This window comes from Staphylococcus sp. HMSC055C03 (genome assembly GCF_001809385.1).
In the GTDB taxonomy this organism is placed as follows: Bacteria; Bacillota; Bacilli; order Staphylococcales; family Staphylococcaceae; genus Staphylococcus; species Staphylococcus simulans.
Genome location: NZ_KV797474.1, coordinates 57,672 through 288,357 on the forward strand (window position 1 = coordinate 57,672; position 230,686 = coordinate 288,357).

216 protein-coding genes, 4 pseudogenes and 1 riboswitch (2 of these 221 only partly in view) are annotated in these 230,686 nt (G+C 36.1%); of the genes and pseudogenes, 155 read left to right on the top strand and 65 right to left on the bottom strand.

Going from position 1 to position 230,686, the window contains the following annotated elements; all coding sequences use genetic code 11:
* Positions 1-7 carry the 3' portion of a polyphosphate--AMP phosphotransferase gene (locus HMPREF2603_RS00385; RefSeq protein WP_023015496.1) on the top strand. The gene continues 1,424 nt to the left of window position 1, outside the view, so the window shows 7 of its 1,431 coding nt (coding positions 1,425-1,431); its start codon lies beyond the left edge, outside the window; the stop codon is at positions 5-7.
* A gap of 95 nt (positions 8-102) precedes the next feature.
* Positions 103-1,062 carry a cation diffusion facilitator family transporter gene (locus tag HMPREF2603_RS00390; RefSeq protein ID WP_002479846.1) on the top strand — a complete coding sequence of 320 codons (960 nt, stop codon included), beginning with the start codon at positions 103-105 and terminating at the stop codon, positions 1,060-1,062.
* A gap of 256 nt (positions 1,063-1,318) precedes the next feature.
* Here HMPREF2603_RS00390 and HMPREF2603_RS00395 read toward each other — a convergent pair whose 3' ends face one another.
* On the bottom strand, positions 1,319-1,945 hold the full coding sequence (locus HMPREF2603_RS00395; protein WP_002479844.1) for an FMN-dependent NADH-azoreductase: 627 nt from the start codon (positions 1,943-1,945) through the stop codon (positions 1,319-1,321).
* A gap of 202 nt (positions 1,946-2,147) precedes the next feature.
* Here HMPREF2603_RS00395 and HMPREF2603_RS00400 point away from each other — a divergent pair, with 202 nt between their 5' ends.
* Positions 2,148-2,453 carry a hypothetical protein gene (locus HMPREF2603_RS00400; protein WP_002479843.1) on the top strand — a complete coding sequence of 102 codons (306 nt, stop codon included), beginning with the start codon at positions 2,148-2,150 and terminating at the stop codon, positions 2,451-2,453.
* A 50-nt stretch (positions 2,454-2,503) separates the two neighbouring features.
* On the opposite strand, the gene HMPREF2603_RS00405 is transcribed toward HMPREF2603_RS00400, so the two are convergent.
* A complete protein-coding gene (locus HMPREF2603_RS00405) occupies positions 2,504-2,743 on the bottom strand; it encodes a hypothetical protein (protein WP_002479842.1) in 240 nt (79 codons plus the stop codon).
* A gap of 154 nt (positions 2,744-2,897) precedes the next feature.
* On the opposite strand from HMPREF2603_RS00405, the gene srtA reads away from it, so the two are divergent.
* Positions 2,898-3,506: a class A sortase SrtA gene (gene srtA, locus HMPREF2603_RS00410; protein WP_023015493.1), complete on the top strand. Its 609-nt coding sequence runs from the start codon at positions 2,898-2,900 to the stop codon at positions 3,504-3,506.
* Between the two features lie 57 nt (positions 3,507-3,563).
* Here srtA and bioB read toward each other — a convergent pair whose 3' ends face one another.
* Positions 3,564-4,574, bottom strand: a complete 1,011-nt coding sequence (gene bioB / locus HMPREF2603_RS00415) for a biotin synthase BioB (RefSeq protein ID WP_002479840.1) — start codon at positions 4,572-4,574, stop codon at positions 3,564-3,566.
* Positions 4,575-5,161: 587 nt separating this feature from the next.
* On the opposite strand from bioB, the gene HMPREF2603_RS00420 reads away from it, so the two are divergent.
* Positions 5,162-7,765 carry an SdrD B-like domain-containing protein gene (locus HMPREF2603_RS00420; protein ID WP_060803573.1) on the top strand — a complete coding sequence of 868 codons (2,604 nt, stop codon included), beginning with the start codon at positions 5,162-5,164 and terminating at the stop codon, positions 7,763-7,765.
* A gap of 99 nt (positions 7,766-7,864) precedes the next feature.
* Entirely contained in the window at positions 7,865-8,377 is a 513-nt protein-coding gene (locus HMPREF2603_RS00425; RefSeq protein ID WP_060803574.1) for a methylated-DNA--[protein]-cysteine S-methyltransferase, read from the top strand.
* Here HMPREF2603_RS00425 and HMPREF2603_RS00430 read toward each other — a convergent pair.
* Positions 8,374-9,204, bottom strand: a complete 831-nt coding sequence (locus HMPREF2603_RS00430; protein ID WP_060803575.1) for an alpha/beta hydrolase — start codon at positions 9,202-9,204, stop codon at positions 8,374-8,376. The two genes, HMPREF2603_RS00425 and HMPREF2603_RS00430, sit on opposite strands and share 4 nt — an antisense overlap.
* A 134-nt stretch (positions 9,205-9,338) precedes the next feature.
* Positions 9,339-9,956, bottom strand: coding sequence for a YIP1 family protein (locus HMPREF2603_RS00435; protein WP_070501861.1), 618 nt, complete (start codon positions 9,954-9,956; stop codon positions 9,339-9,341).
* A gap of 259 nt (positions 9,957-10,215) precedes the next feature.
* Between HMPREF2603_RS00435 and HMPREF2603_RS00440 the strand changes: the two genes are divergently transcribed.
* The 12 genes from HMPREF2603_RS00440 to HMPREF2603_RS00495 all read left to right on the top strand — a co-directional run bounded on the left by HMPREF2603_RS00440 (position 10,216) and on the right by HMPREF2603_RS00495 (position 20,553).
* Positions 10,216-11,331 (top strand): efflux RND transporter periplasmic adaptor subunit, encoded by a 1,116-nt coding sequence (locus HMPREF2603_RS00440; RefSeq protein WP_060803576.1) that lies wholly within the window; start codon positions 10,216-10,218, stop codon positions 11,329-11,331.
* Positions 11,328-12,008, top strand: a complete 681-nt coding sequence (locus tag HMPREF2603_RS00445) for an ABC transporter ATP-binding protein (RefSeq protein WP_002479832.1) — start codon at positions 11,328-11,330, stop codon at positions 12,006-12,008. Before HMPREF2603_RS00440 ends, HMPREF2603_RS00445 begins: the two co-directional genes overlap by 4 nt.
* Entirely contained in the window at positions 12,005-13,189 is a 1,185-nt protein-coding gene (locus HMPREF2603_RS00450) for an ABC transporter permease (protein ID WP_057510005.1), read from the top strand. Before HMPREF2603_RS00445 ends, HMPREF2603_RS00450 begins: the two co-directional genes overlap by 4 nt.
* A 132-nt stretch (positions 13,190-13,321) precedes the next feature.
* Entirely contained in the window at positions 13,322-14,203 is an 882-nt protein-coding gene (gene cidR, locus HMPREF2603_RS00455; protein ID WP_002479830.1) for a cidABC operon transcriptional activator CidR, read from the top strand.
* A gap of 119 nt (positions 14,204-14,322) precedes the next feature.
* Complete coding sequence (locus HMPREF2603_RS00460) at positions 14,323-14,901, top strand: YdhK family protein (RefSeq protein ID WP_060803683.1); 579 nt, start codon at positions 14,323-14,325, stop codon at positions 14,899-14,901.
* 440 nt (positions 14,902-15,341) lie between these two features.
* Positions 15,342-15,728 (top strand): CidA/LrgA family protein, encoded by a 387-nt coding sequence (locus tag HMPREF2603_RS00465; protein ID WP_002479828.1) that lies wholly within the window; start codon positions 15,342-15,344, stop codon positions 15,726-15,728.
* Entirely contained in the window at positions 15,725-16,411 is a 687-nt protein-coding gene (locus HMPREF2603_RS00470; RefSeq protein ID WP_002479827.1) for an LrgB family protein, read from the top strand. The genes HMPREF2603_RS00465 and HMPREF2603_RS00470 overlap by 4 nt, the downstream gene beginning before the upstream one ends.
* A 107-nt stretch (positions 16,412-16,518) precedes the next feature.
* A complete protein-coding gene (locus HMPREF2603_RS00475) occupies positions 16,519-18,261 on the top strand; it encodes a pyruvate oxidase (RefSeq protein WP_002479826.1) in 1,743 nt (580 codons plus the stop codon).
* A gap of 156 nt (positions 18,262-18,417) precedes the next feature.
* Positions 18,418-18,978: a GNAT family N-acetyltransferase gene (locus HMPREF2603_RS00480; protein ID WP_002479825.1), complete on the top strand. Its 561-nt coding sequence runs from the start codon at positions 18,418-18,420 to the stop codon at positions 18,976-18,978.
* Positions 18,979-19,050: 72 nt separating this feature from the next.
* Complete coding sequence (locus HMPREF2603_RS00485; RefSeq protein ID WP_037557637.1) at positions 19,051-19,449, top strand: acyl-CoA thioesterase; 399 nt, start codon at positions 19,051-19,053, stop codon at positions 19,447-19,449.
* A 71-nt stretch (positions 19,450-19,520) separates the two neighbouring features.
* Positions 19,521-20,225: an AzlC family ABC transporter permease gene (locus HMPREF2603_RS00490; protein WP_060803577.1), complete on the top strand. Its 705-nt coding sequence runs from the start codon at positions 19,521-19,523 to the stop codon at positions 20,223-20,225.
* A 1-nt stretch (position 20,226) separates the two neighbouring features.
* Entirely contained in the window at positions 20,227-20,553 is a 327-nt protein-coding gene (locus HMPREF2603_RS00495) for a branched-chain amino acid transporter permease (protein WP_057510001.1), read from the top strand.
* Between the two features lie 101 nt (positions 20,554-20,654).
* On the opposite strand, the gene HMPREF2603_RS00500 is transcribed toward HMPREF2603_RS00495, so the two are convergent.
* Entirely contained in the window at positions 20,655-21,701 is a 1,047-nt protein-coding gene (locus HMPREF2603_RS00500) for a HoxN/HupN/NixA family nickel/cobalt transporter (protein ID WP_082709448.1), read from the bottom strand.
* 169 nt (positions 21,702-21,870) lie between these two features.
* Between HMPREF2603_RS00500 and HMPREF2603_RS00505 the strand changes: the two genes are divergently transcribed.
* Both HMPREF2603_RS00505 and HMPREF2603_RS00510 read left to right on the top strand, forming a co-directional pair.
* Positions 21,871-22,638 (top strand): alpha/beta hydrolase, encoded by a 768-nt coding sequence (locus HMPREF2603_RS00505; protein WP_002479820.1) that lies wholly within the window; start codon positions 21,871-21,873, stop codon positions 22,636-22,638.
* 51 nt (positions 22,639-22,689) lie between these two features.
* Positions 22,690-23,724, top strand: a complete 1,035-nt coding sequence (locus HMPREF2603_RS00510; RefSeq protein ID WP_060803579.1) for a LacI family DNA-binding transcriptional regulator — start codon at positions 22,690-22,692, stop codon at positions 23,722-23,724.
* A gap of 106 nt (positions 23,725-23,830) precedes the next feature.
* Here the strand turns inward: HMPREF2603_RS00510 and HMPREF2603_RS00515 are convergent, their stop codons facing one another.
* On the bottom strand, positions 23,831-24,409 hold the full coding sequence (locus tag HMPREF2603_RS00515) for a hypothetical protein (RefSeq protein WP_060803580.1): 579 nt from the start codon (positions 24,407-24,409) through the stop codon (positions 23,831-23,833).
* Positions 24,410-25,155: 746 nt separating this feature from the next.
* Here HMPREF2603_RS00515 and HMPREF2603_RS00520 point away from each other — a divergent pair.
* The 9 genes from HMPREF2603_RS00520 to HMPREF2603_RS00555 all read left to right on the top strand — a co-directional run bounded on the left by HMPREF2603_RS00520 (position 25,156) and on the right by HMPREF2603_RS00555 (position 34,291).
* Complete coding sequence (locus HMPREF2603_RS00520) at positions 25,156-26,199, top strand: PTS sugar transporter subunit IIC (RefSeq protein ID WP_002479817.1); 1,044 nt, start codon at positions 25,156-25,158, stop codon at positions 26,197-26,199.
* A gap of 43 nt (positions 26,200-26,242) precedes the next feature.
* Positions 26,243-26,920 (top strand): L-serine ammonia-lyase, iron-sulfur-dependent subunit beta, encoded by a 678-nt coding sequence (sdaAB, locus tag HMPREF2603_RS00525; RefSeq protein ID WP_002479816.1) that lies wholly within the window; start codon positions 26,243-26,245, stop codon positions 26,918-26,920.
* 13 nt (positions 26,921-26,933) lie between these two features.
* Entirely contained in the window at positions 26,934-27,824 is an 891-nt protein-coding gene (gene sdaAA, locus HMPREF2603_RS00530) for an L-serine ammonia-lyase, iron-sulfur-dependent, subunit alpha (protein ID WP_002479815.1), read from the top strand.
* A gap of 176 nt (positions 27,825-28,000) precedes the next feature.
* A complete protein-coding gene (locus HMPREF2603_RS13305; RefSeq protein ID WP_002479814.1) occupies positions 28,001-28,177 on the top strand; it encodes a hypothetical protein in 177 nt (58 codons plus the stop codon).
* Between the two features lie 75 nt (positions 28,178-28,252).
* Positions 28,253-28,786: an NAD(P)H-dependent oxidoreductase gene (locus tag HMPREF2603_RS00535; protein ID WP_002479813.1), complete on the top strand. Its 534-nt coding sequence runs from the start codon at positions 28,253-28,255 to the stop codon at positions 28,784-28,786.
* Positions 28,787-28,866: 80 nt separating this feature from the next.
* On the top strand, positions 28,867-29,538 hold the full coding sequence (locus tag HMPREF2603_RS00540; protein ID WP_060803581.1) for an NAD(P)H-dependent oxidoreductase: 672 nt from the start codon (positions 28,867-28,869) through the stop codon (positions 29,536-29,538).
* Positions 29,539-29,686: 148 nt separating this feature from the next.
* A complete protein-coding gene (locus HMPREF2603_RS00545) occupies positions 29,687-30,682 on the top strand; it encodes a D-2-hydroxyacid dehydrogenase (protein WP_060803582.1) in 996 nt (331 codons plus the stop codon).
* A 47-nt stretch (positions 30,683-30,729) separates the two neighbouring features.
* Positions 30,730-32,517: an ABC transporter ATP-binding protein gene (locus tag HMPREF2603_RS00550; protein WP_023015100.1), complete on the top strand. Its 1,788-nt coding sequence runs from the start codon at positions 30,730-30,732 to the stop codon at positions 32,515-32,517.
* On the top strand, positions 32,510-34,291 hold the full coding sequence (locus HMPREF2603_RS00555; protein ID WP_398575014.1) for an ABC transporter ATP-binding protein: 1,782 nt from the start codon (positions 32,510-32,512) through the stop codon (positions 34,289-34,291). The genes HMPREF2603_RS00550 and HMPREF2603_RS00555 overlap by 8 nt, the downstream gene beginning before the upstream one ends.
* Before the next feature lie 73 nt (positions 34,292-34,364).
* Here HMPREF2603_RS00555 and HMPREF2603_RS00560 read toward each other — a convergent pair whose 3' ends face one another.
* Positions 34,365-34,646 carry a GNAT family N-acetyltransferase gene (locus HMPREF2603_RS00560; protein ID WP_002479808.1) on the bottom strand — a complete coding sequence of 94 codons (282 nt, stop codon included), beginning with the start codon at positions 34,644-34,646 and terminating at the stop codon, positions 34,365-34,367.
* Between the two features lie 343 nt (positions 34,647-34,989).
* Between HMPREF2603_RS00560 and HMPREF2603_RS00565 the strand changes: the two genes are divergently transcribed.
* The 3 genes from HMPREF2603_RS00565 to melB all read left to right on the top strand — a co-directional run bounded on the left by HMPREF2603_RS00565 (position 34,990) and on the right by melB (position 38,792).
* Positions 34,990-36,057, top strand: coding sequence for a metal ABC transporter solute-binding protein, Zn/Mn family (locus HMPREF2603_RS00565; RefSeq protein ID WP_002479807.1), 1,068 nt, complete (start codon positions 34,990-34,992; stop codon positions 36,055-36,057).
* 158 nt (positions 36,058-36,215) lie between these two features.
* Positions 36,216-37,109 (top strand): VOC family protein, encoded by an 894-nt coding sequence (locus HMPREF2603_RS00570; protein ID WP_060803583.1) that lies wholly within the window; start codon positions 36,216-36,218, stop codon positions 37,107-37,109.
* A gap of 279 nt (positions 37,110-37,388) precedes the next feature.
* Positions 37,389-38,792 carry a melibiose:sodium transporter MelB gene (gene melB, locus HMPREF2603_RS00575; RefSeq protein WP_070463327.1) on the top strand — a complete coding sequence of 468 codons (1,404 nt, stop codon included), beginning with the start codon at positions 37,389-37,391 and terminating at the stop codon, positions 38,790-38,792.
* Positions 38,793-38,885: 93 nt separating this feature from the next.
* Here the strand turns inward: melB and HMPREF2603_RS00580 are convergent, their stop codons facing one another.
* On the bottom strand, positions 38,886-39,746 hold the full coding sequence (locus tag HMPREF2603_RS00580) for an AraC family transcriptional regulator (protein WP_081600380.1): 861 nt from the start codon (positions 39,744-39,746) through the stop codon (positions 38,886-38,888).
* A gap of 87 nt (positions 39,747-39,833) precedes the next feature.
* Here HMPREF2603_RS00580 and HMPREF2603_RS00585 point away from each other — a divergent pair, with 87 nt between their 5' ends.
* A complete protein-coding gene (locus HMPREF2603_RS00585; RefSeq protein WP_060803585.1) occupies positions 39,834-42,782 on the top strand; it encodes a glycoside hydrolase family 2 TIM barrel-domain containing protein in 2,949 nt (982 codons plus the stop codon).
* Positions 42,783-42,888: 106 nt separating this feature from the next.
* On the opposite strand, the gene HMPREF2603_RS00590 is transcribed toward HMPREF2603_RS00585, so the two are convergent.
* Positions 42,889-44,841 (bottom strand): fructose-bisphosphatase class III, encoded by a 1,953-nt coding sequence (locus tag HMPREF2603_RS00590; RefSeq protein WP_070501863.1) that lies wholly within the window; start codon positions 44,839-44,841, stop codon positions 42,889-42,891.
* A 187-nt stretch (positions 44,842-45,028) separates the two neighbouring features.
* Here HMPREF2603_RS00590 and HMPREF2603_RS00595 point away from each other — a divergent pair, with 187 nt between their 5' ends.
* Positions 45,029-45,886 carry an ABC transporter ATP-binding protein gene (locus tag HMPREF2603_RS00595; RefSeq protein WP_060803586.1) on the top strand — a complete coding sequence of 286 codons (858 nt, stop codon included), beginning with the start codon at positions 45,029-45,031 and terminating at the stop codon, positions 45,884-45,886.
* A complete protein-coding gene (locus tag HMPREF2603_RS00600) occupies positions 45,883-46,545 on the top strand; it encodes an ABC-2 transporter permease (RefSeq protein ID WP_060803587.1) in 663 nt (220 codons plus the stop codon). Before HMPREF2603_RS00595 ends, HMPREF2603_RS00600 begins: the two co-directional genes overlap by 4 nt.
* A gap of 74 nt (positions 46,546-46,619) precedes the next feature.
* On the opposite strand, the gene HMPREF2603_RS00605 is transcribed toward HMPREF2603_RS00600, so the two are convergent.
* Positions 46,620-47,234: an undecaprenyl phosphate transporter UptA gene (locus tag HMPREF2603_RS00605; RefSeq protein WP_002479799.1), complete on the bottom strand. Its 615-nt coding sequence runs from the start codon at positions 47,232-47,234 to the stop codon at positions 46,620-46,622.
* A gap of 349 nt (positions 47,235-47,583) precedes the next feature.
* Between HMPREF2603_RS00605 and HMPREF2603_RS00610 the strand changes: the two genes are divergently transcribed.
* From HMPREF2603_RS00610 to HMPREF2603_RS00625, 5 genes and pseudogenes are all read left to right on the top strand, one after another.
* Positions 47,584-48,858, top strand: coding sequence for a pyruvate MFS transporter (locus HMPREF2603_RS00610; RefSeq protein WP_002479798.1), 1,275 nt, complete (start codon positions 47,584-47,586; stop codon positions 48,856-48,858).
* 248 nt (positions 48,859-49,106) lie between these two features.
* Positions 49,107-49,322, top strand: a pseudogene (locus HMPREF2603_RS12950) (putative quinol monooxygenase); the annotation flags it as partial.
* Between the two features lie 94 nt (positions 49,323-49,416).
* Complete coding sequence (budA, locus tag HMPREF2603_RS00615; protein ID WP_060803588.1) at positions 49,417-50,124, top strand: acetolactate decarboxylase; 708 nt, start codon at positions 49,417-49,419, stop codon at positions 50,122-50,124.
* Between the two features lie 131 nt (positions 50,125-50,255).
* On the top strand, positions 50,256-52,181 hold the full coding sequence (locus tag HMPREF2603_RS00620; protein WP_060803589.1) for an FUSC family protein: 1,926 nt from the start codon (positions 50,256-50,258) through the stop codon (positions 52,179-52,181).
* Between the two features lie 43 nt (positions 52,182-52,224).
* Positions 52,225-52,629: a DUF2188 domain-containing protein gene (locus tag HMPREF2603_RS00625; RefSeq protein ID WP_002479794.1), complete on the top strand. Its 405-nt coding sequence runs from the start codon at positions 52,225-52,227 to the stop codon at positions 52,627-52,629.
* A gap of 191 nt (positions 52,630-52,820) precedes the next feature.
* Here the strand turns inward: HMPREF2603_RS00625 and HMPREF2603_RS00630 are convergent, their stop codons facing one another.
* Complete coding sequence (locus HMPREF2603_RS00630; RefSeq protein ID WP_002479793.1) at positions 52,821-54,020, bottom strand: GTP-binding protein; 1,200 nt, start codon at positions 54,018-54,020, stop codon at positions 52,821-52,823.
* A 261-nt stretch (positions 54,021-54,281) separates the two neighbouring features.
* Here HMPREF2603_RS00630 and HMPREF2603_RS00635 point away from each other — a divergent pair, with 261 nt between their 5' ends.
* The 7 genes and pseudogenes from HMPREF2603_RS00635 to HMPREF2603_RS00665 all read left to right on the top strand — a co-directional run.
* Positions 54,282-54,992: a GTP pyrophosphokinase gene (locus tag HMPREF2603_RS00635; protein WP_002479792.1), complete on the top strand. Its 711-nt coding sequence runs from the start codon at positions 54,282-54,284 to the stop codon at positions 54,990-54,992.
* Between the two features lie 600 nt (positions 54,993-55,592).
* Positions 55,593-57,692: an AAA family ATPase gene (locus HMPREF2603_RS00640; RefSeq protein WP_002479791.1), complete on the top strand. Its 2,100-nt coding sequence runs from the start codon at positions 55,593-55,595 to the stop codon at positions 57,690-57,692.
* A gap of 162 nt (positions 57,693-57,854) precedes the next feature.
* On the top strand, positions 57,855-58,541 hold the full coding sequence (locus HMPREF2603_RS00645; RefSeq protein WP_060803590.1) for a GntR family transcriptional regulator: 687 nt from the start codon (positions 57,855-57,857) through the stop codon (positions 58,539-58,541).
* Positions 58,542-58,553: 12 nt separating this feature from the next.
* A complete protein-coding gene (gntK, locus tag HMPREF2603_RS00650) occupies positions 58,554-60,089 on the top strand; it encodes a gluconokinase (protein ID WP_057509981.1) in 1,536 nt (511 codons plus the stop codon).
* A gap of 136 nt (positions 60,090-60,225) precedes the next feature.
* Positions 60,226-61,587, top strand: a complete 1,362-nt coding sequence (locus HMPREF2603_RS00655) for a gluconate:H+ symporter (protein ID WP_060803591.1) — start codon at positions 60,226-60,228, stop codon at positions 61,585-61,587.
* A gap of 70 nt (positions 61,588-61,657) precedes the next feature.
* Positions 61,658-62,437 carry a hypothetical protein gene (locus HMPREF2603_RS00660; RefSeq protein WP_023015091.1) on the top strand — a complete coding sequence of 260 codons (780 nt, stop codon included), beginning with the start codon at positions 61,658-61,660 and terminating at the stop codon, positions 62,435-62,437.
* 41 nt (positions 62,438-62,478) lie between these two features.
* Positions 62,479-63,735 (top strand): annotated as a pseudogene (locus HMPREF2603_RS00665) (acetylornithine deacetylase); the annotation flags it as partial.
* Positions 63,736-63,831: 96 nt separating this feature from the next.
* Here HMPREF2603_RS00665 and HMPREF2603_RS00670 read toward each other — a convergent pair.
* Both HMPREF2603_RS00670 and ppx read right to left on the bottom strand, forming a co-directional pair.
* Positions 63,832-66,000, bottom strand: a complete 2,169-nt coding sequence (locus HMPREF2603_RS00670) for an RNA degradosome polyphosphate kinase (protein ID WP_002479785.1) — start codon at positions 65,998-66,000, stop codon at positions 63,832-63,834.
* A gap of 206 nt (positions 66,001-66,206) precedes the next feature.
* Entirely contained in the window at positions 66,207-67,736 is a 1,530-nt protein-coding gene (gene ppx, locus HMPREF2603_RS00675; protein WP_031262477.1) for an exopolyphosphatase, read from the bottom strand.
* 343 nt (positions 67,737-68,079) lie between these two features.
* Here ppx and HMPREF2603_RS00680 point away from each other — a divergent pair, with 343 nt between their 5' ends.
* The 7 genes from HMPREF2603_RS00680 to HMPREF2603_RS00710 all read left to right on the top strand — a co-directional run bounded on the left by HMPREF2603_RS00680 (position 68,080) and on the right by HMPREF2603_RS00710 (position 74,221).
* Complete coding sequence (locus HMPREF2603_RS00680; protein ID WP_002479783.1) at positions 68,080-68,541, top strand: DUF1307 domain-containing protein; 462 nt, start codon at positions 68,080-68,082, stop codon at positions 68,539-68,541.
* Between the two features lie 210 nt (positions 68,542-68,751).
* Positions 68,752-69,360 (top strand): stage II sporulation protein M, encoded by a 609-nt coding sequence (locus HMPREF2603_RS00685; protein WP_060803593.1) that lies wholly within the window; start codon positions 68,752-68,754, stop codon positions 69,358-69,360.
* Positions 69,361-69,552: 192 nt separating this feature from the next.
* Complete coding sequence (locus HMPREF2603_RS00690) at positions 69,553-70,341, top strand: CPBP family intramembrane glutamic endopeptidase (protein WP_002479782.1); 789 nt, start codon at positions 69,553-69,555, stop codon at positions 70,339-70,341.
* 188 nt (positions 70,342-70,529) lie between these two features.
* The gene (locus HMPREF2603_RS00695) at positions 70,530-71,273 is read left to right on the top strand and encodes a CPBP family intramembrane glutamic endopeptidase (protein ID WP_060803594.1); all 744 of its coding nucleotides are present in this window, start codon (positions 70,530-70,532) and stop codon (positions 71,271-71,273) included.
* Positions 71,274-71,441: 168 nt separating this feature from the next.
* Entirely contained in the window at positions 71,442-72,110 is a 669-nt protein-coding gene (locus tag HMPREF2603_RS00700; protein ID WP_023015085.1) for an ABC transporter ATP-binding protein, read from the top strand.
* Positions 72,107-72,886 carry an ABC transporter permease gene (locus HMPREF2603_RS00705; RefSeq protein WP_002479779.1) on the top strand — a complete coding sequence of 260 codons (780 nt, stop codon included), beginning with the start codon at positions 72,107-72,109 and terminating at the stop codon, positions 72,884-72,886. Before HMPREF2603_RS00700 ends, HMPREF2603_RS00705 begins: the two co-directional genes overlap by 4 nt.
* A gap of 171 nt (positions 72,887-73,057) precedes the next feature.
* Entirely contained in the window at positions 73,058-74,221 is a 1,164-nt protein-coding gene (locus HMPREF2603_RS00710) for an MFS transporter (RefSeq protein WP_002479778.1), read from the top strand.
* Positions 74,222-74,259: 38 nt separating this feature from the next.
* Here the strand turns inward: HMPREF2603_RS00710 and HMPREF2603_RS00715 are convergent, their stop codons facing one another.
* Positions 74,260-75,639, bottom strand: coding sequence for a carboxylesterase family protein (locus HMPREF2603_RS00715; RefSeq protein ID WP_070463332.1), 1,380 nt, complete (start codon positions 75,637-75,639; stop codon positions 74,260-74,262).
* A gap of 82 nt (positions 75,640-75,721) precedes the next feature.
* Positions 75,722-77,359 carry an APC family permease gene (locus HMPREF2603_RS00720; protein ID WP_070501865.1) on the bottom strand — a complete coding sequence of 546 codons (1,638 nt, stop codon included), beginning with the start codon at positions 77,357-77,359 and terminating at the stop codon, positions 75,722-75,724.
* A 476-nt stretch (positions 77,360-77,835) separates the two neighbouring features.
* Here HMPREF2603_RS00720 and HMPREF2603_RS00725 point away from each other — a divergent pair, with 476 nt between their 5' ends.
* The 6 genes from HMPREF2603_RS00725 (at position 77,836) to HMPREF2603_RS00750 (ending at position 83,268) form a co-directional block, all read left to right on the top strand.
* Positions 77,836-78,432, top strand: coding sequence for a YdeI/OmpD-associated family protein (locus HMPREF2603_RS00725; RefSeq protein WP_070463335.1), 597 nt, complete (start codon positions 77,836-77,838; stop codon positions 78,430-78,432).
* 466 nt (positions 78,433-78,898) lie between these two features.
* Complete coding sequence (locus HMPREF2603_RS00730) at positions 78,899-80,113, top strand: betaine/proline/choline family ABC transporter ATP-binding protein (RefSeq protein ID WP_002479773.1); 1,215 nt, start codon at positions 78,899-78,901, stop codon at positions 80,111-80,113.
* Positions 80,113-80,742 carry an ABC transporter permease gene (locus HMPREF2603_RS00735; protein WP_002479772.1) on the top strand — a complete coding sequence of 210 codons (630 nt, stop codon included), beginning with the start codon at positions 80,113-80,115 and terminating at the stop codon, positions 80,740-80,742. The genes HMPREF2603_RS00730 and HMPREF2603_RS00735 overlap by 1 nt, the downstream gene beginning before the upstream one ends.
* Before the next feature lie 31 nt (positions 80,743-80,773).
* A complete protein-coding gene (locus HMPREF2603_RS00740; protein WP_002479771.1) occupies positions 80,774-81,718 on the top strand; it encodes an osmoprotectant ABC transporter substrate-binding protein in 945 nt (314 codons plus the stop codon).
* The gene (locus HMPREF2603_RS00745; RefSeq protein ID WP_002479770.1) at positions 81,718-82,407 is read left to right on the top strand and encodes an ABC transporter permease; all 690 of its coding nucleotides are present in this window, start codon (positions 81,718-81,720) and stop codon (positions 82,405-82,407) included. Before HMPREF2603_RS00740 ends, HMPREF2603_RS00745 begins: the two co-directional genes overlap by 1 nt.
* Before the next feature lie 93 nt (positions 82,408-82,500).
* Positions 82,501-83,268, top strand: coding sequence for an alpha/beta hydrolase (locus tag HMPREF2603_RS00750; protein WP_023015080.1), 768 nt, complete (start codon positions 82,501-82,503; stop codon positions 83,266-83,268).
* 113 nt (positions 83,269-83,381) lie between these two features.
* Here HMPREF2603_RS00750 and HMPREF2603_RS00755 read toward each other — a convergent pair whose 3' ends face one another.
* The 7 genes from HMPREF2603_RS00755 to HMPREF2603_RS00785 form a co-directional block, all read right to left on the bottom strand.
* Complete coding sequence (locus HMPREF2603_RS00755) at positions 83,382-83,924, bottom strand: TetR/AcrR family transcriptional regulator (RefSeq protein WP_002479768.1); 543 nt, start codon at positions 83,922-83,924, stop codon at positions 83,382-83,384.
* Position 83,925: 1 nt separating this feature from the next.
* Entirely contained in the window at positions 83,926-84,288 is a 363-nt protein-coding gene (locus HMPREF2603_RS00760; protein WP_002479767.1) for a DUF3147 family protein, read from the bottom strand.
* Positions 84,289-84,307: 19 nt separating this feature from the next.
* Positions 84,308-84,667: a DUF3147 family protein gene (locus HMPREF2603_RS00765; protein ID WP_002479766.1), complete on the bottom strand. Its 360-nt coding sequence runs from the start codon at positions 84,665-84,667 to the stop codon at positions 84,308-84,310.
* A gap of 234 nt (positions 84,668-84,901) precedes the next feature.
* Positions 84,902-85,603, bottom strand: a complete 702-nt coding sequence (gene lrgB, locus HMPREF2603_RS00770) for an antiholin-like protein LrgB (protein WP_002479765.1) — start codon at positions 85,601-85,603, stop codon at positions 84,902-84,904.
* Positions 85,600-86,061, bottom strand: a complete 462-nt coding sequence (lrgA, locus tag HMPREF2603_RS00775; RefSeq protein ID WP_002479764.1) for an antiholin-like murein hydrolase modulator LrgA — start codon at positions 86,059-86,061, stop codon at positions 85,600-85,602. The genes lrgB and lrgA overlap by 4 nt, the downstream gene beginning before the upstream one ends.
* 249 nt (positions 86,062-86,310) lie before the next feature.
* A complete protein-coding gene (locus HMPREF2603_RS00780; RefSeq protein WP_060803598.1) occupies positions 86,311-87,081 on the bottom strand; it encodes a response regulator transcription factor LytR in 771 nt (256 codons plus the stop codon).
* A complete protein-coding gene (locus HMPREF2603_RS00785) occupies positions 87,078-88,847 on the bottom strand; it encodes a sensor histidine kinase (protein ID WP_002479762.1) in 1,770 nt (589 codons plus the stop codon). Before HMPREF2603_RS00785 ends, HMPREF2603_RS00780 begins: the two co-directional genes overlap by 4 nt.
* 245 nt (positions 88,848-89,092) lie before the next feature.
* Here HMPREF2603_RS00785 and HMPREF2603_RS00790 point away from each other — a divergent pair, with 245 nt between their 5' ends.
* On the top strand, positions 89,093-90,487 hold the full coding sequence (locus tag HMPREF2603_RS00790) for an MFS transporter (RefSeq protein WP_002479761.1): 1,395 nt from the start codon (positions 89,093-89,095) through the stop codon (positions 90,485-90,487).
* 147 nt (positions 90,488-90,634) lie between these two features.
* On the opposite strand, the gene HMPREF2603_RS00795 is transcribed toward HMPREF2603_RS00790, so the two are convergent.
* Positions 90,635-92,155, bottom strand: coding sequence for a serine hydrolase domain-containing protein (locus tag HMPREF2603_RS00795; RefSeq protein WP_060803599.1), 1,521 nt, complete (start codon positions 92,153-92,155; stop codon positions 90,635-90,637).
* A 208-nt stretch (positions 92,156-92,363) separates the two neighbouring features.
* On the opposite strand from HMPREF2603_RS00795, the pseudogene HMPREF2603_RS00800 reads away from it, so the two are divergent.
* Positions 92,364-94,194: pseudogene (locus HMPREF2603_RS00800) on the top strand (APC family permease).
* Between the two features lie 83 nt (positions 94,195-94,277).
* On the opposite strand, the gene HMPREF2603_RS00805 reads toward HMPREF2603_RS00800, so the two are convergent.
* The 3 genes from HMPREF2603_RS00805 to HMPREF2603_RS00815 all read right to left on the bottom strand — a co-directional run bounded on the left by HMPREF2603_RS00805 (position 94,278) and on the right by HMPREF2603_RS00815 (position 97,793).
* Positions 94,278-95,663: an amino acid permease gene (locus tag HMPREF2603_RS00805; protein WP_023015075.1), complete on the bottom strand. Its 1,386-nt coding sequence runs from the start codon at positions 95,661-95,663 to the stop codon at positions 94,278-94,280.
* Between the two features lie 185 nt (positions 95,664-95,848).
* The gene (locus tag HMPREF2603_RS00810; RefSeq protein WP_002479756.1) at positions 95,849-96,475 is read right to left on the bottom strand and encodes a C39 family peptidase; all 627 of its coding nucleotides are present in this window, start codon (positions 96,473-96,475) and stop codon (positions 95,849-95,851) included.
* A 121-nt stretch (positions 96,476-96,596) separates the two neighbouring features.
* Positions 96,597-97,793 (bottom strand): putative multidrug effflux MFS transporter TcaB, encoded by a 1,197-nt coding sequence (locus HMPREF2603_RS00815; protein WP_060803600.1) that lies wholly within the window; start codon positions 97,791-97,793, stop codon positions 96,597-96,599.
* Positions 97,794-97,967: 174 nt separating this feature from the next.
* On the opposite strand from HMPREF2603_RS00815, the gene HMPREF2603_RS00820 reads away from it, so the two are divergent.
* The 3 genes from HMPREF2603_RS00820 to HMPREF2603_RS00830 all read left to right on the top strand — a co-directional run bounded on the left by HMPREF2603_RS00820 (position 97,968) and on the right by HMPREF2603_RS00830 (position 100,373).
* The gene (locus tag HMPREF2603_RS00820) at positions 97,968-98,348 is read left to right on the top strand and encodes a GtrA family protein (protein WP_002479753.1); all 381 of its coding nucleotides are present in this window, start codon (positions 97,968-97,970) and stop codon (positions 98,346-98,348) included.
* A 205-nt stretch (positions 98,349-98,553) separates the two neighbouring features.
* Complete coding sequence (locus tag HMPREF2603_RS00825; RefSeq protein WP_002479752.1) at positions 98,554-99,450, top strand: cation diffusion facilitator family transporter; 897 nt, start codon at positions 98,554-98,556, stop codon at positions 99,448-99,450.
* 236 nt (positions 99,451-99,686) lie between these two features.
* A complete protein-coding gene (locus HMPREF2603_RS00830) occupies positions 99,687-100,373 on the top strand; it encodes a 2,3-diphosphoglycerate-dependent phosphoglycerate mutase (protein ID WP_002479750.1) in 687 nt (228 codons plus the stop codon).
* 318 nt (positions 100,374-100,691) lie between these two features.
* Here HMPREF2603_RS00830 and HMPREF2603_RS13175 read toward each other — a convergent pair whose 3' ends face one another.
* A complete protein-coding gene (locus HMPREF2603_RS13175) occupies positions 100,692-100,799 on the bottom strand; it encodes a putative metal homeostasis protein (RefSeq protein WP_002479749.1) in 108 nt (35 codons plus the stop codon).
* 217 nt (positions 100,800-101,016) lie between these two features.
* On the opposite strand from HMPREF2603_RS13175, the gene HMPREF2603_RS00835 reads away from it, so the two are divergent.
* The 16 genes from HMPREF2603_RS00835 to cobA all read left to right on the top strand — a co-directional run bounded on the left by HMPREF2603_RS00835 (position 101,017) and on the right by cobA (position 115,253).
* A complete protein-coding gene (locus HMPREF2603_RS00835) occupies positions 101,017-101,799 on the top strand; it encodes an amino acid ABC transporter substrate-binding protein (RefSeq protein ID WP_002479748.1) in 783 nt (260 codons plus the stop codon).
* Positions 101,783-102,517 carry an amino acid ABC transporter permease gene (locus HMPREF2603_RS00840; protein ID WP_023015074.1) on the top strand — a complete coding sequence of 245 codons (735 nt, stop codon included), beginning with the start codon at positions 101,783-101,785 and terminating at the stop codon, positions 102,515-102,517. The genes HMPREF2603_RS00835 and HMPREF2603_RS00840 overlap by 17 nt, the downstream gene beginning before the upstream one ends.
* Entirely contained in the window at positions 102,514-103,245 is a 732-nt protein-coding gene (locus HMPREF2603_RS00845; RefSeq protein ID WP_002479746.1) for an amino acid ABC transporter ATP-binding protein, read from the top strand. Before HMPREF2603_RS00840 ends, HMPREF2603_RS00845 begins: the two co-directional genes overlap by 4 nt.
* A gap of 194 nt (positions 103,246-103,439) precedes the next feature.
* Entirely contained in the window at positions 103,440-104,039 is a 600-nt protein-coding gene (locus tag HMPREF2603_RS00850; protein ID WP_031262467.1) for a DsbA family protein, read from the top strand.
* 184 nt (positions 104,040-104,223) lie between these two features.
* The gene (locus tag HMPREF2603_RS00855; RefSeq protein ID WP_070468819.1) at positions 104,224-105,333 is read left to right on the top strand and encodes an NAD(P)/FAD-dependent oxidoreductase; all 1,110 of its coding nucleotides are present in this window, start codon (positions 104,224-104,226) and stop codon (positions 105,331-105,333) included.
* Positions 105,327-106,658, top strand: coding sequence for a nucleoside recognition domain-containing protein (locus tag HMPREF2603_RS00860; RefSeq protein ID WP_060803602.1), 1,332 nt, complete (start codon positions 105,327-105,329; stop codon positions 106,656-106,658). Before HMPREF2603_RS00855 ends, HMPREF2603_RS00860 begins: the two co-directional genes overlap by 7 nt.
* 31 nt (positions 106,659-106,689) lie before the next feature.
* On the top strand, positions 106,690-107,592 hold the full coding sequence (locus HMPREF2603_RS00865; RefSeq protein WP_060803603.1) for a CobW family GTP-binding protein: 903 nt from the start codon (positions 106,690-106,692) through the stop codon (positions 107,590-107,592).
* A 169-nt stretch (positions 107,593-107,761) separates the two neighbouring features.
* Positions 107,762-108,277 (top strand): YceI family protein, encoded by a 516-nt coding sequence (locus HMPREF2603_RS00870; protein ID WP_002479741.1) that lies wholly within the window; start codon positions 107,762-107,764, stop codon positions 108,275-108,277.
* Between the two features lie 91 nt (positions 108,278-108,368).
* Positions 108,369-108,890: an SRPBCC family protein gene (locus HMPREF2603_RS00875; RefSeq protein WP_315941005.1), complete on the top strand. Its 522-nt coding sequence runs from the start codon at positions 108,369-108,371 to the stop codon at positions 108,888-108,890.
* Positions 108,891-108,980: 90 nt separating this feature from the next.
* Positions 108,981-109,172 (top strand): hypothetical protein, encoded by a 192-nt coding sequence (locus tag HMPREF2603_RS00880; protein WP_023015069.1) that lies wholly within the window; start codon positions 108,981-108,983, stop codon positions 109,170-109,172.
* A 216-nt stretch (positions 109,173-109,388) separates the two neighbouring features.
* Complete coding sequence (locus HMPREF2603_RS00885; protein ID WP_002479738.1) at positions 109,389-110,219, top strand: formate/nitrite transporter family protein; 831 nt, start codon at positions 109,389-109,391, stop codon at positions 110,217-110,219.
* A 191-nt stretch (positions 110,220-110,410) separates the two neighbouring features.
* Complete coding sequence (locus tag HMPREF2603_RS00890) at positions 110,411-111,127, top strand: sirohydrochlorin chelatase (protein WP_023015068.1); 717 nt, start codon at positions 110,411-110,413, stop codon at positions 111,125-111,127.
* 1 nt (position 111,128) lies between these two features.
* Complete coding sequence (locus HMPREF2603_RS00895) at positions 111,129-111,584, top strand: precorrin-2 dehydrogenase/sirohydrochlorin ferrochelatase family protein (protein ID WP_002479736.1); 456 nt, start codon at positions 111,129-111,131, stop codon at positions 111,582-111,584.
* Positions 111,585-111,586: 2 nt separating this feature from the next.
* Positions 111,587-113,992 (top strand): nitrite reductase large subunit NirB, encoded by a 2,406-nt coding sequence (gene nirB / locus HMPREF2603_RS00900; RefSeq protein WP_002479735.1) that lies wholly within the window; start codon positions 111,587-111,589, stop codon positions 113,990-113,992.
* Between the two features lie 2 nt (positions 113,993-113,994).
* Positions 113,995-114,309, top strand: a complete 315-nt coding sequence (gene nirD, locus HMPREF2603_RS00905) for a nitrite reductase small subunit NirD (protein WP_002479734.1) — start codon at positions 113,995-113,997, stop codon at positions 114,307-114,309.
* Positions 114,300-115,253: a uroporphyrinogen-III C-methyltransferase gene (gene cobA, locus HMPREF2603_RS00910; protein ID WP_070501867.1), complete on the top strand. Its 954-nt coding sequence runs from the start codon at positions 114,300-114,302 to the stop codon at positions 115,251-115,253. Before nirD ends, cobA begins: the two co-directional genes overlap by 10 nt.
* A 63-nt stretch (positions 115,254-115,316) precedes the next feature.
* Here cobA and HMPREF2603_RS00915 read toward each other — a convergent pair whose 3' ends face one another.
* A complete protein-coding gene (locus tag HMPREF2603_RS00915) occupies positions 115,317-115,682 on the bottom strand; it encodes a winged helix-turn-helix transcriptional regulator (protein WP_060803606.1) in 366 nt (121 codons plus the stop codon).
* Between the two features lie 144 nt (positions 115,683-115,826).
* Here HMPREF2603_RS00915 and HMPREF2603_RS00920 point away from each other — a divergent pair, with 144 nt between their 5' ends.
* The 10 genes and pseudogenes from HMPREF2603_RS00920 to HMPREF2603_RS00965 all read left to right on the top strand — a co-directional run bounded on the left by HMPREF2603_RS00920 (position 115,827) and on the right by HMPREF2603_RS00965 (position 128,228).
* Positions 115,827-117,008, top strand: coding sequence for an MFS transporter (locus HMPREF2603_RS00920; protein ID WP_070463323.1), 1,182 nt, complete (start codon positions 115,827-115,829; stop codon positions 117,006-117,008).
* 17 nt (positions 117,009-117,025) lie between these two features.
* Positions 117,026-117,865, top strand: a pseudogene (locus tag HMPREF2603_RS00925) (aldo/keto reductase).
* A gap of 217 nt (positions 117,866-118,082) precedes the next feature.
* The gene (locus HMPREF2603_RS00930) at positions 118,083-121,757 is read left to right on the top strand and encodes a nitrate reductase subunit alpha (protein WP_060803608.1); all 3,675 of its coding nucleotides are present in this window, start codon (positions 118,083-118,085) and stop codon (positions 121,755-121,757) included.
* Complete coding sequence (gene narH / locus HMPREF2603_RS00935; RefSeq protein WP_002479731.1) at positions 121,747-123,315, top strand: nitrate reductase subunit beta; 1,569 nt, start codon at positions 121,747-121,749, stop codon at positions 123,313-123,315. The genes HMPREF2603_RS00930 and narH overlap by 11 nt, the downstream gene beginning before the upstream one ends.
* Positions 123,308-123,883, top strand: a complete 576-nt coding sequence (locus tag HMPREF2603_RS00940; RefSeq protein ID WP_002479730.1) for a nitrate reductase molybdenum cofactor assembly chaperone — start codon at positions 123,308-123,310, stop codon at positions 123,881-123,883. The genes narH and HMPREF2603_RS00940 overlap by 8 nt, the downstream gene beginning before the upstream one ends.
* Positions 123,876-124,562, top strand: coding sequence for a respiratory nitrate reductase subunit gamma (narI, locus tag HMPREF2603_RS00945; RefSeq protein ID WP_002479729.1), 687 nt, complete (start codon positions 123,876-123,878; stop codon positions 124,560-124,562). Before HMPREF2603_RS00940 ends, narI begins: the two co-directional genes overlap by 8 nt.
* An 11-nt stretch (positions 124,563-124,573) precedes the next feature.
* Positions 124,574-125,029, top strand: coding sequence for a nitrate respiration regulation accessory nitrate sensor NreA (nreA, locus tag HMPREF2603_RS00950; protein WP_002479728.1), 456 nt, complete (start codon positions 124,574-124,576; stop codon positions 125,027-125,029).
* Complete coding sequence (gene nreB / locus HMPREF2603_RS00955; protein ID WP_002479727.1) at positions 125,016-126,065, top strand: nitrate respiration regulation sensor histidine kinase NreB; 1,050 nt, start codon at positions 125,016-125,018, stop codon at positions 126,063-126,065. Before nreA ends, nreB begins: the two co-directional genes overlap by 14 nt.
* Before the next feature lie 11 nt (positions 126,066-126,076).
* Positions 126,077-126,730, top strand: coding sequence for a nitrate respiration regulation response regulator NreC (nreC, locus tag HMPREF2603_RS00960; RefSeq protein ID WP_031262458.1), 654 nt, complete (start codon positions 126,077-126,079; stop codon positions 126,728-126,730).
* 331 nt (positions 126,731-127,061) lie between these two features.
* Positions 127,062-128,228: a nitrate/nitrite transporter gene (locus HMPREF2603_RS00965; protein ID WP_002479725.1), complete on the top strand. Its 1,167-nt coding sequence runs from the start codon at positions 127,062-127,064 to the stop codon at positions 128,226-128,228.
* Positions 128,229-128,364: 136 nt separating this feature from the next.
* Here HMPREF2603_RS00965 and HMPREF2603_RS00970 read toward each other — a convergent pair whose 3' ends face one another.
* Both HMPREF2603_RS00970 and HMPREF2603_RS00975 read right to left on the bottom strand, forming a co-directional pair.
* Positions 128,365-129,564 (bottom strand): FtsW/RodA/SpoVE family cell cycle protein, encoded by a 1,200-nt coding sequence (locus HMPREF2603_RS00970; RefSeq protein WP_060803609.1) that lies wholly within the window; start codon positions 129,562-129,564, stop codon positions 128,365-128,367.
* A gap of 227 nt (positions 129,565-129,791) precedes the next feature.
* Positions 129,792-130,961 carry a hydroxymethylglutaryl-CoA synthase gene (locus tag HMPREF2603_RS00975; RefSeq protein ID WP_002479723.1) on the bottom strand — a complete coding sequence of 390 codons (1,170 nt, stop codon included), beginning with the start codon at positions 130,959-130,961 and terminating at the stop codon, positions 129,792-129,794.
* A 111-nt stretch (positions 130,962-131,072) separates the two neighbouring features.
* Between HMPREF2603_RS00975 and HMPREF2603_RS00980 the strand changes: the two genes are divergently transcribed.
* Together HMPREF2603_RS00980 and HMPREF2603_RS00985 are read left to right on the top strand one after the other, a co-directional pair.
* A complete protein-coding gene (locus tag HMPREF2603_RS00980) occupies positions 131,073-132,224 on the top strand; it encodes a thiolase family protein (protein ID WP_002479722.1) in 1,152 nt (383 codons plus the stop codon).
* Between the two features lie 5 nt (positions 132,225-132,229).
* Positions 132,230-133,507 (top strand): hydroxymethylglutaryl-CoA reductase, degradative, encoded by a 1,278-nt coding sequence (locus HMPREF2603_RS00985; RefSeq protein ID WP_060803610.1) that lies wholly within the window; start codon positions 132,230-132,232, stop codon positions 133,505-133,507.
* A gap of 123 nt (positions 133,508-133,630) precedes the next feature.
* Here the strand turns inward: HMPREF2603_RS00985 and HMPREF2603_RS00990 are convergent, their stop codons facing one another.
* Positions 133,631-134,035: an Hsp20/alpha crystallin family protein gene (locus tag HMPREF2603_RS00990; protein ID WP_002479720.1), complete on the bottom strand. Its 405-nt coding sequence runs from the start codon at positions 134,033-134,035 to the stop codon at positions 133,631-133,633.
* Between the two features lie 150 nt (positions 134,036-134,185).
* On the bottom strand, positions 134,186-134,623 hold the full coding sequence (locus HMPREF2603_RS00995; protein ID WP_002479719.1) for a MarR family winged helix-turn-helix transcriptional regulator: 438 nt from the start codon (positions 134,621-134,623) through the stop codon (positions 134,186-134,188).
* 168 nt (positions 134,624-134,791) lie between these two features.
* Here HMPREF2603_RS00995 and HMPREF2603_RS01000 point away from each other — a divergent pair, with 168 nt between their 5' ends.
* The 4 genes from HMPREF2603_RS01000 to HMPREF2603_RS01015 all read left to right on the top strand — a co-directional run bounded on the left by HMPREF2603_RS01000 (position 134,792) and on the right by HMPREF2603_RS01015 (position 138,452).
* Positions 134,792-135,418 carry a nitroreductase family protein gene (locus tag HMPREF2603_RS01000; RefSeq protein ID WP_023015062.1) on the top strand — a complete coding sequence of 209 codons (627 nt, stop codon included), beginning with the start codon at positions 134,792-134,794 and terminating at the stop codon, positions 135,416-135,418.
* Between the two features lie 125 nt (positions 135,419-135,543).
* Positions 135,544-135,900, top strand: coding sequence for a DUF3139 domain-containing protein (locus tag HMPREF2603_RS01005; RefSeq protein WP_060803611.1), 357 nt, complete (start codon positions 135,544-135,546; stop codon positions 135,898-135,900).
* 199 nt (positions 135,901-136,099) lie between these two features.
* Positions 136,100-137,002, top strand: coding sequence for an EamA family transporter (locus HMPREF2603_RS01010; protein ID WP_002479716.1), 903 nt, complete (start codon positions 136,100-136,102; stop codon positions 137,000-137,002).
* A 172-nt stretch (positions 137,003-137,174) separates the two neighbouring features.
* Entirely contained in the window at positions 137,175-138,452 is a 1,278-nt protein-coding gene (locus HMPREF2603_RS01015) for a cation:dicarboxylate symporter family transporter (RefSeq protein WP_023015060.1), read from the top strand.
* A 118-nt stretch (positions 138,453-138,570) separates the two neighbouring features.
* On the opposite strand, the gene HMPREF2603_RS01020 is transcribed toward HMPREF2603_RS01015, so the two are convergent.
* Positions 138,571-138,909 (bottom strand): DUF4889 domain-containing protein, encoded by a 339-nt coding sequence (locus HMPREF2603_RS01020; RefSeq protein WP_002479714.1) that lies wholly within the window; start codon positions 138,907-138,909, stop codon positions 138,571-138,573.
* Positions 138,910-139,033: 124 nt separating this feature from the next.
* On the opposite strand from HMPREF2603_RS01020, the gene HMPREF2603_RS01025 reads away from it, so the two are divergent.
* Positions 139,034-139,597 (top strand): LOG family protein, encoded by a 564-nt coding sequence (locus tag HMPREF2603_RS01025; RefSeq protein WP_002479713.1) that lies wholly within the window; start codon positions 139,034-139,036, stop codon positions 139,595-139,597.
* A gap of 69 nt (positions 139,598-139,666) precedes the next feature.
* Here the strand turns inward: HMPREF2603_RS01025 and HMPREF2603_RS01030 are convergent, their stop codons facing one another.
* On the bottom strand, positions 139,667-140,602 hold the full coding sequence (locus tag HMPREF2603_RS01030) for a magnesium transporter CorA family protein (protein ID WP_002479712.1): 936 nt from the start codon (positions 140,600-140,602) through the stop codon (positions 139,667-139,669).
* A 163-nt stretch (positions 140,603-140,765) separates the two neighbouring features.
* Here HMPREF2603_RS01030 and HMPREF2603_RS01035 point away from each other — a divergent pair, with 163 nt between their 5' ends.
* The 3 genes from HMPREF2603_RS01035 (at position 140,766) to HMPREF2603_RS01045 (ending at position 142,941) form a co-directional block, all read left to right on the top strand.
* Positions 140,766-141,212 carry a MarR family winged helix-turn-helix transcriptional regulator gene (locus HMPREF2603_RS01035; protein WP_002479711.1) on the top strand — a complete coding sequence of 149 codons (447 nt, stop codon included), beginning with the start codon at positions 140,766-140,768 and terminating at the stop codon, positions 141,210-141,212.
* A gap of 93 nt (positions 141,213-141,305) precedes the next feature.
* Positions 141,306-141,746, top strand: coding sequence for a DUF2871 domain-containing protein (locus tag HMPREF2603_RS01040; RefSeq protein ID WP_060803612.1), 441 nt, complete (start codon positions 141,306-141,308; stop codon positions 141,744-141,746).
* A gap of 157 nt (positions 141,747-141,903) precedes the next feature.
* Positions 141,904-142,941: an NAD(P)/FAD-dependent oxidoreductase gene (locus tag HMPREF2603_RS01045; protein ID WP_060803613.1), complete on the top strand. Its 1,038-nt coding sequence runs from the start codon at positions 141,904-141,906 to the stop codon at positions 142,939-142,941.
* 57 nt (positions 142,942-142,998) lie between these two features.
* Here HMPREF2603_RS01045 and HMPREF2603_RS01050 read toward each other — a convergent pair whose 3' ends face one another.
* Positions 142,999-144,357 carry a glucose transporter GlcP gene (locus HMPREF2603_RS01050; RefSeq protein WP_060803614.1) on the bottom strand — a complete coding sequence of 453 codons (1,359 nt, stop codon included), beginning with the start codon at positions 144,355-144,357 and terminating at the stop codon, positions 142,999-143,001.
* A 173-nt stretch (positions 144,358-144,530) separates the two neighbouring features.
* A complete protein-coding gene (locus HMPREF2603_RS01055) occupies positions 144,531-145,523 on the bottom strand; it encodes an acrylyl-CoA reductase family protein (RefSeq protein ID WP_070501869.1) in 993 nt (330 codons plus the stop codon).
* 218 nt (positions 145,524-145,741) lie between these two features.
* Between HMPREF2603_RS01055 and HMPREF2603_RS01060 the strand changes: the two genes are divergently transcribed.
* A complete protein-coding gene (locus HMPREF2603_RS01060) occupies positions 145,742-146,500 on the top strand; it encodes a hypothetical protein (RefSeq protein ID WP_060803616.1) in 759 nt (252 codons plus the stop codon).
* A 95-nt stretch (positions 146,501-146,595) separates the two neighbouring features.
* Here HMPREF2603_RS01060 and HMPREF2603_RS01065 read toward each other — a convergent pair whose 3' ends face one another.
* On the bottom strand, positions 146,596-148,314 hold the full coding sequence (locus HMPREF2603_RS01065) for a CDP-glycerol glycerophosphotransferase family protein (protein ID WP_070501871.1): 1,719 nt from the start codon (positions 148,312-148,314) through the stop codon (positions 146,596-146,598).
* Positions 148,315-148,641: 327 nt separating this feature from the next.
* On the opposite strand from HMPREF2603_RS01065, the gene HMPREF2603_RS01070 reads away from it, so the two are divergent.
* Positions 148,642-150,243 (top strand): L-lactate permease, encoded by a 1,602-nt coding sequence (locus HMPREF2603_RS01070; protein WP_002479704.1) that lies wholly within the window; start codon positions 148,642-148,644, stop codon positions 150,241-150,243.
* Positions 150,244-150,318: 75 nt separating this feature from the next.
* On the opposite strand, the gene HMPREF2603_RS01075 is transcribed toward HMPREF2603_RS01070, so the two are convergent.
* Positions 150,319-151,476, bottom strand: coding sequence for a glycosyltransferase (locus HMPREF2603_RS01075; RefSeq protein WP_002479703.1), 1,158 nt, complete (start codon positions 151,474-151,476; stop codon positions 150,319-150,321).
* Between the two features lie 336 nt (positions 151,477-151,812).
* Between HMPREF2603_RS01075 and mqo the strand changes: the two genes are divergently transcribed.
* Positions 151,813-153,300 (top strand): malate dehydrogenase (quinone), encoded by a 1,488-nt coding sequence (mqo, locus tag HMPREF2603_RS01080; RefSeq protein ID WP_070501873.1) that lies wholly within the window; start codon positions 151,813-151,815, stop codon positions 153,298-153,300.
* A gap of 57 nt (positions 153,301-153,357) precedes the next feature.
* Here mqo and HMPREF2603_RS01085 read toward each other — a convergent pair whose 3' ends face one another.
* Together HMPREF2603_RS01085 and HMPREF2603_RS01090 are read right to left on the bottom strand one after the other, a co-directional pair.
* Positions 153,358-154,767 carry a sensor histidine kinase gene (locus HMPREF2603_RS01085; protein ID WP_060803618.1) on the bottom strand — a complete coding sequence of 470 codons (1,410 nt, stop codon included), beginning with the start codon at positions 154,765-154,767 and terminating at the stop codon, positions 153,358-153,360.
* Positions 154,760-155,434: a response regulator transcription factor gene (locus tag HMPREF2603_RS01090; protein WP_060803619.1), complete on the bottom strand. Its 675-nt coding sequence runs from the start codon at positions 155,432-155,434 to the stop codon at positions 154,760-154,762. The genes HMPREF2603_RS01085 and HMPREF2603_RS01090 overlap by 8 nt, the downstream gene beginning before the upstream one ends.
* A 155-nt stretch (positions 155,435-155,589) precedes the next feature.
* On the opposite strand from HMPREF2603_RS01090, the gene HMPREF2603_RS01095 reads away from it, so the two are divergent.
* Together HMPREF2603_RS01095 and HMPREF2603_RS01100 are read left to right on the top strand one after the other, a co-directional pair.
* The gene (locus tag HMPREF2603_RS01095; RefSeq protein ID WP_023015052.1) at positions 155,590-156,648 is read left to right on the top strand and encodes an ABC transporter permease; all 1,059 of its coding nucleotides are present in this window, start codon (positions 155,590-155,592) and stop codon (positions 156,646-156,648) included.
* The gene (locus HMPREF2603_RS01100; RefSeq protein WP_060803620.1) at positions 156,648-157,337 is read left to right on the top strand and encodes an ABC transporter ATP-binding protein; all 690 of its coding nucleotides are present in this window, start codon (positions 156,648-156,650) and stop codon (positions 157,335-157,337) included. Before HMPREF2603_RS01095 ends, HMPREF2603_RS01100 begins: the two co-directional genes overlap by 1 nt.
* Positions 157,338-157,496: 159 nt before the next feature.
* Here the strand turns inward: HMPREF2603_RS01100 and HMPREF2603_RS01105 are convergent, their stop codons facing one another.
* Positions 157,497-158,243 (bottom strand): YdcF family protein, encoded by a 747-nt coding sequence (locus HMPREF2603_RS01105; protein WP_234016479.1) that lies wholly within the window; start codon positions 158,241-158,243, stop codon positions 157,497-157,499.
* A gap of 410 nt (positions 158,244-158,653) precedes the next feature.
* Here HMPREF2603_RS01105 and HMPREF2603_RS01110 point away from each other — a divergent pair, with 410 nt between their 5' ends.
* From HMPREF2603_RS01110 to HMPREF2603_RS01120, 3 genes are all read left to right on the top strand, one after another.
* Positions 158,654-159,112, top strand: a complete 459-nt coding sequence (locus HMPREF2603_RS01110; RefSeq protein ID WP_002479696.1) for a MarR family transcriptional regulator TcaR — start codon at positions 158,654-158,656, stop codon at positions 159,110-159,112.
* Between the two features lie 316 nt (positions 159,113-159,428).
* On the top strand, positions 159,429-160,772 hold the full coding sequence (locus tag HMPREF2603_RS01115; RefSeq protein ID WP_060803622.1) for a TcaA second domain-containing protein: 1,344 nt from the start codon (positions 159,429-159,431) through the stop codon (positions 160,770-160,772).
* 166 nt (positions 160,773-160,938) lie between these two features.
* Entirely contained in the window at positions 160,939-162,159 is a 1,221-nt protein-coding gene (locus tag HMPREF2603_RS01120) for a putative multidrug effflux MFS transporter TcaB (RefSeq protein WP_060803623.1), read from the top strand.
* 90 nt (positions 162,160-162,249) lie between these two features.
* Here HMPREF2603_RS01120 and HMPREF2603_RS01125 read toward each other — a convergent pair whose 3' ends face one another.
* The gene (locus tag HMPREF2603_RS01125; protein ID WP_002479693.1) at positions 162,250-162,804 is read right to left on the bottom strand and encodes a TetR/AcrR family transcriptional regulator; all 555 of its coding nucleotides are present in this window, start codon (positions 162,802-162,804) and stop codon (positions 162,250-162,252) included.
* 127 nt (positions 162,805-162,931) lie between these two features.
* Between HMPREF2603_RS01125 and HMPREF2603_RS01130 the strand changes: the two genes are divergently transcribed.
* Together HMPREF2603_RS01130 and HMPREF2603_RS01135 are read left to right on the top strand one after the other, a co-directional pair.
* Positions 162,932-163,576 (top strand): HlyD family secretion protein, encoded by a 645-nt coding sequence (locus HMPREF2603_RS01130; protein WP_060803624.1) that lies wholly within the window; start codon positions 162,932-162,934, stop codon positions 163,574-163,576.
* 12 nt (positions 163,577-163,588) lie between these two features.
* Positions 163,589-165,421 carry a DHA2 family efflux MFS transporter permease subunit gene (locus HMPREF2603_RS01135; protein ID WP_057509949.1) on the top strand — a complete coding sequence of 611 codons (1,833 nt, stop codon included), beginning with the start codon at positions 163,589-163,591 and terminating at the stop codon, positions 165,419-165,421.
* A 111-nt stretch (positions 165,422-165,532) separates the two neighbouring features.
* On the opposite strand, the gene HMPREF2603_RS01140 is transcribed toward HMPREF2603_RS01135, so the two are convergent.
* The 4 genes from HMPREF2603_RS01140 to HMPREF2603_RS01155 form a co-directional block, all read right to left on the bottom strand.
* Complete coding sequence (locus HMPREF2603_RS01140) at positions 165,533-168,058, bottom strand: MMPL family transporter (protein WP_070462878.1); 2,526 nt, start codon at positions 168,056-168,058, stop codon at positions 165,533-165,535.
* A gap of 165 nt (positions 168,059-168,223) precedes the next feature.
* Positions 168,224-168,862 (bottom strand): hypothetical protein, encoded by a 639-nt coding sequence (locus HMPREF2603_RS01145; RefSeq protein WP_002479689.1) that lies wholly within the window; start codon positions 168,860-168,862, stop codon positions 168,224-168,226.
* Positions 168,863-168,916: 54 nt separating this feature from the next.
* Positions 168,917-169,348 (bottom strand): hypothetical protein, encoded by a 432-nt coding sequence (locus HMPREF2603_RS01150; protein WP_060803626.1) that lies wholly within the window; start codon positions 169,346-169,348, stop codon positions 168,917-168,919.
* On the bottom strand, positions 169,345-169,827 hold the full coding sequence (locus tag HMPREF2603_RS01155) for a thioesterase family protein (protein ID WP_057509944.1): 483 nt from the start codon (positions 169,825-169,827) through the stop codon (positions 169,345-169,347). The genes HMPREF2603_RS01150 and HMPREF2603_RS01155 overlap by 4 nt, the downstream gene beginning before the upstream one ends.
* A 155-nt stretch (positions 169,828-169,982) precedes the next feature.
* On the opposite strand from HMPREF2603_RS01155, the gene corA reads away from it, so the two are divergent.
* From corA to nrdG, 5 genes are all read left to right on the top strand, one after another.
* Positions 169,983-170,930, top strand: coding sequence for a magnesium/cobalt transporter CorA (gene corA, locus HMPREF2603_RS01160; RefSeq protein WP_002479686.1), 948 nt, complete (start codon positions 169,983-169,985; stop codon positions 170,928-170,930).
* A 95-nt stretch (positions 170,931-171,025) separates the two neighbouring features.
* Complete coding sequence (fni, locus tag HMPREF2603_RS01165; protein ID WP_060803627.1) at positions 171,026-172,063, top strand: type 2 isopentenyl-diphosphate Delta-isomerase; 1,038 nt, start codon at positions 171,026-171,028, stop codon at positions 172,061-172,063.
* Positions 172,064-172,455: 392 nt separating this feature from the next.
* Entirely contained in the window at positions 172,456-172,935 is a 480-nt protein-coding gene (locus HMPREF2603_RS01170) for a hypothetical protein (RefSeq protein ID WP_002479684.1), read from the top strand.
* Positions 172,936-173,396: 461 nt separating this feature from the next.
* Positions 173,397-175,244: an anaerobic ribonucleoside-triphosphate reductase gene (gene nrdD, locus HMPREF2603_RS01175; RefSeq protein ID WP_002479683.1), complete on the top strand. Its 1,848-nt coding sequence runs from the start codon at positions 173,397-173,399 to the stop codon at positions 175,242-175,244.
* A gap of 2 nt (positions 175,245-175,246) precedes the next feature.
* A complete protein-coding gene (gene nrdG, locus HMPREF2603_RS01180) occupies positions 175,247-175,774 on the top strand; it encodes an anaerobic ribonucleoside-triphosphate reductase activating protein (RefSeq protein WP_002479682.1) in 528 nt (175 codons plus the stop codon).
* A gap of 74 nt (positions 175,775-175,848) precedes the next feature.
* Here nrdG and HMPREF2603_RS01185 read toward each other — a convergent pair whose 3' ends face one another.
* On the bottom strand, positions 175,849-176,463 hold the full coding sequence (locus HMPREF2603_RS01185; protein ID WP_002479681.1) for a DNA-3-methyladenine glycosylase: 615 nt from the start codon (positions 176,461-176,463) through the stop codon (positions 175,849-175,851).
* Positions 176,464-176,714: 251 nt separating this feature from the next.
* Here HMPREF2603_RS01185 and HMPREF2603_RS01190 point away from each other — a divergent pair, with 251 nt between their 5' ends.
* The 9 genes from HMPREF2603_RS01190 (at position 176,715) to HMPREF2603_RS01230 (ending at position 183,459) form a co-directional block, all read left to right on the top strand.
* On the top strand, positions 176,715-177,353 hold the full coding sequence (locus HMPREF2603_RS01190) for a DUF805 domain-containing protein (protein WP_070468814.1): 639 nt from the start codon (positions 176,715-176,717) through the stop codon (positions 177,351-177,353).
* Positions 177,354-177,430: 77 nt separating this feature from the next.
* Entirely contained in the window at positions 177,431-177,934 is a 504-nt protein-coding gene (locus tag HMPREF2603_RS01195) for a DUF805 domain-containing protein (RefSeq protein ID WP_070501875.1), read from the top strand.
* Between the two features lie 143 nt (positions 177,935-178,077).
* Positions 178,078-178,284, top strand: a complete 207-nt coding sequence (locus tag HMPREF2603_RS01200) for a helix-turn-helix transcriptional regulator (RefSeq protein ID WP_002479678.1) — start codon at positions 178,078-178,080, stop codon at positions 178,282-178,284.
* Positions 178,277-178,999, top strand: a complete 723-nt coding sequence (locus HMPREF2603_RS01205) for a DUF3169 family protein (protein ID WP_060803630.1) — start codon at positions 178,277-178,279, stop codon at positions 178,997-178,999. The genes HMPREF2603_RS01200 and HMPREF2603_RS01205 overlap by 8 nt, the downstream gene beginning before the upstream one ends.
* A 120-nt stretch (positions 179,000-179,119) precedes the next feature.
* Positions 179,120-180,019 carry an ABC transporter ATP-binding protein gene (locus HMPREF2603_RS01210; RefSeq protein ID WP_023015039.1) on the top strand — a complete coding sequence of 300 codons (900 nt, stop codon included), beginning with the start codon at positions 179,120-179,122 and terminating at the stop codon, positions 180,017-180,019.
* The gene (locus tag HMPREF2603_RS01215; protein WP_057509936.1) at positions 180,012-181,241 is read left to right on the top strand and encodes an ABC transporter permease; all 1,230 of its coding nucleotides are present in this window, start codon (positions 180,012-180,014) and stop codon (positions 181,239-181,241) included. The genes HMPREF2603_RS01210 and HMPREF2603_RS01215 overlap by 8 nt, the downstream gene beginning before the upstream one ends.
* 129 nt (positions 181,242-181,370) lie before the next feature.
* Positions 181,371-181,697: a YnfA family protein gene (locus tag HMPREF2603_RS01220; RefSeq protein WP_002479674.1), complete on the top strand. Its 327-nt coding sequence runs from the start codon at positions 181,371-181,373 to the stop codon at positions 181,695-181,697.
* A gap of 37 nt (positions 181,698-181,734) precedes the next feature.
* Positions 181,735-182,751 carry an aldose epimerase family protein gene (locus tag HMPREF2603_RS01225; protein WP_060803685.1) on the top strand — a complete coding sequence of 339 codons (1,017 nt, stop codon included), beginning with the start codon at positions 181,735-181,737 and terminating at the stop codon, positions 182,749-182,751.
* 21 nt (positions 182,752-182,772) lie between these two features.
* The gene (locus HMPREF2603_RS01230; protein ID WP_060803631.1) at positions 182,773-183,459 is read left to right on the top strand and encodes a ribose 5-phosphate isomerase A; all 687 of its coding nucleotides are present in this window, start codon (positions 182,773-182,775) and stop codon (positions 183,457-183,459) included.
* A 94-nt stretch (positions 183,460-183,553) separates the two neighbouring features.
* On the opposite strand, the gene HMPREF2603_RS01235 is transcribed toward HMPREF2603_RS01230, so the two are convergent.
* Positions 183,554-184,543, bottom strand: a complete 990-nt coding sequence (locus tag HMPREF2603_RS01235) for a peptidoglycan release complex CPBP-like subunit SdpC (RefSeq protein ID WP_002479671.1) — start codon at positions 184,541-184,543, stop codon at positions 183,554-183,556.
* Between the two features lie 353 nt (positions 184,544-184,896).
* Here HMPREF2603_RS01235 and hutG point away from each other — a divergent pair, with 353 nt between their 5' ends.
* Positions 184,897-185,826 carry a formimidoylglutamase gene (gene hutG / locus HMPREF2603_RS01240; protein ID WP_002479670.1) on the top strand — a complete coding sequence of 310 codons (930 nt, stop codon included), beginning with the start codon at positions 184,897-184,899 and terminating at the stop codon, positions 185,824-185,826.
* 50 nt (positions 185,827-185,876) lie between these two features.
* On the opposite strand, the gene HMPREF2603_RS01245 is transcribed toward hutG, so the two are convergent.
* Positions 185,877-186,758: a LysR family transcriptional regulator gene (locus tag HMPREF2603_RS01245; RefSeq protein WP_060803632.1), complete on the bottom strand. Its 882-nt coding sequence runs from the start codon at positions 186,756-186,758 to the stop codon at positions 185,877-185,879.
* Positions 186,759-187,256: 498 nt separating this feature from the next.
* Between HMPREF2603_RS01245 and HMPREF2603_RS01250 the strand changes: the two genes are divergently transcribed.
* The 9 genes from HMPREF2603_RS01250 to HMPREF2603_RS01290 all read left to right on the top strand — a co-directional run bounded on the left by HMPREF2603_RS01250 (position 187,257) and on the right by HMPREF2603_RS01290 (position 197,935).
* Positions 187,257-188,582 carry a YjiH family protein gene (locus HMPREF2603_RS01250; protein ID WP_173020225.1) on the top strand — a complete coding sequence of 442 codons (1,326 nt, stop codon included), beginning with the start codon at positions 187,257-187,259 and terminating at the stop codon, positions 188,580-188,582.
* Between the two features lie 56 nt (positions 188,583-188,638).
* Positions 188,639-190,327, top strand: a complete 1,689-nt coding sequence (gene hutU, locus HMPREF2603_RS01255) for a urocanate hydratase (RefSeq protein WP_060803634.1) — start codon at positions 188,639-188,641, stop codon at positions 190,325-190,327.
* The gene (gene hutI, locus HMPREF2603_RS01260) at positions 190,320-191,561 is read left to right on the top strand and encodes an imidazolonepropionase (protein WP_002479666.1); all 1,242 of its coding nucleotides are present in this window, start codon (positions 190,320-190,322) and stop codon (positions 191,559-191,561) included. The genes hutU and hutI overlap by 8 nt, the downstream gene beginning before the upstream one ends.
* 126 nt (positions 191,562-191,687) lie before the next feature.
* Entirely contained in the window at positions 191,688-192,872 is a 1,185-nt protein-coding gene (locus HMPREF2603_RS01265; protein ID WP_306806996.1) for a SulP family inorganic anion transporter, read from the top strand.
* Positions 192,869-193,984, top strand: a complete 1,116-nt coding sequence (locus HMPREF2603_RS01270; protein ID WP_060803635.1) for an amidohydrolase — start codon at positions 192,869-192,871, stop codon at positions 193,982-193,984. Before HMPREF2603_RS01265 ends, HMPREF2603_RS01270 begins: the two co-directional genes overlap by 4 nt.
* Positions 193,985-194,055: 71 nt before the next feature.
* The gene (locus tag HMPREF2603_RS01275) at positions 194,056-194,937 is read left to right on the top strand and encodes an SDR family oxidoreductase (protein ID WP_023015032.1); all 882 of its coding nucleotides are present in this window, start codon (positions 194,056-194,058) and stop codon (positions 194,935-194,937) included.
* A 132-nt stretch (positions 194,938-195,069) separates the two neighbouring features.
* The gene (locus HMPREF2603_RS01280; protein WP_060803636.1) at positions 195,070-195,681 is read left to right on the top strand and encodes a flavin reductase family protein; all 612 of its coding nucleotides are present in this window, start codon (positions 195,070-195,072) and stop codon (positions 195,679-195,681) included.
* Positions 195,682-195,770: 89 nt separating this feature from the next.
* A riboswitch (SAM riboswitch) is annotated at positions 195,771-195,881 on the top strand.
* A gap of 68 nt (positions 195,882-195,949) precedes the next feature.
* Positions 195,950-197,257 (top strand): Na+/H+ antiporter NhaC family protein, encoded by a 1,308-nt coding sequence (locus tag HMPREF2603_RS01285; protein WP_002479661.1) that lies wholly within the window; start codon positions 195,950-195,952, stop codon positions 197,255-197,257.
* A gap of 156 nt (positions 197,258-197,413) precedes the next feature.
* Positions 197,414-197,935, top strand: coding sequence for an SRPBCC family protein (locus HMPREF2603_RS01290; RefSeq protein ID WP_002479660.1), 522 nt, complete (start codon positions 197,414-197,416; stop codon positions 197,933-197,935).
* A gap of 75 nt (positions 197,936-198,010) precedes the next feature.
* Here the strand turns inward: HMPREF2603_RS01290 and glpT are convergent, their stop codons facing one another.
* Complete coding sequence (gene glpT, locus HMPREF2603_RS01295; RefSeq protein WP_060803637.1) at positions 198,011-199,366, bottom strand: glycerol-3-phosphate transporter; 1,356 nt, start codon at positions 199,364-199,366, stop codon at positions 198,011-198,013.
* Between the two features lie 134 nt (positions 199,367-199,500).
* The gene (locus HMPREF2603_RS01300; protein ID WP_002479658.1) at positions 199,501-200,037 is read right to left on the bottom strand and encodes a hypothetical protein; all 537 of its coding nucleotides are present in this window, start codon (positions 200,035-200,037) and stop codon (positions 199,501-199,503) included.
* 203 nt (positions 200,038-200,240) lie between these two features.
* On the opposite strand from HMPREF2603_RS01300, the gene HMPREF2603_RS01305 reads away from it, so the two are divergent.
* Both HMPREF2603_RS01305 and HMPREF2603_RS13565 read left to right on the top strand, forming a co-directional pair.
* The gene (locus tag HMPREF2603_RS01305) at positions 200,241-200,873 is read left to right on the top strand and encodes an HAD-IA family hydrolase (RefSeq protein ID WP_060803638.1); all 633 of its coding nucleotides are present in this window, start codon (positions 200,241-200,243) and stop codon (positions 200,871-200,873) included.
* 16 nt (positions 200,874-200,889) lie between these two features.
* The gene (locus tag HMPREF2603_RS13565) at positions 200,890-201,072 is read left to right on the top strand and encodes a hypothetical protein (RefSeq protein WP_070468812.1); all 183 of its coding nucleotides are present in this window, start codon (positions 200,890-200,892) and stop codon (positions 201,070-201,072) included.
* 109 nt (positions 201,073-201,181) lie between these two features.
* Here HMPREF2603_RS13565 and HMPREF2603_RS01310 read toward each other — a convergent pair whose 3' ends face one another.
* The 3 genes from HMPREF2603_RS01310 to HMPREF2603_RS01320 all read right to left on the bottom strand — a co-directional run bounded on the left by HMPREF2603_RS01310 (position 201,182) and on the right by HMPREF2603_RS01320 (position 202,625).
* Positions 201,182-201,364, bottom strand: a complete 183-nt coding sequence (locus tag HMPREF2603_RS01310) for a hypothetical protein (protein WP_002479655.1) — start codon at positions 201,362-201,364, stop codon at positions 201,182-201,184.
* Complete coding sequence (locus HMPREF2603_RS01315) at positions 201,361-201,714, bottom strand: hypothetical protein (RefSeq protein ID WP_023015028.1); 354 nt, start codon at positions 201,712-201,714, stop codon at positions 201,361-201,363. Before HMPREF2603_RS01315 ends, HMPREF2603_RS01310 begins: the two co-directional genes overlap by 4 nt.
* A 68-nt stretch (positions 201,715-201,782) precedes the next feature.
* The gene (locus tag HMPREF2603_RS01320; protein ID WP_070462900.1) at positions 201,783-202,625 is read right to left on the bottom strand and encodes a formate/nitrite transporter family protein; all 843 of its coding nucleotides are present in this window, start codon (positions 202,623-202,625) and stop codon (positions 201,783-201,785) included.
* A 654-nt stretch (positions 202,626-203,279) separates the two neighbouring features.
* Here HMPREF2603_RS01320 and HMPREF2603_RS01325 point away from each other — a divergent pair.
* Positions 203,280-204,671 carry an amino acid permease gene (locus HMPREF2603_RS01325; RefSeq protein WP_002479652.1) on the top strand — a complete coding sequence of 464 codons (1,392 nt, stop codon included), beginning with the start codon at positions 203,280-203,282 and terminating at the stop codon, positions 204,669-204,671.
* Between the two features lie 45 nt (positions 204,672-204,716).
* Here the strand turns inward: HMPREF2603_RS01325 and HMPREF2603_RS01330 are convergent, their stop codons facing one another.
* On the bottom strand, positions 204,717-205,589 hold the full coding sequence (locus HMPREF2603_RS01330) for a MurR/RpiR family transcriptional regulator (RefSeq protein WP_002479651.1): 873 nt from the start codon (positions 205,587-205,589) through the stop codon (positions 204,717-204,719).
* A 298-nt stretch (positions 205,590-205,887) separates the two neighbouring features.
* Positions 205,888-206,232, bottom strand: coding sequence for a hypothetical protein (locus HMPREF2603_RS01335; protein WP_002479650.1), 345 nt, complete (start codon positions 206,230-206,232; stop codon positions 205,888-205,890).
* Positions 206,233-206,332: 100 nt separating this feature from the next.
* Between HMPREF2603_RS01335 and HMPREF2603_RS01340 the strand changes: the two genes are divergently transcribed.
* Entirely contained in the window at positions 206,333-207,049 is a 717-nt protein-coding gene (locus HMPREF2603_RS01340) for a CPBP family intramembrane glutamic endopeptidase (protein ID WP_060803640.1), read from the top strand.
* A 26-nt stretch (positions 207,050-207,075) separates the two neighbouring features.
* On the opposite strand, the gene HMPREF2603_RS01345 is transcribed toward HMPREF2603_RS01340, so the two are convergent.
* Positions 207,076-207,762 (bottom strand): helix-turn-helix transcriptional regulator, encoded by a 687-nt coding sequence (locus HMPREF2603_RS01345; RefSeq protein WP_002479648.1) that lies wholly within the window; start codon positions 207,760-207,762, stop codon positions 207,076-207,078.
* 399 nt (positions 207,763-208,161) lie between these two features.
* On the opposite strand from HMPREF2603_RS01345, the gene HMPREF2603_RS01350 reads away from it, so the two are divergent.
* The 8 genes from HMPREF2603_RS01350 (at position 208,162) to HMPREF2603_RS01385 (ending at position 216,804) form a co-directional block, all read left to right on the top strand.
* On the top strand, positions 208,162-208,971 hold the full coding sequence (locus HMPREF2603_RS01350; protein ID WP_057509918.1) for an inositol monophosphatase family protein: 810 nt from the start codon (positions 208,162-208,164) through the stop codon (positions 208,969-208,971).
* A 64-nt stretch (positions 208,972-209,035) separates the two neighbouring features.
* Positions 209,036-209,992, top strand: coding sequence for an LCP family glycopolymer transferase (locus HMPREF2603_RS01355; RefSeq protein ID WP_002479646.1), 957 nt, complete (start codon positions 209,036-209,038; stop codon positions 209,990-209,992).
* A 117-nt stretch (positions 209,993-210,109) separates the two neighbouring features.
* A complete protein-coding gene (locus HMPREF2603_RS01360) occupies positions 210,110-210,412 on the top strand; it encodes a hypothetical protein (protein ID WP_002479645.1) in 303 nt (100 codons plus the stop codon).
* Between the two features lie 561 nt (positions 210,413-210,973).
* The gene (gene fdhF, locus HMPREF2603_RS01365; RefSeq protein ID WP_060803641.1) at positions 210,974-213,931 is read left to right on the top strand and encodes a formate dehydrogenase subunit alpha; all 2,958 of its coding nucleotides are present in this window, start codon (positions 210,974-210,976) and stop codon (positions 213,929-213,931) included.
* Positions 213,924-214,394, top strand: a complete 471-nt coding sequence (locus HMPREF2603_RS01370) for a helical membrane plugin domain-containing protein (RefSeq protein WP_002479643.1) — start codon at positions 213,924-213,926, stop codon at positions 214,392-214,394. The genes fdhF and HMPREF2603_RS01370 overlap by 8 nt, the downstream gene beginning before the upstream one ends.
* A 124-nt stretch (positions 214,395-214,518) precedes the next feature.
* The gene (locus HMPREF2603_RS01375) at positions 214,519-214,770 is read left to right on the top strand and encodes a hypothetical protein (RefSeq protein ID WP_037556062.1); all 252 of its coding nucleotides are present in this window, start codon (positions 214,519-214,521) and stop codon (positions 214,768-214,770) included.
* 25 nt (positions 214,771-214,795) lie between these two features.
* Positions 214,796-215,572 (top strand): N-acetylglucosaminidase, encoded by a 777-nt coding sequence (locus HMPREF2603_RS01380; RefSeq protein WP_002479642.1) that lies wholly within the window; start codon positions 214,796-214,798, stop codon positions 215,570-215,572.
* A 107-nt stretch (positions 215,573-215,679) separates the two neighbouring features.
* Positions 215,680-216,804, top strand: a complete 1,125-nt coding sequence (locus HMPREF2603_RS01385) for an FAD-dependent monooxygenase (protein WP_057509915.1) — start codon at positions 215,680-215,682, stop codon at positions 216,802-216,804.
* 93 nt (positions 216,805-216,897) lie between these two features.
* On the opposite strand, the gene HMPREF2603_RS01390 is transcribed toward HMPREF2603_RS01385, so the two are convergent.
* The 4 genes from HMPREF2603_RS01390 to HMPREF2603_RS01405 form a co-directional block, all read right to left on the bottom strand.
* Entirely contained in the window at positions 216,898-217,866 is a 969-nt protein-coding gene (locus HMPREF2603_RS01390) for a 2-hydroxyacid dehydrogenase family protein (protein ID WP_060803642.1), read from the bottom strand.
* 87 nt (positions 217,867-217,953) lie between these two features.
* Positions 217,954-218,247, bottom strand: coding sequence for a DMT family transporter (locus HMPREF2603_RS01395; protein ID WP_060803643.1), 294 nt, complete (start codon positions 218,245-218,247; stop codon positions 217,954-217,956).
* A gap of 20 nt (positions 218,248-218,267) precedes the next feature.
* Complete coding sequence (locus HMPREF2603_RS01400) at positions 218,268-218,600, bottom strand: DMT family transporter (protein WP_060803644.1); 333 nt, start codon at positions 218,598-218,600, stop codon at positions 218,268-218,270.
* A 121-nt stretch (positions 218,601-218,721) separates the two neighbouring features.
* Entirely contained in the window at positions 218,722-219,102 is a 381-nt protein-coding gene (locus HMPREF2603_RS01405) for a DUF4870 domain-containing protein (RefSeq protein WP_023015020.1), read from the bottom strand.
* Between the two features lie 425 nt (positions 219,103-219,527).
* On the opposite strand from HMPREF2603_RS01405, the gene HMPREF2603_RS01410 reads away from it, so the two are divergent.
* The 3 genes from HMPREF2603_RS01410 to HMPREF2603_RS01420 all read left to right on the top strand — a co-directional run bounded on the left by HMPREF2603_RS01410 (position 219,528) and on the right by HMPREF2603_RS01420 (position 222,780).
* Positions 219,528-220,598 (top strand): NAD/NADP-dependent octopine/nopaline dehydrogenase family protein, encoded by a 1,071-nt coding sequence (locus HMPREF2603_RS01410; protein WP_002479636.1) that lies wholly within the window; start codon positions 219,528-219,530, stop codon positions 220,596-220,598.
* A gap of 24 nt (positions 220,599-220,622) precedes the next feature.
* Positions 220,623-222,041 (top strand): Na+/H+ antiporter NhaC, encoded by a 1,419-nt coding sequence (gene nhaC / locus HMPREF2603_RS01415; RefSeq protein ID WP_060803645.1) that lies wholly within the window; start codon positions 220,623-220,625, stop codon positions 222,039-222,041.
* 400 nt (positions 222,042-222,441) lie between these two features.
* Positions 222,442-222,780, top strand: coding sequence for a hypothetical protein (locus tag HMPREF2603_RS01420; RefSeq protein ID WP_234016222.1), 339 nt, complete (start codon positions 222,442-222,444; stop codon positions 222,778-222,780).
* Positions 222,781-222,950: 170 nt separating this feature from the next.
* Here HMPREF2603_RS01420 and HMPREF2603_RS01425 read toward each other — a convergent pair whose 3' ends face one another.
* A complete protein-coding gene (locus HMPREF2603_RS01425; RefSeq protein ID WP_023015016.1) occupies positions 222,951-223,685 on the bottom strand; it encodes a CHAP domain-containing protein in 735 nt (244 codons plus the stop codon).
* A 572-nt stretch (positions 223,686-224,257) separates the two neighbouring features.
* Between HMPREF2603_RS01425 and HMPREF2603_RS01430 the strand changes: the two genes are divergently transcribed.
* Positions 224,258-225,310, top strand: coding sequence for an LLM class flavin-dependent oxidoreductase (locus HMPREF2603_RS01430; protein ID WP_070462910.1), 1,053 nt, complete (start codon positions 224,258-224,260; stop codon positions 225,308-225,310).
* Positions 225,311-225,323: 13 nt separating this feature from the next.
* A complete protein-coding gene (locus HMPREF2603_RS01435; protein WP_023015013.1) occupies positions 225,324-225,680 on the top strand; it encodes a DoxX family protein in 357 nt (118 codons plus the stop codon).
* A 60-nt stretch (positions 225,681-225,740) separates the two neighbouring features.
* Here HMPREF2603_RS01435 and HMPREF2603_RS01440 read toward each other — a convergent pair whose 3' ends face one another.
* Complete coding sequence (locus tag HMPREF2603_RS01440) at positions 225,741-228,002, bottom strand: ATP-binding cassette domain-containing protein (RefSeq protein ID WP_060803648.1); 2,262 nt, start codon at positions 228,000-228,002, stop codon at positions 225,741-225,743.
* 334 nt (positions 228,003-228,336) lie between these two features.
* Between HMPREF2603_RS01440 and HMPREF2603_RS01445 the strand changes: the two genes are divergently transcribed.
* On the top strand, positions 228,337-228,693 hold the full coding sequence (locus HMPREF2603_RS01445) for a transcriptional regulator, SarA/Rot family (RefSeq protein WP_002479629.1): 357 nt from the start codon (positions 228,337-228,339) through the stop codon (positions 228,691-228,693).
* A 93-nt stretch (positions 228,694-228,786) separates the two neighbouring features.
* Here HMPREF2603_RS01445 and HMPREF2603_RS01450 read toward each other — a convergent pair whose 3' ends face one another.
* The gene (locus HMPREF2603_RS01450; RefSeq protein ID WP_057509910.1) at positions 228,787-229,212 is read right to left on the bottom strand and encodes a very short patch repair endonuclease; all 426 of its coding nucleotides are present in this window, start codon (positions 229,210-229,212) and stop codon (positions 228,787-228,789) included.
* Between the two features lie 178 nt (positions 229,213-229,390).
* On the opposite strand from HMPREF2603_RS01450, the gene HMPREF2603_RS01455 reads away from it, so the two are divergent.
* On the top strand, positions 229,391-229,867 hold the full coding sequence (locus HMPREF2603_RS01455) for a TspO/MBR family protein (protein ID WP_057509909.1): 477 nt from the start codon (positions 229,391-229,393) through the stop codon (positions 229,865-229,867).
* A gap of 36 nt (positions 229,868-229,903) precedes the next feature.
* Positions 229,904-230,686: the 5' portion of a patatin-like phospholipase family protein gene (locus tag HMPREF2603_RS01460; RefSeq protein ID WP_060803649.1), read on the top strand. The gene runs 78 nt beyond the window's last position; only the first 783 of its 861 coding nucleotides appear in the window; it begins with the start codon at positions 229,904-229,906; the stop codon falls past the right edge of the window.

Sequence of the window (230,686 nt, forward strand, 5' to 3'; positions counted from 1 at the left end):
CGATTAAAGACTGATATACTAGTGAGAAGTATAAAGTTAATTACGGGATATATTGTCAATGGATAGAAAAGAAACAATGGCAAGAAGGGGGAGAAGAAAATAATGGCGAGAAATTATTCTAGAACCTATTATTTTCATCATGTGGAACATCGCAAAATTCAACAAAGTTCTAAGAAAACACTGTGGTTATCTTTAATTATTACGTTATTCTTTACATTTGTTGAATTTATAGGAGGTATCGTGTCGAACTCACTGGCACTTTTATCAGACTCCTTCCACATGCTCAGTGACGTTTTAGCACTGGGGTTATCAATGGTCGCAATTTATTTATCAAGCAGGCAGCCGACTGACCGTTTTACTTATGGGTTTTTAAGGTTCGAAGTTATCGCTGCTTTCTTGAACGGACTGGCACTTGTAGTGATTTCACTGTGGATTTTTTATGAAGCTATTATGCGTATGATTTTCCCGAGAGAAATTGAAAGTGGACTAATGTTAGTGATTGCGGTAATTGGTTTAATCGTTAATATTGTATTAACGTGGTTACTGTATCATTCTTTAAAATCTGAAGAAAATATCAATATTCAAAGTGCATTATGGCATTTCTTTGGTGACTTATTAAATTCAGTGGGTGTCATCTTAGCAGTGATTTTAATTAAATTGACTGGTATTCAAATGATTGACCCGATTTTAAGTATTGTCATTTCAGCTGTGTTATTAAATGGCGGTTATAAAATCTTGAAAAATGCGTGGATGATTTTAATGGAATCTGTGCCAGAAGGTTTAGATGTCGATCAAATCATGGATGATATGAAAAAAGCAGAACATGTTTTAGATGTGCATGAATTCCATTTATGGAGTGTAACTTCTGATCAGTATTCATTATCTGCACATGTGGTATTAGATAGTAAAGATAGCCAGGATGCTTATCGCATCATCAACCAGTTAGAGCAATTATTAAAAACAAAGTATGGCTTGCATCATACAACGTTACAGATTGAACATCTAGATTTGAATCACTTAGATGAAAATTATTTTGAGCAATTTGAAGATGAAAAAGCATAAATATGTGTGATTCAATTCTCTTTTGGGTAATATAATAAGTACGGTTATAAAATTCAACCGTTTGTTTAGTTGATATAAGATAAAACATAACTAAAGGAGGCTATATTATGGCTGAAGAGAAAAAAGGTTCAATCCAAGGACGCGTAGTAGACGAAACTAAAGAGCAAGCGAAAAAGCAAAAAGAAAAATTAGAAAAGAAAAACGAAGATAAATAATAAAAAACGGGCAGCCATTAAGGTTGCCCGTTTTTATATGATTAAAATTGTTTTGCGAATTGTTCTGCTTGTTGAATCGCATTTAGTTTAATTTCTTCTGCATTTTCTGGTTCTGCATTGTGACCTTCAATTGCGATTAAACTAATATCAGGTACACCCATGAATGCTAGGATAGTACGGATATAACGGTCGCCTAATTCAAAGTCAGCTGCTGGACCTTCGCTGTAGTAGCCGCCACGTGATTGGATATGCAATGCTGCTTTATCTGTTAATAAGCCTTGTGGACCTTCAGCAGTGTATTTGAATGTTTTACCAGCAACTGCGACTGCGTCGAAATAACGTTTAACTGCAGGAGGGAATGATAAGTTCCACATTGGTGTAACGAAAACATATTTATCTGCCGCTACGAATTGATCTACAAGTTCAGTTAAACGGTTAACTTTTTGTTGTTCTGAATCTGTTAATGTTTCGCCAGATTGTAATTTACCCCAACCTGAAAATACTTCAGCATCGATTTCAGGTACTTCATCTTTAAATAAGTCGATGTGAACGACTTCATCTTCAGGGTGTTCTGCTTTGTAAGTATCAATAAAAGCTTTTCCAACTGCCATTGAGTTAGAAACCATTTCATCTAATGGGTGTGCTGTGATATATAAAACTTGTGACATTAATAATCATCCTTTTTCATGTAATGCAAGATATATTTATTATACTAGGTACAATTACTATATGTAAAGGGTAAAGTTTTCACTTTTGGTGCATCTTAAAGAAATGAAATAAGTAGATTTAGTGAACAAGTAAGTTTAAAGTGGAGTGTGTTCTAGGGTTAGGTTTATAATATTTTTGAAATTCATACCTAGAGGTGAAGTGATGAAGAATTTAATCATCGGTACATTATTATTTTTGTTAGTAGTGGGTTCAGGTTTGTATACGATTAAAGCTGAAATGCAGAATGATGCGAAGGCAGCAGCAACACAAAAATATAAAGTCAAAGGTATAACAACAGAAAAACAATTAAAAGCATTCTTTAATGATCCGAAGAAAACAGAAGCACAAAAGTTAGGCGCATATGAGACAGCTGTCGAAAATAAAGTCATTCCTCGCAGTCCGCATTTTCAAAGTGCTGATGCAGCATATAAAGAATCTATGAAGTTGAAACACCATAAGCAACAATAAAATAAAATCATCATTTATAAAGTAAGTGACAGGCTTTATAAATGATGATTTTATGTTAAATGTAGAAAATTTTTGATTTCATCTAGTGAAGGAAGTTGTTCAGTATAATATTCAAGGTTTTGAAGTAAAGGTTGATTATCTGACCATTGTTGAATTTGACTTAAGAAAGTACCATTAAAAATTTGACCATAGAAATGTAGGAAGTTAGATAAATAATTGCCTTCTTGCCATACTTTGTAAGTTCCGATAAGTGCTAATATAAAAACGATTCCTTTAAATAAATTCCACATCGTCTTTCTCCTTGAAAATAGTTTGTTATCTAATTAATTGTATAACATTTTTATTGTGATTGCTAGTGAGCGCATTGCTCTATATGAATATTGAAAACCATGTTATAATGAATGAAATTCACAGCATGAGTCGAACTGAATTAGGAGGTTTATAATGGGTAAATGGAAATCACGGTTATTTACATTAGTGGGTGTCGTACTTATTTTAGCGGGCATCTTTATGGTGTTTAAACCACAAATCAACCACTTTATAGCTGGTAAAGAAAATGAAGCGAAAATAGAACAATACGATAAACAACAAGCCTCAAAAAAACAAGAGAAAAAAGAAGTGCCGCAAGTTCCTAAAGATAAATCACAATTGGTAGGGTATATTGATATACCAAGTGTGAATATTAAAGAAGCGGTTTATCCTGGTGAAGCAACACCTGAACAATTAAACAGAGGTGTCAGCTTAGCCGAAGAGGATGAATCATTAGATCAACAAAACATAGCGATTGCCGGTCATACAAATACATCAGGCAACTATCAATTTACAAATTTACACAAAGTAAAAAAAGGTGCAAAAGTCACTTTTAAGGTCGGCAAAGAAACACGTAAATATAAAATCACAAAGATTAAAGACGTAAAACCTACTGAAATTAGTGTGTTAGCTGAACAGAAAAAGAAAAAAGATCAATTAACATTAATTACATGTGATGATTATAATCCACAAACTGGCGAGTGGGAAACACGTAGTATTTATACTGCTGAAAGAGTTGCATAATAAGAAAGACCTGAGACAACGATAACAGTCTCAGGTCTATTTTTTATGTTTCTACTATTATGCTTCTAATTTCTGTGTGATTTGTTCGGCAGTATCTTCAGGTAAATTACTGTGATCAATTTCAAAACCTAAGTCTTGAATCATGCGATAATCCATTTCATTCGGCTGACCACCTGTAATTAAGTAATCACCTACAAAAATTGAGTTAGCTGCTAGTAATGCTAAAGGTTGGAGTGATTGTAAGTTGATTTCACGTCCGCCTGCAATTCTAATTTCTTTAGTTGGATTAACCAAACGGAATAAAGCAATGATTCGTAAACATTTCATAGGTGTAAGTTCGTCCATCTCTCCGAACTTTGTGCCTTGAATAGGATGTAAGAAATTAATAGGAATACTGTCTGCATCAATTTCTTTTAAGGCAAAGGCCATATCAATTCTATCTTGATCTGTTTCACCCATGCCGCAGATAACGCCAGAGCAAGGTGATATATGATGTGCTTTCATAATTTCTACAGTATTCACACGTTGTTCATAGGAATGGGTTGTGACCACAGTATCATGATAATTTTCACTTGTATTTAAGTTATGGTTGTAACGATCAACACCTGCATCTTTTAAACGTTGTGCTTGATCATCATTTGCGATGCCTAAACATGCACAAACTTTTAATTCAGGATGCGTTTGTTTGATTTGTTTCACTGATGAAGTGATATGGTCAACTTCTTTATCACTAGGACCACGACCGCTCATCACAATACAGTATGTACCTATTTGATGTTCAGCAGCAGCATTTGCGCCAGCCACAATGTCATTTTCAGGAATCAAAGCATAACGGTCTTTTCTTTTCATATCCCTTGATTGACCACAGTACCCACAATCTTCAGGACAGATACCACTTTTCGCATTTAAAATCATATTCAGTTTTACTTTCTTTCCGTAATAATGTTTTCGAATAGCATAAGCCTCATCTAATAATGTCATCGTATCAATAGATTCATCTGTATATAAATTATAGGCTTCTTCTTTAGTGAGTGATTTACCGTTTAAAATATCTTGTGCAATTTGCATAATCGAGATCTCCTTTATAGTGAAATTCAATATGTAAACTTATTAATGATTTAAGTTTACATTTGTGCGGGAGGATATGCAAGTGAAGATTTTTATGTGAAAGGGATGTTTTACAATATTTAAATTGTTAAAGTTAGGACATTTAAATCAAAAAATACAAAAGAAATCATCTAAATGTGTCTAAATTGTGACAAATATTAAGGGGTTATTAAATTTGTAAACGCTTTATTATTGAGATTATTTTGGAAACTGTAGAGTAAATTAACTCTAATCAGAGTGATAATTTATAAAAACGAAATAAATTGAGTTCAATTGCATCGTGTGGATTCGACCAACTTACAGATGATTTTTCGTTAACATAATTATACATTTAATCAAAAAATTTCATGCAGTTAAGTTTTTGTTGTTGAAATGCGTTGTTCCATAAAATTTACGAAAAATAAATCAATAGTAATACAAAGTTGTTTGGAACTGTGATACTATCTATTTATACTAGTTTTTTGAAAACTTAGGTAAGTGGTAAACAATATACGTAACAATTGGACAAGGGAAATTTTTTAATTTTTGGAAAGGGGTTATATCTTAATATGAGAAATAATTCACATTCGCGAGGCTTTGACGCAAGGCGTCAAAATAAATATTCGATCCGTCGTTTCACTGTAGGAACAGCTTCTATTATCGTTGGAGCAACTTTATTGTTCGGAATTGGTAACGAAGCAAGAGCTGCAGAAGGAACAACTGATTCTACTGGTAACCAAACGTCAGGTAGTTCGACTAGTGATCCAGCATCACAACCAACAGAAGATGCTGCACCAACTCAAGAGACTGCACCGACACAAGAAACACAAACAAACACAACAGATCAATCAACTGACCAATCGGTTGACCAACCTGTTGAATCAACAACACCACAAACTGATACAAAAACTACAGATGCACCTACAACTGGTGAAACTGTAACACCAGAACAAAATACAACAACTACTAATGATACAAATACAACAACTGCGTCAGATGCTCCACAACAAGAAACTTCTTCCCAAACTGCATCTTCAACAGATACATCATCGACAACAAAAGATACATCATCACAATCAGCACCAGAGTCGGCTGATACAACAACTTCTACAACACAAGAAAAATCAACTTCTGATACATCATCACAATCATCAACTTCAGATAAAGTAGATGCACCTACAACTGCTGCACAAGAACCAAGCAGTACAACACAAGAAAAATCAGCAGATACATCAAGCACTTCAAATACGACTTCTGCTCAAACAGCTGAAGAACCTGTAACTACTCAAGGTTCTACTGACCAAACGGTTGATAAGTCAACAGTTGAACCAAGTGCTGAACAAAATACTGTCTCATCTACTGAACCGACTCAACAAGTCATTGCAGCTGCTGATTCAAATACAACTACAGATGCAGGTACTACTCAAGATACATCTTTACAATCAAGTGATTTAGCTGCACAAGCTGGTGTTACAAGTGCTGATTCACCTGAACTAGCAACATACAAATTATTGCAACAATCTTCTGATAATAAAGATGCAAACACAATTCAAACGACAGCTGAAACAACACCAATGTCACGTTCATTCAGTTTAATGTCAGCATCACCAACAACATTCACAACATTAGCAGCAGCAACAGGCACGAATGTAAATGATTTAGTTACTATTTCAAATCCTACAATCTCAACAGAACAGATTGACCCTAACCAAAGTGGTAATTTCCGATTGAATGCAGATTATACTGTTAATGGAACAGTGCAAGGTGGAGACTATTTCACTGTACAAATGCCAACATATGCAAATATGGATGGGGAACTAGATTATACAAATACTAACAATCAATTCACAACTGAGTTATTATCACCATCAGGATATGTAGTTGCAAACGGTGTTTACGACACAACTACTAAAACTTTAACTTATACCTTTACTGACTGGGTTAATGATAAAGAAGATGTATCAGGGAGCTTTAGTTTAGCGCAGTTTGCGGATCGTAATACAGCGAAAGATTATGGAACATACCCATTAACTTATAACTTAGCTGGTGAAACATTTAATACACAAATCACATATGCATATGATTCACACGAACATGGGGTTTATCCGGCATACGTTGATTCAATGATTACAAATGTTGATGCGACAAATACAACTAACGATTTTACTGAAGTGGTTTATGTCAACCCAACTGATTTAAACTTAAGCAGTGCAGCTCTAGTTATGGCTCCAAAAGACGGTAACAGTAATGCGCTAATTGGCTTTGACTATACAACTTTCCATATTTATGAAGTTCCAGACCCAAGTCAATTACCTGATAGCTATGATTTTGAAGCTGCAGGTTACCAAGACTTAGCACAAAGTTTCCAAAATAACGGAAGTATTTATACAAATGCAAATGGTGATATGATTATTAATTTCGGTGCGATTGATAATCCGTATGTAGTAGTTATGGATTCACAATTCGATCCGACTTATAGTTCAAATTTAACAACTAGAGCGACTCTCTATGCAACAGATCAATCTGGTTACACAGCAAGCTATTTCTTTGATAACAGCTTTGTAATTGAAAATAGTTCAGGTACTGGAGACGGAACACTTGAAACTTATAGACTAGGTGACTATGTATGGGAAGATACTAACCAAAATGGTATTCAAGATAGTGGAGAAACACCAATTTCAAACGTGTTAGTTACTCTTAAAGATGCTAACGGTAACATTATCAATACAGCAGTAACAGACCGATATGGGAACTACTTATTCTCAGATTTAAATAACGGAGATTATACAGTAGAATTTAGTACACCAGAAGGCTATGTTCCGACTACACAAAATGCTGGAACAGATAGCACTGTAGACTCAAATGGTTTAGTTGTACCTGTAACAATTAATGGTGCGGATAACTTAACAATCGACTCTGGTTTCTATAAACCTGTAGCTGCGACATACAACTTAGGTGACTATGTATGGGAAGACAGCAACAAAGACGGCATCCAAAACTCTAACGAAGTAGGAATCGAAGGCGTAACTGTAACGTTAACAAAACCAGACGGCACGACTGAAACAACAGTAACAGGCGCTGACGGTAAATATGAATTCACTGGCCTAGAAAACGGTGAGTACACAGTTAACTTCTCAACGCCATCAATGATTTTTGGAACACATCTCATTTGAGGTGTGTTCTTTTTTTATACATAATGAAAGTAATAGGAATTAAAAGAAATTATTGAATTTGCAGCGTTTAAATAAATAAAAAGAAGAAAAGGTGATTTAATGACGAAAATGAGTGATTATCAATCTCCAATAGGAACATTAACGCTTGTAAGCGAAGATAATGTATTGACAGGTATTTATTACGAAAGACAAATTAATAAAGAAGATCCAAATATAGATAAAGTGGCATTAACCTCAGTGCCAGTTTTTAACCAAGTCAGGGATTGGTTAGATCGTTATTTTAAAGGGGAAAATCCAGAAATTAATTTTAAGTATCATGCTTCTGGTACTGAATTCAGAGAACAGGTATGGAATGAGCTTGTTAAAATTCCTTACGGTGAATTAGTAACGTATGGAGATATAGCACGTAAAATTGCACAGTTAAGAGGTAAGAAAAAAATGTCTGCACAAGCAGTTGGTGGAGCAGTAGGCAGTAATCCAATTTCTATTATTATCCCTTGCCACCGTGTGGTAGGCCACCATAACAAACTGACTGGATATGGTGGCGGATTAGATAGGAAGCGTTATTTATTAGAATGTGAACATCATGACTTAAATCAATTTACGACTTAAATTTCTAAACATTGGTGTAAGAATTGCTCTGCTTGTTGGTATACTGTTTTAATATTACTATTAAACGAACGATCAAAATCGTGTTCATCACTATCGAGTGTAATTAATGTGGAATTAGGAATATATTGTTTCAACCGTTCGCTTTCACTAAAAGGAACATCAATATCTCTTGAAGCATGCGCAATAAAAACGGGAGGCAATTGTTTTAAAGCACGTGCACTTAAATTTAATTCAGTTTTTTCAGCATCTTGAATACCGACAAATTCATACCACTGTCCGATGCCTCTTGTATATAAATAGAGTGGATAACGAAACTGAATCGGTCCTTCTGTAATCGGTTGTGATTGAATCATCATATCAATCATAGCTGAGTTCAGATGGGCCGTTTTCTTTTGGAATTCACTGTGCGGTAATTTGAATTCAGGCAAGTCCACTTTTGCATAACCATAAAAATCAATGACACCTTTAACAGTACGTTGAGATGCGATTTGCAAAGCTAAATAACCACCGGAAGATCGTCCGAAAGTAAAGAGTGGCAAATCAGGATATATTTTATTGATGTTATCAAATACTAAAAAAGCATCATTTAAAATAGTGCCGATATTGGATTCGGGTGCTAACCGATAGGGTGCTTCCACTAAATGAAAATGTTGTGTCAGTATTTGAATTGCTTCATCAGATAAATCGTGAGGTGAACCCGCAATTAAACCACCACCATGATAATAGATGATGATACCTTTCGGTTGTTGTGAAAGGTGCGTACGTATATGAAGTTGGAAATTATCAGGTGTTTGTATGGTATGTGTTTGCGTATCTATTAGAATCACTACTTTCTGCTTGAATAAGTCACTACAAATGACTTGTTAATAGTTTAAGCTTTTTTGAATAGAAAAACGAATCATAAATATATAAATAAGAGGGAATGACACACATGTTCATTCCCTCTTGTTCATTAGCTATATTATTGAATGGATGCGCCAAGCAATCCGAATCCGATTGAAATAATGACTAATGCAACACCAAAAATAATAGAAACTTTTCCTGATAACTTACAAGTTTTATACAGTAAAACACTCAATAAATAACCAGAAAGTAAAGTCTGTAAGTTAAATACGCTAAGTACTTTATTACCTGGGTCAAATATATTCAAGCTTGTGATCGAAATTTTCACAATATCTAAACCAACAATCACTTGAATCACTAAGACAATCAGTGCTACTAATGAGCTGATTAACAGCGCAAATAATGTTCCCGCAAAAATGCTTTTCTTTTTCACATTAGATTTGAAAATACGCGCAATTGCCCAAACGATTAAAAATGCGATAAGTAAATAGAAAAGTTGTGAGAAGAGGCCTCCAATAACAGTGACTGGTCCCATAAACGATCTAGCTTGTTCAACTTGTGCTTGATTCATATTTGGGTTGGTTTGTTTCATGAGTTCTGTCCAATCACTAAAAGCGAAAGTCAACCATAGTGAACCAATAACTACGACAATCCAAATAATTAAATTAAGTATCCATTTTGGACATTCTCTGAATTTGCTAAAGGAATCCCCTAGCAGTAAGTTAGAATTTTCCATATGCTACTCCTTATGTAAGATTTATTAAGAGCGTATCATAGTCATTAATTTTAATAAATGGTTTTTCTAAAAATGATAAAAATTTTTATTGATGTTTTAATCATTTGATTTCATTGTTAATGAACGTTGCTTAAATTAGTAGACAACTTTAAAGGTTATAAATATCTAACTTTATTAATGTAAAGGTATTCATTTATTTTTAAGTTGTGATATTATGCAATTGTGAGTTTAAAATTAATCGTTAGGAGAGAGAATTAGTGTGAAAAAGAAAATGACATGGATAATTTTAATCATTGCGGCAATTCTACTATTATTTATTATCGCAATCATTGTTAAAAATGCTGGAGGCACATCAAATAAGGAAAATACATATAGTGTCTATAAAGCTAAAAAAGAAAGTCCGCTAACTATGCAAGGTAAAGCTTCTCCGGAAACAGTGAAGTCTTACCAAAATAATTCAACTATCGGTACATATATCAATACCACTGTTTCAAATGGTCAAGATGTTGAAAAAGGTCAACAAATTATCAGCTATGATACGAGCCAGAATCAACGTCAAAGCTTACTTGATAAAGTGAACCAATCAGAACGTGCAAGACAAAAAGCGCAAGAAAGTGTCAATCGTGCACCAAATGATGAGCAAGCCAACGAACAACTATCAGAAGCACAAGCAAACTTAAATAAAGCGAATCAATCATTAAATCAATTTGATCAACAAATTAACGATAGCTTATTTGCGGCTTTCCCAGGAAAGATAGAAATTATGCAAGAGGATTATCCTAATGAAGGTGAAACGATTCTTCAATTAATTTCAAAAGATCCGCAAATCAAAACAACAGTAACTGAATATGATTTGAATAAAATTAAAGAAGGACAAAAAATTGAATATAAGGTCAACAGCACAGGTGACAAAGGGACAGGTGAAGTTATAAAGATATCTGAACTTCCAACAAGTTATGAAGACAGTCTGAATGAAAATGCGATGAGTGGTGCTTCTGCTGCAGGTGCTTCTGAAGAAGAAGGAGCAGGACAAGCTTCGAATCCTGTTATGAATGATGTATCAGGTAAAGACAGTTCAAACGATGCTTCGAAATATAAAGTGCTTATTGGTCATTTATCTTCTCCAGTACGTGCAGGTTTATCACTAGATGCTTCTGTCGCTACTGACAAAATTAAAATTCCTCAAAATGTATTGGACAAAGATAATACAATTTATGTTCTAAATAAAGAAAATAAAATTGAAAAACGTAAAATCAAAGTAGAAAAGAAAGAGGGTTCTATTTACGTTAAGTCAGGATTGAAAGAAGGAGAACGTTTAGTTCAAAATCCTAAATCATCTCTAAAAGAGGGAGATAAGATTGAGGTGAAAGAATGATTAAGTTAGAAAACATCAATCGTTCTTTTAAAAATGGAGATAAAGTGAATCATATCTTAAAGGATATTTCCCTGGAAATAAAAAAGGGCGAGTTTATCGCAATTATGGGACCTTCTGGTTCAGGTAAAAGTACGTTGATTAATATCATAGGTTTCATTGATAGAGGCTATGAGGGCGAATACTTATTTAATAACAACAATTATAAAAAGAGTTCGGATAATCAATTAGCTGAAATTAGAAACCAAGTTGTAGGTTTTGTCTTTCAAAATTTTAAATTGATACAAAATAACACAGTGCTAGAAAATGTAAGTATTCCTTTAGTTTATGCAGGTATCGGAAGTCAAGAACGAAAGCAGCGTGTTTTAAATACACTGCATAATGTCGGGCTCTACGATAAAGAAAATTTTGTGCCAAATAAATTATCTGGCGGTCAACAACAACGGGTGGCAATTGCGCGTTCCATAGTGAATCAACCAAAGTTTATTATCGCAGATGAACCTACGGGTGCACTCGACTCAAAAACTTCAGAAGATATAATGGAATTATTTATACGTCTGAATCAAGAACAAGAGACAACGATGATTATGGTGACACATGATAGAGCAGTAGCTGAAAAAGCAGATCGCATCTTCCACATCTTGGATGGGCGCATTCAGGAAGAAGAGGTGATAAAATGAGTCGATTATCTAATATACTCATTGTTTCACTACGTTCAATCATGAAAAATAAGCGGCGTAATATCTTCACGATGATTGGGATTATTATTGGTATTGCGGCTGTGATTACTATCATGGCTTTAGGAAATGGATTCAAAAAGACCGCAAATGAACAGTTTTCAGATTCAGGTGCGTCTAAAGATGCTGCGCTTATTAGCTTTATGCAGTCTACGGATGCTGATATAAAAACAGAGCCTTTTGCACCTAGTGATATTCAATTAGCGGAAAGAGAAAAAGGAGTAGAAAAAGCACAGATTAAAAAAGATAAAGATCAAGCATTTACAGCTAAAGTGACGAATTCACGTAAAAATGGCAATGCAAATATTTACGTGAAGGACCAATTTAGCAATGTAGATGAAGGTCACGGTTTTAATCAAGGTGATAATGCGATTGAAAACAAAGTTGTAACCATTGATAAGAAATTAGCTGAGGATTTATTTGATAAACCTAAAAAAGCAGTTGGACAATCACTATTTATTAATGGACAAGGATTTAAGATTGTCGGTATAACCACGGGTGATGGCTTTGAAAATAATGTCGTACATATGCCAACACAAACGCTTGAACATTATTTACCCAATCTAACGCAAGATTTTGCACAGTTAGAAGTTAAGATCGAAGATGGTCATAACAAAAAAGAAGTAGGTGAACGTGTCGCAAAGGTGTTATCGAAAAAAGGAAGCGGCCAAGCAGCAGGTAGTTATCAATATTCAGATATGGAAGAAATGATGAAAGGCATCAGTAAAATATTTGATGGAATTACGTACTTTGTAGCAGCAGTCGCAGGTATATCTCTATTCATTGCAGGTATTGGTGTGATGAATGTGATGTACATTTCCGTTGCGGAGCGTTCAGAAGAAATCGCAATACGTCGCGCGTTCGGTGCTAAAGCAAGAGATATTGAGATACAATTCTTAGTTGAAAGTGTCGTACTTTGTTTAATAGGTGGCATTATCGGATTATTATTAGGGATCGGAATTGCTTCGCTTGTCGATGTAGTCACACCTGATTATATCAAGAGTGCTGTAAGCTTAGGATCTGTTTTACTCGCAGTGGGTGTATCAACTTTAATTGGTATTATATTCGGTTGGATACCAGCACGTGCAGCAGCTAAAAAAGAATTGATTGATATTATTAAATAAAAAGAAAGCAGACCGAGAGTTGAAAAGTTCTCTGGTCTGTTTTTCTGGATATATAGCACTTCAGCAGTTGATATTATAAAATAGTGGTATATGTGAAAAGAAAGAAATTGTAAAAAGAGAAGGGGCACAAACATGGATATTAAACAAATGGGATATTTTATTGCAGTTGTACAACATGGCGGTATGACAAATGCCTCTAAAGAACTTTATATTGCACAGCCCACAATCAGCAAAGCAATCAAAGATTTAGAAAACGAACTGGGCAGTGCGTTATTTGATCGTAGTAAACGTCATTTAACTTTGACAGACAGCGGAGAGATTTTCTATAAGAAATCATTGGAAATTATGAATTTGTTTGAGAACCTGCCTAAAGAAGTGAATCAGTTAAAGGGACTTGAAGCGGGTCATATCAGTATTGGATTATCAGCTGTTATGAACATGAATAAATTCATTGATACACTAGGTAATTTCCATCAAATGTATCCAAATATTACGTACAATTTGGTAGAGAATGGCGGGAAGGCATTAGAATCTCAAATCATCAATAATGAAATTGACATTGGCATTACAACTTTGCCTGTAGACAGTGCTATCTTTGAATCTATTCCACTTTATACAGAGGATATTTTGTTGGTTGTTAGTGAAACACATCCATTCGCTGGACGTGAAATGGTAGAAATGCATGAGTTAGCAAATGAAGATTTTATATTGTTTAATGAAGATTTCTATTTAAACGATAAAATTATTGAAACAGCTAAACGTTCTGGTTTTGTGCCTAAGACTATTTCCAAAATTTCGCAATGGAACTTTATCGAAAACTTATTAACAGCTGGATTAGGAGTCAGTATCCTACCAGAAAACATTGTGAAAATGCTGCGTGGGCCTATTCATAGTGCGAAAATTAATGATGCTTCTATGAGATGGCAACTAGGTGTGATTTGGAAAAAAGAAAAGTATATCAACTATGCGACAAGAGAATATATTGATTACATGAAATCATCATTAACTATATAAAAAATTAGACAAAGGATGTCACTTTTTGCGACAGCATAAGGGCGTCCTATTTTTATTAGATTGTAATATACCTAAAGGGGGTATATGATAAATGTGGGAGTAAAGAAAGGGTGAAAGGTATGTTAAAAAGAATCGGAATGGTTATGTTAACGTCGTCTCTGATACTTACCGCTTGTTCAAATGATCAAGAGGACACACAAACCTCAAGTCAAAATGCTCAAAATACAACACAAGATAAACAGACTTCAAAAGAGGGAGAACATCACATGGGGCATCATCATGGTCAAATGCCTGAACATATGCATCATGCACGTCACAGTCAGTTTGATGAGGGGGATGATGTTAGATTAAAAGAAGGCCACATGCCAGGCATGATGAATGCTGACGGTAAAGTTAAAGGCGCTTATAATACATGTGTGTACGAAGTCAGCTATCAACCAACTGATGGCGGTAAAAAAGTTTCTCATCACAAATGGGTCGTGAATGAGGAAATAGAAAATGCACCGAAAGAAGGTTTCAAAAAAGGGGACACTGTTACTTTGAAAGCGAATCATATGAAGGGTATGAAAGGTGCGAAAGCAACAATCGATAAAGTAGAAAAAACAACAGTTTATACAGTGGACTATAAAGATAAAGATAATGGCAAGATGGTTAAGAATCATATGTGGATGACTGAAGATGAATTGTCACCAAGATAAGTAAAGTTCACTAGAATGTCATAATGGGGTATAAAGCGAATGTTTAAGAGGTTGCACAGATCATACAATTATATTTAACGGTATTTTCAATGCTTTCATTTCTAAAGCAAGACAGTTGTTCGGTAAAATGAACAGCTGTTTTTGTGTGCTTTTAAATTTATTGTTAAGACTGTCAGAAAGGGGTATATACGTTATGGAACAAGATTGATGGTAACAAAAGTTCGTATTTGGAAGAAAAGTAATCGATGTTATCGCTTTCATAGAAAAAAGTAATAGGTAGTATCTAAAATCGATATTTTTATTATACACAGAATTGTCATAGAATAAGGAATGTAAGTCAAAAGAATGTGTATAAATAGTGATGGACACTAGATTCAGACACCAGAATCGATTTGGAAATGACCATTTATACGCTTATTTTTAAGGAAAGGTGTTAGCTTATGACATCGAAGGTTTTAAAGATTATCTTCCAAATTATCTTGATTATGGGCATCACGTATTTAGGCAACACCCTTCAGCACCTTTTGCATATTCCATTAGCTGGAAGTATCGTCGGCCTAGGACTCTTTTTCCTACTATTACAATTTAAAATTATACCTGTCAAATGGGTCGAAGCGGGTTCCAACTTCTTGCTAACAACGATGGTGTTTTTCTTTATCCCTTCCGTCGTTGGTGTAATGGATATCATAGGTGACATACACCTCAACTTTATTTTGTTCTTCGGCGTCATCATTCTCGGAACAATAGCTGTCGCTTACGTCTCTGGGTTAATTGCTGAGAAGATGGCGAGAAGACAACATGGTGGTAAGGGGAGTCACACATCATGATTATTTTAAAAGACATCATAATGATAGTACTGACAGTGGTTATGTATCTTGCAGCGAAGAAGCTGCACAAGAGATTTCCTAGTCCATTCTTAAATCCAGCCCTAGTTGCTTCAATTGGAATTATAATCGTGTTATTGTTGTTCCGTCAGAATTATAATTCTTACATGGCAGGCGGCCATTTAATTAATTACTTGCTGAGCTGTACGGTTGTTTGCTTAGCTTATCCGCTTTATATCAATCGCCATAAAATATTTGAAAACTTCAATATTATTTTTACAAGCGTATTGACTGGCGTATTACTCAATTTTGTGTTAGTTTATTCGTCGTTGAAGATTTTAGGCTTCAATAAAGAAGAAATTGTCACATTATTACCGCGTTCCATCACAGCAGCGGTTGGTATCCAAGTATCTCACCAAATGGGCGGTGCAGATACAATTACAGTACTATTTATTATTACCACTGGCTTAATCGGCAGTATGCTCGGCTCATTGCTGTTGCGTATGGGGAACTTTAGAACTTCCATTGCAAAAGGGCTTGCATTTGGAAATGCATCACATGCGTTCGGAACAGCAAAAGCCTTAGAATTAGATTTAGAATCAGGTGCATTCAGTTCAATTGGTATGATTCTGACTGCAGTCATCAGTTCAGTGTTGTTACCAATCCTGATTATTCTTTTTTATTAGCATTAGAATATATAGACACACTTTGCATAACGCAGCATCAAACACTAACTAAAGGGTAGTTTGAATACAGTTACTTTTTTAATGAATAGAAAGGGGCTATTTTTAAAATGGCAAAAATTAAAGCAAATCAAGCACTTGTAGAAGCTTTACTACAATGGGATATTGATCACTTATATGGTATCCCGGGCGACTCTATCGACGCAGTAGTTGATAGTTTACGTACAGTAAGTGAACAAATTAAATTCTATCATGTTCGTCATGAAGAAGTAGGAAGCTTAGCAGCTTCAGCTTACACAAAACTTACTGGTAAAATTGGCGTATCATTAGCAATCGGTGGTCCAGGTGCGATTCACTTATTAAATGGTATGTATGACGCTAAAATGGATGGCGTTCCTCAATTAGTGCTAGTAGGTCAATCTAATAGTACTGTACTTGGTACTAAAGCTTTCCAAGAAACAAACTTATTATCATTATGTGAAGATGTTTCAGTATACAACCGTCAAATCTCAGAAAAAGATGACGATATCTTTGGTATCGTAAACGAAGCTATTAAAACAGCTTACGAGAAAAAAGGTGTGGCAACTTTAATCTTGCCTAACAACTTATTAACTAACAAAGTTAAAGATACAACTAATAAAGTTGTAAACAAAAAACGCCCAACAATCCCAGCACCAAACACAGCTAAAATTAAAAAAGCTGCAAAATTAATTAATAAAGCTAAAAAACCTGTAATGTTAATGGGTACTGGTGCAAAACATGCTGGACCTGAAGTAGAAGCTTTAATCAATAAAGCACAAATCCCTACAATCATCACTTTACCAGCTAAAACAATCATTCCAGATGACCACCCATATAACTTAGGTAACATCGGTAAAATCGGTACAAAACCTGCATATCAAGCAATGCAAAATGCTGACTTATTAATCATGGTAGGTACAAACTATCCATATGTTGACTACCTTCCTAAGAAAAATATCAAAGCCGTTCAAATCGACATTGATCCAAGTGCAATCGGTCACCGTTTCAAAGTAAATGCTGGAATTATCGGTGACGCTAAAATCGCGTTAACTGAATTAACAAACCTTGTTAAACCAGTTAAAAACCGTAAATTCTTAAAAGAAGCATTAGATAACATGGCTACTTGGAAAGAATGGATGGAAAAAGACCTTAACAATGATTCTTATCCAATCCGTCCAGAACACTTGATGCAAGCTATCAACAGAGAAGCAGACAATGACGCTGTATTCTCAATTGATGTTGGTACTTCAACAGTATGGTCAACACGTTACCTAAACCTTAAACCAAGCAACGAATTCATTATCTCAAGCTGGTTAGGCACAATGGGTTGCGCGTTACCAGGTGCAATTGCATCTAACGTAGCATTCCCTAACCGTCAAGTTATCGGTATCGCTGGTGACGGTGGTTTCCAAATGGTAATGCAAGACTTCGCAACAGCTGTTCAATATAACATGCCAATGGTTATCTTCGTATTGAACAACAAACAATTAGCGTTCATCAAATACGAACAACAAGCAGCTGGTGAATTAGAATATGCAATCGACTTCTCAGATATGGATGTTGCTAAATTCGCTGAAGCATGTGGCGGTGCTGGTTACACATTAGAAGATCCAGCAGACATCGATACTGTTGTTGAAGCTGCATTAAATGAAAACAGACCAACAATCGTAAACGTACATGTTGATGCGAATGCTGCACCACTTCCAGGTAAAATCGTACCGGATGAAGCAATCAACTATGCTAAATGGGCATACAGATCTATTACTGAAGATAAAAAATTAGACTTTGATGAAATCCCACCACTTTCAGTAGCAGCTAAACGTTTCTTATAATATTTAAGAAATGAACTGAATACTCAATTTCGACGAGTAGTGCATTTTGCATTACTCGTCTTTTTTTACATCGAATTGATATTGAAATATTCTGTCAACTCCACTATACTCTAGTTATTCATGAAAAAATACATAGAGCGAAAGCAGGCGATACATGTGGACTTTTTTTATTTTCCAGTAGATGAAGACATAAAGTTAGCACAACCTGAAACATTCATGGCTGAACCTTTATTTCAAGTGATTGAACAAGATAGAGCATTTCTTTCAACGTATTTACCGTTCATTGATCATACATTAACGGTGGAAGATGAACTCAACTTCATTAAGTTAATGTTGAAGAAACAGGCTGCAGGTGAACATCGTCTTTTTGTGATTTACTATCGAGACCAAGTGGTTGGTACTATTGATATACAGCAAATTGATTTAGAAAATAAAAAAGCTTTTGTAGGATATTGGTTGCAGAGTAAGTATAATGGCTTAGGAATCATTGCCCGTTGCCTACATAAAATCTGTGATTTCGCATTCAATACTTTGGATTTAAATAAGTTATCGTTGCACATCAACACTAAAAACAAAGCCAGTCAAAAAGTCGCAGAACGTGCAAACTTCCGTTTTGTTGGAACGGATAAAGATGAGTCATTTGAACGTGGACAATTTGAAGACTTTCATAGATACGCTTTGCTGAAACATGAATTCAATACAGAAACTTCATTGTAAATTAAGATAACACTTATCAACTTTATAAAAAGGTTGTTATACTGATGATATAAAGAAAGATAGGAGTTGTCGGTGTTGAGCGAACGTAAATTAGTAGCAGAAACAGAAATTGAAGTAAACGGCTATGATATTGATGCGATGGGTATCGTCAGCAATATTGTCTATGTCCGTTGGTTTGAAGATTTAAGAACAATATTTGTAAATAAGCATCTAACCCCTTCTGAAATGTTGAAACAAAATATTTCACCTATACTTATGCATACCGAAATTGATTATAAGATACCACTTACTATTCACGACAAACCCGTTGGCAAATGCTGGTTAACGAAAATCAGTCGTTTAAAATGGGTGTTTGAATTTGAAATCAGTACAGGTAATCAAATACATTGCCAAGGTATGCAGTATGGCGGGTTCTACAATATTGTTGAACAAAAAGTAGTACCAGTACCTGATGCATTCAGAGTTTTATAAGCTACATTAAATCTTCGGAAAATGAATGTTTTTCGAAGATTTTCATATACATAGAAAGAGGATTGATAGTCATGACTGAACATCCGCATTTAAAAGCTATAAAAGCAGCATTTCCTCAAACAATTCCAATTTTCGCAGGGTTTTCATTTATTGGTATTGCTTACGGTATTTATATGCATTCATTAGGATTCCCACCAATTTATGCGATGCTGATGAGTTTGTTGATTTTTGCAGGATCCATGGAATTTGTGGCCGGAAGTTTATTATTAGTTCCATTTAATCCATTAAGTGTCTTCGTATTGACACTTATGCTGAATTCCAGACACTTATTTTATGGTATTTCCATGTTGGACCGATTTAAAGGGACAGGAAAATATAAGCCATACTTAATTTTTGGGATGTGTGATGAAACATTCGTAATTAATAATATGGCGAATGTACCTAAAAATGTCGATAAGACCTTATTTATGTTCTATGTCACATTATTAAATCAATTTTATTGGTTTTTCGGTACGACAATCGGAAGTCTGTTCGGTGTCTTTATTAAGTTTGATACAAAAGGCTTAGATTTTGTGATGGTCGCTCTTTTCGTTGTAATCTTTTTAGAGTCTTGGTTGAAAGAAAAGAATCATGTAAGTTCATTAATTGGGTTGGCTATCCCTATAGTTTGTTTGGTCATCTTCGGACCTAATCAATTCATCTTACCTTCAATGATTTTAATTGTGCTCACATTGACTATCCTCAGAGGATATTTCGCAAGAAAGGGTGTGGCTTAATATGACCTTAACCCAACAAATTTTAACGATTGCGGTTGTTGTGATTGGAACGATGTTGACACGCTTCTTGCCGTTTTTAATCTTTTCTAAAGATAAAGAAACACCAAAGTTTGTACAATATTTAGGCGCTGTACTTCCTGCAGCAGTATTTGGTTTCTTAGTCGTTTATGCGTTACGTAAAACGCCTATCTTAACTGGCAATCATGGGCTGCCAGAGTTGATTGCGATTGTAGTGATTATTATCTTGCATGTGATTAAACGTAATATGTTGATTTCAATTGCGGGTGGTACAATCGCTTATATGATATTAGTTCAATTTGTATTTTAAAAAGCAATCCTTACATTTACTTAATTTTTAAAGTGAAACGTAAGGATTGCTTTATTTTAGATGAAGGTAAGGAATTGTTATGATAAGAAAAGTTTTGAATACTATCGCAACTGTTGTTCTTCAAAGTGATTAAGTTTCCAAATAATCACAGATACTAACCAAAACAATAAGAATACGCCAACGAGCAGATAACCTAAATGATTAAATTCAATTGATGCAACTTCATCCCAAAAAGGACTGTGCAATTTAAAATGTTCGCCAATCATTTGTAGAATTTCTACAGTACCGATTATCAACGCAGCTATGACGGAGATGGCGGTAATGGTAATATTGTAATAAATTTTACGAACTGGTTTTAGAAATGCCCAGTGATAAGCAGACTTCATGAGCGCGCCATCTAGTGTATCTAATAAACTCATGCCTGCCGCAAATAATAATGGAAGTGCGATAATGCCAGCAAAAGGCAATGACTGTTCAGCAGCCCCAGATGATAATGCAAGCAAAGCAATCTCACTTGCAGTATCAAAGCCTAATCCAAATAGGAAACCTAATGGTAAAACGTGCCAACTTCTGTTGATGAATTTAAAATAAGGACCAACAAATCGTTGAATAAGCCCTCTAGAAGCTAACAATTGATCCAGTTCATCGTCAGAAACTTGTTCAAAGCGTAAACGCATAAATAAACGAATCAATGACACTAAGATAATTAAGTTCAAAATACCAATTAGTAGTAGAAACAGACCAGAAACCATCGTTCCGATGATTCCACCAATAGCTTGAAAGAGGGGCATCTGTCGCTGTGCCCATGATACTGAAACACCTAATAAAAGTGCCATGATAAAAACTACGCTGGAATGGCCGATAGAAAAATAGAAGCCAACACCTGACGGATTTTGTTTTTCTTGCATCAGTTTGCGAACTGTATTATCAATAGCTGCAATGTGGTCAGCATCAAATGCATGACGTAAACCTAGTGTATATGCTAAGATACCCATTCCGAATAAAATAGGGTGTGTATGTGCACCCATCCATAAACAAGTAACACCTATCAAGTGCAATAATATAATAATGATTAAATAAGGAAGCATATCTTTAATATGAGTAGTCCTGATGTTCAATAGCGTCATCTGCTTTCTGTATTTTATAATTTAGTCAATATAATAAATTAACTATGAAAGAACTCTATTATTTTAATACGAATAAACAAGTAAGTAAATAACTAAAAGAGAATGGAGCTATTGTATTGAAAAAGTGATTTTCAAGTCTGCATAGGGTAAGTGAAAATAAGGATATATAGTGAAAGAGAGGTTTTTATCTGTGTCAGATATTGATTATATTTCATCTTTTGATGGTGTGAATCTCTACAGTAAAATTACGTTAGGTGAACAGCCAATGGCTAATTTGATTATTGTACAAGGATTGTCAGAAGAATTAGATGACTATGATGGTGTGGCTTCAACATTTAATGAATATGATTATAATGTCATTCGTTATGATCAACGAGGTCATGGTAAAACTCCTGGTGACAAAAATCTTTATGAACATGTAGATATCGTCGTAGAAGATTTAAAGGCTGTTGTAGATTATGTTAAAGCACAATTGACAGGAAAAATATTTATTTTAGGCCATGGTGTAGGCGGTACAATAGCGACATTGTTTGGTATACGTTATCCGAATGCAGTGCACGGTTATATTTCTGCAGGTGGTTTGTCTCCAACGGGGCAACCTGTCTTTCGTGATGATGTCGTAGATCATTCAGCAGAAATAGAAAATCAGGATGAAGAAGCGGATATTGAGAAACATAAAAGAATCAAAGCATTTAGAGAAGCGGTCCGAGATATGGATATCGAATTTTCGAAGTTTGAAGACAAAGTGTTGATTATGCATGGTGGCAGTGACCGCATTGTAAGTTCTGATGATGCAATCCAATTCTTCAAAGAAGCTAAAACCACACATAAATCATTAAGAATTTATGACGGGTTAGATCATGAGTTATTAAATGTAAGTTCATATCGCGGTATGTTATTATCAGATATTGTAAATTGGTTAGATTTTGAATTATCTATGGAGAACATTGATAAGTAAGCACACCAAGAATAAACAACAATTCAACTGATTCAAGGAGTTTGAAAGAAAATGAAGAAAACACAACCGACCTTACATGATATTGCGAGAATTTCTGGCTTGTCGATTGCGACGGTCAATCAAATATTAGAAGATAAAAAGCATGTTTCTAATGATCAAGCACGTGCACGTGTAGTGGAATCATTAGAAATGTTAGGCTATGAACCGAGTCGATATATTCAATCTTTACGCGGAGAAAGTATTAAAACAATCGCATTTATTATACCGAGACACGATGCTTACTATGCCTCTGTCATTGATGCGATTGAGCATCAACAAGGTTCAGAGTCTATTCGAATTATTGCGATGGCATCTAATGAACAAGTACAACGTCAAGATGAACTGATTGATTGGTTTGTATCACAACAAGTAGATGGTATTATTGTTTCGCCAGTTTCAGCACAAATGCGTATTTCAAAACGTTGGAGAGACATTCCAATGGTAATTATTGATAATCAAATTGAGGATGAACAGATACCTTACATTGGGTTAAATCATGAAGATACAGCCTATCAAGCTGCTGAACATTTATTGAAACAAAACCATCAATCAATCGCTTTAATTTTAGGTAATCCTGCTTCCAGTGCAACAGCTGATACAAGAATGGGATATAAAGCAGCATTAGAAGATTTTGAACAACAAATGGATGAACGACTAATTTCATATCAATATACTGATTTAAGTTTACAAGCTACAGAAAAATACGGCTATGACACCGTCCAGCAACTCTTTGCGCAATCAAATCATCCAACTGCATTGATTGCTTCGAATCATGCGATGTTGTCTGGTATTTTACAAGCACTTAAAACAAAGGAATTAAAAGTGCCTGAAGATGTTGCAATTGTTACATTAGAAGAGAATAGTTGGAATAAAGTACATTATCCATCATTAACCGCTGTAGGTATTCATGCTGAAACTATCGGCGCATCAATTTTTGCACGCTTAAAACAATTTTTTGAAGGAGAAAGTGAACAAATTCAATCAGATTGGTTAATGGCACAGTTAAATGTCAGAGACTCTAGTGTGCACTCATCTAAAAATGAATAAAAAATAAACAGGCTTAGAAACAATGTCTTAAAGAAAGGGAGAAAAGACAGGTTTCTAAGTCTGTTTTTTTAAGGATTTTAGAAATGATATACTAGGGATTTTTCAATCAAACGTCATCTCGGTTTGGGACAACTGAACGTGCATTTTGTCTGCATACGTGAATAAGGGCAATAGTAGAGACAACAATACTCATAATAATGGCTATGACAGCACCCGATTCTGGATGGTCAACGTGTCCTGTTTCTGGCAAGTCAGCGTATGATGCGGTTTCACCCTGATAGTGTGAGCCTGCACCTTCACTTTTTGAAGTTGTTGCTGATGCTTGATGCGCATAGGTTTGTCCTGCTGTTGCTTTTGAGGTTGTGGACTCAGTATCTGCTTCTTTACGATTTCTTTCTGCATCTGCGATATTTGTCTTTGAAACATTTTCTGCAAGGGAAGGATCGGGTTCAACATCAGCAGCTTGAGCCACATCAGTTGGATGCGATGTAGGGATAAATGTTTCAGTTGTTTGAGCAGTATCAGTATTTTCGACCAAAGCGGATAATTCAGCGGACTGTTCATTTGCGTAATCATGACTTTCAGCAGCATTCATCACTCCAGGCATATTAAAGAATAGTAAACCGCTTAAAGCTAGCGTAGAAACATGAAGCAAGCTTTTCTTTTTACTTAACTTCATAGGCATGAAAACAACACTCCTATTTCAAAATGAAAGTGTCATGTCATCCATGGTGTTATGAGTATGAGGTATAAACTGTCGGATGAAACAGACAAAACGACAACGAAGAAAATTGATATACACATGCGGATATGTGAGAGATAGATTTCTGGTGTACGGCTTTATGGGATAGTATTGCTTTCCGCAGTGATTCGGCGTTATCATCAATTTCTTCACTTCAAGCATGGCATAGGAATATTAAGCTAACTTAAAATTGAGTTTAAAAAAGGATAAACTTCGTAAATTTTCAGTATATTAGAACTTTTTAGGTATTAAATTGCTCAAAATCCTACGGTATCAAGCATTTTAGCTTTTACCCGATAAAATCACCCGAATTTGTTGGTTTAAAGTTATTTACTAAAGTGTTATAGTTGCTAATGGAAAATAATTTGTATAGACAAATAACAGTAAAAGTCTAAAGGGAGTCTTTTAATGTTGTTTTAGGGTTAACAAGATTATTTTTATTAATGGTAAGTGTTTAAATTAATTGCTATCGTTTAAACTAATTGTGACAACTTTATAAACGTTATGATTATAATTACTCTTTATATTTAAAAATAAAGAGTAATAATAGTCATGATAAAGAGTTTGTGAAATTATTCGCAATTTGTTCACAAAATGTTTGCAAAAGGTATTGAAAACGCTTTATCAAAGGTAGTATGATGTCGGTGGTAGGAAAATTAAATATATAGTAGGAAAAGAGGTCATTTGGCATGGATATTATTTTGGGAACTGGGACGTTGTTGCTAGTCCTTCTAGCAATGTCGTTATTCTTAAAATTTGCTCCTTATGGTAAACAGGGGCTACAAGCACTTTCAGGTGCAGCATGTGCAACATTTTTACCGCAAGCATTCTTAAGTTATGCGATCGGTGGCGTGTTCCACTTGGAATTCTTCCAAAGAATTGGAGACTTAGCAGGAAGCTTAAGTGGTATTGCAGTAGGTATTTTAACTGGTTTGAAATTGGGAATCTCTCCAGTCTTCGCAGTTATCATTGGTTTAGTTTTACATGATCAAAAATTATTACCGGCATTTATCGCTGCTTACTTAGTGAGCTTCTTGATTAAATTGATCGAGAAAAAAGTACCAGAAGGCTTAGACTTAATTGTCGTAATCTTAGTCGCTCCGGCATTAGCATTCGGAATCGGCGGATTAATTTCACCAGGAGTAATGGCTGTGTTAAGACAAATCGGTGGTGCGATTACAGCAGTTGGTGACAATAATCCTTACGCTTTAGCAATTATTTTAGGCTTAATCATTCCGGTGGTAGGTATGACGCCATTAAGTTCTATGGTATTAACAAGTTTACTTGGTTTAACAGGTGTTCCGATGGCTATCGGTGCATTAACAACTACAGGTTCATCATTCGTTAACTTTATGATGTTCAGAGCACTTAAAATCGGCGGCTTAGGTAAAGCCTTCGCAGTTGCAGTAGAACCTTTAACACAAATCGATACAATCGCAAAATATCCGATTCAACTTTACGGCGCAAACGCCATAGTCGGTATGTTTACAGCGACAATTGTTACGATTGCAGGTTTAGTTATTAATGTAACGGGAATGGCAACACCAATAGCTGGTGCAATTGTATTGTTTGGATTTAACAAACCAATTCCATCACTTATTACTATCGCAGCTGTTATCGTGACAGCAATTATCCTTGGTTGGATTTTAGGTAAGATTATGAGCAAAATCAACTTCAAGAAACTATCAGACAAATTACCTGAAGGCAAAGCAGAACCGTCAAAAGCAAATTAATTAAGCATTTCTTATAAAGAGATTAAGGAGATGACAATACGCTATGGCACGTAAACATGATTACCAAAGCGCATTTGATATAATAGGTCCAGTTATGATGGGACCATCAAGTTCACACACTGCAGGTGCAGTAAAAATCGGTAACGCAGCAAGAATGGTACTTCAAGGAGAACCTGAAGATATTGAAGTTCATTATTATGAATCATTTGCACAAACACACTTAGGACACGGTACAGACGTTGCAATCGTTGGTGGCTTACTAGGATTCAGCACTTTCGACGAACGTATCAGCAATGCAGTAAACATTGCTAAAAACGATGGTATCGATGTTCGTTTCATCGAAGAAACAGGAAGAAGTTTAGGAGAGCATCCTAACTGTGCATTAATTAAAGCAAAACAAGGTGATCGTCACATCGAATTGAACGGAATCTCAATCGGTGGCGGAACTATTAAAATTAAAAGCATTAACGTCAATGGTCAATGTATTCTAATGAACCACGGCTTACCATTATTAGAAATCGATGGACCAACTGACAATGCGACAATCAACCATTTAATCAATGATTTAATCGAACACGGTGCAGACATCAACGAAGAAATCAAAACGATTAATCCAGATGGCTGTTTAATGGCTTTACACTTAAACAAAGCCTTACCAGAAGAAGCACTTAGCGATTTAAGAGAGAAATATAGCGACTTAAACTTTGCATATATAAAATAAAGAGGTGTAATGTATGTTTGATTCAATTAAAGAGATCATAGATTATGCGAATAAACATGATATGAAATTCTCAGAAATTATGATTGAAGAAGAGAAAGAATTAAGTGGGAAATCACGTGATGAAATCCGTGAACAAATGAGACAAAACTTACAAGTAATGCGCGACGCAGTTGAAAAAGGGACAACTGGCGAAGGCGTTAAAAGTGTAACAGGGTATACTGGTCAAGACGCAATTAAAATTAAAAACTATAACGAAAACAACCATGCGCTTTCAGGTAATGAAATGATGAGTGCCGTTATGGGTGCAGTTGCGACAAACGAAGTGAACGCAGCAATGGGTATCATTTGTGCTACTCCAACAGCTGGTTCCTCCGGTACAATTCCAGGTACACTATTTAAATTAGAAAAAACACATGGCTTAACTGAAGATCAAATGGTGGACTTCTTATTCACAGCAGCTATCTTCGGCCGTGTTGTAGCAAACAACGCAAGTGTTGCTGGCGCAACAGGCGGTTGCCAAGCTGAAGTTGGTTCAGCATCAGCTATTGCTGCAGCAGCTGCAGTTGAAACATTCGGCGGTAAACCAGAAGCTTCAGGTCAAGCAATGGCTATCGCAATCAGTAACTTATTAGGTCTAGTTTGTGACCCAGTTGCTGGTTTAGTAGAAATTCCATGTGTAATGCGTAACGCAATCGGTTCAGGTAACGCATTAATCTCAGCTGACTTAGCATTAGCTGGCGTGGAAAGCCGTATCCCAGTAGATGAAGTAATTGAAGCTATGGATAAAGTTGGACGTAACTTACCAGCTGAATTACGTGAAACTGGTCTTGGTGGTTTAGCAGGTACACCGACAGGTGAAGCAATCAAACGTAAAATCTTCGGTGACTCACAAGTTAAATCATAATTGCCTGATGAATATGTAAATTTCATTAAAAGTTAAATTGATAAATTCTAGAAACACGCAACCTGAAAAAGGTTGCGTGTTTTTATTTATAAAAACATAAGTTGTCACAAAATTCAAAATACATATTGCAATTTGTATCTTTTATGGGTAAACTAGTCAAAAGGGGATGATGGGATATGATAACAAGATTACTATACATTTTTATTGCTTTCTTCATTAACTCAGCCATTACGTTTTACCTGACAGATATCGGTACAATGATGAATAGTCTGTTGAAATCAATGTCTATCAGTATGATCATTGTATTCTTATTCTATTACACAAAGTTAATGATGGAGACCAAAGGGGAATAACTAAATAGTACGACTTAAAATGAGATGACTTCGGGGTACATCTCATTTTTATTTTGAATGAAAGGAAGGATTATCATGTCCACATTAGTAATTATTGCACATCCTGATATTCAAGAAGGCGACGTTAATCAAGTATGGAAGAAAACATTAGAAGATCGTTCTGATTTAGTGACGGTACATGACTTGTATCAAACTTATCCAGATGGAAACATTGATGTTGAACATGAGCAAGCGTTATTACAGAAACATGATTATATTATCTTTCAATATCCCATGTTTTGGATGAGTTATCCGCCACTTTTACAGCAATGGTTCGATGAAGTCTATACACATGGTTTTGCGTTTGATGGCGGTGACGCTTTAAAAGGAAAACATTTCGCATTAGCCATTTCATGCGGCCAACCAAAAGCACATTATAAAGAAGATGGACCGATAGGGTATACGATTGACGAAATTTGTAATCCATTAAAAGGTGTTGTTAATTTAATCGGTGGCCATTTCTTTGGCATTCATGCGATTTACCAAACGGATGACATCGATAATTTTGCGACTCTCGCAGAAAATGCTGATGAATATGTGGCATTTGTTGAAAGACTTCAAAAACAGTAACCACAAGCATTTTCCTTTAGACTCCTTGGTAGGTTCACTATACTATAGGTGACTACATAAGATGAGGAGCGAAAATAGTAATGGAACAACAAGCAATACGCGATCAAATTTTACAAGCATTTAATTTTAGACATGCGACAAAACGTTTTAATCCAGACAAAAAAGTGAATGCGGAAGATTTCCATACCATTATTGAAGCTGGGCGTCTTTCACCAAGCTCAATCGGTGCGGAACCATGGTGTTTTTTAGTCGTTCAAAATGAAGACTTACGTCAAAAATTAAAAAAAGTATCTTGGGGTGCACAAGGCCAATTAGATACAGCCTCACACTTTGTGATTTTACTTGCGCGTAAAAACGTACGTCCGGGTACAGAATATTTAACACATATTATGAAAAAAATAAAAAATGTACCAGATGATGTATTAGAAGATATGAATAAACGTTATGAAATGTTCCAAAATGATAGCTTGGATTTATATGAAAGTGAACGTTCATTATGGGACTGGGCAAGTAAACAAACATACATTGCCTTAGGTAATATGATGTCAGTAGCCGCATTTTTAGGTGTAGACTCTTGTCCAATTGAAGGTTTCAGTATGAAAGAAGTCACACAATTGCTTTCTGATGAAGGAATTATGAATGAAGATGAGTTCTTACCATCCGTTATGGTAGCTTTCGGTTATCGTGCAGAAGATCCGAAACGTGCCAAAACTCGTCAAGCATATGAAGATGTCATTGAATGGCTTGAATAGTTATTTAGGAAAGACTTGAGCTTTAACAGCTTGAGTCTTTTTATTTTAATTGTCTGAATCTTGTGTTTCTTACCTTTGTTTCAATGCTATAATATTACCTATATTCTTGATTTATAAAGATGTAATACATATTAAAGGGGAGTTTTAGATGGTAAGAATAAAAATGTTTGATGTCGCACCTTATGAAATTGACGCAATTAAAAATTGGTCAGCAGATCACCAAGTAGAAGTGGATTATGAAAGCAATCCTTTAACTATGGACAATATTGAACAAGTAAAAGGATATGATGGCTTATCATTATCTCATAATGGACCATTCAATCCTGAGATTTATAGTAAAATAGAAAGCTATGGTATTAAACAAATTGCACAACGCAGTGCTGGATTCGATATGTATGACTTAGAAGAAGCCAAAGCACATAATTTAATCATTACAACAGTACCCAGCTATTCACCAAGTTCTATTGCTGAATATGCAGTCACAGGCGCTTTGTATTTTGTGAGACAGTTGCCACTTATCAAACAACGTATGGAGAATCATAACTTTGTATGGGATGCACCATTGATTTCACGTCCTGTCAAAGATTTAACCGTAGCGATTATCGGTGTAGGACGCATCGGCAGTATTTCAGCGCAATTGTTCTCAAATTTCGGTTGTAAAGTCGTTGGTTACGATATCGAAGATAAGCCGAAATTAGAAAATATTGTTGAATTTAAAGATTCGTTAGAAGAGGCAATCGCACAAGCAGATATCGTTTCACTTCATGTCCCGGGAAATAAAGAGACGTACCATATGTTTAATCAAGCAACATTTAATCAGTTGAAAGATGGTGTGATCTTCGTTAACTGCGCACGTGGTATGGTTGTTGAGACACAAGCTTTGCTAGATGCATTGAATAGTGGTAAAGTAGCGGGTGCTGTTATCGATACGTATGAAAATGAGGCGCAATATTTCCGAAGAGATTTTTCAAATAAAGAGGTTCAAGATGAAACCTTATTAGAGTTGATTGAACGTAATGATGTGTTAGCTTCTCCTCACATCGCATTCTTTACACACGAAGCTGTAAAAAATCTTGCTGAAGGCGGATTGAACAGTACTATGGAAGTGTTAGAAACAGGAGATGCACAAACAAGAGTTAATTAAAATGCTGTTGATAAATAAAAAGATAAAAGAAAGGAGGAAGTGATGAGATGAAAGTGTTTATGCATTTAAGCTGGTTTTTTAAACAAGAGAAGTTGAAGTATATTGGCGGGCTATTAGTATTACTCTTTATCGCATTATTTCAGCTTATTCCGCCACAAATCATCGGTAAAACGATTGATGCAATTGCGGCTGATCGTTTAACGGGAAGGCAGCTATTTACTTATATGATGATACTTGCTTTTGCGGCAGTGATGATTTATATTCTACGCTACTCTTGGCGTGTTCTGATTTTTGGAACAAGTAATAAGCTAGGGAAGATTTTACGTAACCGTTTATATGAGAAATATACTTCTATGAGTCCATCTTTCTTCCAAAGACGTCGAACAGGTGACTTGATGGCCCATGCGACCAATGATATTAATGCTGTTCAAGGTGCCGCAGGTCCAGGGGTGTTAATGATTGGCGACTCTTTAATTACAGGAACATCAATTTTAATTACGATGGCACTGACAATCAACTGGAAATTGACGTTGATAATTATGCTGCCTTTACCTATTTTAGTCTTATTAACAAGTTATTATGGTCGTTTGATGAGCAAAGGCTTTAAAAAAGCACAAGCGGCATTCAGTCGTTTAAATGATAAGACACAAGAAAGTATTGCTGGTATTAAAGTTACTAAAACAATGGGTTATGAAAAAAGTGACCAAAAGGACTTTAAAACTATCAGTGATGATGTGGTTCGAAAAAATTTAAAAGTTGCGCAAATTGATGCCTTATTCAGTCCAACGATTATGTTAGTGATTGGTACAAGTTACTTCCTCGCATTAGTGTTTGGTACATTTATGATTTTCAATCATACAATTACGTTGGGTCAGTTAATTACCGCAACAACGTATCTCGGTATGTTAGTGTGGCCGTTACTTGCGTTAGGTTTCTTCTTTAATATTATTCAAAGAGGTCATGCATCCTATGAAAGAATTAGTGGTATTTTAGACACAGAAAATGAAATAGATTTAACTTATAAAGTAAATGGTTATCCATCAGGACCCATCACTTATCAAATTAAATCTTTTACTTTCCCGGGCAGTGAACATCCTTCGTTAAGAGATGTACACTTTACTATTGAAGAAGGTATGACTGTCGGTATAGTTGGGCGTACAAGTTCAGGAAAGAGTACGCTATTACGATTGTTAGTACGCGAATTTGATACGCAACGTCCTGAAGATATTACTTATGGCGGTATTCCAATCCGTGATTATGAAATACAACATTTACGTGCGATGTTTGGTTATGTACCGCAAGACAACTTCTTATTCTCTACAACTATCCGAGAAAATATTGCTTTTGCGGCACCGAATAGTACAAAACAACAAATTCAACAAGCAGCTGAGACCAGCTATGTTCATCATGATATTTTAAATTTTCCTCAAGGGTATGACACGATTGTTGGAGAACGTGGTGTTTCATTATCAGGAGGTCAAAAACAACGTGTTTCTATCGCACGTGCAGTCATTTCGGATCCGCCTGTCTTGATGTTTGATGACTCTTTGTCAGCAGTTGATGCAGATACAGAAGAACATATTCTTAACAATATGAGAGACCAAAGACAAGGCAAAACGAATATTATTACTGCACATCGTATGAGTGCAGTGAGTCATGCGGATTTAATTATCGTGATGGATGAAGGTACAGTGGCAGAACAAGGGACACATGAACAATTGATGCGCAATCAAGGTTGGTATGCGAAAACTTATCAGTCACAACAATTACGCGACCAATTAACTAAAAAGTTAGATGAAGCGGCACATGAAGAGGAGGGTGATTATCATGGCTAGAAGACAGAAAATGCATGGTGATAATCAACTCAGTGCGCGTGATCAGTGGCATACATTAATGCGCTTGATGCGTTATACCTTCCCGTTTAAATGGTTGATTTTAGCTGCCTTTGTGATGCTTGGGATTTCCACAGCAGCAGGTGTGGCGGTGCCTTATATTGTGAAAGTGTTTATTGATGATTACTTAACACCAAGACACTTTCCACAACATGAAATTATTTGGATGATTGTTATCTTTATCGGCATTGAATTGATTGGTGCGATAACAACATATATTAACATTTATATGTTCCAAAACTTCGCATTTAAAATTATCCAACAATTACGCATTGATGCGTTTGATAAAATGGGCGAACTCGGCATGAAGTATTTTGATGAGGTGCCAAGTGGAAGTATCGTGTCACGATTAACGAATGACACAGAAGCCATCGTCAACATGTTTGTCGGGGTGTTTTCTTCCTTTATGATGGCATTATTTACAGTCATTTCAAGTTTTATTATGATGTTTATTCTAGATGTCAGACTTGCGTTAATGGCTTTATGTTTTATGCCGATTATTATCATTATTTTAGCTTTATATCGTAAATATGCTTCAATATTCTTTGCGCAAGCACGTCAACGGTTATCTGATTTGAACGCGAAACTTGCCGAATCTATTGAAGGTATCCGTATGATTCAAGTCTTTAACCAAGAACGCAGACTACAAAAAGAATTTGATGAAATTAACGAAGAGCACTATCAATATAACTTGAAAACGATTCGCCTAGATGGTCTATTATTACGTCCAGCCATCGGTATGTTAAGTATCTTTGCGACAGTGATGATACTAAGTTATTTCGGATTATTAAGTTTTTCTTCTACTGTGACGGCAGGGGTTGTTTATGCGTTCGTACAATATATGCAGCGCTTCTTCGAACCTATTAACCAAGTCAGTCAAAATTTGAATATATTCCAACAAGCTATTGTTGCAGCTAACCGTGTCTTTACATTACTAGATAACGACACATTAGAACCTAAACAAAATGAAATCGCTGACCACCATATCACAGAAGGTAAAATTGAATTTAAAGATGTAACCTTCAGTTATGATGGAGAACACAATGTATTAAAACATATTACATTTACTGCTAATCCTGGTGAAACAATAGCGCTTGTAGGCCATACAGGTTCTGGTAAAAGTACGATTATTAATTTATTTATGCGCTTTTATGAATTTCATCAAGGTGAAATTTTAATAGATGGTCAATCTATCAAATCAATTCCAAAGCAAGAATTGAAACAAAAAGTAGGGCTAGTTCTGCAGGATCCGTTTATATTCTATGGAACAGTTTTATCTAATATACGTTTATATCACCCAACAATGACATTCGAACAAGCAAAAGCTGCTGCAGAATTTGTGCATGCAGATCGTTTTATTGAACAACTGCCAGATCAACATGAGCATAAAGTAATAGAGAAGGGTAGTGCATTCTCTAGTGGTGAACGTCAATTAATCGCATTTGCGAGAACGATGGCAATTGATCCTAAAATTCTTATTTTAGATGAAGCAACTGCTTTTATTGATTCTGAAACAGAAGAGCAAATACAAAACTCATTGAAAGATATGCGTAAGGGACGTACAACGCTCGCAATTGCACATCGATTGTCGACGATTCAAGATGCAAATCAAATTTTAGTGTTAAATCAAGGTGCGATAGTCGAACGGGGTACCCATGAAGAATTACTTGCGCAAAAAGGCATTTATTATAATATGTATTTGCTGCAAAATGGATAAAAGAATAAGCGTAACAAAAGAAGCACCTAAAGCCGTTTGAACTTTAGGTGCTTCTCTTTAGTTTATGTAAGTGTTATTCCTTACCAGCTAAGAATAGTTTAAACTCTGGGAATTGTTCAATCACACGTCTTGCGAATGAACAGCTCGCAGTGATTTTAAGTTGATTTGCATTCGCGTAATCTACTACTTTTTCAACGAGTTTCGTTCCGATACCTTGGCCGCCTAATTCATCACTGACAGCAGTATGGAAAATATCAATCACATTTTCTTGCTCATCTCTGAATTCAATGATGGCGCTCGGTGAACTTTCTTCCCCAATAAAGAACTTATGGTCGCCTTGCTTTAAATCTGTCATAGTCATAATCCCCTTTATCTATTTAATGTTACTCCTATCTAAATGGTACAAAACAAAGCGGGTCAGAAACAAGGGTTATTACAAAAATTATATGTTTTCTTTAATGTAAGCGTTTTCTTTAATTTATAAATTTACAAAATAATTAACGTCAAATTAAAAAGAGTACTTTTCTCTTTAATGTGTATATGAATAGTGAACCTAACTGTTTTTTAATTATAAAATATTAGGTTGAAAATTTCAGAATTCTGAGAATCTAAAAGATTTCATGAATACCATTGCAATTTAGTGTATTTAAGGGTATAGTTTAAAACATAATGATTACGATTTGGAGGGACCTTTTAAGATGAAAAAGACACTTTTCATAATGTTATCTTTAGTCTTAACAGTTGTATTAGCAGCTTGCGGTAATGGTGACAGCAGCAAAGACAGCGGTAATAAAGACAGTAAAGATGCTAAGTACAGCGAAAGCAATAAGATGAAAGTTAACACAACTGTATTCGCATTCCAAAGTTTTGCGGATCAAATCGGCGGTAAATATGCAGATGTGAAATCAATTTACCCACCAGGTACAGACTTACATAGTTTTGAACCAACACAAAAAGAAATCATGAACATTTCTAAAGGCGACTTATTTATTTATACAGACAAAGAAATGGACCCAGCAGCGGGTAAAATTGCGAAAACAATTAAAGACAACAAGAAAGTGCTTGAGTTAACAAAAGGCTTAGACAAAAACGCGATTCTTCCTGGTGAAGAACATGAGCATGAACACGAACATGAACATGGTGACCACGAAGAAGGTGAACACCACGAACACGGTGATCATGAAGAACACGGTGAACATGAAGAGCATGGTGATCACGAAGAACACCATCATCACCACGGCAAATACGATCCACATATTTGGTTAGATCCAGTAGCAGATAAAACATTTGCGAAAGAAATCAAAGATGAATTTGTGAAAAAAGACCCTGATCACAAAGATTACTACGAAAAGAACTACAAAAAATTAGTTCAAGACATCTCAGATGTAGATAAAGAATTAAAAGACGTTTCTAAAAACAAAAAACGCGACAAAGTGATTATCTCTCACGATTCATTAGCTTACTTAGCTAAACGTTATGACTTCGAACAAGAAGGTATTAACGGCATGAACAACGATGAACCAACACAAAAAGAATTAATGGCTATCGTTTCTGATATCAAGAAAGAAAAACAACCATATGTATTATACGAGCAAAACATCACTTCTAAAGTGACAGATATCATCAGAAAAGAAACTAACACGAAACCATTACCATTCCATAACTTATCAGTTTTAACAAAAGATGAATCAAAAGATAAAGATGTTACTTATCAATCATTAATGAAGAAAAACATCGAGTCACTGAAAAAAGCTTTAGACAACTAATGTGATTAACGTTTATGATACGCATTTCCGGTTAAATCGGAAGTGCGTATTTTTTTATTTACATGAAACAAAATACTGGTATAAAAATTATACTGGTGTTATAATCAGTTTAACAAAGTAAGTATAATAATTATACTGAATAAAGGAGGTTTCCATATATGGAAAATATTAAACGCATACATCATATTTCAGCAATTGTAGGTGACGCACAAGAGAACTTAGACTTTTATCGTAATGTACTTGGCTTACAATTGATTAAACAAACAGTAAACTTCGATGACCCAGGTGTTTATCACTTATACTTCTCAAGACAAGATGACGACAAACGTATGGTAATGACATTCTTTAACTGGCCAAATCAACATAAAGGTCGAGTGGGAAGCGGACAAGTTGGACGTATCGCATTCAGAATTCCTAAAGGCTCAATGGATGCTTGGGAAGCACATTTAAATGAACAAGGTATTGAAACTAAAATTTCTGGTTTGTTCGACGAAGCAACATTAGAATTTAATGATGTGCATGGACTAGCTTTAGCATTAGTAGAAGGACAAGAAGAAGCTGAAGATAATGCTATTATAGGTTTCCACGGTACAGAACTATTATCTGCAGAACCAGCAGGTACTCGCAGTACATTAGTTGATGATATGGGATTAAGTGTTGTTAGCGAAAACCCTTCTAAAATCCACTTAGAAACAGAGGGCGAAGAAAAACACCAAATCATTATGTCTGCACAACCATTGCCAAAAGGTTTATTCGGTGTAGGTACAGTGCATCATGTGGCTTGGTCTATCCCAACAGAAGCAGAACATTTAGAATGGCAAAAACACATGGAAGACCATGGTTATTTTGTGACAGAAGTTAAAGACCGTAACTACTTCAAAGCGATTTACTTCAAAGAAAAAGGTGACATCGTATTTGAAATGGCGACAGATGGTCCAGGTTTTGCGGTAGATGAGCCGAAAGATCAATTAGGTCAACATCTTCAATTACCGCCACAATACGAAGATAGACGCGAAGCTTTAACGCAAAATCTTAAACCATTGAAATTATAATATCAGTTATATAAAAGAACTCCTGTGCTTACTTATTTAGAGTAAGTGACAGGAGTTTTTTTCGTTTGAATAATGATAATAACAAGATGAGGAATTAATTTTTAAAGGTGCAAAGTGCCATAAATATTTTAACTTCGAAACATTTGGATATATAAAAGAAAGATTTGGATATTCTATTGTTTTCAGAAAAATGATAACGTTTACATGAATAGAAAATTAATTATTTGAAGGTACAAAGACAACACCAGAAATAACAATCTATAGATAGAGGTGAAAGGATTGGAAAGAAAATTAACGCGCTTTGAAAAGTATGCATTTGGATTCGGAACAGTAGGAAAGGACGCCATTTTTAATATTGTCAGTTTGTTTTTAATGTTCTATATTACGGACATTGTTGGACTCTCACCCGCATTCGTCGGAGTGTTGTTCTTCGCAGCACGTATTTGGGATGCGATTAACGACCCGATTATGGGCATGATTGTTGATAATACACACAACCGCTTCGGCAAATTCAAAACATGGCTCGTTATCGGTACATTAATTAACGCTGTCATCACAGTATTACTCTTCACAAACTTTGATTTCGCAGGCAACGGCATGTACATTTACATCTCAATCATGTACATCATATGGGGTATGACTTATACCATTATGGACATCCCATACTGGTCTTGGTTGCCAAACTTAACGAATAACCCACGTGAACGTGAAGAAGTTGCGGTGGTCCCACGTTTCTTTGCGAGCTTTGCGGCTTTTGTGATCGGAAGCTTCGGTTTAATATTCATCCATAAATTAGACGATTTCTTAGGTCAACCGTTCAGAGGTGCAGGTATTTTTGCGCTTGCAATCATCTGTAGTATTACATTTATCATTACTATCGGTATTACAGTATTCTTCGTTCATGAAGACACTGAAATTGAAAGACAAAACGCAATTAAAGTCCGTTTTAAAGATATTTGGCGTATTCTCTTTAAAAACAAAGAGTTGCTTGCGGTAATTGGTGTAATCTTAGCATTCAACTTATGTGGACAAATGTTTAACGCAATTATCTTGTATTACTTTAAATATGTGGCAGGCGTAGAAAGCTTATTCTCTGTCTTTAACACAATGATTATTATGGAAATGGGGTCATTATTGATTTTCCCATACTTAGTTAAGAAAGTCGGACGTAGTGCAGTATTCAACTACGCTGTATTTGGAATTATTATTGGTTTAGTAGTTATCTTGCTTGCGGGCTTTATTGCGCCGCACGCAGCAATCTGGGTAATTATTGGCGGTGCATGTATCCGCTTCGGTACAGGTACACTTGTCGGAATCAACACAGTCGCATTAGCTGACGTAATCGACTACAGTGAAGTGAAATTCGGTCAACGTAACGAAAGTGTCATCACATCAACACAAACATTCTTAGTAAAATTAGCACAAGCATTTGCGGGATTAAGTGTCGGTGTCGGTTTATCAATGATTGGTTATGTGCCAAATGTTGAACAAACAACAGATACAATCTGGGGTATCAGAATCGGTATGATTGGAGTACCAATCTTCTTTATCATCATTTGTAGTATTTTATATCATAAAGCCTTCAACTTAAAAGGCGATTTCTTACGTGATATTCAACAAACACTTGAATTTAAACGTAAAAGAGAAGGACGTCCGCCGATTCATAAAGAAGAAAAACTGTAACAATACAATAAGCAGTGTTAGAGCCTTCATTCATAACTCTATCCACTGCTTTTGTTTTACAGCAACAAAAAAGTAGCTGCTTGATAGTTTCATTTATTCAGATTGCAATGCTTTTCTGGCCTTATAATTTTTGCGGTATTGCGTAGGTGGACAGTTAAAGTACTTAGAGAAAGCCTTGGAGAAAGCAAGTGACACATCATAATTAAGTTCATCTGCAATGGCTTGCACAGTTTTATTTGTGAATTTCAGCTGCTCAGCCGCAAAAGCCATACGAAGATCGGTGAGATATCTACTTGGTGAAGCGCCAAATTGCTTTTTGAAACGTTTATAGAGCTGACTACGGCTCATGTTTGCGACTTGAGCAGCATTATCAACAGTAGTATCTTTGCTTTTGAAGTTGTCATTGAAATATTCTAAAGCATCTTTTAAATCTGTTGCTTCACGTTGATCAGGAATTACAATTTCTTTTTGGTTTTGTTGTGTTAGGAAATATAACAATTCAAATAGTCTTATCTTTAGTAAGATATCGTGGGTGTCCTCAGGGGTATGGCTGTTTGCCAGAATGCAGATTTTAAAGATTAATTTAAACAGTGTTTCAGTGTTTTGATTTAAGAGGACGAATTCATCTGATAAAGAAGTACGTGTAATAAAGCTGATGGCATGCGTGCCGCTGAAGCCGACCCACATATAATGCCAAGGTGTTTCTCCTGTCGCATGATATTTGACATGCATGCCTTTGAGCAATAAGAAGACATCACCTTTCTTTAAATGGTAAGTCGTATCATTCACAGTAAAGGTGCCGGTTCCTTGTGTCACGATATGCAAGACAGCAGGTTTAGTGACTTCATATTCATAGCCGTTACCTACGTATAAGTTTTCTTTGCCGCATTCATCAACTTGGGCTTCGTAGCTTGTTTTTTTAAGTTTTGTCCAAAAGACTTGCACTTGTCTCACTCTCTTTCTCTCTATGATAGAGCCATTATAACACGTATATTTAACAAAATTATATAATTTTTGAAAAATACTTAGGAGGGTCATACCTTGAAATTAGATTTACACTATAACTTAGAACAATTACATGTTAATACATTACCTTATGCCGCTTATTTTATCCCAAAGCCGCAACAACACAATACTTCTGTAACACAATTATCTGGTGACTGGAACTTCGGTTTCTTCAACAGTGTGGCAGAGTTTGAAGCAAGCCGTCATAAAGTGACACAAACTTTACCAGTACCTTCTGTGTGGAATTTACATGGATTTGACCAAACACAATATGTCAATATTAAATATCCAATCCCATTTGATCCGCCGTATGTACCAGAAGATAATCCATGTGGTTATTATGAACGCAACTTTACCATCGATTCTATCTATGATAATGACCATCAATTTGTGTTGAACTTTGACGGTGTCAGCAGTGCGTATTATGTATGGATCAATAATACATTTGTAGGCTACAGCCAAGTTTCACGCAGTGCGTCACGTTTTGATGTCACATCTTTTGTTCAAGAAGGGGACAATACGATTCAAGTATTAGTCGTTAAATATTCAGATGGTACGTATTTTGAAGATCAAGATATGTTTAGACATTCAGGTATCTTCAGAGATGTGTATATTGTAGAACGTCCTAACAATCGTATTGAAGATTATACGATTCAAACGACAGTCGATACAGCTGTACAAACAGGTGCAGTCCATTTAGATGTGACGCAAGTAAATGGTAAACCTGATTATACAGTAGCGCTGCTTGATCAAGAAGGTGGCGTCATTACTGAACAAAAAGGGAGAAATGAAGATGTTTTAGTATTAAATGTAGAAGATGCTGCTTTTTGGAGTGCTGAAACACCTTACCTTTATACGCTAGTCATCACAACTGCGGATGAAGTTATCACTGAACAGGTCGGTTTACGTGAAGTTGAAATTAAAGATCAACAGTTATGGATTAATGGTAAATCTGTGAAATTGCGTGGGGCTAACTATCACGACAGCAACCCGGAAACGGGATATGTCTTAACTGAAGCGCAAATGCATGAAGATTTGACATTAATGAAACAAGCCAACTTTAATGCGATTCGTACAGCACACTATCCGAAAGCGTCTCGCTTCTATGAGTTAGCTGATGAATACGGGTTCTATGTGATGAGTGAAGCGGATTTAGAAACACATGGCGTAGTGCTGTTTTATGGAGATGAAAATACTAAAGACTTTAATATTATCGCAGATGATCCGCAATACGAAGCACCGATTTTAGATCGTATTGAAGCGTCTATTGTGCCGCTACGCAACTTCTCATCTATTATTATGTGGTCATTAGGTAATGAATCTGGATATGGTGTCAATATTGAGAAAGCAGCTGAACTTGCGAAGGATTTAGATGCAACACGTCCAGTCCATTATGAAAGTGCCTTTTACGCAGAAAGTGGGGAAGATTTCTCTAAACTAGATATGATCAGTCGTATGTATCCGTCACCTGAAGAAATTAAAGAGCGTTATTTAGATAATCAAAATATTACACAACCCTTTATCTTATGCGAGTATGCACATGCGATGGGGAATTCACCAGGTGGTCTTTTAGAATATCATGAATTATTAGAAGCGTATCCAAGCTTTATTGGTGCGTTTGTTTGGGAATGGTGCGACCACGCAGTAAATATCAGTCAAGATGAAGCGCAACCAGTCTTTCGTTATGGCGGAGATTTCGGAGAAGATTTACATGACGGCAACTTCTGTGTAGATGGTATCGTGTCGCCAGATAGAACGCCGCACGAAGGTTATTATGAATTCCAACAAGTGAATCGTCCGGTGATTTTATCTCATTATGATAAACAGACGTTAACGTTTTATAATCGTCTCGATTTTATTGATGCAAATGAAGTCTTGCAATTACGTTTTACGATTACGACATTATCAGGTGAACAATATGAAGAGTATGCAGATTTAACAGGATTTGAACCGCATACTGAAATTTCTGTGGAACTGCAGACGTTTATTGATGAAGCGATTTTAAACCAAATCAGTGATATTTTAGTAGAGTATATTTCACTTAAAGATCAAACAATTTTAGGTCATGATCAAATCGTTCAAGAACGTTTGGAATTTGAAACAGTAACAGAGCATGAATCTGCTTATCAAGTTTCAGTGGATGATACAGCACATACTATTCACATTACAGGAGAAGATAGTGATTATGCGTTTGATACACAAACTGCTTCATTAACGCACGTTACACAAGCAGGTAAGCTCGTGCTACATGAACCTACTGCAATCCGCATTTGGCGTGCACCAACAGATAACGACATTAATATTCGTAAGCAATGGGAAGAAATGGGTTACGAACATGCGCATACGCGTGTATATGATTATTCGATTGTCGAATCTGAAGGCGGCGTAAGTATTCAATTCCAAATCAGTATTGTGCATAAACGTGTGCCGAAAATCTTAACAGGTACTTTAACTTGGTTAGTGCATGCGGATGGTAAGATTGAAGCGGATTTAGAACTTGAGAAGAATGCGCGTATGCCGTTCTTACCGAGACTTGGCTTAGAATTCAAGTTATCAAATGACTATCAAAAATTAGCATACTATGGTCATGGACCCTTCAGCAGTTATGAAGATAAGCAGCTTGCGAGTCATTTAGGTTACTTTGTTTCTACAGTCAATGATAATTTCTGGCCGCATATCAGACCGCAAGAAGACGGCAGTCACAATAATACAACACATGTGACATTAAACAATACAACAACACAAGTTGCGTTTAACGCTGAAACACCATTCAGTTTCAATGCGAAACCTTATTCAGATGCGCAACTTACAACAGTAGAACATGCGGATCAATTACACTTAGATGGTTACACATATGTTAATATCGATGTCGGTCAAAGTGGTATCGGTACAAACAGTTGTGGACCGGAATTACCAGAACGTTATCGTATGGATGATGCAGAGTATCATTTAAACTTTACATTGGAGTTCAATACATTATCTTAAATCCTAGTACACGAGACAAATCACAAGCTATAAAAATAAGATATAACCACAAAAAAAGCAGAAGGTGACGTTTAATCAGTCAACCTTCTGCTTTTCTTTATGGTTATTAATCTGTATAGCGATGAGACATAAGTTCTTTTAAGTTGCGGATTTCTTCTTTGATGAATTGTCCTGTGTTCGTATCGCGGATACGTTTACGTTGAAGTTCTTTATCGACAAGACGTTTTGTAGATAATTCATCTGCACCGTAACGTAATACGTTTTCTTTCGTGTTGAAGTGTTGGTGTGCCACTAGCTGCATACCATAAGAGTTGTACAGTAACGTATAACCCGCAATACCTGTTGTAGATTGATACACTTTAGAGAAGCCGCCATCAATGACGATCATTTTACCGTCGGCTTTAATCGGATCTTCACCATCAATTTCTTTGACTGGTGTATGCCCGTTAATGATATGACCTTGTTCAGGATCTAAATCAAAGTCTTCTAAGAGTTTGCCTACAACTTTAGGGTCTTCACGTAGTGAATAATATGGGTTCTTTTCTTCTTTATGAGTTGCTTTATCTTTAATGAAATAACGTTCGAATGTTGTCATGGCACGTTTTCCGAATAATGAAGAATATTTACCTGTCCATAAATACCAAACTAAGTCAGTTGCTAAATCATCGGTAATATCTTTATTTCGGAATGCTTTACGCATATACATTTCGAATTGGTCTAATAATGGACGGCCAGCATAGAATGTGCCATCAATTTCCATGCCTTCCATATTGCCATGTTCATCAATCGGGATACAGCCGTGAATTAATAAATTACCGTTGTAAGGTAAGTAAAGTGAACCTTTATCCATTAAGAATGTCATATGACGTTTAAGCTTTTCTGATTCTTGTACAGAAACTAATAATTTATCAATGACTTCTTGTTCTTCTGGTAATAATTTAGCTGGATCTTCTGGATCTACTGTCACGAAACATGTATCTGTTAATTCATGTGTTTGGCCATGTAATATATACGTTAAGTTATCATAGTCAACATGTTCTAAGACTAAGCGTTCTTCCATTTCGAAAGAAGGACGACGTTTGATAATCGGCATTTCTAATTTGAATTGAATCATCGCAATGGCTTGATGAATTTTAGTGATTTGAAGTTGTTCTTGTTCAGATAAGTTAGAATCAGAACGTAATTTTGGACGGAAAGCTGGGTTATCACCATAGTATTTTTCAGCTAAGTTTAATAATGGGCGTAAGTTGATACCGTAAGCATCTTCAACGATATTCAAGTTATCGTAACGTGCACAAATACGTAAGATGTTAGCTAGGCAGACACGAGAACCGGCATAGGCACCAATCCAAATCGCATCGTGGTTGCCCCATTGGATATCAACAGAATGATAGTTGATTAATGTTTCTACAATTTTTTCAGGTTCAGGACCACGATCATAAATATCACCGACAACATGTAAGTGATCTACGACTAGACGTTGAATTGTGTAAGATAAACCGATAATTAAATCGTCTGCTTGTTGAGTTTCGATGATTTGACGCATCAACGTATTGTAGTAAGGTGTTTTATTCTCAAGTTCGTTGGTTTTATAAAGTAACTCTTCGACAATATAAACAAACTTTTTAGGTAATGCTTTACGTAATTTAGAACGTGTATATTTTGAAGCGGAATATTGAACCATTTGAATCATTTGGTCAATACGTGTTTCATACCAACGGTTTAATGGCTCTTTTGTTTCGAAGCTGCTTTTAACCATTCTTAATTTATCTTCTGGATAATAAATTAAAGCAGTGAAATCGCTGATTTCTTGGTTCGACATTTTATCTTTGAAGATGTCGTTGACTTTCGTACGAACATTGCCTGAACCGTTACGTAAGACATGTTGGAAAGATTCATATTCTCCATGTAAGTCACTGACAAAGTGTTCTGTACCTTTTGGTAATTCTAAAATAGATTCTAGACTGATAATTTCTGATGCAAGTTGTTCTTCATGGTTGAATTTCTCTGCAAGTAAATCGAAATACTTATTTTTAAGTTCACGTTCGTTGGTAATCATTTGTGCCTCCTGGGTTTAATAATAATAGCGCTTACATTTGATTATTGTACTTTTTTAACAATTTTTCAATGGTGACGTTTTAAAAAACTGAAAAAATAATGTGTGGTTGGATTAGAAAGAGGGAGAATAGAGAAATAAACTAAATATTTGAATCAGCTATGTTAAAATAAAAATATCAGGAGGTCTTATGACACCATTATTATCAGTACATCATTTAACGAAACAGTTTTCTAATAGCCGCTTCTCCATCAATGATGTCTCCTTTCAAGTTGATCCAGGTGAAATTGTCGCTTTAATCGGCAAAAATGGTTCAGGCAAATCAACGTTAATTCGTATGATTGTGGGAGATTATCCTTTAACTAGCGGAGAAATCTATTTTTTCGGTCAACGTGTCTCACCTGAAGATACAGCTTACAAAAATGACATAAGTGTTGTATTTGATTCCATGAGTTTCACTAAAAATATGACCGTTGATAAGTTGAATCGTATGTTTCAAAAGGTGTTCCGCCATTTTGACAGTACTTTGTTTAATGATTATATCCAGCGTTTTGAACTGCCAGAAAAACAGGCAGTTAAATTCTTTTCAAGAGGTATGTCTATGAAACTCTCTATGGCAGTCGCATTGTCACACAAAAGTCGATTATTGATTTTAGACGAAGCGACAGCAGGATTGGACGCAACAAGTCGTGATGAGATTCAAGATGAAATTGAAAAGTTCGTACATGATAGCAATCGTGGTGTGTTGATGACATCTCATATTGCGGAAGATATTGACCGCTTAGCGACAAAGTTAGTTTTTCTGAGACATGGCCAAGTTTATACGCAAATTGACAAAGCAGCATTATTCAATAATTATGCACGTTTAACATGTGATGAAACAGAATTTGAAAAACTTGAAGACGAAGATGTGTTAGCAAAAAAACACCACTTAGGTGAAGTTCAAGCGATTGTGTTAAAAAATGAACGTACTTTATCTTTTGATTTAGAACCTATCGAGTATATTGATCAAGTCAACAAAATAATCTTAAGAGGTGAAGACATATGAAGGGTTTAATTTATAGTCAGTATTATTCAACTCAGAAAGCATTGTGGATCTACCTAGGTATCGGTTTATTGTTAGGTATCGGGTTCACAGCTGTGGATTTAGAAGGGGTTCAACCGTTAATCAGTTTAATCATTTTAATGTTTTCTGTTTCAGCTGCGACTGATAATTTGAAAAATGAAGCAGCAGCGGGTTGGTATAAATATGCGATTACATTACCTGTCAGTCGCAAAGAAATTGTACAAGCACATTATGCATATTACTTTCTGTCTGCTGGATTAGGGTTAGCCATTGTTCTGTTTATTTTTGCAGGCAGATATCTATTAGGCTTCGGTACTATTACGGAATCCTTGTCAGCTATCATGTTAGGGATAGGAATTTGTTTGTTAGTGTCATTGTTTTATCCGTGTACTTATGTGGTTGGTGCAGATAAATCGAATATAATTCAAATGATTATCACAGGAATTATAGTAGTTACATATATCGTGTATAACACTGTAACACTTATCATTGGCGGTTATATGTATGGCTCAGGTAATGATGCCATGCAACATACTGGTTTTGAACTGGGACGCATGTCTATCTTCCTTGTCTTTGCGCTAATACTTGCGCTGTTTGGTTACTTCATAGGTTTGAACAAGTTTAAAAATCAGAATTTCTAAAAAAGCAAAATAAATCATAACAAATAGATAAAGCACACTTCATTTTTTTGAAGTGTGCTTTGTTTTCGTATTGTTTAGTTTTGTCTATGACGGCGTTTCGCAATGTAACGGTAAGCAAAGTATACTAACGCAATTGCGATAATAGCATACATGATATATGAGTATGTATGCATTACATTTAAAATATCGTGCCAGTTATCGCTTAACGATTTACCTAAATAGATTAAACCGAAGTTCCAAATTGTTGTGCCGACTAATGACAATGTCGCAAATGTGACGATGTTCATTTTATTGACACCTGCAGGAATAGTGATCAATACACGTAAGACTGGAACGAAGCGACAGATAAAGACTGCGATTGCACCGTATTTTTTAAACCAATTGTTGGCACGTTCAACGTCTTTACCTTTAAGTTTAATCCATTTACCGTATTTGTCTACGAAGCGGTAAAGTTTCTGTTCATTAACTAAGCTACAGATGTAATACAGAATCAATAGCCCCATAAATGAAGCGACTGTTGCGATAATCAATAGCAGCCAAATAGAAATATGTGATTTTGCGGCTAATACACCTGCGAAAGTCAGCACAATTTCTGAAGGCACGAAAGGCAGGATATTCTCAGCAAGAATTAAAATAAAAATTGCGAGATATCCCCAACGCGAAATAAAGTCAGTCAGTATTTGTTCCATGGTAATGTGATGACTCCTTTTTATGTACAAGTTTTATAATGTTTTAATTTTTTTAAAGAACACCTGTGGTTTTGTGTCCAAGCTATATTGTACTAAAAATAGAATCAAATGACATCTATTTATATATCCAGCATAAGCATGTTCAAATTTAAAAATCGTAAAAGTCAGGCGTAATCATGGTTTATTCGAGGTGTTTTATAAATAACAAAATAATATTGTGTCATTCATAGTGTTCAAATTTCTGTAAAAAAGTTATTGTGAACGGTTTCAAATAGTGGTAATATTTACTAGAACAACTTAGGTCATATGATGACCTAATGTATTTTGAACACAGAAAGTTGGGATATCTATGAGTGAAAGAAAGAGTAACGTACGATGGTTCTTCGCATTTGCGTTCTTTATTATTGGGGTTATTGCCTATATGGACAGATCTAACATCTCCTTAATTGCGGCACCAATGATGGAAGATTTACATATGACGAAGGCTCAGTTTGGTTTATTAGCAACATTCTTCTCAGCGGGCTATGCCATGATGCAAGTCCCATCCGGTATTCTTGCGGAAAAATTCGGACCGCGAAAAATGTTGACGATTGCGTTGATTTGGTGGAGTGCATTTACGATTTTAACTGGTTTAGTTAAGAACCACGGTTTATTATATACTGTGCGTTTCTTATTCGGTGTAGGGGAAGCGCCGATGTATCCATCGAACGCAGTATTCAACTCATATTGGTTTACTAAAAATGAAAAAGGGCGTGCATCTAGTGCGTTACTTGCAGGGTCATATTTCGGTCCGGTTATCGCACCGATCGTGACAGTATGGATTGTAAGTTTATTTAACTGGCAAGCCGTATTCTATATCTTCGGGGCAGTTGGTTTTGTGATTGCGTTATTGTGGGTGATTATCGCAAAAGACTTACCTGAACAACATAAAATGGTTAACAATGCTGAAAAACGTTATATCATTCAAGGTCGTGATGTGGTTGATGCAGGTGAAAAACAATCTGCACCATGGAGCGCATTCTTTAAACATTTCAGTTTCTATGCGATTGCAGTTCAATATTTCGTAGTACAATTTATTGTTGGTTTATTCTTAATTTGGTTACCGACTTACGTAATGGAACAATATCATGTTAAATATACAGCATTAGGCTTATTGGCAGGGGTGCCATGGCTTGCGATGTTTATTTGCATCATGATTGCTGGTGCAATTTCAGATAGAATTTTACAAGCTGGCAAATCACGTTTTGTAGCTCGTGGTTCAATTGCGATTGTAGGTATGGTTGTCTTTAGTATTGGTTTATTATTCGCAATCCGCAGTGAAGTATTAGAAGTGAATATCGCTTGGTTAGCAGTATGCTTAAGCGGTATGGGTGTCACTACTGGTATGAGCTGGGCAGCAGCTGCTGACATCGGACGTAACTTCTCAGGTACAGTTTCAGGTTGGATGAACTTATGGGGTAACGTCGGTGCGATGTTAAGTCCATTAATCGCTGGTATTTTAGCTGATTTGATCGGTTGGACTTGGACATTACAATCATTAATTATTTTGGTTGCGATAGCTATATTAATGTGGTTCTTCGTTAAACCAGATAGTCCGCTTGTAGTCAATCGTTCTAAAATGTAAGCACAAGTATAAAATAAGATAGTAAATACAGGTCATGTTACGATGAATGAGAGAAAGGGTCTTATCAAGCGTAGCATGACCTTTTAATTTTATTATGGTTCGTTGAATTATTTTAGGGGAAAGAAAGTACTGGTAAAATATAGAAATTGGAGAGGGAAAATATGATTACAGTAATTGTTAAAACAAAAGTCAACGATATGAATTATGATAAATATACACAATTAATGGGATAATTAGTCGCAGCATCACAAGCTGAAGCATCAAATATTAGCTATGAACATTATGAAAATGCGAATATCCCAAATGCCTTTGCGATTATTGAACAATGGAGTTGTGAAGAAGGCTTCGAAAATCATAAGAAATCTGATCATTTCCAAGTGTATTGGCAAGAAATCGTACAACTTTGTCTAGATGAGCCAGAAATTATTGTCTTTGATAACCAAGAAACACTCACAGAAAATTAAGCAACAAATAAGGCAGGGCATGACTTTAGTGCTATAATAGGACATAAATAGACAAAGACATAAAGATGTCTGTCATGTCAAATCAGTAAGGAGAATGAAGAGTATGATTTACCAACATGGAACTTTGGCGACGTTAATGGCTGGAATGCTTCAAGGCACAGTATCTGTAGATGAGATGCTTGAACAAGGAGATATGGGCATCGGTACATTGACAGGTTGCGACGGTGAAGTCATTTTTATTAACGGTAACGCTTATCACGCAGATGAATACGGCGGTTTCAAACACTTAGACGGTCATGAGATGTTGCCGTTTGCGACCATTACGAAATTTGACCCTACACAGGCATTTGAAGTGTTGAATGTTACAACTCAAGATGAATTGTACGATCAAATTATGGAACGCATGAAGAGCCGCAACTTATTCTCAGCAATCCGTATCACAGGCAGTTTCAATCATGTCCATGTACGTATGATGCCGAAACAAGAGCCGCCATATACGCGATTAATGGAATCAGTGAATCGTCAACCAGAACACCATTATGATTATTTAAATGGCACAATCGTCGGTTTCTTCACACCTGAACTGTTCCATGGTGTTGGTTCAGCAGGTTTCCATTTACATTTCGTGGACCAAGACCGTACAGTAGGCGGCCATATTTTAGGCTTTGAATTAGAACGAGGCAGTGTAGAAATTTCTGATGCAGAAACGTTCGAGCAACACTTCCCAACTAAAGATGAAGCATTCTTAGAAGCAGATATTGATTACGAAAATATCGATGAAGAAATCAGAATGGCAGAATAAGCGAAACAACATCCTAACGTCAGGATATAATACGCGGGTATTATGTTCTGGCGTTTTTTATTTTCATATAGGACATAACCATCTGATAAGTTAAAAGATAGATGACTTTAATATTTGAAAGGAGAAATGGTATGGCGCACTATATCAAGTCGCTATTTAAATTTAATAAACACAATGTGAATTACAGTAAAGGAATAAGACAAGGCTTATTGATGCTGACACCGTTACTGTTAGGATATCTGTTAGGTTACTTCCAATTTGGTTTATTAATAGCGACAGGGACATTGGCTAATATTTATGTCTTTGGCGGATCTGATAAATCTAAATTACGTATTTTATGGTGGTGTGCTGTCGGGTTTGCGTTATGTATTACATTTGGAACACTGACAGTTGCAACACCGTTGCTGTTTGGAATATTGTTGCTGCTTGTTACTGTTGTAGCATACTACATATTCAGTGCTTTAGAAATTCCTGGTCCTTCAGCAACTTTCTTCATTGTAACGTTTGCGTTACCGATTAACATGCCGATTGCGCCGGAACAAGCATTGACACGTGGCGTTTTTGTATTTATCGGCGGTATCTTTGCGTTAGTAGTTGTAGCAATACTGTTAAAATTACAAGAGAAAAATACACAAGAGCGTGCCATTGAAGCGGAGTATCAAAGCTTATTAAAACTTGTTAAAGAATACGCAGATAGTGAGAAATTCAAGAAAAATACTGAGCAGTTGGTTAATCAGTTTAAATCTACAGATAAACAGCTGATTACTTCTTTTACTTCTAATAAGAAACAATCTGAACAATTACATCGTTTATATTTACTGCATAATAACGCAGAAGGTATCTTTGCTGAATTGTTAGAGTTGAAGACTAAAGAAGTCGAAACATTACCAGATGTTTTAATTGAAATGATGCAGTATATTGAACGAAGTGTTTCTTCAAGGTTAGAAGAACAAGAAATCATGCAGTGGAGAGAAAAAATAGAGCTGCCGGTTAGCTTTCAACGTTTAGAAAAACAGATTTATCGTACAGATGAAATCTTACATAGTCCGACAGGCCAAATTGAATACGAAGCGAATCTAAGACAACCATTATACGGACAACAGTTAAAATATAACTTAACATTAGATTCACTCGTATTAATGAATACTTTACGTTACAGCATGATTATGGGTGCCGCCATCTTTATCGCGTTGATGTTTGATTTTGATAAGGCGTATTGGATTCCATTGACGGCACATACGATACTGATTGGAACGAATACGATTCATAGTATGGAACGTGCCGTTGCCAGAACAATTGGTACGTTTATCGGGGTCCTCTTATTGACCGTTATTTTATCCCTTCACCCGCATATGATTGTTAGTATTATTGTACTTGCGTTAAGTGCAACGATTACTGAAGTTATTATCGGTGCGAATTATGCGATAGCGATGATTTTCATTACAACGCAAGTCATTATGTTGAACGGCCTTGCATCAGGCAAGTTATCTATTTTAATTGCTTTACCAAGGGTTGTAGATGTAGTCATCGGTGTGATTATCGCAGTCATCGGTCTCTTAATACTCGGCAGAAAAAATGCATCGCAAACATTACCAGATGCGATTGCTGAAGTGGTTCGTTATGAAATGTCTTTCTTCTATTATGTCTTCTCAAGAAATGAACATTTAGCAAAACAAGCACCGAAGTTCAGTGAATTAAAATTACGTATCAAACTAAGCAATATGAATAGTATGTACCAAAACGCACATGGTGAGTTATTTGCGGATAGTACAAAAATCAGTGCGTATTATCCAATTATCTTTGCGTTAGAAGAAATCAGCTTTATGTTATCAAGAGCGCAAAACAATCCAAAACCGCAAACGATTGATGATGTCGTTATGGGTCAGTATTTAATTGCGTTTGAAGGTATCGCGACGCACTTTGAACAACATGTACCGCTTTATCAAGGCACAGGCTTACCTTCTTTACCGCAATATACGAATATTCGCACTGCGCTGTTGAATATCCAACAATATGCACGTTTAAGAAATTCAGACAAGATTGGAGATCCTCAATAAGTGGTATAGCAATATTAAGTGATATTGAAGAGGAGGGCGTTATATGCCTTGGACATTAGATGACTATCCAAATACTTGGAAGAACTTAGATAAGTTAGAACGCAAGAAAGCAATTGATATCGGTAATGCGATGTTAAAAGATGGTTATGACGAAGGTACATTGATTCCGATTGCGACAAAACAAGCTGAAGAATGGTATAAAAATGCGTCGAAAGAAGAACTTGATGAGTTGAAAAATAAAAATATTACAAGTCATCAAAAAGATAAAGACGCGCGTCCGGAATTAAATGAAAATGATGTCGAAGTCTATAAAGAAGATAACGAGTGGAAAGTCAGAACGCATGGTGCGAAACAAGCTGCAGATAGTTATGATAAGAAAGAAGAAGCGGTTAAACGTGCCAATGAAATCGCAGATAACCGTGGCACAAAAGTACATGTTAAATCTTAAATTAAGTGCACGATAATGATTATTTAAAACAGGACTTGGGTATTTTAAAAGTACCGATTCACAGTATGCAATATAATAAGAAACTGAGCGCGTTGCATAGTGAATCAAGGGAGCAACAGATACGTTATTATAGAAGAAAGCCTCTTAACAAATTGCGTTAAGAGGCTTTCGTTTGTCTAATATACTGTTGTTTATGCTTGTGTGATTTGCCATCCATAAGGTTCTGGTAGTTGAGACCAATCTTGATCGTATTCTTCTGTTGTTAGTAAGCATTCATCTAATGATTTTGTTAATGCTTCTTGGTCTAAGTCTGTACCGATAATCACAAATTGTGTATGGCGGTCGCCAAACTCAGGATCCCAGTTTTCACGCACATCTTCACGTTCATGCAAGATTTCACGTTGTTGTGCTTCAGACATTGCCGCAACCCAGAATGTAACAGGGTGGATAGAGACTGAAGAACCTGCTTGTGACATTAAGCACGCCACATGATTATATTGTGCTAACCAAACAATACCTTTAGCACGTACAATTGTATTCGGCATATTTTCTAACCACTTATGGAAACGTTCTGCGTGGAATGGCATACGACGTTCATATACAAATGAAGAAATACCGTATTCTTCTGTTTCTGGTGTATGTGTCGCATGGCCGCCTTCTGTTAATTCTTGAAGCCAGCCTGCAGAGTTTGATGCAGCTTCAAAGTCGAATAAGCCAGTGTTTAACACATCGCTCAGTTCAACTACTGAATTTTGTGTACGGATGAATTTCGCAGTTGGTTGTAATTTGCGTAAAATACCTTCTAGTTTGTTTAATTCTTCTTCTGAAACTAAGTCTGTTTTGTTTAAGACTAAAACGTCACAGAATTCGACTTGGTCAATTAATAAATCAGCAATAGTACGTTCATCTTCTTCACTTGTACCTTGATCACGGTCAACTAATAAATCTTCTGATTTGATGTCGTTGATGAAGCGGTTCGCATCAACAACAGTAACCATTGTGTCTAAACGGCAGATGCTTGTTAAATCGATACCAAGTTCTTCATCGATATATGAGAATGTTTGTGCGACAGGTACAGGTTCAGAAATTCCTGTTGATTCAATCACGATTTGATCAATGCCGCCACGTTTAACAATATTTTCAACTTCTTTTAATAAGTCTTCACGTAATGTACAGCAGATACAACCGTTAGAAAGTTCTACTAATTTTTCATCAGTACGTGAAATGCCCCCGCCTTCAATTACTAAGTCTTTATCGATATTCACTTCACTCATGTCATTAACAATGACCGCAATGCGTAAGCCTTCTCTATTTTGTAAGATATGGTTTAATAAAGTTGTTTTACCTGAACCAAGGTACCCACTCAGTACCGTTACTGGTATTTTAGCCATAAATAAATCCTCCTATTTATATATACACGCGTTTAATCGTAATTATTACGATTTATATTGTATAGAAAAAAAGAACGGTGCGCAAGGTGATGAACCTAAACTATGAATGTTTAAAAATAAAGAATTGTCTATTAAATATGCAGAGACTCGTTTTGTATCTTTTGAAAATTTATGCGCAAATATTCGTTTGTGAATTACAAATAATTAATTTTAACTACAAACTTCGTTATAATAAAGATGTCTGAAGAACGGGGGATTTTTATGTATGTAGAGAGAAGAGAAACACTTAACCTTAATGCGCTTAAGGAAGATTTAAAACGTAATATCACAAAGTTTCAAGAACAAAATTATCGAATTGAAGAACTCGTGGACTTTGTGAGCTTACATCATTTGTATGCATCAGCGTTAGAAGAAGTCAGTACGAAGTTGAGTATTTTAGATAATGACTTCCAAATCTTATATGAACATAATCCAATTCATCATATGGAACGACGTGTTAAAGAAATCAGCAGTTTAGTACGTAAGCTGGAAACAAGGGGATTGCCAGTAACGACTGACTCTGCACGTCAAAATATTACAGATATCGCTGGAATTCGTGTGGTATGTAATTATTTGGAAGATATTGAAGTCGTAGCTTCTTTATTATTAAGACAAGCTGATGTTAAATTATTAAAACGTAAAGATTATATAGAAAATCCTAAAGAGAATGGCTATCGCAGTTTACATCTTGTAGTATCAATACCGGTGTTCTTAACAGATACGGTTGAGTATGTACCAGTCGAAATTCAAATCCGTACGATTGGTATGGATATGTGGGCCAGCCTTGAACATAAATTACGTTATAAAAATGCGACAAATACAGAAGTTTATAAAGATACATTAAAAGAATGTGCTAAAGAGATCGAAACAGTAGAGTATAAGTTGCAGAAAATGCATGGAGACATTTTAAAACAGGTCAGCCATGAAGATTAATCAGAAAGAAGTTGAGTCTATGAAGATTCAACTTCTTTTTTTATGAAAAAATCAATGTAATGTACACAGAGGTACTCAGATGGTTGGTAAATTAGTTATTTGGTATATTTAACCGAAAAAATCCAAAAAAACTTAAAAAACTTTGAAAAATGCATATTTAGTACTTGATTTATGCATAAATATGCGTTATAATTACATATGTAAGGTTGATAGAGGCGATAACTAAAGGAATTAAGTTATTTGACTTTAATTGACCAAATAATAATTATACAAATTTTAACTTGAAAACAAGACATGAAATTGCAAGGACACAATAGATAATGTAGAAGTAGAGAAATAAAAAGAACATGTAATATTAAAGTGTTTTGAATCTTTGACAAGGTGGGTATATTTGAAATGTAAGAAGTAGTTTATCTTGTCAACTAATTGAATATCCGAATTTAAAGCACTTATCTGTTAATAATATGACTCGCACAGCGAAAAAGTATTGTGTACTTGCCACAGGAAATAACATAAATGGAAGTGTAAAACAGTTATTTTAAGTCAGACAGAGATTCTTAAAATAATGGAATTTTACCAATTAACGGAGGTTATGAATATATGAATAACGGATTTTTCGGAAATGAATTTGACTCAATTTTTAGAAGAATGATGCAAGATATGCAAAATGCAGATGGAAATAAAAAATATTATATTAATGGTCGTGAAGTATCACCTGAACAATTACAAGCATTACAACAACATCAAGGTGGTCACCCTTCACAACAAGTACAAAGTGCACAACCAGGACAAGCTGGCGGTGGACAAGGCGGCGAAGACTACTTAGAAAAAGTAGGCCGTAACTTAACTGAAGAAGCAAGACAAGGCTTATTAGATCCAGTAATCGGACGTGACAAAGAAGTTCAAGATACTGCAGAAGTATTAAGCCGTCGTAATAAAAACAACCCAATCTTAGTCGGTGAAGCTGGTGTAGGTAAATCAGCAATCGTTGAAGGATTGGCACAAGCAATTGTGAAAGGTAACGTACCAGCAGCAATTAAAGATAAAGAAATCATCTCAGTAAACATTTCTTCATTAGAAGCAGGTACTCAATACCGTGGTGCTTTCGAAGAAAACATCCAACAATTGCTAGACAGCGTTAAAGAAAGAAAAAATGTCATCTTATTCTTTGACGAAATTCACCAAATCATCGGATCAGGTTCTACTGGCGGAGATTCAGGCAGCAAAGGCTTATCTGATATTATCAAACCAGCATTGAGCCGTGGTGAAATTTCAGTTATCGGTGCAACTACTCAAGACGAATATAGAAACAACATCTTGAAAGACCCAGCTTTAGCACGTCGTTTCAACGAAGTAGTTGTTAAAGAACCATCAGCACAAGATACAATCAAAATCTTAGAAGGTGTTCGTGAAAAATTCGAAGAACACCACAATGTAACATTACCTGATGATGTATTGAAAGCTTGTGTAGACTTATCTATCCAATACGTGCCACAACGTTTATTACCGGATAAAGCATTAGATATCTTAGATATCACAGCTGCACACTTAGCTGCACAAAATCCTGTAGTAGACAAAGTGGAAGTTGAAAAAGAAATTAAAGAATTAGAAGATAAAAAATCTAAAGCAGTCAGTGAAGAAGCTTATTCTGATGCAGACAAATATCAAAAAGAAATCAAAGAATTACAAGACAGACTTGAATCAGGTCATGGTGAAGGTTCAACAGCAACTGTTCAAGATGTAGCAGACACTGTAGAACGTATGACTGGTATTCCAGTATCACAAATGGACGACAATGATATTGCTCGTTTGAAAAACATTTCTAAACGACTAAAAAGCAAAATCATTGGTCAAGATAAAGCAGTAGATATGGTAGCTCGTGCCATCCGTCGTAACCGTGCAGGTTTCGATGAAGGTAACAGACCAATCGGTAGCTTCTTATTCGTAGGTCCTACTGGTGTAGGTAAAACTGAATTAGCAAAACAATTATCAATCGACTTATTCGGTAATAAAGAAGCGCTTATTAAATTAGACATGAGTGAATACATGGACCGTACAGCTGTATCTAAATTGATTGGTACATCTGCTGGTTATGTAGGTTATGATGATAACTCTAATACTTTAACTGAAAAAGTTAGACGTAACCCTTACTCAGTCATCTTATTCGATGAAATCGAAAAAGCGAACCCACAAATCTTAACTTTATTACTACAAGTGATGGATGACGGTAACTTAACAGACGGTCAAGGTAATGTCGTGAACTTCAAAAATACAATCATCATCTGTACTTCAAACGCAGGTTTCGGTGATGAAGATGAAAAAGATCGCGAAGCATTAATGGACGACCTTAAAAAATTCTTCCGTCCAGAATTCCTTAACCGCTTCAACGGTATCGTAGAATTCGTTCATTTAGACAAAGATGCATTACAAGATATCATCAACTTATTATTAGATGATGTTGCTGATACACTTGATAAAAAAGGTATCTCACTTGAAGTAAGCCAAGATGCTAAAGATTGGTTAATTGATCAAGGTTACGATGCAGAACTTGGTGCACGTCCATTACGTCGTGTGGTTGAAAGAGAAATTCGTGATCGTATAACAGACTACTACCTAGAACACACAGATGTGAAAGACATCGAAGTAACACTTGATGGCGATGACATCTTAATCAACGGTGAAAAAGTAGATTCTCTATAATCCACCACGATTGAATAATTGAATCACATTTAAATTTCACGCTCTCATCTATAGAAATATGGATGAGGGCTTTTTTATTACTTTCTTGTAAGCGATTGCAATCTTCGAAACTTTGTATTAACATACTTGTATACAAGTATGTAGAACGAAAAGAGGTGCGTGATGGAAAAACAATATCCGAAACAATGGTTAGCGAATATGACAACAGGGGAAACAGTTGCGGCTGAGTTACGTTTGAAGATTATCAATGGTGAATTGACATCAGACGATGCCTTGACTGAAAATCAAGTCGCTAAACAATTCAATGTCAGTCGTTCTCCTGTGCGTGATGCGTTTAAATTATTGAAACAAGATCAATTGATTCGTTTAGAACGTATGGGGGCAGATGTCTTAACATTTGGAGAAGCTGAACGTCGTGAAGTGTATGATTTACGCATTATGATGGAATCTTTTGCGTTTGCGCGTATTAAAGATGAAGAACGTGCAGCGTTAGCTAAAACTATGCGTAAGCATTTAGAGATGATGAAAGTAGCGGTACAGTTTGAAGATGCAGAATCTTTTACTGAACATGATATTTTGTTCCATGAAGTGTTAATTCATGCGACGAAGCACCGTTATTTACTCAGCAGCTGGAATAATATTAAACCTATTTTATTGTGTTTAATCTTGTTATCGATGCGAGATAGAATGCAGACGGACCCTGATGATTTTGAAAGAATTCATGCCAACCACGAAGTATACGCACAAGCCGTTGAACATAACGATACGACATTATTACGCGATGCATTCCATCGTAATTTTGATGATGTCGGAGATTATATCAGCGCATTATTTTTAGAGAAGAAATAAGGAGGTCAAACCATGCAGTATATGATTGGAGTCGATATTGGCACAACGAGTACGAAAGCTGTTCTTTATGATGAAAATGGTCAATATTTGTTAAAACATAATATTGGTTACGACATGCAGACACCAGATGTCGATACCTCTGAAGAAAATCCAGATGAAATTTTTGATGCCGTTTTAATGACGATTAAAGCAGTTATACGAGAAGGCAAAGTAGGACCAGATGATGTGAAGTTAATCGCATTCAGTGCACAAATGCATAGTTTAATTGCGATGGGCAACGAACAAAAACCATTAACACAAAGTATTACTTGGGCCGATAACCGCGCAAGTCGTCATGCTGAAGAAATTCGTCAACAACATCACGGACACGAAATCTATAAACGTACAGGGACACCGATTCATCCAATGTCTCCGTTATCTAAAATCTATTGGTTGAAAGATGAGCATCCAGAGATTTATCAACAAGCGACAAAATATATTGATATTAAAAGTTATGTCTTATACCAACTTTATGGACGCTATGTGATGGACCATTCTATCGCTTCAGCAACAGGTATGATGGACCTTGAAACATTGACATGGGATATACCAGCATTAGATTTGCTTGGGATTACACCAGAACAATTACCAGAACTTGTGCCGACAACATATATCTTAAAAGGAATGAAACAACGCTATGCGACACTATTAGGTTTAAACAAAGAAACACCTGTAGTTATCGGCGCAAGTGATGGCGTGTTATCAAACTTAGGTGTGAATAGTTTCAAGAAAGGTGAAGTAGCGGTTACCATCGGTACATCAGGTGCGATTCGTACTGTGATTGATCATCCAAGAACAGATGAGAAAGAACGTATTTTCTGTTATGTCTTAGATGAAGGACAGTATGTGATTGGAGGTCCAGTAAATAATGGCGGTATTATTTTACGTTGGTTGCGTGATGAATTGCTTGCGAGTGAGGTAGAAACAGCGAAACGTCTTGGTGTCGATCCTTATGATGTTTTGACAAAAATCGCAAGCCGTGTAGAACCAGGTGCGAAAGGTCTGATTTTCCATCCTTATCTTGCGGGTGAACGTGCACCTTTATGGAATGCGGATGCAAGAGGTTCGTACTTTGGTTTAACGTTATCACACCAAAAAGAACATATGATTCGTGCAGCGCTTGAAGGTATTTTATACAATCTGTATACCGTTTATCTTGCGTTAATTGAGATGATGGGTGAAACACCAACGGCCATTAAGGCAACAGGTGGTTTTGCGAAAAGTGAAATGTGGCGCCAAATGATGTCGGATATTTTTGACACGGATTTAATTGTACCTGAAAGTTATGAGAGCTCTTCTCTTGGTGCATGTGTTCTAGGACTGAAAGCATTAGGAGAGATTGAAGACTTTTCAATTATCGAAGACATGGTCGGAACAACACATGCACATCAACCGAACCAAGAAGCGGTAGAGATTTATCAGCAATTGATTAGTATTTATATTGATTTGAGTCGTAGTTTGGCTCCGCAATATCGTAAGATCGCAGATTTCCAAAGAAAACATTTATAAAAACAAAAAGCCATGAGCCATTGAGAAAAAGCAGTTGAAGTGTCTACCCATAATTATTAAGCACTTCGGCTTTTTCTTTGACTACTGATGTAAACGCTGTCAGTAAAGGTGCTCATAAGGAAAGCGAGGAAAAGTTATGTTTACAGAAATTTGGCCGTTAATCACGGTGGTCATTGGTATTTTAATTTTATTAGCACTCATTATTGTATTGAAGTTGAACACATTTATTTCCTTAATTATTACATCAATGGTCACTGCGTTGATGTTAGGTATGCCGTTAGATAAAGTCGTTGAAACCGTCGAAAAAGGGATGGGCAGCACGCTTGGACATATCGCAATTATCTTCGGTTTAGGTGCAATCTTAGGTAAGTTGCTCTCTGATGGTGGCGGTGCGACACGTATCGCAGATACCTTAATTGATAAATTTGGAGAGAAACATGTCCAATGGGCAATGGTTGTCGCTGCCTTTGTGATTGGGATTGCGTTGTTCTTCGAAGTTGGACTTGTACTATTAGTTCCTTTAGTCTTTACTCTAGCAAAACGTACGAAAGTATCTCCACTTAAAATAGGATTGCCGATGATTACAGCGTTATCTGTAACGCATGGCTTCTTGCCACCACACCCTGGTCCAGTCGTTATCGCGAAAGAATTACATGCTTCATTAGGTGAAGTATTATTATATGGTTTCATTATCGCGATTCCAGTTACGATTATTGCAGGTCCAGTATTCGGTAAAATTGCACAAAAATTAACACCGACTGCTTATACAAGAGAAGGTGACATTTCATCATTAGGTGCACAAAAAGAATTTAAAGACTCAGAGATGCCGGGCTTTGGTATCAGTGTGTTAACTGCGATACTTCCTGTTATTTTGATGTTAATCGCTACAGTTGTTCAATTGATTACAGGGAATGTAGACAATTCTAAAAATGCGTTTATCGGTATTATCAACTTTATCGGTACAGCTGATACAGCGATGTTGATCGCGGTACTCTTTGCGATGGTTACAATGGGTATCCGACAAGGCCGCAACAACAAAGCGATTATGCAGTCTGTAACAGATGCGATTTATCCGATCGGTATGATGATCTTGATTATCGGTGGCGGCGGTACGTTTAAACAAGTACTGATTGATGGCGGTGTCGGTGATACAATTGCGAAGATGTTCGAAGGCTCAACGATGTCTCCGATTTTACTGGCATGGATTGTTGCGGCAGTTCTACGTCTTGCGTTAGGTTCTGCGACAGTTGCGGCAATTTCAACAACAGGTATTGTATTACCGTTACTTCAAGCCAGTGATGTCAATGTCGCATTAGTTGTGCTTGCGATTGGTGCCGGCAGTGTAATTTTATCTCACGTTAACGATGCAGGATTCTGGATGTTTAAAGAGTACTTCGGCTTAACAATTAAAGAAACATTCTTAACTTGGTCATTACTTGAAACGATTATTTCTGTTTCAGGACTTATCTTTATTTTATTCTTAAGTTTATTTGTATAGATTTAGAACGCACGTGTCTTTCATTAGATGCGTGCTTTTTTGTTATAGTAAAGATGAAGAGGTGAAGACCATGACACGCATTGTGATAATAGAAGATATTTCGCTTACCGCAAAATACATATTAGAGACTTTGAATCCGGTACACTATGAAATTGTTGTTGTATATGACTCAAATCGAGAACCTGATCAATACCCAGGTATAATTTATCAACCAATGGATTATTTAGACTTAGCACATTGGCAGAAATACATAGAAAAAGAAGATATCGTGCTGATGAATGCATTGCCTGAAATGTTTGGAGATGGTTTGTGGCATGGTAAGCCTCATGTCCTACGTCAATTGATTAAAGATTATGTATGTGCGGCTGGACCACTTGAAGTGATTGAGTATCATGACATCATCGCATATCAAAAAGTGAAGACGAAGCAAGCTGCGTCACTTCAACAAATGTCGGTATCTCAAGACTATACAGCTCATCAAAGTATTATTGCTTATGCGCATTACTTAAAGAAAATGTCTTTAGGTCTTATTCAAGTGAAAGGACAACCTGAACGCTTTGATATTCACTTACTCAATATGAAACGTCCTTTGATTGCGATGAATCAAGTGCCATTAACGCATGGTGTCAAACTTACGCTTCAAGCAAACAGCTTGTTGTATCAACCTAAAAGTAACGCCTCAGCTTTTTATTTTATTCAAAAGCAACAATCGCTATATACCTGTTTAACGCATTTTACGCCGCGTTTACCTTGGCGCATTTATCAATCTACACAAGCAGTGATACATGAATGGGTGATGCGAGGATTTCGCAGTTATTTAAGACGCTTAAATCAGGGTAACGAGAAGTGAAACAAACATAAAACAAACAATCACATTTAGAAAGGAAGAGGAACATGGAACGTCGCTTATTTGAGTTGTTGAAATGGTTAGTGGAACATCCTACAGAAAGTCCGCCAGCACGTAATACAGATTCGTTGCAAATAGAAATACAGAATTACTTAGAAGGATTAGGCTTTGAAGTCAAACGTGAGCCTTTATATGAGAATGACAGTATAGTGGTTGGTGTATTAGCGGGTGAAAATAAGGATGCACCGAAGTTGATATTAAACGGTCATGTAGATGTCGCAAATGTAGAAGATCCTAAACATTGGCAATATCCGCCATTTAAATTAACTGAAGTAGATGATGCAGTGTATGGTCGAGGTGTCAGTGATATGAAAGGCGGCATGGCTTCGCTCTTTTATGTCTTAGAACAACTGCATGCACAAGGATTAAAACCAGAAGGTGACATCATTGTACAATCGGTTGTGGGAGAAGAAGTCGGAGAAGCAGGTACTAAGACGGCATGTGAATTAAGTCCTAAAGCTGACTTGGCATTAGTATTAGATACAAGTGATTCACAAGCGTTAGGGCAAGGTGGCGTGATTACCGGCTGGATTACAATACAAAGTAAAACGACAATTCATGATGGTGCACGCAGCCAAATGGTACATGCAGGCGGTGGCCTACATGGAGCGAGTGCGATTGAAAAGATGGCTAAAATCATTACAGCGTTAAAAGAGCTAGAACAACATTGGGCAGTTATGAAAAATTATCCAGATATGCCTGCAGGTGCTAATACGATTAATCCAGCGGTTATTGAAGGCGGTCGAAACCCTGCCTTTATCGCAGATACTTGTCGTTTATGGATTACAGTTCATTTCTTACCTGATGAAGATTATCATGAAGTGATTAAAGAAATTGAAGCGTATTTAAATCGTGTGGCTGAAGCGGATGTCTGGTTAAAAGATAATCCACTTCAATTTGAATGGGGCGGTACTTCTATGATTGAAGACCAAGGTGAAATCTTCCCAAGCTTCACACTGCCAGTAGAACATGAAGGTTTCAAAACCTTAGCAAAAGCCCATGAAACCATTCATCACACACCGCTTGATACAGGCATGTCCACAACAGTGACAGATGGTGGTTGGCTTGATGATTACGGTATTCCGACGATATTGTATGGTCCGGGATTATTAACAGAAGCACATAGTGTGGATGAGAAAATCAATAAACAAGATTTAACGGAGTATAGTGCGGTATTATTGGAATTCTTAAAAGATTGGTATCAACATCCTCAGTCAGCATCAACCATGAAAAAGCAGTAGGCAGAAGAAAATGGAAAATAGAAATGAATAAATGAAAAGACCCGCGGCTTGCGGGTCTTTGCTTATTTCTCACACTTTATTGATATGAGACTTATCTTAAGATTTAAATGTATTTTTTAAACGTGAAATCCAATTACGTCTTGGTTGAGACGTACCCTTGGGACGCGCCTCAGTAAATGGTGTTTTGTGTTTGATAGCTTTTGCTAATTCAACTGCTTGATGCATCAAGTAAAGTTGTGAATTTAAAGGCAGTTGATTGTTGTTAACGTAATGGTAGACGCCATTCTTATCTTGATAACGACCTTTTTGGTTATCAGATAATTGTAAGTTCACAAAGTTTAATAAGCGTTCTCTGATTTTCGCATCATGAACAGGGAATAAAATTTCTACACGTTTAATCATGTTACGTGTCATCGCATCTGCAGATGATAAATAGATTTTTTCATCTCCATTGTTATGGAAGTAGTAGATACGAGAATGTTCTAAGAAACGACCTACAATACTTACAACTTCAATATTGTCGCTCACGCCTGGAACACCAGGTTTCAAACAGCAGATACCACGGATAATCAATTGAATTTTAACACCTGCTTGTGATGCTTCAAATAACTTTTTGATAATCGTTTTATCTGTTAAAGAGTTCATTTTCATAATGATATGACCATTGCCATATTCTTGATGATTTTTGATTTCAGTTTCGATACGTTCTACGAATACATCACGAATATCAAACGGTGCTACAATCAATTCATTGTAGTGAGGTTTGATTGAATAACCGCTTAAGTAGTTGAAGAAGTTAATCGCATCTTCAGCAATACCTTTATGTGTTGTGATGATACCCATATCTGTATAGATTTCCGCTGTTTTATCGTTATAGTTACCAGTACCTAAGTGTACAAAGGGTACAAGACGACCTTTTAAGCGTTTAACCACTAATGTAATTTTACTGTGTGTTTTCAGATGTGTCATACCGTAAATTACATGACAACCTGCATCTTCTAACATACGTGCCCAATGGACGTTGTTTTCTTCATCGAAGCGGGCTTTCAATTCAACAAGAACAGTGACTTGTTTACCTTGTTCAGCCGCATATTTCAAACTTTTGATAATCGGTGAATCTTTGCTGACACGATACAATGTTTGTTTAATCGCAATTGTATCAGGATCTTCAGCAGCTTCACGGATGAAGTCGACAATCGGTTCAAATGATTCGTATGGGTGATGGAAGAAAATGTCACGTTTTAACGCTAAATCATAGACATCATTGTAACCTAATGATTCAGGAATTTGTGGTGTATAACGGTCATAACGTAGGTTTGGCAGTTGTGGTGTTAAGTAACCAACTAAACCAAATACCATTGTTAAATCTAATGGACCATCCACAAAGTAAACATCATCGTCATGAATTTCTAATTGTTCTTTTAGACCTTCAATGTCTAATTCATTTGTATTACGTGAATCAACTTCTAGACGTACAGCTGAACCGCTTTTACGCATTTTCAAGAAACGTTCGATTTCGATTAATAAATCTTCAGCACCGTCTTCATGAATCGTTAAGTCAGCATTACGTGTAATACGGAATGTGAAAGTTTTTCTGATGTCATAACCTTGGAAGAGGAATTCAATGAAATAATCGATTACATCCTCAACCATTAAAACGTATTGTTTATCTTCATCTTTTAAAATCATGAAACGATCAATTAACGATGGAATTTGAACAATTGCTGTATTTGTTGTTTCATCAGTATCTAATTCTACAAAGATATTCAAACTTTTATTAACTAGCTTCGGGAATGGATGATATGCATCAATGCCCAGTGGTGTTAACGTCGGTAAAATATTATTTTTGAATTCTTGTTCTAATTCATTTTGTAACGTTTCATTTAAATCTTGTGGTTTGGTAGTAATCACATTATATTCGCGTAAACGATTCGTCAATTCGTTATAGCGTTCGTACTGTAAATCAACAAGTGGCGTATTTTTTTCTTTTATAGCAGCCAGTTGTTGTTTAGGTGTCATTTGAGATTTGTTCTCGGGTTTGTTGAAGTTCATTTTAACTTGGTCTTGCAGCCCAGCTACACGGACCATAAAGAACTCGTCTAAGTTAGATGCGAAAATCGCAATAAAATTTAATTGTTCTAATAAAGGATTTGTTTTGTCGCTCGCTTCTTGTAACACACGATAGTTGAAGTCGAGCCAGCTTAATTCTCGGTTATTGTAAAACTCTGGTTTGTTGAGATCTTTTTCAACGACTTGATTTTCCATAATGACCACCCCATGGTAAGTAAATAGACTTTATTTAAATAAAAAAATTGAAATGACTATGTTCTGTGATGTCATTCAGAGATGTCAGTAATTGCAATTTAAATTTTATATTGAACGCTCAAGTGCAACTTGTTGTATAACTTATTTCATTGTATACAAATGCTTAAATCCACAGAAACATCCATTTGTAACTTAACATATTAATGTTAAGATTTTGTAAAGTTTATTGATACTTTTCCTTTTAATACTTTTTCTAAGTGTTTCTTTTGACGGTTTGCTTGATATTCTTCTGCAATCGGATGACCGGTGTAATAGGCATTTAAAGTATAATGCTCTTTATCATTTTTCACGAGTTCAATACGTTTGATTGGATTGGTATGTGACACATTCAAGGCATCGATGAATTTTAAAATACCGCCAAGAGATTGTAAGTCGCTTAGTTGGTCACTGTTCAACCAACCGGTTTCATCATTATAGAATTTTAATAAGCTTTTATTTTTAAAGCTTGCCATTAACGCTAATTGAACACGATCATGGTGACTAAAACCATCAATCATTGAGTTTGAGATAATGTAATACGTATGTTGTGATGCTGAATCGGCATCGATAAAACGACCTAAATAATAAATATAAGCCGCTTGTTTAAAAAGACGTTGGTCTTTCTCAGATAACTTGATAATGTCCTGTTCTTTTAATTGATCTAATAAGTCACCAGCTAAAACGACACGTTGTTTGGCACCTACACCTTCATGTTTATAGGTGTTAGACAATTGATATAATGCACGGTTACGAACGTTAAAACGATCAAAAGCATCTTTGATCTTTTGGTTGAGTTGATACATCACATAACCTTCACGTAAACCTTTTCTAGAGAAAGTGAATTGTGTCGCATCCACTTGTTTGAATAATGCTTTAAAGACAGCGACAGCAGGTAGAATGATATCTACACGGTCACGACTTAAGCCGTCTAAGTTTGTTAAGTCGTCACGTGAACTGTCTTCAATTAAATCAAAAACTTGATTTAAGTCATCGCCCGTCATGGTATAACAATGCACGCCGCCAATAGGGTAAGCGACTTCAGATTGATGGATACGTGCTACGTTACGTGCAGAACCGCCGACACCGACTAAAGCTACTTTTTGGTTATTGATCCAATCAAGTGAACCAAAGGCTTTGTCTAAGAATTTCTGCATTTTTTTAATCGCATCTTTGTCATTATGATCTTTACCTTCAAAGAATTTACGAGATAAAGTAACGACACCGAATGGGAAACTGTGAGAATGAATTAACTCTTTTCCTTTAAATAACGTAACTTCAGTAGAACCACCACCGATATCGACAGAAAGTCCATCTACAATGGCAGTAGAGTTAATAATCGCATAGAAACCGTAATAAGCTTCATCTAATTCTGGAACGATAGATAGTTTCATACCGATTTTTTTCTTCACTTGTTTTAAAATGTCGTCTCTGTTTTTCGACTGACGAATTGCAGCTGTCGCAATCGGATGCAGTTCGTCTACTTTATATTCATCTGCGACTTTCTTAAAGCTTTGTAATGCTGAAATTAAGACATGGACACCTTCATCATTCATCGTCAAGTCATCTTCTAAATATTGACTTAAACGTGCAGGTGTTTTTATATTTTGTATTTCCGTAAGGCCTGTTTTACTATCGTATTCAAACACAACTAATCTAATGGTGTTTGAACCGATATCGATTAATCCAATGCGTTTCATGAGAACCCCCTCTGATTGCTTAGAAGCAGTCAGCAGACGATTAATCAATTTCTGTCCTGGTAAAATCATATGACTAACTCCTTCTTTTAAAAAATGAGAACGCTTAATGCCTGATATGACAACAAGAGTCACATTCTTTACTCACTTTAATTTTATCACAAAACATTACATTCTACATTAACTGTATAGACTAAAATGATAGTAATATTCATTATTTTGAACAAGCAATCGCGTACACTTTAAATTTTCAAATAGGACATAAAAAATAGATAATAGAGATACGTGGAAATGAAAAAAGGTGGTATAATAATTTTATTAAATGGATAAGAAAAGAGGGAACGATATGAAACGCAGCCTTCTCTTTATGGGGATAATTATGTTGAGTCTTTTCGTCTTAGCAGCTTGTGAAAAAGAACAATCCAAAACATATCAAGGCGAATTAGCGGGGGCAGATGTCATTGATACTTTAACTTATAAAGGCGATAAAATGGTTAAACAATCAATGATTATGACAATTAAGTACGACGAAAATGGACTTTCGAAAAGTGATGCTGAAAATATTTTAGCTAAACAAGAAAAAGTGTTCGAAGGTTTAAAAGGTGTTAAATACAAAAAAGATATCAAAGAAGACAAAGCAGTTCAAAAAGTAGACATTGATTATAAAGAAGCAGATTTAAAACAGTTATCACATAGAGTCGGTGTGACTGGGCCAAAAGAAGGCAATGACTACGTCGACGTTAAATCTGTAGAACGATCATTGAAAAAATCTGGTTTAACTGTTAAAAAACCACTCAGCGAAGAATAATCTCATCATAAAAACAGCAAGTCACTTCAGTGTGATTTGTTGTTTTTTGTTGCTTTTAATCAGATACTAAACATTAAATATAATACTAAATATAGATTTTAACGTGATTAAATAAGAATAATTGTTATAATCAAATTGGTAATGATGGAGAGCTTTCGATTCATCCTAAAGTAATCAATTAATTTGATAATTTAAAAAGAGAGACTAACTATGTTAAATATCCAAGATTCAAATTATTTTAAGAGAACTATTAAAATTTTCGTCGTAGCAATGACTCTTATTTTAATTGCTTTTGTGTTATCGCTTATCTTTAGCCCATCAATTGAAACTTTTAAAAGTATATCAAGTGGTTTACCTTCTAACCTTGAGGATGCACAAGGATTAAATAAAGTTTGGGAATATATATTAAATAATGGTGGCCGTGTTCCGCTTCAAATGTTTATATTTTCCTTAATTCCAATACCATTTTTGTACTGTTTAAATATAATTTCTACAAGCATAGTTACAGGTATCATGTTTGGATTTGCAATTCATTTTGATTTTAATAAAGGGATTATTATGGTCGGATCCGCAATTCCCCATGCAATTATAGAGATATTTGCCATGTGCATCGTTATTAGTGGTTTATATAAATTAAATCAAGCAATCGTCAGAAAGATAAGCAATTTATTTAGAAGTAATAAAAAGCAAAATTTTTCATTTAAACTAGCTTTAAGTAATTTGCTAAAAGTATATCTTCTAGTTGCTTTACCTTTATACATACTCGCAGCGTTTTTAGAAACATACTTCACAGATTTCATATATAATCTTTTCACTTAAAGACAATGTTGCTATATTTTAATAGTCGGCATTAGGACGATATTTTTGTCTGATTTTTATTAAACATTAAGAATGAATTTTTGAAAATATACACAAAAATCACATTAAATAAACGAGTGATATGTTATAATCTTGTTTTGAAACGAAAGCAAGCAGTTAACGTATAAGTAGCTGCTTAGAAAAGGTGATATCGTGAATGAAAACGAACAACGTCCATTAGCTCAAACACAAGATAATCCTTATCAGTCAAATCGTGTAATGAAACGAGATTTTTGGTTGATTCCGCTGTTCTTCCTTGTGATTCCATTAATTACTGCACTAGTGATGTTTCCATTACGTTTAATATATGAAAGCCAATTTGGTGATTTAACAAGGCATACATTTATATTGTTGAATGTGATCGGCAGTTTAGTAGGTCAAATAGTGGTAGTACTGATTTATTACTTGATGCATCGAAAATATATCATACCAATTGCGAAAGCACGTTTTGCGAAAGTAAAACGCTATGCTTGGGTGTTACTCCTTACATACTTAGCGATGTCTGTTGCACAAGCAATCTATGGTGGATTGATGTTATTACTACCGAAACATCTGCAATTTGATAACACACAAAACCAAATGATTCTTCTTCAACTCTTTGATAATCCTTGGGCATGGCCAGTTTTATTTATTGATATTGTGATTTTGACACCGATTATAGAAGAATTGATATTCCGTCATTTAATTATCCATGAACTTGGTAAGAAAATCGGATATACAGCTGGTGCTATTTTATCCATTATTATATTTGCGGGTATTCATGTAACAGGGGCTGTCTCGCCATTTGAATTCGGTGTATATGCGATCATGGCAGGTGCATTAGTCTTTGTTTATATGTATTCACGTCGTAATTTAGCGGTATCTATTGCTTTTCATATGATTATTAATGGTATTGGCTTTATCGGCATTGTCGGTCAGTTCATTATGGATAAATTTTCATAATATAAAAGCATAATCAAACACTCTAAAGGCTGCATATGCAGTCTTTTTTCATTTCCTAGGAAATAATTAAATTAAATCGCGCATTATATAGACTTTGATGGTTAAGATAAGTTTTTAACGTTTTATGATTTATTTATGCAAATCTGGTTCAGTTTTGTACAATAAAGAAAACAACAAGAGGTGACAACATGACACAAACAACAAAGACACTAGAAAATCCTTTTGACTCAACTAAAGTTATGAAACGTGATTTCTTCCTATTTCCGTTATCTTTCTTCTTATTATTTGGTGCGGCAATACTACTACAACTTGTGCTTGGTCTTTATTATGGTGCCACTAATCGAGAAGTTCCGATGATAAAGTATGAAGAGTTTGGCGGTATCGCACAAGATGCCTCAAGTTTAGGTTTGTTATTCATTTTCTACTTAATGCATAGACGTTATCTGATACCTATCGCGAAAGAGAGGATCAGGCGTGCATTTAAACTATGGTATCTAATTATTGGCGGAGGTATTGTGGTTTTCACTTTAAATGCCGGTATAGGATACCTTATGGAACATGTGTTACACCTAGATAATACGCAAAACCAAGCTATGATTGAAGCTATGTTTGAACATCAATGGTTATGGCCATTCTTATTTATCAGCATTGTTGTCCTCGCGCCAATTGTAGAGGAGCTTTTATACAGACATGTGATTATTCATGAGCTCGGTAAGAAAATCGGCAATGTTCTAGCAACACTATTATCCATTATTTTGTTCGCGGGTATACATATGATGTATGCGACTTCTATATATGAAGCTTTACCTTATGTGATGATGGGTACGGTCTTTTCTATTGTTTATTTGATGAGTCGAAAAAACTTAGCGGTTGCGATTTTGCTTCATGCCTTCAACAACGCAATCGGCTTTATTTTGATGTTATTTTCTTAAGTCATAGATATGCATGAACACTGGCTAAGTATAAAGTCAGTGTTTTTATTCTATACTTAGATAATTGTCATATTTTTCAAAATTGAAATATGTTAAATTGTATAAGAAAGGGAATAGTAAGGTGATGGATAATGTCATCTCTCTAGATTGAAGAAAAGGAGCAGTAGTATGGCGATTTTAGAATTAAAAGATGTGTGCTACAAAGCGGATAAACGTCTGATTATTGACCATTTAGACTTAACGGTTAAAAAAGGCGAAAAAATCGCAGTTGTAGGACCGTCCGGCAGCGGGAAAAGTACGCTGTTTCATTTGTTGTGTGATTTAATCAGTCCGACGAGCGGTCATATGTATTATAACGGCAAGGAATACGATGCGTATGAGCCGGAAACATTACGTCAACGTATCAGTTATATGCCGCAAGAAACAGATTTATTTGATCGTACAATCGGAGAAAATTTAGCGTTTCCTTCTATTGCGCGAAATGATAAATTCGATAAAGACAGAGCGTTAAAACTATTATCAGAATTTGGTTTAGGTCATTATGATTTAGACACTAACGTTGAGTTTTTATCTGGAGGAGAACGTCAGCGTATCTGTTTAGCGCGTCAGTTGATGTACATACCAGATGTTTTATTATTAGATGAGGCCACAAGTGCTTTAGATGCGGATAATACCGAGAAAGCAGAAGATGTTATTTTTGGCTTAGCGAAAGATGAAGGGGTATCAATTATGTGGATTACCCATAGCTATGACCAAAGTATGTCACACTTTGACCGTCGTGTGGATATTGTCGATGGTAAAGTCAATAAAGATAAGAAAGGGGTAATTGATGTATGAGTACAACAGCCTTAGCCCTGACGGCACTGTTATTAATTATCCCGATTGCAGTCTCTATTAAAGAGAAATTAAACATAGCAAAAGATTTAATCATCGCATCGATTCGTGCAGTAATTCAGTTAGTTATCTTAGGTTACATTCTGCATTTCATATTTGATTTGGATGAACCGTGGATTTTAATTTTATTCGTCTTAATCATTATTATTAACGCGTCATGGAATACAATCAGTCGTGCATCTAAAGTGATGCACCATGTCTTTTGGATTTCATTTGTATCTATCTTTATCGGTACCGCAATTCCATTAGCCGTGATTGTCTTTGTGGGCGCTATTAAATTTACCGGCAATGAATTGATTCCTATCGCAGGGATGCTTGCGAATAATGGATTAATTGCGATTAACCTTGCGTATCAAAACTTAGATCGTGCTTTTGTGAAAGAATACGGTACAATCGAATGTAAACTTGCATTAGCCGCAACACCGAAGTTAGCGTCTAAATCAGCAGTAAGAGAAAGTATTAAACTTGCGATTGTCCCAACGATTGATTCAGTGAAAACATATGGTTTAGTTTCTATTCCAGGGATGATGACAGGTATGATTATTAGTGGCGTGGATCCGCTTCAAGCCATCAAATTCCAACTCTTAGTTGTCTTTATCCATACCACTGCGACAATCACAACAGCACTCATCGCAACATATCTAAGTTATAAACAATTCTTTAACCATCGTCATCAACTCATCGGCAGTATGATGGAAGATGAAGATGATGATAACTAAATCTACATTAAACAGAGCTGTAAAGCTGGGAAACTATTTCTGCTTTACAGCTCTGTTTTTTTAGCGAATATTGAAAAATAAATTCATCCACTTACATTTTGATTTCAATTCAACTATAATGGAAAGGTTGAAAATATTAATTTTACATACAAAAGAGAGGAGGCAAAGAGAATGTCAGTTATGAGAATAGTGACGTTTATTATCAGTGTGTTTATTGTCGGCATGGTCGAAATGATGGTTGCTGGGATAATGAATTTAATGAGCGCGGATTTACATGTTTCAGAAGCGTGGATTGGTCAATTAGTGACGTTATACGCAGTTACTTTCGCCGTTTGCGGCCCGATTCTAGTCAAAGTTACTAATCGTTTCAGTGCGAAAACAGTATTACTTTGGACCATTGCAGTCTTTGTCTTCGGTAATGCGTTAATTGCGGTATCACCGAATTTCACATTACTGATTATCGGACGTATTATTTCTTCAGCTGCCGCAGCTTTGATTATTGTTAAAATTTTAGCGCTGACAGCTATGCTGACGGCACCACAGAATCGCGGTAAAATGATTGGTATTGTGTATTCAGGGTTCAGTGGTGCGAATGTCTTCGGCGTACCGATCGGAACGATGCTTGGAGGATGGCTCGGTTGGCGCGCGACGTTCGTTTTTATTATCGTGGTTAGTGTCGTAGCTGCTTTCTTAATGATGCGTTACTTACCGACACCTGCTGAACTGTCCACTGCGTCAGGTGATACATCTGATACGTCGTCACAATACAAAATTTTAAACCGTGCAGAAATCATTAAATATTTAGCAGTGACCTTTATGTTGCTGACTGCGAATTCAATTACGTTTGTCTACATTAATCCGTTGATGCTGACAAATGGTTATGACATTCAATTTGTCTCTATTATTTTATTAGTAAATGGAATTGCCGGAACATTAGGGACATCCATGGGTGGTTTCCTTGCAGATAAATTAACTAGTAAGACTTGGTTATTAATTGCCGCAATTGCGTTTACGTTATCTTTAGCCGCAGTTAACTGGTTTATTACGAATTCTATCATCATTGTATTAATCATCTTTATTTGGAATATCATGGAATGGAGTACTAACCCAGCCGTACAAAGTGGTTTGATCGACCACGTGAAAGGCGACGCGAGCCAAGTGCTCAGCTGGAATATGTCTAGTTTGAACGCAGGTATTGCAGCGGGCGGTATGATTGGTGGCTTAATCGTCTCAAATATCGGTGTACATGCGGTTGCTTATAGTTCAAGTATCTTAGGCATTGTGATTGTATTAATTGTCTTAAGTATTAAACAAACACAAAAGCCACAAATATAAACAAAACGCTTAATCCAATTTTGGGTTAAGCGTTTTTCTTATTCGAAAATATAAGCATCTTCAATTGTTGTATAAACAGACCAATCCACATGACCCTCTGTCACAAATTTGCCTAGTGTGTCCATCATCTGTTGCATCAAAGTATGTGTATGAGGCGTTATAGGAAGATGATGAGCATGTAAAATATCTGTATGTCCGAACCAAAAAACAACATCTAAAATATGATAAGGTGTTTTAAAATTTTGAGCTGTTGGTGCACTCCAATTAAAACAGTAGAGCCATTTCTTCTTATATTGATAATGATCTAACCAACGTAAGGATGGTTGTTTAAATTCATAATAGGTGATTGCTTCTGACTGGCCCTTGCCCGTTGTGATATCAAAGGCAGCTGTATTTACGGTTACATCATTATTTTTCATGATTTCTAAAAAGCGCTCAGGTGCTAACTTGCGTGATTCATTACGGATATAACAATCACCTTCTTGTTCAGTGAAACCCACTAACACAGGCCACTTGTCAGGGGTTGTATCTACCATAGTGGATTCATCAAAGATAGGACTGTAAATTAATTCTAAACCTTTAGAAGGTCCGTACTGCGCTAAATCTTCTTCTAGCGCATGCATCATTTGATGTGTTGAGAGTGCTGCTAAGTTGGTGGTATCATAAAGTTTTGTAACTGTATTCAGAAAATGTTGCGCAGTGTTTTGACTGTGTTGTACCTCAACAAAACGTAATGGGCCACTCATTAAGACCGCTTTATGAAAAAGAAGTTGTGCTGCTTTTAGATGCATTAATGCTTGAATACTCATGGCACCTGCAGACTGTCCACACAAAGTGATGTTGTTAGAATCTCCACCGAAGTCTTCGATGAATTGGTTGACCCACAATAATGCGGTGAATTGATCGGATAAGCCGCAGTTCATATCGTAATCTTCATGAATCGCATTAAAATTCAAATAGCCGAGTGCACCTAAACGATAGTTGAACGTAATGACAATGACTTGCGCATGTTCAGCGAATGTTTGTGGGTTATAAAGTTCAGCTGAACCGTGACCATTGAGATAACCGCCGCCATAAAACCAAATCATAACTGGTAATTTTTGATTGAAAGAAGCGGTGATGGGTTTCCAAATATTTAAATATAAGCAATCTTCGCTTTGAAGTTTAATCTTAGGCACTTGTGTGTCTTCAGGATGTGTAGAGAAAAACGCTTCAAGTTTATTAAAGGGTTGGGGCGGAATGGCTTTAAATTGATCAGCATGTAAAGGTTCTGACCATGTTGTTTTAAGTTCAGCATGTTTAAAGCGTCTTTCGTTAATGGGCGGATAAGCGTAAGGAATACCAAAATACGTTTCACAGTGTTGTTTAATTTGTCCGATAATCGTGCCTGCTTTTGTGTGTCTTGTAATAGATGTCATCATACTCGCTCCTTTCCTCTAACATAGCATAAAAAAAGAAACAGCTGAGAGACATAACATCTGTTCAGCTGTTTCATATCATTTATTTTGATGAAGTTTTAGCTTCTGCTTGGCTAGAAATATCTTTTTCTAAAGTTTGGTTGATTTCTACTGCGTTCTTATAGTACTTACTTTCAAAGTAACTGCCGATACCGATTTTATAGAAGACTAAAGCGACGATAATAATGACTATAAAGTCATATGGATAATGAATCCAGTTAATACCGTTAAAGTCTTTACTGCCGATAAAGGATAGTCCAGAAAGTACAAGTAAATAGATAATCAACCATAGACTGCCGCGCAATTGATTGCGAGTGTTTTCCCAGTTTAATTTGTATTCATAGAAGAAGTACATCGGTAAACCTAGAATAATGATAAAGATAACTTTCGCAGTCGTCGGCCACATTGCCCAATAAATCGCAAGTGACGTTAAGGCGAACGATAAAGGTGCCGCTATTTTCAAGAAGCGTGCTTTAAATGGACGATGAAGTTTTGGCCCCATCTTTCTTAAAGCCATCGCTGTTGTCGGCCCTGTTAAATACGCAACTAATGTTGAGGTTGCGATCACGGTTGCGAGTGTACCCCAAGATCTGAATAACGTCACCATAACCATTGCTAGAATGGCATTGACAATAATTGCGACTCTTGGAATATTATATTGTTTGTTGATACGGCCTAAAATTTTAGGAATATGTCCATTTTTCTCCATAGCGCTTAATACACGACCTGTTGAAGCAACGAATGAGACCCCAGTTCCAAATGGTGAAACGAATGCTTCAATGTATAGTAAAATCGCTAGCCAATTCAAGTTTAATAGGATGGCTAAGTCAGCGAAAGGTGAGTTGAATTGAATACCTTTCCAGCCTTTATCAGCGACCATATTTTCAGGCATAGATGTAATAAAGACACTTTGTAGAACGACATATAATAACGCAGTTAATGATAAACAAATCACGATACCGCGTAAAATGTTTTTCTCTGGTTTTTCAATTTCAGCACCCATGTTGATAATGGTTTGGAATGCGTTGAATGAAAAGATAATCCCTGATACTGTAACCGCCGCAAATATCGGTGCAGTACCATAAGGAATGAAACTGCTTAATGAATGACCATAGTTTCCTGGGTGGAAACCTGATAGTAATAATAAGATGACTGTTAATGTCGGTACACCTAATTTAAAGAATGAGATTAAACTTGTAAAAGATGTAAGAACTTTCACTGACCAATAGTTCAACAGTGAAAAGATAATAATAATGACATATACAGCGAATAAACCAATATTACTGATTGTACCGTCTTTCATCAGAACACTTGTGAACTTTGCCCACTCCCAAGGCCAAGAACTCATGTATTGTACAGCAGATACGGCTTCAATCGGGATAATCGTAACTAAAGCAACCCAGTTCGCCCAAGAGGCGATAAAGCCGAGTAATGAACCGTGTGTATATTGTGCATAGTTGCTCATCCCGCCAGATTGCGGCAGCATTGTCGCGACTTCGATATAGTTATATGCGACTAAACTGATGATGATGAAACCAATCACCCATGAAAAGATTGCTGCAGGACCTGCAACAGATGAAGCTTCCCATGCCCCGAACAGCCAACCTGAACCGATTAATGAACCAAGTCCAAGTAACACAAGCTGTGACAGGCTGATTTTACCACTATTAGTTTGTTTCATAGTAAAACTCCTAAGTTTCAGAGAACATGCTCTCTTTATTTGTAAAGCAAAATAAGCTTGCTTCATTTTTAAATCAGGCAAACCTAACTCATGATAGAACATTATACGGAAAATTCAGATGACGTCAACAGGAAAAGGACAGGTTTATATTTTATGAATGAAAACGCATGAAAATACGATATAACGGTAATTTTTGTATATTCATTAATGGTGATAATACATAAAAAACTGTCGTGGCGCATTTTCTTGTTTTAATATATTTAATGATTATGCATAGAGAAAAAGTAGAAAACAAATTAAAATGCAAGAAAATCATCGCTTATAATCAAGACAATCAATGACAACTCTGGAATGAGAAAGAAAAAGAGAAAAGTAAGTGAATGAGTGTTTTAGAATACAAAAAGTGTAAAATTGAGGATTAGAAAAATAGATAAATGGCTATGGTATATTAAGCCTGTAAAAAAAGGAGCACAACAATGATAAAGAACAGATTAAATGATAAAGCAGAAGCATATTTCACACGTGCGCAAGAGTGGTATGATGAATATAAAGCACTACGTGCTATTATCTTGAAAAATGAAGACTTAACAGAGGATTACAAATGGATGCATCCATGTTATACCTTGAATGGTAAAAATGTGGTGTTGATTCATGGTTTCAAAGATTATTGTGCATTGTTGTTTCATAAGGGTGCTTTAATGAAGGATCCAGAACATAAGTTGATTCAACAAACTAAAAATGTACAAGCAGCAAGACAATTACGTTTTACATCACTTGCTCAAATCGAAGCAGAATCAGAAATGATTGCAGCTTATGTGGATGAAGCAGTGGAAATTGAGCGTTCTGGTAAAAAGGTCGAAATGAAAAAGACTGAGGAGTATGACATGCCGCAAGAATTACAAGCAGCGTTGGAAGCGGATGAACAGTTAAATGAAGCATTTAACAATCTTACTCCTGGGCGTCAGCGTCAGTATATGTATTTTATCGGCCAAGCCAAACGGGAAGCTACAAGAAAAGCGCGTGTTGAAAAATACAAAGCTCAAATTTTAGCAGGTAAAGGTATGAATGATTAGTCGTTTTAAGTAATTTAGTTACGCGGTAGGGATTAAATATTGATTTAATCCACTCTAAATTATGAAATTTTGAAAATATGTCAATTTTTTTCAAAAAAATTCGCGATTAATCCGACCAAATGGTTTAGTTTGTGTTATAGTTATAAAGTACACTATTAATCAAGTAAGTCGAAGATACAATTTTTAATTTATTGTATTGAACAAAAGAACAGACACTGTTGAACAGCGCTGTATTATAACGTAGTTGAGGTGAAGGTTGCAGCGCAACCGAATCTAAAGCAATTAACAAGTCATTTGCGACTTTGTTTAGGAACTTATCCGTTAAGTTATTGAAACATTGGGCAAGTGATTTTTTTATTGACTGCTTTTAGGTGTGTACAGAGAACAATAGACAGACTGTTCTTTACTCACAACTTAGAACTTACTTTAGGCTTAAACAAATTCGATAAAGAAAGGAATTACTTTAATGCTTAGTATTAAGAACTTATCTAAGGTTTACCCTGGAGGTAAAAAAGCGGTAGATGATATCTCGCTTGATATTCAATCAGGGGAATTTGTTGCATTTATTGGTACAAGTGGTAGTGGTAAAACAACTGCTTTACGTATGATCAATCGTATGATTGAAGCAACGAAAGGACAAATTACGATTGATGGCAAAGATGTCAGAAAGATGAATGCGGTAGAATTACGACGCAGTATTGGTTATGTGATTCAACAAATCGGTTTAATGCCGCACATGACAATCAAAGAAAACATTGTACTGGTTCCAAAATTATTAAAATGGCCAGAAGAAAAGAAAGATAAAAAAGCACGTGAGTTAATTAAATTAGTTGACTTACCAGAAGAATACTTAGATCGTTATCCATCTGAATTATCAGGCGGACAACAACAACGTATCGGGGTTGTACGTGCTTTAGCAGCTGAACAAGACATTATCTTAATGGATGAACCGTTCGGTGCTTTAGACCCGATTACACGTGATACATTACAAGACTTAGTTAAAGAGTTACAACAAAAACTAGGTAAAACATTTGTTTTCGTTACACATGATATGGATGAAGCAATCAAACTTGCAGATAAGATTTGTATTATGTCTGAAGGTAAAGTCGTTCAATTCGACACACCAGATAATATTTTACGTCATCCAGCGAATGACTTCGTACGTGATTTCATCGGTCAAAACCGTTTGATTCAAGACCGTCCGAATATGCGTACAGTAGAAGATGCGATGATTAAACCAATTACAGTTCGTGCAGACGATTCATTAAACCATGCGGTTGATGTGATGCGTCGTCATCGTATCGATACAATCTTTGTGGTAACTAACCAAGACAGATTCTTAGGTTACATGGATATTGAAGATATCAACCAAGGATTACGTGCAGGTAAAGAACTGATTGATACAATGCAACGTGATATTTATCGCGTAAATGTGAATAGTAAATTACAAGACACAGTACGTACGATTTTAAAACGTAACGTACGTAACGTGCCGGTGGTTGATGATCACGACACATTAGTCGGTTTAATCACACGTGCCAACTTAGTAGATATTGTTTATGACAGCATTTGGGGTGAAGGTGCTGAAGAAGCGCTACAAGAATCTGAAGCATCAGGTATTAAAGAAGCACCGGTAGAAATGAATCACGAAAAAACGTCGGATGCAGGAGTTGAGCGATAATGAAAGAATTCCTTCAAGAATATGGCGGCGAACTGATTCAAAAGACGGGCGAACATTTCTTTATTTCTATTGTTGCGCTTCTCATCGCTATCGTCGTAGCAGTGCCGATCGGTATTTTGTTAGCTAAAACTAAAAAAGCAGCAAGTATTGTATTAACAACAGCAGGTGTGCTGCAAACGATTCCGACACTTGCAGTATTAGCCATTATGATTCCAATTTTCGGTGTAGGTAAAACACCAGCAATTATCGCATTGTTTGTGTATATCTTATTACCGATTTTAAATAACACTGTATTGGGTGTTCAAAATATCAACCCAGATGTTCGCCAAGCAGCGATCAGTATGGGAATGACAAAATTCCAACTGATGAAAGATGTTGAGATGCCTTTAGCATTACCGTTAATTCTAAGTGGTATCCGCTTATCAAGTGTATATGTTATCAGTTGGGCAACACTTGCAAGTTATGTAGGTGCAGGCGGTTTAGGAGACTTCGTCTTCAACGGATTGAACTTATATAATCCAATCATGATTGTGAGTGCTGCAGTACTTGTTACAGCATTAGCATTAATTGTCGATTACGTACTACGCGCAGTAGAAAAATGGGCAGTACCAAAAGGCTTAAAAGCATAAAATATCCAGATAGGGAGGACATTGGAACTTTATGAAACAGATAAAAAAATACTTGATTCTGATGGTGACTTGTCTTGTTGTATTATCTGGATGCAGTCTGCCTGGTTTAGGCGGTGGTCGTGCAGATGATGATTCAGTAGAAATTACATCACTTGCAACAAGTGAGTCTCAAATCATGTCACATATGGTGCGCTTAATGATTGAGCACGAAACAAAAGATAAAATCAAACCGACATTAATTAATAATATGGGTTCAAGTACCATCCAACATAACGCGTTGATGAACGGTGACGCGAATGTTTCAGGTACACGTTATACAGGTACGGACTTGGTCGGTGCTTTAGGTGAAGATCCAATTAAGGATCCTAAAAAAGCAATGAAAGTGACACAAGAAGGATTCGATAAAAAATTCAATCAAAAATTCTTTGATTCTTACGGTTTTGATAACACGTACGCTTTCATGGTGACAAAAGAAACAGCAGAAAAATATGACTTAGAAACAGTTTCTGACTTAAAGAAACATGAAAAAGAGTTACGCTTAGGTGTAGATAGTTCTTGGTTGAACCGTAAAGGTGACGGTTATCCAGGATTCAAAAAAGAGTACGGCATTAGTTTTAATACTGTACGTCCAATGCAAATCGGTTTAGTTTATGATGCATTGAAAAGTAAAAAACTAGATGTTGCATTAGGTTATTCAACTGATGGACGTATCGCGGCATATGACTTGAAAGTATTAAAAGACGATAGAAAGTTCTTCCCGCCATATGATGCGAGTCCAGTTGCTAAAAAAGATTTATTAAAGAAACATCCTGAAATTAATACAGCATTGAAAAAATTAGAAGGCAAAATTTCAACAGAAGAAATGCAGCATTTGAACTATGAAGCAGACGGACAAGGTAAAGAGCCTGCAGTCGTAGCCGAAGAGTTCTTACAAAAACATAATTATTTCGAAGATAAGAAAGGCGGGCAAAAATAATGAAAGGTAATTTATTCCAACAGCTGATTGAATACTATTCATTGAACGCCGGTTATCTGTGGGGACTTTTCTTCCAACACTTACTCATGTCAGTTTATGGCGTTATCTTTGCTGCGATTGTCGGAATTCCAATTGGTATTCTGATTTCAAGATTCGGCAAATTATCTAAGACTGTCATTACTATTGCGAACATCATTCAAACAGTTCCTGTTATCGCAATGTTAGCCATTCTGATGTTAGTCATGGGATTAGGTCCAACAACAGTTGTAGTCACTGTATTCTTATATGCCTTATTACCGATTATTCAGAACACATACTCAGGTATTATCGGTGTCGATGCCAATATCAAAGATGCTGGTAAAGGTATGGGTATGACAGGTAATCAAGTATTGCGTATGATTGAATTACCACTAGCTTTATCAGTGATTATCGGTGGCTTACGTATCGCATTAGTTGTCGCAATTGGTGTTGTAGCGGTTGGTTCATTCATCGGTGCACCGACACTGGGTGATATTATCATCCGTGGTACAAACGCGACAGACGGCACAACATTCATTCTTGCAGGTGCGATTCCAATTGCTTTAATCGCAGTCATCATCGATATTGTTTTAAGATTCTTAGAAAAACGTCTCGATCCTGTGAAGAAAAGAAAACCGAAAGGTCCACTACCTCAAGGTGTAGATGGGTAATTAAATTAGAAGGTATCGCATGCAAGATGATTTCATCTGATATGCGATACCTTTATCATTGGTATTGAAACTAATCATAAGGAGGAACTTATTATGGCATGGTTACAAGTTAATTATGATTCAATCACATTAGGTAAAGAACAACGCTTTAATGCATTTTTACCAGAAGAACCTTCACAATTTGAAACAGGTAAACCCGCAAAAGAATTACCTGTGCTTTTATTACTACATGGTTTATCAAGCGATGAAACATCTTATTTAAGATTTACAAGTTTAGAACGTTATGCGAAAGAACGTCAAATCGCAGTGATTATGCCAGCAGGCGATCACAGTGGTTATGCGAATATGGGTTATGGTCATAATTATTATGATTATGTATTAGAAGTATTTGATTATGCACTTCAAATCTTACCGTTATCTAAACGTCGTGAAGACCACTTTATCGCAGGTCATTCTATGGGTGGTTATGGCACAATCAAATATGCATTAACACAAACAGAGCGCTTTTCTAAAGCAGCACCGTTATCTGCAGTCTTTACACCTGATTGGTTGATGAATATAGATTGGCATGACTTCTCTAAACATGCGATATTAGGAGAGAAAACAGCGGCTAGAGGAACAGAACTTGACCCTTATTACTTGGTAGATCAAGCAATAGAAAAAGGATTAGATATTCCTGAATTATTGATTATGTGCGGTACAGAAGATGATTTATACCAAGACAACCGTGATTTCATCAGCTATTTAGATGACAAAAAAATCGCATATCAATTCGAAGATGGTCCAGGTAAACATGATTATGCTTACTGGGACAAAGCAATTGAATATGCATTAGATTGGTTCTTAAAAGATAGAAAATAATATAGAAATCAGCGAAATAGAAACACAGTGATAAAAAAATTCCCCTCAAACTCAAAAATAGGTTTGAGGGGAATTTTTATATCATTTTCTATTCTTGTTAAACAGCTGAAAGGTTAAGAAGGACGATAGGCATCAATCACAGTATTTAACATGTTATAGATATATTCATCTGTAAGCACTTCAGGTTTAATTAAGATATTAAAATAAATCGGTGAGAAGATTAAATCAATAAACATATCTTGATGTTCCTCTGGTATATAAGGTGCGCTGACTTGTTTTAACATCTGACGATATTGGTTGAAATAATCTTCCATAAAGTGATTGCGCAAGTCATTCTCTTCATTGGTTAATAAGATTTGAATGACTGCTTTACCTAATGGTGTTTTATAAAGACGTGTGATTTTAATCAAAGTGGCATATAAATCTTCAAAGAAATCACCTTGAAGTGTGACATCAGAATGTGCCTTGTTTAAAAACATATCAATAATCATACTGTCTTTATCTTTCCAACGACGATAAATAGTCGCCTTTGAAATCTGTGTATTTTCAGCTAATTCATCTATAGTAATAGAATTATAGGATTCACGTTCTAACATTTTGCCTAACTCATCAAAAATCCTTATATTTATCTTCGGATCTTTTGGTCTGCCTGCCATATTAATGACCTCGTTTCAAATGTGCTAGTTTCTCTACTATCTCAAAAATGATGATTGCGCTCAAGAACCATGCAATTAAACCAACGAAAATACTGAGAATCCAGTTGTTTGTCCAAACTAACATCAACCAAGTAGCTAAGATGTTGAATAAAACACCTGTCATACCGAATACTGCACCATTACTGACATGAGCTGCAACTTTGTCACCATATTGTATACCAGAAGCAATTAAAGCGATTAAGAATACAGCTGGAAATACTGCGAAGATACCGCCGAATTCTTTCCATGGAATAATAACAGATACTATATAACTCAAGCAGACGGACATGCCGCCGGCTAAAAATTTAACCAATAGCATTTTCATTTTTTATTCAAACCTCCGATTAAATATGTTTCAGTGCTAGGATGATACAAGATAAAACAAACCAGCAGGCGATAGAGAATACTGCGCCTTTTCTATATCCGATATGTTTTACCGCGATTGCTGTTAAAGCGACACTGATAATACAGCCGATAATACCGATAACAGCACCAGCACTTAAGTGGATAGATTCATAAACTAATTTATTGCCGGAAAAGTCAACAGATAATGTGACTAAGGCAGCTAAATAAACAGCTGGGAAAGTAGAAAAGATACCACCCAATTTGCCGCCGAGTTTTGACGCGATAACAGTCGCCAAAGTAACAGCCAATCCACCGAATATAAAGCGGATGATCAAGCTTATTAATGAAATGCCGAACATAATGAAAATTCATCCCAATCTATATAGTTTTAAAACGAAACGTATCGTTTACTAATAGTGTAATACGCACATATTTTCTTGTAAACAGGATACAACTCTTCATAATTGAACATTTAATGAAAACTTTAAATTAAAACGCTTACATTTAATTCATGTTAATAAATCAAAAAAATAGAGACAGGTCATCCTGTCTCTAAACGAATGGAAAATTAAAGCTGTGGTAGGTAAGAGGTCTTACAATAAAATTGTTGCTAAGAAAGGAACGATTGCGACAACGATGACACCCACTAATACAACCGCGATGCTCGCCATTGAAGTTTCTGTTTCACCAAGTTCTTGTGCTGCAGAAACACCGAGTGTATGGCCACTTGTTCCTAACGCTAGTCCACGTGCAATCGGATTATCAATGTGGAAGAAGCGTAATAGTTTATTACCTAATGCATAAATAATGACTGCGTTTAAAATCACTGCTAAAGATGTTAATTCTTTTACGCCGCCGATACCATCTGATACAGGTAATGCGATGGCAGTTGTCGCAGCTTGCGGAATCATTGATGCCACAATACCGCTTCCGAATTGGAATAATTTAGCGAATGCATAGATACCGAAGATTGCGATGACTGTACCTAATGCAATACCGCTGAAAATTTTAACCCAATATTTTTTAAGTACGTCACGTTTTTTATACAACGGAATCGCAAAACAGATAGTTGCAGGTTCTAAGAAGAAGTTGATAATGTCTCCGCCGATTTTATAGTTTTCATAACTGATCCCAGTTACCTTTAAAAACGCAATCCCAAAGACCATACTGACAAATAATGGTGCTAATAAGAAGAAACCATTGGTCTTTTTAAAGAAGTATGTGGCAACTAAGAAAGGAATCACAGATAACAAGATACCAAAATACGGTGTGTTAATGCCTAAATGTTCAATCATACATGATCCTCCGCAACTCTATTGTGATGTTTGACTGAATGTTGTTCAGATTTACGTTTAATAGGTGAACCCTTTACTAATATTTGAGAAACAAATCCAGTACAAAGTAGTAATAAAACAGTTGAAATAATAATCAACAAGATAATTAATATCGGACTCTTGCTTAAAATACCAAGTGAGTTGATGACTGAAATACCAGCCGGTACGAATAGGAAACCGATATTGTTTGTCAGCGCAGTTCCCACGCCTTCAACTTCACCGAGTTTAATGATGCCTGTTGAAAGTGCGATGAACATCAATACTAAACCAATCACTGATGCCGGCATTGGAATAGGGATGAAACTTTCGATAATTTTTGAAATTAATAAAATGATACTGATGACAAGGACTTGATGTAAGAATGAATACGCTTTTGCTGTTTTGCTTGTTTTTTTAACGTTTGCTTGTGCTTTTTCCATCGTGGATTGCCTCCGTTCGTTTCTTTATCTTGTCTCTAGTTTAAGACGAAAAAACGAGATTGTGTGCGTTTTCACGATGAGATGCGAGTATTCGTATGCGAGTTGCACTAATCAGAAGTTGAAATTCAGAGTAATATTTCTAGAATGTAAGCGAAGCAATCTGAGTTGCTGAAAAATAGAATTGAAATACAAAAAAGCCTAGTTTCTTGTAAAGTGGAAACTAGGCTTTTGTCGTTTGATTGATTAGAGTTATTCTAACCCAATAGTTTGTTTAAATACTTTCATATAAGAACGACTGACTTGTACTTTGAGATCATTGGTCATAGTAACTTGATACGTATAATTGAACCAAGGTTCTACAGTTTGAATATGTGCTTTGTTGATAATGGTCGCGCGGTGAATACGAATAAATTGTTTCTCATCTAAACGCTTTGCGTAATTATTCATAGGTTCTGATGTTTCATAATCATGGGTTAATGTATGCAGCGTTGTTCTTTTATTATTTACTGTTAGGGCGATAATATCTTTTTGATTCAACACATAGATACGTTCATCTACTTCAATCGGTAAGACTTCAGGTGCTTTGTCTGTGGATTTTTGTTTCTGCTGTTGATGGTTCGTCACTTCTGATTCAACTTCAGTTTCTGTTTTTGTATGAGTTTGCAGTTGAGCAGCCACGCGGGCAACTGCCGCGTCAATACGCGCTTGTTCAAACGGCTTCAGTATATAATCTGCCGCATTCAGTTCAAAGGCTTTTACCGCAAAGTTGTCATGTGCTGTCGCAAAGATAATATAAGGAGGCTGACGCATTTTCTTAATTTTTTCAGCTAAATCCAATCCGCTTTCATCCATCAGATGAATGTCTAAAAAGATGACATCATACGTATCGTATAATAATTTTTCTAAGGTTTCTGAGATTGTTTCAGCTTCTTCTATTTTGTCGAATTGACCATTTTGTGTCAGTAAGTAATTTAATTCATTACGTGCTAATGGCTCATCATCTACGATTAAAGTTTTCAAATCAATTGACCTCCTTCGTCACTCTGTGTGCGATATGGAATGGCACAACGGACTGTTGTTCCATCTTCATTAGAATTAATTTTCAACATAGACATTGGTCCATATAGACCCGATAATCTCAAATTCAAGTTTTCTAACGCACTGCCTGTACCGCCAGATTCAGAATGTACAATGGCTTTGCCGATATAAGGCATTTTGTTTTTAGGAATGCCCATACCATTATCTTTAACAGTGAGATATAAGTAATGTGCTTCGAGTTTTACTGTAACTTTGACATTGTTGTTAGAACGACGATTTCTAAATGCATGGCGAATAGCGTTTTCGACTAAGACTTGAATGATAAACGGTGGTAAGAGTGCATGTTGTGCTGCTGGATCAATGTCAAAGTCGATGTTGAAGCGGTTAGGGAAGCGTGCTTGTTCTAATGAAAGATAAGCTTCAACTTGTTGTAATTCTTTATCAAGCGTAATGGTGTTATTGCGCGCACCTTGTAAGTTAGAACGGAAGAATTGGCTCAGTTGCAGTAATAAATTACGCGCTTTTTCACTATCAATTCTGACTAAAGCAGAAATTGTATTAATCGCATTAAAGAAGAAATGCGGATTAACTTGCGCTTGTAATGACTTGATTTCAGCGTCTTTTAATAACTTGCTTTGTGTTTCTGCTTGGCCAAGTTCCAGCTGACTTGAGAAAATATTGGCTAGACCTGTGGCTAATTGCTTTTCCACAAAGGTTAATCGATGTGCATCTGTAAAATACAGTTTTAACGTACCGACCACTTTGTCTTTAATATGAAGCGGAATCACTATGGCGGCTTCTAATGGACAATTCGGATGGTGACATCCGATTTCTTCACGTGAATGTGCTTCTTTGATTTTTCCGCTTTGAATCACCGTTTTAGATAAATCTGTAATAATCGCTTTTTGTGGTACATGATGATCACTGCCTGCACCGACATGCGCTAAAATATCATGACGATTGGTAATCGCAACCGCTTGGACTTGCATTAAATCCTTAATGATTTGTGCGGCTTTAAAAGCAGATGCTTCAGTCAAACCTTCTCTGAAGTAAGGCAAAGTTTCATTAGCTAGTTGTAAGACATCATGAGTTTGAACTCCACGCATTTGTTCTTCTTGTTTAATTGTAGAAATAATAATAGATAAGAAAATTGCGGTACCGATACTGTTCATTAAAGTCATTGGAATCGCAATGAAACTCACAAGCGACCAAGCATGACCAGAATGTTCAGCAAACAACAGAATACATGTCATTTGAATGACTTCTAATAACGCACCGACAATGACACCTAAGAAAATAGGAGGGTAGCGTCGTGCTTTTAAATAGTAACGGCCGACATAGCCTGACACAAGCGCAATTAAGATAGAAGATACGAAATATGTAAAAGCATTCGCACCACCGATATAAAATCGATAGATACCTGAGATAATCCCTACAACTAAAGCGACACCAGGTCCGCCGACGAGTCCTGAAACACCGATAGTCAACACACGTGTATTTGCGAGTGAAGTATCAGGAGCTAAATGAGTATAGAGTTGACCTGATAAAATTTGCGAGTCTCTAATCACGACGCCCGTTACGTTAGAGAGCAAAGCAAAGATGACAAACATAATCGCAAGCTGCCATTTCGCACGCCAAGTTTCTCGATGATGCATCAAATTCTTGAAATAATTGAAGTTCATCAAGAGGTAAGCGAGCAAAATAATCAAGCCGACACGTTCGAGTAAAAGCATAAATAAGTTGAGCATTGAAATCACCTGTAATGTTCGAATTTTGTGACAACATAACCATAATTAATTATATTCTATACTATTGATGTAAAGTAACACTTATATTTAAGCGGAATAGCATGTATTTATAGAATTTAAGTTGAAATTGTTGTAAGATATTTCATATATTGAAAATGATAGGTTTAGTTTATATTGCTATTGTAGCATAAGCTAAATCGCTATTTTTTTTCGATTTTTTTGCAGGGGTATAGGAGGAATTAAATATGACAGCAACAAGACCGTTCAAAGGTGACAACAGATTGTTGTTAGGTATCATTCTTGGGGTCATCACATTCTGGCTGTTCGCACAGTCTGTATTGAATGTGGTACCGACACTTCAAGAATCCTTTAGTTCAAATGCAGGAACGATCAATATTGCGGTCAGCTTGACAGCGTTATTCTCTGGTTTGTTCGTTGTGGGGGCCGGAAGTATCGCAGATAAAATCGGGCGTGTCAAGATGACGTATATTGGATTAATCCTCAGTGTCGTGGGCTCACTGTTGATTATTGTTTCCAATTTATCAGCATTATTGATTATCGGTCGAATCATTCAAGGTTTTTCTGCAGCTTGTATTATGCCTGCTACTTTAGCCATTGTTAATGAATATTACCAAGGCAAAGATAGACAAAGAGCATTAAGTTATTGGTCAATCGGTTCATGGGGTGGTTCAGGTATTACGTCATACTTTGGCGGATTAATGGCCACATTCGTAGGTTGGCGTTGGATTTTTATCGTATCTATTATTGTCGCTATTTTAGCGATGATTCTGATACGTCACACACCTGAAACAAAAGCTTCAAGAGATAGTGATGTGCGTAGTCACAAATTTGACGTTGTAGGTTTAGTAGTTTTAGCGATTATGATGTTAAGTTTAAATGTGATTATTACACAAACATCTCACTTCGGATTCTTATCACCATTGATTTTAAGTTTAACTGTTGTGTTTATTGTCTCAGTTATTTTCTTCTTAATTTACGAGAAGAAATTACAGAACCCATTAATTGACTTTGGCTTATTTAAACACAAAGGTTACTCTGGGGCAGTGATTTCAAACTTCGCGTTGAACGCTGTAGCCGGAACTTTAATTGTCGCAAATACGTATTTCCAACAAGGACTCGGATTTACATCTAACCAATCAGGTATGATGAGTATCACATATCTTATCACAGTACTTGTGATGATTCGTGTCGGAGAAAAAATCATGCAGAAACTTGGAGCCAAACGTCCTATGTTATACGGATCGTTATTGAACGCAGCAGGGATGTTACTGATTGCTTTAACATTCTTGCCGACAGGTATTTATGTCGTATCTAGTGTCATCGGCTATCTGCTATTCGGTTTAGGGTTAGGTATGTATGCGACACCATCAACAGACACAGCTGTAACAAGTGCACCAGACAATAAAGTCGGCACTGCATCAGGTATTTATAAAATGGCATCATCATTGGGTAACGCATTTGGTATTGCGATTTCAGGTACGATTTATGCCGTTGTATCTGAGAGTGTCAACTTGCAAGTAGGCGCAATGGCAGGTATCGGTTTTAATATCTTATTAGGCCTTATTGCGTTTGTTACAGTATTATTCTTAGTTCCAAAATCACAAGGCGAAACTTATTAATAAAAAATGTTCCACGCAAAAAAATAATAATGAGAAACGTATGACAGCAGAATAGAAATGAAAAGAAGGAGCAGTACTTGTTGTTTAGTTTATGAGGGAAACTAAACAATGAGAACTGCTCTTTTTTATGTTCAAAAGTATTGAATTTTATAATTTAGGTCGATTTGATTTAAGTAAGATACAACTGTTGAAATAAAGCACACTGAGTATCAATGTGAGTAGACTGCCGAGACCTATCAGTAATACAACAGGTGGAAAGACACTAAAGGCAATAGACCAGCTGGCATCTTTTAATAACCATGAAGGCATAACCCAAGCACTATAAAGCAAGCCGATGATGATAAGTACGGTTAGACTTATTGATAATTTATTTAGCCAACTTGATTTGTTTAAGTGTCTATGTTGTTTAAGAAGATAGCTGTTTCTTATGCAAGCTGCACATAACACAGTGAACATTAAAATAACCCACCATAAAGTAATAGTTAATAACACAAGATTATCTGCTGCTGTTTGATGCAGTGCTGCAAAGTTTTGATAATGTTCAATTTGGTAGAGTAGTGTTTGTGCTAAATCAGGTAAACTAGGCGCATTCAAATTTGCTAAAAGGATGACCGCATTTTGATACTTGGTATCTAAAATAATCATTGATGAATAATTAGGTAATGTACCAGGATGTAAGACTTGATTTGAGTACTGATCAATAAACCAGCCAGCACCATAGCCATTCATATGCGATTTGTCAGGCACATCTGTCAACAGTGTGTGTGATTGTTTAATGAGTGCTTGATTTGAAGCGGATGGTTGTAAGTTCATTTTCACAAAAGGAATCAAATCAGTTGTACTGCTGATTAAGTAAGCGGCAGGTGTATCACCACGGAAATAATCAGGGTTATTTGCTTTAACATCTCTTCCTTCTAATACATAACCTTGTGCTTTTGCGGCTTGCTGCTTATCTGTTTTAAAGAAAGCATGATCCATGTGAAGCGGTTTAAGAAAATGCTTATGCATATAATCTTCATATGAAGTGTCTGTCACTTCTTGTATAACTAAGCCTAAGATATTGTAATTCATATTAGCATAGTTAAAAGAATCGCCTGGTTTGCTTCTTAAAGCCTCATAATTCAAACTTTCTACACGTCCCTTTAAGTTATCTTTCTTTGTTGGCACTTCACCTTCTTGATCTGGTGACATTTGATCATCAATACCGCTGGTTTGAGCGAGTAACATCTTTAAAGTGATATCTTGTTCATGTCCTTGATAGGTTAAATGAAGCCAAGGTAAATAATTTGAGACAGGCGCCTCTAATTTAACTTTGCCTTGCTTAGCAAGTTCTAAAATAGCTAAGCCTGTGAAAGCTTTTGTATTAGATGCGATTTCATAACGTGTCTGCGCATCAGCTAACGTATGTTGTTTGAGATTGGCATACCCATAGCCTTTATTTAAAGCGACTTCGTTACGTTTAATGAGCGCAACACTTAATCCAGATATGTGATCTTCCTTCATGGTTTTTTCAATACGATGATCGACCAATTGATTTAATGTCTGGTGTTTAAAATGTTTTACTGAATACTTTGTATAAGAAAATACCAAGCTATAACTTATACTTAAAAATAAAACAGAGGTAATAACTAAAAGTAATATGTAAGAGTAAATGGATTTTGTTTTCACAATGTGTGTGCTCCTGTAAGTTTAGTTTTTATTATTATAGCACGGGGTTTGATTCATGTGAGAGGTGAGAAATATTTGTGAACAGTTTATAAAAATGTAGGTAAAATGTGAAAGTTCTATGTAATTTAAATAAATTGACTGTACTTTTCTAAAGAATAGGAGTATGTTTTTGCCATTCAAAACATGAAGAGTCTAGAGGTCCTTAGATATGAATATAAAACAAATAAAACACATATTGATCGGAACACCTAAACGTAACAGGGAGTTATCGAGTGAAAAAATAAGTAAGGTCAAAGCTTTAGCTATCTTATCTTCAGATGCGTTATCATCTGTTGCCTATGGTCCAGAACAGATTTTATTAACATTGACTGCACTTAGTGTTTTGGCGACATGGTATACCTTACCGATAACCGCAGGTATTTTAGTCTTATTAGTTGCTTTAGTTTTGTCTTATAGACAAGTGATATATGCATACCCTCATGGGAGGCGGCGCATATATTGTCACGAAATATAATTTAGGAGAAAAGTTATCATTGTTGGCTGGCGGTGCACTGTTAGTAGATTATACATTAACGGTCGCAGTTAGTATTTCTTCAGGAGCAGATGCTTTTATCGCTGCGTTTCCTGCTTTATATCACCATAAAGTATTGATAGCTTGTCTGCTTGTCATCATTATTTTGATTTTGAATTTAAGAGGAGTGACAGACTCTGCGACAGTATTGTCATTTCCAGTTTACTTATTCATTTTCGGAATGTTGATATTGATTGGGTATGGTGCATTTAAAGTAGTGACCGGTCAAACGACACCAGAAGTTCACGCGTCTATTGGTACAGCGGTACCTGGAGTAACGTTATTTTTATTACTACGTGCTTTTTCTTCAGGGGCATCGTCATTAACTGGTATTGAAGCAATATCGAATGCGGTGATGGATTTTAAAGATCCGGCACCTAAAAACGCCGTCAAAACGTTGATTGCGATGGGAACTATCCTCGCGTTTATGTTAGTAGGTATTGTTGGTTTATCGTATTGGTATGGTATTGTACCGAAACTTCAAACTACAGTACTTTCACAACTTGCGGCACATGTATTCGGACAAAATGTTGCCTTTTACTTTATTCAAGCATCTACAGTATGTATTTTGATTTTAGCTGCGAATACAGGGTTCACCGCCTTTCCATTGCTTGCGGCGAATATGGCACAAGATAAATACATGCCACATATGTTTACAGTCAGAGGTGATCGTTTAGGTTACTCAAACTCTATGATTATCCTAGGCGGTGTTGCGATTGTATTGATTATGTTATTTAAAGGACGTACCGACAGTTTAATTCCTTTATATGCGACAGGTGTCTTCATTCCATTTACACTTGCGCAATACGGTATGGTCGTAAAGTGGGTTAAAGAACGTCCGAAAGGTTGGTTCTTTAAATTAATCGCTAACGCAATCGGCGGTACTATCACACTCGTAGTCTTTATGATTTTTCTGATTACAAAGTTCTCACAAGTATGGCCGATATTAATTTTCTTGCCTTTAGTTGTAATGGGATTATTACGTATTCGTACGCATTATCACAATATTGCTGAAGAGTTGCGAACAGACAATTTCTTTAAAGCGATGCGTCATGTTGATAAAAATTTAGCCTTGATACCAGTCAGTTCGGTATCTTCTATCGTAGATAAATCTATTGCCTACGCCAAAATGACATCTGATCACATTATTGCGGTTCATGTATCGTTTGATGAACATCAAGATCAAAAGATGCTAGAGAAATGGCAAGCACGTTATCCCAATATTCGTTTGGTCATGTTACATTCGCAATATCGCAGTGTAGTTAAACCCTTAGCACGCTTTATTGATAAAATTCGAAGCAAAGCTGAAAATGATCGCTTTGTGATTACCGTTATTGTCCCTCAGTTTATTACGAATAAAACATGGCAGAACTTACTGCATAACCAAACAGGTATTTTATTAAGATGGACATTGTTTTATCAAAAAAATTGTATCTTAGCCATGATTCCTTTGAAATTGAAGAAATAAGTTGTTGGGTGCATGGTATATAAAGAGGGAAGCGACTATAAAACGAAAGCCAAGAACACTGACGTTCTTGGCTTTTTTGAGCTTTATTCTTTTGTTTCACGCATTTTTGCGACATTCGCATGTGCGTTGTGTTTATATTTCTGATAGAAAATAATGACGATAATAAACCAAATCGGTGATACAAATAGTGCATTTCTTGTTTCTTCTGTAAAGAATAATAGTACATAGGCAAACAAGAAGAAGAGTAATACAACAATACCGGCATATGGACCACCTGGTAATTTAAAGTCATTCGTTTTATGTTCCTGCTTGTTTTTAAAGGCATAAATAATGTATGAAATGATAATCAATGTCCAAACAAATAAGTAAAGTACGGTTGATAGTGTTGTGACATAGATAAATAACTGTACTGCATTAGGGAAGACATAGTTCAATAATGCTGCGAACAGTAATAAAATTGATGAAATCAACATTGAAATATGCGGTACACCACGATGGTTGACTTTACCTAATGCTTTAGGACCTAAGCCTTGTTCAGCTAAACCGAATAAAATACGGCTGTTTGAATAAATACCACTGTTAGTAGCTGACGCTGCAGCTGTAATAACTACAAAGTTCACAAGACTTGCGGCGAATGGAATACCAATCAAGCCGAAAACTTTAACGAATGGACTTGAGTTTTCACTTAAAGTATTCCAAGGAACTACAGATGTGATAATGATTAATGAACCGACATAGAATAATAAGATACGAATCGGTACATTATTAATGGCTTTCGGAATCGTATTAGCACGGTCTTTCGTTTCACCGGCAGTTACACCGATCAATTCTATACCAATAAATGAATAGATTGCCATTTGGAAAGCCATTAAGAAGCCGAAAGCACCATTAGGGAATAATCCGCCATGACTGACTAAGTTTGAAAAGCTTGCTGTACCATGTTCAGTTTTTACTGACATGAAAATTAATACTAGTCCTACTACAATCAATGCGATGATAGTTATAATCTTAATTAAAGCAAACCAGAATTCTAGTTCACCAAACAATTTTGCGCCTAACAAGTTGAATGAAATTAAGATTAATACCACGAACAGCACTGAAATCCAGTTAGGAACATCAGGCAGCCAATATGAAATATATTGACCGATAGCTGTTAAGTCAGACATGCTTGATGCAATCCAACAAAACCAGTAGGTCCATCCAATCACAAAACCGCCGAATGGTCCTAGATATTCATTAGCAATATCTACAAATGAATTAAAACGTGTGTTGCTTAAAAGTAACTCGCCCAGTCCGCGCATAAACGCAAATAAAAACATCCCAATGATGATATAAGCGATGAAAATACTCGGACCTGTTAATTTAATCGTTTGGCCAGATCCTAAAAAGAGACCTGTACCAATTGCCCCACCAATCGCGATTAACTGTATATGCCTATTGCTGAGGTCTTTTTGTAATTTCTGTCCCAAAATTTTTGCACCCTTTCGGATTTGTATATGACAAAGGGGTTGACGTTAAATGATGTTAATAATGATATAAAAAATTTCAGGACATTGCAATTGTTAATGTATAAATATAAAAAACTTTTATGAAGTACATAATTTAAAACTATCAAAAATTTTGTTATTTTTTAGCTGGTTTGGGTAAGCATTTTCTATAAATTTTCTGTGGCTTCTGTCGCATGATATAAACAAAGACGACCGGCTGAGTCATAGCTTTGACGCATTTTATCTTTCGGGATTTGAATCACTTGATAACGTGAAGGGATCAAAGCCGGAACATAGAGTTTACGACCAAATTGTGCCCATAATGGATCAATATAAAAATAGTTGTTTTGGTCATATCCGATTAATAAGGTGATATGAATGTTTGAGACCCATTCTTTACGTGTGTCATCGACTCTGAACGTTCGACGCTGCGGTTTTTGGCCCAGTACTGTGTGATAAATCAACACAGGTTGACCTGCATCGATAATACGTTCAAGTTCAGCTAATGATTTACCAGTACCATCTTTAATACGTGTGTCGTATTGTTTCAAGTAGGGAACAAATGCATTTGGGAAAATCGTTTGATGTGCACCCGGTTTAATCATTAAGAAATGACCGACGTAGCCTTTATTCGGATTGCTTGGATGTGTCGGCCAACGCTTCATTAAAGAAATAGGGTGGACAAATATATGATTATAATCCAGCAGCATAGATGCGGCAGTGCCTTCACAGCCCATGACCATAGGAATTGGAGAGAGCTGACTTTTTGGTTTAACATTTAGTATTTTCTTCATTTTTGATAACTCCCCATCGTTCATCATTACTCTTATTATAAAAGTTGTACATGACTGAGTATATTACTTTGTCTCAGAAAATATAAAAAAGAGCGAGACTGTTGTCTCACTCTCATTCATGTTATTTAACTTGAATTAATTTGTGTAACCAAACGTTTAAGACGATGACTAACACACTAGTGATTAAGATAATCACAATAAATGGACCGACGCTTGTACCACCTTGAATACCAACTAATGGTGCGATAATACCGCCGATGATAAATTGGAATAAACCAAGTAAACTTGAAGCATTACCGCTTCCCCCAGAACGTTCTTCAATCGCTAAAGAGAAACCAAGCGGTCCAATACCTGTTACCGGCCATACCATAATAAAGAAAGAAGCTAATAATAACGGTAATGGTAAATGGAAACCAGTTGTGATGACCACAAGGATCACACCAAATACTTGAATACCTGTTAAGATATGCAGCAATTTCTCTCTTTCAATATACTTCACCGCAAATGCGGTAATTTGACTCATCGCAATTAATCCAATACCAATTACCGCATACATCCAACCGAATGCTTGAGGTGACATATGGTAAATTTTTTGTGTGATGAAAGGTGAAGCGGCTGCGAAACTGAAAAGCATCACGTAAGTAAAGCCTTGCATCAACATTGGAATGACGAAACGTGCTTTGCTTAATAAGTGACCGAAGTCTTTAAAAATTGCGCCGAAATTTAAGCGTACATTTGCCGTATCACGTGTTTCTTCCATCTTAATAAATGCGATTGAGAAAATCACTAATGAAATCAGTGTTAATGCCGCAAAAATCATTTTCCATGATGTAAATGCTAAGGTATAACCGCCGATTAATGGTGCAATAATCGTAATAATACCATTAACCACAAGCAAAGTTGCAATCATTTGCGTTAAGCTTGCACCTTCATATTGGTCACTGACAGTTGCTCTTGCCATTACAATTGCGCCGCCTCCAAGTAACCCTTGAATAAAACGTAAGACTAAGAAGACATTAATAGATGACACAAAGACACAAGCTAAAGAGACAACCGCAATACCGATTAAAATCGATAACACTGTTTTCTTACGTCCATAAACATCAGAGAGTGGACCGAAAACAAATTGTCCTAGTGCCATACCGATCATGACAAAGGATAAAGTAAGTTGTGATGTTGAAGTAGAAACACCGAAATCATCCCGCACTTGAGGAAGAGCAGGGTTATACATGTCTACCAACATCGGACCGAAAGCGGTCATAGCTCCTAAAACTATAATCATAATAATAGGGAGCCGTGATTGTTCAGTTTTGACCATTTGAGATAACTCCTATTCTGTTAATCAATTATTATGGTTAATTGTAACGTAAATCAGCGGCTTGTGTGTATATTTTTTTCAGTGCGACAGAAAATAAGTGAAATGCAGAATTTAGAAGTGCTATAATAACGTTGAATTATCGATTTTTAGAAGAAAAGTGATGGTGCACGATAGATGAAGTTAACACAAACACATTTTGAAATTATCAAATTTATTATAGTAGGCGGTATTAATACCTTCAATTATTACATTGTATATTTATTATTGTTGAAAGTGATAGGTATCAATTATCTTGTCAGCCATATTACAGGTTTTGTAGTCAGTTTCATTATTTCGTACTATTTGAATTGTTATTTTGTGTATAAAGTCAAACCGACATGGCGCAAATTTATTCAATTTCCTTTAACGCAAGTTGTAAATATGGGCATGCAGACGGTTTTGCTCTATGTCTTTGTACAATGGTTTCACATTTCATCAGTGATTGCACCTTTTGCAGGATTAATCATTACCATTCCTGTAACATTTGTATTATCTAAATACATATTAAGAGACTAATACGAAGCAAGATAAGATTCATTTTAATAAAGGGCTTATCTTGTTTTTTTAGTCTCAACTCAAGGTTTCGTTTTAATTAATATTTAGGTTAGGCTAACTAAAAAATTAGCACAAGAAATTAAAAAATAATTAAAAATAAAAAAATTGAAAGTGGTTATGAAATACCGCATACTAAACATGAATTAAAGAAAAGGTGGGACATTCCATGTCGCAAACACTTAATTTACAACGCGCACAAAAAGGTGCGTATTTAAGTTTAGTAACCTATATTGTACTATCTATTGTTAAATATGTTGTAGGTACGTTGTATCATTCTGCGGCAGTCAGAGCCGATGCATTAAACAATATGACTGATATTTTAGTTTCAATTGCGGTTATTGTCGGTTTGAAAATTTCAATCAAACCTGCTGATCGTAATCATCCTTATGGTCATTTAAAATCAGAAAACATTGCTTCATTACTTGTTTCGTTCATTATTATGTTCGTCGGGGTTCAAGTTATGATGCAAAACTTCCCGCGTTTGTTTTTAAATGATTATCATACACCGACACCGATTACGATTATTGTCAGTATTGTCAGTGGGTTTGTCATGCTTGGTGTGTCTTACTATAATTTCCGTTTAGCAAAACAAACCAAAAGCCGCTCACTCCATTCTTCGGCAGTAGACAACATGTCTGACAGTATTGTCAGTTTAGGAACTGGTATCGGCTTGATATTTACACAATTCGGTTTACCGATTGTCGATATTATTCTCGCAACGATTTTAGGTGCGTTAATCGTTTATACAGGCTTTTCTATTTTCAGAGAAGCAATCTTCACATTAAGTGATGGATTTAATGAACGTGACTTAGAAAATTATCGTCAAGATGTATTAGAAGTGTCAGATGTCATTGCGGTCAACAGTATTAAAGGACGTTATCACGGCAGCAGTGTATTCGTGGATGTGACCATTGCGGTAGAACCAGACTTAACATTACAAGAAGCGCATGCTATTTGTGACCGAGTTGAAACACATATGCATAGTAAAGGTGTATCTTCGGTTTACGTACATCCAGAACCATATCATCCTGAAGAAGAATCTCATGAAGTGCATCATTCATAAATAGGGTAAACAGTACTTAAGCCATTGCTTAGGTGCTGTTTTTATTTGAAGAGATTTAACATCAAGCGACATACGTTCATCATTTTGTTTTTATAGAGTAAAAATGTGACAAATTTTCTATCTTTTCATTTTAAGCTAAAAATTATGAGATGTTGTATAAAAAAGTGGTAAAATATGAGATGAAAAGTGATGTATATCAAATTGAGCGCTTTTCTTAGAAGAAAGGAAGGGTATATATGCCTCAATTAATATTATGCCGACATGGTCAAAGTATTTGGAACGCAGAAAATTTATTTACTGGATGGACAGATGTTGATTTATCTGACCAAGGTAAAGAAGAAGCAACGACTTCAGGTGATCGCTTAAAAGCAGAAGGAATCAAAATTGATGTTGCCTTCACATCCGTATTAAAAAGAGCTATCAAAACAACTTACTATTTACTTGAACGCTCTGATCAATTATTTATTCCAGTTCATAAAACTTGGAGATTAAATGAAAGACACTACGGTGGATTACAAGGTTTAAACAAAGATGCTGCACGTCAAGAATTCGGTGAAGAACAAGTGCATATTTGGCGTCGTTCTTATGACATCGCACCTCCAGAAGCTACAGCAGAACAACGTGAAGCAGATTTAGCTGATCGTAAATACAGTGATTTAGATGCACGTGTTGTACCGACTTCAGAAAGTTTAAAAGATACATTAACACGCGTTATTCCTTATTGGGATGATCAAATTGCACCTGAACTTTTAACTGGTAAAACAGTATTAGTTTCAGCACACGGTAACTCATTACGTGCGTTAATCAAACATATTGAAGGGGTATCTGATGAAGATATCGTAGGTTATGAAATTAAAACAGGTTCACCTTTAATCTATGAATTAGATGACAACTTGAACTTTGTTTCTAAAAGATATTTATAAAGCAATAGATGAATCATGAAAGAGCAGCGGTTATTTTACCGCTGTTTTTTTTCATATATGTAAAAAAGCCTGAGCAACCTTGGAAGTAGGGTGCTCAGGCTATAATTTTGCAAATGACCAATCGCGTTTAATAGACTACAACTATTAATTGTCTAGGAATAAAAAGTTAAGGGAATGTTTTTTGAAATACTGTTTATATCCAGCTGCAGAGGTGTGCTTAATGGGTAGAGCACAAATAAGTGTTTGTGAAAAACGTCTTGGACATAAAATCTGTGAAAATTAATGTTAAAGGATCATTTGCAAAGTATATGGAAAACGTTATTTATTATTACGTTTATGTGCCTTGATAATCTTTAACGCACGTTTACGCGTTTTGATATTCGGGCTACTTAAATTACGTCTTGCTGTTGCTAAATCTTGTTTCATTTTCTTTCGCCTCCTAATCGTATTTCCTATTATGCATGAAAAATACATGTTTGTAAATAGGAATGATTACGATTTATAAAATTAATTGAGAAACGTTCTCAATATCGTCACATTTTAAATCGGTTAAGTCTGAGTAATTTGTATTGACGGAAGTTATGACTTGACTTAAAATATTAAGTATTCCGATTAGATTGATAAGGATAAAAGGAGAAATGTTATGAAGAAAATTTTGTTAGCAGTATTCACACTAGTTATTGCGGTGGCACTCGCAGCATGTGGCAATGGTTCAAATGATAAAAAGTCATCAGATAAAGATGATAAAACATTTGTAGTTGGGACAGAAGGTACATATGCACCTTTTACTTTCCATGATAAAGAAGGTAAGCTGACTGGCTATGATATTGATGTTACAAAAGCAGTAGCGAAAGAAATGGGTTATAAAGTTAAATTTAAAGAAACACAATGGGACTCAATGTTTGCTGGACTAGATTCAGGTCGTTTTGATGTGATCGCAAACCAAGTCGGTATTAATAAAGAAAGAGAACAAAAATATAAATTCTCGAAACCATACACATTCTCTAAAGGTGTTTTGGTTGTGAACAAAGATAATACAGACATCAAAAGTTTTGATGATGTCAAAGGTAAGAAAATGGCACAAACATTCACATCTAACTTCGGTGAGTTAGCGAAGAAAAAAGGTGCTGAATTAGTAAAAGTAGATGGTTTTAACCAATCTGTAGATTTGATTCAGTCTCATCGTGCAGACGGTACATTTAACGATAATTTATCTTACTTAGACTATATTAAGCAAAAACCTAATGCGAAAATTAAAGTGATTGAAGGCAATGCAGAAAAAAGTAAAACAGCATTCACGTTCTCTAAGAAAACAGATGACAAAACAATTAAAGAAGTTAACAAAGCTTTAGATAAATTAGAGAAAAATGGTGAGTTAGCTAAAATAGGTAAGAAATGGTTTGGTCAAGATGTTTCTAAACCTTAATGCGATTGTGCTAAATGACCAGCAGCAACACGCATGGGACGCAGCACAACAAGCATTCTTGCCGATGCTTGGCGGTTTATTAAAATATTCTATTCCCATTACGCTGGTAACGTTTGTATTAGGTTTACTTATCGCATTATTTACAGCTTTAATGCGTATTTCTACAAGTAAGATATTGCGTAGTATTGCACGTGTTTATGTTTCAATTATTCGAGGCACACCGATGATTGTACAACTCTTTATCATATTCTATGGTTTGCCGGAACTTGGCAGATTGATTACGAATAATCCAGATACCCAGTGGACACTGCCTTCAGTTGTGGCTGCGATTATAGGATTATCTTTAAATGTAGGTGCTTATGCATCTGAGATAATTCGTGGTGGTATTATGTCTATTCCGAAAGGTCAGACAGAAGCGGCATATTCAATTGGTATGAATTACAGTCAAACAATCAGACGTATTATTTTGCCTCAAGCAATCAGAGTGTCGGTACCGTCATTAGGTAATACTTTCTTAAATTTATTGAAAGATACATCATTAGTTGGGTTTATCTTAGTAGCTGAAATGTTCAGAAAAGCACAAGAAGTTGCATCAACAACTTATGAATATTTAACAATTTATATTCTGGTTGCTTTAATGTACTGGGTAGTATGTTTTATTATCTCAGTGATTCAGTCATACTATGAAGCTTACTTAGAAAGAGGGTATCGCGCATGATTGAATTAAAAGGAATCAAAAAGGCATTTGGAGATAAAACAGTGATTAAAGGTGTCGACTTAGAAGTCGCTGAAGGTGAAGTTGTAACATTAATCGGACGTTCTGGTTCAGGAAAGACAACTTTATTACGTATGATGAATGCGCTCGAATTACCGACAGAAGGTCAAGTCTTTGTAAATGGTGAAACTTATACGAATGAGGATAAGAAATCACAAATTCGTGTACGTAAACAATCTGGCATGGTATTCCAAAACTATAATTTATTCCCCCATAAAACAGCAGTTGAAAATGTCATGGAAGGCTTGATTGTCGTAAAGAAAATGGCTAAAAGTGAAGCGAAAGCCCGTGCTGAACACTTACTAGAAAAAGTGGGTTTGACGCATGTGAAAGATCAGTATCCTATTGCTTTATCTGGTGGTCAACAACAACGTGTGGCGATTGCGAGAGCATTAGCGATGAACCCTAAAGTGATGTTGTTTGATGAACCGACTTCAGCACTGGATCCAGAGTTAGTGGTTGAAGTCTTACGTGTTATCAAAGAACTTGCTCAAGAAGGTATGACGATGGTTATCGTCACGCATGAAATGAGATTTGCGAAGGAAGTCTCAGATAAAACTGTCTTTATCAATGAAGGTCAGATTGGTGAACAAGGTCCTCCATCTGAGTTGTTTGAACATCCTAAAACAGAAGCATTACAACGCTTCTTAAATGTAATTCAAGAACAATAATAATAGGAAGTCTTCGGTTAATTCATAATCGAAGGCTTTTTATTTTTATTTAAGTCGTTTCAAACTAGAAAGGTGATGCTTTCAGGTGTATGATGAGGTTTATGAGTATAAAAATAGAGTGAGTAGAAAAAATATAAGACAAGAAGTCGATTCGCATCAAAGAAGTAAAACTCATGAATCGAGGCGTAAATGAAATGAAAAAATGGTTATTATTTATTAGTACTGTTATTTTGGCAGTCATTGTTCAAGGCTGTTCTCAAAAAGATCCTGATTTAGCAGGTAAAGGCGATAAAATTAAAATTGTAGAATTCGCGGACTATAAATGTCCTTACTGCAAGAAAGTAGAAGACCATATCATGCCGACACTGAAGAAAGATTATATCGATAAAGGTAAAGCTGATTATCAAATGGTTAATGTGGCTTTCTTAGGTAAGGATTCAATTATCGGTTCACGTGCCGGACATGCGGTTAAAATTTATGCGCCGAAACAATATTTAAATTTCCAACAAAAAATCTATACAGAACAACCTGAAACAAAAGATCATAAAAAACCATGGATTAATGAAAAATTACTAGATGGTCTGATTGATGAACTCAATATCTCAAAACAAACAAAAGAAGAGATTAAAAAAGATTATAAAACCAAAGACAGCAAGTCATATAAAGCAGCTGAAAAAGATAAAGCTTTAGCGAAAGAGAAAAAGATAGACACAGTACCAGTAGTTTATATTGATGGACAGATTGTAAAAGACCCCTATCAATTTAAAGACTATAAAAAATTACTAGAAGAATAAGTTCAAAAGACAGTTTGTGTGGTGAGGCGTCACGATGCAAACTGTCTTTTTTATATTTAATCTGATTTCCTATTCTTGTCTTTAGTATGTGTAAGTGATAAAATACTTTGATATAAAACGTAACGATTACGATTTAAGTTTATATAGAGATTGATAGAGAGATAAGGAAAGGAAGTAATAAATAATGCAACATTACCGTGTAGCAATTATAGGTGCAGGTGCAGCAGGTGTCGGCATGGCAATTGCGTTCCAACAAATAGGTTTAGATGATAATGATATGATTGTGATTGATAAAGGTAAGGTCGGACAATCTTTCTTAAATTGGCCGAAGTCTACAAGAACAATTACCCCTTCATTCACAACAAATGGTTTTGGTATGCCGGACATTAATGCCGTGTCTACTGAAACTTCTCCAGCTTATACATTTAATGAAGAACACGTTTCAGGTGAAACGTACGCAGATTACTTACAAACAGTAGCCCAACACTATGAACTTCCGATACAAGAAGATACTGCCGTTGAAAAAGTTGAGTTTGTCGACGGACATTATGAAATTGAAACAAATCAAGGTTTAATCACAAGTGAATATATCTTTGTAGCGACAGGAGATTTCTCATTTGCGCGTAAACCATTTAAGTATGGTCAGCATTATAGCGAAGTAGAAGACTTTACGAAAATGCCGGGTGATGAATATATCATTATCGGCGGTAATGAAAGTGCCTTTGATGCGGCGATTTGTATGGCTGAACAAGGAAAGCAAGTTTCTATCTATACGCATTCAACAGGTTTAGAAGATGAACATGCTGATCCAAGTATTCGTTATACGCATCAACGCTTACGTAAAGCAGTCCAACAAGGCGCTATGATTGAATTGAATGTGGGTTACACTGCATCTAAAATTTCATTTTCTGATGTAGACCGTAAATATGTGATCCAGTTTAATAATGGTAAGCAAGCAACATCAAAAAATGAACCGATTTTAGCAACTGGTTTCGATGCGACAACGAATCCATTAGTCCAACAACTATTCAGTACACAAGATGGTGACATTGAGTTAACAGATAATGATGAATCAACACGCTATCCAAATGTCTTCTTAATCGGCCCAACTGTACGTCATGCGGATGCGATTTTATGTTATATCTATAAATTCCGTGCACGTTTTGCGGTGCTTGCGACAACAGTGTTAGAAAGAGAAGCATTAGAAATTAATGAGGAAGCGGTTGAAGTTTATAAAAACAATAATATGTATTTAGATGACTACAGCTGCTGTGAAGTGGACTGCTCATGCTAGAAGTTAAATTCAACTTAGCAAACGGGCAAACCACTGATATACCAGATGGCACACATCAGTTGAATTTGATCGGCTTCAAACATTTAACAACTGCGCAGCAATTTTTGCTGCGCCAGTTTATTACGAAGGAACATATTCACGCTTCACCATATCAAGCGGTCGTTTCAGACAATACACAAACACAATATGATATACAGAAATTAAAAGCGTATGTAGAAGCTAGTCGTCAACATCATCCAAAGTTCCATGATACTTTACTAGGTTGGTTAATTATCTTCCTTATGTTTGCTTTACCGATTTATTTGGCGTATCACTTTTCGGATTGGCTTCAAAATCAATATGTTTCCCATTGGATAGAAATGATGACCACGCATGCGCACACATCATTTCAATGGTTGAACCAAGTACTGTACGGTGATTACGGTGTGTTGTCATTAGGTATTTATTCCTTAGTATGGGCATTGCCTGTGGTCGTAATGATTGGAATTTCCACTGCGGTGATTGATCAAACACAATTAAAACAGTTTGTGGTGTGGTCGATTGAACCCACGATGCGTAAAGTAGGGTTGGATGGTCAAGATATTATTCCGGTTTTAGAAGGTTTTGGTTGTAATGCGGCAGCTATTACACAAGCAAATAGTCAATGTAGCGCTTGTACTAAAACAAGCTGTATGAGTATTATCAGTTTTGGTTCATCGTGCAGTTATCAAATTGGTGCGACACTATCTATCTTCAGCGCTGCCCAACATTCATGGTTGTTTGCACCTTATTTATTGCTCGTCTTTGCAGGGGGTATTCTGCATAATAAATTATGGTATCGTAAACAAAATAGTTTTCATGTAACACCACCGGTGTATCGCAATCAATTGAAGTGGCCGAGTCTAAAACCCTTGCTGAAACAAATTTGGGGTACGATTGAGATGTTCCTGATGCAGGCATTACCAATCTTTATTGGTATCTGTATTGTTGTGAGCTTATTAGCTTTGACACCAATTTTAACGGTGATTTCTACAATCTTCACGCCATTACTTTACTTACTTCATATTCCAGATAGTATGGCACCAGGGATCTTATTCTCAATGATACGAAAAGACGGTATGTTGTTATTTAATTTTGGTAATGGTGCAGTTTTACAATCATTATCACCAGCCAGTTTATTGGTTTTAGTTTTCTTCAGTTCTACATTTTCATCATGTATGGTGACTGTTTCAATGATGGCGAAACATTTAAGTTTAAAACAAGGCGGAGCGATTATTGGTAAACAAATGGTCACATCAATCGTTTTAACATTAGCCATTGCTTTATTAGCAGGTGTTTTAATTTAATTTCTATCTTTAAATGGAAAGAGGCAATTACATGGATATTATTATTATTGGCGGATTTCTAGGCGGCGGTAAGACGACCACTTTAAATCATTTAATTAAAGCTGCACTTCAAAAAGAGTTGCAACCTGCTGTGATAATGAATGATTTCGGTCAAGCCAGTGTCGACAGTCAACTGGTTGAAGGTTCAGTACCGATGGACGAAATTATTGAAGGCTGTATCTGTTGTGCGATGAAAGCAGATGTATCAAAACAATTACATCAGATTTATTTAGATTATCAGCCAGATGTAGTTTTTGTGGAATGTAGCGGTATTGCGCATACACAGTCAGTGATAGATGCCTGTTTGACGCCTGTGCTTGCACCTATTTCTACTATCCGCAGTGTGATCGGTGTAGTAGATGCGACATTATATCAACGTGTTGAAAGTTATCCAGGCGATATGCAAAAGCTGTATTATGATCAATTGTCGTATTGCTCACATCTCTTTATCAACAAAATCGATCGATGTGAGCCTGAAGATATTGCCCCTATACTTTCTGATTTAACGATTCTTAATCAAGATGCAGAAATATCTGTCGGCAGTTTTGGTCAATTTGAAACGAGCACAGTCTTTTCTAATGAAGTACAAGTTAAAGCAGAAACTATACCTCAAGCTTGTGACTTAGGTCATGCACATTCTGGTATCGGTCATCGTTATTTTGCGTTTAAACATTCGGTTAAACTTGAAGATTTAGTTAAATGGTTTGAAACTTTACCTCAATCGACATATCGCGCAAAAGGCTTTATACAACTTGCAGAACATCCTCAATTACAATTAGTACAATATGCCGAAGGTCAATTGGAAATAGAACCGATAGATTTACAAAATCAGACAGAACAATATCTTGTAGTTATCGGCAATCAATTAGATAAAATCAAAGTGCCACAGTTTTAAAACGTCACGCTATTCACATCGAATAGCGTGTTTTTTATTTTGAAGTTAAGGATATCTTAATAGAAATCGGGTAGGCGAAAAATAGAACAAAATTATTTAGACAAAACTGTTGATATATTAAATATATGTGGTATACTAAGTATACAAATAAAAATTGGAGGTTTGTTTTATGACTAAATTTACTTTTGACGCAGCACATTCATCTGTAGCTTTCCAAGTGAAACACTTAATGGTTTCTAAAGTGAAAGGTGCATTCGATCAATTTAACGTAGAACTATCAGGTGATTTAAACGATTTCAGCACACTTAAAGGTGAAGCAACAATCGATGTAAAATCAATCAACACTAACCAAGAAGACAGAGACAACCACTTACGCACAAATGATTTCTTCGCAGCGGATGAGCACCCAGAAATCAAATTCGTAATCAAAGAAGCTTCTGAAGACAAAGTAACAGGAGACTTAACAATCAAAGGCGAAACACACGAAGAAACTTTCGATGTTGACTTTGAAGGCGTAAGCAAAAACCCATTAAACGATACTAACGTAGCTGGCTTCACAGTTTCAGGTAAAGTTGACCGTGAAAAATACGGTATGACATTCAACCAAACATTAGAAACTGGCGGCGTATTAATCGGTAAAGACGTTAAATTCGAAGCTGACGTAGAATTTATCGTAGAAGACTAATCTTTTCCTACTCACTGGAATATGGCGGAATGCTGTATTCCAGTTTTTTATGCGCATTTTTGCTTTTGAAATGGTATGATATGCCTGTTATTTGGGAAAAGATTATCAAGACATTCAATTCAACATTAAAGGAAGTGTAAATGTGACAGTCACAAGAGAAGGTAATGAAATTATCGGCAAGCGTACATTTGATGCGCCGATACAACAGGTATTCAATGCTTATACTACAAAAGAAAAATTTGAACAATGGTTCTTTCCTAAAGGCGGGGAGATACAAGTCTTTGAATTTAATCCAAAAGCAGGTGGAAAGAATTTCTTTAAAATAACGATGCCAGACGCTCAAAGTTATACTGTACAACACTATGAAATGATAGAAGCTCCACACAAAATTATTTATCGTGATTATTTCGCAGATGAAAAAGGTCATGTGGATACAAAGATGCATGGTATGCGTGTGGAAATCTATTTAACATCACAAGGAACTCATCAGACAGAAGTACGTTCTGTGTCAGTGATGCCTTCAGAAGAAGCAGCGAAACAACTGATGGAAATGGGTGTCGAACAAGGTATGGAGAGTACATTGGATCAGTTAGAAGAACTCCTGAAACAGTGATAGGGGATTCCCCGATTTCTGCGCTAAGTGATATTCAATCTCATTTGAAAGTGCTAAACTATAATTGTTAACACAAAAGAGGTGAGATGAATGAACGAGCGTTACGTAAAAGTTGTGATTCTTTACGTTATCAGTACATTACTTCCATCCTTAATTTTTCCATCAAAATGCGTTTCAAATAGCGGATTGAAATGGACATTAAGAACAATCGCAGGCTGTGGTATCTTCTCAGCTGGCTTAAAATGGATGGTTAAACGTAAAACACAAAAACAAGCTGAATAATTGATATGGAAATACTGGAGCGTTTTTGTTCCAGTATTTTTTCTTTTCTAATTTCCCATAATTTCAAAGAAACATTTACATAATTTTAAAATTGATTGGTCTGAACAGATTATTTAAATATTAGATATAGGAAAATTTAAATAAAGGGTAGGCATCGGCTTAAATTAATAATATACTAGATACATCTTGATTAGATTATGGGAGGGAAAGTTTTTTATGGTTATGCAAAATCATAAAACGGTTGAAGATACATATACTTCACGCGAAACGATGGATAGCGTAGTCAGTTCATCACAAATGAAATCAGTAATGTTAAGCAAAACCCCTGCACGTTACTTTTTAAAATCTATGATGTCAGGTTTCTTATTATCAATTGTGGCAGTATTTATGCTTGCGATGAAAACACAACACACTGGTTTAAATGAAGGAACAATCAACTTTATCGGAGCTGTTTCATTCAGTTTAGCCTTAGTATTAATTGTATTAACGAATTCAGAACTTTTGACGAGTAACTTTATGTATATGACTGCTGGTGCGTATTATAAATCAGTACCAATCGGTAAAATCTTATGGCTGTTTTTCGTATGTTTCCTAGGAAACATTGTCGGAGGCTTTGTGTTATTCGGTTTAATGAAATTCACAAGCGTTATGACTCCAGAAATGGTTAAAGCGTTGACAGGTATTGTCGATAAGAAAACAATCCTTGGCACTTGGGATGGTATTTTAGTGAAAGCCATCTTCGCAAACTTCTTTATCAATATTGGTATTTACGTATCTATGCAGTTTAAAGACGGCTTATCAAAAGGCTTCTTTATCGCATGTGGTGTTGTAGTCTTCGTATTCATGGGCTATGAACACGTTGTTTACAACGCTAACTTATTCTCAGGTATGATGTTCTACAATATCGGCGCATTAGCTTGGTTAGATGTCTTAAAAAATATTGTTTTCGCATTTATCGGAAACTATATCGGCGGCGGTATTTTCGTAGGTCTGCTTTATGCATTCTTTAACGGAAAACGTAATCACTACTTAGATCAACAAAAATAATAAAAGAATATGCAGCAGATGATGTAATGTTTTTTAATTTTTTATGTTTTCACATATAAATAGTTGAATACGTCAGGGAATCCCCTCAAGATAGAGCTAAGGGGATTCCCTATTTTTATATTAATTATGTGAATGCATTCACATTAATTCAAAATTTAAGGTACAATGCAATTAAAGGGGGGGAAATGCATATGACACAAACCATTGTCGTTATGCATGGAATGAGACGTGGCAAACAAAATCAATTATTGATGGAGGAGCTTGACAGTGTTGCACAACAAATAGAAGGCACATTTGATGTTGCGTTTATCGAGAGTGATGAACTTTCATTACCTCAGGTAATACGTAAACATTTATGGGAGGGTGAAACTTCCTTTGTGATTGTGCCGCTTTTATTATTTTCTGGCAGACATTACTTACAAGATTTGCCTGAAGTGATGCGTCAGATGCAACTGATGTTTCCAAGTATTACGTATGAAATACGTCAGCCCCTTTGCGACCATCCAAGTTTAACTAAATGGATCAATCAACGTATCGAAGCATGGCCAGATGCACATACACCTGGTTCCGCAATTGTTTTGATTGGGCACGGCAGTCCGATTGTGACAGAGCCTGATGCCGAAATCGATGATATTGCGACACGAATCACTACAGATTTACCGGTCTACACCATGATGTTTTATGGGGATAAACAATTTGAGGGGTTACTCCCTGAAATGAAAGAGGATTATGACCAAATCTATGTGATTCCAATTTTCTTTTACGATGGTTTCTTGGTCAATAAGATTAAGAAAAAAATCGAGAAAATAAAAGGAGATTCCAATATTACAATCGCTTCAGCGTTGAATTTTGAACCGGAGTTAGATGAGATGTTAATTGATAGATTGAATCAGAAAGAGGCGGTTTGATATGTATCCTATACAACTGGATTTGTCAAAGAAACATGCAGTATTAGTCGGCGGAGGCAGAATCGGATACCGTAAGTTTAAACAACTGGCAAAAGCCAATTGCGGAGATGTTACAGTTATTTCCAAATCTTTTTTGCCAGAATTTTTTGAAGAGTCTTACCCCAATATGAAATTAATCACAAAAGACTATGCGAAGGAAGATATTGAAAACGCAGATGTCGTGATTATCGCAACAGACTCACCAGAAATTAATGATCAGATCAAGAAAGATACTAAACCGACACAGTTGGTTAACCATACAGGGGATAAAGAACGATCTGACTTTTTTAATATGAAAGAATTTGAGTTTGAAGATTTATCCATCAGTGTCCGTTCAAATGGCGGAGATTATAAAAAAGCGAAACATGTGGCACAAGCGATTCAACAATTTTTAGCTGAAGAATACGGGAGGGAATAAGGATGCCAAAAACTAAGTTAGTCATGATCGGTAACGGTATGGCCGGCGTCAGAACAATTGAAGAGATTTTAGAGAGAGACAAAGATAAATATGAAATCACAATTATAGGGAAAGAACCTTATCCAAACTATAACCGCATTATGTTATCAAACATTTTACAAAAGAAAATGTCGGTTGATGAAACAATCATGAATCCTTACTCATGGTATGAGGAAAATAACATTTCACTGATTACAGGAGAACGTGCGACACGCGTTAATCGTGAACAAAAATTAGTGGAAACTGAATCAGGACAAGAGATTCCATATGATATTTGTATCTTTGCGACAGGTTCAAATGCGTTTGTTTTACCGATTCCAGGTCATGAATTACCAAGTGTAATCGGATGGCGTACGATTGAAGACACAGAACGTATGATTGAAATTGCGCAAACGAAAAAAGAAGCAATCGTTATCGGTGGCGGCTTGCTTGGTTTGGAATGTGCAAGAGGTTTACTTGACCAAGGTATGAACGTTACTGTTGTTCACTTAGCTGAATGGTTAATGGAAATGCAGTTAGACCGTCAAGCAGGTGAAATGTTACGTGAAGACTTAGAAAAACAAGGCATGCGCTTTGAATTAGGTGCGAATACAAAAGAAATTCTAGGTGAAAACGACGTTGAAGGTATCCGTTTAGCAGACGGCAGAGAATTACCAGCTGACTTAGTTGTTATGGCTGTTGGTATTCGTCCATTCGTTCAAGAAGCGAAAGACTCTGGTTTAGATGTAGAACGCGGTATTGTTGTGGATGACTTCATGCGTACAAGTGATGAAAACATTTACGCAGTAGGTGAATGTGCGCAACATAACGGCAAAGTTTATGGTTTAGTCGCTCCTTTATATGAACAAGGTAAAGTATTAGCTGACTACTTAACTGACCGTGATACAGACGGCTATAAAGGTTCAACAACATTCACATCATTGAAAGTATCAGGCTGTGACTTATACAGTGCGGGTCAAATTCAAGAAGATGAAGAAGTTGAAGGTGTTGAAATCTACAACAGTCAAGATCATATCTATAAAAAAATCTTCTTAAAAGGTGAACGTGTTGTAGGTGCGGTATTATACGGTGATACAGATGATGGTACGCGTTTCTTCAATATGATGAAAAAACGTGAATCTATCGAAGACTACACATTAGTTTCATTATTAAGCAAAGCTGGCGAAGAAGAAGGTTTATCTGTTGCGGACATGGATAATGAAGAAACAATCTGTGGCTGTAATGGTGTAACTAAAGGTACAATCGTCAATGCGATTGTAGAAGATGGTTTAACATCTGTTGCGGAAGTGACTAAAGCTACAAAAGCAGGTAACTCTTGTGGTAAATGTAAACCGCAAATTGGTGAATTATTAGAACATACATTAGGCGGCGCGTTTGTCGCATCAAGACCTGCTGGTATTTGTGAGTGTACAGATTTAACACGTGATCAAATCGTGACTCAAATCCGTGCTAAAGGTCTGAAAACATCTAAAGAAGTACGTAATGTGCTTGGATGGAAAACTGAAGGCGGTTGTCCTAAGTGCCGTCCAGCAGTCAACTACTACTTAAATATGATTTATCCAAATGAACACGAAGATGAAAAAGCATCTCGTTTCGCAAACGAACGTTACCACGCAAACATCCAAAATGACGGTACATTCTCAGTTATCCCACAAATGCGTGGTGGTGTGACGAACCCTGATCAATTAATCCGTTTAGGTGAAGTTGCGAAGAAATATGATGTACCTCTAGTTAAAGTAACAGGTTCACAACGTATTGGGTTATATGGTATTAAGAAAGAAGACTTACCGAAAGTATGGAAAGATTTAGGCATGCGTTCAGCATCAGCATACGCGAAGAAAACACGTTCTGTTAAGAGCTGTGTCGGTAAAGAATTCTGTCGTTTCGGTACACAATATACAACACGTCTTGGTATCCGCTTAGAGAAAACATTCGAATATATCGATACACCGCACAAATTCAAAATGGGTGTATCTGGTTGTCCAAGAAGCTGTGTAGAATCAGGCGTAAAAGACTTCGGTGTTATCGGTGTAGAAAATGGATTCCAAATCTATGTCGGCGGTAACGGCGGTACTGAAGTTGTGAAAGGTCAATTCTTAACTACAGTAGAAACTGAAGATGATGTAATCAAACTATGCGGCGCGTACATGCAGTATTACCGTGAAACAGGTATTTATACTGAACGTACAGCACCTTGGTTAGAAAGAATGGGCTTCGATGTGGTTAAAGAATATGTCTTAAACCCTGAAAACCAAGATGCATTATATGAACGTATCATGGAAGCAAAACGTGCAGTTGAACAAGAGCCATGGTCTGAAATTGTAAATGATCGCGAAGATCAAAAAATCTTTGAAGTAGAGAAGGTGTAAGTATGCATACGTTAGAAAAAATTAAAGTAGCGGCGTTAGATGACTTAACACCCTTAATCGGTAAAAAAGTCATTGTGAAAGATAAACAAATTGGATTGTTCTTAACAGAAGACGGTACAATTCATGCGATTAATAATGTGTGTCCGCATAAACAAGGACCATTATCTGAAGGGACAGTAGCAGGTCATACTGTATTCTGTCCGCTTCACGACTCTCAAATCGACCTAAAAACGGGTCTTGTCCAAGACCCTGATGAAGGTTGCGTTGAGGTCTATACAGTAGAAGTTGAAGATGGAGATGTGTATTTATGGCTGTAAGCACGACCGGGCATGTGTACTTGGTCGGTGCTGGGCCAGGGAATCCTAATTTATTGACACGTAAAGCAGAACATTTAATCCGTACTGCGGATATTGTCCTTTACGATCGATTAGTTAATCCCTTTATCTTGCAACTCCCACCTCCTGGTATTGAAATTGTCGATGTAGGTAAAAAGCCGTACAGCCGACATATTCAACAAGGTGAAATCAATGACATCATTGTAGATTCAGCATACAAACATCAAAGGGTCGTTCGTCTAAAGGGAGGCGACCCTGCGATTTTTGGGCGTGTACAAGAAGAAGTGGAAACTTTAAAAGCACATGATATTCCTTGTGAAATTGTTCCGGGGATAACGACAGCCAGTGCAGCATCAGCTGTTTTAGGTATTGGTTTAACAAGTCGTAACGTCTCTAAGAGTGTGACATTCACAACTGGAAGCTTTAAAGATTCAAAAGAAGAAGAAATTGATATTGCTTCATTGATTGATGGCGGAACTTTAGCCATCTACATGGGTATCAAGCGTCTTCATAAGATTATTGAACAAATTTATCGACAAGTCGGCAAAGATTATCCGATTTGTGCCATTTTCAACGTTTCTTACGCGAATCAAGTGATTATTCGCGGGCATCTGTCTACGATTGAAGAAGATGTACGAGATGCTGCACCTGAAGATGCACCAGGTATTTTACTAGTCGGAGATGCGATGGGCTTAACAGAAGGTGCCACATATATTGAGTCTGATCACTTGCCTGAGTATTTCGGTAAACAATGTATCGTTACAGGTGAGAGAGAAGCGGCTATTGAAAAAGCATTTGAAATTTATGATGCTGGCGGTTGGGCCATGATTGATCCGAATAGCGGAGACACTTATCATCAAAGTCAATTAGATTTAATCTATCGCTTTATGCAGATGGATGACATTACAGAAATTGTGAAAGCATAGAAAAATAATAGATAATCAAAAGGCAGTGTACTTTGACTTCAAAGTACACTGCCTTCTTTACGTTTAGAGCATTTTTTCTTTAGTTAATGTTTCAGTTGTTTCTGATTCTCTTTCTTGCATTTTATGAATATGGCCTTCTCCCCAGCTGCATAATGAAGTCAAGATATGATTTAAACTTGTACCATATTCAGAGAGTTCGTATTCCACTTTTGGCGGAACCTGTTGATAAACAATACGATTGATAATTTGATCATGTTCAAGTTCTCGTAATTGTTGTGTCAACATCTTTTGTGTGATTTGAGGAATGGCACGTTTAAGTTCAGAAGTGCGCATAGTTCCTTCATCTTTTAAATGACATAAGATAACTGGCTTCCATTTACCGCCGATCACATCAATCGTTGCTTCTACGCCGATATTATAGTCTTTCATATTCTACACGTCCTTTAATTGATAGGTACTTAAAAGTACCTATACTACTTTTAGGTATCTATAGCACATTAAAGTGCGTACTTCCTATTGTGAAACTTTGAAATTATAATAACACATATCATAAAAAAAGAAAGGATATTGAGTATGAAAAAGAATCGTTTTGCGATACTTGCTTTAGCTGTTTCTGCTTTTGCGATTGGTATGACAGAATTTATCAGCGTAGGCTTATTACCCCTGATTCAGCGAGAATATAATATTACGATTGCCATGGCAGGTTTAACTGTCTCGATGTATGCTTTAGGTGTAACAATCGGTGCACCTATTTTAACGCCTTTAACGAACAAAATGAAAAGAAAACATTTACTGCTTGGAATTATGTTGATCTTTATTTTAGCGAACGGTACTGCCGCATTTTCTGTAACCTTCAGTATGTTATTGTCCATGCGTATATTATCTGCATTGATGCATGGTGTATTTATGAGTGTAGCCACTGCTATAGCGAGTGATTTAGTAACACCGGACAAACGTGCAAGTGCAATTGCGATGATGTTTACCGGTTTAACCGTTGCGACAATTACAGGTGTTCCATTTGGTACTTGGATTGGTCAGCAATTTGGTTGGCAAATGTCATTTATAGCAATTGCAGTGATTGGATTAATCAGTTTTATAGCAAATATGATTTTTGTACCTAGTGATTTAACAGAATACGATCAAGCACCTATGTCAGAGCAACTTAAAGTATTTAAAAATCCATCTTTATTATTGGTTTATATCATCACTGCATTAGGATATGGTGGAACGTTTGTTGTGTATACCTATCTTACAACATTATTAACAGAAAGCATGGGTTATGGAGAATCAGCAGTCGTTGTAATATTAATCTTTTACGGTGTGATGGTAGCGATTGGTAATACATTAGGCGGTAAGTTAACAAATCGCCAACCCGTACGTATGCTAATCGGTATTTTCATCATGCAAGCATTGATTTTGTTAATCGTCGGTGTGACTGCGCACCTGCATATTTTAGGATTGGTTTCAGTTTTATTAATGGGACTGTTCGCATTTATGAATGTTCCAGGTTTACAACTGATTGTTGTGTTGCTTGCTGAAAAAGATAATCCAGCTACTGTCAATTTCGCTTCTAGCATTAATATTTCAGCCTTTAACATTGGCATTACATTAGGATCTGTTATTGGCGGCTATGTTCTAGAACACTATTCTATTAGTGCAACACCTTATTTCGCATTCGTTATGGTTATATTCGCGAGTGTATTAATGTATGGCTTATATAAACAACCTAAAATTAAAACAGCTTTTAATTCATAAATGAGAGGACAAATATTATGAAATATAAACATTTAAATGGAAATAACAACCCTATGCCTCAATTAGGTTTAGGTGTATTCAGAGTAGAAAATAACGATACAGTTAAAGATGCAGTTAAACATGCAATTATAAGTGGTTATAGAAGTATTGATACAGCGTGGATTTATGGAAATGAAGAAATGGTTGGCCGCGGGATTAAAGAAGGCATGGAAGCAGCAGGTATTTCACGAGACGAGTTATTCATCACATCTAAATTATGGTTGGATGACTTTGGACGCACACAAGTTGCAGCAGGCTATCAAAAATCATTAGATAATTTAGGTTTAGATTATCTGGATTTGTTTTTAATTCACTGGCCTGGTACTGATGAGTCATTAATGATAGAAACGTGGAAAGGTATGGAAGATTTATATCGAGCAGGTAAAGTGAACCATATCGGTGTTTCTAACTTTAATATTGAACATCTTGAAGCCTTAAAAGCTCAAACTACTATCAAACCGGAAATGAATTAAGTCGAATTCCATCCATATATGACACAAACATCACTTAGAAATTATTTGAAAGAAGAAGGTATACAGATGGAGTCTTGGTCACCTTTGATGAATGGAGATATATTAAAAGACGAAACAGTGAATGAGATTGCAAAAGCGCATAATAAATCTTCGGCACAAATCGTAATTCGATGGAATATTGAAAATGATGTAGTGGTCATCCCTAAATCTGTTACACCTTCACGTATTGAAGAAAATATTGATGTGTTTGATTTTTCATTAACGCCAGAAGAACTCAAAAGAATTTCGTCATTGAACGAAAATAAAAGAATCGGACCTGATCCTGCAGAATTTAACGGTAAATAACAATAATGGAAATTGAAGCGGCACTTCTTATTAGGAGGTGCTGCTTTTTTGTGTTGTTCAAAAAACATAGGGAATCCCCTCTAGGTTATAGGTGAATCCCTAATACATCTTACATAATAGAAATCGTACAATAAGAGTAAGTTGAAAAAATAGTAAACAGTATTTACGAAGTTAACAGCCTAGTGAGCAAAGTAATTGAGATGAGAGGATGTTAGAGATGGCAAAATTTGGATTAAACTTCTTTAAGCCGACTGAAAGATTTAATGGTAATTGGTCTGTTTTACAAGATAAAAGTAGAGAATGGGAAAAAATGTATCGTGAACGTTGGAGTCACGATAAAGTAGTCAGAACAACTCATGGGGTGAACTGTACAGGTTCATGTTCTTGGAAAGTATTCGTTAAAAACGGTGTCATTACTTGGGAGAACCAACAAATTGACTACCCAAGCTGCGGTCCAGACATGCCGGAATTCGAACCGCGTGGATGTCCTCGTGGTGCTTCATTCTCTTGGTATGAATACAGCCCGCTTCGCGTACGCTACCCATACATCAGAGGGAAATTATGGGAACTTTGGACAACAGCATTAGAAGAAAATGAAGGTAATATGATTAAAGCTTGGGCTTCTATCGTTGAAGACAAAGAAAAAGCAGAAATTTATAAACGTGCACGTGGTAAAGGTGGACACATCCGTGTCGCATGGAAAGATGTTTTACAACTGATTGCAGCACAACTTCTTTACACAATCAAAAAAGACGGTCCTGACCGTATCGCAGGCTTCACACCGATTCCAGCGATGTCAATGATCAGTTATGCATCAGGTGCACGTTTCATCAACCTATTAGGTGGAGAAATGTTAAGTTTCTATGATTGGTATGCCGATTTACCACCAGCGTCACCGCAAATCTGGGGTGAACAAACAGACGTACCTGAATCAAGTGACTGGTACAACTCAAGCTACATCATTATGTGGGGTTCAAACGTACCGTTAACACGTACACCAGATGCTCACTTTATGACAGAAGTTCGTTATAAAGGAACAAAAGTGGTTTCAGTTGCACCTGACTATGCTGAAAACGTGAAATTCGCTGACAACTGGTTAGCACCAAACCCTGGTTCAGACGCAGCGATTGCACAAGGTATGACACACGTTATCTTGCAAAAATATTACGTAGATGAACCTTCTGAAATGTTCGTTAACTACGCTAAACAATATACAGATATGCCATTCTTAATCATGTTCGATAAACATGAAGATGGCTTCAAAGCAGGTCGTTTCTTACGTGCAAGCGACTTAGGTATGGAATCAGAAAACAACGAATGGAAACCTGTTGTATTTGATAAAGAATCAAGTCAAATTATCGTACCTAACGGCACAATGGGTCAACGTTGGGAAGAAGGCAAGCAATGGAACTTGAAGCTTGAAAATGAAGACGGTTCTAAAATCGATCCAGCGTTAACAGTAGCTGACGATGAACATGAAATTAAAATTATGAAATTCCCTTACTTCGATAACGCTGGCAACAGCATTTTCGAACGTCCGATTGCAGCACGTAAAGTAACATTAGCAAACGGCGAAACAACATATGTGGCGACTGTTTTCGACTTAATGACAAGTCAATACGGTGTACGTCGTTTCGGACATGAATTAGAAGCAAAAGGTTATGACGATGCGGATACAGAATACACACCAGCATGGCAAGAAAAAGTAACAGGTGTGAAACAAAAAGTAGTCACTCAAGTTGCTGAAGAGTTTGCCCAAAACGCAATTGATACAGGTGGCCGCTCAATGATTATCATGGGTGCAGGTATCAACCACTGGTTCAACTCAGACACAATTTATCGTGCAGTCTTAAACTTAGTTATGCTGTGCGGTTGTCAAGGTGTAAACGGCGGCGGCTGGGCACACTATGTAGGACAAGAAAAATGTCGTCCGATTGAAGGCTGGAGCACAATTGCCTTCGCGAAAGACTGGCAAGGTCCGCCACGTTTACAAAATGGTACAAGCTGGTTCTACTTCACAACAGACCAATGGAAATATGAAGAGTCTGGTGTCGATAAATTAGCATCACCATTAGCAGAAAATATTAAACACCAACATCCAGCTGACTATAACGTCACAGCTGCACGTTTAGGATGGCTACCGTCTTATCCGCAGTTCGATACAAACAGCTTGAAGTTCGGTGAAGAAGCAAGAGATGCTGGAGAATTCAACAACGAAGCAATTTTAAAACGTGCTGTTGACTCTGTAAAAAATCGCGAAACGAAATTTGCGATTGAAGATCCGGATTTACGTAAGAACCATCCGAAATCATTATTTATCTGGCGTTCAAACTTATTATCAAGTTCAGCAAAAGGACAAGAGTACTTCATGAAACATATGTTAGGAACAAGTTCTGGATTACTTGCTGAAGCAAACGAAACAGATAAACCTGAAGAAATGATCTGGCGTGATGAAGTACAAGGTAAATTAGACTTGATTGTCGCATTAGATTTCCGTATGACTTCAACACCATTAAAAGCAGATATCGTCTTACCAGCTGCAACTTGGTATGAAAAACACGACTTATCATCAACAGATATGCACCCATTCGTTCACCCATTCAATCCAGCGATTGACCCATTATGGGAATCACGTTCAGACTGGGATATCTTCAAATCATTAAGTAAGACATTCTCTGATTTAGCGAAAGTGCATATGCCAGGTACATTCAAAGATGTGGTGACTTCACCATTAGCGCATGACTCTAAACAAGAGATTGCGACACCTTACGGTAAAGTTAAAGACTGGACAAAAGGCGAAGTTGAAGCGATTCCTGGTAAAACAATGCCTGGCTTCTCAGTTGTAGACCGTAACTATACAGAAATCTATGACAAATTCATTTCTGTCGGACCTTTACTAGAAAATGCGAAGTTAGGTGCACACGGTGTCAGCTTCCCAGTTAAAAAACAATACGAAGAAGCTAAAGATATCGTTGGTACATGGAATGACGATACAGTGAAAAACGGCTTGCCACGTATTGATACAGCAAGACGTGCTGCAGATGTCATCTTAAATATTTCATCAGCAACAAACGGTGAATTATCTCAAGCGTCATATAAAGACTTAGAAGATAAAACAGGTATGCCTTTAACAGATATTTCTAGTGACCGCAGTGCTGAAAAGATTACATTCTTAAACATTACATCACAACCACGTGAAGTAATTCCGACTGCAGTATTCTCTGGTTCAAATAAAGGTAAGAAACGTTATTCACCATTCACAACAAACATTGAACGTTTAGTACCGTTCAGAACATTGACTGGACGTCAAAGTTACTATTTAGATCATGAAATCTTCCAGCAATTCGGTGAAAGCTTACCGGTTTATAAACCGACATTACCACCGATGGTCTTCGGTACAAAAGATAAGAAAGTCATCGGCGGTCAAGATAACTTAGTCTTAAGATATTTAACACCGCATGGTAAATGGAATATTCACTCAACATATCAAGATAACCAACACATGCTGACGTTATTCCGTGGTGGTCCGGTTGTTTGGATTTCTAAAGAAGATGCAGAAGCACACGATATTAACGATAACGATTGGTTAGAAGTATATAACCGTAACGGTGTTGTTACAGCAAGAGCCGTTACATCACACAGAATGCCGAAAGGAACAATGTTTATGTACCACGCACAAGATAAACATATACAAACACCGGGTTCTGAAATTACAGGAATGCGCGGCGGTTCACATAACGCACCGACTCGTATTCACTTGAAACCTACGCAAGTAGTTGGGGGCTATGCCCAAATCAGCTATAGCTTTAACTATTACGGTCCAATTGGTAACCAAAGAGATGTTTATGTAGCAGTGAGAAAGATGAAGGAGGTAGATTGGCTTGAAGATTAAAGCACAAGTAGCCATGGTATTGAACTTAGACAAATGTATCGGGTGTCACACATGTAGTGTCACTTGTAAGAACACTTGGACAAACCGTCCGGGTGCAGAATATATTTGGTTTAATAACGTAGAAACGAAACCAGGTGTCGGTTATCCGAAACGCTGGGAAGACCAAGAAAAATATAAAGGTGGATGGACACTGAACAAGAAAGGCAAATTAGACCTTAAAGCGGGCAGCCGCTGGTCTAAGATTGCTTTCGGTAAAATCTTCTACAACCCAGATATGCCAGTCATTAAAGATTACTACGAGCCTTGGACTTACAATTACGAACATCTGACAACTGCAAAAGCAGGCAAACATTCTCCAGTTGCGACTGCACACTCAGTCATTTCTGGTGACAAAATGGATTTACATTGGGGTCCTAACTGGGAAGATGACTTAGCAGGCGGACACGTAACTGGGCCAGAAGATCCGAACATCCAACGTATTGAAGAAAAAATCCAATTCGACTTTGACCAAACATTCATGATGTATTTACCACGTTTATGTGAACACTGCTTAAACCCAAGCTGTGTAGCATCATGTCCATCAGGTGCAATGTACAAACGTGACGAAGATGGTATCGTGCTTGTTGACCAAGAAGCTTGTCGTGGATGGCGTTACTGTATGACAGGATGCCCATACAAAAAAGTTTACTTCAACTGGAAAACTAACAAAGCTGAAAAATGTACTTTCTGTTTCCCACGTGTTGAAGCTGGCTTACCAACAGTATGTTCAGAAACTTGTACTGGCCGTATGCGTTATTTAGGTGTATTACTGTATGACGCTGACCGTGTACATGAAGTTGCATCAACTGAAAATGAACAAGATTTATACGAAAAACAATGTGATTTATTCTTAAATCCATATGATGAAGAAGTTATTGAACAAGCGTTAAAAGACGGCGTATCAATGGAATGGATCGAAGCTGCACAAAACTCACCAGTTTATAAATTGGCAATCGAGTACAAATTAGCTTTCCCATTACACCCTGAATACCGTACATTACCAATGGTTTGGTATTGCCCACCATTAAGCCCAATCATGAACTACTTCGAAGGTAAAGATTCAATCAAGAACCCAGATGCAATCTTCCCTGCAATTGAAGAAATGCGTTTACCAATTGAATACCTTGCAAGCTTATTGACTGCTGGTGATACAAAAGCAGTTAAAGAAGCATTACAACGTATGGCAATGATGAGAAGTTATATGCGTGCACAAGTGACAGGTAAAGACTTCGATTTAGATCGTTTAGACCGTCTTGGTTTAACAGAACGTCAAACTAAAGATATGTATCGTCTATTAGCGATTGCGAAATATGAAGATCGTTTCGTAATCCCAACATCTCACAAAGAACAATATATGGACACTTATGCTGCACAAGGCAGTCAAGGTTATGAATTCAGCGATAACACAATCGGCGGAAGCGGTTGTGACGGCTGTGGCGCACCAGTAGCAATGAAACCGGGACAAACTGGACAAGAAGCTTATAACGAAAGCTTCTATGGAGGGATTTTCCGTGATTAACCTGAATAACTTTTATAAATATCAAGAGTCAATCGGTTATTTTGCGCAACAATTGAACTTTCCAGAAAAGTTAACTTTCCATCCTAAGACATTTGAAGATGTTTTCGATAGTCACCATCCAGCATATGCTGAGATGGTGGAATATCGTGAACGTATTCTAAGTTATCCGTTGACTGAAATTAAACAACTGTATACAGATACATTTGATTTTAATAAAGAAGCACCGCTGTATATGACTTACAATAAATTTGATACGCAGAAAGAACGCGGACAAATGTTAGCGAAACTCAAAGTACTCTATGAAATGTTCGGACTCGATATGGTCGATAATGAACTTTCAGACTTCTTACCGTTAATGCTTGAATTCTTATACGCTGCACAATGGCAAAACGATGATCGTGCAGAAGGCAATATCGAATTCATTATTATGGTAATTGAAGATGGAACATTTGCGATGCTGAATCAATTAAGAGAAATGGATAGTCCGTATGCACCTTTAATTAAAGGCTTAAGAGAAACACTCAAATTATGTTTACAACCAAGTGAAGAGGTGACACCGCATGCTTAATCAATTTTTGTGGGTCATATACCCATATTTATGTATCGCCATTTTTATTCTCGGTCATATTGCCCGCTTTAGATATGACCAATTCTCTTGGACAGCAAAGTCCAGTGAATTTATTGAAAAGAAACGTTTGAAATGGGGCAGTTTATTATTCCACTTAGGGATTATCCCGGTAGCAATCGGACACTTTGTGGGTTTAGTAATCCCGCCATCATGGATCAGCGCAATGGGAGTCAGCCATGAGATGTACCATTTCGGGGCTGTATATATCGGTAGTATTTTTGGTATAATAACATTAATTGGAATGTTTTTATTAACGTCACGCCGTGTATCAGTTAAGAATATCAGACATCTTAGTTCTGCATCAGATATGGTTGTAAACTTTTTCTTGTTGATTCTTGTATTTATGGGGTGCTATGCAACGTTAGTAACAAATGCGGTTATGCCAGATTTTGATTATAGATCATCAATTTCTGTATGGTTCAGACAATTATTCACATTTGGACCAGATGCAAATTTAATGACAGATGTGCCATGGTCATTTAAACTTCATGTATTACTTGGTTTTGGTATCTTTGCGTTATGGCCATTCACAAGATTGGTTCATGTGTGGAGTGTACCATTGACTTATGCGAGCAGAAGTTACATTATTTACCGCAGAAACAAAGTCAAACATAGATAGGAGGAGACAATTTGAATAGTGTAGTTGCGACGGGTTACTTTAACTATCAAGCTGCTTTGGAAGAAATCAGAGAAGAAGAACAGTTTGATTTTGCGGCGATTGCTTTGCCTGAAGATGACTCACATAGTGCAGTCATCAAATGGAGACATGCGTCAGGCAATCTCAATAACCGCTATCAGCTGATTGTCTTGCGCCCTGGCAAGGGGTTGGCTGGTCTTGTTATCCGAACTGGCTCTAGAATGATTATCGATGATGTCAATACTGTGCTGAGTCCAAACGACAAGCTCAGTTATCCGATTGTTTTAAGTGAATCACTGACAGCAATGGTTGCCATTCCTTTATGGCATGATAATCGTGTGTATGGCGCATTGTTGCTAGGTCAACGTAATGGGCGTCCATTGCCTGAAGGCAGTGAAGAGATTCGCATTAATCACAGGTTAGGGAGTTTTAGAGATGAAATCAATTGATAACCGTGAAAAATTACAAGAATTATTGACCAAGTATTATTTAAATACCAATGAAAAAATGGTGTTTTTAAATAAGGAAGGTCAAGTGATCGCGTTGAATGAAGCGGCGGAAGAGGTCTTTTCTGAAGAAAATGACTATAGTCAAATGACGAATGCGATTTGCAGAAGATGCGAAGGTTATTCAAATGAGTTTGATATTATGTCATGTGAAAACTGTTTCTTAGAAGCGTTAGAAATCGGCAAAGGCAGCTTCCAAGTCTTTATGCGCACACGAGACAATAAAATTGAACCATACACTGCTTCATACGAAATCATCGATACAGCCAATGAAATCTATGCATTTACACTACACAATGTTTCTCCTCAGATTGAACGACAAGATAAACGTTATCAGCGTTTGATGATGCAAAAAACAATTTCAGCACAAGAAAATGAACGTAAGCGGATTTCCAGAGAATTACATGATGGTATTGTCCAAGAATTGATTAATGTAGACGTTGAATTACGTTTATTAAAGTATCAACAAGATAAAGATGAAATGGTTGATAATTCTAAGCGTATTGAAGGCATTATGTCACGTTTAATCGATGATGTCCGTAATTTATCTGTAGAGCTGCGCCCATCTTCATTAGATGACTTAGGACTAGACGCTGCTTTCCGCTCTTACTTTAAACAGTTCGAAAAGAACTATGGTGTGCATATTGCGTATCATACTGATTTTTCGGCACAACGTTTTGACAGCGAAATCGAAACGGTAGTTTATCGTGTGGTACAAGAAGCATTATTCAATGCGCTGAAATATGCACAAGTAGACACAGTTTACGTTTCCTTACACTTAGGAGAAGCGTCCATTATCGCTGAAGTGAGCGATCACGGTACAGGATTCAATATAGGTGATAAAGCCAAAGGAACCGGCCTAGGATTATTCGGCATGAATGAACGTGCTGAATTAGTCAATGGTTCGGTTAATATTGATTCACAAGTGGGACGTGGTACAATAGTGACGTTAGAAGTTCCAATAACTGATAAACGATAGGAGACTTGATGTTGAGAATTGTTATTGCAGATGATCACGCAGTGGTGAGAACGGGCTTCTCTATGATCTTGAATTTCCAAGAAGATATGGAAGTCGTAGATACTGCTGCTGAGGGTGTTGAAGCATACCAAAAAGTGATGCAGCATCGCCCTGACGTGTTAATTATGGATTTAAGCATGCCGCCAGGGGAGTCAGGTTTGATTGCGACAAGTAAAATTATGGAAAGTTTTCCTGAAACAAAAATACTTATTTTAACGATGTATGATGATGATGAATATCTGTTCCATGTCTTAAGAAATGGCGCAAAAGGCTATATTTTAAAGAACGCACCAGATGAACAATTAATTTCAGCTGTGCGTACGGTTTATCGTGGCGACACTTATATTGACCCTAAAATGACGACATCATTGGTCAATGAATTTGTGAATAATTCTGACCAAGATGGCAAAAATACGAATGATCCGTTTCGGATTTTATCTAAACGCGAGTTAGAAGTATTGCCTTTAATTGCCAAAGGTTATGGAAATAAAGACATCGCAGAAAAATTATTTATTTCAGTGAAAACTGTAGAAGCACATAAAACACATATTATGCAGAAGTTAGAATTAAAATCTAAACCAGAATTAGTGGAGTATGCCTTAAAGAAAAAATTGCTTGATTTTTAAATAGGAATGACATTGAACTCATCAAAATAGATGAGTTCTTTTTTTAATTTAAAGTCGAACAATTTGAATAGTATGTGACTAATATGTGAAAAAATTGTGATGAAAAAAGCCTTTAACATGCTGATTTCAACTAAAATAGAGGGATTAGGGAAAAGCCGAATGTTTTAAGGGAATGCCCTTATGTTCAATAATTCACCTAAATAATACACTATTAAGTGTAAGCAGTATCTTTAACTGATGAATAAAATAACTTCGACTCAAAAAACACATCAGGGGGATACTGCTGCTCTTATTAAATATGATATGAAAATGTAATGTTAGGGTGAAAAAAATGAACAAATCTAGAGGCGGTTTACAGTTAACCATCCAAACGTTGAGTTTGGTTGCCGGCTTCATGGTATGGAGTATCATTGCACCATTGATGCCGCTGATTTCAGAAGACATTAAAATTACGAGCGGACAAGTTTCAATTGTACTCGCAATACCAGTTATTTTAGGATCTATTCTTCGTATTCCATTCGGTTATTTAACAAACGTTATTGGCGCAAAATGGGTCTTCTTCGCAAGTTTTATTATTCTATTAGTACCTATCTTTTTATTAAGTTCAGCAACATCAGTTAACATGTTAATGATTGCAGGCTTCTTCTTAGGGGTAGCAGGTGCGACTTTCTCAGTTGGGGTAACGTCATTACCTAAATATTTCCCTAAAGAAAAAGTTGGTTTAGCGAATGGTATTTACGGTATGGGTAACTTAGGGACAGCCGTATCTTCATTCTTAGCACCACCATTAGCAGGTGTTATCGGTTGGCAATCAACAGTGAGATTATACTTAATCTTAATGGCAGTATTCGCAATCATAATGTTCTTCTTAGGAGATGCTAAAGAACCTAAAGTTAAGGTTCCATTTGTAGCACAAGCGAAAGATTTATTAAAAGACTTACGTTTATATTACTTAAGCTTATGGTATTTCATTACGTTCGGTTCTTTCGTAGCATTTGGTATCTTCTTACCTAAATACTTAGTTGATCATTTCAATTTGACTTCAGTAGACGCAGGAATCAGAGCAGGGGTCTTTATCGCGATTGCGACATTACTTAGACCGCTTGGTGGTATCATCGGGGACAAAATTGATGCGGTGATGGCATTAAAAGTCGACTTTATTATTATGATTATCGGTGCTGTCTTATTAGGTATTTCTGATGGTATCTTATTATTTACAATCGGATGCTTAACAATCAGTGCATGTGCAGGTATCGGTAACGGTTTAGTATTCAAATTAGTACCGCATTACTTCCACAAAGAAGCAGGTGTCGCAAACGGTATCGTATCAATGATGGGTGGTCTTGGAGGATTCTTCCCGCCATTAGTGATTACGTATGTGACAAGCTTAACAGGAACAAGCCACTTAGCTTTCATCTTCTTAGCATTATTCGGAGTGATTGCGTTTATCACGATGTGGCATTTAGGCAAGAGAAACCGTTCGCTTGCAGCTAAATAAGAACGGTATGGATGAATGAACGTGTAAATATTGAAGACGTATGGACCACTAATAGATGAATGTTAGTGGTCTTTAGTCTTATTAAAAAGCAGGACAAGAGAAAGGTGATAGACCTACACTTGTCCTGCTTTGAATGTTATTTAATTGCTTGAAGTTTAGTGTGCGCGGTACGTTCACGATTAATTTTACGTGTCGTCATAATCAATGCCGCAAATGCAATACTGACACTTAACATCGATGAACCGCCATAGCTGAGCAACGGTAAGGTTACACCTGTTAAAGGAATGGTACCTGAAACACCGCCGATATTAACAAAGGCTTGGATAAAGATATAACTGCCGATACCGATACATATCAGCTTGTAGAAGTGATTTGAAGTACGGTTAGCATAGATTAAACTTTTCACCACAATGAGTCCATAGAGTCCTAATACAATCAGTACCCCGATTAAGCCTAACTCTTCAGACAAGACAGTGAAAATAAAGTCTGTATGCGGTTCTGGCAGGTACCCAAGTTTTGAAACTCCATTGCCGAGTCCTTTACCGAATAAACCGCCATTACCGATTGAAATTAAAGCACTTGTCAGCTGATACCCTTCATTATTTTCATATTTGAAAGGATTTAAGAAAACAGCAATACGTTTGATTCTGTAAATGTTCTTCGTATCAAAGAGTAATGTATAAATCAGATACATTGCTACAGGCAAGAGTGCGATGCCGAAGATTTGTACTTTAATTTTATTCTTGATATCAGAATAAAGTAAAATGCATCCTATAATGACGACGGTTAACATGGTTCCACCTAAGTCACCTTGTAAGAGTACAAGGACCAGACCAAAGCCTAATAAGAGTAACGGTGGAATTAAATGATTAATTTGATAGTCACGCTGTCTGCTTAATCGTCGATCAATGATGTATGAGAAATAAAATATAGAAGCGAGTTTTAAAAACTCGGAAGATTGGAGACTGAAAAATCCTAAGTTCAGCCAGTTTTTGGAACCGTTGATTTCTTTACCTATTAATAAGGTCAAAGCTAAAAGTCCAAAGGTAACTAACAGCATGACCAATTGAACATTTGGAGATTTAAAGAAATCGATTCTGACAAAAAGAGAGAAAAAGATTATGATAAGTCCAATCACGAAATAAATAGCTTGGCGTTTCATGAAATGGTTGCTTGCGACAGGGTAGCCGCCTGTTAAAGAACCTTTTGAAGCGGGTACCATACTAGCACTATAAACCATGACAATCCCAATAAAACCAAGCAGGATAAAGGTTATGATCAAACTCAGATCCACACCTTTAGTTGCGTTACGCAACGCTCTGAGAAATTTCTTCAATTCTAGTCACCTCTACGATTGTCTGTTTTTCCTTAAACGCGATGTGAAATATAATGCATTAAATATCTATTATATAGATTTTGTTTACAACTATCCACCTTTTATAGGTAAAAGAAAATTGAATGAAACACAAATAAAAAAATAGAGTATGTACAAATAAAAAAAAGAAGCCTTGAAATGACTTCAAGACTTCCAAATCAAGCATTGCTTCACACAAGCTTTATCTATTATTTTACGGTATCATAGTAACGAATGTTGTCTGAGATTTCTTTAAGGTAGAAGTTGCCTTTTGGTTCAACTGCTAACTCAGTTTCAGCATCAAATTCAAGGTTGTCGAAGCGTTTGAAGAATGACTCGTACTCTTCAACAGATAATGCTTTTCGGTTTTTCAACATTGCTTGGTGAGCTTCAACATCAAGTGCATCTTTGAAGCCGTCTGCAAGTGTAGCTGTGAAGAATTCACCTACTGAACCAGAACCATAGCTGAATAGACCGATACGGTCTCCGCTATTTAAATCATGGTTTTCAAGTAAAGAAATCAAGCTTAAATAAAGTGAACCTGTATAGATATTTCCGACATAGCGGTTATAATCCGTAGCAGATTTGTAACTGTCATTTAATCTTGCTTGTGTATCTTCTGAGGCTGTATCTGTTAAAATAGAATCAAGTGCTTTTTGACCCATCTTTGTGAATGGTACATGGAAGCATAACGCAGCAAAGTCAGACAATGATTTATGATAACGTTTCGCGTACTCGTTCCAACTTTCTTGGAAAGAATGGATATAGGCATCTTTAGATAATTTACCGTCAACAAGCGGATAAATTTCACCAGATGGTCTCCAGAAATCGTAAACGTCTTCTGTAAATGCAACTGAATCATCATGCAACTCAGCAATACGCGGGTTATGACTGATTACCATAGCGACTGCACCAGCACCTTGTGTCGGTTCACCGCCACTGTTAAGTCCGTAACGCGCAGTATCACTTGCGATAACTAATACTTTTTCATTAGGACGTGGTACTAAATAATCTTTTGCCATTTGAATCGCAGGAGTCGCTGCATAGCATGCTTCTTTCATTTCGAAACAGCGTGCAAAAGGTTGAATTCCTAGTAGATGATGAATCTGTACAGCAGACGCTTTCGCTGAATCAATTGCTGATTCAGTTGCGACAATAACCATCGTAATATCTTTCTTGTCTTGTTCTGTCAAGATAGGTTGAGCAGCGTTCGCACCCATTGTTACAATGTCTTGACTGACTGGGCTTACAGCCATTTCAGTCTGACCGATACCAATCAGAAACTTGTTTGGATCTACATTGCGTGCTTCGGCTAAATCAGCCATATCTACGTAAAAGTTCGGAATATAAAAATTAAGTTGGTCGATACCAATTGTCATAAATAACCAACATCCTTTCTTGATATGTTAAATCACTTTAAATCATATCAAAAGAGGGTACAAAAATACAATTTTAAATTAGTAGCTAGTGATAAAAAAGGAGACTAAATTATGAGCAAAATCGCAATTGTTAGTGCAAAACGTACACCAGTAGGAAAATTCAGAGGGAAATTAAGAGATTATTCTGCAGTACAACTTGGCACCATCGCTTTAGAAGCAGCAATTGATGCTATCAATCTGCCGAAAGATAAAATCGAGAATGTAATTTTTGGTAACGTATTGCAAGCAGGCAACGGTCAGAATCCAGCACGTCAAATCTTGGTGAATGCCGGATTGCCGACATCAACTCCTGGAATGACTATCAACGAAGTATGCGGTTCTGGTTTAAAAGCTGTAATCTTAGGTAAACAACTGATTCAATTAGGGGAAGCAAAAGTTGTCGCAGTTGGCGGTGTTGAAAGTATGACAAATGCACCGAAACTGGTATTACCTGGACAAGAAAAACCTGTACCAAGCTTTATGCATGACGGTTTGACAGATGCGTTTGAAAATGTACCGATGGGGATTACGGCTGAACGTATTGCGGATAAATATGAAGTGACACGTGAACAACAAGATGCGTTTGCGGTCAATTCACATCAAAAAGCGTACGAAGCATCTCAAGCTGGTAAATACCAAGCAGAAATGATTCCATTAACAGATGCAGATGGCGAAGAAATGACAATGGACGAAGGTATCCGCGGTAACAGTAATGTAGAGAAACTTGCGACTTTAGATACTATCTTCAAAGAAGACGGTACAGTAACAGCAGGAAATGCTTCAAGTATCAATGACGGTGCATCAGCCTTAATCTTAATGGATGCAGACTATGCACGTGAAAACGGCTATGAAATTATGGGGATTTTAGGTGATTACGCAGAAGTCGGTTGTGATCCTGAAATTATGGGTATCGCACCTTACTATGCTGTATCTAAATTATTAGAGAAAACAAATCAAACAATTGATGATATTGATTTAGTAGAAATGACAGAAGCATTTTCAGTTCAAAGTATTGCGGTTAAAGAGAATTTGAACATTCCAGATGAGAAATTGAACATCTATGGCGGCGCAGTTGCAATCGGTCACCCAATCGGTGCTTCAGGGGCACGTTTAGTGACATCATTAGTTCATGAACTGCATCAAGAAAATAAACACAACGGTATTGCAACAGCATGTATCGGCGGCGGTTTAGGTATCGCATTAGAAGTTGAAAAAGGAGAGTAAGCAACATGAAAGCATTGGGGAAAGATTTCAGACACTTATCACGTCAAGATAAATTACAGCGTTTAGAAGACAATGGTTGGATTTCACAAGAAAGTCATCAAGAATTGTTAGATATACCGCTGCTTTCTGAAGAAGTGGCTGATAGTCTGATTGAAAATGTGATTACACAAGGTGCATTGCCTGTCGGATTATTACCAGACATTATTGTAGACGGTAAACATTATGCGGTGCCGATGATGGTAGAAGAACCATCAGTCGTAGCTGCCGCAAGTTATGGTTCGAAGTTAGTCAATCAAACTGGCGGATTCAAAGTTGAATCGAGTGAACGTTTGATGATTGGACAAATTGTCTTTATGGAAGTAGAAGATCCAGCACAATTAGCTGAACAATTAATTGAGAAAGAATCACAAATTCATCAAGTCGCAGATGCAAGTTATCCATCGATTTTAAAACGTGGCGGCGGTTATCGTAAAATTGATGTCGATACGTTTGAAAAAGAACAACTAGTTTCGTTAAAAGTTTATGTCGATACGAAAGATGCGATGGGCGCTAATATGATGAATACCATCTTAGAAGGCATTTCGGGCTTCTTGAAAGGCGAATGGCCAGAAATTAATGTCCTAATGAGTATTTTGTCTAATCACGCTACAGCGTCACTTGTGCGCGTCTCAGGAGAAATTGATGTTTCAGCTTTAGCACGTGGTGAGATGAGCGGTGAAACAGTTGCGAAACGCTTGGAAGCTGCTTCAGTTTTAGCTTATGTCGATCCATACCGTGCAGTGACACATAATAAAGGTGTTATGAATGGTATTCATGCAGTAGTATTAGCAACAGGCAATGACACACGCAGTGCTGAAGCCAGCGCACATGCATATGCATGTAAAGAAGGACAATATCGCAGTATGACAAAATGGGAGTACTTAGAAGATAAAGGTCGTTTAAGAGGAATGATTGAAATTCCGATGACACTCGCAACTGTCGGCGGCGGTACAAAAGTGGTTCCGATTGCACGTTTAGCACAAGAAATCTTGCATGTGGATTCTGCACAAGAATTAGGTGAAGTTGCAGCCGCAGTCGGCTTGGCTCAAAACTTCTCTGCGTGTCGTGCTTTAGTATCTGAAGGTATTCAAGAAGGTCATATGAGTCTGCAGTATAAATCATTGGCGATTGTCGCAGGTGCGAAAGGTAACGAAATTGAACAGGTAGCCGATGCTTTAAAACAAGCAGACACTGCGAATATGGCTGAAGCGGAAAAATTGTTAGCTGAATTACGTAGTAACTAAAAATAAATGTTATAAATCAATATGAGATGTCATTTTGATAAGAGAAGCGGGTTCTTAAAGAGGACTCGCTTTTTTGACGTAAAAAAACAGCATCCCTTAAAGGAATGCTGCGAAAAATAATTATTAATCGATTGTGATATTAGAACCTGCTAAGTCTTGTTCATCTTTCTTAGGCAATACAACAGTTAAGACACCATCTTTGTAAGATGCTGAAATCTTGTCGCTGTCGATATTACTGAAAGAGAATTCACGGCTGACACTGTCAGTGCTACGTTCTCTTTGGATTACGCGACCTTCTTCATTTTCAGTACGACTTTCAATTGAGCGTTTTGCGCTGATTTTCAGTGTACCTTCATTATAAGAAAGGTTGATATTCTTTTTATCAAATCCTGGTAAATCTGCTTCAACAATATATTGGTTATCTTTTTCTTTAATATCTGTTTTTACAGCATTTACTGTTGGGATTTGATCTATAAATTGGCGTCCGAATTCTTTGAAAATGTCAGTGGGTTTACTTTCGAAAGGCATATAAAATCGCTCCTTTTCATTGTTTAATTAAAGCTCGCTTTAGTCATTCATACCCGAATTCTTGTAAGGCAATCTTACTGAGTATTCAGCGAGTTCTGACTTTAATTATATCACGTCCAGGAGCTGATAGATAATCAGAGGATTGTAGTGTTAGGCTTCAGAAAAGTTATTAACGATAAATTTCGATAAGATAGATTTAATTGTTTTCGCATCTTCCATTGAAATGTCTAAATCATTGAAAACTTCCATCGCAATATGTGAGATTTCGTGGCGAGTGTTAACACCTTCTTCAGTTAAAGAGACAAGGAGATTTCTTTCGTCTGATGGCTGTCTAAGGCGTTTGACAAGTCCTTGTTTTTCTAACTTTTTAATCATAGGTGTTAATGTTCCGGAATCTAAATATAATCTTTCCCCTAAAGATTTGATGTTGATAGATTCATCGTCTTCTATAGCGAGTAGAACAATATAGCCAGTATATGTCAGCCCATATTTCTTAAGATGCGGGGTGTAACGCTTAATTATCTCTTTAGACGACACATAGAATAAAAAACATAATTGTTTATCTAAAAAGTTGTTAGGTTCATGCAATTAAATCACTCCTTATTTAAAACAACGATATTATGAACGCAATCACTTGTCAAGAATAAATTTCGTGCCTATAATTTACTATGTTTAAACTTTGTAGTATGAAAATATTCAAATAGATTCCGTTTTGTTCGAAAAATAAACATAATAGATAAAGGAGCAAAAAATATAATGGAAAAACAATGGTTTGATGATGTGCTGAGAGCACGTAAATCAGTAAAGGTTTATGACCCAAATGTGAAGATTTCACATGAAGAAATGGATGAAATGTTAGGGAAAGCAGCACTAGCACCTTCTTCAATTAATATGCAGCCATGGAGAGTTGTTGTAGTAGATAGTGAAGAAGGAAAAGAAAAAGTCCGTCCTGCTATGCAATTCAATACAAGACAAAATGATACATCTGCTGCGATGGTTGTTATTTTTGGTGATTTACGCAACTACGAGTATGGTGAACAAATCTATCAAGGTAACGTTGATAAAGGCTATATGCCTCAAGAAACTAAAGATGACTTATTATCTAAGTTTCTACCATTTTATAAAGGGTTAAGCTTGCCGCAAATGACATCTATCGTAAATATCGACTGCAGCTTGTTTGCGATGCAGTTCATGCTTGTCGCTAAAGCACATGGCTATGATACTAATCCAATCGGCGGTTTCGATAGAGAAAATATTGCTTCTATTTTAGGTTTAGATCCTGAACGCTATGTTCCAGTAATGGTGGTTGCTGTAGGTAAGGCAGATCAAGCAGCACATCATACGTATCGTTTAGATGTAGATGCTTTCAGACGTTATTTCTAATGTAATCATCGACAAATTTGTTACAATATAATTAAACGTGTGACAAGTAAGGGAAACTTCATTCATAATTATATAGATAATATATTTTTATATGGATGAAGTTTAAAGGCTAAAGGAGTCTGGCTATGAGTAAAAAAGTTTTTCATTTGATTTTAATTATTATCGGTTCCTTAATTATCGCAACAGTATTCTTCTTTGGTTTGAAAACCTATCAAGGTAAGCAAAATTTAAAATTGGTGGATCAGTATATTGCTGAACATCAATTACAAGATAATATCAAATCAGAAAAGAAAAAATTCAATGCGAAAGACGGCGTTTATTATAAAGAGGTTGTCTTTAAAGATGAACCGCAATTAACGTATGTGATTCAACCGATGGGGACTTCAAAGGGATTATTTGCACAAGCATTTGATACGCAAACAAGAAAGCATATCAAAAAAGCTAAACATAATTTCTTTGATGACAATTATAAGCTTAAATAACCGATTAAGTATGTTAGAATAAATGTGATTAAGACATTAAACACGATGAATAGTGTTTAGTGTCTTATTTGCGTTACAAGGATAGTTGTGTGAGTATGAAAACTCTATCACAACTTATCAAAAATTGATTATTATCATCAAAAATGGATATAACACCTTTAGTATCAGCATAGAGAAAAAACATGATAGGAGGGACGGCATGACACACAGAAATCAAAAACGTTGGCCGGGCTTTGTACTCGTGATTATTGGCTCTATCTTCTGGGGCGTCGGCGGTACAGTATCACAATGGTTGTTTGAAAATAAACAATTACCGGTCACGTGGTTCGTGGGTGTTCGTTTATTAGTATCTGGATTACTTTTAGTTATAATGTCATTCTTTTTAGAAGGTAAGAAGACAATCACCATTTGGGCAGATAAAAAAGATACGCTCAAATTATTTATTTACTCACTCATTGGTATGTTAGGTGTGCAATACTGCTTTATGGCGACCATTCATTATGGTAACGCAGCAGTAGCGACGTTGCTCCAATATTTAGGTCCTGTCATTATTATCTTGTATTTAGTTGCAGCTAAAGTCATCCGTTTCAGATGGAAAGAAGGTATCGCAGTCACATTGGCACTGAGTGGTACATTTTTCCTATTAACGAATGGTTCGCTTGCAACATTATCTGTTCCGATGCCAGCAATTATTTGGGGTGTAATGTCAGCTTTTGCGATGGCATTCTATACCATCTTCCCCGTACAATTGCTTGCTAAGTGGGGAACGGTCAATGTTGTAGGTTGGGCGATGTTAATCGCAGGTATATTCTTAAACTTCTTACATCCGATTTGGAAAGTTGATACATCAAATTGGGATGTAAAAGTCATTGTGTATTTATTCATTTCAGTGATTATTGGTACGATGTTTGCATTCTGGCTATTTATTTCCAGTTTGAAATTCTTATTCCCGCAAGAAGCCAGTGTACTTGGTACGATCGAACCGTTAACAGCGATTTTATTATCGGTTGTATGGCTAGGCGTATCATTCGGTGCTTGGCAAGTTATGGGTGTCGCATTAATCGTATTAATGGTAATCTTCTTAGCAGTCGTCAAAGACTAGCGGTATAATTAGGATAGAAAGATAATTGCTTCAAAATATGTTATTTTACACTGTTATTTAATATAATTTTAAACGTTTAGTGTAAAATCATCTTGAAGTTTTAAATTTTTCTATCCTAATTATTTATTTTCTGATATAATTAAACAATGTCAGAAAAAGGGGAGATGCATCAATGGCTATATTTAAGAGAAAAATAAGTTTACCAGTGCAGGTTATGATCGCGCTTGTTCTTGGTGTTGTTGTAGGACTATTGCTTTATGGACAAAAAGACATCGCGAATTATATACAACCGCTTGGTGATATATTTTTAAACTTAATTAAAATGATTGTTATTCCAGTCGTTTTCTGTTCGCTTGCCTTATCTATTTCAGGTGTAGGTGAATCTAAAACAGTTGGACGTTATGGACTTAAAACAATTATTTACTTTGAAGTGATTACAACTATCGCAATTGCATTAGGTGTTTTGTTCGCGAATATCTTTAAACCGGGGACGGGACTAGATCCGAACAAATTACCAAAAGGTGATATTACTAAATATGAATCATCAGCACATGCAGCTGAACATTCTACATATGGCAATCATTTTATTGATACCATTGTTAATATCATTCCGACGAACTTTTTCGAAGCATTAGCTAAAGGCGAATTGCTTCCGATTATCTTCTTCGCTGTATTCTTTGGATTAGGAATTGCAGCTATCGGAGAAAAAGGAGAGCCTGTTAAAGCTTTCTTAAGCGGAGTGTTAGAAGCGACATTCTGGATGATCAATAAAATCTTGAAACTCGCGCCTCTAGGCGTATTCGCATTTATTTGTGTAACAATTATGACATTTGGTGCTTCAGCATTGGTTCCACTATTGAAATTAGTGGCTGTTGTTATCGGCGCAATGGTCTTCTTTGTAGTAGTAGTATTGGGCATTGTAGCTAAATTATGCGGCATCAGTGTATTTGATATTATAAAAGTATTGAAAAGTGAAATTTTATTGGCATTCTCAACTTCAAGTTCAGAAGCAGTATTGCCAGTTATGATGAAAAAAATGGAAAACTTCGGTTCTCCGAGAGACGTGACATCATTTGTAATTCCAATCGGCTACACATTCAACTTAGATGGTTCAGCACTGTATCAATCAATCGCCGCATTGTTCGTTGCACAAATGTATGGTATTCACTTAAGTTTAGGTGAACAACTTGTATTAATCTTTACATTGATGATTACATCAAAAGGTATGGCAGCGGTGCCGGGAACTTCAATCGTTGTACTTTTAACAACATTAGGTTCTATGGGCTTACCAGCAGCCGGTCTTGCATTAATCATCGGTGTGGACCGTATTCTGGATATGGTTCGTACATGCGTTAACGTAGTCGGTAACGCATTATCAACAGTCGTTATTGCGAAATGGGAAAATGTCTTCGATAAACAAAAATCTGAAGACTACTTAAAATCTATTTAAGCAATACACACATATAGAGAGGTTGTTAAAACCTGACTCTAAATTTAAATTTTCTGACATAATATTTGTAAAACTATTAAAAAAACACCGGCGTAAAAACGTCGGTGTTTTCGTATGCTTAATGATGCATATCATGAATCTTCATCATTAAACCATGTGGAATATCATCATGTTCTACCACTTTTTTCTTACTGAACTCATCAGTACCTACTTTTTTAACAAGTACCACAAAGTCGCCTTTTTTAGGCTTAAATTGATCGTCAGAATCAACTTTAACATTCTTCTCAATGTGATTATCTTTTTCACTGATCATTTTTTCAACCGTTTGATTATCTTTCATAATCCCGTAATATGTTTCTTTTTCACCAGAAGCAAAGATCATAATAACTAATACGATACATGCGATTGTTAAAAGCGCAATCAGTGATATACCTAATGTTTTACCATTCTTTTTCATATGTGTGAAACTCCTTTCTTTATCTGTTAATAGATATACCGAAAAATGATAAAAAAAGCAATGAATAACAACATGGTTATATTTGTTATAATGAAGTGTAACTTAGTCAAAAGGAGAGAGCACGATGCATATTATTGTTTATTGCGGTGCAAGCACAGGACAAAATCCAGTGTATTTAAAAGCAGCAGAAGCGTTAGGTACATGGATGGCACAACACAATTATGGCTTAGTCTATGGCGGCGGCAATGTCGGTTTGATGGGACATCTCGCAGATACGGTTAAACAACATCAAGGCCATGTGGTAGGTGTCATGCCGAAATTCTTAGAGGAAAAAGAAATTGCACATCAAGGTTTAGATGAATTGATAATTGTTGATACCATGGCTGAGCGTAAAGCAGCTATGTTAGATAAAGGGGATGCTTGTTTAGCTTTACCTGGGGGACCAGGAACGTTAGAAGAAATTACGGAAATGGTTTCTTGGGCAAGAATCGGTCAAAATGCTAATCCATGTATCTTTTGGAACGTGAATGGTTATTATGACAAAATCGAAGCGTTTTATGACCAAATGGTTGAGGAAGGTTTTTTAAGTCAGGCAGACAGAGATTTGATTTTATTCACAAATGATTTTGAAACATTAGCAGCCTTTTTGAGAGACTATCAGCCACCGCATATACGTCAATATAAATAAAATAGACATCATGTATCAAAATAATGATTACTTTGATACATGATGTCTATCTTTTAGTTTGAAACTAGGTCAGATTTTGCCTTTGCGCCATAAAAGTAAAAAGACAATCGCAACGATAATCATAGAGATACCGAGTGTCGCAATCCAAGAAGTCGGGCTATGATCGTTAAGCGGAAGCGGTACGTTCATACCGAAGAAACTGAATACTAAAGTCGGTAACGTCAAGAAGACTGTAAAGAGTGTTAAAGTCTTCATGATATTGTTCATATCATTTGAAAGCAGAGATTCATATGAAGTCGTGATACTTTCTAAGATACGTGTATGCAACTCTGTTGTTTCAATGGCTTGGTTTGTTTCGACAAATAAGTCTTCAATCAAGTCTTCATCTTCTTCGAAACGTTTAATCGGCGGCAGTTTGAAAAGTTTATTGAAGACATCTTCATTACCTTTCAATGCAGCTAAGAAATAAACTAAACTCTTTTCAACTTCCATCAAGTTATAAAGTTGTTTGTTCGTTACTTTTTTCTTCAATTCACGTTCGATGCGTAATCTTGATTTATTCAATAAACGCAAATTACGGTTGTAGTGGTTTGAAATGGTTAATAAGATATTCAACGCAAATTGACTGCGATAATGCAGATTTTGACTAGATTTCGCAAAGTGATCTAAGAAATCAACTTCATGATCGCAAATCGTCATAATGCGTCTGTGTCCGATAATAATACCCAGTGGAATTGTCATAAACGAAATAATTTTATTGTTCGTATTATTGACGATTGGAAAGTCGATGATGATTAAAGAATAACCTGTTTCGTCATCAAATTCGACACGTGCGCTTTCATCTGCATCCAAGGGGTCTTTTAAGAAGTCTTCTGGAATATTAAAGCGCTCAATCAAAGATTCTACTTCTTCTCTCGAGGGCTCGGTAATATTAATCCATAAAGCTTCCTCTAAGGAAGTGGTATGTATATCTTGATGAACATTATGTTTATAAGCTGTAATCATTCTGAAGCTTCCTTTCTGTGTGTAAATCAAACATGCAAGGTTTAACATCTATCGTTTAAGTTAAAACTATAGAGAACGCTTTGCTCGATTTATTTGATATGTGCTTAATTATAGTACCATAATTTAATGATTTGTGTAGTCTAAATAAGGAGAGATGCGACACATGGCAACGACAATCCAATACTTATTACGTATGATTACAAATGAAATGAAAGTAAAAGCTGACCAATTGTTAGGTGTATACGATATTACGTTAGAACAAGCGCAAACGTTACGTTATATTTTTGAAAGTGACACAGGCGTCATTCCGCAAAATGATTTAATTCATATTTTTAATCGTAAAGGCCCAACAGTGAGCAGCGCATTGAGAAGTTTAGAAAATAAAAACTTAATAGAACGTATCAGTGATAAAAATGATACACGTAAAAAAGATGTCGTCTTAACTGCAGTCGCAAAAAAAGATGTCAGAGAAATTATTGAAATCTTAGATGAAGTGGAATCTACTTTATTTTTAGACATTCCAAAAGCTGACCAAGCGGCATTAAAAGAGATATTATTTAAAATGAAAGATAATCTAAATACCTTAAATGAAGAAGATAAAGAATTCTAGTTGTGTATAATTCGTGAATAATAACGCGATACTTTCTGAAAGCGTTGCTGTCAGTTATAATAATGAGTGATGCAAAAAGGAGGGTTTTTAGGTATGCGTAGAATTCTGTATACATTTTTAACTTATACAATTATAGGCTTATTATCAGGTGTTTATTATCGTGAATTGACAAAAGCCTTTGAGTTTACAGGCAAAACACAACTTGCGATTGTGCATACACACATACTAATGCTTGGTATGTTTATATTCCTAATCTTATTAGTCTTTGAAAAACTGTTCTCAATTAGTAAATACTACTTATTTAACTGGTTCTATTATGTTTATAATATCGGCTTGATTGTGACAGTCGCACTACAAGGCATTAAAGGGACAATGCAAGTGACTGGCGCAAGTGTTTCACCAGGTATTGCTGGAATTGCAGGACTAGGTCACATGACGTTATCAGCCGGCTTTATTATCTTGTTCTTCCTATTGAAAAAAGCAATTTTAACACATCCTATTGAAGGACAAACCAACCAAAATAAAAAACTTTAACCTTTATTTTTAAAAGAGATACGACTATTTGTGTTGTGTCTCTTTTTTTAATAGCTAAAGTTTTCCTCATACAACTAAATCATGTAAAATATAAGTGAGAACAATTTTCAATTAATGATTATGCAGCACAGAGAAAAACTAGGAGGCAAGCATAACTATGAAAGATTTAACTATTATCGGCGGAGGACCTGCCGGTTTATACGCAAGTTTTTATGCAGGTATGCGCGGCATGAGTGTGCGTTTAATAGATGTACAACAAGAGTTAGGTGGCAAGATGTGTTTATATCCTGAAAAAATCATTTGGGATATCGGTGGTGTCGCACCGAAACCTTGTTTTGAAATTACGAAAGATATTATTGATCAAGGCCTGCATTTCAATCCAGAAGTACGCTTACAAGAGCGTGTGATGGATATTCATAAAGTTGCAGAACGTCATTTTGAAGTGACAACAGATCAAGGCAATGTATATGAATCTAAAGCAGTCATTATTGCTATTGGTGGAGGAATTATCCATCCAAAACCCTTAGATATTAAAGATGCGAGTCGTTATCAAATCTCAAACTTGCATTATGTTGTACAAAAATTATCACGCTTTAGAAATAAACGTGTATTAATTTCCGGCTCTGGCAATTCTGCGATAGATTGGGCGTGTGAAATAGCGCCTTATGCAGAAAGTGTGCATTTGATATATCGTAAGGATCAGTTAAAAGGCTTTGAAGCGATGCAAGATAAGCTCGCAACATTTGGTGTAATTCAACATCCAAATAGTCAAATCACTGCGTTGATCGGGGATGAAGCACAAGAAAATATTGCTTCAGTAGTCATTGAAAATAGTGCGACAGGAGAAGCGGAAACTTTAGAAGTCGATGATGTCATTATCAGTCATGGCTTTGATATTGAAAATCCATTGTTAGAAGATGCTTCAACAAAACTAGAAATGATGAATGATTATCAAATTAAAGGACAAGGTAACGCACAAACGAGTGAAGCGGGTATTTTCGCTTGTGGTGATATTATTCATCATGATGCCAAAGCACACTTGATTGCGAGTGCCTTCAGTGATGCAGGGAACGCCGCAAACCTCGCAAAACAATATATTGAACCTGAGGCAGAGAAAGAAGGCTATGTCTCAAGTCATAATGAGGCATTTAAAGAAGAAAACAAAGAAATTATTAAACAATATAATGAATCATAACAGTAGAAAAGGGATGTCTTCTCGAACGTGAGAGGACATCCCTTTAAATGTTTATATCTATTTATTTAAATCTGGTGTTGTAGCTGAAGTACGTTCACGTAATTCTGCTTCAATTTCTTCTAAGCTGCGTCCGCGAGTTTCTGGTAAGTATTTTGCTACGAAGAATAAAGCAAATACACCAATTACGGCGAAGATTAAGAAGACACCATGTGTTGGTAAGACATCAGTTAACATTGGGAAGAATTGTGCGACTGCTAAACTTCCGATTGAAAGTGTTAAAGCAGCGATTCCTGTTGCGGCACCACGTGCACGCATTGGGAATAATTCCGGCAACATTACCCAAAGTACAGGGCCCCAAGAGAAGCCGAAGAAAATAATAAAGATTGTAAGACAAACAATGCTGATCCAAGCTGCTGATTGAATACCCATCATCCAAATCAGTAATGCCATAATGACTAATGATGCGACCATACCGATATTACCGATAATTAATAATTTCTTACGGTCTACTTTATCAATAATCATAATCGCTACAATTGTCACAAGTACGTTGACTGTACCGATACCGACTGAACCTAAGATAGAAGCAGAGTCACCTAAACCTGCTTTAACAAAAATAGTCGGTGCGTAGTAAATAATTGCGTTAATACCGATGATTTGTTGGAACAATGCGAAGACACAACCGATGATAATCGTTGGACGTAACCATGGTGAGTTTAATACTTTCCATGTACTTTCTGAAATCGCATTGATTTCTTTCATTTCTGAGATTTCATGATCAATCTCATTTTTAGGGAACGTTAAAGCCATTACTTTACGTGCCGCATTTTCACCGCGATGTTCAAGCAGCCATCTTGGACTTTCCGGCATAAAGATAACACCGACTAATAAGATGACAGAAGGGACAACCGCAAGTCCTAACATCCATCTCCAGCCTTCGACACCTGCGAAAGCGTAACTTGTTAAGTATGATGCTAAAATACCGATTGTAATCATTAATTGGTTTAATGAACTTAAAGAACCACGTGATTCTGTCGGTGCCATTTCGGATAGATAAACTGGCACAATAGCTGTTGAACCGCCGACTGCTAAACCAATTACTAAACGACCGATGACTAACATAGTTAAGTTAGGCGCAAGTGCTAGAGCTAATGCACCTACTATGTAAATAATTGCGATAATAAAGACGACGCGACGTCGACCTAATTTATCTGATGAAGGTCCACTTAAACCTGAACCGAAGATTGCGCCAATCAACATTGATGAAACGACAAGTCCTTGTGTGGTACCGTTTAGCGGGATTTCATCTGGAATATAAAGCAGGGCACCTGAAATAATACCCATATCATAGCCATATAGTAATCCGCCTAGTGCACCAATGAAAAAGATGAGGTTTTTGTTAAACGTTTTACTCATTATGAGTCCTCCTGGTTATTTTTATCGTAAATTCAGTATACGCTTTCATAAAATTAAAGTAAATATCAATATATTTCCATTAGTACAATAAAGCAAAATAGAATTAAATGTAATTACCATTTTAGTAAAAAAAGACAACTCCAAATTAAGAGTTGTCTGATTGAGTATTTAAATTATTTTTCGTTAATCTTCACGAGATAACGACCAGCACTATGATTATTTAATAAATTATCCATTGCTTCTGGCACGTCATTGAAATCAATGACTTGTTTAATAGAGTGCAGTGCTTCTGGTTTTAAGTCAGTAGCTAATCTGCGCCAAATTTGTTTGCGGACTTTCATAGGTGTTTCTGCTGAATCCACACCTAAAATACTGTTACCACGTAAAATGAATGGTAAGACCTTCGTCTCAAATGCCAGACCTGCTGTATTGCCGATTAACGCAATACTGCCTCTATTTTGTAGGCGTTTTACAATGTCACCGACATGTTTGCCGCCGACAGGATCAATCACTGCTTGCCATTCTCTTTTGTCTAATGGTTTGTCTGAGGTATCTTCGACACGTGGGACCACATCTGTTGCGCCGATAGATTTTAAGTAATCTGCATTTTGTTTATTGCCTGTGCTTGCGATGACTTTATAACCGATATTACTTAGCATCATGACAGCTAAACTGCCGACACCGCCACTGGCGCCACGTACCAGTACAGGTGAACCTTCTACTGTTAAGCCGTTGTCTTCTAATTTTTGGATGGCTAATGCTGCAGTATAGCCCGCAGTACCGTAAATCATGGCTTCTTCTAATGTTAAGTCTTTAGGAAGCGGTACAATCCATTCTTCTTTGACACGTGCGTATTCACTAAGTCCTCCATGATGAGATACACCTAGATCATAGCTTGTCACAATAACTTGATCGCCTTCTTTATAAGTAGAAGTCTCAGACTCTACAACTGTACCTGCTAAATCTATACCTGGAATAATCGGATAGTTTTTAACGACTCCCGCACCTTTTTTAGCTGCTAGCGCATCTTTATAGTTGATGCTGGAGTAAGTAACTTTGATTAATACATTTCCTTCATCTATTGTATCCATGGGTAAATCTTTAAGTTCAGTATGGATTTCTTTGCCTTCTTTTTCTGCATAATATGCTTTAAATGTCTCAGGCATCTTTATCAACCCTTTCAAATAAATAAACTAAAGCGATAGTATCACGAAGTAGCCAGAACAACAAACAGGTTGCTGTAGCTAAATGATAAATATCTGTCATAATAATATTTTCTTAAAAGAATTTTTACAATTTTGATGTTTATAGAATATAATGGAAGTGTATAAGTTAAGGGATAATACATTTAAAAGATTGAAAGCCACTCAAGGAGGAGAACAGAATGAAAAAGTTATTTGCCAGCGTTTTAACGCTATCTTTAGTGCTAGCAGCTTGTGGAAATGATGACAGCAAGAAAGAGGAAGACAACAAAGACAAAGATCAAACAACACAAGAAAGCAAATCTAATCAAGACAAAGAAAAGAACAAAGACAACGAAAGCAGCAAAGATAAAGACAGCAATAAAGAAAAAGAAAACAATGAACAAGCAAATGATGAACAAAGCAATGACAAAGCGCAACAAGACGAGTCACAATCAACAGATGCGCAAAACAATGACAGCAATCAAAATGCGACTTCTGAACAATCAAATAACAATCAACAAGCTTCTCAAACATCAGGTGCCAATGATGGTCAAAATAGCAACAATAACCAACAAGCAACACAGCAAACATCAAATCAAACAAATGCTAACCAAGCATCAAACCAAGGTACAAATCAAACAGGTTATGTAGCACCTTATCAAGGTCAAAATACAGCACCTGCAGCACGTACAATTGGTAAAGCACCAGTAGATCAATCTACTTTAAAAGTATTGCCGAACTTCCCGCAATCACTACAAACTGCACAAAATGAAATCAACAACTTAAATGGTCAATCTAACCCTTACAATGACTTTGGCGTACAAGATAATGGTGACGGCAGCTATTCTTATGTGTTCAGTTTCGCAAATCAAGCACAACCTGGCACATATGCATTAGTTAGAGTCGACCAACAAGGTAAAGCAGCAATTTTAGATCCAGCATATCAAGCAGGTCAATAATATAGTATTTAGTTTTAAGTTCAAATAATTGGAACATAAGATAATCATGCAAAAGGCTCAGCACAAAATATGCTGAGCCTTTTTAATATTATTTTTTAGTTTTTACGTCTTTTTTGACGTTTAGGTAAATGTTGCACAATCAAGCTTGCGATAGTTTCAAATGAATGATTATCTCGATTAATATATGCACTTGCAATATAAGGAATTTCTTGGTTTATGAGTGCTTTGGTTAATGATTCAGCATCTTGATACGTGACTTTATCAAAGTCTTGCCAAACTTCTAGGTATAAACCGCGTTCTGTTTGATAGTGTTCAAGGTTTGGAGTATAAAGCGCAACGGTTTTATCAATAGTTAATGCATCAAAGACAACTGACGAATAGTCACTGACTAATACATCACAAGCAAGTAATAAATCTTGTGTCTCAATTTGAGCAGCAGGTTGAATGACTGCTTGCGGTAATTGTGTTTCAGCTTCTTTACTTTCGATATGGCCACGATAAATCACATTATAATGATCAAGCAATGACTCAGAAAGTGGTAACATATCGTTTGGTTGTGGATCTGTTTTCCATGTCGGCAAGTAAAGTAACGTCGGTTTGTTAGGGTCTAATTTAAGTTGTTGTTTCATATATTGAACATAAGTTTGTTCTTTATATTTATCTAATAAGTATCGGACACGTGGGTAACCGCATGCGACAACTTCTGTATATTGCATCGGGAAGGCTGATTTAAACAAATCAGCTGCATGAGAACTATCGCATATAAAGTAATTTTGATGTAGCCACTTGTTGTATTTTCGTGCACGATAATTATAAATTTCTTTATTTTGATAAGGTTCTGAGCTGTCTAAGAATAACTGTTTTAAAGGCGTGCCATGCCACAATTGAATGATTGTACCGTTCGGTTTGATGTGATCGGGTATATAACTTTCAGCGACGACAACTTCCGCGTTTTCAATTAGTTCTTGTGCTTCTTCATGTTCTGGTGATACAAAGTGCGGGCCTGTGGCATCATTTGTGATAAAGAAAGCAGGATATTTAGAGTAATGCTTAGCAAAATAATTAAATAAATAGCGAGAGTTGCCTCTAAAGCCATAATCAAATCCTAAGAAAATGACAGCACCGTTTAATTCCACTGCTTGTTTTTCATAAATATTGCTCATGCTTTGATGCTTTTCAATACTGCGACTGAGTACTGAACGTGTTATAAAGTGCGGCAACATAAAATGTGTCTTCCAAAGTAGTGAATCGACAAATCGTTCAGGCTCAGGTAAAGCTAAATTGCGGAACTTAAACGGTGGTTTTTGATGATGTAAGTAAGCTAATTTATTTAAATTAAATTGTGTAATTGCGTTATATTCATGTTGTTTAATACTTTGATAGAATGTTTGGGAAGTACGGATTGTATGTTTAAAATCAAAGATTACGTGACCATTTGTTTCTACGTTTTGATTTAATAACAGGCCAATTGCTAAATCAAAAGCCGTTTCACAGTGTACTTCATCTATAACGTCTAATACTTGCTGAATACTGAAAATAAGATTAGGAAAGTGATTAATATTATTCATCCAAGTATTAAAGTTGATTGTCTGATCTCCAAAATAGCGACAGTCATTTTGATAGTACTGATCGATGGTGTAGTCAACAACGATTGAGTTTTGTGTTTCATGGTGTTTCAATGCTTCTAATTGATCAGGATAAATATCTATATTTAAATCAGAAGGAATAAAATGCGTGTAACCTTTAGCTAAGGCTTCTTGAAGGTTAATGCGCATTTTTTCATTTGATTGATATTCTGTTGTTAATATTTTCATATTATGACCTCAGTTTGATTATATTAAACTATATTTTAACATTTTGACTGCAAACTGTGAATGACAAGACGTATACGTTATTAATTAAACTGTACTATTATAATTTAAATTTTGACTAATACAGATGATTCATAACATTTTATGATGTAAGCGAATACATTGGTATGTAAGGGTTTCCAAGCAAAAAACAGTTTGAAAAAATTACGAAAAACTAATTGAACAGCTCCATAAATCGTGTTATATTATATGTGAAATAAATCACAAGACTAAATTTGATTTTGCAAATAAATATAAACACAAAATAAACTACAGAAAGAAGCGACAGAAATGTTAGTATCTTCATTTGATCCATTCCACAATTTACTTATTTCAAGTCTCGTAGCAGGTGTGCCAATTATCTTATTCTTGCTATGTTTGACAATCTTCAAAATGAAAGGAATTTATGCTGCATTAACAACATTAATCATCACAATGGTTGTTGCAGTATTTATCTTTAAACTTCCTGGAGCGATGGCCACTGGGGCGGTTATCGAGGGATTCTTCCAAGGTTGGTTCCCAATTGGTTATATCGTTATTATGGCAGTTTGGCTTTATAAACTCTCAACAAAAACTGGTCAGTTCAGTATGATTCAAGATAGTATCGCTACAATCTCTCAAGACCAACGTGTGCAATTATTGTTAATCGGTTTTTGTTTTAACGCGTTCTTAGAAGGGGTTGCAGGTTTCGGTGTACCGATTGCAATCTGTGCGATTTTATTAATTTATCTTGGTTTTAAACCATTACAAGCAGCGATGTTATGTTTGGTCGCTAACTCAGCAGCAGGAGCATTCGGGGCTATTGGTTTACCTGTTGCCGTTATTGATACTTTGAATTTACATGGCGGTATTACTGCACATGAAGTTTCAACTTATTCAACATTAACTTTAGTATTCATCAACTTCTTTGTTCCGTTTTTAATTGTCTTTATCATTGATGGTTTCAAAGGTATTAAAGAAACACTACCATTTATCTTAACGGTTTCAGTGGTATATGCTGGTTTCCAAGGTGTGTTAACATTCTTCCAAGGTCCAGAGTTAGCAGACGTGTTACCACCTTTAGCAGCAATGGGTGCTTTAGCTATTATGAGTCGTAAAATGCAGCCGAAACATATCTTCCGTATTGACGAAAACGTGAAACCACCGGTTACACAAAAATTAAACTTTAAACAAATTATGTATGCATGGAGTCCATTCTACATTTTGACAATCTTAATTATGTTTTGGAGTATGCCATTCTTTAAAGGCTTATTCTTACCGGGCAAACCATTAAGCTTCTTAGCAGCTAAATTTACAGTGCCAGGTACTTATAGTGAAGTGACTAAAAAAGCTATTGTGTTGAACTTGAATATCTTAGGTTATACAGGTACAGCAATTTTATTAACAATTATTATTACTGTATTATTATCTAAAACAACTGGCTTTAAAGATGCATTTAGTTTATTAGGTGAAACATTTAAAGAATTATGGATTTCAGTTGTCACAATCTGTTTCATCTTAGCTGTTTCAAAATTAACAACTTATGGCGGTTTAAGTGCTGCAATGGGACAAGGTATTTCTAAAGCAGGCGGTATCTTCCCATTATTCTCACCAGTATTAGGTTGGATCGGTGTATTCATGACAGGTTCAGTAGTTAATAACAACTCATTGTTCACACCAATTCAAGCTTCAGTTGCTAGTCAAATTGGCGTTAGCGGCGGCTTATTAGTTGCAGCAAATACAGTAGGTGGGGTAGCAGCAAAAATTATTTCTCCACAATCTATTGCGATTGCGACAGCAGCCGTTAAACAAGTAGGTAAAGAGTCTGAACTCTTAAAAATGTCATTACGATATAGTGTAGGCATGTTAATCTTCATCTGTATCTGGACATTAATCTTATCTTTAATTTTGTAATAGGTAACAATGAAAATAAAAGAAGCGGAGCCGAAATTATTTCGGCTCCGCTTCTATATTTATCACAATAACTAATTATTCAGATGTTTCTAATGCTTTCGCAAAATCTTGATAGACACTATCTGCTGAATAAGTTTCAACAGTCGCAAAAGCATTTTCGATAATCTTTCCTTGTTCAGAAGGTGGTGCAGACATTACATTTAAAATGTGTTCTGAAAGGGAAGATATATTTTGGTACTCAGCCAGGAATCCATTTTGGTTAGATTGAATTAAAGTTTCAGGTCCTGTATTACCTTTAAAGCTGATTACGATGCTGCCTTGATTCATGGCTTCTAAAATGACTAAACCAAACCCTTCATTACGAGATGGTACTACTGTAATCATACTTTCAGCCAAACGTAATGGCAGATGCAATGTAGCAGGATGCAACTGTACAATATCTTTTAATTGATGTTGTGAAATGAATTCTTCGAGATCATGTTTTTGTTGACCATCACCATAGATATGTACAGTGAAATTCATTTCACGTAAACTGTCTTGAATCATTTCTACACTGCGTAATAAAAGATCGAAACCTTTTTCATATTCTAATCTTCCGGCCGCAATAATTTGCGGTTTCTTTGGAATTTCAATACGAGGTTCATTCATCATATTTGGAACGACATAGACAGGGGTGTCAATGATTGATTTGAATGCTTTGCGATCAGCATCCGTTAAGACTGTAATACGATTTAAGCGTTCATAAGCAGATTTAATTTCTTGTTGATAACTCTTAGTGTAAGCTTCCCAGTTCATATGTTCCATGCCGACAGTTAGGACGTGGTCAGGTGCATAATCTGCAAGCAGCAAATTATAGCTGGCACGTGTACCGACTAACACATCTGTTTCTACATGTTGAATCGCATGAACGATTTTCTTTTCAACATGACTTGAAAATTGCGATAAGCCAGGTTCATTTTGAGTGATCAGTTGCGGCTTGAGGAATGGTGTCCATTTACGTAGACGATTCATCAAGATATCTACTAAGTTATGAGGTTTTAAATTATAATCGACCAATGCTTTGACTTCTATATCTTGATGCAGTTTGAAATAAGGTGCTTTACTTCCTTTGAAAACTGATATAATTTCCACTTTATGACCTTTCACTGCCAACACATTTGCGAGTTGTGTTACGGCCTTGACAGTACCGCCCATTGAATAAATGTTGTGCATTAAAAAAGTGATAGATTTCACGTGGTGTCACCCCTCCTGTATATTTCTGTTTAATTATAGCATAATTCAAACTATGCAATACAAAGGTACATGCTTTGCAATATATTTTTAACCTGCACTTAAAACAAAATGAATCGTATTTTCGTGTTTAAGCACCTTCCCCCTTTTGTCTTAATCTGTTTATGTATATAATAAAGGAATAGAACGAAATCATTTAGCAACAATATCCAGGCATGACTTAGGTGTGTTATTTTTTAAGTGTTTAATTAAGCGCTTTCTCAAGAGAGGGTTGAGAGAAGAGAACGACATACTTAAGAAGGTGTCATCTTCATTATGAAAAAGGGGGCTGTATTTGTTATGAGTTCACAACATAGCAAAACAGATGTCATCTTAATTGGTGGCGGAATCATGAGTGCGACATTGGGTACATTACTAAAGAAAGTTGCACCAGAAAAAGAAATTAAAGTATTTGAGAAGTTGGACGCATCTGCACAAGAAAGTTCAAATGCATGGAATAATGCGGGAACAGGGCATTCTGCACTATGCGAAATGAACTATACGAAAGAAATGCCTGACGGTTCTTTGGATATTTCTAAAGCCTTAAAAATTAATGAACAGTTCCAAGTTTCTAAAGAATTCTGGTCTTATTTAGTAAAACACGGTAATTTGACACAGCCAGAAGCATTTATTCATACGGTACCGCATATGAGTTTCTGTATCGGTGTGCGTAATGTAGATTTCTTAAGACGTCGTGTCAAAGCATTGAAAGAAAATGCATTATTTAATGAAATGACAATGACAGAAGATAAAAGCCAAATTGAAAAATGGTTGCCTTTAATGATGGAAGGCAGAAATAACAATATTCCAGTTGCAGTCAGCCGTGATGAGACAGGTACAGATGTTAACTTTGGTGCTTTAACACAAAAACTATTTGACTTCTTACAACAAAACCAAGTCGATGTAGAGTATGAGCATCAAGTTACAGACTTAAAACAACGTAAAGATGGTACTTGGAAAGTTAAAGTGAAAGACTTAAAAACAGAAGAAACAACAACTTATATTACTGACTTTGTATTTATCGGAGCTGGAGGCGCTAGCTTGCCACTGCTTCAAAAAACACATCTGCCAGAATCGAAACATATCGGCGGATTCCCAGTCAGCGGTTTATTCTTAGTCTGCCAAGATCCTGAAATTGTAAGTCAACATAATGCGAAAGTGTACGGTAAAGCTAAAGTAGGCGCACCGCCGATGTCAGTACCGCATTTAGATACACGTTATATTGACGGTAAACAATCATTATTATTCGGTCCATTTGCAGGATTCTCACCTAAGTTCTTAAAAACAGGTTCAAACATGGACTTATTCAAGTCAGTTAAACCAAACAACTTATTGACGATGTTATCTGCAGGTGCGAAAGAAATGAAATTAACACAATATCTGATTTCACAATTAATGTTGTCAGATGATGAACGTATTGAAGAGTTACGTGAATTTATCCCGAATGCGAAGAAAGAAGATTGGGATATTGTCGTAGCAGGCCAACGTGTTCAAGTCATCAAAGATACAGACAAAGGTAAAGGTACATTACAATTCGGTACAGAAGTTATTTGTTCTGAAGACGGTTCGCTTGCCGCATTACTTGGCGCATCACCAGGTGCTTCTGCAGCGGTGGATGTAATGTTAGATATTTTACAACGCAGCTATAAACATGAATTCCCAGAGTGGGAAACAAAAATTAAAGAAATGATTCCATCATTCGGTCAAAAACTTGCTGAAAACCCAGAGTTATATAAAGAAGTTAAAGCGGATGTTGAACATTATTTGAAATTAAATAATCAAAAATAAGCCATAAAATAGCGCTTCAGTCAGATTTAATTCTGATGCTGAAGCGCTTTTTGTTTTTTATTGATTTAATGGTTCCAAAGTAGGTGTGTTATCTGCTTGTGATAACGGCATGCTTAAAATAAAGGTACTGCCTTCACCTAGAGTACTTTCCACTTTAATGTCTCCACCATGCAAACGCATAATCATTTGTGCGATGGCTAGACCTAAGCCATTGCTTGTCGCAGAAGAATTTCCTTTATAGAAACGTTCGAAAAGATGAGCTTGTACATCCTCTGACATACCTGGACCATCATCTGTAATACGACAAATCATAGTTGTATTATTTTCAGAGAATACATCTATATCAATACTGCCTTCTTGTTTAGTATATTTAATTGCGTTGGTCAATATATTATGAAATGCCTGATAAAGCAGACGATAGTTACCTTTGACTGTAATTGGTTCAAGATCAGTCATAATTAATAAGTCTTTGGCGTCAATCGCATATTGTTCGTGACGCACCATTAAACGCAGCATCTGAGTAATTTCAACGTCATCGTCATAATCTAAGTGGTCGTTGTTATCTAACTCTGCAAGCAATAACAATGCTCGCGTTAAATTACTAAGACGACTCGTTGTCGCATGGATTTCATCTATATAATACTGTCTCGTTTCGTCGTCTTTCGCTTGACTGAGACGATCTAACAGCTGATGGATATGCGTTAAAGGTGTTTTGATTTCATGCGAAACATTTTGAACAAAGTGCTGACGCATGTCATCAAGTTGTTTAAGTGACACACGCATTTGTTCGAAACGATATTGGAGCGTACCTAGCTCATCATGACGTGTCGTTTCTATCGGTGTGCTAAAGTCACCCTCCATCAAACGATTAGTTGCATTTTTAAGTTGTGTAATTGGTTTGATTAACGTGTAAGTTGAACTGATAATCAGTACCATCGCAATAATGAGTAATAACACAATTAATACTGCTAAGAACACACGGAACTCACTGAATGATTTACCGATATCAGGACGCATAAACACCGCTACATTACCTTCTGGTGTCTTAAAACGTGTGCCGACAGTATTGTTGGTTTCATTATCAAAGAAACCTGTCACAAAGAGTTGGTAGGGATGGTTTTTAATTCCGTGATAATTATGTCCTTTCAATACACTATCAATGGTCTCTTGAGTCAGTGTATCGCGTCTGAAACTTGCGCCATAAAAAGTTTTATGACCTTTTTGATCGACGGTGACAAGCTGGAAGTTCAGTTCGCTTAAATGTTTGAAGTAGGCTTTCATATTAGTTGTATGGGATTCTTTTTGGTACTTTTTAGCTTCTTGTAAGGTGGTCATAATCTTATGGTCATTTGAGGGTTTCAAAGCAACGTGATACAAAACATTGGTCAAAATAAAACTTGCGACAGCGCTGAGTAATAAAATGACAATCGTGTAGACTGCAATCCGTGTATAAAGTGATTTAAACATGAACTTCCACCTTATAACCTAAGCCTCTGACCGTTTCAATCGTGACATTACTGCCGATTTTCTTTAAACGGTTACGTAAGCGTCTGATATGCACATCAACCGTACGGTCATCCCCTTCATAATCAAATCCCCATACACGATCAATACATTCTTCTCGTGAAAAAACTTGTTTCTCATGACTTGCTAATAAGAAGAGTAAGTTAAATTCCTTATTCGGTAAGGTCATTGTTTTTGTATCACAAGCAATTTCTAAATAAGATTGGTTCAGTTTTAAGTTACCGATGGTTAATTCATTTTCCGCATTAATTTGATAGCGTCTTAAAACAGCTTTGATCCGGAAGATGAGTTCTTGTACTTCAAAAGGTTTGGTTACATAGTCATCAGTACCCGTTAAATAAGCTTCTTCTTTATCACTTAAAGCATCACGTGCGGTCAACATAATGACCGGCATTTCATAAGAAGCTTTTATTTCATTACATAATTCAAAGCCATCCATGCCATCCATCATAATGTCGACAATCGCAATATCAGCTTGATGTGTTTCTAAATAGTTTAAGGCATCACGCGCATTGGAATGCGTGGATGTTTTAAAACCTTCACGTTCTAAATAGGAAGATACATAATGAAGGATTTGATAATCATCATCGACAATGAGACATGTTGTCATCCTTATCACTCCTAGTAATCATTTAGATTAATTATACCTTTCAGTAACTGAGTGACACAAATATATCAAATGAACAAAAGTTTCGGTTTGTTCATATTGAGTTCATAAAGTCTGCTTACAATATAAGTATCATAAAAGAAAAAGGAGTCAATAATATGAAGTTAGCATGGAAAGAGATCGTATTCTATAAGTTCAAATATATTTTAATAATGCTGATTATCTTGTTACTGGCTAGCATGGTATTATTCATTAGCGGACTCGCACAAGGGCTTGGACGCGAAAACATTTCTATGTTAGATAATATGAATGCTGAAAAATACGTCGTACAAGATATGAAAGAGCCGGTGATTGAGAAATCAGCGCTTAAACCAGACGAGAAAAAAGACATCGAGAATGTAGTCAACGCAGAGCCATTCCAAATCGGAATGCAATCAATGAAAAGCGAGAATTCAAATGACCTAGACATCATGTTGATTAATCCTGGTAAAGACTTCAAACCAGCTTTATCAGAAGGTCATTATCCAAAAGCTGATAATGAAGTTGTTATTAATAAAAAATTAACAGCTGATGGTGTGAAAAAAGGTGACACTGTAACATTCAAGAATGGTGACAAAGATTATAAAGTTGTAGGTCTATTAGAAGACACAATGTATTCACACACATCTGCAGTGATGACAACAGGCGATACGTTTGAAAAATTAGTGCCAAAAGCAGCAACATTCTATCCATTAAAAGATGTATCTAAAGCAGATGAGAAAAAAATTAATGACATTAACGGTGCAAAAGTAGTAACTGAAAAAGACTTAACTGACAATATTCCAAGTTACAACGCAGAGCAAGCACCATTAACAATGATGATTGTCAGCTTATACGTGATTTCAGCAATTGTCTTAAGTGCATTCTTCTACGTTATGACAATTCAAAAAATCTCTGAAATCGGTATTTTAAAAGCTATCGGTATTAAAACAAGACACTTGTTATCATCATTAGTATTCCAAATCTTACTTGTTACAATGATTAGTGTGGTTGTTTCATTACTGATTATTAGTGGCCTAGGTATGATAATGCCAGTAAGTATGCCGTTCCACTTAACTGCAGGCAACATGTTACTTGTAGTAGGCGTCTTCGTAGTCGTTGCAATTATCGGTGCGGCATTATCATTCATTAAACTCGTTAAAGTAAATCCAATCGAAGCAATCGGAGGTGAAGGATAATGGGTTTAGAAGTTAAAGATATTACAAAATCATTTGGTACTGGCCAAGCTAAAACAGATGTTTTAAAAGGTGTTAACTTTGAAGTTAAAACTGGAGAATTCGTTATCTTGAGCGGTGCTTCAGGTTCAGGTAAATCAACGTTATTAACAATTTTAGGTGGTCTACAAGATCCAGATACAGGTAAAATTATCTACAATGGTGCGCCATTGTTCTCAAAAGAAAAAACAAACTCAGATATGCGTTTAACTGAAATCGGCTTTATCTTCCAAGCTTCGCATTTAGTGCCTTACTTGTCAGTTCGAGACCAATTGACATTAGTAGGACAAGAAGCGGGCATGTCTAAAAAAGATGCGAAAGCACGTGCAGAACAATTATTAGACCAAATCGGTTTGAAACATCGTTTAGATGCTTATCCGTTCATGTTATCTGGCGGTGAAAAACAACGTGTTGCGATTATGCGTGCATTCATGAATAATCCAAAAATCATCTTAGCTGACGAACCAACAGCAAGCTTAGATGCCCACCGTGCAACAGAAGTAACTGAAATGATCAGAGAACGTATCACAAATGAAGATATGGTCGGAATTCTTATCACACATGACACAAGACTCTTTGAATATGCAGATCGTGTCATTGACTTGTTCGATGGTAAAATTATTAATAAAAAAGATGACAGTGAAGAAGTATAAACACAGTCAAATATAATTAACGCTCATAATAGTAGCCAATGATTAATCGCGTTAATTGGGGAAACATTATTAAGGGAAAATAATGTAAAAAAAGTTGAGGTCAAACCTAAAATAGGTGAGACCTCAACTTTTTTATTTATATACATAACATTATATGAGTTAGAACATAGATAAAAAGAATTCAAGTAATATAGGGTGCTTAATGAACATACTGCCAATGAACAAAGCACCGAAATAAATGGTTAATAACAGTTTATAACAATACATCAAAGCAAAAAAGTCTCTGATTAATGCTGTATCAAAAAATGGATAAGGTGTGCGACTGCCAGCACCGACTGCGTTCATCTTAAGAACTTGTGCAAAACGCAAGCCGCGTAATATGTGAAATTGACTCGTGACAATAGCGATGTGTTCAAAAACTTGATTGCTGATAAGTGCTTTTGTATTATTCAGGTTTTCAAAAGTGCTATGTGATTGATCTTCTAAAATAATACGATCTTCTGGAATGTGTTGTTCAATTAAATACGCTTGCATGGCTTCAGCCTCTGACACTTTATCTCCTTCACCAGTCCCGCCGCTGACTACAATGTAAGGATTGCCATGATGATTTTGATATAAAGCAACTGCGCGATCTAAGCGCCAAGCCAGCATTTGTGTCACTTGATTGCGATATAAACCTGCGCCTAGTACAATGATTACATCAATCGGTTCTGGCAGTACAACCATACTAAATGCTGAAGACCAACTTAAATAGTGGACTAGGGCAAAGAGTGTACTGATAGTAATCCAACCGATCCATAAGAAAAGTGCATTCAGCACGGGTACTGGAATATGACTTAATAAATTTAAAGCCAATGCTAAGAAAGTAACAGCTAAAGTCAGACCCAAAATTCTTGTGAAGAACATACGTGCACTTTTCCAAACTAAAATAGCCCGATGCTTGAATAATAAAAGTAAGGCACCTATTATTGATACGCTGGCTAAATCATAAGGCAATGTACGCGTGATTAAATGAATAAATAATATGATGAATCCTAAGACCAGAGTAATGAAAAAGGATTGTATATTTAAAAAGCGATAGTGATTAAAGTATAAATAGATATAACTACATAAAATCAATAGGCTTAATATGAGTGAAAGTAATAGCATAATTAACCTCTGTATAATAAATTTCCTTCTTCTAATCTTACCCTATTTCGCCTTATGTTACTTTAGATATGATATGATTAGATATACGGATTGTTTAATATGTAGAATAAAAAGGTTCTCATACTGAGATGCAATAAGAAATTTTTATAGTTATGAAGGAGAAAATCATGGAAAACATTGAGCAACACACGCAGTTTATGGCAATGTTTATCGAAGATATTAATACCCTCATGGCAAGTTTGCTAGAAGGTTTACGTAAGGAATATCATATTTCGATTGAACAATCTCAAGCTTTATTTTTACTAGACAATAATAAATCTTTGACACTTTCAGAAATTACTGAAAAACAAGGTGTCAATAAAGCTGCCATCAGTCGTCGAATTAAAAAGTTAATTAATCTTGAATTAGTTGAACTTGTAAAACAAAATGAAAACGTAGACCAACGTTTGAAGTATGTGAGACTTACTGACAATGGTCGCGAATATATAGAACGTACTAAAGTGATTGTAAATGATGTTTCTACATACTTGCTTCAAGATATATCACAATCACAAATAGAAGAAACAGCTAAAAACTTAAGAATTATCGATCAACGTATTAAAGAATATATTTCTAAAATTCGATAAATCAAATAGCATTGATAAAAATCGGTACCTTATCAAAGTGTACCGATTTTTGTCATAATTACTGTTAAAAAAGGACATAAGGCTAAATACTGATATAATTTTATTGTGTAGTCTATTATAATAGAACTATCCAACAGTTTTACAGAAGAAATGTCGGTTTTAGTTTTACTTTTTTGTGCAATACCTGTAAAATTTGTGCGGGTTACATAAAATTTAAGAAAAACAAACATTCTTTACATAGAAAATCGAGTTATTTTCAACATTTCCTGGGAAATGTGAGTAAAATTTGAAAGTATTGAAACGAGGTGAACTGTCAATGGGGCAATCCGAAAAGCCGGATTCTAATGAAAGCCGCAAAACGCGTGAACAACGTATGCGCACAAATCAGAATCTACGTAAAATGGTGCCGTGGGGTATCGGTATTTTTATCGTTATCTTATTGATTATTCTGTTTTTCTTGTTGAGAAATTTCAATACACCAGAAGCACAAGCAAAAATCTTAGCGAATGCAGTGAAGAATAATGATACACAACGTATTGCGACGATTTTAAGTACACGTGAGAATAAAGTAAGTACGTATGAAGCGGAAACGTACATTAAATATATAAAAAGTGAAATTGGCCAGAATAAGTTTGATAAAGAACTGCAAGAGACGATACGTAACATAGACCGTAACGACAAAGATGCCAGCTTTATTAAAACACCTGATGGCAATAAAATACTGCGCATTACTAAAAATGGCCGCCGTTTTATTTTCTTTGATAACATCAGTTTCACTACGATTACTAAGAAACCGATTATTAAACCTAAAACGAAAACAACGTATATTTTCAGAGCGGATGATCGAAAACGTAAAGTTATTGCAGAAGCTAATGAAGCCACTATGTTAGGTAACTTTATTCCAGGTGATTATAAAATTCCAGCAACAAAAGAAACAGCTAATGGTAAATTCAGTGGTTATTTGACTTTCTCATTTAAAAATAGTAACAGCGAAACAGTCGATGTTCATGAAAAATTCCCTGAGGCGAATTTAAACATCAAGTTAGAAGGTGCCAATAAATTAGAAGGTAAGCATACGAAAGTGAAAATTAATGGTAAGTCTTACAATTACGATCACACACGTTTATATGGACCTTACCCTGTAACTGATGAAGTTGAAGTATCAGCAGAAGGTAAAGTCAAAGGCAGAACATTCGAATCTGACAGCATAAAAATTTATCCGAATGAATTAAAAGAGAATACCCCTGTGACGTTACACTTCGAAAAAGAAAAAATTGAGAAGTATGTTGAAGAGAAAGAAAAAGAGGAAAACAGTTTAAAAAATAAATTGTCTCGGTTCTTTGATAAATATACGTCAGCTTTAAATGAAGCGTCGACGGATAATAACTTCGCAAGTGTGTCTCCATTTTTAAAATCAGGAACAGATAATTATAAACAGACACAACATTTGATTCAAACAGGTCAAGGTGCAGCGTCTTTTTACCAATCGCCCCAAGTCGTTGATGTAACGACTGAAGGGGCGCACGTTTACGCTGAAGTCTTAACTTTAAATAACCAAGGTGTATGGGTTAAATCAACCTATAAACTTTTAGATGATAATCATAAATCGGGTCAGATACCAAGTACTGACGACTTGAAAATTATCAGCTCTCAATCATAAATAAACTCCTTTTTATCCATTGGATAGAGAGGAGTTTATTTAATATACGTCACTTGTAGTTTTGTTTATTTGAAATACGAGTTTTATTTTCATTGTAATATTTTGACTATCGGTATAACATGAGGATATTAATTGAATTGTACAGAGAGAAAGAAGGGGATTGTTTGTGAGTCAGGGACATACATATCAAGAGCGACCGCCTATATTTTTGATTATTATCTTAGGGGCGCTGACAGCCATCGGTGCGTTATCCATCGATATGTTTTTACCAGGGCTGCCGCAAATCAGATCGGATTTTAATACAACTGCATCTGCGGCACAATTAACACTGACTTTATTTATGGTTGGATTAGCGTTTGGTAATTTGATTATGGGACCTTTATCAGATGCTTATGGAAGAAAGCAACCTTTAATTATAGTGATGGTCATCTATACTATCGCAAGTATAGGTATTGTTTTTTCAGTGAATATCACGATGATGATCAGTTTAAGATTGATTCAAGGTTTATGTGCAGGGGCAGCTGCGGTGATTTCACGAGCGATTGCCAGTGATATGTATCATGGAAAAGCTTTAACAAAATTCCTAGCTGTTTTAATGTTGGTGAATGGTGTCGCACCTGTGATTGCGCCAGCACTGGGCGGCATTATCCTATTATTTTCAACATGGCATATGGTCTTTATTATCTTAACGATTTTCGGGATTTTTATGGTATTCAGTACCTCTATACGTGTGCCAGAATCATTAAGTAAGCAAGCGAGAGAGCCAGCTGATATCAAATCAATTTTAATTCAATTCAAACGTTTGTTGAAGCGCCCGAGATTTGTTTTACCAATGTTGCTTCAAGGTATGACTTTTGTGATTTTATTCAGTTATATCTCAGCCTCTCCTTTTATTACACAACGTATTTATACACTTTCACCACAAGCGTTCAGTATTATGTTCGCAGTGAATGGTATCGGCTTGATTATTTCATCACAATTATCTGGTAAATTAGTTGATTACTTTTCACCTTTAGCAATAATGCGTGGTTATACTTGGGTTCAACTCGTCGGAGTTGTCTTGATTTCAATTGTGCTGATTTTCCACTTGCCCATTTTCTTTTTATTCATAGCTTTCTTTGTGTTAGTCAGCCCAGTAACAGGTATCGCAACACTTGGATTTTCAGTGGCGATGGATGAACGTACAGGAGGCGGGGGCAGTGCTTCTAGTTTACTCGGTTTAGTTCAAACATTAATCGGAGGCATCAGTACACCGTTAGTCGGTTTAATGGGTGAAAGCAGTTATATCCCTTATTTAATTATCATTTTTATCGCATCAATTGTATTAATAATACTTCATTTGATTACTGCCAGAGTCTTTGCGCAGCCTCTATCAGAGAATGAGTAGTGAAAATATATAAAGCAGTGTTTTATTTATTCATATAAAAAGAGGAAGTGTCTTCGTCAGACGCTTCCTCTTTGCTTATTATTGAGTATTTTAAGCTTGTTGTCTCATTTTAATAGTATTGACTAACATCGTTTGTGCCATTGCTTCAGGTGCTTCTGTACAATCACGTCTTAACCAAGTATGAATTACACCTAATTGGCCTCCGATTAAGTAATGTGCAAAGTAAATCTTATCTGAAATACGTGTATAATCATTCAACAATCGTTCGTAAGATTCATGTGTAAAAGTAACGAATTTAATAATCACATCTTTTTGTGGATGTGTGACAAAGATGGCACGAAAAAATCGTTGAAATCGATTAATGTATCTGAAGATAATACGGAAAAACTGAAGGAGCTTTTGATTATCCTTTTTAATGGTTTCAAAATCTTGATATACAATGTGCATTAACTTTTGATAACGCGACATGTGATAGTTTTGAATCTGTTCAAATAAATCGTATTTATCTTGGAAGTAGTCATAAAAAGTAGAACGGTTAATACCACTATATGCGCAAATCATTTTAATTGTGATTTCTTCTGGCGCATAGTTTTCCATCAGACCAATTGTATTTATAAATATTTTGATTCGAGCACGCTTTTTCATCTCTGCACCTCTTCGTTACACTTTAGAATCGCCCGACACATTTTTTAAAAGTGTTGGTGTTTTTTTAAGTTACATGTCTTTATACTATTAAAAGTGACTTTGAAAAGCAAATAGGAGGAAAGTATGTATGAAGAAGTTAATCATTATTAATATTGTGACAATCGGAGTGCTTGTGTTAATCGGCATCGGCGGATTTTACTATTATAACCAAGCAACAAGTTATATAAAAACAGATAACGCGAAAGTAGATGGCCAACAAATTAAAATTGCGAGCCCTGTTTCAGGTAAAGTAGAATCATTTGATGGCAAAGAAAACAAATACTATAAAAAAGATGAACAAATCGCAGAAGTAGCAGGTAAAGGAGAAGACGGTTCTCCACAAAAAATGGATATTAAAATGCCTCAAGCCGGAACTATTGTGAAAACAGATGCGCAAGAAGGCGGCATGGTTCAAGCAGGTTCTCCAATGGCATATGCTTATAATTTAGATGAATTATATATTACCGCAAATGTAGATGAGACAGACATTGGCGATGTTGAAAAGGGTAGAAAAGTAGATGTTAAAATTGACGGTCAAGATTCTAAAATGAAAGGTAAAGTAGAACAAGTCGGTAAAGCGACAGCTTCAAGTTTCTCTTTAATGCCTTCATCTAATAGCGACGGCAACTATACTAAAGTATCACAAGTCGTACCTGTGAAGATTTCACTTGAAAATGCACCGGCAAAATCAGTGGTTCCAGGTATGAATGCTGAAGTAAGTATTCATAAGTAAGGAGGTCAATCTATGACACTTGCTTTAATTATATATATTGTCGTTGCATTACTGATTGTATTGCTGATCAATGTTTTCTTAAGAAAACGTAAAACTTCTCAATCAGTACGTCAACCTAACCCCTCTCACATCAAACAAAATACTGATCCTTCAAGATTTAAAGCGAGCGATTTAGAAACATCAGATGAATCAACAGAGGAGACAGACTTAAAACAGACTCACTCAGATGAAACAGAAACTGAGTCCACATATGAACAAGAAACAACACAAAACTCAGAAACAGAAGAGACAAAACAACCTGCACAAGGCGATTCGGTCATGTATCGTTTTGGTAAAGGTGCAACACGTAATAAAGTTCTTGCGGCGATGTTGTTTGGGATGTTTATTGCAATTTTAAACCAAACATTATTAAATGTGGCATTGCCTAAAATCAACAGTGATTTCAATATTACCGCGTCAACAGGTCAATGGTTGATGACTGGTTTTATGTTGGTAAACGGTATTTTAATTCCGGTCAGTGCCTTTTTATTCGACCGTTTTTCTTACCGTAAATTATACTTGTTCTCACTTGTTATTTTCACACTCGGCTCATTAGTGTGCGGGATTGCGATGAACTTCCCGGTTATGATGACTGGCCGTGTGCTTCAAGCAGCGGGCGCAGGGATATTAATGCCACTAGGTTCTAATGTGATTATGACGATTTTCCCACCGGCTAAACGTGGTATGGCTATGGGTGTGATGGGCGTTGCGATGATTTTAGCACCAGCCATCGGCCCGACATTATCAGGTTATATCGTTCAAAACTATCACTGGAATCTTATGTTTTACGGTATGTTCTTTATCGGTATTGTGGCGATTGTTGTCGGTTATTTCGGTTTCAAAATTTATCAACATACGTCTCAACCTAAAGCAGATGTACCAGGTATTATTTTCAGTACATTAGGTTTCGGCGCATTACTGTATGGCTTTAGTGAAGCAGGTAATGCAGGTTGGGGTTCAAATGAAATTATCGTTTCATTTACTATCGGAGTTATCTTTATTATCTTATTCATCTTAAGAGAGTTACGTATGAAGATGCCGATGTTGAACTTTGAAGTCTTGAAGTTTCCGACTTATGCATTAACAACACTTATTAACGTTATTGTCATGATGAGTTTATATGGCGGTATGTTATTATTACCGATTTATTTACAAGATTTACGTGGTTTTACCGCGATTGATTCAGGTTTATTACTATTACCAGGTGCTTTAGTTATGGGACTATTAGGTCCGATTGCTGGTAAATTGTATGACATGATAGGTATTAAACCACTTGCGATATTTGGTATCGCGGTTATGACATACGGAACATGGGAGTTAACGCATTTAACAATGGATACACCGTATTCGCATATTATGGGGATTTATATTTTACGTTCATTTGGTATGGCATTTATTATGATGCCGATTATGACAGCAGGTATGAATGCATTGCCAGCACGTTTAATTTCACATGGTAATGCCTTAGTGAACACATTGCGTCAATTAGCGGGTTCTATCGGTACAGCTATTCTCGTTACAGTGATGACGACACAAACAACTGAACACATGAATACGTTCGCACAAGATTTAGATAAAACGAATCCGGCGATTCAAGATCAAATGAAAGAAATGGCCATGCAATATGGCGGTCAAGAAGGCGCAATGAAAGTGATTATGACCTTCTTAAATAAACTTGCGACAGTTGAAGGTGTCAATGATGCTTTCTGGATTGCGACATTATTTAGCGCTATCGCATTATTCCTTAGTTTCTTTATTCAAAGTAAGAAAAAAGCAGATGCATTTGCGCAAGAACATGATCATTAAAAAATATTGAAGATATTAAGAAAGCGACAGGTGCTGTATCTGTCGCTTTTTCTAATAAAAACGCCTCTGCGTCCTTTACGCAGGGGCGTTTCTTCAATTATGATTCATTTTTTAATTTGTAGGGTCTGTATTTGACGTGTTAGTTTGAGAATTCTTCGTAGGTGCTTTAAATGGCCACCAGTTTCCTTGATTGAATGATTGTGCAACCGAAGGAATGAAGAGTGGTAATAAGAGTACGTTATAAATGATAAGTCCGATAATAATCACAGTCGCAATTTCCATAAGTGTTAAGGCACCAGAAGTATAAAGTGCTGCGACAGTACCGACTAAAATGACACATGCGGTCATGATAACTGTACCCATCTTACGCATTGAAGTGATGATGGCGTCAGTGACTGAATGACCTTGTTCGACTTCTTCGGTGAAGCGGTTGACTAAGAAGATTGCGTAGTCGATACCTAAAGCCATGAGTACAACAAAGCTGAAGAATGGAACAACTAATGAGAGGCCACCCATATCAAATAAGTTTGTAAAGATTAAGTTTGAAATACCGATAGATGCATAATATGTGATTAAAATAGATGCGATCATATAAATCGGCATAATAATTGAGCGTTCAAAGATTAACAGTACAATAAATAAGAATACTGTAATCAATGCGATGGCTTTACTCATATCACTATTGACTGTTTTTTCTAAGTCATTGTTTTGTGATGATGTGCCACCAAACTCAATATCACTGTTTTCGAATGATGTGCCTTTGACTTGATGATCGACAGTTTCGTGTATCGTATCTACAGTCTGCATAGCTGATTTAGAGAAAGGATCTCCTTTTAATTCAACAGTCATTAAGAGTACCTTACCATTGCCTTCGCTATACTGTTTAACCGAATCTTTTAAATCTGTATTTTTCAACATATCATCTGTGATGTGCATACCAGACTTGTCGATGTTTTTGTCATCGGCCATTTCTTTTAAGCGTTGTTGAATCTGAGTTTGTCCGTCTTGAACTTGTGAAATACCATTTTGTGATTGTTCTAACCCTTGTGCTAATTGACCAGACTGTCCAGTAACTTGTTGAACAGCTTGTTGTGGTGGAAGTTGAGAACTTTGTTGCAGCATTTGTTGTACACGTTGTTGTTCTGTTAGAGGTTCAACTTGTGACTGCATCTCACCTAAACCATTGTTGACTTGATCGAGTCCTTGATTCGCTTCATTTAACTTGCCTTGAATGACATCTAGTTGATGCGATGCTGAAAGAGATTTAATCGGTTCTCCGGTAGGGCGTGTAATCGTGCTGACACTATCGACACCTTTTATTTTTTCAATTGATTGTGCCAAGACTTCAGCATCATTCACACCTTTAGAAGTTGTCAGTTTATGATCATCTGCGATTGCAATATTTACTGGGAATGCTTGTCCCATAGTGAAGTCATCTTTAATGATATTGATGGCTTTGATGGAATCATATTGATCACTGATTTCATTAGTATTGTCGAATGAAATTTTATTAGGTGCGAAAATAATAATTGGTACCAAAATTACTAACACAATGACAAGGCCAAAGAAAGAACGTTTCGTTGTAAATTGACCCAACGTGCCCCATAATTTACTATCTTTGTGTGTACCAGCATTTCTGCTTGGCCAGAATATTTTTTCACCCGTTACCATTAATAGTGTAGGCAGCAAGGTGAATAAGATAATCATCAGACATAGCACACCGATTGCGATACCCATCGCTGAACGGAAGAGACTAAACTCTACAAAGAATAATGCTGCAAAGCCGACTAATACTGTAATGGCACAGATTAAAATCGTGCGTCCGCCATTTTTGAAAGTGTTAAATACAGCTTGATAATTGGATTGGTTTTTACTCAACTCTTCTTTATAACGGTTAAGTAATAAAATACAGTAATCCGTTCCAATACCAAACAGCAACGCGATTAAGAACGGTTGAATATAGATGGAAATTGGAAAATCGATATATTTGACAAGCAGTGCCAAAATACCTTGTGAGAATAAATAAGAAATACCAACTAAAAGTAATGGTACAAAAGGTGTAACTACAGAACGGAAGACTAAGAATAAAATACCGAGAATTAAAATGACTGTAATAATTTCAGTTTTCTGCAAGCCTTCGTTCACACTCTTGTTGATATCATCATTGATGATTTCATTACCAGTTAAATAAGAAGACTTAAAGTCTTGATGAATATGATTGATATCATCCGCAGCATTTAAAGTCTTAGTTTTATCATCTGTCGTTTCTATAGGAATGAGCACAGTTTTTTTATTATCTGCCACTAATTTGTCTTCAATGTTCTTACTTTCGACAGGATTAATGACATTTTCAACATGTTTCACTTTCTTGATGTCTTTAACATAGTCCTTAAGCTGTTGACGACTTGTTTTATCTAGAGGTCGATCTAACTTGACGACAGCGCTGATACTTTCGGAATCAGCACCGACTGCTTTTAATTTATTTGTATATTGTTGTGAGGTCATATTATCAGGAGGCTTTATATCACCTTTATCTTCAGCTAATTTTGTTAAATTAGGTGCGAAAATTAAAGTACAAGCCACCATTATCACAACAATAATTGAAATTAGCCATCTGAATTTCAATATTGTTTTCATTTTCTATATTGACTCCTTTTTTATAAAATTTCCTCATACTTTTTAGTTGAGAGGTGTTAACTATATCTATGATAAAGAGAATTGAGTTTATTGTAAAGTTAAATGTTTGAGAAAATTGAATATAAAAAAGCAACAACTCGGTGTGAGCTGTTGCGTAGTCATTAACTATTTAATTCGAATACGACGGTTTCTGAAGAATAAGCTGATAAAGAGTAAACCGAAACAACACGCGAGTAATACGGTCGCATTACTTATTGCTTCACCTGTGACTAAGATTTTATCAGGTGAGAGGTTAATAAAGTATTGTTGTAATGTTTCAGATACGCGTTTCGCTGTTTCTTCAACGATATAAGCCAGGCCGAAAGGAATCGCAAACATAATGGCGATTAAGACCATATTGACAATTTTTATCGCAGTACGATTAAAAATCAATGTTAAAACCGTCAAAATCAAACTGAGAATACCTGCGAAGAAAAAGGCGTAAAAGGCCAGTTTCAATTTGCTGATATTATCTTGCAGTTGGCTGATTTGTGTTAAATCAACATTTTGACTCGAGATGTTTTGCAGTGTCTCTTGGAAATTCAAGATTTGTGAAAAACGAATGGGTTCATTCACGAGTAAAATATTGAAAATAGGTTCTTTCAGCATACTGTAAATCGAGATAATTGTCAGAATCAATACGATGATTTGAATAATTAAACTGACGTAAGAACGCTTCTTTTTTGGTGCGAAATACTGGCCGCGTTGAAGCGGTACTCGATCTAAAGGAGCTTTATCAGCCCGTCGTAAATTATTTTGAGCCATAATGGACCAAATACCTCCCTTTGAAGAAAGAAGAACAGAATGATTTATATATTCTTATAACTTATCTTCTGACTGTATTGTATATATTTTATCACTGATGACTTGAATCACATAGTACTTTCCTTGTGTTTCGTAGAGTTGTGCTACAGTCAGCCCTTCTTCATAATAAGCTTGATTGATCGTGTTGTTTGATGGGATTCCACTATGAAGTTGTGATAATTGTGTTGTTAAACCTTGTTTTGTATTTTGAATTAAAGTCGTGATGTCTTGATTGGTTTCTGTTCTTTGTAATTGATTTTGTAGCGTATCTATCATTTGACGTTTACCTTGAATAATCGCATGCATAATACCACGTTCAAATAATTTATAGTCAGGCCCCTTAGTTACATTGTCTTTGCGTTGATTGAGCTCGCTAAGTTCGACTTTGACATCATCCGTTAAATCCAACAAAGTTACTTGAAGTTCTTCTTGAAGGGATAAACTCATTTAGAATCTCCTTTTTGAGGTATTTCAATACGATGCCCCAGTTGTTTTGGCCAATCAACCTTAGGTTGTGTGTGGTAGTAAAGTTCAACATTGCGCATAAATGTTTCTGGGAAAGGAGCTGATTTTTCACTATCACGATCGATACCCATCATCATTTGTTCATTCGTTGCGACAATGTTGCCTTGTTCGTTGCGCATAATTAAAAAGAAATGCAGACGCTTATAGTCATAGTTATAAAGATGAATATCAATTTGATAATTATCATCCAACTTAAGCTGGGATAAGAATGTTGTGTGTTCTTCAATTGTGAAAATCGTGTAGTTTAACTGCTTACGTTCGTCTAATGAAAGACCGTTATTATAGTTGAATTCATTCGTTGCTTGGCTGAACGCTTCGTTATATTGTGAATCATGCATATGCTGATTATGATCAATCATAGATTTTTCTACTGTACCTGTTAATGTAAATAGGTTGCTCATTAAAAAACTCCTTTACCGATTATTATTTTTTTATTTATCATGTATTGTTTTATACTTTATAACCCTCCATAATATACAATTCAATAGGGATAACTTCAAACATAATTAATACTAAAAATGATAAACTAATTTTATGACATAGGGGAGGGAAACGCATGAGTATGTCCATATATTATCAAACTCATTCACATGGCTTCAAAACAGTAGAAGACAAGCGTGATATTCCGTCAGATGCGACGGTGATTTGGTTTGATTTGAATGAACCGACTGAACAAGAAAATAAATTTTTATTAGATAACTTTGATTTTAACCCATTAGAAGTTGATGATACTATACATGCTAATCCAAGGGCGAAGTATAAGAATTATGGAGATTATCAAAATATCGTGTTTCATCGACTTTCAGAACAAAACTATCAAGTTGAAGTCTTGAATATTTTCATTAAAAACAATATCTTAATCACATATCATCATCAGCCGATTGATGAAATTGAAGCAGTTCACAAGCAAGTCACTGCTCATTTCGATAAAGATTTAGATTGTGATGATATTGTTCTATATATCCTTGACCATATTGTGGATGAATATTTCAATCACGTGGAAAAGATATCAGATAAAGTGTTTATGTTTGAAGATGAACATGGAGGAGAACGTACCAACAAGTATATGATGGATGATTTGTTTGATTTACGTTCTGATATTATCAAGATGAACCGAATCATTATGCCGATGAAAGAGTTGATTGATACGTTGCAATATTCGAGTGCTTTAGTGAGAGATGAAAGGCATAGAATGTATATTCAACATATTAAAGATCATATCGTCAAAGAAGAAAATATGTTGAGAACAGCACAGGATATCACGAAAGAAATCAGAGACAATTTTGAATCATATACTACATATAGAATGAACCACGTCATGCAGATATTAACTATTGTTTCAATGATTTTCATGCCATTAACATTGCTTGCGGGGATATACGGAATGAACTTTGAATATATGCCAGAATTGAAATGGCATTATGGTTACTTTATATGCCTAGGATTGATGGTACTAATTACGTTATGGTGCCTTTGGTTCTTCAAACGTAAAAATATGCTTTAGCATGATTTGAAATGGGAGCATTAAAAACTGGAACGAATGTCAGTTGATTGATACACTATCACTAATACATGAAAGAAAAGAAAGTAGGAAAGACAATGAGCGACTCTAAAAGGGAACAACGAAAAGATGATCACGTAAAAATTGCGATGGCACAAACTGATCCGAAACTAACTGATTTTGAACGTGTCAGATTTGTACATCATTCTATTCCAAGCGTGGATGTAGAACAAGTAGATTTATCAGTCAAATTACCAGACTTTGACTTAAGTTCACCCCTATACATTAATGCCATGACAGGCGGCAGTGAATGGACAAAACAAATCAACGAAAAGCTTGCGGTAGTTGCGAGAGAGACAGGGCTTGCAATTGCGGTAGGTTCAACACATGCTGCATTACGTAATCCAAAAACTGCAGATTCATTCAATATTGTAAGAGAAAAGAATCCAGAAGGTATTTTGTTTAGTAATGTCGGTGCAGATGTGCCTGCAGACTTAGCTAAGAAATCTGTAGAGATGTTGGATGCAAATGCACTGCAAGTACATGTCAATGCACCACAAGAACTTGTAATGCCAGAAGGTAATCGTACATTTTCAAATTGGATGGAAAACTTGAGCTTAATTGTTCAAACAGTTGATGTACCTGTGATTGTGAAAGAGGTCGGTTTCGGTATGAGCAAAGAAACGATAGAAGCTCTATATGAAATCGGTGTACGTTATGTAGATGTCAGCGGCCGCGGCGGTACGAACTTTGTTAATATCGAAAATGAACGCCGTGATTTAAAAGATATGTCTTACCTTCAAAATTGGGGACAATCAACAGTCGAATCTTTATTAGAAAGCCAATCACTACAAAATAAAATGATTGTATTTGCGAGCGGCGGTGTACGTAACCCGCTGGATGCTGTGAAATGTATTGCGCTAGGTGCGGATGCAGTAGGTATGTCTCGACCTTTCTTAGAACAAGTTGAAAATAATGGGATTACACAAACTGTAGAATATGTAGAAGCGTTTCTTGAACAAATGAAACGAATTGCGACGATGTTGGATGCATCAAATATTCAAGATTTACAACAAACGTCAGTCATTTTTGATCAATATCTAAAAAATTGGATAGAACAACGTGGATTAAATTAGAAAATAGCACAAAAATCATTGTATGAAAATATACAAAAATAAGTGGAAATATAAGGAGAGCGGTTCAACTGGTAGAGGGTTGAACCGCTTTTTTAGTAACAAATTGGTTTTGGTATAGGCAATCACGAAGAGCTGGACCTTTGAGTCCATAGGCTCTGGCAACGCTTACACTTATTATAGAACATTAATTTGCACAAAGCAATTAGATTCATAAAAAATGATGGATTGTACAAAATAAAATGATTGGTAAATAACAAAATTACAGATGAGTATTATTTAGTACCTATAAGAAACATTTTGACATAAATGTGTATTGATTTATATCTATCTTTAGAAACTGAGCTGAATTTATAATAGGAGTATATTAATTCTCTGTCGAAGGGGGTCAGGGAGTGAGACCTAGTTATTCACAATTCAAAGAAACCGTGCTGATAGAACCGACATCACCAGTTGTTGAACCGTTTTTATACTATTATGATAAGAACCAACATCACATCTCAGGGCTACACATCAGTATAGAAGTTGAGTTAAATAATTGGAATGTTTCTCTCGAAAACAATATCAACACGAATATTATTACAGCCAGTCATACTTTTAAAGTTGATCGTGCTGAAAATAATGTGAAGTATCATTTGGTTGTCATAACACCCGAGACAAATACCGCTATGATAATAGACATCAATCAGGATTTGCGTATAGAGTTGAGTCGTTCATCGACAAAATATATATACGACATAACCAACTATTTGATTAGTGGCGAGAATTATATATATACTGCTTATTTAAGCTGTCAACTGACTCATCATAATTTACAAAATTTCAAAATTGAACGTATTTTTAATGAATGCTTTATCTTAAAAACTTCTACGTGATTTTGAGTGGTCGGACTGTTAAATAAACTATCATACAGTGCTTCAACTCTAAATTTTAAAATATGGACACTAACTTTTTTCAAAGAATGTTAACATATATACATGAATGATTACATCCAAAGTAATAAAGGATGAGTCTTGACAGTTGTTTGTGTGTGACTCCAACATAAGCAATGTGACAGATTAAATAAGCAAAATGATTTAGAAACTTAGGGTAGACTATTTACAGATTGTAATAGTTTTTGTGAATTGATGAGATGTCCTTGTCTATGATATATAGATGAGGGCATTTTTGCGTAGTTAGAAAAAGTTGGAAATAGAGTCGTCCTAAATACTCTATTCAAAATAAAGCCACAACATTTTGACATATCTGTTAAAAGTATGGCTATCCTCTTCTAAATTCTATATATTGTGGTAATTTAGTATTTAGAACACAAGATATAGTAGAAAAGGGGAATTCTATGTTGAAACTAGAAGAGAGCTTAAGTCGCTTAATTAATAAAGATCCGACAGTAGTTAATGAAAACGCGAATAAAGACAGTGAAACATTTACGACAATGCGTGACTTAACTGCAGGTGTCGTTTCAAAATCATATGCCTTAGAACACTTATTACCAAAACATGTGGCAGCAGCACATTTAAATGGAGATATTCATTTCCATGATTTAGATTATCACCCATTCCAACCTCTAACAAACTGTTGCTTGATTGATATTAAAGGGATGTTGGAAAAAGGGTTTGAAATTGGTAATGCACAAGTAGAATCACCAAAGTCCATTCAAACTGCGACAGCTCAAATCGTTCAAATTATTGCGAACGTATCAAGCAGTCAATATGGTGGTTGTACAGTTGATCGTATTGATGAAGTATTAAGTCAATATGCAGAATGTAACGCCAGAAAACATCGCGAAATCGGAGAAAAGTTTGTATATCCTGAACAATTGGATGATTATGTCCGTACGCAAACTGAAAAAGATATTAAAGATGCGATGCAAAGTTTAGAATATGAAATTAATACACTTTATACGTCTAATGGACAAACACCTTTCGTGACACTAGGTTTCGGCTTAGGCACAGATACATACAGCCGAATGATTCAAAAGGCAATCTTGAAAACTCGTATTCAAGGTTTAGGGCATCATCATGTGACTGCCATTTTCCCTAAATTGGTTTACTCCATTAAAAAAGGTGTCAATTTTGCGCCTGAAGATATCAACTATGATGTAAAACAGTTAGCTTTAGAATGTTCTACTAAACGTATGTATCCAGATATTTTGAACTATGATAAAACTGTTGAAATTTTAGGTGACTTCAAAGCGCCGATGGGTTGTCGTTCATTCTTACCAGCATGGCAAAACGAAAAAGGTGAAAATGAAAACAGCGGTCGTTGTAATTTAGGTGTTGTTACTTTGAACTTACCGCGTATTGCGATTGAAACAGAAGGCGATCCAGCTGCATTCTGGAGATTACTTGATGAACGTATGACATTGATTCATGATGCATTAGTTTATCGTATTGAACGTATTCAATCTGTGATTCCAAATAACGCACCAATCCTTTATAAAAGCGGTGCATTCCACAATCGCTTAAAAGAAGATGATAATGTGATGGAATTATTCAAACATAAACGCGCAACTATATCTATGGGCTATATTGGTCTTTATGAAGCAGCAACTGTTTTTTATGGACCTAACTGGGAAACAAATCCAGAAGCGAAAACATTCACATTAGACATTTTAAGACGCATGAAAGATTTCCAATATCAATGGACAGATGATTACGATATTTTCTTCAGCTTATACAGTACACCAAGTGAATCATTAACAGATCGATTCTGTCGTTTGGATACAGAACGTTTTGGATTAATCCCAAATATCACAGATAAAGGCTATTACCAAAACTCTTTCCATTACGATGTACGTAAAGCAGTGTCACCGTTTGAAAAATTGGATTTTGAAAAAGATTATCCTTTCTTAGCGAGCGGCGGTTATATTCATTATTGTGAGTATCCTAAATTGACACATAATACAAAGGCGCTAGAAGCGGTATGGGACTATTCATATGATAAAGTCAGTTATTTAGGTACGAATGCGCCGATAGACAAATGCTATGAATGTGGTTTTGAAGGGGACTTTAAAACAACAGCACATGGCTATGAATGTCCACATTGCGGTAATCATGATCCTGATACAGTAGATGTGGTTAAAAGAACTTGCGGTTATCTTGGTAATCCTGTTCAAAGACCAACGATTGAAGGGCGTCATAAAGAAATTGCTGCACGTGTGAAACATATGAAAGGAAACGAATAACGATGTTATATGCACAAGTTGAAACTGGACAAGGTTATCTCGCAAAGATTGAAGAAGAATCGTTTGTGGATGGAGAAGGGGTCAGATGCAGTGTGTATGTATCAGGTTGTCCTTTTGCATGTGCCGGCTGTTATAATGTCGCAGCACAAAAATTTAAATATGGCACACCTTTTACAGATGAAACGTTGACTCAAATCCTTGATGCTTGTGCACCAGATTATATTGCTGGGTTAAGCCTGTTAGGCGGCGAACCATTTTGTAATATAGACATTATCCAACCCTTGATTGAAGCATTCAGAGCACGTTTTGGTCATACTAAAACGATTTGGGTTTGGTCTGGTTTTATGTTTGAGAATTTAAAACATAATACAAAAGCACGTAAAGAACTTTTAAAACAAATTGATGTCTTAGTAGATGGACCTTTTGTCCAACAACTTTATCAACCAGGCTTAGCATTCAAAGGTTCGCTGAATCAACGTGTCATCAATGTACCTTTATCTCTACAAACAAATACCATTATAGAAATATGAAAAAAGTGGTCTCTCCTGAACATAAGGAGGACCACTTTTTTCGTTTATCAATAACTATTAAATTTAGTATCCATTTAAGATTTCCAAGTTTCTTGTGCGGGTTTCATCTCAGATTTCCGCATACGTGAAACGTAAGGGTTACCCTCTACAGTAAAGCGTAATGGTTTATGTGTCCATTCGCCTTTATTAGGAATGCCGATACGTGGGCTTTCAACAATGTCAACTGGATAACGACGTTGTTTTGTATCGATTTTTAGAGGACCTTCATTTAATTTAAAACCATCTAAGGCCATTGTCATATTAAAGGCACGTGTCCATTTACCTGGACCGTTTGTTAAGTCTATACCATCTTTGCCGTTACGATTTTCTTTCATTTGTTCAGTAATCGTTTCGGGTTCTAGTGCACGGATTAGTACCCCTTGGGCAGTACCTGCTGGTTGTGTCACAAAGTTGATTAATAGATGTGTATGCATGACATGTGCATAGATTGTACCGCCATCTTTATACATGGATTGTACACGAGGTGTATTTCGTCCATTGTACGTATGAGCAGCTTGATCAACGTCGCCTAAATAGGCTTCTGTTTCAACGATATAACCAGCATACGTTTGTTCACCATCGTCGAATTGGACTTTAACTCCTAATAGATCACGTGCGATTTCCTCGGTTGTGCGATGAATAAAATCCATGACTTTCCTCCTCATCTATTTAATACAGTACTTTCTATTTTACGCAAAGATGATAAGGAATAACAATATTTCGTTTGAAGAAGAAGTTTGTAGATATTGTAAAGTTCAGAAAAACTATGCTAATTTTACAATAAATCTGTTAAAATAAAAAAGAATAGTTTTAAATAACTATTACCTTTTAAAAGACATAAAAGAGTAAGTTGTAATACATAGAAGTATCGTAAAACAAAAAGTTAGAGAGGAGGATGAGTATGATAAGACGTGTTGGGTTTTTAGAAGCGTTTAAACTTTTCTGGAAAAATTATGTTAATTTTACAGGCAGATCGACACGCTCAGAATATTGGTTTGCGGCGTTATGGATGTTGATTTTATATGCGCCATTAACTTTTGTGATGATTTTAGGAACCATATTTTTAGTCGGTGGGGCTGCAGTTGATTCCAGTGGAGTAGCAGTTATGGGTATGATTTTATTCCTCATCTGCATGTTGGTTTATGTATTGTTTGCCTTAGCTACATTTATCCCAACTTGGGCTGTTATGATCAGACGTTTTCATGATACAGGCAGAACTATGGTGACGCCGATTGTTATGTTCGTATTGAGCATTGTGATGAATGTGTTTAATTTTGTACTTAATATGGATGAATCAACTGAACTAACACCAGCGTTAATTATATTTTTAATCATCAGCTTGGTTTATTTAGGTTTGTGGATTTATGTTCTTGTAGTGCTTTGTCTACCGAGTCAAGATAAAGATAATAAGTATGGTCGCAGTCCTTATGTGCATCGTTTTGAACAAGGTAATACGCCAGCCTCTAATACATCTCATGCTAAATCAGTTCAATCGACAAAAGGCAGTACGACCAGTCATGATTCAGGTTCAGATTTTTAATTTTGCTAGCGTTTATTGAGATAAGCATCTATTAGAAAGTAGTTCATATAGAATCTAAAAAATGGAGGAGATATACGATGCATGAACAACACAAAAAGAGTGTCGGATTCGTAGAAGCTTTTGTTTTATTCTGGAAACGTTACATTGATTTCAACGGGAGATCACGACGTTCAGAGTTCTGGTTTATGGTACTATGGACAATGATTATTAACATTGTATTGAATAGTCTGGATGTTTTATTAGGTTTGAATCAAAGTTTTGATAATACTTCTTTTGGTTTAACAACACTTTTTGAAATCGCAAGCTTCATTCCAGGGGTCGCTTTGCTTACAAGACGTTTCCATGATACAGGCAATACAATGGTGGTCCCAATTATCTTTTCTGCGCTATTAGTAATAGAACGTATTCTTTTATTTGTGGATTTAGGAGATGGCATGTTTGCTACAATTGTAGATGCCATTATCTCTATTGCACAGCTAGTATTTGTAATTTGGGTGATTGTCGTAGGTGTACAAAAGTCACAAGAAGGTCACAATGCTTATGGCCCAGAGCCTGTTGGGCAACGTTACAAACACGCCTAAAATCGAATAACAAAATAACAACATGGACGATACTTTTATATAGAAGGTATCGTCTTTTTGTTTATTATATGTGTCAATTTGACTAATATACTTGTCAAATTGACTATTATCATATAGCATGTGTATTAACGGAGGTAAGACGCATGAAAACACGATTAAAAGAATTGCGGGCACGAGATGGCTATAATCAAACACAACTTGCGAAAAAAGCAGGGATTTCACGACAAACCGTCTCATTAATTGAACGAAATGAATTTATGCCTTCCGTACTGACTGCCGCAAAAATTGCGCGGATATTCGGAGAACGCATTGAAGATATTTTCATTTTCGAGGAGGACGACTATGAGTAGCACGAAAAAGAATTGGAAATATGCAGGGAAAATCGCATTAGGTGGACTAGCAGGCGGATGTGTAGGATTATACTTCAGTTTTCTAGGTAACCATTCATCGTTACAACTGTTCGATTTTCAAGCAACCATTATTACCACACTGTTTACTATACTTTTAATTATAGGTATTGGTATTGTAATGAAATTGCAGCTATCCCAAGCTAAAAATTACAAGCATCTTTCAGAAGAAGATGAAGTGTTAGGAGATCATTATGATACTTTGTTCAATCGTAAGTTTTTCAACGCTTCAGTATTGAGCCATCTCAGTACATTTGTTGCGTTAGCGAATATTATTTTAGTCACTACGTTTAAATTTGCCAATAATCATTGGGAGGTTTCAGTCATCCCTTTTTTAATTTCATCAATTTTTAGTGTGATGTTTAAAATCTATTTGCCTAAATTAGATTCAAGATTACCAAATCCTAATGATGAACAATATGGAGATAAAATGATGAAAGCGATGGATGAAGGCGAGAGATATGTTACATTTTCAGCGATATTTAAGTTATTTCAATATAACTTACTTGCATTAACTATTTTGGTTCTCGTATTGGCATTCTATTCAGCAATTACAGGTCATACACAATCATTAGCTTTAACACTGCTATTTATCTTATTTGTCTTTAATGTTAGTTTTTATTACGTAAAAATTTACAAGTATTATAAAAGCAAATAAGTGTAAATTCTTTGTGGACAGTTTGTAAATTTAGATATTTAATAATATTATTATCATATACTTATGGTATATGATTAACAGAGTTGCTTTTCCAACACCAACGATAAGGAGTGATGTACGATGGCTTTAGTTTTAGAAGATGTGACAAAGCAATATGGCGATAAGACAGTGGTCAACGATATTTCATTAACACTTGAAAAAGGGAAGATGTTAGGGTTCTTAGGACGAAATGGTGCTGGGAAGACGACAACATTCCGTATGATTTTAGGACTGACACCATTAACAAAAGGGATCGTTACATATAATGGTGAAAAGATGGGTGAACATATGTTTAACCAAGTAGGTTATCTGCCTGAAGAACGTGGTTTGCATCCAAAAATGAAAGTCGCAGATGAGTTGCGTTATCTTGCGACTTTAAAAGGAATGTCAAAAAAAGATTTTAATCAAGCGTTAGACTATTGGTTAAATCGTTTTGAGATTAACGAGAACAGAGATAAGAAAATTGAATCATTATCTAAAGGTAACCAACAAAAAATTCAATTGTTAGCTAGTTTGATTCATAAACCTGAATTATTGATTTTAGATGAACCTTTCAGTGGTTTAGATCCAGTCAATGTAGAATTATTAAAATCAGCAGTTAAAGATCTGAACGAACAAGGTACTACTATTATTTTCAGTTCACATCGTATGGAGCATATAGAAGAACTGTGTGATGATATCTGTATTTTGAATCATGGTGATTTAGTTTTACAAGGCGACATACAATCGATTAAAGATCAATTTGATTTGAAGAAAATTGTGATTGAAACTGAAGATGCTTTAGAAAATTTAGAAGAAGTTGAAGGTGTTACACGTGTAGAACGTTCAAAACGTATGATTACTGTTTCTGTAGAAAATCAAGCAGCCGCAAAACGTGTCTTTGACGTAGTAGCTCAACATGGGTTTGTGAAACGATTCCAAGTGCTTGAACCTTCAATTCAAGATATTTTTATTCAACAGGTAGGTGATATTCATGAATAAATTTTTAGCTACGTTCAATTTGACGTATAAGAATAAAGTGAAATCACGCGCATTTATCATTATGACGGTCATTTTAGCAGTGATTATTATTGCGGCAGCTAACTTCAATAAGATTATCGATTTGTTTGATAACGGGCCGGATAAAATCGGCATTGCTTCTAATGAACCGAAAATTGCGCAAATGGTCAAAGCACAAAGCAAACATATTGAAGAAAAAGGTACAGAATTTAAAATCTTATCTAAAGAACAAGCGTTAAAAGAAATAAAGAAAGATAAAATTGATAAAGCTTATATCATTGATCAACAAGGACAAAAAATTAAAGGCGAAGTTGTTAGTAAAGACGCACCTTCTGATGAGAGTGTTCAAAAATTAGAAAGTATTTTAACACCGATTCAAACCCAAGCAGCAGCGCAACAAATTAATTTAAGTCCAAAAGAACTTTCTGATTTACAACAAAAAAGTGAAGTCACTTCAAAAGCAATCGGTAAAGGTGGCTCAGATACTTCTCAAAGCAATAAATTTTTAAATTGGATTATTTTATATGCGGGCATCATGTTGATGTTCCTGGTGATTATGAACTATGCCAACCAAGTAGCGATGGAAGTTGCGACAGAAAAAACATCACGCGTTATTGAAATGGTCATTACGAGTATTTCACCTGTGAAGCATATCTTAGCTAAAATTCTAGCGATGATTTGTGTCGCTTTTACACAAGTGTTGATTTTAGTTGTGATTGGTGCCGCAGCACTGTATTTTTCAGATGCAGGCGACTTAATGAAAAAGTTTGATATGACTATGACACCTACGACAACACGATTGATTATTGTCGGCGTACTTTCTATCATTATCGGCGTGGTTTCATATACTGTATTAGGAACAATTTTAGGCGCACTTGCGACACGTATTGAAGATTTAAATCAGTCGTTGATGCCGATGACAATTATTAGTTTCATTGCTTTTTATATCGCATTATTCAGTATGAACAATCCAGATATGATGTTAGCTAAAGTAGCAAGCTTTATTCCATTGTTATCACCATTCTTATTATTTGTTAGAGCTTCGACCCCGAATTTGGAACTATGGGAAATCATAGTGAGCATGGGTTTATCTGTAATCGTACTTGTTTTACTCGTATGGATAGCAGTGAGAAGTTATCGTGATTCAGTTTTAACGTTTGATAAGAATATCTTTAAAGCGTTGAAACGTGCAATTAAAAAATAAAAATGACAATCCTATAAAAAGATTTCTAAATGGCGCATGGTTTACTGTATTTCATCTAGTAAACCATGCGCCTTATTGTTAAAATATAAAGTGAGGAAAGTATTATAAAAAATAGGTGGCAGTCAGTATATGATGTATCCAATTGCAATTTTTATTTTAGCAGGGCTGTGTGAAATCGGCGGCGGTTATTTAATTTGGTTGTGGTTGAGAGATGCACAATCACCGTTGTTAGGGATGCTTGGAGGTATCCTGTTAATTACATACGGTATCATCGCAACATTCCAAGTATTTCCAACATTCAGCAGAGTATATGCAGCATATGGCGGTGTGTTCATTGTCATGAGTATTATATGGGGATATGTTTTTGATAAACAGATGCCAGATAAATATGATGTCATCGGCGGCATTGTATGTATTATCGGTGTCTTGATTATGTTGCTGCCTGATAGAGGCTGATGATTTTCATCGGGCAAGGAAAGGGTGTATTGAAATGATGTTTACAGAAGTGGAGCACCAAAGAAACGGTTTGGATTTAATCAAGGTTGATAACGACCAAGCGAAAATTATCTTTTCAAATTTTGGGGCGCGTATTGTGTCTTGGAAATATGAAGATAATAATATTGTGTTAGGAAATGTTGTTGAAGCGGATGAGTATTACCATGAAAATCCGTATTACTTCGGCGCAAGCGTCGGTCGTTTTGGGGGACGTATTGAAGACGGACGTTTTGAATTAGAAGGTAAAACTTACCAACTTGAACAAAATGATCCGCCTCATCATTTACACGGCGGTTTTCACGGAATTAATAAACACTATTTTGATTATGAAATTAAAGATGACAATGGCGGCTATATTCAAATTATCTTTACTACAACTGTTAAATCAGCAGATGATCATTACCCGGGCGATATTAAACTAAAGATTATACATACGTATGATATCGACAATCGATGGACGATTGAATATAGTGCAGAAGCAACAGAAACAACGTTATTTAATCCGACTAACCACGTTTATTTTAACTTGAACAGAGATAATAAAGAGGTGAACAACCATATCTTAACAAGTTCAACATTGAAAATGCATTTATTAAATGACAAGAATTTACCAACGCTTAATGATACTGTAGATTTAATTCAGGTATTAGGTAAACAATCAATGCGATTTGAAGATATCGGCAAAGCTGAAGATGAACGATTACATGCTCAAATTGAACGTTATCATGGCTTAGATCATCCATTTACAATCGGTGATGAACTGACTGTTGAAAATAGCCAATTCTTATTGAAAATGAAAACAGATATGCCACATGTGGTTATCTTTACTTTTAATGAAACCAGCAATTGGGAAAGTGATATGAACATTTATAAACCACACTCAGGTTTTACTTTAGAAGCACAATGCTTACCAAATGATATTAATTTACTAGGAGAAGAAGCACCTTCTATTTTACGTAAAGGTGACACATTCTTTTCTAAAACAACGTATCAAATTATAGAAAAATCTGAGTAATATAATGACAAGGAGTATTCAGTGATGGATGTTAGAGCGTTAAAATTACAAACTGTGAAAGACGCAGTCTCAGAAATTAAAGATGGTATGGTTGTCGGTATTGGTACAGGCAGCACGATTGAACTCTTATTACCGCATATCGCGAAATTATTAGATGATGGCGCTACAATTACAGGCGTTTGTACGTCTAATAAAACCGCATTGCTTGCGAAAGAATTAGGGATTACGATTGTTAACGTCAATGATGTCGATCATATTGATGTGGCGATTGATGGTGCAGATGAATTTGATCCGCAATTAAATTTAATCAAAGGCGGCGGTGGTGCACTGTTTCGTGAAAAAGTTATTGATGAAATGGCTGAACGCTTTGTGGTCATCGCAGATGAAACGAAACAAGTAGACTACTTAGGCCAAACTTTTAAATTGCCAGTAGAAGTTGATCGCTTCAACTGGATGCTAGTAGCGAAAAAAATAGAGAAAGATACTAAAGCAAAAGTATCACGTCGTAACGTGGAAGACATTACCTTTATCACAGATAATGATAATTATATTTTAGATGTTGAATTACCACCAAACACTGATCCATATGACATGCATGAATATTTAGTTCATTTAACAGGTGTATTAGAAACTGGATACTTCTTAGATCTTGCTGACCGTGTAATTGTCGGTAAACAAGAAGGTGTCGAAATTATTGATAAGGTCTAAAGAGACTTATTTTATTTAAATGAATAGGTTAAAAAGAAGCGCTGACAGATAACTGAATGATATCTGCCAGCGCTTTTATAATATAGCGATTCACTTATTTAGGTTCGTCTGTGTCTTTAGTTTGTGCGGGTTCATCGTCTTTGATAGATTCAGAATCGTCTGTTGAATGTTCAGGCTCTGTATCTTCAGTGACTGGTGTAGTTTCTTCTGTTTGTGCAGTTTCTGATACTGCAACATCTTCGTCTTCTTCATCTTTTGGATAGTCTAAAGGATTGTTCGGTTCAACTTCCTCTAAAGAATCTTTTGTGAAGAAATAGAAAGCTGCTCTGATAAGCAGACTGAGTAAGATGAAAACAGCGCCTACAAGTGCTGTGCTTAATGCGATTACTTTCATAGAGAAGACGTCTCCTAGTTCTTCACTGAAGAAGAAGACTAATCCAAATGACATTAAAGCATGGAATGCCACAGCAATGTAAATTGTACGTCCTTTAGTACCTCTGATCAATTCGCCGATAATCATTGAGAATGCGAAGTGATACAACAAGTTATATAATGTGAATTCTAATGTATAAGTCGTATTCACATTCCATAAGGCATATAGGATACCGATCAGGATAGATGCGAATAACGTATTCGTTTTTGTTTCTACGACATTCTGCAAGTATGAACGGAAACCGAATTCTACAAAGAATGCCATTAAAAGATGTCCGATTAAAATAGATGTGACAGACACAGATAAGTTTTTAGATTGTAAAATAATAAAACTGTCTGCGTAAGTATTAAAGGCAAACATACAAATAATACAAATCACAAGCGGTAAGATTAAAGCTAAAATAATGCGTTCAATCACTTTAAAACTGATTGTGAATTTTAAACTTGCGAGCTGAGCGCGTTTATTTCGAAATACAATTAAGCAGATAATAGCTGCGATAAATGGCGCAAGTGTACTCAAATCAAAGACAAAGCGTTTGAATGGAACTTGGCCTTGAAAATCTTTCAGTACCAATGGGAGTGCGTATGCAAGTACATAGAAGACAAAGATCGTCATAGCCCATTGGAAACCTGATATGCGTTTCGTGTCCATTATGAAACCTCCAATAATTACGGCGATATCCATACATTTTTATATTAACTTCTATCATATAATACATTACAAACAGAGTGAACCCTTAAGTATGTATTGAGAGTTTTAACCGTATTTTTAAGCGTATGGATATACATAATAACCTAATAGTATTATACATCTCAATAAAACATAAATAAATCACTTCCCCTGAAATGACTTCTAAATGAAATCTCGTTGTAAAGGTTGAATACAATAGTCTTAAGTGTAAGCGTTTTAAATTTTTTCGGAAAAGGGTATGCAAAAAGTAGAATAGACTGTTAAGAAATGTATATAATGATTCACAAGGTATGACTTAAGGAGGATGTGGAACCATGTATAAGCAAGCCAACAAAGATTTATGGACAGGTAGAGTGGATAGTGAAACAGATTCATCGCAATTCAGACACTTCCAAACAATTGAACTAAAAGATATCAATGAAACAAATTTTGATCGAAAACAAGGAACTGGCATTTTAGGCTACGCTGTAGATAAAGGGGTAGAACTGAACAATGGCCGCGTAGGTGCACAAGAGGGACCAGATGCGATACGTAAAGCATTTGCGAACTTATCAGTGTTAACACCTTGCTCAGTTTATGATTATGGCAATGTCTATCATGATCATGACGCATTGATTGAAACACAAGAAGAATATGCAGACTTAGCTTCAAAAATGTTTGACAATCATAATTATTCATTATTAATCGGAGGCGGACATGATATTGCTTATGCACAGTATTTAGCCATGCGTAAATCGCATCCAGATGCATCTATTGGCGTTATTAATATTGATGCGCATTTTGATACAAGAGAAGCAGAATCATCCACTTCAGGAACAAGTTTCAGACAAATTTTAGAAGAAGATGACAATGCGCATTACTTTGTTTTAGGTATTCAACCTGCGAGCAACACAAAACATTTATTTGATTACGCGGAAAAACGTGGCATTGAATATGTCACAGTAGATGAAATCTTACATGAGATTTCTCCAACGATTAAAGATAAAGTAGACCACTTCATTAATAAGCATGACGTGATTATGCTGACGATATGTATGGACGTGGTAGATAGCGCATTTGCGCCAGGTGTCAGTGCACCGGCAGTAAATGGCTTAACACCGCATATTATTTTAGAGTTAACAAGACGTGTCATCGGACATGAGAAGTTAATTTCTGTAAGTGTTGCGGAAACTAATCCATTGCATGACGTCGATAATCGCACCGCAAAACTTGTCGCATTATTACTGCATAATTTCATTCATTAATAGAGATAAATAAGACGGATACTTCAATTTGTGGAAGTATCCGTCTTATTTTAGTTCATTTTCCAATAATTGATACAGGCATCAATCAATTGATTGGCAGGTTCTGAAAGCTTACGTTTCTCTAGATAGTTTAAATAAATCGTTCGTTCAATATTTGGTTCTAATTTGACCGCATTTAAATGATTTGCTGAAGAAGATTGGTAGTAGAATCTTGGGATGATTGTATGTCCTAAACCTCTATGAACAAGTGTTGTCGCAGTTTCAAAACGATCGACCTCAAGTACAATATTCGGATGAATATTCATATGTTTAAAATATTCATCAACGTGCTTACGGACTTGGTATTGTCGATTAGGCAAGATTAAAGGCAATTGTTGTAATGCTTCAGCGCTGATGCACTTTTGATTATTAAACGTATTCTTCGGTGTAATCAATACATAAGGCTCTTGGTATAAAGGAACAGAGACAATCCCTTCACGTTGAATGGCTTCATTAAAAATTGCGAATGAAATATCAAAATTCAGCAAGCTGGAAATAATACGTTCAAGACTATGTTGTTCGACAATTTGATAGCGCTGTTTATGATATTGATAATGATGTTGTTGGATGACCATTGCCATCCATGCGCTTGTAGACTCTAATATTGAGAGTTTAATGCGTGGTTCATCACTGATATTTAAATCATACATCTGATCTAGCGTACGATGATACATCTCGACTAAGTCTGTCGCATGTTTATAGAATTGAATGCCTTTCTCTGTAATCTTTAAAGCTTTTGTTGTACGGATAAATAGAAGATACCCCAAATCATCCTCTATTTTCTTTATCGCAGTTGTTAAAGATGGCTGACTGATATGTAGAAACTGTGCTGCTTTTGTAAAAGAATTGTATTTAACAACTGCTAAAAAGTACTCTAATTGTATAATTTTCATGAAATTATCCCCCTGATTAGACATGCCGAAATCTTTGTAACACGTGCGTTTTCCCCTTGTTATAGTTTGAATCTATAAATGATTAGTTTATTGATATTTGAAGCTTATAATCATCTACGCGTATACTTAAGTTGTATTACAAGTTATACAAAAATATTCTAACGCAACAGTTTTAACGCTAAAATTTCGGAATATTCAATAAACTACCGCAGTTAATAATCTAAAAATTATAACTATTCATTCATTATAACATGGAATAGTCAGTGTAACTTGTAAGAATGGTAATGTGAGGTCGGTCCGTAAACAAGGGGACGTACATAAAATGAAGGGGATCATTTTTACGTAAGCTGATCGACCTTTCACTATCATTCACAAATTCATAACATGATGCGAAGCTTAAGTCATCGAGAGCCAGTCAGTTGAAACAGCTTTGTCGTACTTGTAAAACAAAGGGGTGTGTCAAGTATGAAAACAGAAGCAGATTTGGTTTCTGGCGATATGGAATTCCAGCCTGAGAGTAAACCCGCTGATAAGCAGACGGGGGTCGGCATGTGGCGGTTTTACGTATTCAGCATTATCGGAATTTTATGTTTCTTCGTACCAGTGACAATTAACGGAACGAACACGATTATTGTAGATCATGTTCATTTATGGATTCGCGCAGCATTCGGAGTAGCAATGCCTTACGTTGCATTGCTGATGATTTTAGTAGGTGCAGCATTACCGATTATTCGTAAAGACTTTATGAAATCAGCGACAGACTTTGTGGTGACTTTATTTAAAGTACTCGGTGCTGTCATTGGTATTATGTATGTCTTTAAAATAGGTCCGGCATTGTTATTTAATCCGAATTACGGACCGTTCTTATTCGATAAGTTGATGTTGCCGCTAAGTATCTTGATTCCAGTCGGTGCCGTGGCACTATCATTACTTGTTGGTTACGGGCTGCTTGAATTTATCGGGGTATTAATGCAGCCGATTATGCGTCCAGTCTTTAAGACGCCAGGTAAATCTGCAGTAGATGCCGTAGCATCTTTCGTCGGAAGTTATTCATTAGGTCTCTTGATTACAAACCGTGTCTATAAAGATGGAATGTATAACAAGAAAGAAGCGGTCATTATCGCGACAGGTTTCTCAACAGTATCCGCAACATTCATGGTAATTGTCGCAAATACATTAGATTTAATGCCGCATTGGAACTTATTCTTCTGGAGTACGTTGATTATTACATTTGTAGTGACAGCTATTTCGGCACATTTACCGCCGATTCGTAATGAATCAGAAGAATATTACGAAGGCCAAGAAGGTCAGAAAGAAGTAGAAGTTAACGGCAATCGTGTTGTCGCAGCTTATGATGAAGCAAAACGTCAATCACATGGTTCTTTACCATTACTCAAAAATATTTGGGTGAATGTGAAAGATGGATTTGAAATGACGATGGCGATTTTACCATCTATCTTATCAATCGGATTCTTCGGATTGTTGCTAGCGAATTTCACACCAGTGATTGATTGGTTAAGTTATATTTTTTATCCGTTTATCTATATTTTCCCGATTGCGGATAAACCATTGCTAGCGAAAGCTTCAGCGATTTCACTGATTGAGATGTTCTTACCATCATTATTAGTTGTGAAGTCAACGATGGCAGTTAAGTTAGTGACAGCTATTACAAGTATTTCAGCGATTATCTTCTTCTCAGCGCTGGTACCTTGTATTTTAGCAACGGATATCAAAATTCCAATTTGGAAATTAACTCTGATTTGGTTCATCCGTGTGGCATTAACTTTACTAATCGCAATTCCATTTGCGTTATTAATTTTCTAAATTGAAATCTAAAACTGTGTATTTAATATCATAACTAAACAAAGGAGAGATTGATTATGACTAAAAAAGTAGCAGCGAAAGGCAGACAAATTAAAGCGAAAAAAGGATTGGAAATTGAATGTAAAGGATGGGAACAAGAAGCAGTCCTTCGAATGTTATACAATAACTTAGATCCAGAAGTAGCAGAGCATCCTGAAAAGTTAGTCGTTTACGGGGGTATTGGTAAAGCGGCACGTAACTGGGAAGCTTTTGATGCTATTGTAGATACATTACGTCGTTTAGAAAGTGATGAAACGATGCTAGTTCAATCTGGTAAACCTGTTGCTGTCTTTAAAACACATGAAGAAGCACCACGAGTATTATTATCGAACTCTGTACTTGTACCGAAATGGGCAAACTGGGAACACTTCCATGAATTAGATAAAAAAGGCTTAATGATGTATGGTCAAATGACAGCAGGAAGCTGGATTTATATCGGCTCTCAAGGGATTGTTCAAGGAACATATGAAACGTTTGCTGAACTCGCAAACCAACATTATAACGGTTCATTAAAAGGTACAATCACATTAACAGCTGGTTTAGGCGGCATGGGTGGTGCGCAGCCATTAGCTGTAACGATGAATGAAGGGGTAGTTATCGGTGTAGATGTGGATCCATCTCGTATCGAGAAACGTATTGAGACACGTTATTGTGATATTATCACAGATTCTTTAGATGAAGCGTTAGAAAAAGCACAAGAAGCGAAAGAAGCAGGCAAACCATTATCTGTTGGTTTAGTCGGCAATGCACCTGAAGTTTATAATGAGATTTTAAAACGTGACTTCAAGATTGATATCATTACAGATCAAACGTCTGCACATGATCCGTTAAACGGCTATGTACCTGAAGGTTATTCTTTAGAAGAAGCGTCAGCGTTACGCGATGCAAATCCTGAAGAATATGTAAAATTATCTTCACAATCAATGAAAAATCATGTAGCAGCAATGTTAGAATTCCAAAAACGTGGGGCAGTAGCATTTGACTATGGTAATAATATCCGTCAAGTAGCGTATGACCAAGGTTTAGAAAACGCTTTTGATTTCCCTGGATTCGTACCAGCATATATCAGACCGTTATTCTGTGAAGGTAAAGGACCTTTCCGTTTTGCGGCATTAAGTGGTGATCCAAAAGACATCGAACGTGCGGACCAAGCAATGCGTGAACTTTTCCCTGAAGATGAGAAGTTAATGCGCTGGTTAGATATGGCAACAGAAAAAATTGCATTCCAAGGTTTACCTTCAAGAATTGCATGGTTAGGTTATGGCGAACGTGCCAAAATGGGCTTGAAATTAAACGAATTAGTACGTAATGGTGAAATCTCAGCACCAGTTGTGATTGGACGTGACCACTTAGACTCAGGTTCAGTAGCATCACCAAACCGTGAAACTGAATCAATGAAAGACGGTTCAGATGCTGTAGGTGACTGGGCAATCTTAAACGCATTAGTCAATACTGCAGCAGGTGGTTCTTGGATTTCAGTCCACCACGGCGGTGGTGTAGGTATGGGTTATTCATTACATGCCGGTATGGTTGTTGTTGCAGACGGTTCAGATCGTGCAGAAGCACGCTTGAAACGAGTATTAACAACAGATCCGGGTATGGGTGTAGTAAGACATGCTGATGCTGGTTATGATATTGCGATTGATACAGCAAATGAAAAAGGTGTCGATATTCCAATGTTAAAGGAGCAAGATTCTAATGAGTAATGATGTTGTTATCCAAAATATTGCACAATTAATTTTACCGAAGAAAACTGATAAACCTTTAAAAGGCAATCAGTTAAATGAGTTGAAAATCATTGAAAATGCAACATTAGTTGCGAAAGACGGTAAAGTAGTTTATGCAGGACCTCATACAGAAGAGTATGATGCACAAGAAGTGGTAGATGCGACAGGCAAAGTCGTATCTCCTGCTTTGGTTGATGCACATACACACTTAGTATTCGGCGGTTCAAGAGAGCATGAAATGGCATTAAAACAACAAGGTGCGTCTTATCTAGAAATTCTAGAACAAGGCGGCGGTATTCTATCTACAGTTAAAGCAACACGTGAGGCAACTGAAGATGAGTTGTTAAAGAAAACAGACAAGTCTTTACGTGAAATGATGTCTTATGGTGTTTTAACAGTAGAAAGTAAGAGTGGATATGGATTAGATAAAGAGAATGAATTGAAACAATTAAAAGTGTCACATGCTTTAGAGAAAAAGTATGGCATTACAATGAAACACACATTCCTAGGGCCACACGCTGTGCCGAAAGAAGCGGAATCTAATCAAGCATTCTTACAAGAGATGATTGACTTATTACCAGAAGTAAAAGAATATGCAGACTTTGCGGATATCTTCTGCGAAACGGGCGTCTTCACAGTTGATGAATCACGTGAATATATGAAAGCAGCTAAAGAACAAGGCTTTGATGTGAAAATTCACGCGGATGAGATTGATCCTTTAGGTGGTTTAGGTGTAGCGATTGAACAAGGTGCGATTTCAGCTGATCACTTAGTCGCTTCAAGTGAAGAAGATAAACAAGCATTAAAAGATAGCGACACAGTTGCGGTTGTTTTACCAGGAACAACATTCTATTTAGGTAAAGATCAATACGCAGATGCACGCGGTATGTTGGATAATAATGGTGCAGTAGCCATTGCCTCTGACTTCAACCCAGGCAGTAACGTAACGAATAATTTACAAATGGTAATGGCAATTGCAGCACTGAAATTAAAATTAACTCCAAATGAAATTTGGAACGCAGTCACAGTCAATGCGGCAAAAGCAATTGATGCAGATGCAGGTACGTTAGAACAAGACGACCGCGCAAACTTCGTGATTTGGAATGTACCGAATTATGAATATGTACCATACCATTATGGTATCAACCATGCGGAATATGTTTATAAAGACGGTAAGTTATTTATTGACAACCGTATTGAAGTACAACAATAAGCTTTAACTATCAGTTAAACACAACTTTTTACAGCCATGCTTATGATTTCTCATAAGTGTGGCTGTTTTTTGCTTCTTAATAGTCTGACAATTTATGTTAAGATAAGTGCATAGAGAAGTGGGCGGGTGAAAAAATTGGAACGTCAAATGTATGTGAATCAATGGAAAGGTGATATCAAAGACAACGTGTTGGCAGGTATTTTAATTGCGTTATCTGCATTGCCTGGTGCAATTGCTTATTCATTTATTGTCGGCATGAACCCTTCAATCGGCTTATTGAGTATGGGGATTATGATGATTGTACTCAGTCTGACTGCAGGCAGGACTTTAATGATTACAGGACCAAGCAGTGGTATAGCCTTAGTCGCAGCACCTCTAGTCATGCATCATGGTGTCGGATACTTAATCTGTGCAACGATTGTCATGGGGATACTCCAATTAGGCATGGGTGCGTTAAATGTAGGACGATTGATTGAACGCATTCCTCAAGCAGTTGTAATCGGCTTTATGAATGCCTTAGCTTTATTATTAATGTCTTCGCAAATCGATAATATTTTCAACATTTCAATCGCAACGTATGTTTTTGCGATAGTCTCTTTTTTAATCATTTGGTTCGCGCCCCGATTCATTTCGTTTATTCCAGCACCTTTGATCTCAATTATTGTCTTAACCATCATTGCACATCTTATTCATCCGAAACTACATTATGTAAAAGATTTAGCAGATATCTATGTGGTATTACCTAAACTCCAATGGTCTCAGTTTCATCTGTTTACAGAAAGTCATGCCTTAATGGTTATTGTGGGTTACGGTATCACGATGGCAATTGTAGGTACACTGCAATCTTTATTGACTGCACAAGCATTGGATGTGCTAACAAATGAAAAGAGTTGTTTAAATCAAGAATCAGCTGCACAAGGACTTGCGAATTTAGCAGCAGGATTATTTGGTGGTTTTGGAGGCAGTGCATTAGTCGGTCAATCAAAATTTAATGTGAAAGTCGGTGCAACTGCACGTTATGCGACCTTAGTGACTGCTTTGTTTTTATTATTGACGATTTACGTCTTAGGGCCTGTTATCGCACTGATTCCAATGGTCGTACTCGCGACTGTATTAGTTTCGATTGCGTTGAATACTTTTGATAGACGTACTATACAAGCGATTAAAGCGAAGCCTCTGTTAAATACCGCAACGATTATCGGTACGATGATTGTCACGTTAGTAACGAATAATTTAGCCTTTGGTGTCGCGGCAGGTTCAGCAATATATTTAGTGATTTACGTTGTAAGTAAAGGAAGGGAAAGTTTATGAGTCATTTTGAACAATTAGTCGAATGGAGACGTATGTTTCATCAGCATCCAGAAGTTTCTTATCAAGAATATGACACTACTGCGCGTTTAAAAGAACTTTTAGAAGAACATGAGATTAAAATTATAGATTATCCACTAGACACAGGATTGGTGGCAGAAATCGGTGAAGGCGAAACGATTGTTGCGTTACGTACAGACATTGATGCTTTACCGATAGAAGAACAAGTAGATAGTGAAATCACGTCACAAAATAAAGGTGTAATGCATGCTTGCGGACATGATATACATATGGCAAGTATTTTAGGTGCTGCATTGTTGCTGAAAGAGAAAGAAGCAGAATTGCCTGGACGTGTGCGTATTTTATTCCAAGCTGCCGAAGAAGTGGGCAGCGGTGCACAACAAATGGTAGAAGCGGGTGTATTAGAAGGTATTAAAGCTGTGACAGGTTTTCACAATGATCCGACATTAAAAGTGGGCACGTTAGCGATTAAACCAGGTGCGATGACTTCAGCAGTAGATCGCTTCTTTATTCGAATTAAAGCAAAAGGGGGTCACGCCGCAAAACCTGAAGAAAGCAATGACCCGATGATTATTTTAGGTCAATTATTAACGAGTGTGCAGTCTATCGTCAGTCGTAATGTTTCAGCCTTTGATTCTGCAGTTGTGACAATTGGGGAAGTATCAGCTGGCAACACGTGGAATGTGATTCCAGATTCAGCACGCATTCAAGGAACAGTTCGAACATTTAATAATGAAACACGTGCACTTACAGAACAACGTCTACAAAGTATTTGTGATGGTTTAGCTGCTGCCTTTAATGCGGAGATTGAATTAGAATGTATTCATTTACCGAATGCAGTCATGAATCATGAAACATTAACACATATTGCACAAGAAGCGGCAGAAGAGACAGGTTATAAAGTTGAACAATTGAGCCAACCTAAAACAATTGGTGAAGATTTCTCAGCTATGAGTGATACTGTCCCTGGTGTTTTCAGTTTCATCGGTTCACAATCTGATTATGATTTACATCATCCGAAATATAACCCGAATGAAGACATTTTGAAAAAAGCGCCTGAGTTTCTTGCGAATTTAGTTCAAAAATTATTTTAATTTGCCGATGAATGAAATATGGATTTTGTGGTATATCAATAGAGAGACAAATAATTGAGGAGTGATAGATAATGGCACCACAAGATCCACGTACAAAATTCTCTGATCAAGATTATCCAAAACAAGAACAAGAATGGCCAGGTTTCCAAACAGATATGGATCCAAAACCAGACTGTGGCGAAACATCATATAAAGGACATGGACGCCTTGAAGGATTGAAAGCATTAGTTACAGGCGGTGACTCTGCGATTGGTCGTGCAGTCGCAATTGCGTATGCACGTGAAGGTGCGTCAGTTGTGATTAACTATCATCCGAAAGAAGAAGAAGACGCACAAGAAGTTAAGAAAGTTATTGAAGATACAGGCGGAACTGTTTATTTAAAACCAGGTGATTTATCAGATGAACAATTCAACTACGATTTAGTTGAATACGCACACGAAACGCTTGGCGGTTTAGACAATGTGACATTGGTTGCTGGACATCAGCAATACCATGAAGGATTCGAAAACTTCAAAACAGAAGATTTCACACAAACCTTCACAACGAATGTGTATTCATTATTCTGGACAGTTCAAAAAGCACTTGAGTATCTAAAACCAGGTGCGACGATTACAACGACAACATCTATTCAAGGTTATGACCCTAATCCAATCTTGCATGACTATGCGGCTACAAAAGCTGCGATTATTTCACTAACAAAAAGCTTAGCAAAAGAATTAATCGATAAAGGTATCCGCGTGAACTCAGTAGCACCCGGACCATTCTGGTCACCGCTTCAAATCTCAGGTGGTCAACCGCAAAGTAAAATTCCTGAATTCGGTCAAAGTTCAATGATGGGCCGTGCAGGTCAGCCAGTAGAATTAGCAGGCACTTATGTCTTACTTGCTTCAGACGAATCAAGTTATACAACAGGACAAGTGTATGGCGTAACAGGCGGTAAACAAATTAACTAAGCTATGATTAAGACAGCGTTCCAACAATGAATGGAACGCTGTTTTTATACATATAAACACATTATTCGCAAAGTAAGGTTTAGTTTATTATGCTATAGGTATAATTAGTATAGTAACTAAGGAGGCAGAATGATGAAACATTTTAACTCTAAAGATTTAACGCAAAGAGAAAATTATAAATTATTAAGCGGCAGCGTCTTACCAAGACCGATTGCTTTTGTGACTTCTCAAGATAAAGAAGGTAATTTAAATGCGGCACCATTCAGTTTCTTTAATGTGGTCAGCAGTCATCCGCCGATGATTATGATTTCAACTGGACGCACAGAAGGTGTCCGTAAAGATACAGCACAAAACATTATTGATACTGGAGAATTTGTGGTACACATTTCTGAATTGTCTATGATTGAAGGTATTAATAATACTGCTGCACCGATTGAACGTGAAGCAAATGAGTTAGAACGTACAGATTTTAAAACAATTCCTTCAGATGTCGTTAATGTACCAGCAGTCGAAGGGGCGCGAATCCGATTTGAGTGTAAACTGGATCGTGTGATTGAACTCGGTGATGACAAAGCGGGCAGCGATTTAATCTTAGGTGAAGTTGTACGTTATCACATCGCTGATGATGTTTATATCGAACCGCATAAAATTGATGTACAAGCGTTACATCCTGTTGGTCGTTTAGCGGGTAATGACTATGTAAAATTAGGTCAAGAATTTGTATTAGAAAGACCAACAGAATAATTGCTTAATGAAAAGTTCATACTTTGATGATTGACTAACTATTACAATCATGATAGGTTTAAAAAGATTCAAAAAATAAAAATAAATATAGCTTATCAAGAGAGGTGGAGTGATGGGCACTTTGAAACCTCGGCAACATGGTTCGCTGATAGCGACGCGTGTGCCAATTCCCATAGCAACTATTTGCTAAGAGATAAGAAACATAATGTATCCTTTTTTCTTAGCTGAAAAAAGGATTTTTTAATATCATGAGTGAGGTGTTTGAATCATGTCTGAACAGAAACAAAAAGGCAATGCAGTCGCACTGATTCCTTTAATTCTATTTGTCGGTTTATTTTTAGGTGTTGGGATTATTACTGGCGACTTTACGAAGATGCCGTTAAATATTGCGATTACGATTGCGGTTATTGTCGCATTAATAATGAATCGCAAAGAAAAATTCACAGAGAAAGTTGAAGTCTTCACCAAAGGTGCAGGCCATTCTAATATTATTTTGATGGTCTTGATTTTCGTATTAGCCGGCGCATTTTCAAAAGTGACTGAAGATATGGGCGGCGTGAAATCTACCGTTAATTTAGGATTAAGTTTAATTCCAGGCAACTTATTGATTATCGGTTTGTTTATTATTTGTATGTTCGTTTCTATTTCTATGGGGACATCAGTTGGTACAGTCGCAGCCATTGCACCAGTCGGCTTTGGGATTAGTGAGGCGACTGATATTTCAGCAGCACTAGCCATGGCAACAGTTGTCGGCGGTGCGATGTTCGGAGATAACTTATCTATGATTTCGGATACGACAATTTCTGCAGTACGTACACAACATACAAAAATGAGTGATAAGTTCAAAGTAAACTTTAAAATTGTATTGCCAGGTGCCATTTTAACGATGGTTATTTTAGGTATTTTGACACATAGCGCAACAATCAGCAGTACAAAAGATTACAGCTTTGAATTTATTAAAGTGATTCCATATTTATTAGTTTTAATCTTAGCTTTGATCGGTGTGAATGTGATTATTGTTTTGATAGGTGGAACAGTACTCTCAGGTATTATCGGTTTAATCGACGGCTCATTTAACTGGATCGGATTCTTGAAAGCCGCTTCAGAAGGTATGATCGGCATGGAAGATATTGCGATTATCGCATTAATGATCGGTGGTTTAATCGGCATCATTCAACATAATGGCGGTATTACATGGCTACTTAATTTTGTTCGCAGCAAGGTCAAATCAAGACGCGGTGCAGAGTTCGGTATCGCAAGTTTAGTCAGTGCCGCAGATATTTCAACTGCGAATAATACGATTTCTATTTTAATGGCAGGTCCACTAGCTAAAAATATCGCAGATGAATATGATATCGACCCAAGAAAATCAGCAAGTATTTTAGATATTTTCGGCAGCTGTTTCCAAGGCCTTTTACCTTATAGTCCGCAAGTCATTGCGGCTGCGGGTGTCGCAGGTATTTCGCCATTTATGCTAGTGCCTTATTCGATTTATCCGATTATTTTAGGAATCAGCGGATTAGCCGCAATCATCTTTAATTTTCCAAAACTGAATAAACGTAAACAAAAAGCGTAAATAATTTTTACTTTCTCACTTGAAAAATGTTAAAGTAATCTTGTTGTGAAATAACCACAGAGGCATAGTGACAAATGCTTTGCTAGTAGGATTACTTTGGCTTATGCTTCTAAATGCGTTAGAATAATAAAGAGTGCGAAAGTAGGTGACGACAGAGTGGCAAGATATAATATTGAAAATGACGTCGTAGTCATATCATTGGAACGTTTTATGCGCATCCCGCCCGAATTGATTTATCAAGCTTGGACAGATGCGGATATCATGAGACGTTGGTTCATGACTTCTAACCGTTCAAATCAATCGATTGACTTGATTCCAGAAGAAGGCAGACGTTATGAAATTGTTGATGAACGTAACGGTAAAAAGAACAGAGTAACAGGGGTCTTCCAAGAACTAGAAGCACCTAACCGAATTGTGATGACCATCGGTATGCCTGAACTGAGCGACAAAGAAGATACGATTGAAGTAGAAATTTTTGAACGTGAACCAGGTTCAGACATGACACAAATGAACTTCCGTTATACTGCTGTTGTTCCGAAAGAAAGACGTTGGACAACTTTGGAATACAAACAGCAGAAGAAAGAATATCATGATGCGACGGCACACGGCTTTGAAAATATGTTCATTAAGCTTCAAGACATTTTAAGAGAAATGCAAGAAGACAAAGAAGAATTTTAATCAAAACAAGCGACACACAATGCTAGAAAGCAGCGTATGTCGCTTGTTTTATTTTATATATTCAATTTTCAACAATTAGACAGTTTCTTGACCACGTTTATTCCAAGTCAGAATAAAGCTTAACATAGCTAGAATACTAATCACTGTTAATAAGATGAAACCTGCATCCCAACCAAATTGATCAACCACGAAACCAAGTACGATGTTAGCCATGACTGCACCAAATAGGTAACCGAATAAACCTGTTAACCCGGCAGCTGTTCCTGCTGCTTTCTTAGGTACATAATCTAATGCTTGCAAGCCTATTAACATCACTGGTCCATAGATTAAGAAACCAATCGCTACGAGTGCTAAGTTATCTACTAATGGATTACCTGGAGGGTTTAACCAGTAGATTAATACGAAAATAGTTACACCTAACATAAAGAAGAAACCTGCTGGACCACGACGTCCTTTGAAGAGTTTATCTGAGATCCAACCACACAGTAATGTCCCAGGAATCCCAGCCCACTCGTAAAGGAAGTAAGCCCATCCAGAGGATTTCATATCGAAATGTTTCTCTTCGCTTAAATAGACTGGTGCCCAGTCAAGTACACCATAACGAACGAAGTAGACGAAGATATTTGCGAAAGCGATTGCCCATACCCATTTGTTATTCAACACATATTTGAACAAGATTTCTTTGGTAGTTAATTCTGTTTCAAGTGTTGTTCTTGAAGCGGTCGGATAATCATTACGATATGCTTCAATCGGTGGTAAACCTTGTGATTGTGGTGTATCTCTAATTAAGATATAAGAGATGATCGCAATGATAATCGCAAGTAATGCTGGATAAATGAAGACACCCTCAAATCCTTTTAAATAACCGAAGTTATATAAGGCAGTCATAGAAATGCCCCAAGTCGCAATCGGTGCCATTAAGCCGCCGCCGACATTATGTGCGACGTTCCAAATGGCTGTTTTACTGCCTCGTTCACTCACACTGAACCAATGGACGAGGACACGACCTGAAGGCGGCCACCCCATACCTTGGAACCAGCCGTTTAAGAACAGCATAATAAACATGATTAAAATGCTTGAAGTAAAGAATGGAACAAAACCAAGCAACAGATTGACAATTGCAGTCAAAATCAATCCTAGTGTTAAGAACATGCGTGCGTTGCTTCGATCACTGACAGTTCCCATCACAAATTTACTAAAACCGTATGCGATTGAAACGGCGGACAGGGCAATACCTAATTGACCTTTACTGAACCCCTGTTCAATCAAATCAGGCATCGCAAGAGAAAAGTTTTTGCGTAATAAATAATAACCCGCATAACCGATGAAGATACCTAAGAATACTTTCATTCGTAGTTGTTTATATGTATCATCAACTTGCTCTTTTGGTAGAGGAGCAATCGGCTTTGGCGGTTTTAAGAAGTTAAACAAGAAAGCGCCTCCTTTACAAATAATTAACTTAACCTTAATACTAAATTTACAAAAGAGCAATGAACATTTTTATTTTTTAGTTTTAATATAAAAAAAGACACTCCAATCATGGAATGTCAGAACGGTATACTTAATTATGAGATTGTAGAATATTTATGCTGAGCGATACGTGGTCTGTAGTTCGCACCTAATACATCGATGTTTTGTGTCGCAAGCGCATGAATCAATTTAGATAATACGTGCGGTGTACATGAAATATCAATGTGATACGTTGTGAGTACATATTTAATGTCTTCTTGATGTTTAAGAAACTGCATAATATCAATGATTTTATCTTTGACAAACATATCTTGTAAACCGTCAATTTTAAGTTTGAAATGCATAGAAGCTTGAATATTCGGCGCAAATTGATAGACGAAATCTTTGTCTGCAAAAGGTAAAATCTGGTAGATAGGGTAGTTGTGATAACTTAAGAAACTGATGAAGTAAGGCAGGTTGCATTTTGGAATACGGACTTTTAAAACAGGCTGTTGTTTAATTCGAGTGAATTCTGCTTGAACAGCGTGACTGCTTTGAAGTTGTCTGCATAATTTTAATAATTGTCTTCGCTTAAGCCATGTTGATAGATGCCCTATATTAATAATAAAAGTGTCATATTTATCTATAAACATAGACAATTCCTCCAGAAGTATAATTTATATTTGAGTGGCATAAGATGGATGGATTGCGTGTTGTTCAAATTCATTGTAAATTGTATCACGCTTTAAAAACTTTTTCACTAGGACTTTTGGACGAAATGAAGATAATTGTTAATTTTGTCATTTTTTCAATATAATGAGTGTAATACATAGGAAAGAAAGAGAGTGAATACATCATGCGATATAGAGCAGTCGTATTTGATTTTGATGGTACGATTATTGATACAGAACAACATTTGTTTGATGTGATCAATCAACATTTAACTGCATATCAAAAAGATCCAATTTCAGTAGATTTTTATCGTCAATCCATCGGCGGTGCAGCCAAAGGGTTGCATCAATATATAGAATCACAAATTGGAGAAGAAGCAACTAAGGCATTGTATGATGATCATCATCAACAGAGTCGACATCTATCGATGATTGAAAATATCAGTCGTTTGATGGAACATTTAGAGGCTAAACATATTCCTTTTGCGATTGCAACGAGCAGTAGTCGTGAAGCGATTCAACCTGCACTTCAAGCATTAGGATTAACAAATCGGGTTGCAGTGATTGTCGGAAGAGAAGATGTAGAAGCGGTCAAACCTGAACCAGACTTATACTTAACTGCGGTTCAACAATTGAATATGAATCCAGTGAGTTGTTTAGCTATTGAAGATTCAGTCAATGGTGCAACTGCTGCAGAACGTGCGGGACTTGGAGTAATTGTAAATACTAATCAGATGACTGAACAGATGGATTTCAGCAATTTAAATTTAGAAGGAATGAATTTAGATGCTGAAACAATTATGAAACAATATTTTTAAGTGAGCAGGTGAGCGCATGTTGCTATTATTCTTTTTAGCAGGACCGTTAATTATTGGCGTTGGAAACTTAATACTTGCACCTATCTTTAATAGAAGGGTGCCGATGAATGTCAGGTTTCGCGCGTTCATGATAGGTTCTATGATTTACTTGATATCTGCCTACTTAGTTTATCAGTTTGTGTTGAAAGGGCAGTTATAACCTTAATGAGCAACTGATGGAAAAAGAGGATACGAACCATTAATGAAATTAAAATTATAATAAAAACAGAGGGTTCAAAAGTTAACGGCTTTTGAATCCTCTGTTTTGTTTATTTCAACATATAAACTAGACCGACGATGACTAAGACTAATAAAATTGCGTCTACTCCAATCATTAATGCACGACGGTTTGCTTGTTCACCTTGTGCTTTCAAACGTTTGTACATGAGATAGTTTGGTACAAGGTTGATGATAAGGAGCACAATGATAATAATAATTAAGGTAAGCTTCACTCTGATTCTCCTTTATGATCCTTTGATAAATAATCCCAGAGAAAGGCAATGACAATACCAAGTACTAGGCCAAGGCCTACTCCAAGTTTCATATGATTTGTAAAGTGTCCGATAACAATACCGAGTATAACGGTAATCGGTAATACAATCCCGACTTTCATTTTTTTAGCTGGAGAAGTCAATGCGCTAAACAAAGCGACATAGCATACACCGAATACCACAGCAGCAATTACCGACATAATTAAAGTATGTGTCAGCGATTCTTGACTGGCTGAGCGGTTTAAGAAAAAGAATAACGCACCAAATATAAATGTATATAATAGTCCGCGTGAAACTAATTGTTTAGACAATGTTGACGTCTCCTTTCAATTCAGTTCACTCAAATTATAACATAGTATATTGGTGCGTCGTATGCATATTAAAGATCGTTCTTAAATTGTTTATGGTCATTCAAGTAAGCATAGAATAGACCGATGATTAATCCGCCGCCGATATAGTTACCGATGAATGCAGCTATGATATTGATGACTGCAGGCCAGAAGTGTAAAACATCTGATTGGTAAATAGCGCCGCCGATAAATAGACATGCGTTGTAAACAACGTGTTCGTAACCCATGAATGCGAAGATAGCAACCCCAAACATCATCACAAACATTTTTGCTAGAATGTCTTCAATTTGCATCGCAATAACTAATGAGATATTGATAAAGAAGTTGGCAAAAATTGCTTTAGCTAATATTTGAGTAAAGTCAGCTGTCATTGTTTTGTGATGTAGCAAGACTTCTAATTGTTTCATCATTTCTGGTGTAACGACATCACTGAAACGTAAGATAATAAAGAAGGCTAGGGCACCTAACATATTACCGATGAAACATAACATAAAGATTTGGAAAGCGCGCCATGGCGAAATAACTTTATAATATAAACCCACTGTGAAATACATAAAGTTACTTGTCAGGAGTTCTGAATTGGTAAAAAGAATCAGTACTAAGGCAAAGCTGAAGGCAACTGATCCGACGATGTTGATAATTCCTGTGTTGATTTCTCCTGTGTGTACTTCTTGTACAAAACCAGCTTTAATGGCTAATACAAAGACTGCAATAATACTGATAATAAAACCTGCCATCATGGCACGTAATAAATAGCGCTTAAAATAAGTCGCTTGTAAGACGTCTTTAGTTTGGATAGTTTTAACAACTTCTTTAACCCATTTACGTCCATAAAATACATTATCCCAACGGATATATTTTTCACTGTTCATTCCTAAAAAAACTCCTCGCTCTAGCAAAATGTTTAATATTAATTCAGGCTGAGAGGGTTATCTCATTTTCTGTAATGCATATAGTATAATCGCATTTCTTATTTTTGTGAATACTTTCACATAAACTTTTTTCATAAATATGACTGTCTCGTGAAAATTATTGAAATACTGCATTTGTATATAAAACAGTGATTGTGTCAAAAAGACAATTGTCTCTATGTACATGACAAAGAATCAGAAAATTATCAAAAGTACATTGCGCTTTTATAAAACTCCGTGCTATAATGTTCAAATAAAATGTATTTACTAAATGGACACTGTTCATTGTGTGTGTTTTAGGAATACAATATTTTATTTGAGTGCGAAATGCATTAAAATGCGCGATGACTGCTTTTGTTGTATTTTAGGAAAAAATAAATGAAAGCGCATACATAAAAGTGTAATTTTTATGTTTTCATCTAGAAATTTTATAGTATAATAGCCTCAATGGGCTTGAAAAGTTACAAATCGATAGCAAAAAGAAACATTGTTAAATTTTTCGCAATCTTTTAAATTTTAGTAAATTGGGACGCTGAAATAGAAAGAGAGAATGGGGCAGCTATCGATAACTTGTAATAGGGCCTGGAAATCATGAAAGAGAAGGGGTATTTTCTAATGGAAGAAACTCAATTACACAGGGGATTAAGTTCTAGACAGATTCAAATGATCGCACTCGGTGGTACCATCGGCGTTGGTTTATTTATGGGTGCGACAAGTACAATTAAATGGACAGGACCATCTGTTATTTTTGCTTATTTAATTGTTGGACTATTTTTATTTTTAGTAATGCGTGCAATGGGAGAAATGGTTTACTTACATCCTACTACAGGTTCATTTGCGAACTTCGCAAGTGACTATATTCATCCAGTAGCAGGATATTTAACAGCCTGGAGTAACATATTCCAGTGGGTTGTAGTTGGTATGAGTGAAGTTATCGCAGTCGGAGAATACATGAGATATTGGTTCCCAGAACTTCCGGATTGGATTCCTGGTGTTATCGTTATTGTATTATTAGCTTCAGCGAACTTAGTATCAGTTAAAGCGTTCGGTGAATTTGAATTCTGGTTCGCGATGATCAAGATTGTCACTATTGTTTTAATGATTATTGCTGGTTTCGGATTGATTTTCTTCGGACTTGGTAACGGCGGAAATGCCATCGGTTTATCTAACTTATGGTCACACGGCGGTTTCCTTCCTAACGGTTGGCTTGGCTTCTTCTTTGCTTTATCAATCGTTGTAGGTTCTTATCAAGGTGTAGAATTAATCGGTATCACAGCAGGGGAAACTAAAAATCCTCAAAAGAATATTAAAAAAGCAGTTAACGGTGTTATCTGGCGTATTTTAATCTTCTATATCGGAGCTATCTTCGTTATTGTAACTGTTTATCCATGGGATCAACTTGGTACAATCGGTAGTCCATTCGTAGCAACATTCGCGAAAGTCGGTATTACAATTGCAGCTGGTTTAATCAACTTCGTAGTATTAACAGCCGCAATGTCAGGATGTAACTCAGGTATCTTCAGTGCGAGCCGTATGATATATACATTGGCACAACACAAACAATTACCTAGATTCTTCTTGAAAGTAATGAAAAATGGTGTACCTGTGTACACAGTACTTGCGATTTCAATCGGTATCTTTATCGGTGTTATCTTAAACGTTATCTTACCTTTATTCATTAAAGGTGCAGACAGTATTTTCGTATATGTTTATAGTGCATCAATCTTACCTGGTATGATTCCTTGGTTTATGATTTTAATCAGTCATATCCGCTTCAGACGCCTTCATCCTGAAGAAGTCCAAGGTCATCCATTCAAAATGCCAGGCGGGGCACCAGCAAGTTATGCGACTATTATTTTCTTAATTATCGTATTAATCGGTATGTTGCTTAATAAAGAAACAGTTGTATCAGTTGTTATCGGATTCTTATTCTTAGGTTTCATGACAGCGTTCTACTTCATCAGAGGATACGACAAATTACCTTACAAAGATCAACATTTAGAATAATATAAGACAAATGAAAAAGAGTTGGGCGTTATGCTCAACTCTTTTTTAATGTTCAAATTTAATTTTAGAAAGATGTTTCTTATAGTTGTTTAAAGCCATTTTAGATTGCGTAATTGTATCTAACGCATTTGAAAAGTCCATAGACAAATAACGGTAATACAGCACATTGATAGTAAAGAGCTGGGCTGTCAGAGAAGTAGTAGCCGCCATACGAAACTCATTTTCTTCTGATTCGCTGTAAATCAAATCAATATCACTATAGCGTGTCATCGGATTATGATGTGTACCCATTAAGGTAATCAGGCACAAATGATAATCCGACGCAACACGTGCAATGGCTTCGAGTTCATTGTGTTCACCGCTATTAGAAATTAAGAATAATGTATCACGAGCATCATGGGTTGCAATTAAACTGATTAACGCGTGCACACTTTCAACGCATTGTGCATTTAAACCAACCTTAGATAGTTTCTGTGTTAAATCTAATGCTGAAACAAAGGAAGCGCCAAAGCCAAATAAGAAGATGGTACGTGAACGCTTCAACCTGATACAGACTTGTTCAATCTTCTGTTCGTCAACTTCATCTGAAACTCTACATAATGTTTGAGTGCTACGTGACAACATTTTGCGTTTAATAGAATCAATCGATTCATTCGGTTGTAATTCAATAGGTTGGGGTTTTGTACGTTTGGAAAGGTATTTTGATACTTCCGTTTTTAATTCTTGAAAGCCGCCATCTGTTACTTTGTAACCGAAGCGGACGACCGAAGAAGGACTGGTATTGGTGCTGTTCGCTAAATCTAAAGTTGTCATATCAATGACTTTTTGTGGCCGTTTTAAAATAAAGTCTGCGATTTTTTTCTCGCTTTTAGTTAAAACATTATATTTTGTTTCTAGTTTAAATAGTATGTTTGTCATCATAATCACCTGCTCTATGAAAAAACAAAGCTGCTTTTTCATTTGTTTTGTAAATCATAGATAGCAGTAAACAGAACCCTTAGTTGCTACAGTTTACTTTGATTATTGTTTGTACGCCTATTAAAGCACGACTCAGACAAACCGACAGTCTCCCAATTATCAGTTCATCTTTATAATGGTTTCTAGTGTACTATAGGATGACAGCTAACACAATTGAGAATTTTAAAAACAACACTCACTAGTATTATCATACCTAACTGATAAAGATTTAAACGATTAACGTTAAAATATTAAAAAATTAGTCAATAATTGAGTGTGAGGTTAAAAGAAAAAGCAAGTGATGAATGGGTTTTTGCCACGTTTTGATCATCACATTTGTATTGCCAGTGTTAAGGATTACTAACGGCTGCAAGATTAATTTGGCTAATAAGTCACAGTAGCGTTGTGTAATAAAAGAAGGGTGTGTTTCAACTAAGCTTTGTGCTTTATGATAATATGCTTGTAGATATGTTGTGATATCATTTGCAGTCTGTTCAGCAGGTTTCTGTTGATTTAAAGTTATATAGTGATGATAGGTGTCGCTTAAAGTAATCAAATGAATCAGTTGTGCGTAAATATCTGTTTCAATGGTTTGTTTTGTCATTACTAATCATTCCTTAAAAGATAAATTTAATTTGTGATTTGAAAGCCGATAACTTAAGATAAATGCATGAGAAGTTAAATTTTGTATAGAGGAGCATCTTATGGAGTTAAAAAATAATAAGCCAGCATGGAGAGATTTAACGTTAATTCCGATTGGTTTTGTTTTAATCTTTCTATTTACTTTTTTAGAAACGTTAATAGCAGCCAATTTTAATGTACCGATGACCGTTGAAACATTGATTCCAATTTCAGCTATAGGTCAAATCAATACATATATCGCACTTTTAATTATTTACTATTATTTTCACTATAGTGAAATGCCTATGAAATTGTCATCAGGATGGCATTATGTTAAGAAACATTGGTTGTTTTTGTTGATTATGCTGCTGATCGCAATGGGAGGAGAAACACTCTACAATTATTTGGTTTCGTTCTTGCCTGAAAATTTACAGTATACAGAAACACAAAATGAACAGGAATTAGAATTATTGTTCAGAAATCCGGCATTTTTACCTTTCACATTTATTTTTGTAGTAATTATAGGTCCTGTTGTTGAAGAATTATTCTTCCGTACCATTTTGATTGGAGAGTTAGGGAAGAAATTGAATTATATTGTCATGGCGATTATTTCGGTTATCGGCTTTGCGTTGATTCATGTTACAGGATCCGAATCTCCATTTGAAATCGGGTCCTATTTAATTATGGCAATTGTTATTGTTTATGTATATTTCAAATCAGGTAAAAATACTGCAGCTACTATCGCAATTCACATCGCGAATAATTTTGTTTCTTTTATCATCACAATTTTATATCTATAATAAAAAATCCAACTGAGGTGTATCCCTTAGTTGGATTTTAAAAATTGTTGATAATTATAGATAGTAATATCGTGAGTCTTTAATGTTTTATGGAATGAATAAGAGATGTCTTGAATCGCTTGAATCGGTATTTCTTTTGTATGTCCATGACCAATATCGAAAATAACGACACGCCATTCAGCTTTGCGACATATCAATCCGATAAAGATGACATTTTCAGTATAGGTCTCACTTTCCAAATCATATTCGACTAACATCACATTACGCTCTGCGCAATAAATTAATAAGTCTGAAAAGATTTGCGGTATTGTCTCGTTTGGATTAGATTCAAATTTAATGTAGCGATCCATGCGTTTTAACAAACGTCTGATATGTGTTGCTGGCTGATTGAGACATTTCTTGATAATTTGTGCAATTTCTTTTTTATAAGGTAAACGAGAATAAGATTGACTCTCGTTTAATGTCATAAATAAAGCTAGCATTTGTGCTTCGTTTAATTCGAGTTGAATCGGTGCAGGATGGCTTTGAATCTGGTATCCGCCGAGCATGCCTTGTTTTGCGATAATTTGGACACCTTGTTTTTCAAGATCTTGGATATCTCTTAATATCGTACGCTTTGAAACTTTAAGTGTTTTCGCAAGTTGTGCTGCAGTGAGTTGATGGTTGGTTTCAATTGCCTGAACAAGTTTATTTTGACGTTCTATTTTATTCAATTAAGCCACCTCCGATATATTACATATTACAATCATTATATCATATCTCTTAAAATTTGATGTTTTTAGGTAATGTACTTGTAGAAAAAATTAAAAAAAGTCGAAAAAATTTCAAGTAAACGCTTACATTTTATAAAATTATGTGCTAAACTATCATTAGTAACTAGGAGATAGCACTTAGTGAACAAAGGGGTAATGATAAATCATGTCGTGTGATTTATTAGAACGTGCGAATCACTAGTTAATTAACATCTTCAATATTATTACTTACTTTCCTTTCTATGCCGACTAGTTAAGCTAGTCGGTTTTTTTATTGATTATAAAGTCGTTAACAGTTCATTTGTGTTCCATGCTAGAATGAAAACATACATAAGAAAAATAAAGGATGAGGTGTGTAATTTGAATCGTAATCAACTGCTTCAATTAGACCAAGCAATCAGACACTGGTTGAAAGGGTTGGATGATATTATTCCTAAACTGATTGCGGATATGCATACAGAAACAAAAGCAAATCAGTTTGATTTAGTAACCAATGTAGATCAAATGATTCAAGATCAATTTGACGCATTTTTAAAAGAACATTACCCAAGTCATGAACTTTTCGCTGAAGAAAAAAATAATGATTTAGTAGATGCGAAACATGGCGATGTTTGGATAATGGATCCGATTGACGGTACTGCGAATTTAGTAAAACAAAAAACAGATTATTGTATTATCTTAAGCTATTTCTCTGAAGGTCAACCGATGCTTGCTTACATTTATGATTATCCGCACCATACACTTTATAAAGCCATCAGAGATGAAGGTGCATTTGAAAATGAAGTACGTATGCCTAAGGTTCCTTCTTTAGATATCAGTGAAATGATTCTGTCGTATAATCCATATGTTTTAAATGATCATACACAAGCAGATTTAAAAGCGGCAGCATTCAGTTATCGATTAATCGGGGCTTGCGGATTAGATTCTTTACGCGTGATGAAAGGTCAATTCGGAGCACACATTAATACAAATGCGAAACCGTGGGATATTTCTGCACAGTTTTTATTTGCGAAAGAACTTGATTTGAAAATGACGAATCTTGATAATGAACCAATTGATTTTGCGGTTGGCGGACCGTTTATTATTAGTAATAAAGGGTGTCATGAAGCGGTCCTTGAAATATTAAATCAAAAAGGCGGTTATCAAGTTAATAAAATAACTAAGACTTAAGCACCATGTTAGTTAAAATCAACTATAATATAATGGATTGAAATGAAAGATGAGGAGTGGTTGGGTGAAGAGAACAGATAAACCTGGTCGTAAAATGGGACTTGTACCAAAAATATTATTATGGGCATTTGGAATTTTAGTAATACTTGCGCTTGTTGCAGCAATCTATTTAGCAATTAAGATTTTTGCGGTTGGAGGAAAGATTCATAACCCTCTAGACAGAGACAAATCAGAATTACGAAAAGAAAAAGTAGATTTAAACAAAGGTGATCCATTCACAATTGCTTTATTTGGTGTGGATAGTAATGAAAAACGTCAAAGTGAAGGGGACGGACAACGTTCTGACTCAATCATGGTGTTATCTATTAATCCAGATAAAAAGACAACTGAAATTGTCAGTATCCCACGTGATACTCAAGCTGAAATTGTCGGACATGATTCAGTAGAGAAAATCAATCATGCTTATGCGTATGGTGGTCCGGATATGGCTGTGAAATCACTTGAGAAATTGTTGGATGTACCGATTGATCATTATGCGACAGTTGATATGGATGGCATCAAAGGTATGGTCGATGAAATCGGCGGTGTAGATGTTATCAGTAATGCGACATTTAGTTATAGTGGTTACAGCTTTGTGAAAGGCGAAAAAACACATTTAGATGGTGACAAAGCTTTAGCGTTTATCCGTTCACGTAAAGAAGAAGGTGCAGGCGGTGACTTCGGTCGTCAAGAGCGCCAACAATTAGTGTTACGTGGTATTGCGAATGAATTAACAAGTGTGAAGTCACTAACGAACTTTAATGGTGTGACGGATCAAATCAAAGAGAATGTTACAACTGACCTATCTCTAGGTGAATTAAATACAGTCCGTTCTAAATATCAAAAAGCAAATGAAAATATGAACCGTTTAGAACTACAAGGCGGTGGAGGTATTCAAAGTGATGGCGTTTATTACTTTGTACCTGATGAAAGTTCATTGAATAACGTTTCAAATGCGCTAAGACAAAATTTAGAATTATAAATGAAATGCCGAGGCAGGGTTAATCTTTGCCTTGGTATTATTTTACCCTAAAATTTAAAATTGTATATAAATAAAATACATGTTTTGGGGTAATGATAAACAGAGGGGGAATTTTTTATGACAAATAATAATAAAGATCAAAATAAAGTAGATGAAAAAGAAGTACAAGATGTATCTGAAATGGTTGATGAAGGCGGCTTAGGTGCAGATAATTATTATGGCATCAATGAATTCCAACCGAATGGCAACACTGTAGAAGTTGGAATTGATCAATTCAAATTGAAAGTCAGCGAATATAATGATGCTGATTTAGTCAATTCATTAATTGCACATGCAGATGCAAACCATAATGAAGAAAAATTTGATGAAGCTATCAATATTATTAAACAAGAAGTATTAGGTAGATTACACGATAAGTAAGCAAAATACCGGCATGTGATATGTCGGTATTTTTTAAAAGAAAGTTTAAACTAATTCGTCTATGAAATAGAGTAATACATTATGTTAAATCCTTTAAATCGGCACCAAAAAAAGAGATTCATGAATAAAAAGTTTAATATGTCAACTTTAGAGAGAATATATAAGTATGGGACTTAACATTTAACTTTAAAAGTAATAGAATTAGTAATAAGACTATTTTTTATTGCGTGGGGCAAAAAAAGACTAGTCTTCAATATTTACGGAATATATAAAATAAATAGAGGTTTAGGAAATGAGTTGAATCTTTAGAGGCTGAATGTTTCTAAAGGAAGTGAGATGCAACCGCAAACTTCGTTGCATTGTTCATCTAAAGATTGCTTAATTTCAATAGATATTAATGTTGATACATACATTCGTATCTGTGACATAAGCGTGACATCGGGGATTTCATGCGACTCTTATACTGTTCTTTTGACCCTCATCAATCAGAATGCAGTATACCTGTCGGTATGTCATCAGCTTAAACACATTTGCAAGACCTCAGAATATAGGGGTGATTACATGCAAGAACATCTTGTCCTTACATTAGACGGGAAAGACTATCTTGTGGAACCAGGTACGAATCTTCTCCAGTTTATTAAATCTAGAGATACATTTGTGCCGTCAATCTGTTATAACGAATCATTAGGGCCGATTGAAACTTGTGATACATGTGCAGTAGAAATCGACGGAAAGATTGCACGTGCATGCGGCACAACAATTGATCGACCAATGGTCGTTAATACGACAAACAGCGATGTTAAAGCATCTCAAAAAGAAGCTTTAGATCGTATTTTAGAAAAGCACATTCTGTATTGTACAGTATGTGACTACAACAACGGTGATTGTGAAATCCATAATACAATGGATGAATTCGGTGTTCAGGAACAATCATATGAATATAAAGACAAAGGTTACGAGAAAGACTTCGGTCCTTTCTATCGTTATGACCCAAGTCAATGTATTCTTTGCGGTCGTTGTGTAGAAGTTTGTCAAGACGTTCAAGTCAATGAAACATTATCAATCGACTGGGAACGTGAACAACCACGTGTTATCTGGGATAACGACGTATCAATCAACGAATCATCATGTGTATCTTGCGGACAATGTGCGACTGTATGTCCATGTAACGCAATGATGGAAAACCACATGGTGGGTGAAGCAGGTTACATGACTGATACTGAACCAGGTACATTAGCAGACATGATTGACTTAACTAAGAAAGCAGAACCAGGTTATGGTCCATTATTCGCAATTTCAGATTCAGAATCTGCATTACGCGAAGAACGTATTGAGAAAACGAAAACAGTATGTACATACTGTGGTGTGGGATGCTCATTTGATGTATGGACGAAAGACCGTGAAATTCTTAAAGTTCAACCGCAACATGATTCACCAGCTAACCGTATTTCGTCTTGTGTGAAAGGTAAATTCGGTTGGGACTTCGTCAACTCTGAAGAACGTTTAACGAAACCTTTAGTACGTAAAGGTGACGAATTCGTTGAAGTAGAGTGGGAAGAAGCATTGAACGTAATTAGCGAAAACTTCTTACGTATCAAAGAAGCTAAAGGTTCAGATGCATTATCATTCATCGCATCATCTAAAGGTACAATTGAAGAATCTTACTTGATGCAAAAATTAGCACGTCAAATGGGTACAAATAACGTCGATAACTGTTCACGTTATTGTCAAGCACCCGCAACGAAAGGTTTATTCAGAACTGTAGGTCACGGTGGTGACTCAGGTTCAGCGGATGATTTAATGAAAGCAGGCATGGTGGTATTAGTAGGTACAAACACTGCTGAAGCTCACCCAGTTATTGCTTCTAAAATCAAACGTGGACATAAATTATTCGGTAACAAACTTCATGTATTCGACATTCGTCGTCATGAAATGGCTGAACGTGCAGACAAATTCTATCAACCAAAACCAGGTACTGACTTGGCATGGTTAGCTGCAGTTACGAAATACATTATCGATAACGACCTTCACGATAAAGCATTTATCGATGAGTGGGTAGATCACTTCGATGAGTACTACAAATCATTAGCACCATTCACATTAGAATTTGCGGAAGAAACAACAGGTATTCCTAAAGATGACTTGATTCACTTCGCACATGAAATGGTTGATTCTAATGGCGTATGTATCGCTTGGGCGATGGGTGTTACTCAACAAGACATCGGTAGTGATACAAGTACTGCAATCTCTAACTTGTTATTAGTAACAGGTAACTATAGAAGAGAAGGTACAGGTGCTTATCCATTACGTGGTCACAACAACGTACAAGGTTGTAGTGATGGCGGTAGTATGCCGGATAAATTCCCTGGTTACCAAGATGTAACTGACGATGAAGTACGTGCGAAATTCGAAAAAGCATGGGGTATGGAACTACCAGCTATTGCTGGACGTGATAACCATCAAATGATGGAAGGTATCCATAACGATGAAATCGACGCAATGTACATCTATGGTGAAGACACTGGTATCGTAGATGCAAACATCAACTTTGTACAAGCAGCACTTGAAAAAGTCGACTTCTTAGTCGTTCAAGATGCATTCTTGACACAAACAGCACGTTTCGCAAACGTTGTTTTACCAGCTAGTCCTTCACTTGAAAAAGAAGGTACTTTCGCAAATACAGAACGTCGTATCCAACGTTTATATCAAGCAATGAAACCATTAGGCGACTCAAAACCTGACTGGGAAATCATTCAATTGATCGCAAACAAAGTTGGATTAAACTGGAACTACTCACATCCAAGTGAAATCATGGATGAAATGGCAAGCTTAACACCATTATTCGCTGGTGTAAGATATGACCGTTTAGAAGGTTACAATTCATTACAATGGCCTGTACATGAAGATGGAACAGATGAACCTACTTTATACTTAGACGGGTTCAACTTCCCTAATAAACGTGCCAAATTATATCCATTAACATTCGACAACTTCTTCAAAGAAGATGAAGAATATGATATCCATGTTAACAATGGTCGTATCCTAGAACACTTCCATGAAGGTAATATGACTTACCAAGTGCCTGGTATCAAATACAAAGTGCCGAATGTTTACGTTGAAATCTCACCAGAACTTGCGGAAGACCGCGGTATTCATGAAGGTGCAGATGTTAGATTAGTTTCTTCAACAGGTCAAGTTGAATTAGTTGTTCACATTACTGACCGTGTTAAAGGTAAAGAAATCTATATTCCGATGAATAATAACGCTGACGAAGATGGTACTGCAGGTGCAGTCAATATGCTGACAAACAGTGACGTTGACAAAGACACAGATACACCATCTTACAAACGTACATCAGCACGTATGGAAGTTATTACACGTAGAGGTAAGTCACCACTTAACCCTTCTAACTTCCGTGTGAATACAGAACGTAACCCGCAATACAGTGTTCAAGTTCAGAAAAAATGGGCACGTCCAGACTACGTGTTCCCAGGAAATCAGGTGAGACACGATGGCTGAAAACATTAGAAAAATCAAACGTATGGAAATTTCACATGAAGAGCAAAAAGCGAAAGATCTTGCAGAAGTAACTGATGCTATTTCAGAAAACAAAGATGTCATCATCAAAGCGATCCGTTTAATGCGTGTCTTAGATGATGCGAAAATCTTAGACGCTGGTATCGGCGCAGTTGAAAAACGTGGCTTCATTACAAACAAGATCACAAAAGAGTTGAATAAAGAGCAATATACTGGCTTATTAAACAACTTAGCACCACTTGTATTCATGCTTGGTAAAGTGGATGTAGCAGGTACAGAAGAAATGTTGCTTAAGTTGAACAAAGGACTTAAAAATGCGAATGCTGCAAGTCCAAATCAACGTACAACAATTTCTAGCTTAGTCGGCTTATTGAAAGACGATGAAGCAAACAGAAGTATTACGTATTTCGTAAACTTATTAAAAGGAATGTCACGCGAAGATTAAGCGCCATTCTATAAGAGCTGTTCTGTTTAGAACGGCTCTTTTTTTACATACAGAATCTATCTGCCGACGCTGTCAGAAATATGATAAACTTTAATAGAATTTAGATGTAGATGATAGAAAGAAGGTGTTGACGATTAACCCGAACATATTAAAAGCTTTAGCACTGATTTCAAATTTATTTGTCGTGCTTGGTTTTATTTTTTTGATTATGATGAAAGCCGTGCTTGCGATTACCATGTTTGCGATCGGTTTAATTATCAGTTTAATGATGTTTAATGTTTTATTCCGTGACAGAACAGGAATGAAGATAATTATCAATCTCTCTTTTACAATTGTGATGATTGTGATCATTGCAGCATACTTTATGTTGAAATAGAAAAAATACATGAGGAGTTCGCATAATGAATCGTAAAGTAAAAACGCGTATTTTCAGGCTGTTTGTCGGCTTAATTCTTTTAACTTTTATTATTCTATTTATCATTAATGAAACGAATTGGTTCAGCAATGATAAGAATTATACATTTGATGAAGCTGTTCAACTTCAAACTTCAAAAGGTGTATTGAATACGAAAGAAGACAATGGTCAATTTGTGAATGCATCTAAAGCAGATGTTGAACAAGCTATGGCAATTAAAAGACAGAATCATAATATCAGTTATATGGATATTTCAGAGCCTGTCTCAATGGATGAAAAAGAAGTGAATCAATTATTAAAAGGCAAAGGCGTGCTTGAAAATAAAGGGGACGCATTTTTAAAGGCACAAGATAAATATGATGTGAATGTTATTTATCTCGTCAGTCATGCATTAGTGGAAACAGGACATGGTCGTTCTGAGTTATCGAAAGGCATTAAGTTTAAAGGAAAAACATATTATAATTTTTATGGCATCGGTGCGTTTGATGAAGACGCAATGAAGCATGGCCATAGTTATGCGAAAAAGCAGAAGTGGACGTCACCAGAACGTGCAATTATGGGCGGTGCACGTTTTGTACGAGAAGACTTCTTCGATAAAGGACAAATTTCACTTTATCAAATGCGTTGGAATCCTAGCAATCCTGGTCAGCATCAATATGCGAGTGACATCGGTTGGGATCAAAATATTGCAGGTATGATGGATACGTATTATCAAAAATATGGTATTAAAAAAGATGATATTCGTAAAAACTTCTATAAATAACCAAAGAGGGCAGCAGCCCTCTTTTTTAAGCTATCCAGCTAGATACATAGGAAATAGGGAATATGATAGAATAAATAGGAAGTGTTAAAAAGAGGTGGATTATTGAGATGAAAATAGCAATTGTCGGCGGCGGCATTGGCGGACTCACCGCAGCTGCCTTATTACATGAACAAGATCACGAAATACATGTATTTGAACAACAAGATGAAATCAAAGAAATCGGTGCAGGTATCGGCATCGGTGGTAATGTATTAGACAAACTCGGCAATCATGATATGGCAAAAGGAATTAAAAATGCAGGACAAGTCATCAAAGAAATGGAAATTTTAGATGACAAAGGACATGTATTAAATAAAGCAGTGATGAAAAAAGGAACAGTTAATTTAACACTGCCAAGACAAGCTTTATTAGATGTTATCGCATCTTATGTTCCAAAAGAATTAATCCATACAGGAACTAAAATCGTGAAACTCGTACAAAACAGTTCGAAAGTTACTTTAACAACTGCACAAGGTGATACACATTACTTTGATTTATGTATCGGTGCAGATGGCGTACATTCAATTATTCGTGGACAAGTAAACCCTAAAGCCACTGTTAACTACCAAGGTTATACATGCTTCAGAGGAATGGTCGACGATGTAACTTTGAATGATCCGCATACAGCGAAAGAGTTTTGGGGTGCTAAAGGTCGTGTAGGGATTGTACCGATGTTGAATAACCAAGCGTATTGGTTTATTGCGGTTAATGCGAAAGAAAACGATCCTAAATTTAAAGAATTCACGAAACCTTATATTCAAGCATATTACAATAACTATCCAAATGAGGTCAGACGTATTCTAGACCAACAAAGTGAAACGGGTATTTTACACCATAATATTTACGATTTAACACCGCTTCAATCCTTCGTCTATGGTCGCACATTATTACTAGGTGATGCAGCTCATGCGACAACACCGAATATGGGACAAGGTGCAGGACAAGCGATGGAAGATGCGATTGTGTTAGCAAATTGCTTAAATACTTATGATTTCAGAGAAGCTTTAGCACGTTATGATGCGTTACGTGTGAAACATACTGCAAAAGTGATTAAACGTTCTCGCAGTATCGGTAAAAAAGCACAATATCAAAATGGCTTGATGATTGGCTTGCGTAACTTTGTGTTGAAACGCACACCGTCTAAATTGATTTCAAATCAAGCGAAATTCTTATACAAAACGAAATCTGTATAAACAACCAACATCGTTTAAAACGATAAATAAAGAAATAAAAAAATGAGGTCTGGGATATTTTCCCAGGCCTCATTTTACTTAAGTGTAAATATCTTATTTAACGTTATTTACAACATATTGTGGTGCTTTGTTGTCTTTTAAGACATCTACTGTGTTGTTTGCGACAATTTCAGCCATGTCGTCACGTGCTTCAAATGTAGCGTTACCGATATGCGGCGTAATCACGACATTGTCTAGTGATTTCAAGTCTTCAGTGATTTTCGGTTCGAATTCATAAACGTCTAACGCTGCACCTTCGATGACTTTGTCTTTCAATGCATCAGCAAGTGCTTGTTCGTTTACAATCGGACCACGCGCAGCATTAACTAAATAAGCTGTCGGTTTCATTTGTTTGAATTGTTCTGTATCGAACAAGTGGTGCAATTCTGGTTTGTAAGCAGCGTTGATTGTGATAAAGTCTGATTCTTTTAATAATGTGTCAAAATCAACGTATTTCGCACCTAATTCTTTTTCTTTATCTTCTTTACGATGTGGACCTGTATAAAGGATATCCATGTCGAATGCTTTCGCACGTTTAGCGACTGCATAACCGATATTACCTAAACCGAAGATACCGATAGTTTTACCTGATACTTCACGTCCTCTGAAGAATAATGGTGCCCAACCATCGAATCCTTTCGTACGTGATAACTGATCACCTTCAGCAATACGACGTGCCACTGCAAGAACTAACGCAAATGTTAATTCTGCTGTTGAGCGTGTTGAAACGCCAGGTGTGTTTGTCACATAGATGCCTTTAGATTCAGCATATTCAATATCTACGTTATTAAAGCCGGCACCGTAGTTTGCGATCACTTTTAAGTTTTCGCCTGCTGCGATGATGTCTTTATCTACGTTTGTAGATAAAATACTGATTAATGCATCCGCATCTTTCACGCCATTTTTTAATGTTTCTTGATCCACAACTCCTGGACCATCGTACATATCGACTTCGATATTATTCTTTTCTAGAATATCAAGTCCTACTTGTGGGATAGGGCCTGCAATATAGACCTTAGCCATACAAAACACTCCCTTTCTTAGTTTATATATCAATTATATTAAAAGGAAGAAGGAGAAACAATGAATACACCGTAAGCGTATGCATGACTATGAAATGAGTTTTAACCCAACAGAAGAAACGACAATTAAGCCGATACAAAGAATACGCCAGATATTTTTGGATTCATTATAAAATATCATACTGATAATTGCACCGCCACCAGTTCCAATACCTGTCCAAATCGCATAAGCCGTTCCCATCGGGATGGAATTCATAGCGAGTGATAAAATACTGAAACTGAAGATAAAGGCGATACCTAATAACACAATATAAAATTTCTTGCCTGTTCGATTCAATTCATTTAAAAGAATCACGCCAAGAATTTCGAAACAGCCTGCGATAAATAAATATAACTATGCCATCAGTATGAGCCCTCGCTTTCTGTTTCATCTGTTGATAGTTTCAGTCCAAGAATACCAATCAATAATAAGATGATGAAAAAGAGTTTGGTAAAGCTAAAGGGGTCGCCATAGACCACCATATCTAAAATAATGGTGCCCACTGTACCGATACCTACGAAAATCGCATAAGCCGTTCCCACAGGCAATGATTTACAAGCATTGATTACTAATGCGAAACTGATCGCAATCATAATTAAAGTCAGTCCCCAACTGAGCACTGAATCTGCATTTTTAATACAATTGACCCAAATAATTTCTACTAAGCCAGCTAAAATGACTTTAAACCAGCGCATACACACGCCTCCTTCTTCTTAATTCAGCACTGTCTATTTTCTCAAATTACACACAGAGAAACAATGAATGTGTTTATGAAAAAAGCATCAAAAAAACACACAACGCTGTGGTTGTGTGTGATTAGTTGAAGAAGCGGATAGATAGCGGGATTAGGTATTCCTCGCCATTATATGCTTTGACAGCCGCTATGACTGAGAATACAATGCTCAATATACCGAGAACCGGTAATATTATCATACCAATTAATACGATGCATAAAACTAATGCTACAATCGTCCATATCGTATAAGAAATAACGAAATTAAAATAGTTTTTAGCGGTCTTATTTACAAAATAAGATTCACTGCCTTTGGTTAACCAAATAATTAAGGGTCCGATAATAGTTGTAAAAAAGCTGAGTATATAAATTAAACACGCGAATAAACGTGCATCTTCTGTTGGAAATTGTTGATAGACTTCAGTATGCTCGGTGACTTGTTCAGGTGAATGTTCCTTAGTCATAGCGCTCCTCCGATATTTAAGATTACTTTAAATATAGCAATAATTGAGTTTAAATGAAACACAATCGGAAAATCTTCAATATTTTTTACCATTTTGGACACCTAACAATAAATAAAGAGAAGTAGGGTATGAAATATATAGACGTTATTGTTAATAAGTAGCTAACAAATTTTTATTTTATTATTTGTCTAATCATGTTACGATAACTATAATACACTATTTGATGGTCGCAGAAAGCTGTAACTGTGCGTGTTCTACCATACACAAGTCTCACAAGTTTTCTGTTTTATTTTTCTTTAAGACGGTTAAATAGAATAAATAATATTTTCACACTTCGAGAGACCGTACATCACTTTATTTCTAGCAATAAAGCTATTGTACGGTCTCTCATAATCATGACTAAACAAAGAAAGAAGGTATGAAGCATGAAAATAGCAATTATTGGTTCAGGTAACGGTGCTGTCACAGCAGCCGTTGATATGACAAGCAAGGGCCACGATGTCAAATTGTATTGCCGTAACGCTTCTATCGAAAAATTCGATAAAGCGATTGAACAAGGCGGTTTCCACTTCAATAATGAAGGTGAAGAAAGCTTTGTGAAATTTACACAAGTCAGCGATGACATCGAAGAGGTTATACAAGATGCAGAAATTATTCAAATGATTATTCCATCAACATTTATTGAATATTATGCACGTATTATGGCACCGTTCGTTAAGGATGACCAAATTATATTCTTCAACATGGCAGCTGCTATGGGTTCAGCACGATTCCTTAACATATTAGAAGATGAATATATCGATGTATGCCCACGTTTTTGTGAAGCAAACACATTAACGTATGGTACGCGTGTTGACTTTGAAGAGGGTATTGTTGATCTATCTTTAAATGTACGTAAAGTCTATTTCACTTCTTATATTCAAGAACATTTAAGTGAAGACTTTGAAATTGTTGAAAAGATTTATCCTCAAATTATTAAAGAAGAAAACTTATGGAAAACAAACTTAGAAAATGGTAACCCAGAAGTGCACCCAGGACCAACTTTATTAAACGTTGGACGTATTGATTACTCTGGAGACTTCTCATTATATAAAGAAGGGATTACTAAACATACGGTTCGTTTACTGCATGCGGTAGAGCTTGAGCGTCTGTCACTTGGTCGTCGTTTAGGATTCGAACTGCAAACAGCAAAAGAAGCACGTATTCAACGTGGTTATTTAGAAAGAGATCGTGAAGATGAACCGTTAAATCGTCTGTTTAACGAAAGTCCTGTTTTCTCACAAATTCCAGGGCCAAATCACGTGAAGAATCGTTATTTAACTGAAGATATTGCATTCGGTTTAGTCTTATGGTCTAGCTTAGGGCGTGAAATTGGGGTAGAAACGCCGAATATTGATGCGATTATCGTCATAGCTTCTACAATTTTAGAACGTGATTTCTTTGAAGAGGGCCTGACAATCGACGAGTTAGGCAGAGATAAAGTTGGATTAGATTAACAATTAAATAAAGGGGGACATATTATGAAGAGAATGCCGACATTACTTGAATCCATTTCAACCATCGTTGTAATGATGTTATTAGTTATTGTTGGATTTGTGGTATTTGGAATTCCAGTACAACCATTATTAATTCTTTCAGCGGCTTATGCGTCAATAATTGCCTGGCGTGTAGGCTTACGTTGGAAAGATTTAGAAGAGGGGATTACACAGCGGCTGAGTACAGCGATGCCTACGATTTATATTATTTTATGCGTAGGGATTGTAGTTGGGACATGGATGTATTCTGGAACCGTACCTGCTCTGATTTATTATGGATTAAAATTGTTGAATCCAAGTTATTTCTTGGTCTCTGCGTTTTTAATTTCAGCGATAACGTCTATGGCCACTGGAACCGCTTGGGGTTCTGCATCAACAGCAGGAATCGCGTTAATTGCGATTGCACATCAATTACATATTGATGCGGGTATGGCTGCAGGTGCAATTATTGCAGGTGCAGTTTTCGGTGATAAGTTATCACCACTCTCTGATACAACAAACTTAGCGGCAATGGTCACGAACGTGAACATTTTTGCCCATATTAAAGCGATGTTATGGACGACGATTCCTGCGTCGATTATCGGTATGATAGTTTGGTTCTTTGTGGGATTAAATCATAAATCGAGTGCGGATAAAAGCCAAATCAATGCATTATTACGTCAACTCGAAAATGTATATCATATTAATTTCAGTGTATGGATTCCAGCGATTGTTATCATCGCATGTTTATTATTCCGCTTCTCAACCGTACCGGCTATGTTAGTTTCATGTGTGGCAGCGATCTTTGTCGGAGCACTGAATCATGGCTTTAATTTTACTGATGGTTTTAAAGCGGCGTTTGACGGTTTTAAACCAGATATGATTGTCCATCAAGTCAATTTAAATGATAAAGCGACGACTTTGCTTGAGCAAGGCGGCATGATGAGTATGACGCAAGTCATTGTGACAATCTTCTGCGGCTATGCGTTTGCGGGTATTGTCGAAAAATCAGGTTGTTTAACAGTGATGTTGAACACAATTAAAGATAAAGTCACTTCACCAGGTACATTAATTTTAGTTACAGTAATATCTGGTTTGATTATGGTATTAGCAGCAGGAGTAGCATCTGTTGTGATTATCGTAGTAGGTATGTTGTTATATGATATGTATGATGAGATGAAGCTGTCTCGTACAAACTTATCACGTACACTTGAAGACTCAGGTACGATGATTATTCCATTGATCCCTTGGGGCACATCAGGAATTTATTATACGCAACAATTAGGTGTAAACGTCTATTCTTACTTTATTTGGACGGTACCTTGTTATTTATGTGTGATTTTCGCTATATTCTACGCCTTTACTGGCTGGTCAGTGAAAAAGGTGAAATCACCAGACGCAACACATTATACGCAGCACGGTTAAAGATGAACTGTCTCGCTTTTTAAAGTGAGGCAGTTTTTCTTTGACTTTTTACAATTTTTCGGATTTTACACATTAAACGCGTGAATCCAGGGTATAACATACTAATGGTGGAACAATTATAGTTATCTAAGAAGGATTAATTGCAATTCCAATCATTATCATTAAAAAATTAATATTTATTAGGTTTAGTTGTGTACTAAAACGGTTATTAAATATATATGAATGAGGTGATTCCATGCTATATGTAGTAATACTTGTAGCGATATTACTATTGTGTCTAGGAATTCATCGATACTTCAATTTAGATAATTTAACTGTAAAATATCCTTCTATTATCTATTTAGTAATCAGCTTTATATTGTATTTTGTAGCGATTTTGCAATATAGAGTTGATTCTTCTATGTCGGAATTTTTAGCACATGAAATGTTAATGACGTCTATCTTCGGGCTATTAATATTTTGGACATTATCCCAAACTAACAAAACAAAAGATACTGTTGTTTATACAGTAATGATATTAATCTTATCTCTTATTGAGGTTATGACTACGAGTCCTCAGCTTGGGATTAATGCCACAGTAGAAATGTTTGTGGTACGTATTGTCCTAACAGCCGGTATGGCCATAGGTTTAGGAGGCTATGTTCTTTATAGACAACTTAAACGCCCCGTATCAGAAAGCTTCCCATTATTATATGTGTTAGCTTTCGCATTCTGGATTATGATCGCATATTGGTTATAACGTAGTAAATAGATAGAAAAGCCGGCAGGCTTAGGTGTAAATTCCTAAGTCTCCGGCTTTTTTGTTATGCGTATAAGTTAGTGGCAGGATAAGCAATAGAAATAAAAAAAGGGCATAAAAAAACCAACTGATTGTAGCTGATCAGTTGGTTTATATCGTAAATTTATTAATTAGTGGATGTAGTTGTATCCGCCTGCTTGGCTAGCTGAGATTGTACGTGTAGTTACAACGCCAGGACCTTGACCGTAGTTCATTTCTGAAACGTTTACTGAACCGTCGCTGTTTACACTTTCAACGTATGCAACGTGACCGAAAGCACCTTGGCTAGTTTGTAAGATTGCGCCAGCTGATGGGTTGTTGTTTACAGTGTAACCTGAAGCTGCTGCTGCGTTAGCCCAGTTATTAGCGTTGCCCCAAGTTGAACCGATTTTACCGCCAACTTTGTCGAATACGTAGTAAGTACATTGACCTACAGTGTATAAGTTAGCACCTGATGATGAACGGTTAGCGAATGTGTTAGTGCTTGTTTTTGGTGCTGAAGTAGTTGTTACTTTAACGTTGTTGTCTGATGTTGAGTATGAAGCACCTAAACCGCCAGTACGTGGAGCAGTTGCTTGTGTATTGTAGCTAGTGTAGTTTGTATAGTTATTGTTAGCTGTGTTGTTGTTATTGTATTGAGCGTAAGTACCATAGTAGTTATTGAATTGATTAGATTTGTTCCAGTTACCTTCCCAAGTGTAGTGGTAGTTACCATCTTGATCAATTGTATATGAGTAGCTGTAAGAATAAGGATCGTTTGAGTTGTATCCGTTATTTTGTGCAGCGTCTGCATCGTGATTAGATAAAGTTAAAGCAGCGATTCCTAAACCTGCTGTAGCGATTGTAGTAGTAGCGATTTTATTCATGATAAAATATCCTCCTAAAGATAATAAGCTAAATTATTTTTTAAGTCTCGTGACTGGATTAACATTTACTAAATTTCATAATTTGTTTTGTTTGTTTCGTTCTCTTAACGACAAGACTTACTCTACCAAAAAAAATTGCACTTGTGTGGCTTGTTATCGTTTTGTAATTTAGTTCTAATAATTATGTATTTGGATGTAATAAGCATGAAAGTAGGACTATAGTCTTAGAATGTTGATGTTATCGCATTTTTAACATTTTTAATTATTTGTAAAGGCTTTTCATATTACAGTCTTGTAATATAACAGAAAACTTTGAAACATAATTTCTAATGAATAAATGTTGCTTTGTAGTTAATATGACGGAGATTTATTTTTAAAATTCTGTCGAATAGATAGTCATCTAATTAAATACAATAGGTGGATGTTAACTATTAACTTTATGTAAAGTTAGGCTTTTCTTCATTAAATGGAAGTTTTTATCTCTTTGTTCAGCTCGAGTTGAAAGTATTGACTTAAGGAAAGAACAGATGTATTATTTAAGTATAAAAATTATACCTAAAGAGGTGAAAAAAGTGAAACTCGAAATTGGAATGACATCCTTTGCAGACAACACTGATATTTATACAGAAAACGGCATTCAAGAAAAATTAACAGCAGCAGAACGTATTAGAAACATCGTAGAAGAAATCCAACTTGCTGATGAAGTAGGGCTGGATGTATATGGATTAGGTGAACATCATCGTTCAGATTATGCAGTTTCAGATCCTGTGACTGTACTTGCGGCAGCAGCGACAACAACGAAACGTATTAAACTTTCATCGGCAGTAACGGTTTTATCATCAGATGATCCAGTACGTGTCTATGAACGTTTTGCGACATTGGATGCAGTATCTAACGGACGTGCTGAAATTATGGTAGGGCGCGGTTCGTTTATCGAATCTTTCCCATTATTCGGTTACAACCTTGATGATTACGATCAATTGTTTATTGAGAAGTTGGAATTATTGAAACGTATCAATCAACATGAGATTGTTAAATGGGAAGGCGGTTTGCGTCCAGCAATTAACAACTTAGGTGTATATCCTAGAGCAGTGCAAGAGGAAATTCCAATTTGGCTCGCAACAGGAGGCACACCAGAGTCTTCTATGAGAGCTGCAGAGTTCGGTTTACCGATTACCTACGCGATTATCGGTGGTAATCCTAGACGTTTCAAACGTAATATTGCAGTGTATCGTGCAGTTGCTGAAAACAGAGGCTATCGCGCAGAAGATATGCCGGTTGCAGTACATTCTTGGGGTTATATCGCAGAGACTGATGAAGCGGCACAACGTGAGTTTTACGCGCCGACTAAAGTCGCACATGATATCATCGCCAGAGAACGTAATTGGCCGCCATACGATCAAGCGTATTTCCAACGTGAAATCAGCGATGAAGGTGCAATGTTTGTAGGAAGTCCGGAAACAGTCGCAAAGAAAATGATTAAAGTAATCGAAGAATTGAACTTGAATCGTTTCATGATTCACCTGCCAGTAGGGTCTATGCCACATGACCGTGTAATGCATGCAATTAAATTATACGGAGAAAGGGTAAAACCTATTGTAGAGGAATATTTTAATAATAAATAAAGGAGATTGTATTATGTTATTACGTTATTTAAACAATATTAAAATCGCTAAGGAATTATTACAGGCTTCAGAGCCAAAATTAAAAGGTGACGCAGGTATGAAAGATACTTTCGCAAATGTGTTCGGCCTTGATTCTAAATGGGTAACAGTTGCAGGTACTTTAGAAGCAGCAAGTGGTTTAATCTATTTACTAAGCTTCGGCAACAAAAAAATGACAAATGTTGCTTCATTATTAGCAGTAGGTGTATTAGGTGTTGCAGCTTACAAACACTACGAAGCAGGTCATGGTAAAGAAGGCGCTAAACACGCAACTGACTTATTGAAATTAGCTGCATTATCTTCAGCTGATACAATTTGCAGTAAAAAATAATAAATAATCAGTGTATATATGAATAAGGCTCAATCACAAAACTGTGGTTGAGCCTTTTTATTATGCTTGAGTATAACGTTTTAAATGTTTGGCAGTTAAGGTATCTGTTTGTAGGAAGTCTTTAGGCAAGCCGCTGAATAAGATTTGTCCTCCTTCTAAACCTGGACCTGGTCCGACATCAATGAGCCAATCCGCTTCACACATCATGGATAAGTTATGTTCAATCAGAATCACTGTATTCCCAGCTTCAATTAAATCATTGAAGCGATTCAATAGTAGAGGAATGTCTTCTTCATGTAAACCTGTTGTCGGCTCATCAAAGATATAAACATAATCAGTTGTCGGTTCGACTAAATGCTGACTTAATTTAACGCGTTGAATCTCACCGCCAGATAAGGTGTCTAGCGGTTGACCGAGTGCCATATAATTTAATCCAGTTTGGCTTAATGACTCTAATGCATCTTCAATTTCTTGATGCCCTTTAAAGAATTCTAAACCTTCATCTACAGTTAAGTTTAAAACATCCGCAATATTATAACCGTTAACTGTTGCTTCTAATACTTCAGGTTTATAGCGTTTACCATGACACACTTCACAAGTCTGAGAAAAATCAGCCATAAAGGCTAGTTCAGTTTTAATATAACCTTTACCGCCGCAATTGGGGCATGCACCTTTAGAATTATAGCTGAACATCGCTTTGCTTAATCCGGTTTGTTGGCTGAAGAATTTTCGTACTTGATCAAAGACACCTAAATAAGTCAGTAGATTAGAACGGCTTGAACCTTGAACTGCTTTTTGATCAACAAAGATAGTGTGTTCATTATCTTCAAATCCTTTTTTGACCAAAGTACTCTTACCAGAACCTGCGACACCTGTCATAACCGTCATGACTTGTTTAGGTAAATCAACCGTGACATCTTTTAAATTATTTTCTGTAATTGGTCCGAGATGGAAATATCCTGCAGGTTGACGCACGTCATTTTTAAGGTGATGTGGTTTTCTTAACGCATGACCTGTCGCTGTATCAGATTCTAATAATGCTGGATAATCTCCTTCAAATGTAATTTCTCCACCATTCTTACCAGAACCTGGTCCCATATCAATGACATAATCCGCTTCTTTAATAACATCAGGATCATGTTCAACAATTAAAACAGTATTGCCTTTTTCTTTAAGTGATTGTAAAATAATATTGATTTTTTGTATATCTTCAGGATGCAAACCAACACTGGGTTCATCAATAATATAAACTAAATCAGATAAAGGACTATTTAAATGACGGATTAATTTAAGACGTTGTGCTTCTCCACCAGAAAGTGTTGTTGTGACACGGTCGAGTGTTAGATAGCTTAATCCTATGAAATCTAGGGCTTCAAGTTGTTTTCGAAGCGGCGCAATAATAAATTCTGCAGTTGGTTGATTCAATTGATCTAAAAAAGCCAAGTTCTCTTTAATTGTCATTTTAGTAAAATCAGAAATATTATAGCCATTGATTTTACAACTTAATACCTTTTGATTTAGTCTTTGTCCTTCACAAACAGGACATGTTTTAGTGGTAACGACGTGTTTTAAATGGCGTGCATAACGTTTTTTCGCAAAAGTTTTATCGCCTAAAAAGATACGGCTGAAACGCGGAATCAATCCCACATATTTCGCAGTTTTTCTCCATTCTTTCGGTGGATTTTTAAGCTTTGTCGGCTGTTGATATAAAAATAAATCAAGTTCTTCTTTGGTAAAGTCTTTTAACTTTTTGTCATTATCAAACAAACCGCTGTCGCGATATGCTTTTCCTCTTTCTTTATCCGGACCGAAAGAAGGGAAGTCGATGGCACCTTCATTTAATGACTTATCCCAATCTAACAATTCATCTAAATTAATTGATTCAATGTAACCTAAACCTTCACATTCTTTGCACATGCCTGATGGGCTGTTGAATGAAAAAACATCAGAATAACCTACAAAAGGTGTGCCGATACGTGACCATAATAAACGCACAGATGCGTATATGTCTGAAATTGTGCCGACTGTTGAGCGAGAGTTGCCGTTATAACGTTGTTGGCTGATTGTCATCGCAACAGGCAGATGGTCTATGTGATCGACGCTAGGTCTAGGTTGTTGATTAAGATGAAACTGTATGTAACTTGAATAAGTTTCGTTTAAAAGGTGCTCTGATTCAGCTGCGAGTGTATTAAAAACAAGTGAAGACTTTCCTGAACCAGAACGGCCTGTAAATACAGTTATGAAATGTTTCGGAATGTCTACATCGATGGATTTTAAATTATTCTGTGTCGCACCTTTGACACGGATATAATCTTGTTTCATCCTTTCATCCTCCTTGTTTGTATATGTGATACACATTCATTATGACATTGATTAATTGTATTCCCCAATAATCATTTATTACTACTTTTATTGCTTTTGATTTTTTGAATAGACAGTCATCCTATTAACCCAATTAACCTTAGTGAAAACTTTACATTCGTGATGACTGATTTCAACATTATGACGTTTACTATTTTGATTATTTTAGGAACAAAAATAGATTGTTATTTAATGAGAGTTGTAATAAAATTAGTTTATGTAGGGGCTTGCTTGAAATTATCAGAACAATTCACTAAACATCTTCGAAAAACATCAAGAAGGAGTGAATTTCACTATGAACAATAAAAACATAATTAATGATTTATCAAAATTCGTCACTGTAGCACAAAAAGTAAGAGAGGTCAGTGCTACAATTAAAAGTGAGTTTCAAATCACTTTTGAAGAACTCTTTATTTTAAACTACATTCACAGCAGTGAAAAAGAACGTACAGAGTTCAATGTAAAAGAAATCATTCAACTTTCCAACTTAAAACCATATTTTATTTCTAAAGCGATTCAAAAGCTTAAAGAGCGTAAACTCTTAACTAAAAAAAGAAATAAACATGATGAAAGAACCGTGATTTTAGTAGTTGATCCAGAGCAAAGAAAGGAAATCGAGGCTCTTTGTAAAGCGGTCAGCAAAGTATTTTAATCATAGGAGAAGTTGGGGAATTTAAGATTATTTCAACAGGCACAAAAAATTAGTAATAAAAAAGTGAGTTATTCATTGAGATAGCTCACTTTTTTATTTTTGTTTATTTTGTTCAATCGCATCTAACACTTGTTGGACACAAGCATCCATGTCCTTAAACACTTCATGTTTCTCCCAAAAACGTAAGACAGTATAACCCATTTCTTCTAATTTCTGATTCACTTCTTGATCTCTTTCCATATTGCGTTCTAATTTCGGTATCCAATATGAACGGTTCGTGTGGATTCTTTTTTGTTTAACATTTTCCCAATCATAACCATGCCAGAATTCCCCATCTACAAATACCATTACGTTATATTTAGTGATAGCGATATCTGGAGTGCCGGGTAACTTCTTATAATTCTTAAAATAACGGACACCTTGGTGCCATAAAGCTTTAGCAAGTTGTGTTTCAGCTTTGCCGCCTGTGCCTTTGATTTTAGACATCATCTTAGAACGATAGGCTTTAGATTCTGCCATATAAATTCACCTCATACATATAAGATGGTCTATATTGATATTCCCGAAAAAGCCTGTTGTTATGCAGCATCACGCAGATAATAACATAAACATACAACGATGATATTTAATACTTTTTCTAAAGGGTAGATACATAAAGTAAAGAAAATAATTATATGAAACAGAAGGAAGGGATAGTTTGAAACAACCATTCAAAGTTCTGAGAGATATTGTACATTTAATAACGCCGACAGCAGGGGGCACTTTGGTAGCAAAATATGCGACAAGCAATGCACGTCAAGTTTATCAAAAAGAAAAGAACCCGCCGCTTTCACCGCCAGGTATTACGTATCCCATTGTCTGGTCAGGTTTGTATCTTGCGATGGGCGTCGCATATATGATTGCACGTAACGCAAGTAAAGATAAATCTGTACCGATTTCACACTATACACAACTTGGTTTGAATTTCTTATGGTCTGTATTGTATTTCAAATATAAACTACGTGGAGCAGCAATGATTGAAAGTTATGCTTTATTCGCATCTGTTGTCGTCACGGCAGTCAATTTCTATAAAGCAGATAAACGCAGCGGCTTGTTAATGGTGCCTTATGCATTATGGTGTGCATTTGCGAGCTATCTTGCGACAGGAAGCTGGATTTTAAACAAAGATCAATAATTCATGTCATAATAAAAGTTGAAGGAAGTGAATCATATGGCAACAACATCAGTAATTTTAGGTGCCGGCGGTCAATTCGGCATGGCATGGGAAATCGGTTATTTAAGAGGTTTAGCTGAGAAAGGTTTAGACTTGAGAGATGCCGATGAATTTGTCGGAACATCTGCGGGTGCACAAGTGGGCACAGTTCTCGCATCAGAAGCAGACTGGGAAACAATATGGGAAGAACAACTAAACTATCAAAGAGAAGCTGAAAATCCATTAACGGATGATGATTTAGCAGATATCTTTGCGCAATTTGATCAATTAGAGAAAAATGCACGTACTGTAGAAGAATGGATTGATGGTATGAGTCAGATGGCTATGCATCCTAAAGTAGATTTGCCTGAAACAGAACGACTCAATATGATCAGAAACAGCTTAGGCAATGCAGTTTCTGGCTGGACACCTAAAATCAAAATTGTAGTGACAGAAGTAGAAACAAATCAACGTCGTGTATTTGATGAAAACTCTGATGTACCCTTAGTTAAAGCTATTGCGGCGAGTGGCGCATTCCAAGGAGCTTATCCGACGATTCAGCTGCATGATAAACACTATTATGATGGCGGTTCTTATTCTATGGATAATCCAGATGTCAGTGAAGCGGATAAAGTTGTGGTATTAGCTGCGAATTTACCAGTGAAAACACCTTATGCATTATCTGATTTAGTGGACCATATGCAAGAACGAGGTCAAAGTGTGTATACAGTCAAACCAGATAGCACTGTAATGAGTATTCTGGAAAAATATGATTATAATACAATGAATGGTGCATTGCGT

Coding starts and splice junctions, on each gene's coding strand:
- HMPREF2603_RS00390 (WP_002479846.1), top strand. CDS start 103: ATGGCGAGAAATTATTCTAGAACCTATTATTTTCATCATGTGGAACAT.
- HMPREF2603_RS00395 (WP_002479844.1), bottom strand. CDS start 1,945: ATGTCACAAGTTTTATATATCACAGCACACCCATTAGATGAAATGGTT.
- HMPREF2603_RS00400 (WP_002479843.1), top strand. CDS start 2,148: ATGAAGAATTTAATCATCGGTACATTATTATTTTTGTTAGTAGTGGGT.
- HMPREF2603_RS00405 (WP_002479842.1), bottom strand. CDS start 2,743: ATGTGGAATTTATTTAAAGGAATCGTTTTTATATTAGCACTTATCGGA.
- srtA (WP_023015493.1), top strand. CDS start 2,898: ATGGGTAAATGGAAATCACGGTTATTTACATTAGTGGGTGTCGTACTT.
- bioB (WP_002479840.1), bottom strand. CDS start 4,574: ATGCAAATTGCACAAGATATTTTAAACGGTAAATCACTCACTAAAGAA.
- HMPREF2603_RS00420 (WP_060803573.1), top strand. CDS start 5,162: ATGAGAAATAATTCACATTCGCGAGGCTTTGACGCAAGGCGTCAAAAT.
- HMPREF2603_RS00425 (WP_060803574.1), top strand. CDS start 7,865: ATGACGAAAATGAGTGATTATCAATCTCCAATAGGAACATTAACGCTT.
- HMPREF2603_RS00435 (WP_070501861.1), bottom strand. CDS start 9,956: ATGGAAAATTCTAACTTACTGCTAGGGGATTCCTTTAGCAAATTCAGA.
- HMPREF2603_RS00445 (WP_002479832.1), top strand. CDS start 11,328: ATGATTAAGTTAGAAAACATCAATCGTTCTTTTAAAAATGGAGATAAA.
- HMPREF2603_RS00450 (WP_057510005.1), top strand. CDS start 12,005: ATGAGTCGATTATCTAATATACTCATTGTTTCACTACGTTCAATCATG.
- cidR (WP_002479830.1), top strand. CDS start 13,322: ATGGATATTAAACAAATGGGATATTTTATTGCAGTTGTACAACATGGC.
- HMPREF2603_RS00460 (WP_060803683.1), top strand. CDS start 14,323: ATGTTAAAAAGAATCGGAATGGTTATGTTAACGTCGTCTCTGATACTT.
- HMPREF2603_RS00465 (WP_002479828.1), top strand. CDS start 15,342: ATGACATCGAAGGTTTTAAAGATTATCTTCCAAATTATCTTGATTATG.
- HMPREF2603_RS00470 (WP_002479827.1), top strand. CDS start 15,725: ATGATTATTTTAAAAGACATCATAATGATAGTACTGACAGTGGTTATG.
- HMPREF2603_RS00475 (WP_002479826.1), top strand. CDS start 16,519: ATGGCAAAAATTAAAGCAAATCAAGCACTTGTAGAAGCTTTACTACAA.
- HMPREF2603_RS00490 (WP_060803577.1), top strand. CDS start 19,521: ATGACTGAACATCCGCATTTAAAAGCTATAAAAGCAGCATTTCCTCAA.
- HMPREF2603_RS00495 (WP_057510001.1), top strand. CDS start 20,227: ATGACCTTAACCCAACAAATTTTAACGATTGCGGTTGTTGTGATTGGA.
- HMPREF2603_RS00510 (WP_060803579.1), top strand. CDS start 22,690: ATGAAGAAAACACAACCGACCTTACATGATATTGCGAGAATTTCTGGC.
- HMPREF2603_RS00515 (WP_060803580.1), bottom strand. CDS start 24,409: ATGCCTATGAAGTTAAGTAAAAAGAAAAGCTTGCTTCATGTTTCTACG.
- HMPREF2603_RS00520 (WP_002479817.1), top strand. CDS start 25,156: ATGGATATTATTTTGGGAACTGGGACGTTGTTGCTAGTCCTTCTAGCA.
- sdaAB (WP_002479816.1), top strand. CDS start 26,243: ATGGCACGTAAACATGATTACCAAAGCGCATTTGATATAATAGGTCCA.
- sdaAA (WP_002479815.1), top strand. CDS start 26,934: ATGTTTGATTCAATTAAAGAGATCATAGATTATGCGAATAAACATGAT.
- HMPREF2603_RS13305 (WP_002479814.1), top strand. CDS start 28,001: ATGATAACAAGATTACTATACATTTTTATTGCTTTCTTCATTAACTCA.
- HMPREF2603_RS00535 (WP_002479813.1), top strand. CDS start 28,253: ATGTCCACATTAGTAATTATTGCACATCCTGATATTCAAGAAGGCGAC.
- HMPREF2603_RS00540 (WP_060803581.1), top strand. CDS start 28,867: ATGGAACAACAAGCAATACGCGATCAAATTTTACAAGCATTTAATTTT.
- HMPREF2603_RS00545 (WP_060803582.1), top strand. CDS start 29,687: ATGGTAAGAATAAAAATGTTTGATGTCGCACCTTATGAAATTGACGCA.
- HMPREF2603_RS00550 (WP_023015100.1), top strand. CDS start 30,730: ATGAAAGTGTTTATGCATTTAAGCTGGTTTTTTAAACAAGAGAAGTTG.
- HMPREF2603_RS00555 (WP_398575014.1), top strand. CDS start 32,510: ATGGCTAGAAGACAGAAAATGCATGGTGATAATCAACTCAGTGCGCGT.
- HMPREF2603_RS00560 (WP_002479808.1), bottom strand. CDS start 34,646: ATGACAGATTTAAAGCAAGGCGACCATAAGTTCTTTATTGGGGAAGAA.
- HMPREF2603_RS00565 (WP_002479807.1), top strand. CDS start 34,990: ATGAAAAAGACACTTTTCATAATGTTATCTTTAGTCTTAACAGTTGTA.
- HMPREF2603_RS00570 (WP_060803583.1), top strand. CDS start 36,216: ATGGAAAATATTAAACGCATACATCATATTTCAGCAATTGTAGGTGAC.
- HMPREF2603_RS00590 (WP_070501863.1), bottom strand. CDS start 44,841: ATGATTACCAACGAACGTGAACTTAAAAATAAGTATTTCGATTTACTT.
- HMPREF2603_RS00595 (WP_060803586.1), top strand. CDS start 45,029: ATGACACCATTATTATCAGTACATCATTTAACGAAACAGTTTTCTAAT.
- HMPREF2603_RS00600 (WP_060803587.1), top strand. CDS start 45,883: ATGAAGGGTTTAATTTATAGTCAGTATTATTCAACTCAGAAAGCATTG.
- HMPREF2603_RS00605 (WP_002479799.1), bottom strand. CDS start 47,234: ATGGAACAAATACTGACTGACTTTATTTCGCGTTGGGGATATCTCGCA.
- HMPREF2603_RS00610 (WP_002479798.1), top strand. CDS start 47,584: ATGAGTGAAAGAAAGAGTAACGTACGATGGTTCTTCGCATTTGCGTTC.
- budA (WP_060803588.1), top strand. CDS start 49,417: ATGAAGAGTATGATTTACCAACATGGAACTTTGGCGACGTTAATGGCT.
- HMPREF2603_RS00620 (WP_060803589.1), top strand. CDS start 50,256: ATGGCGCACTATATCAAGTCGCTATTTAAATTTAATAAACACAATGTG.
- HMPREF2603_RS00625 (WP_002479794.1), top strand. CDS start 52,225: ATGCCTTGGACATTAGATGACTATCCAAATACTTGGAAGAACTTAGAT.
- HMPREF2603_RS00630 (WP_002479793.1), bottom strand. CDS start 54,020: ATGGCTAAAATACCAGTAACGGTACTGAGTGGGTACCTTGGTTCAGGT.
- HMPREF2603_RS00635 (WP_002479792.1), top strand. CDS start 54,282: ATGTATGTAGAGAGAAGAGAAACACTTAACCTTAATGCGCTTAAGGAA.
- HMPREF2603_RS00640 (WP_002479791.1), top strand. CDS start 55,593: ATGAATAACGGATTTTTCGGAAATGAATTTGACTCAATTTTTAGAAGA.
- HMPREF2603_RS00645 (WP_060803590.1), top strand. CDS start 57,855: ATGGAAAAACAATATCCGAAACAATGGTTAGCGAATATGACAACAGGG.
- gntK (WP_057509981.1), top strand. CDS start 58,554: ATGCAGTATATGATTGGAGTCGATATTGGCACAACGAGTACGAAAGCT.
- HMPREF2603_RS00655 (WP_060803591.1), top strand. CDS start 60,226: ATGTTTACAGAAATTTGGCCGTTAATCACGGTGGTCATTGGTATTTTA.
- HMPREF2603_RS00660 (WP_023015091.1), top strand. CDS start 61,658: ATGACACGCATTGTGATAATAGAAGATATTTCGCTTACCGCAAAATAC.
- HMPREF2603_RS00670 (WP_002479785.1), bottom strand. CDS start 66,000: ATGGAAAATCAAGTCGTTGAAAAAGATCTCAACAAACCAGAGTTTTAC.
- ppx (WP_031262477.1), bottom strand. CDS start 67,736: ATGAAACGCATTGGATTAATCGATATCGGTTCAAACACCATTAGATTA.
- HMPREF2603_RS00680 (WP_002479783.1), top strand. CDS start 68,080: ATGAAACGCAGCCTTCTCTTTATGGGGATAATTATGTTGAGTCTTTTC.
- HMPREF2603_RS00685 (WP_060803593.1), top strand. CDS start 68,752: ATGTTAAATATCCAAGATTCAAATTATTTTAAGAGAACTATTAAAATT.
- HMPREF2603_RS00695 (WP_060803594.1), top strand. CDS start 70,530: ATGACACAAACAACAAAGACACTAGAAAATCCTTTTGACTCAACTAAA.
- HMPREF2603_RS00700 (WP_023015085.1), top strand. CDS start 71,442: ATGGCGATTTTAGAATTAAAAGATGTGTGCTACAAAGCGGATAAACGT.
- HMPREF2603_RS00705 (WP_002479779.1), top strand. CDS start 72,107: ATGAGTACAACAGCCTTAGCCCTGACGGCACTGTTATTAATTATCCCG.
- HMPREF2603_RS00710 (WP_002479778.1), top strand. CDS start 73,058: ATGTCAGTTATGAGAATAGTGACGTTTATTATCAGTGTGTTTATTGTC.
- HMPREF2603_RS00715 (WP_070463332.1), bottom strand. CDS start 75,639: ATGACATCTATTACAAGACACACAAAAGCAGGCACGATTATCGGACAA.
- HMPREF2603_RS00720 (WP_070501865.1), bottom strand. CDS start 77,359: ATGAAACAAACTAATAGTGGTAAAATCAGCCTGTCACAGCTTGTGTTA.
- HMPREF2603_RS00725 (WP_070463335.1), top strand. CDS start 77,836: ATGATAAAGAACAGATTAAATGATAAAGCAGAAGCATATTTCACACGT.
- HMPREF2603_RS00730 (WP_002479773.1), top strand. CDS start 78,899: ATGCTTAGTATTAAGAACTTATCTAAGGTTTACCCTGGAGGTAAAAAA.
- HMPREF2603_RS00735 (WP_002479772.1), top strand. CDS start 80,113: ATGAAAGAATTCCTTCAAGAATATGGCGGCGAACTGATTCAAAAGACG.
- HMPREF2603_RS00740 (WP_002479771.1), top strand. CDS start 80,774: ATGAAACAGATAAAAAAATACTTGATTCTGATGGTGACTTGTCTTGTT.
- HMPREF2603_RS00745 (WP_002479770.1), top strand. CDS start 81,718: ATGAAAGGTAATTTATTCCAACAGCTGATTGAATACTATTCATTGAAC.
- HMPREF2603_RS00750 (WP_023015080.1), top strand. CDS start 82,501: ATGGCATGGTTACAAGTTAATTATGATTCAATCACATTAGGTAAAGAA.
- HMPREF2603_RS00755 (WP_002479768.1), bottom strand. CDS start 83,924: ATGGCAGGCAGACCAAAAGATCCGAAGATAAATATAAGGATTTTTGAT.
- HMPREF2603_RS00760 (WP_002479767.1), bottom strand. CDS start 84,288: ATGAAAATGCTATTGGTTAAATTTTTAGCCGGCGGCATGTCCGTCTGC.
- HMPREF2603_RS00765 (WP_002479766.1), bottom strand. CDS start 84,667: ATGTTCGGCATTTCATTAATAAGCTTGATCATCCGCTTTATATTCGGT.
- lrgB (WP_002479765.1), bottom strand. CDS start 85,603: ATGATTGAACATTTAGGCATTAACACACCGTATTTTGGTATCTTGTTA.
- lrgA (WP_002479764.1), bottom strand. CDS start 86,061: ATGGAAAAAGCACAAGCAAACGTTAAAAAAACAAGCAAAACAGCAAAA.
- HMPREF2603_RS00785 (WP_002479762.1), bottom strand. CDS start 88,847: ATGCTCAACTTATTTATGCTTTTACTCGAACGTGTCGGCTTGATTATT.
- HMPREF2603_RS00790 (WP_002479761.1), top strand. CDS start 89,093: ATGACAGCAACAAGACCGTTCAAAGGTGACAACAGATTGTTGTTAGGT.
- HMPREF2603_RS00810 (WP_002479756.1), bottom strand. CDS start 96,475: ATGAAGAAAATACTAAATGTTAAACCAAAAAGTCAGCTCTCTCCAATT.
- HMPREF2603_RS00815 (WP_060803600.1), bottom strand. CDS start 97,793: ATGGTCAAAACTGAACAATCACGGCTCCCTATTATTATGATTATAGTT.
- HMPREF2603_RS00820 (WP_002479753.1), top strand. CDS start 97,968: ATGAAGTTAACACAAACACATTTTGAAATTATCAAATTTATTATAGTA.
- HMPREF2603_RS00825 (WP_002479752.1), top strand. CDS start 98,554: ATGTCGCAAACACTTAATTTACAACGCGCACAAAAAGGTGCGTATTTA.
- HMPREF2603_RS00830 (WP_002479750.1), top strand. CDS start 99,687: ATGCCTCAATTAATATTATGCCGACATGGTCAAAGTATTTGGAACGCA.
- HMPREF2603_RS13175 (WP_002479749.1), bottom strand. CDS start 100,799: ATGAAACAAGATTTAGCAACAGCAAGACGTAATTTAAGTAGCCCGAAT.
- HMPREF2603_RS00835 (WP_002479748.1), top strand. CDS start 101,017: ATGAAGAAAATTTTGTTAGCAGTATTCACACTAGTTATTGCGGTGGCA.
- HMPREF2603_RS00840 (WP_023015074.1), top strand. CDS start 101,783: ATGTTTCTAAACCTTAATGCGATTGTGCTAAATGACCAGCAGCAACAC.
- HMPREF2603_RS00845 (WP_002479746.1), top strand. CDS start 102,514: ATGATTGAATTAAAAGGAATCAAAAAGGCATTTGGAGATAAAACAGTG.
- HMPREF2603_RS00850 (WP_031262467.1), top strand. CDS start 103,440: ATGAAAAAATGGTTATTATTTATTAGTACTGTTATTTTGGCAGTCATT.
- HMPREF2603_RS00855 (WP_070468819.1), top strand. CDS start 104,224: ATGCAACATTACCGTGTAGCAATTATAGGTGCAGGTGCAGCAGGTGTC.
- HMPREF2603_RS00860 (WP_060803602.1), top strand. CDS start 105,327: ATGCTAGAAGTTAAATTCAACTTAGCAAACGGGCAAACCACTGATATA.
- HMPREF2603_RS00865 (WP_060803603.1), top strand. CDS start 106,690: ATGGATATTATTATTATTGGCGGATTTCTAGGCGGCGGTAAGACGACC.
- HMPREF2603_RS00870 (WP_002479741.1), top strand. CDS start 107,762: ATGACTAAATTTACTTTTGACGCAGCACATTCATCTGTAGCTTTCCAA.
- HMPREF2603_RS00880 (WP_023015069.1), top strand. CDS start 108,981: ATGAACGAGCGTTACGTAAAAGTTGTGATTCTTTACGTTATCAGTACA.
- HMPREF2603_RS00885 (WP_002479738.1), top strand. CDS start 109,389: ATGGTTATGCAAAATCATAAAACGGTTGAAGATACATATACTTCACGC.
- HMPREF2603_RS00890 (WP_023015068.1), top strand. CDS start 110,411: ATGACACAAACCATTGTCGTTATGCATGGAATGAGACGTGGCAAACAA.
- HMPREF2603_RS00895 (WP_002479736.1), top strand. CDS start 111,129: ATGTATCCTATACAACTGGATTTGTCAAAGAAACATGCAGTATTAGTC.
- nirB (WP_002479735.1), top strand. CDS start 111,587: ATGCCAAAAACTAAGTTAGTCATGATCGGTAACGGTATGGCCGGCGTC.
- nirD (WP_002479734.1), top strand. CDS start 113,995: ATGCATACGTTAGAAAAAATTAAAGTAGCGGCGTTAGATGACTTAACA.
- cobA (WP_070501867.1), top strand. CDS start 114,300: ATGGCTGTAAGCACGACCGGGCATGTGTACTTGGTCGGTGCTGGGCCA.
- HMPREF2603_RS00915 (WP_060803606.1), bottom strand. CDS start 115,682: ATGAAAGACTATAATATCGGCGTAGAAGCAACGATTGATGTGATCGGC.
- HMPREF2603_RS00920 (WP_070463323.1), top strand. CDS start 115,827: ATGAAAAAGAATCGTTTTGCGATACTTGCTTTAGCTGTTTCTGCTTTT.
- HMPREF2603_RS00930 (WP_060803608.1), top strand. CDS start 118,083: ATGGCAAAATTTGGATTAAACTTCTTTAAGCCGACTGAAAGATTTAAT.
- narI (WP_002479729.1), top strand. CDS start 123,876: ATGCTTAATCAATTTTTGTGGGTCATATACCCATATTTATGTATCGCC.
- nreB (WP_002479727.1), top strand. CDS start 125,016: ATGAAATCAATTGATAACCGTGAAAAATTACAAGAATTATTGACCAAG.
- HMPREF2603_RS00965 (WP_002479725.1), top strand. CDS start 127,062: ATGAACAAATCTAGAGGCGGTTTACAGTTAACCATCCAAACGTTGAGT.
- HMPREF2603_RS00975 (WP_002479723.1), bottom strand. CDS start 130,961: ATGACAATTGGTATCGACCAACTTAATTTTTATATTCCGAACTTTTAC.
- HMPREF2603_RS00980 (WP_002479722.1), top strand. CDS start 131,073: ATGAGCAAAATCGCAATTGTTAGTGCAAAACGTACACCAGTAGGAAAA.
- HMPREF2603_RS00985 (WP_060803610.1), top strand. CDS start 132,230: ATGAAAGCATTGGGGAAAGATTTCAGACACTTATCACGTCAAGATAAA.
- HMPREF2603_RS00990 (WP_002479720.1), bottom strand. CDS start 134,035: ATGCCTTTCGAAAGTAAACCCACTGACATTTTCAAAGAATTCGGACGC.
- HMPREF2603_RS01000 (WP_023015062.1), top strand. CDS start 134,792: ATGGAAAAACAATGGTTTGATGATGTGCTGAGAGCACGTAAATCAGTA.
- HMPREF2603_RS01005 (WP_060803611.1), top strand. CDS start 135,544: ATGAGTAAAAAAGTTTTTCATTTGATTTTAATTATTATCGGTTCCTTA.
- HMPREF2603_RS01010 (WP_002479716.1), top strand. CDS start 136,100: ATGACACACAGAAATCAAAAACGTTGGCCGGGCTTTGTACTCGTGATT.
- HMPREF2603_RS01015 (WP_023015060.1), top strand. CDS start 137,175: ATGGCTATATTTAAGAGAAAAATAAGTTTACCAGTGCAGGTTATGATC.
- HMPREF2603_RS01020 (WP_002479714.1), bottom strand. CDS start 138,909: ATGAAAAAGAATGGTAAAACATTAGGTATATCACTGATTGCGCTTTTA.
- HMPREF2603_RS01025 (WP_002479713.1), top strand. CDS start 139,034: ATGCATATTATTGTTTATTGCGGTGCAAGCACAGGACAAAATCCAGTG.
- HMPREF2603_RS01030 (WP_002479712.1), bottom strand. CDS start 140,602: ATGATTACAGCTTATAAACATAATGTTCATCAAGATATACATACCACT.
- HMPREF2603_RS01035 (WP_002479711.1), top strand. CDS start 140,766: ATGGCAACGACAATCCAATACTTATTACGTATGATTACAAATGAAATG.
- HMPREF2603_RS01040 (WP_060803612.1), top strand. CDS start 141,306: ATGCGTAGAATTCTGTATACATTTTTAACTTATACAATTATAGGCTTA.
- HMPREF2603_RS01045 (WP_060803613.1), top strand. CDS start 141,904: ATGAAAGATTTAACTATTATCGGCGGAGGACCTGCCGGTTTATACGCA.
- HMPREF2603_RS01050 (WP_060803614.1), bottom strand. CDS start 144,357: ATGAGTAAAACGTTTAACAAAAACCTCATCTTTTTCATTGGTGCACTA.
- HMPREF2603_RS01055 (WP_070501869.1), bottom strand. CDS start 145,523: ATGCCTGAGACATTTAAAGCATATTATGCAGAAAAAGAAGGCAAAGAA.
- HMPREF2603_RS01060 (WP_060803616.1), top strand. CDS start 145,742: ATGAAAAAGTTATTTGCCAGCGTTTTAACGCTATCTTTAGTGCTAGCA.
- HMPREF2603_RS01065 (WP_070501871.1), bottom strand. CDS start 148,314: ATGAAAATATTAACAACAGAATATCAATCAAATGAAAAAATGCGCATT.
- HMPREF2603_RS01070 (WP_002479704.1), top strand. CDS start 148,642: ATGTTAGTATCTTCATTTGATCCATTCCACAATTTACTTATTTCAAGT.
- mqo (WP_070501873.1), top strand. CDS start 151,813: ATGAGTTCACAACATAGCAAAACAGATGTCATCTTAATTGGTGGCGGA.
- HMPREF2603_RS01085 (WP_060803618.1), bottom strand. CDS start 154,767: ATGTTTAAATCACTTTATACACGGATTGCAGTCTACACGATTGTCATT.
- HMPREF2603_RS01090 (WP_060803619.1), bottom strand. CDS start 155,434: ATGACAACATGTCTCATTGTCGATGATGATTATCAAATCCTTCATTAT.
- HMPREF2603_RS01095 (WP_023015052.1), top strand. CDS start 155,590: ATGAAGTTAGCATGGAAAGAGATCGTATTCTATAAGTTCAAATATATT.
- HMPREF2603_RS01100 (WP_060803620.1), top strand. CDS start 156,648: ATGGGTTTAGAAGTTAAAGATATTACAAAATCATTTGGTACTGGCCAA.
- HMPREF2603_RS01105 (WP_234016479.1), bottom strand. CDS start 158,243: ATGTTCTTCACAAGAATTTTGGGTCTGACTTTAGCTGTTACTTTCTTA.
- HMPREF2603_RS01110 (WP_002479696.1), top strand. CDS start 158,654: ATGGAAAACATTGAGCAACACACGCAGTTTATGGCAATGTTTATCGAA.
- HMPREF2603_RS01115 (WP_060803622.1), top strand. CDS start 159,429: ATGGGGCAATCCGAAAAGCCGGATTCTAATGAAAGCCGCAAAACGCGT.
- HMPREF2603_RS01125 (WP_002479693.1), bottom strand. CDS start 162,804: ATGAAAAAGCGTGCTCGAATCAAAATATTTATAAATACAATTGGTCTG.
- HMPREF2603_RS01130 (WP_060803624.1), top strand. CDS start 162,932: ATGAAGAAGTTAATCATTATTAATATTGTGACAATCGGAGTGCTTGTG.
- HMPREF2603_RS01135 (WP_057509949.1), top strand. CDS start 163,589: ATGACACTTGCTTTAATTATATATATTGTCGTTGCATTACTGATTGTA.
- HMPREF2603_RS01140 (WP_070462878.1), bottom strand. CDS start 168,058: ATGAAAACAATATTGAAATTCAGATGGCTAATTTCAATTATTGTTGTG.
- HMPREF2603_RS01145 (WP_002479689.1), bottom strand. CDS start 168,862: ATGGCTCAAAATAATTTACGACGGGCTGATAAAGCTCCTTTAGATCGA.
- HMPREF2603_RS01150 (WP_060803626.1), bottom strand. CDS start 169,348: ATGAGTTTATCCCTTCAAGAAGAACTTCAAGTAACTTTGTTGGATTTA.
- HMPREF2603_RS01155 (WP_057509944.1), bottom strand. CDS start 169,827: ATGAGCAACCTATTTACATTAACAGGTACAGTAGAAAAATCTATGATT.
- corA (WP_002479686.1), top strand. CDS start 169,983: ATGAGTATGTCCATATATTATCAAACTCATTCACATGGCTTCAAAACA.
- fni (WP_060803627.1), top strand. CDS start 171,026: ATGAGCGACTCTAAAAGGGAACAACGAAAAGATGATCACGTAAAAATT.
- nrdD (WP_002479683.1), top strand. CDS start 173,397: ATGTTGAAACTAGAAGAGAGCTTAAGTCGCTTAATTAATAAAGATCCG.
- nrdG (WP_002479682.1), top strand. CDS start 175,247: ATGTTATATGCACAAGTTGAAACTGGACAAGGTTATCTCGCAAAGATT.
- HMPREF2603_RS01185 (WP_002479681.1), bottom strand. CDS start 176,463: ATGGATTTTATTCATCGCACAACCGAGGAAATCGCACGTGATCTATTA.
- HMPREF2603_RS01190 (WP_070468814.1), top strand. CDS start 176,715: ATGATAAGACGTGTTGGGTTTTTAGAAGCGTTTAAACTTTTCTGGAAA.
- HMPREF2603_RS01195 (WP_070501875.1), top strand. CDS start 177,431: ATGCATGAACAACACAAAAAGAGTGTCGGATTCGTAGAAGCTTTTGTT.
- HMPREF2603_RS01200 (WP_002479678.1), top strand. CDS start 178,078: ATGAAAACACGATTAAAAGAATTGCGGGCACGAGATGGCTATAATCAA.
- HMPREF2603_RS01205 (WP_060803630.1), top strand. CDS start 178,277: ATGAGTAGCACGAAAAAGAATTGGAAATATGCAGGGAAAATCGCATTA.
- HMPREF2603_RS01210 (WP_023015039.1), top strand. CDS start 179,120: ATGGCTTTAGTTTTAGAAGATGTGACAAAGCAATATGGCGATAAGACA.
- HMPREF2603_RS01215 (WP_057509936.1), top strand. CDS start 180,012: ATGAATAAATTTTTAGCTACGTTCAATTTGACGTATAAGAATAAAGTG.
- HMPREF2603_RS01220 (WP_002479674.1), top strand. CDS start 181,371: ATGATGTATCCAATTGCAATTTTTATTTTAGCAGGGCTGTGTGAAATC.
- HMPREF2603_RS01225 (WP_060803685.1), top strand. CDS start 181,735: ATGTTTACAGAAGTGGAGCACCAAAGAAACGGTTTGGATTTAATCAAG.
- HMPREF2603_RS01235 (WP_002479671.1), bottom strand. CDS start 184,543: ATGGACACGAAACGCATATCAGGTTTCCAATGGGCTATGACGATCTTT.
- hutG (WP_002479670.1), top strand. CDS start 184,897: ATGTATAAGCAAGCCAACAAAGATTTATGGACAGGTAGAGTGGATAGT.
- HMPREF2603_RS01245 (WP_060803632.1), bottom strand. CDS start 186,758: ATGAAAATTATACAATTAGAGTACTTTTTAGCAGTTGTTAAATACAAT.
- HMPREF2603_RS01250 (WP_173020225.1), top strand. CDS start 187,257: ATGGAATTCCAGCCTGAGAGTAAACCCGCTGATAAGCAGACGGGGGTC.
- hutU (WP_060803634.1), top strand. CDS start 188,639: ATGACTAAAAAAGTAGCAGCGAAAGGCAGACAAATTAAAGCGAAAAAA.
- hutI (WP_002479666.1), top strand. CDS start 190,320: ATGAGTAATGATGTTGTTATCCAAAATATTGCACAATTAATTTTACCG.
- HMPREF2603_RS01270 (WP_060803635.1), top strand. CDS start 192,869: ATGAGTCATTTTGAACAATTAGTCGAATGGAGACGTATGTTTCATCAG.
- HMPREF2603_RS01275 (WP_023015032.1), top strand. CDS start 194,056: ATGGCACCACAAGATCCACGTACAAAATTCTCTGATCAAGATTATCCA.
- HMPREF2603_RS01280 (WP_060803636.1), top strand. CDS start 195,070: ATGAAACATTTTAACTCTAAAGATTTAACGCAAAGAGAAAATTATAAA.
- HMPREF2603_RS01285 (WP_002479661.1), top strand. CDS start 195,950: ATGTCTGAACAGAAACAAAAAGGCAATGCAGTCGCACTGATTCCTTTA.
- HMPREF2603_RS01300 (WP_002479658.1), bottom strand. CDS start 200,037: ATGTTTATAGATAAATATGACACTTTTATTATTAATATAGGGCATCTA.
- HMPREF2603_RS01305 (WP_060803638.1), top strand. CDS start 200,241: ATGCGATATAGAGCAGTCGTATTTGATTTTGATGGTACGATTATTGAT.
- HMPREF2603_RS13565 (WP_070468812.1), top strand. CDS start 200,890: ATGTTGCTATTATTCTTTTTAGCAGGACCGTTAATTATTGGCGTTGGA.
- HMPREF2603_RS01320 (WP_070462900.1), bottom strand. CDS start 202,625: ATGAACAGTGAAAAATATATCCGTTGGGATAATGTATTTTATGGACGT.
- HMPREF2603_RS01325 (WP_002479652.1), top strand. CDS start 203,280: ATGGAAGAAACTCAATTACACAGGGGATTAAGTTCTAGACAGATTCAA.
- HMPREF2603_RS01330 (WP_002479651.1), bottom strand. CDS start 205,589: ATGACAAACATACTATTTAAACTAGAAACAAAATATAATGTTTTAACT.
- HMPREF2603_RS01335 (WP_002479650.1), bottom strand. CDS start 206,232: ATGACAAAACAAACCATTGAAACAGATATTTACGCACAACTGATTCAT.
- HMPREF2603_RS01340 (WP_060803640.1), top strand. CDS start 206,333: ATGGAGTTAAAAAATAATAAGCCAGCATGGAGAGATTTAACGTTAATT.
- HMPREF2603_RS01360 (WP_002479645.1), top strand. CDS start 210,110: ATGACAAATAATAATAAAGATCAAAATAAAGTAGATGAAAAAGAAGTA.
- fdhF (WP_060803641.1), top strand. CDS start 210,974: ATGCAAGAACATCTTGTCCTTACATTAGACGGGAAAGACTATCTTGTG.
- HMPREF2603_RS01370 (WP_002479643.1), top strand. CDS start 213,924: ATGGCTGAAAACATTAGAAAAATCAAACGTATGGAAATTTCACATGAA.
- HMPREF2603_RS01380 (WP_002479642.1), top strand. CDS start 214,796: ATGAATCGTAAAGTAAAAACGCGTATTTTCAGGCTGTTTGTCGGCTTA.
- HMPREF2603_RS01385 (WP_057509915.1), top strand. CDS start 215,680: ATGAAAATAGCAATTGTCGGCGGCGGCATTGGCGGACTCACCGCAGCT.
- HMPREF2603_RS01390 (WP_060803642.1), bottom strand. CDS start 217,866: ATGGCTAAGGTCTATATTGCAGGCCCTATCCCACAAGTAGGACTTGAT.
- HMPREF2603_RS01400 (WP_060803644.1), bottom strand. CDS start 218,600: ATGCGCTGGTTTAAAGTCATTTTAGCTGGCTTAGTAGAAATTATTTGG.
- HMPREF2603_RS01405 (WP_023015020.1), bottom strand. CDS start 219,102: ATGACTAAGGAACATTCACCTGAACAAGTCACCGAGCATACTGAAGTC.
- HMPREF2603_RS01410 (WP_002479636.1), top strand. CDS start 219,528: ATGAAAATAGCAATTATTGGTTCAGGTAACGGTGCTGTCACAGCAGCC.
- nhaC (WP_060803645.1), top strand. CDS start 220,623: ATGAAGAGAATGCCGACATTACTTGAATCCATTTCAACCATCGTTGTA.
- HMPREF2603_RS01420 (WP_234016222.1), top strand. CDS start 222,442: ATGTCGGAATTTTTAGCACATGAAATGTTAATGACGTCTATCTTCGGG.
- HMPREF2603_RS01425 (WP_023015016.1), bottom strand. CDS start 223,685: ATGAATAAAATCGCTACTACTACAATCGCTACAGCAGGTTTAGGAATC.
- HMPREF2603_RS01435 (WP_023015013.1), top strand. CDS start 225,324: ATGTTATTACGTTATTTAAACAATATTAAAATCGCTAAGGAATTATTA.
- HMPREF2603_RS01440 (WP_060803648.1), bottom strand. CDS start 228,002: ATGAAACAAGATTATATCCGTGTCAAAGGTGCGACACAGAATAATTTA.
- HMPREF2603_RS01445 (WP_002479629.1), top strand. CDS start 228,337: ATGAACAATAAAAACATAATTAATGATTTATCAAAATTCGTCACTGTA.
- HMPREF2603_RS01450 (WP_057509910.1), bottom strand. CDS start 229,212: ATGGCAGAATCTAAAGCCTATCGTTCTAAGATGATGTCTAAAATCAAA.